The 230,686-nt window shown below is 31.4% G+C and carries 221 protein-coding genes, 18 tRNA genes, 11 rRNA genes, 1 other RNA gene, 1 pseudogene and 1 other annotated feature (1 of these 253 cut by a window edge); of the genes and pseudogenes, 30 read left to right on the top strand and 222 right to left on the bottom strand.

The window, feature by feature from the left end:
- The 43 genes from ispG to ptsP form a co-directional block, all read right to left on the bottom strand.
- A protein-coding gene (gene ispG, locus H5J23_RS03895) for a flavodoxin-dependent (E)-4-hydroxy-3-methylbut-2-enyl-diphosphate synthase (RefSeq protein ID WP_185891027.1) crosses the window boundary here: on the bottom strand, positions 1-452 show its 5' portion. 598 nt of this gene lie to the left of the window's left edge; 452 of the gene's 1,050 nt are visible here — the first part of the coding sequence; it begins with the start codon at positions 450-452; the stop codon falls past the left edge of the window.
- 47 nt (positions 453-499) lie between these two features.
- The gene (locus tag H5J23_RS14290; protein ID WP_023051204.1) at positions 500-1,513 is read right to left on the bottom strand and encodes a peptidoglycan DD-metalloendopeptidase family protein; all 1,014 of its coding nucleotides are present in this window, start codon (positions 1,511-1,513) and stop codon (positions 500-502) included.
- Positions 1,513-2,760 (bottom strand): transcription termination factor Rho, encoded by a 1,248-nt coding sequence (gene rho / locus H5J23_RS03885; RefSeq protein WP_023051205.1) that lies wholly within the window; start codon positions 2,758-2,760, stop codon positions 1,513-1,515. The genes H5J23_RS14290 and rho overlap by 1 nt, the downstream gene beginning before the upstream one ends.
- A gap of 16 nt (positions 2,761-2,776) precedes the next feature.
- Positions 2,777-4,087, bottom strand: coding sequence for a tRNA (N6-isopentenyl adenosine(37)-C2)-methylthiotransferase MiaB (gene miaB / locus H5J23_RS03880; protein ID WP_185891026.1), 1,311 nt, complete (start codon positions 4,085-4,087; stop codon positions 2,777-2,779).
- 96 nt (positions 4,088-4,183) lie between these two features.
- The gene (locus H5J23_RS03875; protein ID WP_023051207.1) at positions 4,184-4,837 is read right to left on the bottom strand and encodes an N-glycosylase/DNA lyase; all 654 of its coding nucleotides are present in this window, start codon (positions 4,835-4,837) and stop codon (positions 4,184-4,186) included.
- 111 nt (positions 4,838-4,948) lie between these two features.
- The gene (locus H5J23_RS03870; protein ID WP_023051208.1) at positions 4,949-6,709 is read right to left on the bottom strand and encodes a hypothetical protein; all 1,761 of its coding nucleotides are present in this window, start codon (positions 6,707-6,709) and stop codon (positions 4,949-4,951) included.
- Positions 6,710-6,717: 8 nt separating this feature from the next.
- Positions 6,718-9,450: a DEAD/DEAH box helicase gene (locus tag H5J23_RS03865; RefSeq protein ID WP_040407578.1), complete on the bottom strand. Its 2,733-nt coding sequence runs from the start codon at positions 9,448-9,450 to the stop codon at positions 6,718-6,720.
- 112 nt (positions 9,451-9,562) lie between these two features.
- A complete protein-coding gene (locus H5J23_RS03860; RefSeq protein WP_023051210.1) occupies positions 9,563-9,769 on the bottom strand; it encodes a DUF1858 domain-containing protein in 207 nt (68 codons plus the stop codon).
- A 66-nt stretch (positions 9,770-9,835) separates the two neighbouring features.
- The gene (locus tag H5J23_RS03855) at positions 9,836-10,792 is read right to left on the bottom strand and encodes an SIS domain-containing protein (protein WP_023051211.1); all 957 of its coding nucleotides are present in this window, start codon (positions 10,790-10,792) and stop codon (positions 9,836-9,838) included.
- 1 nt (position 10,793) lies between these two features.
- Positions 10,794-11,630, bottom strand: coding sequence for a 3-deoxy-8-phosphooctulonate synthase (kdsA, locus tag H5J23_RS03850; RefSeq protein ID WP_051364178.1), 837 nt, complete (start codon positions 11,628-11,630; stop codon positions 10,794-10,796).
- Positions 11,631-11,636: 6 nt separating this feature from the next.
- The gene (locus tag H5J23_RS03845) at positions 11,637-13,037 is read right to left on the bottom strand and encodes a UDP-N-acetylmuramoyl-L-alanyl-D-glutamate--2,6-diaminopimelate ligase (protein WP_040407580.1); all 1,401 of its coding nucleotides are present in this window, start codon (positions 13,035-13,037) and stop codon (positions 11,637-11,639) included.
- A gap of 109 nt (positions 13,038-13,146) precedes the next feature.
- Positions 13,147-13,539 carry a hypothetical protein gene (locus H5J23_RS03840; RefSeq protein WP_185891024.1) on the bottom strand — a complete coding sequence of 131 codons (393 nt, stop codon included), beginning with the start codon at positions 13,537-13,539 and terminating at the stop codon, positions 13,147-13,149.
- 70 nt (positions 13,540-13,609) lie between these two features.
- Complete coding sequence (locus H5J23_RS03835) at positions 13,610-14,278, bottom strand: uracil-DNA glycosylase (protein ID WP_185891022.1); 669 nt, start codon at positions 14,276-14,278, stop codon at positions 13,610-13,612.
- 13 nt (positions 14,279-14,291) lie between these two features.
- Positions 14,292-16,064, bottom strand: coding sequence for a TIGR03960 family B12-binding radical SAM protein (locus H5J23_RS03830; protein WP_185891021.1), 1,773 nt, complete (start codon positions 16,062-16,064; stop codon positions 14,292-14,294).
- Positions 16,065-16,074: 10 nt separating this feature from the next.
- On the bottom strand, positions 16,075-16,494 hold the full coding sequence (locus tag H5J23_RS03825; protein ID WP_023051217.1) for an HD domain-containing protein: 420 nt from the start codon (positions 16,492-16,494) through the stop codon (positions 16,075-16,077).
- Entirely contained in the window at positions 16,495-17,346 is an 852-nt protein-coding gene (locus tag H5J23_RS03820) for a KH domain-containing protein (protein WP_185891019.1), read from the bottom strand. It lies immediately after the preceding gene.
- A complete protein-coding gene (locus H5J23_RS03815) occupies positions 17,346-17,945 on the bottom strand; it encodes a thymidine kinase (RefSeq protein WP_023051219.1) in 600 nt (199 codons plus the stop codon). Before H5J23_RS03815 ends, H5J23_RS03820 begins: the two co-directional genes overlap by 1 nt.
- Positions 17,946-18,072: 127 nt before the next feature.
- Entirely contained in the window at positions 18,073-18,966 is an 894-nt protein-coding gene (gene era / locus H5J23_RS03810; RefSeq protein WP_185891017.1) for a GTPase Era, read from the bottom strand.
- Between the two features lie 2 nt (positions 18,967-18,968).
- Positions 18,969-19,760: a tyrosine-type recombinase/integrase gene (locus H5J23_RS03805; RefSeq protein WP_023051221.1), complete on the bottom strand. Its 792-nt coding sequence runs from the start codon at positions 19,758-19,760 to the stop codon at positions 18,969-18,971.
- The gene (recN, locus tag H5J23_RS03800; RefSeq protein ID WP_185891015.1) at positions 19,760-21,421 is read right to left on the bottom strand and encodes a DNA repair protein RecN; all 1,662 of its coding nucleotides are present in this window, start codon (positions 21,419-21,421) and stop codon (positions 19,760-19,762) included. Before recN ends, H5J23_RS03805 begins: the two co-directional genes overlap by 1 nt.
- Entirely contained in the window at positions 21,415-22,212 is a 798-nt protein-coding gene (locus H5J23_RS03795) for an NAD(+)/NADH kinase (RefSeq protein WP_023051223.1), read from the bottom strand. Before H5J23_RS03795 ends, recN begins: the two co-directional genes overlap by 7 nt.
- Before the next feature lie 10 nt (positions 22,213-22,222).
- Positions 22,223-23,311, bottom strand: coding sequence for a murein hydrolase activator EnvC (locus H5J23_RS03790; RefSeq protein WP_023051224.1), 1,089 nt, complete (start codon positions 23,309-23,311; stop codon positions 22,223-22,225).
- A 2-nt stretch (positions 23,312-23,313) separates the two neighbouring features.
- Positions 23,314-24,111 (bottom strand): ABC transporter permease, encoded by a 798-nt coding sequence (locus H5J23_RS03785; protein ID WP_185891013.1) that lies wholly within the window; start codon positions 24,109-24,111, stop codon positions 23,314-23,316.
- Positions 24,112-24,170: 59 nt separating this feature from the next.
- Complete coding sequence (locus H5J23_RS03780; RefSeq protein ID WP_040407586.1) at positions 24,171-25,097, bottom strand: transketolase family protein; 927 nt, start codon at positions 25,095-25,097, stop codon at positions 24,171-24,173.
- A gap of 17 nt (positions 25,098-25,114) precedes the next feature.
- Positions 25,115-25,942, bottom strand: a complete 828-nt coding sequence (locus H5J23_RS03775) for a transketolase (RefSeq protein ID WP_185891011.1) — start codon at positions 25,940-25,942, stop codon at positions 25,115-25,117.
- 96 nt (positions 25,943-26,038) lie between these two features.
- A complete protein-coding gene (locus H5J23_RS03770) occupies positions 26,039-26,647 on the bottom strand; it encodes a hypothetical protein (protein WP_023051228.1) in 609 nt (202 codons plus the stop codon).
- A gap of 106 nt (positions 26,648-26,753) precedes the next feature.
- A complete protein-coding gene (gene tuf / locus H5J23_RS03765; RefSeq protein ID WP_040406695.1) occupies positions 26,754-27,938 on the bottom strand; it encodes an elongation factor Tu in 1,185 nt (394 codons plus the stop codon).
- A gap of 118 nt (positions 27,939-28,056) precedes the next feature.
- A tRNA-Tyr gene (locus H5J23_RS03760) sits at positions 28,057-28,141 on the bottom strand.
- Positions 28,142-28,160: 19 nt separating this feature from the next.
- Positions 28,161-28,235: transfer RNA gene (locus H5J23_RS03755), tRNA-Glu, on the bottom strand.
- A gap of 5 nt (positions 28,236-28,240) precedes the next feature.
- Positions 28,241-28,316: transfer RNA gene (locus tag H5J23_RS03750), tRNA-Thr, on the bottom strand.
- 105 nt (positions 28,317-28,421) lie between these two features.
- The gene (locus tag H5J23_RS03745) at positions 28,422-28,853 is read right to left on the bottom strand and encodes a hypothetical protein (protein ID WP_040406845.1); all 432 of its coding nucleotides are present in this window, start codon (positions 28,851-28,853) and stop codon (positions 28,422-28,424) included.
- Positions 28,854-28,869: 16 nt separating this feature from the next.
- Positions 28,870-29,505, bottom strand: a complete 636-nt coding sequence (locus tag H5J23_RS03740; protein WP_185891009.1) for an L-threonylcarbamoyladenylate synthase — start codon at positions 29,503-29,505, stop codon at positions 28,870-28,872.
- A gap of 92 nt (positions 29,506-29,597) precedes the next feature.
- A complete protein-coding gene (locus H5J23_RS03735) occupies positions 29,598-30,548 on the bottom strand; it encodes a ribose-phosphate pyrophosphokinase (RefSeq protein ID WP_040406847.1) in 951 nt (316 codons plus the stop codon).
- A 5-nt stretch (positions 30,549-30,553) separates the two neighbouring features.
- Positions 30,554-31,900, bottom strand: a complete 1,347-nt coding sequence (gene glmU, locus H5J23_RS03730; protein ID WP_040406849.1) for a bifunctional UDP-N-acetylglucosamine diphosphorylase/glucosamine-1-phosphate N-acetyltransferase GlmU — start codon at positions 31,898-31,900, stop codon at positions 30,554-30,556.
- Between the two features lie 76 nt (positions 31,901-31,976).
- Complete coding sequence (locus tag H5J23_RS14285) at positions 31,977-32,498, bottom strand: J domain-containing protein (protein WP_023050244.1); 522 nt, start codon at positions 32,496-32,498, stop codon at positions 31,977-31,979.
- A gap of 72 nt (positions 32,499-32,570) precedes the next feature.
- Complete coding sequence (locus tag H5J23_RS03720) at positions 32,571-33,125, bottom strand: tetratricopeptide repeat protein (protein WP_023050245.1); 555 nt, start codon at positions 33,123-33,125, stop codon at positions 32,571-32,573.
- Between the two features lie 116 nt (positions 33,126-33,241).
- The gene (rplT, locus tag H5J23_RS03715) at positions 33,242-33,592 is read right to left on the bottom strand and encodes a 50S ribosomal protein L20 (protein WP_023050246.1); all 351 of its coding nucleotides are present in this window, start codon (positions 33,590-33,592) and stop codon (positions 33,242-33,244) included.
- 51 nt (positions 33,593-33,643) lie between these two features.
- Positions 33,644-33,850 (bottom strand): 50S ribosomal protein L35, encoded by a 207-nt coding sequence (gene rpmI, locus H5J23_RS03710; protein ID WP_023050247.1) that lies wholly within the window; start codon positions 33,848-33,850, stop codon positions 33,644-33,646.
- A 27-nt stretch (positions 33,851-33,877) separates the two neighbouring features.
- Positions 33,878-34,390, bottom strand: a complete 513-nt coding sequence (gene infC, locus H5J23_RS03705) for a translation initiation factor IF-3 (protein ID WP_240218956.1) — start codon at positions 34,388-34,390, stop codon at positions 33,878-33,880.
- A gap of 259 nt (positions 34,391-34,649) precedes the next feature.
- Positions 34,650-36,272, bottom strand: coding sequence for a S1 RNA-binding domain-containing protein (locus H5J23_RS03700; protein ID WP_185891007.1), 1,623 nt, complete (start codon positions 36,270-36,272; stop codon positions 34,650-34,652).
- Positions 36,265-37,131: a 4-hydroxy-3-methylbut-2-enyl diphosphate reductase gene (gene ispH, locus H5J23_RS03695; RefSeq protein WP_023050250.1), complete on the bottom strand. Its 867-nt coding sequence runs from the start codon at positions 37,129-37,131 to the stop codon at positions 36,265-36,267. Before ispH ends, H5J23_RS03700 begins: the two co-directional genes overlap by 8 nt.
- A 9-nt stretch (positions 37,132-37,140) precedes the next feature.
- Positions 37,141-37,410 (bottom strand): HPr family phosphocarrier protein, encoded by a 270-nt coding sequence (locus H5J23_RS03690; protein ID WP_023050251.1) that lies wholly within the window; start codon positions 37,408-37,410, stop codon positions 37,141-37,143.
- A 2-nt stretch (positions 37,411-37,412) separates the two neighbouring features.
- Positions 37,413-39,164, bottom strand: a complete 1,752-nt coding sequence (gene ptsP / locus H5J23_RS03685) for a phosphoenolpyruvate--protein phosphotransferase (protein WP_185891005.1) — start codon at positions 39,162-39,164, stop codon at positions 37,413-37,415.
- 211 nt (positions 39,165-39,375) lie between these two features.
- Here ptsP and hrcA point away from each other — a divergent pair, with 211 nt between their 5' ends.
- From hrcA to H5J23_RS03630, 11 genes are all read left to right on the top strand, one after another.
- Positions 39,376-40,371: a heat-inducible transcriptional repressor HrcA gene (gene hrcA / locus H5J23_RS03680; protein WP_185891003.1), complete on the top strand. Its 996-nt coding sequence runs from the start codon at positions 39,376-39,378 to the stop codon at positions 40,369-40,371.
- Entirely contained in the window at positions 40,361-40,903 is a 543-nt protein-coding gene (gene grpE, locus H5J23_RS03675; RefSeq protein ID WP_023050254.1) for a nucleotide exchange factor GrpE, read from the top strand. Before hrcA ends, grpE begins: the two co-directional genes overlap by 11 nt.
- 36 nt (positions 40,904-40,939) lie before the next feature.
- Entirely contained in the window at positions 40,940-42,751 is a 1,812-nt protein-coding gene (gene dnaK, locus H5J23_RS03670) for a molecular chaperone DnaK (RefSeq protein WP_023050255.1), read from the top strand.
- Between the two features lie 80 nt (positions 42,752-42,831).
- Positions 42,832-44,001, top strand: coding sequence for a molecular chaperone DnaJ (gene dnaJ / locus H5J23_RS03665; RefSeq protein WP_023050256.1), 1,170 nt, complete (start codon positions 42,832-42,834; stop codon positions 43,999-44,001).
- Positions 44,002-44,074: 73 nt separating this feature from the next.
- Positions 44,075-44,347: a preprotein translocase subunit YajC gene (yajC, locus tag H5J23_RS03660; RefSeq protein WP_023050257.1), complete on the top strand. Its 273-nt coding sequence runs from the start codon at positions 44,075-44,077 to the stop codon at positions 44,345-44,347.
- 73 nt (positions 44,348-44,420) lie between these two features.
- On the top strand, positions 44,421-45,452 hold the full coding sequence (locus H5J23_RS03655) for an N-acetylmuramoyl-L-alanine amidase (RefSeq protein ID WP_040406857.1): 1,032 nt from the start codon (positions 44,421-44,423) through the stop codon (positions 45,450-45,452).
- 8 nt (positions 45,453-45,460) lie between these two features.
- Entirely contained in the window at positions 45,461-46,000 is a 540-nt protein-coding gene (locus H5J23_RS03650) for a GerMN domain-containing protein (RefSeq protein ID WP_023050259.1), read from the top strand.
- A 56-nt stretch (positions 46,001-46,056) separates the two neighbouring features.
- Positions 46,057-46,620, top strand: a complete 564-nt coding sequence (yqeK, locus tag H5J23_RS03645) for a bis(5'-nucleosyl)-tetraphosphatase (symmetrical) YqeK (RefSeq protein WP_023050260.1) — start codon at positions 46,057-46,059, stop codon at positions 46,618-46,620.
- Between the two features lie 12 nt (positions 46,621-46,632).
- A complete protein-coding gene (rnr, locus tag H5J23_RS03640; RefSeq protein WP_185891001.1) occupies positions 46,633-48,783 on the top strand; it encodes a ribonuclease R in 2,151 nt (716 codons plus the stop codon).
- On the top strand, positions 48,783-49,226 hold the full coding sequence (gene smpB, locus H5J23_RS03635; RefSeq protein WP_023050262.1) for an SsrA-binding protein SmpB: 444 nt from the start codon (positions 48,783-48,785) through the stop codon (positions 49,224-49,226). Before rnr ends, smpB begins: the two co-directional genes overlap by 1 nt.
- A gap of 101 nt (positions 49,227-49,327) precedes the next feature.
- A complete protein-coding gene (locus H5J23_RS03630) occupies positions 49,328-50,545 on the top strand; it encodes an IS256 family transposase (protein ID WP_221892802.1) in 1,218 nt (405 codons plus the stop codon).
- Positions 50,546-50,754: 209 nt separating this feature from the next.
- Here the strand turns inward: H5J23_RS03630 and H5J23_RS03625 are convergent, their stop codons facing one another.
- The 26 genes from H5J23_RS03625 to H5J23_RS03500 form a co-directional block, all read right to left on the bottom strand.
- Entirely contained in the window at positions 50,755-52,056 is a 1,302-nt protein-coding gene (locus H5J23_RS03625; RefSeq protein ID WP_023050263.1) for an OmpP1/FadL family transporter, read from the bottom strand.
- Entirely contained in the window at positions 52,046-52,639 is a 594-nt protein-coding gene (locus H5J23_RS03620; RefSeq protein WP_023050264.1) for a TetR/AcrR family transcriptional regulator, read from the bottom strand. The genes H5J23_RS03625 and H5J23_RS03620 overlap by 11 nt, the downstream gene beginning before the upstream one ends.
- Before the next feature lie 206 nt (positions 52,640-52,845).
- Complete coding sequence (locus H5J23_RS03615; protein ID WP_185890999.1) at positions 52,846-54,162, bottom strand: amidohydrolase; 1,317 nt, start codon at positions 54,160-54,162, stop codon at positions 52,846-52,848.
- 31 nt (positions 54,163-54,193) lie between these two features.
- Positions 54,194-54,661: a hypothetical protein gene (locus H5J23_RS03610; RefSeq protein ID WP_023050266.1), complete on the bottom strand. Its 468-nt coding sequence runs from the start codon at positions 54,659-54,661 to the stop codon at positions 54,194-54,196.
- Positions 54,654-55,463: a DUF3100 domain-containing protein gene (locus tag H5J23_RS03605; protein ID WP_023050267.1), complete on the bottom strand. Its 810-nt coding sequence runs from the start codon at positions 55,461-55,463 to the stop codon at positions 54,654-54,656. Before H5J23_RS03605 ends, H5J23_RS03610 begins: the two co-directional genes overlap by 8 nt.
- 217 nt (positions 55,464-55,680) lie before the next feature.
- Positions 55,681-56,967, bottom strand: coding sequence for a hypothetical protein (locus H5J23_RS03600; protein WP_185890997.1), 1,287 nt, complete (start codon positions 56,965-56,967; stop codon positions 55,681-55,683).
- A gap of 26 nt (positions 56,968-56,993) precedes the next feature.
- Complete coding sequence (locus H5J23_RS03595; protein WP_023050269.1) at positions 56,994-57,413, bottom strand: YchJ family protein; 420 nt, start codon at positions 57,411-57,413, stop codon at positions 56,994-56,996.
- Complete coding sequence (locus H5J23_RS03590) at positions 57,403-57,795, bottom strand: hypothetical protein (protein WP_040406860.1); 393 nt, start codon at positions 57,793-57,795, stop codon at positions 57,403-57,405. The genes H5J23_RS03595 and H5J23_RS03590 overlap by 11 nt, the downstream gene beginning before the upstream one ends.
- A gap of 17 nt (positions 57,796-57,812) precedes the next feature.
- Complete coding sequence (locus H5J23_RS03585; protein WP_023050271.1) at positions 57,813-58,637, bottom strand: NAD+ synthase; 825 nt, start codon at positions 58,635-58,637, stop codon at positions 57,813-57,815.
- Positions 58,638-58,646: 9 nt separating this feature from the next.
- Positions 58,647-59,543 (bottom strand): ribosome biogenesis GTPase YlqF, encoded by an 897-nt coding sequence (gene ylqF, locus H5J23_RS03580; RefSeq protein WP_023050272.1) that lies wholly within the window; start codon positions 59,541-59,543, stop codon positions 58,647-58,649.
- A gap of 12 nt (positions 59,544-59,555) precedes the next feature.
- Positions 59,556-60,221 carry a 16S rRNA (cytidine(1402)-2'-O)-methyltransferase gene (gene rsmI / locus H5J23_RS03575; RefSeq protein WP_023050273.1) on the bottom strand — a complete coding sequence of 222 codons (666 nt, stop codon included), beginning with the start codon at positions 60,219-60,221 and terminating at the stop codon, positions 59,556-59,558.
- 18 nt (positions 60,222-60,239) lie between these two features.
- Positions 60,240-61,517 carry a S41 family peptidase gene (locus H5J23_RS03570; protein WP_023050274.1) on the bottom strand — a complete coding sequence of 426 codons (1,278 nt, stop codon included), beginning with the start codon at positions 61,515-61,517 and terminating at the stop codon, positions 60,240-60,242.
- Positions 61,514-62,320 carry a TlyA family RNA methyltransferase gene (locus H5J23_RS03565; protein ID WP_023050275.1) on the bottom strand — a complete coding sequence of 269 codons (807 nt, stop codon included), beginning with the start codon at positions 62,318-62,320 and terminating at the stop codon, positions 61,514-61,516. Before H5J23_RS03565 ends, H5J23_RS03570 begins: the two co-directional genes overlap by 4 nt.
- Positions 62,320-63,150: an HD domain-containing protein gene (locus tag H5J23_RS03560; protein WP_023050276.1), complete on the bottom strand. Its 831-nt coding sequence runs from the start codon at positions 63,148-63,150 to the stop codon at positions 62,320-62,322. Before H5J23_RS03560 ends, H5J23_RS03565 begins: the two co-directional genes overlap by 1 nt.
- A complete protein-coding gene (gene dxs / locus H5J23_RS03555; RefSeq protein ID WP_023050277.1) occupies positions 63,137-64,960 on the bottom strand; it encodes a 1-deoxy-D-xylulose-5-phosphate synthase in 1,824 nt (607 codons plus the stop codon). Before dxs ends, H5J23_RS03560 begins: the two co-directional genes overlap by 14 nt.
- A gap of 12 nt (positions 64,961-64,972) precedes the next feature.
- Positions 64,973-65,434 carry a divergent PAP2 family protein gene (locus H5J23_RS03550; RefSeq protein WP_023050278.1) on the bottom strand — a complete coding sequence of 154 codons (462 nt, stop codon included), beginning with the start codon at positions 65,432-65,434 and terminating at the stop codon, positions 64,973-64,975.
- Between the two features lie 25 nt (positions 65,435-65,459).
- Positions 65,460-65,768: a ribosome assembly RNA-binding protein YhbY gene (gene yhbY, locus H5J23_RS03545; RefSeq protein ID WP_023050279.1), complete on the bottom strand. Its 309-nt coding sequence runs from the start codon at positions 65,766-65,768 to the stop codon at positions 65,460-65,462.
- Positions 65,769-65,802: 34 nt separating this feature from the next.
- Positions 65,803-67,734, bottom strand: a complete 1,932-nt coding sequence (locus H5J23_RS03540; protein ID WP_023050280.1) for a ribonuclease J — start codon at positions 67,732-67,734, stop codon at positions 65,803-65,805.
- On the bottom strand, positions 67,731-69,521 hold the full coding sequence (gene mrdA, locus H5J23_RS03535; RefSeq protein WP_023050281.1) for a penicillin-binding protein 2: 1,791 nt from the start codon (positions 69,519-69,521) through the stop codon (positions 67,731-67,733). The genes H5J23_RS03540 and mrdA overlap by 4 nt, the downstream gene beginning before the upstream one ends.
- Positions 69,518-69,913: a hypothetical protein gene (locus H5J23_RS03530; protein ID WP_023050282.1), complete on the bottom strand. Its 396-nt coding sequence runs from the start codon at positions 69,911-69,913 to the stop codon at positions 69,518-69,520. Before H5J23_RS03530 ends, mrdA begins: the two co-directional genes overlap by 4 nt.
- A 17-nt stretch (positions 69,914-69,930) precedes the next feature.
- Positions 69,931-70,935, bottom strand: coding sequence for a hypothetical protein (locus H5J23_RS03525; protein WP_023050283.1), 1,005 nt, complete (start codon positions 70,933-70,935; stop codon positions 69,931-69,933).
- Positions 70,913-72,235 (bottom strand): tRNA (N(6)-L-threonylcarbamoyladenosine(37)-C(2))-methylthiotransferase MtaB, encoded by a 1,323-nt coding sequence (gene mtaB / locus H5J23_RS03520; protein ID WP_185890995.1) that lies wholly within the window; start codon positions 72,233-72,235, stop codon positions 70,913-70,915. The genes H5J23_RS03525 and mtaB overlap by 23 nt, the downstream gene beginning before the upstream one ends.
- Positions 72,225-72,935 carry a 16S rRNA (uracil(1498)-N(3))-methyltransferase gene (locus H5J23_RS03515; protein ID WP_185890994.1) on the bottom strand — a complete coding sequence of 237 codons (711 nt, stop codon included), beginning with the start codon at positions 72,933-72,935 and terminating at the stop codon, positions 72,225-72,227. Before H5J23_RS03515 ends, mtaB begins: the two co-directional genes overlap by 11 nt.
- A 9-nt stretch (positions 72,936-72,944) precedes the next feature.
- Positions 72,945-73,370 carry an Rrf2 family transcriptional regulator gene (locus H5J23_RS03510; RefSeq protein WP_023050286.1) on the bottom strand — a complete coding sequence of 142 codons (426 nt, stop codon included), beginning with the start codon at positions 73,368-73,370 and terminating at the stop codon, positions 72,945-72,947.
- A 4-nt stretch (positions 73,371-73,374) separates the two neighbouring features.
- Positions 73,375-74,364, bottom strand: a complete 990-nt coding sequence (ruvB, locus tag H5J23_RS03505) for a Holliday junction branch migration DNA helicase RuvB (protein WP_023050287.1) — start codon at positions 74,362-74,364, stop codon at positions 73,375-73,377.
- A 9-nt stretch (positions 74,365-74,373) separates the two neighbouring features.
- The gene (locus H5J23_RS03500) at positions 74,374-74,976 is read right to left on the bottom strand and encodes a DUF445 domain-containing protein (protein WP_023050288.1); all 603 of its coding nucleotides are present in this window, start codon (positions 74,974-74,976) and stop codon (positions 74,374-74,376) included.
- A gap of 394 nt (positions 74,977-75,370) precedes the next feature.
- Between H5J23_RS03500 and H5J23_RS03495 the strand changes: the two genes are divergently transcribed.
- Positions 75,371-76,711 carry a sodium:alanine symporter family protein gene (locus H5J23_RS03495; protein WP_185890992.1) on the top strand — a complete coding sequence of 447 codons (1,341 nt, stop codon included), beginning with the start codon at positions 75,371-75,373 and terminating at the stop codon, positions 76,709-76,711.
- Between the two features lie 40 nt (positions 76,712-76,751).
- Here H5J23_RS03495 and rny read toward each other — a convergent pair whose 3' ends face one another.
- From rny to obgE, 6 genes are all read right to left on the bottom strand, one after another.
- Positions 76,752-78,317: a ribonuclease Y gene (gene rny / locus H5J23_RS03490; protein WP_040406862.1), complete on the bottom strand. Its 1,566-nt coding sequence runs from the start codon at positions 78,315-78,317 to the stop codon at positions 76,752-76,754.
- 21 nt (positions 78,318-78,338) lie between these two features.
- Positions 78,339-78,686 carry an STAS domain-containing protein gene (locus H5J23_RS03485; protein WP_023050291.1) on the bottom strand — a complete coding sequence of 116 codons (348 nt, stop codon included), beginning with the start codon at positions 78,684-78,686 and terminating at the stop codon, positions 78,339-78,341.
- A 1-nt stretch (position 78,687) separates the two neighbouring features.
- Positions 78,688-79,080 carry an ATP-binding protein gene (locus H5J23_RS03480; RefSeq protein ID WP_023050292.1) on the bottom strand — a complete coding sequence of 131 codons (393 nt, stop codon included), beginning with the start codon at positions 79,078-79,080 and terminating at the stop codon, positions 78,688-78,690.
- Between the two features lie 4 nt (positions 79,081-79,084).
- A complete protein-coding gene (locus H5J23_RS03475) occupies positions 79,085-79,471 on the bottom strand; it encodes a hypothetical protein (protein ID WP_023050293.1) in 387 nt (128 codons plus the stop codon).
- A gap of 107 nt (positions 79,472-79,578) precedes the next feature.
- Positions 79,579-80,475 (bottom strand): tRNA (adenosine(37)-N6)-dimethylallyltransferase MiaA, encoded by an 897-nt coding sequence (miaA, locus tag H5J23_RS03470; RefSeq protein WP_023050294.1) that lies wholly within the window; start codon positions 80,473-80,475, stop codon positions 79,579-79,581.
- Between the two features lie 73 nt (positions 80,476-80,548).
- Positions 80,549-81,835 (bottom strand): GTPase ObgE, encoded by a 1,287-nt coding sequence (gene obgE / locus H5J23_RS03465; RefSeq protein WP_185890990.1) that lies wholly within the window; start codon positions 81,833-81,835, stop codon positions 80,549-80,551.
- A gap of 185 nt (positions 81,836-82,020) precedes the next feature.
- On the opposite strand from obgE, the gene H5J23_RS03460 reads away from it, so the two are divergent.
- The 5 genes from H5J23_RS03460 to ssrA all read left to right on the top strand — a co-directional run bounded on the left by H5J23_RS03460 (position 82,021) and on the right by ssrA (position 85,919).
- Positions 82,021-83,034 carry a chorismate synthase gene (locus H5J23_RS03460; protein ID WP_185890988.1) on the top strand — a complete coding sequence of 338 codons (1,014 nt, stop codon included), beginning with the start codon at positions 82,021-82,023 and terminating at the stop codon, positions 83,032-83,034.
- 1 nt (position 83,035) lies between these two features.
- Positions 83,036-83,527 (top strand): cytidine/deoxycytidylate deaminase family protein, encoded by a 492-nt coding sequence (locus H5J23_RS03455; RefSeq protein ID WP_023050297.1) that lies wholly within the window; start codon positions 83,036-83,038, stop codon positions 83,525-83,527.
- Positions 83,528-83,538: 11 nt separating this feature from the next.
- Positions 83,539-84,168 carry a hemolysin III family protein gene (locus H5J23_RS03450; protein WP_023050298.1) on the top strand — a complete coding sequence of 210 codons (630 nt, stop codon included), beginning with the start codon at positions 83,539-83,541 and terminating at the stop codon, positions 84,166-84,168.
- Positions 84,169-84,189: 21 nt separating this feature from the next.
- Complete coding sequence (locus H5J23_RS03445) at positions 84,190-85,527, top strand: MATE family efflux transporter (RefSeq protein ID WP_185890986.1); 1,338 nt, start codon at positions 84,190-84,192, stop codon at positions 85,525-85,527.
- A 44-nt stretch (positions 85,528-85,571) separates the two neighbouring features.
- Positions 85,572-85,919: a transfer-messenger RNA gene (ssrA, locus tag H5J23_RS03440) on the top strand.
- 69 nt (positions 85,920-85,988) lie between these two features.
- On the opposite strand, the gene H5J23_RS03435 is transcribed toward ssrA, so the two are convergent.
- The 7 genes from H5J23_RS03435 to H5J23_RS03405 form a co-directional block, all read right to left on the bottom strand.
- A complete protein-coding gene (locus H5J23_RS03435) occupies positions 85,989-86,267 on the bottom strand; it encodes a hypothetical protein (protein ID WP_185890984.1) in 279 nt (92 codons plus the stop codon).
- A gap of 112 nt (positions 86,268-86,379) precedes the next feature.
- Positions 86,380-87,204, bottom strand: a complete 825-nt coding sequence (locus tag H5J23_RS03430) for an aldo/keto reductase (protein WP_185890982.1) — start codon at positions 87,202-87,204, stop codon at positions 86,380-86,382.
- 22 nt (positions 87,205-87,226) lie between these two features.
- Positions 87,227-88,393, bottom strand: coding sequence for a class I SAM-dependent rRNA methyltransferase (locus H5J23_RS03425; protein WP_185890980.1), 1,167 nt, complete (start codon positions 88,391-88,393; stop codon positions 87,227-87,229).
- Between the two features lie 74 nt (positions 88,394-88,467).
- The gene (locus tag H5J23_RS03420) at positions 88,468-89,862 is read right to left on the bottom strand and encodes a potassium/proton antiporter (RefSeq protein WP_185890978.1); all 1,395 of its coding nucleotides are present in this window, start codon (positions 89,860-89,862) and stop codon (positions 88,468-88,470) included.
- An 8-nt stretch (positions 89,863-89,870) separates the two neighbouring features.
- Complete coding sequence (locus H5J23_RS03415) at positions 89,871-90,047, bottom strand: hypothetical protein (RefSeq protein ID WP_023050304.1); 177 nt, start codon at positions 90,045-90,047, stop codon at positions 89,871-89,873.
- A 44-nt stretch (positions 90,048-90,091) separates the two neighbouring features.
- Positions 90,092-90,469 (bottom strand): hypothetical protein, encoded by a 378-nt coding sequence (locus H5J23_RS03410; protein WP_185890977.1) that lies wholly within the window; start codon positions 90,467-90,469, stop codon positions 90,092-90,094.
- Positions 90,470-90,610: 141 nt separating this feature from the next.
- Positions 90,611-90,874, bottom strand: a complete 264-nt coding sequence (locus tag H5J23_RS03405; RefSeq protein ID WP_040406757.1) for a glutaredoxin domain-containing protein — start codon at positions 90,872-90,874, stop codon at positions 90,611-90,613.
- 144 nt (positions 90,875-91,018) lie between these two features.
- Between H5J23_RS03405 and H5J23_RS03400 the strand changes: the two genes are divergently transcribed.
- Entirely contained in the window at positions 91,019-91,468 is a 450-nt protein-coding gene (locus H5J23_RS03400; protein WP_023052368.1) for a hypothetical protein, read from the top strand.
- A gap of 24 nt (positions 91,469-91,492) precedes the next feature.
- Here H5J23_RS03400 and pgl read toward each other — a convergent pair whose 3' ends face one another.
- Genes pgl through H5J23_RS03385 form a run of 4 tightly spaced genes read right to left on the bottom strand, consistent with a single transcriptional unit; the run spans position 91,493 to position 97,243 of the window.
- Positions 91,493-92,137: a 6-phosphogluconolactonase gene (pgl, locus tag H5J23_RS14085; protein WP_023052369.1), complete on the bottom strand. Its 645-nt coding sequence runs from the start codon at positions 92,135-92,137 to the stop codon at positions 91,493-91,495.
- Positions 92,138-92,152: 15 nt separating this feature from the next.
- Positions 92,153-94,192 carry a polyphosphate kinase 1 gene (ppk1, locus tag H5J23_RS03395; protein WP_221892784.1) on the bottom strand — a complete coding sequence of 680 codons (2,040 nt, stop codon included), beginning with the start codon at positions 94,190-94,192 and terminating at the stop codon, positions 92,153-92,155.
- Positions 94,189-95,715, bottom strand: a complete 1,527-nt coding sequence (locus H5J23_RS03390) for an HD domain-containing protein (RefSeq protein WP_023049763.1) — start codon at positions 95,713-95,715, stop codon at positions 94,189-94,191. Before H5J23_RS03390 ends, ppk1 begins: the two co-directional genes overlap by 4 nt.
- Positions 95,716-95,731: 16 nt before the next feature.
- The gene (locus H5J23_RS03385) at positions 95,732-97,243 is read right to left on the bottom strand and encodes a Ppx/GppA family phosphatase (RefSeq protein WP_185890975.1); all 1,512 of its coding nucleotides are present in this window, start codon (positions 97,241-97,243) and stop codon (positions 95,732-95,734) included.
- A gap of 159 nt (positions 97,244-97,402) precedes the next feature.
- On the opposite strand from H5J23_RS03385, the gene lon reads away from it, so the two are divergent.
- Entirely contained in the window at positions 97,403-99,784 is a 2,382-nt protein-coding gene (lon, locus tag H5J23_RS03380; RefSeq protein WP_023049761.1) for an endopeptidase La, read from the top strand.
- A gap of 27 nt (positions 99,785-99,811) precedes the next feature.
- Here lon and yfcE read toward each other — a convergent pair whose 3' ends face one another.
- Positions 99,812-100,357, bottom strand: coding sequence for a phosphodiesterase (yfcE, locus tag H5J23_RS03375; RefSeq protein WP_185890973.1), 546 nt, complete (start codon positions 100,355-100,357; stop codon positions 99,812-99,814).
- A gap of 191 nt (positions 100,358-100,548) precedes the next feature.
- On the opposite strand from yfcE, the gene H5J23_RS03370 reads away from it, so the two are divergent.
- From H5J23_RS03370 to H5J23_RS03355, 4 genes are all read left to right on the top strand, one after another.
- Positions 100,549-100,728, top strand: coding sequence for a 4Fe-4S binding protein (locus tag H5J23_RS03370; protein WP_023049759.1), 180 nt, complete (start codon positions 100,549-100,551; stop codon positions 100,726-100,728).
- A gap of 67 nt (positions 100,729-100,795) precedes the next feature.
- Positions 100,796-101,518, top strand: coding sequence for a DNA/RNA nuclease SfsA (gene sfsA / locus H5J23_RS03365; protein WP_221892783.1), 723 nt, complete (start codon positions 100,796-100,798; stop codon positions 101,516-101,518).
- Positions 101,519-101,592: 74 nt separating this feature from the next.
- On the top strand, positions 101,593-102,672 hold the full coding sequence (locus H5J23_RS03360) for an SEC-C metal-binding domain-containing protein (RefSeq protein ID WP_023049757.1): 1,080 nt from the start codon (positions 101,593-101,595) through the stop codon (positions 102,670-102,672).
- A gap of 167 nt (positions 102,673-102,839) precedes the next feature.
- The gene (locus tag H5J23_RS03355) at positions 102,840-104,132 is read left to right on the top strand and encodes an NCS2 family permease (protein WP_023049756.1); all 1,293 of its coding nucleotides are present in this window, start codon (positions 102,840-102,842) and stop codon (positions 104,130-104,132) included.
- Positions 104,133-104,151: 19 nt separating this feature from the next.
- On the opposite strand, the gene H5J23_RS03350 is transcribed toward H5J23_RS03355, so the two are convergent.
- The 93 genes and pseudogenes from H5J23_RS03350 to H5J23_RS02890 form a co-directional block, all read right to left on the bottom strand.
- The gene (locus H5J23_RS03350; protein ID WP_185890971.1) at positions 104,152-104,856 is read right to left on the bottom strand and encodes an alpha/beta hydrolase; all 705 of its coding nucleotides are present in this window, start codon (positions 104,854-104,856) and stop codon (positions 104,152-104,154) included.
- A 52-nt stretch (positions 104,857-104,908) separates the two neighbouring features.
- Positions 104,909-106,441, bottom strand: coding sequence for an AbgT family transporter (locus tag H5J23_RS03345; RefSeq protein WP_040405921.1), 1,533 nt, complete (start codon positions 106,439-106,441; stop codon positions 104,909-104,911).
- Positions 106,442-106,639: 198 nt separating this feature from the next.
- The gene (locus H5J23_RS03340) at positions 106,640-107,704 is read right to left on the bottom strand and encodes a Xaa-Pro peptidase family protein (RefSeq protein WP_185890969.1); all 1,065 of its coding nucleotides are present in this window, start codon (positions 107,702-107,704) and stop codon (positions 106,640-106,642) included.
- Between the two features lie 12 nt (positions 107,705-107,716).
- On the bottom strand, positions 107,717-108,760 hold the full coding sequence (gene mnmA, locus H5J23_RS03335; protein ID WP_185890967.1) for a tRNA 2-thiouridine(34) synthase MnmA: 1,044 nt from the start codon (positions 108,758-108,760) through the stop codon (positions 107,717-107,719).
- 8 nt (positions 108,761-108,768) lie between these two features.
- Positions 108,769-109,476: a biotin--[acetyl-CoA-carboxylase] ligase gene (locus H5J23_RS03330; RefSeq protein WP_185890965.1), complete on the bottom strand. Its 708-nt coding sequence runs from the start codon at positions 109,474-109,476 to the stop codon at positions 108,769-108,771.
- 47 nt (positions 109,477-109,523) lie between these two features.
- Entirely contained in the window at positions 109,524-110,513 is a 990-nt protein-coding gene (gene galE / locus H5J23_RS03325) for a UDP-glucose 4-epimerase GalE (protein ID WP_185890963.1), read from the bottom strand.
- A 150-nt stretch (positions 110,514-110,663) separates the two neighbouring features.
- Positions 110,664-113,180 (bottom strand): DegV family EDD domain-containing protein, encoded by a 2,517-nt coding sequence (locus H5J23_RS03320; protein WP_185890962.1) that lies wholly within the window; start codon positions 113,178-113,180, stop codon positions 110,664-110,666.
- A gap of 15 nt (positions 113,181-113,195) precedes the next feature.
- Positions 113,196-113,744, bottom strand: a complete 549-nt coding sequence (locus tag H5J23_RS14315) for a helix-turn-helix domain-containing protein (protein ID WP_023050838.1) — start codon at positions 113,742-113,744, stop codon at positions 113,196-113,198.
- Between the two features lie 3 nt (positions 113,745-113,747).
- A complete protein-coding gene (locus H5J23_RS03310; RefSeq protein ID WP_023050837.1) occupies positions 113,748-114,953 on the bottom strand; it encodes a CinA family nicotinamide mononucleotide deamidase-related protein in 1,206 nt (401 codons plus the stop codon).
- A gap of 12 nt (positions 114,954-114,965) precedes the next feature.
- Complete coding sequence (locus H5J23_RS03305; protein ID WP_023050836.1) at positions 114,966-115,463, bottom strand: phosphatidylglycerophosphatase A; 498 nt, start codon at positions 115,461-115,463, stop codon at positions 114,966-114,968.
- Positions 115,463-117,613, bottom strand: a complete 2,151-nt coding sequence (locus H5J23_RS03300) for a U32 family peptidase (protein WP_185890960.1) — start codon at positions 117,611-117,613, stop codon at positions 115,463-115,465. The genes H5J23_RS03305 and H5J23_RS03300 overlap by 1 nt, the downstream gene beginning before the upstream one ends.
- Positions 117,610-118,206: a dephospho-CoA kinase gene (gene coaE, locus H5J23_RS03295; protein ID WP_185890958.1), complete on the bottom strand. Its 597-nt coding sequence runs from the start codon at positions 118,204-118,206 to the stop codon at positions 117,610-117,612. The genes H5J23_RS03300 and coaE overlap by 4 nt, the downstream gene beginning before the upstream one ends.
- Before the next feature lie 105 nt (positions 118,207-118,311).
- On the bottom strand, positions 118,312-118,512 hold the full coding sequence (locus H5J23_RS03290; RefSeq protein ID WP_023050833.1) for a cold-shock protein: 201 nt from the start codon (positions 118,510-118,512) through the stop codon (positions 118,312-118,314).
- A 233-nt stretch (positions 118,513-118,745) separates the two neighbouring features.
- On the bottom strand, positions 118,746-119,096 hold the full coding sequence (gene rplQ / locus H5J23_RS03285; RefSeq protein WP_023050832.1) for a 50S ribosomal protein L17: 351 nt from the start codon (positions 119,094-119,096) through the stop codon (positions 118,746-118,748).
- Positions 119,097-119,120: 24 nt separating this feature from the next.
- Positions 119,121-120,098, bottom strand: coding sequence for a DNA-directed RNA polymerase subunit alpha (locus H5J23_RS03280; protein ID WP_023050831.1), 978 nt, complete (start codon positions 120,096-120,098; stop codon positions 119,121-119,123).
- A gap of 26 nt (positions 120,099-120,124) precedes the next feature.
- On the bottom strand, positions 120,125-120,712 hold the full coding sequence (gene rpsD / locus H5J23_RS03275) for a 30S ribosomal protein S4 (RefSeq protein WP_023050830.1): 588 nt from the start codon (positions 120,710-120,712) through the stop codon (positions 120,125-120,127).
- A 61-nt stretch (positions 120,713-120,773) separates the two neighbouring features.
- Positions 120,774-121,163, bottom strand: a complete 390-nt coding sequence (gene rpsK, locus H5J23_RS03270) for a 30S ribosomal protein S11 (RefSeq protein WP_023050829.1) — start codon at positions 121,161-121,163, stop codon at positions 120,774-120,776.
- Positions 121,164-121,219: 56 nt separating this feature from the next.
- Positions 121,220-121,576 carry a 30S ribosomal protein S13 gene (gene rpsM / locus H5J23_RS03265; protein WP_023050828.1) on the bottom strand — a complete coding sequence of 119 codons (357 nt, stop codon included), beginning with the start codon at positions 121,574-121,576 and terminating at the stop codon, positions 121,220-121,222.
- A 154-nt stretch (positions 121,577-121,730) separates the two neighbouring features.
- Positions 121,731-121,844 carry a 50S ribosomal protein L36 gene (rpmJ, locus tag H5J23_RS03260; RefSeq protein ID WP_040407302.1) on the bottom strand — a complete coding sequence of 38 codons (114 nt, stop codon included), beginning with the start codon at positions 121,842-121,844 and terminating at the stop codon, positions 121,731-121,733.
- A 28-nt stretch (positions 121,845-121,872) separates the two neighbouring features.
- Entirely contained in the window at positions 121,873-122,091 is a 219-nt protein-coding gene (gene infA / locus H5J23_RS03255; protein ID WP_040407300.1) for a translation initiation factor IF-1, read from the bottom strand.
- Between the two features lie 91 nt (positions 122,092-122,182).
- On the bottom strand, positions 122,183-122,950 hold the full coding sequence (map, locus tag H5J23_RS03250) for a type I methionyl aminopeptidase (RefSeq protein ID WP_023050826.1): 768 nt from the start codon (positions 122,948-122,950) through the stop codon (positions 122,183-122,185).
- A 25-nt stretch (positions 122,951-122,975) separates the two neighbouring features.
- Positions 122,976-123,617, bottom strand: a complete 642-nt coding sequence (locus H5J23_RS03245; protein ID WP_040407298.1) for an adenylate kinase — start codon at positions 123,615-123,617, stop codon at positions 122,976-122,978.
- A gap of 57 nt (positions 123,618-123,674) precedes the next feature.
- The gene (gene secY / locus H5J23_RS03240; protein ID WP_023050824.1) at positions 123,675-124,955 is read right to left on the bottom strand and encodes a preprotein translocase subunit SecY; all 1,281 of its coding nucleotides are present in this window, start codon (positions 124,953-124,955) and stop codon (positions 123,675-123,677) included.
- Positions 124,956-124,992: 37 nt separating this feature from the next.
- Complete coding sequence (gene rplO / locus H5J23_RS03235; RefSeq protein WP_023050823.1) at positions 124,993-125,472, bottom strand: 50S ribosomal protein L15; 480 nt, start codon at positions 125,470-125,472, stop codon at positions 124,993-124,995.
- Positions 125,473-125,475: 3 nt separating this feature from the next.
- A complete protein-coding gene (gene rpmD / locus H5J23_RS03230) occupies positions 125,476-125,658 on the bottom strand; it encodes a 50S ribosomal protein L30 (RefSeq protein ID WP_023050822.1) in 183 nt (60 codons plus the stop codon).
- Positions 125,659-125,671: 13 nt separating this feature from the next.
- Positions 125,672-126,172 carry a 30S ribosomal protein S5 gene (gene rpsE / locus H5J23_RS03225; protein ID WP_023050821.1) on the bottom strand — a complete coding sequence of 167 codons (501 nt, stop codon included), beginning with the start codon at positions 126,170-126,172 and terminating at the stop codon, positions 125,672-125,674.
- Positions 126,173-126,196: 24 nt separating this feature from the next.
- Entirely contained in the window at positions 126,197-126,565 is a 369-nt protein-coding gene (gene rplR, locus H5J23_RS03220; protein ID WP_023050820.1) for a 50S ribosomal protein L18, read from the bottom strand.
- A 47-nt stretch (positions 126,566-126,612) separates the two neighbouring features.
- Positions 126,613-127,149, bottom strand: coding sequence for a 50S ribosomal protein L6 (gene rplF, locus H5J23_RS03215; RefSeq protein WP_023050819.1), 537 nt, complete (start codon positions 127,147-127,149; stop codon positions 126,613-126,615).
- Positions 127,150-127,167: 18 nt separating this feature from the next.
- Positions 127,168-127,563: a 30S ribosomal protein S8 gene (rpsH, locus tag H5J23_RS03210; protein WP_023050818.1), complete on the bottom strand. Its 396-nt coding sequence runs from the start codon at positions 127,561-127,563 to the stop codon at positions 127,168-127,170.
- A 23-nt stretch (positions 127,564-127,586) separates the two neighbouring features.
- The gene (gene rpsN, locus H5J23_RS03205; RefSeq protein ID WP_023050817.1) at positions 127,587-127,874 is read right to left on the bottom strand and encodes a 30S ribosomal protein S14; all 288 of its coding nucleotides are present in this window, start codon (positions 127,872-127,874) and stop codon (positions 127,587-127,589) included.
- Between the two features lie 22 nt (positions 127,875-127,896).
- The gene (gene rplE / locus H5J23_RS03200) at positions 127,897-128,448 is read right to left on the bottom strand and encodes a 50S ribosomal protein L5 (RefSeq protein ID WP_023050816.1); all 552 of its coding nucleotides are present in this window, start codon (positions 128,446-128,448) and stop codon (positions 127,897-127,899) included.
- Positions 128,449-128,466: 18 nt separating this feature from the next.
- Positions 128,467-128,808 (bottom strand): 50S ribosomal protein L24, encoded by a 342-nt coding sequence (gene rplX, locus H5J23_RS03195; RefSeq protein ID WP_023050815.1) that lies wholly within the window; start codon positions 128,806-128,808, stop codon positions 128,467-128,469.
- A 22-nt stretch (positions 128,809-128,830) separates the two neighbouring features.
- Positions 128,831-129,199 (bottom strand): 50S ribosomal protein L14, encoded by a 369-nt coding sequence (rplN, locus tag H5J23_RS03190; RefSeq protein WP_023050814.1) that lies wholly within the window; start codon positions 129,197-129,199, stop codon positions 128,831-128,833.
- 34 nt (positions 129,200-129,233) lie between these two features.
- Complete coding sequence (rpsQ, locus tag H5J23_RS03185) at positions 129,234-129,485, bottom strand: 30S ribosomal protein S17 (protein ID WP_023050813.1); 252 nt, start codon at positions 129,483-129,485, stop codon at positions 129,234-129,236.
- Between the two features lie 50 nt (positions 129,486-129,535).
- A complete protein-coding gene (gene rpmC, locus H5J23_RS03180) occupies positions 129,536-129,718 on the bottom strand; it encodes a 50S ribosomal protein L29 (RefSeq protein WP_023050812.1) in 183 nt (60 codons plus the stop codon).
- Positions 129,718-130,140, bottom strand: a complete 423-nt coding sequence (gene rplP / locus H5J23_RS03175) for a 50S ribosomal protein L16 (RefSeq protein ID WP_023050811.1) — start codon at positions 130,138-130,140, stop codon at positions 129,718-129,720. The genes rpmC and rplP overlap by 1 nt, the downstream gene beginning before the upstream one ends.
- Positions 130,141-130,227: 87 nt before the next feature.
- Positions 130,228-130,797, bottom strand: a pseudogene (rpsC, locus tag H5J23_RS03170) (30S ribosomal protein S3); the annotation flags it as partial.
- Positions 130,798-130,812: 15 nt separating this feature from the next.
- The gene (rplV, locus tag H5J23_RS03165; protein ID WP_023050809.1) at positions 130,813-131,145 is read right to left on the bottom strand and encodes a 50S ribosomal protein L22; all 333 of its coding nucleotides are present in this window, start codon (positions 131,143-131,145) and stop codon (positions 130,813-130,815) included.
- A 47-nt stretch (positions 131,146-131,192) separates the two neighbouring features.
- Positions 131,193-131,474 (bottom strand): 30S ribosomal protein S19, encoded by a 282-nt coding sequence (gene rpsS / locus H5J23_RS03160; RefSeq protein ID WP_023050808.1) that lies wholly within the window; start codon positions 131,472-131,474, stop codon positions 131,193-131,195.
- Positions 131,475-131,498: 24 nt separating this feature from the next.
- Positions 131,499-132,329, bottom strand: a complete 831-nt coding sequence (gene rplB, locus H5J23_RS03155; protein ID WP_023050807.1) for a 50S ribosomal protein L2 — start codon at positions 132,327-132,329, stop codon at positions 131,499-131,501.
- An 89-nt stretch (positions 132,330-132,418) separates the two neighbouring features.
- Positions 132,419-132,706, bottom strand: coding sequence for a 50S ribosomal protein L23 (gene rplW, locus H5J23_RS03150; RefSeq protein ID WP_023050806.1), 288 nt, complete (start codon positions 132,704-132,706; stop codon positions 132,419-132,421).
- A complete protein-coding gene (rplD, locus tag H5J23_RS03145) occupies positions 132,706-133,338 on the bottom strand; it encodes a 50S ribosomal protein L4 (RefSeq protein WP_023050805.1) in 633 nt (210 codons plus the stop codon). Before rplD ends, rplW begins: the two co-directional genes overlap by 1 nt.
- Before the next feature lie 30 nt (positions 133,339-133,368).
- The gene (gene rplC / locus H5J23_RS03140; RefSeq protein WP_040407289.1) at positions 133,369-133,995 is read right to left on the bottom strand and encodes a 50S ribosomal protein L3; all 627 of its coding nucleotides are present in this window, start codon (positions 133,993-133,995) and stop codon (positions 133,369-133,371) included.
- Positions 133,996-134,178: 183 nt separating this feature from the next.
- Positions 134,179-134,490: a 30S ribosomal protein S10 gene (rpsJ, locus tag H5J23_RS03135; RefSeq protein ID WP_023050803.1), complete on the bottom strand. Its 312-nt coding sequence runs from the start codon at positions 134,488-134,490 to the stop codon at positions 134,179-134,181.
- Positions 134,491-134,695: 205 nt separating this feature from the next.
- Positions 134,696-135,880 carry an elongation factor Tu gene (gene tuf, locus H5J23_RS03130; protein WP_040406695.1) on the bottom strand — a complete coding sequence of 395 codons (1,185 nt, stop codon included), beginning with the start codon at positions 135,878-135,880 and terminating at the stop codon, positions 134,696-134,698.
- A 112-nt stretch (positions 135,881-135,992) separates the two neighbouring features.
- On the bottom strand, positions 135,993-138,074 hold the full coding sequence (gene fusA / locus H5J23_RS03125) for an elongation factor G (protein WP_023051097.1): 2,082 nt from the start codon (positions 138,072-138,074) through the stop codon (positions 135,993-135,995).
- Positions 138,075-138,110: 36 nt separating this feature from the next.
- Positions 138,111-138,581, bottom strand: a complete 471-nt coding sequence (gene rpsG, locus H5J23_RS03120) for a 30S ribosomal protein S7 (protein ID WP_023051096.1) — start codon at positions 138,579-138,581, stop codon at positions 138,111-138,113.
- A gap of 26 nt (positions 138,582-138,607) precedes the next feature.
- Complete coding sequence (gene rpsL, locus H5J23_RS03115; RefSeq protein ID WP_023051095.1) at positions 138,608-138,976, bottom strand: 30S ribosomal protein S12; 369 nt, start codon at positions 138,974-138,976, stop codon at positions 138,608-138,610.
- A gap of 122 nt (positions 138,977-139,098) precedes the next feature.
- Entirely contained in the window at positions 139,099-141,000 is a 1,902-nt protein-coding gene (locus H5J23_RS03110) for an ABC-F family ATP-binding cassette domain-containing protein (RefSeq protein ID WP_185890956.1), read from the bottom strand.
- 64 nt (positions 141,001-141,064) lie between these two features.
- Positions 141,065-142,402, bottom strand: coding sequence for a hypothetical protein (locus H5J23_RS03105; protein ID WP_023051093.1), 1,338 nt, complete (start codon positions 142,400-142,402; stop codon positions 141,065-141,067).
- The gene (gene moaC, locus H5J23_RS03100) at positions 142,395-142,865 is read right to left on the bottom strand and encodes a cyclic pyranopterin monophosphate synthase MoaC (RefSeq protein WP_023051092.1); all 471 of its coding nucleotides are present in this window, start codon (positions 142,863-142,865) and stop codon (positions 142,395-142,397) included. Before moaC ends, H5J23_RS03105 begins: the two co-directional genes overlap by 8 nt.
- Positions 142,849-143,640, bottom strand: coding sequence for an XdhC family protein (locus tag H5J23_RS03095; protein ID WP_023051091.1), 792 nt, complete (start codon positions 143,638-143,640; stop codon positions 142,849-142,851). The genes moaC and H5J23_RS03095 overlap by 17 nt, the downstream gene beginning before the upstream one ends.
- Entirely contained in the window at positions 143,609-144,445 is an 837-nt protein-coding gene (gene yqeB, locus H5J23_RS03090) for a selenium-dependent molybdenum cofactor biosynthesis protein YqeB (protein WP_023051090.1), read from the bottom strand. The genes H5J23_RS03095 and yqeB overlap by 32 nt, the downstream gene beginning before the upstream one ends.
- A gap of 9 nt (positions 144,446-144,454) precedes the next feature.
- Positions 144,455-145,291: a hypothetical protein gene (locus tag H5J23_RS03085; protein ID WP_023051089.1), complete on the bottom strand. Its 837-nt coding sequence runs from the start codon at positions 145,289-145,291 to the stop codon at positions 144,455-144,457.
- A gap of 16 nt (positions 145,292-145,307) precedes the next feature.
- On the bottom strand, positions 145,308-146,282 hold the full coding sequence (galE, locus tag H5J23_RS03080) for a UDP-glucose 4-epimerase GalE (protein ID WP_185890954.1): 975 nt from the start codon (positions 146,280-146,282) through the stop codon (positions 145,308-145,310).
- Between the two features lie 67 nt (positions 146,283-146,349).
- Positions 146,350-146,466 (bottom strand): 5S ribosomal RNA (rrf, locus tag H5J23_RS03075).
- Positions 146,467-146,552: 86 nt separating this feature from the next.
- A 23S ribosomal RNA gene (locus tag H5J23_RS03070) occupies positions 146,553-149,469 on the bottom strand.
- A 136-nt stretch (positions 149,470-149,605) separates the two neighbouring features.
- A tRNA-Ala gene (locus H5J23_RS03065) sits at positions 149,606-149,681 on the bottom strand.
- A gap of 52 nt (positions 149,682-149,733) precedes the next feature.
- Positions 149,734-151,246 (bottom strand): 16S ribosomal RNA (locus H5J23_RS03060).
- 204 nt (positions 151,247-151,450) lie between these two features.
- Complete coding sequence (locus tag H5J23_RS03055; RefSeq protein ID WP_185890952.1) at positions 151,451-152,584, bottom strand: D-alanyl-D-alanine carboxypeptidase family protein; 1,134 nt, start codon at positions 152,582-152,584, stop codon at positions 151,451-151,453.
- Between the two features lie 64 nt (positions 152,585-152,648).
- A complete protein-coding gene (gene nifU / locus H5J23_RS03050; protein WP_023051506.1) occupies positions 152,649-153,023 on the bottom strand; it encodes a Fe-S cluster assembly scaffold protein NifU in 375 nt (124 codons plus the stop codon).
- 27 nt (positions 153,024-153,050) lie between these two features.
- Complete coding sequence (locus H5J23_RS03045) at positions 153,051-154,217, bottom strand: cysteine desulfurase family protein (RefSeq protein WP_185890950.1); 1,167 nt, start codon at positions 154,215-154,217, stop codon at positions 153,051-153,053.
- Between the two features lie 100 nt (positions 154,218-154,317).
- Complete coding sequence (nth, locus tag H5J23_RS03040; protein WP_040405945.1) at positions 154,318-154,953, bottom strand: endonuclease III; 636 nt, start codon at positions 154,951-154,953, stop codon at positions 154,318-154,320.
- 11 nt (positions 154,954-154,964) lie between these two features.
- On the bottom strand, positions 154,965-155,438 hold the full coding sequence (locus H5J23_RS03035) for a GNAT family N-acetyltransferase (RefSeq protein ID WP_023051509.1): 474 nt from the start codon (positions 155,436-155,438) through the stop codon (positions 154,965-154,967).
- A complete protein-coding gene (gene tyrS, locus H5J23_RS03030) occupies positions 155,438-156,664 on the bottom strand; it encodes a tyrosine--tRNA ligase (protein WP_040405947.1) in 1,227 nt (408 codons plus the stop codon). Before tyrS ends, H5J23_RS03035 begins: the two co-directional genes overlap by 1 nt.
- 114 nt (positions 156,665-156,778) lie before the next feature.
- On the bottom strand, positions 156,779-158,086 hold the full coding sequence (gene eno, locus H5J23_RS03025) for a phosphopyruvate hydratase (RefSeq protein WP_023051511.1): 1,308 nt from the start codon (positions 158,084-158,086) through the stop codon (positions 156,779-156,781).
- 72 nt (positions 158,087-158,158) lie between these two features.
- Positions 158,159-159,568, bottom strand: a complete 1,410-nt coding sequence (gene pykF, locus H5J23_RS03020) for a pyruvate kinase PykF (RefSeq protein ID WP_023051512.1) — start codon at positions 159,566-159,568, stop codon at positions 158,159-158,161.
- A gap of 267 nt (positions 159,569-159,835) precedes the next feature.
- A complete protein-coding gene (locus tag H5J23_RS03015; RefSeq protein ID WP_185892079.1) occupies positions 159,836-161,806 on the bottom strand; it encodes a sodium-translocating pyrophosphatase in 1,971 nt (656 codons plus the stop codon).
- Between the two features lie 106 nt (positions 161,807-161,912).
- Positions 161,913-162,902 carry an FAD:protein FMN transferase gene (locus H5J23_RS03010; protein ID WP_185890948.1) on the bottom strand — a complete coding sequence of 330 codons (990 nt, stop codon included), beginning with the start codon at positions 162,900-162,902 and terminating at the stop codon, positions 161,913-161,915.
- Entirely contained in the window at positions 162,895-163,113 is a 219-nt protein-coding gene (rpoZ, locus tag H5J23_RS03005) for a DNA-directed RNA polymerase subunit omega (protein WP_023051515.1), read from the bottom strand. The genes H5J23_RS03010 and rpoZ overlap by 8 nt, the downstream gene beginning before the upstream one ends.
- Positions 163,114-163,122: 9 nt before the next feature.
- Positions 163,123-163,677 carry a guanylate kinase gene (gmk, locus tag H5J23_RS03000; RefSeq protein WP_023051516.1) on the bottom strand — a complete coding sequence of 185 codons (555 nt, stop codon included), beginning with the start codon at positions 163,675-163,677 and terminating at the stop codon, positions 163,123-163,125.
- A 12-nt stretch (positions 163,678-163,689) separates the two neighbouring features.
- Entirely contained in the window at positions 163,690-164,565 is an 876-nt protein-coding gene (locus H5J23_RS02995; RefSeq protein WP_023051517.1) for a YicC/YloC family endoribonuclease, read from the bottom strand.
- 56 nt (positions 164,566-164,621) lie between these two features.
- Complete coding sequence (rpoC, locus tag H5J23_RS02990) at positions 164,622-168,566, bottom strand: DNA-directed RNA polymerase subunit beta' (RefSeq protein WP_023051518.1); 3,945 nt, start codon at positions 168,564-168,566, stop codon at positions 164,622-164,624.
- Between the two features lie 68 nt (positions 168,567-168,634).
- Positions 168,635-172,132, bottom strand: coding sequence for a DNA-directed RNA polymerase subunit beta (gene rpoB, locus H5J23_RS02985; protein ID WP_185890946.1), 3,498 nt, complete (start codon positions 172,130-172,132; stop codon positions 168,635-168,637).
- Between the two features lie 206 nt (positions 172,133-172,338).
- Positions 172,339-172,701, bottom strand: coding sequence for a 50S ribosomal protein L7/L12 (rplL, locus tag H5J23_RS02980; protein WP_023051520.1), 363 nt, complete (start codon positions 172,699-172,701; stop codon positions 172,339-172,341).
- Between the two features lie 74 nt (positions 172,702-172,775).
- Complete coding sequence (gene rplJ, locus H5J23_RS02975; RefSeq protein WP_023051521.1) at positions 172,776-173,300, bottom strand: 50S ribosomal protein L10; 525 nt, start codon at positions 173,298-173,300, stop codon at positions 172,776-172,778.
- An 18-nt stretch (positions 173,301-173,318) separates the two neighbouring features.
- Positions 173,319-173,462, bottom strand: a sequence feature (ribosomal protein L10 leader region).
- Between the two features lie 77 nt (positions 173,463-173,539).
- Positions 173,540-174,244, bottom strand: coding sequence for a 50S ribosomal protein L1 (gene rplA, locus H5J23_RS02970; RefSeq protein WP_023051522.1), 705 nt, complete (start codon positions 174,242-174,244; stop codon positions 173,540-173,542).
- A gap of 80 nt (positions 174,245-174,324) precedes the next feature.
- Positions 174,325-174,750: a 50S ribosomal protein L11 gene (gene rplK / locus H5J23_RS02965; protein WP_023051523.1), complete on the bottom strand. Its 426-nt coding sequence runs from the start codon at positions 174,748-174,750 to the stop codon at positions 174,325-174,327.
- A gap of 70 nt (positions 174,751-174,820) precedes the next feature.
- Positions 174,821-175,420: a transcription termination/antitermination protein NusG gene (gene nusG, locus H5J23_RS02960; protein ID WP_023051524.1), complete on the bottom strand. Its 600-nt coding sequence runs from the start codon at positions 175,418-175,420 to the stop codon at positions 174,821-174,823.
- A 1-nt stretch (position 175,421) separates the two neighbouring features.
- Positions 175,422-175,604 (bottom strand): preprotein translocase subunit SecE, encoded by a 183-nt coding sequence (gene secE / locus H5J23_RS02955; RefSeq protein WP_023051525.1) that lies wholly within the window; start codon positions 175,602-175,604, stop codon positions 175,422-175,424.
- A gap of 35 nt (positions 175,605-175,639) precedes the next feature.
- A tRNA-Trp gene (locus H5J23_RS02950) sits at positions 175,640-175,715 on the bottom strand.
- Positions 175,716-175,783: 68 nt separating this feature from the next.
- Positions 175,784-175,936, bottom strand: coding sequence for a 50S ribosomal protein L33 (gene rpmG / locus H5J23_RS02945; protein ID WP_023051526.1), 153 nt, complete (start codon positions 175,934-175,936; stop codon positions 175,784-175,786).
- Positions 175,937-176,108: 172 nt separating this feature from the next.
- Positions 176,109-176,225: ribosomal RNA gene (rrf, locus tag H5J23_RS02940) — 5S ribosomal RNA — on the bottom strand.
- A gap of 47 nt (positions 176,226-176,272) precedes the next feature.
- Positions 176,273-179,189: ribosomal RNA gene (locus H5J23_RS02935) — 23S ribosomal RNA — on the bottom strand.
- A 176-nt stretch (positions 179,190-179,365) separates the two neighbouring features.
- Positions 179,366-180,878, bottom strand: a 16S ribosomal RNA gene (locus H5J23_RS02930).
- Between the two features lie 313 nt (positions 180,879-181,191).
- Positions 181,192-181,308, bottom strand: a 5S ribosomal RNA gene (gene rrf, locus H5J23_RS02925).
- 47 nt (positions 181,309-181,355) lie between these two features.
- A 23S ribosomal RNA gene (locus H5J23_RS02920) occupies positions 181,356-184,272 on the bottom strand.
- A gap of 140 nt (positions 184,273-184,412) precedes the next feature.
- Positions 184,413-184,489 (bottom strand) — tRNA-Ile (locus tag H5J23_RS02915).
- A 45-nt stretch (positions 184,490-184,534) separates the two neighbouring features.
- A 16S ribosomal RNA gene (locus tag H5J23_RS02910) occupies positions 184,535-186,047 on the bottom strand.
- A 286-nt stretch (positions 186,048-186,333) separates the two neighbouring features.
- Positions 186,334-187,035, bottom strand: coding sequence for a 2,3,4,5-tetrahydropyridine-2,6-dicarboxylate N-acetyltransferase (gene dapD / locus H5J23_RS02905; RefSeq protein ID WP_185890944.1), 702 nt, complete (start codon positions 187,033-187,035; stop codon positions 186,334-186,336).
- A 14-nt stretch (positions 187,036-187,049) separates the two neighbouring features.
- On the bottom strand, positions 187,050-187,748 hold the full coding sequence (dapB, locus tag H5J23_RS02900; RefSeq protein WP_185890942.1) for a 4-hydroxy-tetrahydrodipicolinate reductase: 699 nt from the start codon (positions 187,746-187,748) through the stop codon (positions 187,050-187,052).
- Entirely contained in the window at positions 187,745-188,620 is an 876-nt protein-coding gene (gene dapA / locus H5J23_RS02895; RefSeq protein ID WP_023052075.1) for a 4-hydroxy-tetrahydrodipicolinate synthase, read from the bottom strand. The genes dapB and dapA overlap by 4 nt, the downstream gene beginning before the upstream one ends.
- A gap of 107 nt (positions 188,621-188,727) precedes the next feature.
- Positions 188,728-189,450: a hypothetical protein gene (locus tag H5J23_RS02890; protein WP_185890940.1), complete on the bottom strand. Its 723-nt coding sequence runs from the start codon at positions 189,448-189,450 to the stop codon at positions 188,728-188,730.
- Between the two features lie 225 nt (positions 189,451-189,675).
- Between H5J23_RS02890 and H5J23_RS02885 the strand changes: the two genes are divergently transcribed.
- From H5J23_RS02885 to H5J23_RS02870, 4 genes are all read left to right on the top strand, one after another.
- On the top strand, positions 189,676-190,809 hold the full coding sequence (locus tag H5J23_RS02885; RefSeq protein WP_185890938.1) for a M20 family metallopeptidase: 1,134 nt from the start codon (positions 189,676-189,678) through the stop codon (positions 190,807-190,809).
- Positions 190,799-191,608, top strand: coding sequence for a Cof-type HAD-IIB family hydrolase (locus tag H5J23_RS02880; protein ID WP_185890936.1), 810 nt, complete (start codon positions 190,799-190,801; stop codon positions 191,606-191,608). Before H5J23_RS02885 ends, H5J23_RS02880 begins: the two co-directional genes overlap by 11 nt.
- Before the next feature lie 108 nt (positions 191,609-191,716).
- Positions 191,717-192,052 carry a DUF2023 family protein gene (locus H5J23_RS02875; protein WP_023050800.1) on the top strand — a complete coding sequence of 112 codons (336 nt, stop codon included), beginning with the start codon at positions 191,717-191,719 and terminating at the stop codon, positions 192,050-192,052.
- A gap of 17 nt (positions 192,053-192,069) precedes the next feature.
- Complete coding sequence (locus H5J23_RS02870; RefSeq protein ID WP_023050799.1) at positions 192,070-192,348, top strand: DUF2325 domain-containing protein; 279 nt, start codon at positions 192,070-192,072, stop codon at positions 192,346-192,348.
- A gap of 11 nt (positions 192,349-192,359) precedes the next feature.
- Here H5J23_RS02870 and H5J23_RS02865 read toward each other — a convergent pair whose 3' ends face one another.
- The 3 genes from H5J23_RS02865 to H5J23_RS02855 form a co-directional block, all read right to left on the bottom strand.
- Positions 192,360-193,802, bottom strand: coding sequence for a flippase (locus H5J23_RS02865; protein WP_185890934.1), 1,443 nt, complete (start codon positions 193,800-193,802; stop codon positions 192,360-192,362).
- Between the two features lie 15 nt (positions 193,803-193,817).
- Positions 193,818-195,122: a Na+/H+ antiporter NhaC family protein gene (locus H5J23_RS02860; RefSeq protein WP_023050797.1), complete on the bottom strand. Its 1,305-nt coding sequence runs from the start codon at positions 195,120-195,122 to the stop codon at positions 193,818-193,820.
- A gap of 116 nt (positions 195,123-195,238) precedes the next feature.
- On the bottom strand, positions 195,239-196,252 hold the full coding sequence (locus H5J23_RS02855) for a PTS sugar transporter subunit IIC (protein WP_040407270.1): 1,014 nt from the start codon (positions 196,250-196,252) through the stop codon (positions 195,239-195,241).
- A gap of 346 nt (positions 196,253-196,598) precedes the next feature.
- Between H5J23_RS02855 and H5J23_RS02850 the strand changes: the two genes are divergently transcribed.
- The gene (locus tag H5J23_RS02850) at positions 196,599-196,976 is read left to right on the top strand and encodes a RidA family protein (protein WP_023050795.1); all 378 of its coding nucleotides are present in this window, start codon (positions 196,599-196,601) and stop codon (positions 196,974-196,976) included.
- 29 nt (positions 196,977-197,005) lie between these two features.
- Here the strand turns inward: H5J23_RS02850 and H5J23_RS02845 are convergent, their stop codons facing one another.
- The 17 genes from H5J23_RS02845 to yaaA form a co-directional block, all read right to left on the bottom strand.
- Complete coding sequence (locus H5J23_RS02845) at positions 197,006-198,001, bottom strand: RnfABCDGE type electron transport complex subunit B (protein WP_023050794.1); 996 nt, start codon at positions 197,999-198,001, stop codon at positions 197,006-197,008.
- A 15-nt stretch (positions 198,002-198,016) separates the two neighbouring features.
- Complete coding sequence (rsxA, locus tag H5J23_RS02840; RefSeq protein WP_023050793.1) at positions 198,017-198,601, bottom strand: electron transport complex subunit RsxA; 585 nt, start codon at positions 198,599-198,601, stop codon at positions 198,017-198,019.
- 3 nt (positions 198,602-198,604) lie between these two features.
- Positions 198,605-199,213 (bottom strand): RnfABCDGE type electron transport complex subunit E, encoded by a 609-nt coding sequence (locus H5J23_RS02835; protein ID WP_023050792.1) that lies wholly within the window; start codon positions 199,211-199,213, stop codon positions 198,605-198,607.
- Positions 199,213-199,752: an RnfABCDGE type electron transport complex subunit G gene (locus H5J23_RS02830; protein ID WP_023050791.1), complete on the bottom strand. Its 540-nt coding sequence runs from the start codon at positions 199,750-199,752 to the stop codon at positions 199,213-199,215. Before H5J23_RS02830 ends, H5J23_RS02835 begins: the two co-directional genes overlap by 1 nt.
- Entirely contained in the window at positions 199,752-200,684 is a 933-nt protein-coding gene (locus H5J23_RS02825) for an RnfABCDGE type electron transport complex subunit D (protein WP_023050790.1), read from the bottom strand. Before H5J23_RS02825 ends, H5J23_RS02830 begins: the two co-directional genes overlap by 1 nt.
- A gap of 10 nt (positions 200,685-200,694) precedes the next feature.
- On the bottom strand, positions 200,695-202,005 hold the full coding sequence (gene rsxC / locus H5J23_RS02820) for an electron transport complex subunit RsxC (protein WP_185890932.1): 1,311 nt from the start codon (positions 202,003-202,005) through the stop codon (positions 200,695-200,697).
- 105 nt (positions 202,006-202,110) lie between these two features.
- Entirely contained in the window at positions 202,111-202,677 is a 567-nt protein-coding gene (pth, locus tag H5J23_RS02815) for an aminoacyl-tRNA hydrolase (RefSeq protein ID WP_023050788.1), read from the bottom strand.
- Between the two features lie 66 nt (positions 202,678-202,743).
- Positions 202,744-203,952, bottom strand: coding sequence for an L-serine ammonia-lyase (locus H5J23_RS02810; RefSeq protein WP_023050787.1), 1,209 nt, complete (start codon positions 203,950-203,952; stop codon positions 202,744-202,746).
- 29 nt (positions 203,953-203,981) lie between these two features.
- Positions 203,982-206,375: a phenylalanine--tRNA ligase subunit beta gene (gene pheT, locus H5J23_RS02805; protein ID WP_185890930.1), complete on the bottom strand. Its 2,394-nt coding sequence runs from the start codon at positions 206,373-206,375 to the stop codon at positions 203,982-203,984.
- Between the two features lie 16 nt (positions 206,376-206,391).
- Positions 206,392-207,408, bottom strand: a complete 1,017-nt coding sequence (pheS, locus tag H5J23_RS02800; RefSeq protein ID WP_023050785.1) for a phenylalanine--tRNA ligase subunit alpha — start codon at positions 207,406-207,408, stop codon at positions 206,392-206,394.
- Between the two features lie 25 nt (positions 207,409-207,433).
- Positions 207,434-207,895, bottom strand: coding sequence for a metallophosphoesterase (locus H5J23_RS02795; protein ID WP_185890928.1), 462 nt, complete (start codon positions 207,893-207,895; stop codon positions 207,434-207,436).
- Between the two features lie 7 nt (positions 207,896-207,902).
- Positions 207,903-208,676: a hypothetical protein gene (locus H5J23_RS02790; protein WP_185890926.1), complete on the bottom strand. Its 774-nt coding sequence runs from the start codon at positions 208,674-208,676 to the stop codon at positions 207,903-207,905.
- A gap of 24 nt (positions 208,677-208,700) precedes the next feature.
- Positions 208,701-211,154 carry a DNA gyrase subunit A gene (gene gyrA / locus H5J23_RS02785; RefSeq protein WP_185890924.1) on the bottom strand — a complete coding sequence of 818 codons (2,454 nt, stop codon included), beginning with the start codon at positions 211,152-211,154 and terminating at the stop codon, positions 208,701-208,703.
- A 46-nt stretch (positions 211,155-211,200) separates the two neighbouring features.
- Complete coding sequence (gene gyrB / locus H5J23_RS02780; RefSeq protein WP_023050781.1) at positions 211,201-213,111, bottom strand: DNA topoisomerase (ATP-hydrolyzing) subunit B; 1,911 nt, start codon at positions 213,109-213,111, stop codon at positions 211,201-211,203.
- Complete coding sequence (locus H5J23_RS02775) at positions 213,098-213,649, bottom strand: DUF721 domain-containing protein (RefSeq protein WP_185890922.1); 552 nt, start codon at positions 213,647-213,649, stop codon at positions 213,098-213,100. The genes gyrB and H5J23_RS02775 overlap by 14 nt, the downstream gene beginning before the upstream one ends.
- Positions 213,627-214,727, bottom strand: coding sequence for a DNA replication/repair protein RecF (locus tag H5J23_RS02770; protein WP_023050779.1), 1,101 nt, complete (start codon positions 214,725-214,727; stop codon positions 213,627-213,629). The genes H5J23_RS02775 and H5J23_RS02770 overlap by 23 nt, the downstream gene beginning before the upstream one ends.
- Positions 214,728-214,757: 30 nt before the next feature.
- Positions 214,758-214,964 carry a S4 domain-containing protein YaaA gene (gene yaaA / locus H5J23_RS02765; protein WP_023050778.1) on the bottom strand — a complete coding sequence of 69 codons (207 nt, stop codon included), beginning with the start codon at positions 214,962-214,964 and terminating at the stop codon, positions 214,758-214,760.
- Positions 214,965-215,457: 493 nt separating this feature from the next.
- Here yaaA and H5J23_RS02760 point away from each other — a divergent pair, with 493 nt between their 5' ends.
- Positions 215,458-216,669: a NupC/NupG family nucleoside CNT transporter gene (locus H5J23_RS02760; RefSeq protein WP_023052493.1), complete on the top strand. Its 1,212-nt coding sequence runs from the start codon at positions 215,458-215,460 to the stop codon at positions 216,667-216,669.
- A gap of 147 nt (positions 216,670-216,816) precedes the next feature.
- Positions 216,817-218,316 carry a putative basic amino acid antiporter YfcC gene (gene yfcC, locus H5J23_RS02755; RefSeq protein ID WP_185890920.1) on the top strand — a complete coding sequence of 500 codons (1,500 nt, stop codon included), beginning with the start codon at positions 216,817-216,819 and terminating at the stop codon, positions 218,314-218,316.
- A gap of 92 nt (positions 218,317-218,408) precedes the next feature.
- On the opposite strand, the gene H5J23_RS02750 is transcribed toward yfcC, so the two are convergent.
- The 22 genes from H5J23_RS02750 to H5J23_RS02645 all read right to left on the bottom strand — a co-directional run.
- A tRNA-Asp gene (locus H5J23_RS02750) sits at positions 218,409-218,485 on the bottom strand.
- A gap of 3 nt (positions 218,486-218,488) precedes the next feature.
- Positions 218,489-218,564, bottom strand: a tRNA-Val gene (locus tag H5J23_RS02745).
- A 15-nt stretch (positions 218,565-218,579) separates the two neighbouring features.
- Positions 218,580-218,655: transfer RNA gene (locus H5J23_RS02740), tRNA-Phe, on the bottom strand.
- Between the two features lie 33 nt (positions 218,656-218,688).
- A tRNA-Ser gene (locus H5J23_RS02735) sits at positions 218,689-218,772 on the bottom strand.
- A gap of 7 nt (positions 218,773-218,779) precedes the next feature.
- Positions 218,780-218,854, bottom strand: a tRNA-Glu gene (locus H5J23_RS02730).
- A 7-nt stretch (positions 218,855-218,861) separates the two neighbouring features.
- Positions 218,862-218,938 (bottom strand) — tRNA-Ile (locus H5J23_RS02725).
- A gap of 5 nt (positions 218,939-218,943) precedes the next feature.
- Positions 218,944-219,020 (bottom strand) — tRNA-Arg (locus H5J23_RS02720).
- Positions 219,021-219,026: 6 nt separating this feature from the next.
- Positions 219,027-219,102: transfer RNA gene (locus H5J23_RS02715), tRNA-Lys, on the bottom strand.
- Between the two features lie 7 nt (positions 219,103-219,109).
- A tRNA-Gly gene (locus tag H5J23_RS02710) sits at positions 219,110-219,185 on the bottom strand.
- 31 nt (positions 219,186-219,216) lie between these two features.
- Positions 219,217-219,292: transfer RNA gene (locus tag H5J23_RS02705), tRNA-Met, on the bottom strand.
- A gap of 9 nt (positions 219,293-219,301) precedes the next feature.
- A tRNA-Leu gene (locus tag H5J23_RS02700) sits at positions 219,302-219,389 on the bottom strand.
- Positions 219,390-219,568: 179 nt separating this feature from the next.
- Entirely contained in the window at positions 219,569-220,333 is a 765-nt protein-coding gene (locus H5J23_RS02695) for a glycosyltransferase (protein ID WP_023052523.1), read from the bottom strand.
- 8 nt (positions 220,334-220,341) lie between these two features.
- Entirely contained in the window at positions 220,342-221,328 is a 987-nt protein-coding gene (locus H5J23_RS02690; RefSeq protein ID WP_185890918.1) for a glycosyltransferase, read from the bottom strand.
- Complete coding sequence (locus H5J23_RS02685) at positions 221,310-222,425, bottom strand: glycosyltransferase family 4 protein (RefSeq protein WP_185890917.1); 1,116 nt, start codon at positions 222,423-222,425, stop codon at positions 221,310-221,312. The genes H5J23_RS02690 and H5J23_RS02685 overlap by 19 nt, the downstream gene beginning before the upstream one ends.
- A gap of 13 nt (positions 222,426-222,438) precedes the next feature.
- Positions 222,439-223,560 carry an EpsG family protein gene (locus tag H5J23_RS02680; protein ID WP_185890915.1) on the bottom strand — a complete coding sequence of 374 codons (1,122 nt, stop codon included), beginning with the start codon at positions 223,558-223,560 and terminating at the stop codon, positions 222,439-222,441.
- Complete coding sequence (locus H5J23_RS02675; protein ID WP_185890913.1) at positions 223,557-224,615, bottom strand: glycosyltransferase; 1,059 nt, start codon at positions 224,613-224,615, stop codon at positions 223,557-223,559. The genes H5J23_RS02680 and H5J23_RS02675 overlap by 4 nt, the downstream gene beginning before the upstream one ends.
- Positions 224,616-225,413, bottom strand: coding sequence for a glycosyltransferase family A protein (locus H5J23_RS02670; protein WP_040406165.1), 798 nt, complete (start codon positions 225,411-225,413; stop codon positions 224,616-224,618). It abuts the gene before it with no gap.
- A 5-nt stretch (positions 225,414-225,418) separates the two neighbouring features.
- The gene (locus tag H5J23_RS02665) at positions 225,419-226,654 is read right to left on the bottom strand and encodes a sugar transferase (RefSeq protein WP_185890912.1); all 1,236 of its coding nucleotides are present in this window, start codon (positions 226,652-226,654) and stop codon (positions 225,419-225,421) included.
- Positions 226,654-228,267, bottom strand: coding sequence for a hypothetical protein (locus H5J23_RS02660; protein WP_023051807.1), 1,614 nt, complete (start codon positions 228,265-228,267; stop codon positions 226,654-226,656). The genes H5J23_RS02665 and H5J23_RS02660 overlap by 1 nt, the downstream gene beginning before the upstream one ends.
- Before the next feature lie 127 nt (positions 228,268-228,394).
- Positions 228,395-228,470: transfer RNA gene (locus H5J23_RS02655), tRNA-Asn, on the bottom strand.
- A gap of 10 nt (positions 228,471-228,480) precedes the next feature.
- A 5S ribosomal RNA gene (rrf, locus tag H5J23_RS02650) occupies positions 228,481-228,597 on the bottom strand.
- A gap of 49 nt (positions 228,598-228,646) precedes the next feature.
- Positions 228,647-230,686 (bottom strand): 23S ribosomal RNA (locus H5J23_RS02645); the annotation flags it as partial.

Genomic DNA, 230,686 nt, shown 5'->3' with positions numbered 1-230,686 from the left:
TCTACCATTGCATCTGATGTTGGTTTTCCATATTTTTCCAATATTGTTTTTTCTAATGATCCTGAATTTACACCTATTCTAATCGGCACACCTTTTTCCATAGCTTTTTTTACTACAATTTCAACCTTTTCATCATTACCTATATTCCCTGGATTAATTCTTAACTTATCAATTCCATTTTCTATAGCTAATAACGCTAACCTATAATCAAAATGTATATCAGCTACTAATGGTATATCTATTTTCTCTTTTATTTCCTTTATTTTTTTCGCGGCTTCTTCTGTATTAACTGTAACTCTGACTAATTGACACCCTTCTTCTTGAAGCTTTTTTATTTGATTAACTGTTTTTTCTACATCTGTTGTCGGAGTATTTGTCATCGATTGAATAATAATATCATTTCCACCACCAATCAATATATTTCCAACTTTTACAACTTTAGAATCTCTCATTTTTCACCTCTCGTAAAATTTAAAAAAGCCCTAGTATAATCCTAGGGCTATCTAACTAAATAATTCATTGGATTATTAGCTTTTCCGTTCTTTCTAATTTCAAAATGTAAATGTGGTCCTGTTACTCTTCCTGACATTCCAGTTTTTCCTATAACTTGACCAGCTTTAACTCTATCACCTGTTTTTACATACATTTTATCTAGATGAGCTGATCTTGTTTCAAAACCATTGCCATGATTTATTTTAATTATTTTTCCATAACCTGTCATATATCCTGCAAAAACAACTGTTCCATCCTTTGAAGCCATTAAAGGAACATACCTTGCTCTCATATCAACTCCTGCGTGCTGAATATATCTTTTTAAAACAGGATGGAATCTTTTACCAAAAGGACTTGTCACTCCTGCCCATTTTACTGGCATTGTAAAATTTTTCTGTACGGTTGTTCTATTTACACTTCCACTACGAGTTAATCTTTTCAAACTCTCTTCACTTGGATTATATATAAATAGCTCTTCTCCAACTCTTATATTATCATTTCTTAAATTATTATATTTTCTTAAATCATCTACATCTATTTTATAAGCTAGTGCTATTTTAAAAAGGGAATCTCCTCTTCTAACTTTATAAAAAACACCATTAGATTTCACGATTTTTATTTTTTGTCCTGCTTTTAAATTATTGGAAATTCCTGGATTATTAGCCTTTAAAACCTCTAAAGATATTCCATTTTTATCTGCTATTCCACCTAAAGTATCTCCACTAGCGACTACATAACTTTCTAGCTTTGGGATTTCGTATGCTTGCTTTAAATCTAAATCTTCAAGAGGAACTCCTTCTATCGATTCATCTTCGCCTATTTTATACTCTTTTTCTATTGTATAAAAATTGCCATCAACAAGTTCAAATCCACCACCATCTTCAACAGTAGTTGTCTCTGAATAATATTCTGTAAACTTTTTTAAATCTACTACTTCTGATTTATAAGGTTTAAAAACTAATATTAACATAGCTATAAATGCTGCTATTATTATAGCAAATATTTTAAATATCTCTTTCACTATTTCCCCCTTGCAAAAGACTTCTCATACATTTCTATAAGTTTATCATTGCTTTCAGTTGATGAAATAGTATCAATTAACTTTTTCGTTGCAGTAGCTTTATCTAAGGATGATAGATATCTTCTTATATTCCAAATAGAATCTAATTTCTTTTTCCCTATTAAAAGCTCCTCTTTTCTAGTTCCAGATTTTTGAATATCTATAGATGGGTATATTCTAAGTTCTGCTAAGTTTCTATCTAAATGTATATCTAAGTTACCTGTTCCTTTAAACTCCTCGTATATAACATCATCCATTTTACTTCCAGTATCGATTAAAGCTGTTGCTAAAATAGTTAAACTTCCACCATTTCTTATATTTCTTGCTGATCCAAAGAACTTCTTCGGATAGTATAAAGCGGTTGGATCAATTCCACCTGAAATTAATTTTCCACTTGATGGTATTACTATATTATATGCTCTAGCTAATCTTGTTAAGGAATCCATCAAGATAACTATATTCTCACCATTTTCAATCTTTCTTTTCGCTCTTTCTAAAAGAGATTCAGTAACTTTTATATGATTTCTTGGATCATCATCAAAAGTAGAAGCATAAACTTGTGCCCCTTTTACAGTTTCTTTTATATCTGTAACTTCCTCTGGTCTTTCATCTATTAAAAGAATCCAAACTTCTATGTCTTTATTATTCTCTATTATAGAGTTTGCGATATTGCTAATCAGTACTGTTTTACCAGCTTTTGGTGGTGCTACTATTAACCCTCTTTGTCCTAATCCTATCGGTGCAATTAAATCTATTATTCTACCAGAGATATTTTTTGCATCTGTTTCTAATTTTAACTGTTCTGTTGGATAAGCAGGTATTAACTCATCAAATGGTATTCTTGACTCAGCCTCTTGAATACTTCCATTATTTATTAAAAGAACTTTTCTAAGTCCATAGTTATTTTCACCTTGAACAGCTTCTCTTACTTCACCTAATACAAAATCTTCAGTCCTTAATTTAAATTTTCTTATTTGTGAAGCTGATACATAGACATCTTTTTCAACATTTGTATTTCTCAAAAAACCATATCCATCAGCCATTACTTCAAGATTTCCCCAAGCTAAATGCATACCTTCTTTAGCATCTATTGCCTCATTTATTAATTCTACAATCTCTGCTTTTTTAGTTCTACTTGAATAATCAATATCCATTTGTCTAGCAATCTCTTGTAACTCTTTTAGCAAAAAATTTTCTAACTTCTCCATTGTACCTCCAAGGTTACTAGTCTACTATCTCTCCGTATAGCGACCATGTTTTACACTCATTTATTTTTACATTAACAAATGTTCCTTCTAACTCTTTATCTCCTGCAAACAAAACAACTTTATTAGTTGATGTTCTTCCTGTTAGAACTTCTTCATTTTTTCTGCTTGGCCCTTCAACTAAAACTCTTTCTACTTTTCCTTTATAGCTATCACTTGCTTCTTTTGATTTTCTATTTTGTAAATCTATTAGTCTTTGAAGTCTTTCTTTCTTCACTTCTTGATCTAATTGACCATCCATTTTTGCTGCAGCTGTACCTTTTCTAGGTGAATACATAAACATAAATGAAGTTTCAAATCCAATTTTATCTACAACATCTAAAGTATCTAAGAAATCTTCCTCTGTTTCATGTGGGAATCCTACTATTATATCCGCTGTTAATGCTACTCCTGGAATTTTTGATTTTATTTTTTCAGCTAACTCTATATACTGCTCTTTAGTATATTTTCTATTCATTAACTTAAGTATTCTTGATGACCCTGACTGTAGTGGTAAATGTAAACATCTTGCAACTTTCTCGTTTCTAGCTATAACATCAATTACATCATCTCCAAAATCTTTTGGATGTGGTGAAACAAATCTAACTAAAAATTCTCCATCTATTTTACAAATTTCCTCTAATAATACTGCAAAATTCTCTCCAGTTTCTAAGTCATTTCCATATGAGTTTACATTTTGACCTAGCAACATAATTTCTTTATATCCTTTTTCCACAAAAACTTTAACTTCATCTAAAATTTGAGGCATTGGAACAGATCTTTCTCTTCCTCTTACGTAAGGAACTATACAATAAGTACAGAAATTATTACATCCATATGTTATTGGAATTGATGCTGTTTTTTTAGAATCAAACTCTGCATCTAATCTTGGTGGTAAGTCATCTTCATCACCTGTATAAATAACATGTTTAAAATCTCCTGATTCTATTTTCTCAATTGCTGTTGGAATTTTTCCAATATTTTGATTTCCCATTACAATATCTATTACTGGGAATTTTTTAGCTAACTCTTCTCCTTGCTCTTGAGCAAAACAACCTGTTATTCCTATGATTGTTCCTCTCTCCTCTTTAACAGCCATTAACTCTCCAAGTTTTCCATAAATTTGAGTAGCTGCTCCCTCTCTTACTGTACAAGTATTTAAAAATACTGCATCTGCTTCTGATACATCTTCAATTACATTATATCCCATATTTTGTAAGATACTCTTTATTTTTGCACTTTCGTTGACATTCATTTGACAACCGTATGTTATTATTACTGCATTTTTCAATTTTTTTCCTCCAAATTTTTAACAAATTACTACCTAAACATGTTAAAAATTATACCATAGTAGTACAACTTTTATCAATAATTCTTTAGCTAAACATTATTTAAATATATCTTTAGCTTCTAAATACCATAATAATAAATCTATATTCTCCATAGGAATATCTATCTCTTTACAATATTCTTTTAATTTCTCCTCTATCTCTTTGTATAACTTAGGAGTCACTGTTTTAGGAACTTCTTTTATCACATCTAAAGCCGCTAGATTTTTTAAAATATGTCTATCTAAAATTGCTAATTCTTGACCAAAACCAACATTTCTTAAAAAATGACTAGCTTCTTTATATGACATTCCTCTTATATTTTTTACAATCCACTCTCTCATTTCAAATGCTGAATTAAATGTTGAAAAAAAATCTTTTGTTATAAATTTCCCATTCTCATCTGTCATTTGCTTTCTAAGTATATAAAGATTTTTAGCTTTAGTCCTATTAAAACGAACAATATTTAAAAATGGAAGCATCTCCTCTTCACTTCCTGTAAATAAAAGCTTATTATCTCTTAACTCACTTATTGCTTTCCATGCATTTCTAGCTTTAGATTGTGGAGTTAAAATACAAAAAGCCAATTCACAAAAGATATCTTTATTGTCTCCATCTCTCCATATTTTTCTATACTCATCTAATCTTTCTTCTATTCTACTTCTTATATTTTCATATATTTTTTGTACTTCATAAAAATAGGCATTCTTCATAAAACATACCTCCTAAAATTATTCGTACTTTAATTTTACCACATTTTTACAACTCTTTACATCTGTTTTTAAAAAAATAGGATAAAGCTATTTTTAGCTTTATCCTATTTTTTATAAGTTCACAAAGTATCCATATTCTTTAAATAAACCTGATACTTCGTCTAAATTTTCCTTTTTTACCATTATGTGAAGATCTTCACCTTTTAAGATTAATGGTTTGAATCTTTTATCCTTTGTTATTGCTGATAATAACTCTTTATCGTTTTTTAGTTTTAAAACTTTATAATCAGGAACATGTGTAATTAACTCTGTTTTTTCAATAACATCTCCAAAAAATCTATTCCAATTCATTGGTAAATCATTAGTTATTTTTTCTTTAAACTCTTGTATCTTACCATGGACCTCATTTAAATTTTCCAAACCTTTTGTCAAAGTCTCTTCAGATATTTTAAATTTATTTGGTGCTATTTTATTACCAAGTTTTTCTAAAGTCATCATTCTAAGAGGACTTTCACCTATAACAGTAACAATTAATCTATCCTCATCTAAAACAATTTTTCCTTCATCCTCTAAAACTTTAAAATCATATGTTAACACTCTATCAAATATATATCTACCTAATTCTGTAAATTTAACATACTTTATTCCATCATATTTACTTAAATATCCATTTTTTAAATATAATGAATTTGCTGATGATGGTTTTTCATAGCAAATCTCTAAAACTCCCAATGATGCTAAAATAAAAAATACTGATTTTACAAATGGTTCAACAACATAGGCTAAATACTTATCATATCCTACTATTTTTGTTCTCTCATAGTTTGCTTCATTAATATATAATGTTGCAAAAGCTGATTCTAAATCGATTATTTCTATAAACTCATCTCTATAAAGTATACTTTTTATTATATTATCTATAGACACAAATCCATCATCTGGAAATTCTGATAAAATTTTACTTATTGTTGCTAATCCTCTTTTTATTTCATCATTCGATTTACCCACATTTTTTATACCCTTTAAATAATTTAAATAAAGGCTTATATATGTATTATCTTCGCTTTTTATGATGCTTCCATCTAAAAATCCTTTTACTATAGCTTTCAAGTTGCTTGATCTTATAAATTCATCATTTAAATATTCATCTTTAAAAAGAAACAAAAATAATCCCATTGTTTCTGTTTTTAAAAACTCTAAATCTTTTATTCCTTCATAATACTCATGAATATTGCAATATTTTTTCATATTATTTTTTGATTCTTTTAATAGCTTTCCACTACTTGAAAGTTGCATTTTTCCATCTTTAAAGAAAGAATAATACTTTCTTAAATTTTCTTGTATTTTTTCTTCGTTATTCTCTCTAAATTCACAATCACAATTTCCAACTTTATAAATATAATACTCTTTTGGCTTATTCATAAATTGTCTCATAACTCTTACTATGTCATTGTTTAACGTTAAGTATTCTCCTCTTTTTGTATCTCCGTTTTTAGTAAAAAATAGGAACTCATCTTTTAACTCTGATTTTATATTGTACCCTTCCTCATCTTTTAAATAAATATCCCTATCTTTTATTTTAAATTTACCTTTCCAAGCTATACATTCAAATATCTCTTGAACTTCTTTTGGTAATGAAGAAAAAATACCTTTAAATACCTCTTCTTTTGAATACATTTGTTCCATCAGTTCTAAAAATGTTTGTTTATTTGTAGATTCTGATATTAAAGAAATTTCAAATAATCCTAAATTACTTCCAATGTACCCTTCAGCTATCCAATCTAAGAAATATCTTTTAAAGATTTTAAAAAGAATCTCTTTTGAATAGCTTTCATTTAAAGCTTTTCTAAATCTATCTCTACTTATTCCCATACCATCTCCTATTCTCCAAGAATAAACTCTATATCTTTCTCAGTTAAAGTTTTTAAAGTCGCTCCCTCATCAGAAATTAAATTATCTAATAGCTGACTTTTACTTTCTTGTAATTTTAATATTTTTTCTTCGATTGTATCTTTTAATATTAGTTTGTAAGAGAATACTGTTCTATCTTGCCCTAGTCTATAAGCTCTATCTACAGCTTGATTCTCTACAGTTTTGTTCCACCAAGGATCATAAATAAATATAGTATCCGCTGCTGTTAAATTAAGTCCTACTCCACCAGTTTTTAATGTCATTACAAAAACTTTATATTTTTTATCTTTTTGGAATAAATTTACTAGACCTTGTCTATCTTTAGTTGCTCCTGTCATCTCTAAATACTTTATTCCTCTTTTTCTTAAATCAGATGTTATGCTTTCAATACTTTTTATATAATTTGTAAATATAAGAACCTTATGTCCATTTTCTACTGCATCTTGAACATTATTTATAAGTACCTCTCTTTTACTAGAAAGTACATTAGGATTTTTCATCTCTGGACAACTAGTTAATTGTCTCAGTTCATTTAAAGCTTGGAGTATATAAAACTGTGTTTTTCCTAATCCTTGAGTTTTTATTTGACTATTTATCATGCCATAATAATATGCTCTTCTTTCTTCATATAATCTTTTTTGTTCTGGATTCATTCCTATAAATAGTGTCTTTTCAATTTTATCAGGAAGGTCTTTTAAAACTTCTTTTTTCACTCTTCTTAATATAAATGGATATATTTTCTTTTTTAGCTCCTCTATTGCTTCTTTATCATTTTCTTTCTGAATTGGGTTAGCATAGTGGTAATTAAATTCATCTAAAGTTCCAAACATCGATGGATTTAAAAATCTAAATAAAGAGTATAACTCTCCTAAATTATTTTCGATAGGAGTACCACTTAAGGCTAATCTGTATTTCGAATCTAATAACATAACTGCTTTTGTTGTTTGAGCATTTACATTTTTTATATTCTGAGACTCATCTAAAACTATTAAATCAAATTTCATCTCTTTTAAATATTCAATATCATTTCTTACAGTACCATAAGTTGTTATAATTACTTCTACATTATTAAAAATTGTTTTATCTCTAAAGTTTCCATAATATATTCCACATTTTAAATCTGGGCTAAATTTTCTTATCTCACTTTCCCAGTTATATATCAAACTTTTAGGCATAATTATCAATGTTTTTCTTTTAGGAGTTAAATGTAAGCTTGTTATTAAAGTTATTGCTTGTAATGTTTTTCCAAGACCCATATCATCTGCTAAACATCCACCTAAACTATTATCCATTAGATATCTTAACCACTTATAACCATACTCTTGATACTCTCTAAGAGTTGCATTTATTGATGGTGTTGGTGCATTGTAATTTTCTATTTGATTGATACCTCTATAAAAACTTTTAGTCTTTTTAATTTCATTTGCCAATACTTTATCTTCAATTAAATCATCTATAATTGGTAAATCAAAGAAAGAAATTTTTACATTTGATTTTCCATTATCTTTAAATACTCTCTCTAATTTTTCCATATATTTTCTATTAATAAGTGCATTTGTTCCATCACTTAAAACAATATACGAGTCTTTTTTAAAGCTATTTAAAACGTCTACTATTGAGAACTTTTCTCCTTCAATCTCTAAATGAACATCACCTTCTAAAAAGTCTATTCCATGTTTAAAGTTTCCTACAACTTTTGGTTTTACAGCTTTTACACTATATTTTTTTAAGTTATCTGTTCCTACAACTTTATACTTACCTGCTAATTGTAGAAGCTCTTGTGTTACAAATTCTCTAGCTAATTTTTCTTGTAAAATAATGAAGTTTCCATCTACATAAAAACTTGATTTTATTTTTAAGTTCTTTTGATGTTTTACAATATTTTTAACAATCTCTTCCACTGTTTCATCTAAATAAGCTGCTTCGACCTTTGTTATTTCAACTCTTTTTAAATCATCTTTTATAACTAAAGCTCTATCTAGATTATGCGCTTTTAAAAATTCATAATCAATTGTTGAAATTGATGCTCCTATTTTTAAATATAAACTGTTATCTTGAGATATTTTTTCTATTATTAATTCTTGAACTGGTTTTAAATTACCATCCTCTACAACTTCATAGTCTAAACATTCAATTTCTATTCCACTACCAAAAGATGATGCTAATGTTAAATATTTTTCTAATTCTGGTTTTGAAAACTTAGACTCCATCTCTTTTAAAATATGTATAGTATCTTTTGGAAGATCTATCCAATAAAGTGTATCCTCACTTAAAACATAGTTATCTGAAACTATTCTAAAATCTTTTTCACCATTTAGAAGAAGTTTTCCTTCACATAAATCAAAATCATCTTCTACAAAATTAATTTTCAATACTATTTTATTTCCACTCAAAACCCATTTAATTGGATTCATATCCCCTGTAACTACTTTTTTACTGCTTTTTAGATAATCTAAAATCTCTATATTTTCATCTATATATAGCTCATTTTTTTCATTATCCCACCCAGAGAAAAAGCTATCTTCTTTTATCTCTTGAATTAAATCAATAATTTTCAAATCATTTTCATCACTAATCTCATATTCTGCTGTATTTTCTACTATATCCCCATTACTGTCTACTAAAGAAACATATGTTCCTACTTCGTCACAAGTTAAAGTAAAAAATAGTGACTCATTTATTTTTTTTAAATTAGATTCCATACCCTTTTCCCTCATATATAAATTTTTTCTGAAATATATTATATCAAATTTTCTAAGGGTTAGCAAGAAATTAAAAAAGGACTCTATTAATTAGAGTCCTTTTACTTAATTATTACTTAGCTTCTGATTCTTTTATTAAGATGTTCATCTCTTCGATTAATGCATCTGCGTCTAATCCGTGAGCAGCAATTCCTTCTCCTAAAGTTTCTCCAGCTGCTACCATACATCCTACACACCCTAATCCATGCTTTTTAAATACCATTGAAATTACTGGATGCTTTTGAACTGCTTCTAAAATATTCATATCTTTAGTTACCATTTTTACTCCTCCTACTTTTTCTTTATATTACTTTTTTATTATATAAAACTTTACTTTTTTTGTCAACTATTTTCCTATTACATTTAATAAGTCATGAATTCTAACAACTCCAACAATCTGTTTATCTGATAAAACAGGTAATACAGATATTTGACTCTCTCTATTCTCCATAAGATCTAAAGCATCTAACGCCATTATATTTTCAGTGGCATAAGTATAATTTCTAGTCATTATATCCTCAGCTTTTAAAGTAAAAAATTTATCCTTCATCTTTAGAGCTCTTCTAATATCCCCTTCTGTTATAATTCCTAAAAGTTCATCATTTTCAACAATACAAACTACTCCTAATCTTTTTTTAGTCATTGTCATTATTACTGTATCCATATCACTTGTTAATTGAGCTATTGGTAAATCCTTATGCATCACATCTCTTACTTTCATAAGTAATCTTCTTCCTAAGCTTCCTCCTGGATGATAAACAGCAAAATTTTCAGGCTTAAAGTTTCTTGCAGTTATTAATACTGTCGCTAATGCATCTCCCATAACTAAAGTACTTGTTGTAGAAGACATCGGAGCTAAATTCAATGGACATCCCTCTTTTTCAACACCTATGTCCAATATAGCATCAGCTTCTTTTCCAAGTCTTGAATTAGAATTACCAGTCATAGCTATTAATGTTGCACCAATTTTTTTTATTGATGGAATAATTGAAATCACTTCATCACTATTTCCACTATTAGATATTGCTATTACTATGTCATTTTTATTTATCATTCCTAAGTCTCCATGAAGACCCTCTGCTGAATTCATAAAAACAGCTAACGTTCCTGTTGATGCTAGCGTTGCTGCTATTTTTTTCCCTATAATCCCTGATTTTCCAATACCTGTTATTACAACTTTCCCTTTAGAGTTTAGTATTAAATTTACAACGATTTCTAACGAGTCTGATATTTTATCTTTTACTTTCTCTAGCTCACAAATCTCTTTATCAAATAAATCTTGTGCTATTTTTTTTATATCCATACTATCTTCCTTTTACTAAATCATCTATTTTTACAGCTACTTTCAATATCTCCTCTAAATCTGATAAGAATAACATATTTGGACCATCTGATTTAGCATTTGTTGGATCTGGATGAACTTCTGCAAATATTGCATCTATACCAATTGCTAATCCTGCTCTCATTAAAGGAAATACAAACTCTCTATCTCCTGATGTTGCAGTTCCTAATCCACCTGGCTTTTGAACTGCATGAGTCACATCAAATACAACTGGATATCCAAACTTTCTCATCTCTCCAAACCCTCTCATGTCTACAACCATATTGTTATATCCAAAAGTTGATCCTCTCTCACAAAGCATTATATTTGGATTATTCATTTCTTCCATTTTTACAACTACATTTTTCATGTCCCAAGGAGCTAAAAATTGTCCTTTTTTAATATTTACTGGTAATCCTGTTTCTGCTGCTGCTATCAGTAAATCTGTTTGTCTACATAAAAATGCTGGAATTTGAATTATATCTACAACTTTAGCAACCTCTTTACATTGCCAAGCTTCGTGGACATCTGTCACTACTGGTATATTAAATCTCTCTTTTACTTTTTTTAGTATCTCTAACCCTTTTTCAATTCCTGGTCCTCTATATGAATGTATAGAAGATCTATTTGCTTTATCAAAAGATGCTTTAAATACATAGTTAATTCCTAATCTATCACAGATATCTTTTACTTTTTCAGCTACTTCCATAACTAACTCTTCTGACTCTATTACACATGGACCAGCTATTAAAGTAAATCTATTGTCTCCACCAATTTCAAATTTATTCGCTATTTTAACTTTTTTTACTTCTTGAACTATTTTCAATTATTTCACCTCTTCTAATTCTTTTATTGCTTCTATGGCAATCTCTCTATCGTCAAAGTGTATCTTTGTCGTTCCTAAAATTTGATAAGTTTCATGCCCTTTACCTGCTATCAGTATTATATCATCTTTTTCAGCTTTTAAAACTGCTTTTTTTATTGCTTCTTTCCTATCAATTTCCACTATATAATTTTTATTTTTAAATCCTTTCACTATATCATCTATTATTTTATTAGGATCTTCTGTTCTTGGATTATCCGAAGTTACAATTACTAAATCACTATATCTCTCACTAACCTCTGCCATTACAGGTCTTTTTATTCTATCTCTATCTCCACCACAGCCAAATACAGTTATTATTTTACCATTAGTTTTTAAATCAGTAACCCCTTGTAAAATATTTTCTAATGCATCTCCTGTATGAGCATAATCTACAACTACTTTAAATTCTTGTCCTGCTAAAACTGGTTCAAATCTACCAGGAGCCCCCTTTATTTCTCTCGCTCTTTCTTTTATTACATCTAGATTTATATTTAATATTTTTCCAACTCCAATTGCTGCTAATAAATTGTACATATTAAACTTTCCTAGCAATGTTGGATTTATCTCTTTTATCAACTCAAGGTCTAAATCAGCTTTTTCTTTTAAAGAGTATGTCATTCCTCCAAACTCCTTATATATTCTTCTACCATATTTGTCATCTATATTGATTACACCATTTTTTGAATCTTTTAACTTTTCAAAAAGTATTTTTTTAGCATTAAAATAGTCTTCCATATCTTTATGATAATCTAAATGCTCTGGTGTTAAATTAGTAAAAACAGCTACATCAAAATCTAGCATATCTACTCTTCCACTTGTTAATCCATGAGAACTAACTTCCATCACCAAATATTCTAATCCTTTATCCACTGATTTTTTACACATTTTTATAATATCTAAAGACTCTGGAGTTGTATTGGGAGCTTCTATTATCTCATCTCCAATTTTATATTCTACAGTCCCTATTCTAGCGACCTTACTTTCTCCTAAAATTTGCTCTATTAAATAGGTTGTTGTTGTTTTTCCATTTGTTCCTGTTACACCAATTATTTTTAACTCTTTTTCTGGATTTTTATAAAAATTAGATGCAATTTTTCCTAATTTCCCTCTTAAATCTTCTACTAAAAAATATCCTATTCCATCTTTTAGTTCTGTTAATTTTTCTGATATAATTATTGCTGATGCTCCATTTTCAATAGCTTTATCGATAAATTTATGTCCATCTACTAAAGCTCCTTTTAACGCAATAAATATATCTCCTTGCTTTATCTTTCTCGAATCATACTCTAAGTTTCCATTATATATATCTTTTTCTGCAAATTTTAATATTTTATAATCTACACCTTTAAATAATCTCTCCATATTCATCCCTCGCTATATATTATTCAACTTATTATAACACTTTTCAAAAAAAAACAATATATACTTAAAGTAAAAAACAGAGGAAAAAAATCCTCTGTTTTCATATCTATTATTTAGCTGGAGTATAAACTCCTGAATTTAAAGCATTTTTTATTGCTGCTCTTACTTTTGTAGCTCTTACTGTAGCTCCTGCACTTTCAATATCTCCTGGAGCGTATAACGTCTCTATTCCTTCATTAATATTTTTTCCTGTTATAGCTTTTAATAAAGCCTCATATTGATCTTTATTTTTTGTTAAATCTTTATTTTTTAAATAATTTTGCTCTTTATAGAATAGTGTTCTAAATTTTGGATTTTCAATCTTATCATCTTTTAAATCAAATTGAATTTCTACTTGAGTTTCTTGTCCTGAAACAAATACTCCTCTATAAGTTCCGTTTCTATATTCCGCTCCATAAGCTACCGCACCAATTATTGTTAATAACATTAAAAATTTTTTCATATTCCCTCCTCAACCCGTTTTTAATCTATTTTAAACTATTAAAGTATATTTTGTCAATTAATTTTGATTATCAAATAATATCCCATGTTATAGTTTTGTGACCTTTTTCTTTTAGTATACTATTTATAGTTTTAAAGTGACCACATCCAAAAAATCCTCTACTTGCTGATAATGGACTTGGATGAACACCTTCAAGAATTATATGATTTGGATTTGTAATATATTTCTTTTTATCTTTAGCATTATTACCCCAAAGAACAAATATTACTTGCTCTTTTTTTTCATTAACTTTTTTTATAACTTCATCTGTAAATGTAGTCCAACCTATTTTGCTATGAGAATTAGCTTCACCTTCTCTTACAGTTAAACTAGCATTTAGAAGGAATATTCCTTGTTTAGCCCAACTTTCTAAACATCCACTATTAAAGGTTTCTCCCTCTCCTTCATTAACTATCTCTTTATATATATTTCTCAAAGATGGAGGTAATGAGACTCCTTTTTTTACTGAAAAGGCTAATCCATGAGCTTGTCCTGCACCATGGTATGGATCTTGTCCTAATATAACTATTTTTACATCTTTATAGGGTGTTAACTGAAAAGCTGTAAAAATCTCTTTATTTGGTGGATATACTGTTTTTTCTGAATATTCATGTTTTAAAAAATCTTTCATTTTTACAAAATATTCTTTTTCAACTTCTTCTTTTAATATTTCATCCCAGTCATTTCCTATTTTTAACATATAAATCTCCCAATTACTTTTTATCTAAAGTTAATGATCCACACTCTTTAATATATTTTTTCATTCCACAAGCTGAGCATTGCTCTCTACAATCAACTGTTAAAGCTTGTTTCTCACTTTTTTCTAGTTCTCTTATGTAAAACTCTTTACTAACTCCTGTGTCTACAAGGTCCCATGGAAGAACGGCATCTAAATCTCTTGCACCTAAATAATCTTTTTCAGATATATTCAACTCTTCCATTGCTTCTTTCCAAATAGAGAAATTATCTTTGTAGTCATCTAGTTTTGCACCAATTTTGAATGCTGTTTCTATTAAATCAGCTGTTCTTTCATTCCCTCTTGAAAGGAAACCTTCTAAATAAGATTTTTTAGGTGGATGCATTCTTAACGTTGCTCCCTTCATCCCTCTAAAAGCATCCCTTAACATCCCTTGCTTTCTTTCTGTCTCCTCAACACTCATCTGCTCATGCCATTGATAAGGAGTATGAGGTTTTGGTACAAAATTTGAGACACTTGCTGTTATGTTAACTCTTCTTCTTATTGTTCTACATCTATATGTAACCCTTTTCACTAGCTCATATATCGCCATAACATCTTCATCTGTTTCAAATGGTAATCCTATCATAAAGTAAAACTTTAAATTATCCCAACCAGCTTTTACTGCTGCTTCTGCTGTTTCTATAATTTGTTCCTCTGTTACTCCTTTATTAATAACATCCCTCATTTTCTGGCTTCCAGCTTCTGGAGCAAATGTAAACCCAGTTCTTTTTCCACCACTAATATTTACAGCTACATCTACAGAATGAGTGTTCATTCTAAGAGATGGTAGTGAAATTGCTAAATTTTTATTCTCATATTTTTTTTGTAAACCATCTATTAAAGAGCTTATTCCTGTATAATCACTACTACTTAAAGATGATAATGATATTTCAGAATAACCTGTATTGAAAAGCATATCCTCTATTAATTCCATATTTTTCTCAAGACTTCTTTCTCTTACAGGTCTATAAACATACCCTGCTTGACAAAATCTACATCCTCTAGTGCATCCTCTTTGAATCTCCACTGAAGCTCTGTCGTGAACTATTTGAATATATGGTACTAATTGCTCAGAATATGATGGTGTATTATCTATATCTTGAACTATTGCTCTTTTTATTCTTTTTACACCTTTATGTAATTTAGGAATATAAACTCCTTCAAAATCTTTTATAGCTTCAAGTTTTTCAGCCTTTGTTTTTCCTGCAAGAGCAACCAATGTTTGAGCTAACTTTGTCATAGTTTCTTCTCCATCACCAATTACAAAGAAATCTAAAAATTTCTCCATAGGAGTTGGATTCATCATACATGTTCCACCTGCCATTATAAGAGGATGCTCTTCTCCTCTTTCATCAGCATGCAATGGGATGTTGGCCAAGTCTAAGGCATTTAAAACATTTGGATAACACATCTCATATGATAATGAAAAACCAACAACATCAAAATCTTTTAACTCTGTTTTTGTCTCTAAAGAAAACATTGGAATATTATTTTGTCTCATTAAAGTTTCCATGTCTTCCATTGGAGCAAATCCTCTTTCTAAGTAAAAATTATCAACTTTATTCATAATTGCATAAAGTAATTTTATTCCTAAATTAGACATTCCCACTTCATAAATATCTGGAAAGAATAAACACATTCTAGCCTTTACTGAATCTAAATCTTTATGAAAACTATTTATTTCATTTCCTAAATATTGAGCTGGTTTTTCTACTGACATTAAATATTTACCTATATCTACTCTCATATCTCTCCTTTTATTCATCATCAATTTTTTGAAAAATTTTCATTTCATTTTCCACATCAACTTTATGATGATCTCTACATAATTTTGCTACATCTATATTGATATCTTTTAATATTTCAAAAGCATTTTCAGAATGTTTTTCTAGCTTTTTATCTCCAATTAAAACTTTTTTTATTCTTTTTAAAAGACCTGTATTACCTTTTCCACAATCATGTAGTAATGCTAATTTTAAATAATTTTTATTATTTTCTAAAATTTTATTTTCACTACATTTTTTATAAACTAAAAATGAATGCACTTTATCGTACTCTCTCATCTTACTAAAAACCTTATATTCTTCTGCTGAAAGCACCTTTTTTATCTCTTCTTCATTTTTTTTATTAAATTTCAAAAATATATATCTATATACTTGCTTTAGTCTAGAAAGCATTTAAATCTCCCTTATTACTATATTTCCAAGTTCTTTTCTTAAGGATTTTATATTTGAAGCATTTTTTCCTATTACTTCTCCTTTTTTTTCCTTTTTTACATATAATATTGTAATTTCATCATCAATTGTTTTCTCTATTTTTTCAACTCCAGATATTTTAAGATTATCACATGATAGTATCATCTTATTCATTAACTCTTCTTTTAGATACACATTTTCTAAAGTTAAAAATTTTCCTGGAAAAGTTTCAACTTCTCCAGTTAAAATATACCCTCCCATATTTCTAACTTGTTTAGGCATAAATGAATTTCCTATAAATTTTAATACTCCTTTTTCATAGGTAACTTTAACTGTTCTCTCATGTTCTTTTAGTTCTAATCCTTTCTTATCTGTAAATTTACTTACATCATAAGTTCCACTTATTTCTAAAAGAGTTTTTTCTATATCTTCTATTGATCTTTTAACTCTTTTTTTAGGATATCTATAAATATACTCTCTCTTTTCCACATATTCTGGAAAAGATAAATTTGGAAAAGTCTTTTGTACTTTTCTTATAAAAATAGACTCCTTCATTTTTTCGTTAAATTTAAATATTATTTCACTTAAATCACCAGTAAAATTACTACTTACATATAAAAGATTTCTTTCAGCAGAAACTTTAGCATCTGTTCTTCCACCCTGTTGAATTCCTTTTGCCCAAGTAAATCCTAGCTCATTCATTACTTTTCTAAATTCACCTTTTACAGTTACTTTTCCTGCCATTTCATCAAAAGAATGAAATTTTTCTCCATTATAAAAAACTGTAAATATATATCCCCACTTATCAGTTTTTTCAATACCTCTAAAATTCATTACTCTCCTCTTTTTCTAACAATATGGCATCTTCTACATCTTGCTTCATAGCTTTCACTAGCTCCAACTAATACAATAGGATCATCCTCATATGCTGGCTCTCCATCAACTAATCTTTGAGTTCTTGACGCTGGATTACCACAACAAGCACAAATAGCATTAAATTTATCTACATATTCAGCTTTTGCCATTAGTCTATCCATTGGTTTGAATGGTTCTCCTCTAAAATCTTGATCTAATCCAGCTACAACAACTCTTTTTCCTTGATCTGCCAGTTCTTCACAAAATTCAGCTACATCCTCACCAAAAAACTGAACCTCATCTATTCCTATAACCTTTACATCTTTATATTCTTTTTCTATTATCTCTCTCATCTCTTCTACTGTTGAAGCTGGTACAGCCTCGATAAAAGCCTGACTATGAGAAGCTACTTTTGTATCATCATATCTATCATCACTTGAATGTTTAAAAACTAAAATTTTCTGATTTGCATATTTTGATCTTCTCATTCTTCTAATTAACTCTTCACTTTTTCCTGAAAACATACTTCCAGTTACAACTTCTATCCAACCCATTCCTTCTGTTAATAATAAATGCATTGTATTTTTTCCTCCATCACCAACTATTTTTTATCTATTTTCTATTATAACATAATTAACACATCAAAACAAATCTATAAATCTCTTCAAAATAAAAAAGTAGCCCTGATAGCTACTTTTAATTTATCTATTTTTCGTCTACATATCCTAATTCTTTTAAGAATGGTTTTTTCTTTCTCCAGTCATCTTTTACTTTTACCCAAAGTTCTAAGTATATTTGAATTCCTAATAGACTTTCTATCTCTTTTCTAGCTTCAATTCCAATCTCTTTTAGCATTTTACCTTGTTTTCCAATTATAATACCCTTTTGAGAGTCTCTTTCTACATAAATATTTATATCAAATTTATCTTTTCCATTATCTCTTCTAGTTACATTTATAATTTCAATAGCTACAGAGTGAGGAATTTCATCTCTTGTTCTTTCTAATATTTTTTCTCTAACAACTTCTGTTATTATTCTATATGTAGGCATATCTGTATACATATCATCTGGATAATATTTTATTCCATCTTCTAAAAATGGATCTAGCGCTTCTAGTAATTTAGGAACACCTATTGCGTATTGTCCTGCAATCTCTACAACAGCGTCAAAATCACCTAATTTTTCTGCTATTTCCTCTCTTTTTTTCACTAACTCTTCATCAGTTATTTTATCTATTTTATTAACTATAAGTATTCTTGGTGTTTTTTTTGCTTCTTTTACTTTTTCCCATACAAATAAATCACCAGTACTAATCTCTTGAGAAGCATCAATAACCATAGCTATAACATCTACATCTCTCAATACTCTTAAAGCACTATTTGTCATATGTTCACCTAACAAATGTTTTGGCTTATGTATTCCTGGAGTATCTACAAATATGTATTGATTCCCATTAAAATTTAAAATACCTTTTATTGTATCTCTTGTTGTTCCTGCCTTATCAGAAACAATAGCAACTTTTTCATTTACAAGTTTATTTATTAATGTAGATTTTCCTACGTTTGGTCTACCTACAACTGCTATAAATCCAGCTTTCACTTTTAATCATCTCCTATTCCTATTTTAAAATACTTCTCTTTTAAATCTAAAAAAAACTGCTCTTCATTAGTTTCATCATTACATTTTACCATAGTTTTCAAAGTATTTCTCAACATATTTGGAGTTATCTCTCTCTTAATACCGCATTTCTTTCCTAATGAGATAAATCTAGCTCTAAATGATTGTCTACTAAATCCATAAAACACAAGATTACTACTACCACCAGCTAAGTATGTTCGAGTTTCTTTTATATAGTTTTCAAGTTCTTTTGAAAGTTCATCAGATATTCCTATCCTCTCTCCTTTTTCATCATTAAATATAATTTTATATGAAACTAACTCTAAATCTGATACCTTTATTTTTAGAATGTCATTAATGGATAAATTAGTTTCTACTAAAAGTTTTATAAGTAATTTATCCCTTGTACCTTTGTAATCTTTTCCACAAACATCTAAAATATTATTAATTTCCCATAACTCTAAAGTTTCTAACTCTTTTTCTGGAGCTTTTTCAATTATTATTCCTTCTGAAGGATTATCATTTATAAATCTTTTTTCTAAAAGATATTTATAAAATGTTTTAATTGTACTTACCTTTCTTATTATAGAATTTGGTTGATAATTATATTTTAAAAACTCCACATACTTTAAAATATCTTCTGTTTTTATATCTAAAAGATCTTTTTCTATAAAATTTTCAAAATCTTTTATATCACCATGATATAAATCAAGAGTTTCTTTTTTTAAACTTTTTGAATCTGCTTTATATTTAATAAAATTTTCTAATAGCTTCATTATGCATCACCTAATAGTTCTTTAGCATGTTCTATTACTGCTTCAGATATATTTTTTCCTGCTAACATTCTAGCAATCTCTTTGACTCTTTCATCCTCGTCCAACTCTTTTACCTGTGTTATAGTTTTATTATCTAAAAGTTTTTTTTCTATATAAAATTGTTGAGTTGCCTTTGCAGCTATAGCAGGTGAGTGAGTTATACTCATAACTTGTGTTGTTTCTCCTATCTCTTGAAGTTTATTCGCTATCTTTCTAACAGTTTCACCACCTACACCCGTATCAATCTCATCAAAAATTAATATTGGAATATTGTCCACTTTAGAAAAAATAACTTTTATGGCTAACATTATTCTACTAACTTCTCCACCTGAAGCTACTTTCCATAGAGGCTTTAGCCCTTGTCCAACATTTGTTGATATCATAAACTCCACTTGGTCTATTCCACTTAAAGTCATTGATGTTGATTCTTCAAATTCAATTTTAAAGTTTGCATCTCCCATATTTAGACCTTTTAATTCATCTTGGAGATTTTCTTCAATGATTTTAGCCTTTAATTTTCTTATATCACTTAACTTTTTAGCTAAAGTATAGTATTTTGTTTTAGCTTCGTCTCTATCTTTTTCTAATTTTTTTACTTGAAAACTATTTTCATCCAATAATTGAAGTTTTTCATCGATTTTTTCTCTGTATTGAAGTATCGTACTAATGTCATCTCCATATTTTGATTTTAAACGATTTATTGCGTCAAGTCTTGAAATAACTTTTTCTAGTCTCATATCATCTGCTTCTATATCATCATTTAAATCTCTAATAGAGTCCACACAATCTTGTAAATCATAATAAACTCTCTCTAACCGTTCTAAATTCTCTTGAAATTCTTTTCCATACTTTGAGATTGTCTCTAAATTTTTTCTGCTATTATAAATTATATTTAAAGCATTTTTTTCTCCATCTTTTAATATATTCTCTGTTAATGATAGCTTTTCCTTTATTTTTCCTGCATGAAAAAGTTTTTTATACTCTTCTTCAAGTTTTTCGTCTTCTCCATCCTTCAAATTCACCTTGTCAATTTCTTGAAGCTGAAACTCATAAAATTCCTTTTTTTCAAGAGTTTCTCTTTTGTTTTTTTCCACATCTTGAATTCTTCTCTCTAAACTTGAATATTCATTATAAATAACTTCTAATTGTTTTTTTATAGCAATTCCATCATCACCTAAAAATCTGTCTAAAAGTCTTAGATGGTTGCTTTTATTTAAAAGCATTTGATGAGAATGTTGTCCTACAATATCAACTAAAGTTCCCATTATCTCTTTCAAACTAGACATTGGTACTCTTATGTTATTTACAAAAGCTTTTCCTTTTCCATTCTTATCTATATGTCTTCTTACAATAACTTCATTATCTTCAGCTTCTATACCTAACTCTTTTAATTCAGCTTCTTGTTCCTCATTAACTGCAAATACACCCTGTGCTAAGAGATATTCCTCTCCATCTCTTACCATATCAGCACTGGCTTTTTCTCCTATTAAAAGATTTATTCCACTTAAAATTATTGATTTCCCTGCTCCAGTTTCTCCAGTTAAAACAATCAATCCATTTTTAAACTCTAAATCTACTTTTTCTATTATAGCTAAATTTTCAATTTTCAACTCTTTTAACATAGATTATCTCCCCACTTTAACTTATCTCTCAAAATCCCATAGTAATCTCTATTTTCTGGTAAAATAAGATTTATTTTTTCTTGAGAATAATATACCAATATATGCTCTTCATCTTCTATCTCTCTCTCAATTTCACCATCTACTATTATACAACCTTTTTGCCCGGGTTTTAAAGTTAATATTAACCTTTCATCGCCACTTATTATTATAGGTCTTGTTGCCAAATTATGAGGAGCTAAAGGAGTTACAACTATTGCCTTTATTTGCGGCATAACTATTGGTCCACCAGCTGAAAGAGAGTACGCCGTAGACCCTGTTGGTGTTGCAACTATTATTCCATCTGCCTTATAATCACATATTTTAGTATTTTCTGTGTTCATAGATATATTTAAAATTTTTGAGCTAGCCATTTTTTTAGAAATAACAATCTCATTTAACACATCTATTTTTTCTCCTTTTATAACTATCTCTAAAAGCTGTCTACTCTCTTTTCTTACTATTCCTTTTAAATAATTAATAAAAGTAGGTTCAAACTCATCTATTTTTATTTCTGTTAAAAAGCCTAAAGAACCTGCATTAATTGCAAAGATATCTATATTTTTATTTTTTATTAGCGTTTTAGAAGCTCTAAGTAGAGTTCCATCTCCTCCTATAACAACAGCAAATTTTGCTTCTAATACATGAGTTTCAGGAACTATCTCTATATCATTTTTCAAAAAAAACTCTGTTAGTTGATGATATAGTTTTACTGCTTCTTTTTTATCTTCATTGTAAATTATAGTTCCTTTCATTATTCCTCCCTTAAAATAGATTTTCTGGATTTATTGGCTTCAAGTTAAATCTTACCTCATAGTAAAGATTTGCTTTACTATCAGTATTTAGACCTAAAACTCCAATATCTTGTCCTCTTTGGACTTGCTGATTTAATTTTACTCCAACAGCAATTAAGTTTCCATATACACCAATTGTATTATATCCATAATCTACCATAACCACATTGTTAAGTCCTTGAAATTTATCAGCATAAATTACTTTTCCACTTGTTGCAGCTTTAACTCTAGTTCCCATTTTTCCTGCTATTTCGATACCATTACTAACAACTTCACCATTCTTCTTTTCCCTAAATTTTACAACTATAGTTCCTGAAATAGGTCTTTGAAATTTTCCAAGTTTAAGCACGGCTGTATCTAATTTTACATTTTTAGTTGTTACACTTCTTGCCTTTATAATTCTTTCAATTTCTTTTTCTATGTTTTTCTTCTGAATCTCTAACTTACTTATTGTTTTTACATGAGTAGTTTTTTCTTGATTCAATCTAGTTATCAATCTATTTTTTTCTTGTTTTTTTACCTCAATCGATCTTCTATTAGAATCTAATTTTCTTTTAAGTATTGTTAACTTTTGTCTATCATTCTCAATATTCTTTTTTACTTGTTCTATTGAAGTTTGAACATTTTTTATATGTTCCATGCTTTCTAAATCTCCATATAAAAGTCTTGAGAAACTTCTTTTTGCTATACTTCTATCCTTTGTATTACTTTCTAAACTAGATTTTCTAGTTACCTCTATCATCTTAGCTTTATACTCTGATTTTTTTCTATCTAATGCTTTACTACTTACATTTAAATTTAATCCACCATATTCAATATTTCTATTAACTATTTTTATCTCTTCTTGAAGTTTTTCTGCTTCTTTTTCTATATCTTTAATTTCTGAGTTTATATTTTCAATCTGTTTTGCAATACTTATTTTTTCAGAGTCTATATGTTCAATCCTACTGTTTTTTTGCTTTATTTCGCTCTCTATTTTTTTCATTTTATTTTTTAAATTATCTACACTATCTCCAAATATAAAAGTTGAACAAATAAAAAAAATCATTATTCCTTTCATAATTAAACCTCATCTTTTTTTAGCTTACCTGTTGATTTCCAAGCTAAAAACAGAAGTATTAATGTTGCTACAATTTCAATTACTATAATTTGTTTAAAACTTTGAAGTATTAATGTTGATAAAATTTGCTGATATTTCTCTCTAAGAATAACGTATATATTAAAAAATATCATACCTCCAACTAAAGCACTTCCAAAAAATGGTATTAAATTTTTATTTCTAGCTACAGAAAAATTTTTCCTATTTTGAGGAGCTTTTATTGCAAAAATCATATAATCTCTAATTATAACGCCTCTTAAAATAGTTGTTATTGGATAATACATTCCTAGTGATAACGCCAAACAAATAAATAATGACATATTTGCAGCACTAATTTTTCTTTGAGTATTTTGCAAAAATTGACTATCTATATATATCTCTCTTACCATCGGATTTACATCTAGCAACTCTTGGATGGCATGAAGTTTTTTTTCATCTTTAAAATATACAATTATTGAATTCGGTAGTGGATTTTCGCTTTTAGGTATAACTATTTCCAATTCTTTTTGTAAATTTCTAAAAGCTTCCTCTTTTGATAAAAATCTTGTTCCCTTAACATTTTCATTTTCTATAAGAAACTTTTCAAACTCTTGTAGTTTCTCTTTTGAGTTATCATTTTGTAACTCAATAGTAAAAAAATAATCACTCTTTAATATTTTCCCAATAAAGTAGCTATTAGAAGATAATGAAATAAATATATTAAATATAATAAAACTTAATGTCAATGCTATAAATGTTCTTGCCCCTTTTCTTCTTTCCATCTCTTCTCCCTAATTAAAATATAGAGGCCAGTTTAACTCGCCTCTATACTATATATTTTCTATAAGTTTTCTTTTATCACTGATATTAATTTCGTTGCCGTTAATTCATACTTTTCTAATAATTCTTCAGCTTTTCCACTTTGACCAAACACATCATAGATTCCAACTTTTTTAACTAATGTTGGATGCGTCTCTGATAAGAACTCTGATACTGCTGATCCAAGTCCACCTATTACAGAATGTTCTTCAGCTGTTACAATAAATTTTGTTTCTTGAGCAGCTTTTAGAACTGTCTCTCCATCTAAAGGTTTTATTGTTCCTACATTTATTACTCTTACTGAAACTCCTTCAGCTTGTAGCTTTTCTGCTGCTTCTAAAGCTCTTGCTGTCATAAGTCCTGTTGCTAATATTGTAACATCAGTTCCTTCTTTTATAGTATTTGCTACCCCTATTTGAAAATCATATGAATCATCAAATAATACTGGCACATCTAATCTTCCCATTCTTATATATACTGGTCCATTATACTCTGCTGCTGCAAATATCATTTTTTTAGTTTCTGTAGCATCTGCTGGTGATAATACTACCATTCCCGGAATGCTTCTCATTAAAGAGATATCTTCAACTGATTGGTGCGATCCTCCATCTTCTCCTACTGAAATTCCTGCATGCGTTGGAGCTATTTTTACATTTAACTTTGGATAAGCTACTGTATTTCTTATTTGCTCAAATGCTCTTCCTGCTGCAAACATCGCAAAAGTAGAAGCGAATGGTATTTTTCCACATGTAGCAAGTCCAGCTGCTGTTCCAATTAAATCTGCTTCAGCTATTCCAACGTTTATATGTCTTTCTGGGAATGCCTCTTGAAATAGATTTGTTTTTGTTGATTTTGTTAAGTCTGCATCTAAAACAACTATATTATTATTTTGTCTTCCAAGCTCTACTAATGCTTCTCCGTAAGCCTGTCTTGTAGATTTTTTCATTATTTCATCCTCCGAATTTATTATATCTCTGATACTTTCTCTAGCTCTGCTATTGCTCTTTCTGTCTCTTCACAAGTTGGAGCAACTCCATGGAATCCACAAACATTTTCCATAAATGATACTCCTTTACCTTTTACAGTTTTAGCAATAATTACTGTCGGTTGCCCTTTTGTTTCTCTCGCTTTATCTAAAGCATCAAATATCTCTTGGAAGTTATGTCCATCAATTATAATTACATTCCATCCAAAAGCTTCCCATTTTTTATCTAGAGGCTCTACACCCATAATTTTATCTACATTTCCATCTATTTGAAGATTGTTTGAGTCAACGAAAGCACATATTGAATCAAGCTTAAAGTGTGCTGCTGACATTGCCGCTTCCCATACTTGTCCCTCTTGTAACTCTCCATCTCCCATTAAAACATAAGTTCTATAGTTTTCTCCTGAGATTCTAGCTGATAATGCCATTCCATTAGCTACAGATAACCCTTGTCCTAAAGAACCTGTTGATATCTCTATACCTGGAAGTTTTTTCATATCTGGATGACCTTGTAAAGGTGATCCGTAAGCTCTTAAAGTTCCTAAAAGTTCTCTATCAAAGTATCCTCTTTCAGCTAAAGCAGAGTAAAGTACTGGAGCCGCATGTCCTTTTGATAAAACAAATCTGTCTCTTCCCTCCATTTTTGGGTTCTTAGGGTCAATATTCATTTCTGAAAAATATAGTGCAGTTACTATATCTGCAGCAGATAGTGATCCTCCTGGATGACCTGATTTTGATTTACAAATCATTTGAACAATGTCTTTTCTAATTTTAGTAGCTTGTTCTACTAAAAAGTTAATGTCTCTCATTTTTTCTCCTCTCAATCCTTTTATTTAGTTAAATTATATTAAAAATTAACTTCTTTTGTCAAGTTAAGGTCCAGGATTTCTATAAATTTTCATGTACTAAAATAGGATTTTAACTTTTTCAAATATTAAGTGTACAATAAAAGTGATAGAATTGCTTATTTCATCATATTTTACTGCACTTAAAAATACACAAACTCCTGCAAAAAAGGTAAATGGTCTAAAAAATTTTTCTTCTTTTTTTATATTTTTTACAATTGTGTACACTCCTAATAAAGTCAAAATCAAAACTTCAATATAAGTTTGGGAATATTTTATTGATAAAAAAATACAATATATTCCTGTTAAAAAAATAAATCCCTTACTTCCTTTTACGCCTAAACATATTCTACAATATGGAAAATATATTAATGCTCCCCTTGACCATCCCTTTGGAAAAAAGTCAAAAATCATATGCAATCCCAATGCTAATGCAAAACCCATTATTGAAAATCTAAAAACTTCAACATCTTTTTGAGTATTGTAAAAATATATCATTATCCAAAGCATTATTGGACTATGAGTTAAAATATTTCTATGCTTTATCTTCAATTTAAAATCCCAATCGGGAAATTTTAATCCTATTAAAAAAGACATCCAAATTAATATCAGTCCTATGAAACTCATAGATTCAAAAACTTCGATAACTTTTGTAAAATCTATTATCATGCAATATCCTTTCTATTTTTTCATATTATATCATATTTTTTTAAATGAAAAAATAAAAAAGAGAGTTAAGTTTTAAACTTAACTCTCAATATTTTAATAAGTAAGATTACTTAGTAATTTCTGCAACAACTCCAGAAGCTACTGTTCTTCCTCCCTCTCTGATCGCGAATCTTAATCCTGGCTCCATTGCGATTGGGTGGATTAACTCTACTGTCATCTCAATGTTATCTCCTGGCATTACCATTTCTACTCCCTCAGGTAAGTTGATTGCTCCAGTTATATCTGTAGTTCTGAAGTAGAACTGTGGTCTGTATCCTGAGAAGAATGGAGTATGTCTTCCTCCCTCTTCCTTAGTTAATACGTATACCTCTGATTTGAATCCTGTATGTGGTAATATTGATCCTGGCTTACATAATACTTGTCCTCTTTCAACATCCTCTTTCTTGATTCCTCTTAATAATGCTCCGATGTTATCTCCTGCTTGACCTTGATCTAACAGCTTTCTGAACATCTCTACTCCTGTACAAGTTGATTTTGTAGTATCTTTGATTCCTACTATTTCAATCTCTTCTCCAACTTTTACAATTCCTCTTTCTACTCTTCCAGTTACAACTGTTCCTCTTCCTGTAATTGTGAATACATCCTCAATTGGCATTAGGAATGGTTGGTCTACTGCTCTTGCAGGTGTTGGAATGTAAGAATCTACAGCGTCCATTAGAGCTTTGATTTGGTTAACCCATTTCTCTTCTCCGTTCATTGCTCCTAAAGATGATCCCATTATTACTGGTAAATCGTCTCCTGGGAATCCGTACTCTGTTAATAACTCTCTTACTTCCATTTCAACTAACTCTAATAACTCTTCGTCGTCTACCATGTCAGCTTTGTTTAAGTATACTACGATGTATGGAACTCCAACCTGTCTTGATAATAGGATGTGCTCTCTTGTTTGTGGCATTGGACCATCTGCTGCTGATACAACTAAGATAGCTCCGTCCATTTGTGCTGCTCCAGTGATCATGTTCTTTACGTAATCCGCGTGACCTGGACAGTCAACGTGTGCGTAGTGTCTCTCTACTGTTTCGTACTCGATGTGAGCTGTATTGATTGTGATTCCTCTTTCTCTCTCTTCTGGTGCAGCGTCGATATTAGCGAAATCTACTTTCTTAGCTAGTCCCATATCTGATAATACTTTTGATATTGCTGCTGTTGTTGTTGTTTTTCCGTGGTCAACGTGTCCGATTGTTCCAATGTTAACGTGCGGTTTGCTTCTTTCAAATTTTTCTTTAGCCATTTGAAATTTCCTCCTGTTTTTCTTTATATTTATTTTTTCTTTTCTTTTACAAAAAAAATCCGCTTAAAAAAAAATCCACACATATCCTTCAAACTGTTTCAGGTTAGTGTAGTATAAGTGGTGGTGAGAGAAGGATTCGAACCTTCGAAGGCAGAGCCGTCAGATTTACAGTCTGATCCCTTTGGCCGCTCGGGAACCTCACCATATCTTATTTAATTTTAATGGTACCCCGTAGGGGAATCGAACCCCTGTTTATAGAGTGAAAATCTATTGTCCTTACCACTGAACGAACGGGGCGTTCATGGTGCCGCTTATCGGAGTCGAACCAATCACCTACTGATTACAAGTCAGTTGCTCTACCAGATGAGCTAAAGCGGCATCCCTTCAGACATTTATAATTATACCCTATCATATAAAAAATGTCAACATTTTTTTTAAAAAAAAGAAGTAGAATAATTCTCTACTTCTAGTCTTATATATTTTTTATTTTTTTAATTGAGCTAGTAATTCTCTATATTGTTTTATCATAACTTTTGTCATTGATTTTTTTATAAGCTGATACCATTTAAATTGTACAGTTTCCATTCCTCTAACTGCGTCTGCTACCATTTTTGTTAAGAACTCTTGCTCTTCATAAGATAATTTTAATTCCATTTTATCTTTTGAATCTGCCACTGATTTCACATAGTCTAAAAACTGACCAACATTTTGCATTCCACTATTTACTGCAAACTGCTTTTTTATCTCTTCTATAAATTTAGATAAAAACTTTTTTGTTCCTTTATCTAAAGATACTGAGTATTTTCTCTTACCTTTACCAATTTTTTGAATTGAATTCATCATACCCATCATCGATGACATAGCATTCATTTGCATAGGATTCATGTTATTTGCGTTTACCTTTTGTGCCTTCATTTTTTCCTCCAAAATTTTATATTTTTCCAATAACTTTCTCTATTGTTTCTTTTTTTATAGCTCCCTCTCTAAGAATTTTTGGAAGCGTTTTTGTTAAATCTAATATCGTTGACTCTATACCTAAAGGAGATTTCCCTCCATCAACTATAACTTCTACTCTTTCTTTAAACTTTTCGCTTAACTCTTCAAAACTTCTAGGCGTCTTTTCTCCTGAAATATTAGCACTTGTTGTCGGTAAAATTCCACCAACACTTTCAATTATATCTTGAGCTAACTTTAAAGCTGGTATTCTTACTCCCACTGTTTCTCCATTAGAAACCATTATACCCGGAACATTTTCTTTCTTATTTAAAATAATTGTCAAAGCGCCAGGCCAAAATTCACTTGCTAACTTTTCTATAATTATTTTTTTTTCCTCATCTATAATTGCAATTTTTTCAATGTATTCTACTTTGCTAAGAAGTGCTATCAATGGAGAGTTAAAGTTTCTCTCTTTTGCCTCATAAATTTTTTGTAGGCCTTTTAGCGAGTCGATACTTGCACCTACTCCATATACTGTATCTGTAGGATAAATTATTATTCCATTATTATTTAATTCATTTTTTATAACTTCTAAATCAATATTGTTTTCTTTAAACACAATTCTTTTCATAATTAATCCTTTTCCTCATCTTTATCTATATAAATAATTCTAACATATTAAAAAAAAAAAAGCTAGTAGAATACTAGCTTTTCTATGTGCTTTTACTTTTCAAATAACTCAGATACTGACTCGTTATTTACAATTCTTCTAACAGCTTCTGCAAGAATTTCATCAACAGAAACTACTTTTATTTTATCAATCTTTTTAGATTCTGGTAATGCTATTGAATCTGTTATTATTACTTCTTTTAAACAAGAAGCTTGTAATCTCTCAATAGCTGGGTCTGAAAATACTCCATGTGTACAACATGCATAAGCTTCAATAGCTCCTCTTGCCATAATAGCTTCTGCTCCATTTGTAATTGTTCCAGCAGTATCAATCATATCATCTATAAATATTGCGATTTTCCCTTCAACTTCTCCAATTAAGTTCATAACTTCTGACATATTTGGTTTTGGTCTTCTTTTATCAATAATTGCTATTTTACAATCTAACCACTCAGCTAATTTTCTAGCTCTTTTTACTCCACCAATATCTGGTGATACAACAACAACTTTGTCTCCTGACATTCCTCTACCTATAAATGACTTTGCTAATAACGGTAAAGCTTGCATGTGATCCACTGGAATATCAAAGAATCCTTGAATCTGATCAGCATGTAAATCCATAGTTACAATTCTTGTAGCTCCTGCTGTTGTTAATAAATTTGCCACTAATTTCGATGTGATTGGCTCTCTTGGTCTTGATTTTCTATCTTGTCTAGCATATCCATAATAAGGAATAATAACGTTTATTGATTTTGCTGAAGCTCTCTTTAATGCATCAATAAATATTAATAACTCCATTATGTTTTCATTTACAGGCTCAGATGTAGATTGAACAATAAATATATCTCTACCTCTTACTGTCTCTCCCACACAAACATAAACCTCTCCATCTTTAAATCTAACAATTTCAACATCTCCTACTGAAGTCCCATATTTCTCAGCTATTTTTTTAGCTAACTCCATATTTGATGTTCCGGCAAAAATTTTTACCCCAGGTCTTTCCATTTTTTCTATTTCCTCCAATCAAATTTTATAACTTGTTTACTTCTTGATACTGCCAACGCATTTTCAGGTACATCCTTAGTTATTACTGACCCCGCTCCTACTAATGCATTTTCTCCTATAGTAATAGGAGCCACCAACATCGTATCACTTCCTATAAAAGCATTTTTTCCAATTGTGGTTTTGAATTTATTTTTACCATCATAATTACAAGTTATTGTTCCTGCACCTATGTTAGTTTTTTCTCCTACTGTAGCATCTCCTAAATATGTTAAATGCCCTGCTTTAACACCTTTTTCTAATACTGATTTTTTCACTTCTACAAAGTTTCCTATGTGAACTTCTTCTTTCAAATGTGATTTAGGTCTTAAATGTGCAAATGGACCTATTGTTACTTTACATTCAACAATACTGTCCTCTAATACAGAGCTTTCTATTCTTACTTCATCACCTATTTGGCAATCAATAACTCTTGTATTTCCTAAAATTTCACAATTTTTTCCAATCTTAGTGCTACCTTGTAGTAGAACACCTGGATATACAACTGTATCTTGTCCAATTTCTACACTTTCTTCTATATAGGTATTATTTTTATCAATGAAAATAACACCATTTTCCATGTGAGCTATATTTATTCTATCTCTCATTATTGAATTAGCTTTTTCCAATTCAATTTTAGAGTTTATTCCTAATATTTCATCATTATCTTCTAATAAAAAAGCTTCAACTTTCTTGTTATCTTTAACATTTATTCCAATAACATCTGTTAAATAGTATTCACCTTTTTCATTTTTATTATCAATTCTTTTTAATGCTGACAATAACTCTTTAGCTTCAAAGCAATAAACACCTGCATTTACCTCTTTTATAGCTTTTATTTCATCTGTTGCTTCTTTTTCTTCAACAATCCCTACAACTCTTCCATCTTCTTTTACAATTCTTCCATATCCAAATGGATTTTCATAAATAGAAGTTAATATTGTTGTTGTAGCTTTAGAGTTTTTATGGTAGTCATATAACTTCTTTAAAGTTTCCTCTCTCAATAAAGGAGTGTCTCCACATAATATCATCACTGTTCCCTCAAAATTTTCAAGCTTATCTTTTGCCTGAATAACAGCGTGTCCAGTCCCTAATTGCTCTTCTTGAACTACATATTCAATATTTGGAAGTACTTTCAATACCTCTTCTTTTTTATGTCCTAATATTAATATATTTTCAGTTGAACCAATTTTACTACATGTATCTACAATTTTTTGTACCATCGGCACTCCACAAACTTTATGTAAAACTTTTGGCAGCTCTGATTTCATTCTTGTTCCTTTTCCAGCTGCTAAAATTAGTGTCTTTAAACTCATCATACCCTCCATTTTATTCAACTTTTACATTGTACCATAAGATTTAACATTTTTGCAAAATAATTTAATTATAATTTTATTGAAGTTTTTCGTAAGCTTCATTTATCTCTTTAAACTTTTTTTCGTGCATCTCTCTTATTTCAGGTTCAGCATTTGCATATCTATCTGGATGATGCTTTTTAGCTAATTCTCTATATGCTTTTTTTAATTCTTCAGGAGTTACACCCTCTTGAACTCCTAAGATTTTATAATATTTACTTTTATCTTCAAAAGTCCCAAATGGATTATTTTGATAACCACCTTGATAGTTTCCTCCATATTGATTACCTTGGTTTCTAAACATATCTTCAAAATCTTTTTGAGTATATGTTTTATAGTAAAAGTTTCCTCTTCTTGGATTTTTTTTATTCATAAAATATCTAATAACTAAAAATATTAGAATAATTGGAAAAAACTGTACTACTATAAATCCAAAAAAAGAAATTAGTAACATTATAAAAAAAAGTGCTGGTAAAGCTGCTATAGCTCTATTCATACCAAATAGTAGCGCTATTATTAAAAAAATAGCTACCGTTAAAACTAATGCTATTGATATCATTATTTTCTCCTTGATTCTTAACTGTATTATAAAATAAGGGAATAGATTTTCTATCCCCTATTTTGAACTAACCTAAATTTTTTCTCTTAAATATTTAATTTTTTCTTTTATATCCTTATCTCTTGGATCGATTTCATAAGCTGCTATATATTCATTTAAAGCTTTTTTATATCTTCCCAAAAATTCATACTCTTTAGCAAAATCTAAATGAGCACTGTATATATCTAAATCCAAAAATATAGCAAAATCATAACTATTTATTGCTTCTACTATTTTCCCTGCTCTCGAGTAGGCATTTCCTAATAAAAAGTAAACAAACGCATCACCAGGTTTGTTATCTAAAAACATATTAAAATATTTTATACTTTTAGTATAGTTACCTAATTCGTAGTTTAAGTATCCCAAAAATCCTATCGTATCACTATCTTTTTTTCCTAAAGCTCTAAGTTTTTCATAAATTTCTAGAGCACCTTCACAGTCTCTTTTATAAAAAAGAATTGTCCCTAATTTTTTTAAATTATCAATATCATTTGCTTTTGTTAAAAGTTCAAATCTTATCTCTTGCTCTTGACTTAATAAATCTTCTTTACTTACGTCTATTCTCTTTAGTATTTTTTTTCTTAGCATTTTAATCCCCCTTAGGTTTTTTAAAACTACTCTCCTAAAAATTATATCATATTTTTTCTTTTTATTTAAGATTTTTTAAAATAAAAAAAAAGAGCCGAAGCTCTTTTAAATTATAATTATAATGCTGCTTTTGCAGTTTCTGCTAATTTAGCGAACTCAGCTGCATTGTTTAAAGCGATATCTGCTAAAACTTTTCTATCTAACTCGATTCCTGCTCTCTTTAATCCGTTCATTAAAGTTGAGTAAGTTAATCCGTTGATTCTTGCAGCAGCGTTGATTCTGATGATCCATAATTGTCTCATCTTTCTCTTTCTAACTTTTCTATCTCTTGTAGAGAAAGCTTCTGCTCTCATTACAGCTTGCTTAGCTTGCTTGAATACGTCACCTGACGCACCTCTAAATCCTTTAGCAGCTTTTAAAACTTTTTTATGTCTTCTTCTTCTAACTATTCCAGTCTTAACTCTCATTTACTTCTCCTCCTATAATTGGTCCTTTAACAATAATATTCCTAAGAATTATTATCTTCCTACTCCGTATGGTAATAATCCTTTTAAGTGCTTCTCTAATGTTGAAGTGATTACTGTATCCTTCTTTAATCTGTTCTTTCTTTTTCTTGTTTTCTTTGTTAAGATATGGCTCTTTCCTGGCTTTTTAACAACAAATTTCCCTGTTCCAGTAACTTTAATTCTCTTTTTAGCACCTCTATGAGTTTTCATCTTTGGCATTGTAATGTTCCTCCTCTCAAATCTTCACTATTTTTTTGGCGATAAGATTAAATACTTTTGCTTATCATTATATTTTTTATCAACATCTGCGATTTCTACAAATCTATCAGATATCTGATCTAGCATTCCTATTCCTTGATCAGCGTACATTCTTTCTCTTCCATACTGAACAAGAGTTATTTTTACTTTGTTATCTTTTTCTAAAAACTTTTTAACTTGAGCTATTTTTGTATCCATATCATGCTGATCTATTCTAGCTCTAAATTTTACCTCTTTAACAATAACTTGCTTTTGGTTCTTTTTAGCATCTTTAGCTTTTCTAGTCTGCTCATATTTGTACTTTCCATAATCCATTATTTTACATACTGGTGGCGTAGCATTTGGTGATATCTCAACTAAATCTAATTCCTTTTGTACAGCAATTTCTAATGCTTCCATTGCTGACATTATTCCTAATTGCTCTCCAGTTTCAGAGATAATTCTTAACTCTCTACCTCTTATCTTCTCATTAATTCTAACTTTGTCCGAAATAATAGACACCTCCTATTAACTATCAAATAAAAAAAACAGGACGTAAAATTCCTGTTTAACTCAAATAATTATTAGGGCTCGCCCTAAACAAAAATTTAATGTAACCTTTATGTAGGCCTTGCCCCATAAGGTGAGAAACAGGAAGTCTCTTCTTAATAAATCTTTTTCATTGTCTTTAATTATTATAACACGATCTTACAAAAAGTCAACTGAATTTTTTATTGATTTTATTGAGGTCCTCTTATAATTAGAGGACCTTTTAATTATATTACTCTTCGCTTGAAGAAACTCCATACTTTTCAATTAACTCTTTATTTTCATTTTTTTCTTTTTCTAATTGAACTTTTTTTATAGAAAGTTTTATTCTTTTCTTTTCAGAATCAATTTCAACAATTTCAGCTAAAACAACTTGTCCTAACTTAAATGTATCTTTTAAATTCTTTATAAAATCTCTAGAAGCTAATTGAGTTGGAATAAATCCATCTACTCCCTCTCCTAATTTCACAAACATTCCAAAATCTTGAATGTTCTTTATCTCTTTCTCTACTCTATCTCCAACTTTATAATTTTCTAAAGCTGTTTCCCAAGGACTTTTTGTTAAGTCTTTGATACTTCCTTTTATCTTTTGATCTTCTAAGTTTAATTCTACTACTTTAAACTCTACCTTATCTCCCTTAGAATATCTTTTGTTTCCTGACCACGCAAAGTCTGAGTTATGGATAAATCCATCTACTCCCTCTTCAACTTGCACAAATATTCCAAATGGTTTAACTTCTACAACTGTACCAGTTAAAATTGTTCCTACTGCAAACTTATTTTCAGCACCTTCCCATGGGTTAGAACTTAATTGTTTTATACCTAATTTTAATTTTCTCTCTTTAGGTGATAATTCTGTAATAACAACCTTAACTTCATCTCCAACTTTAACAAAGTTATTAACATTTACCTTTTTACTTGTCCAAGAGAAATCTGAACTATGAATTAATCCTTCAACTCCTGGTAATAACTCTACAAAAGCTCCATAATTTACTATTCTTGTTACTTTACCAGTTACTTCTTGACCTATGCTATTATTTTCAGCAACTATATCCCAAGGGTTTTTTGTTAAAGATTTTATAGATAATTTTACATTTCTTTTATCTCTTTCAATCTCTATAATTTTTGCTTCAATTACATCTCCTGCTTTGTATAACTTATGTAAATCTGAAGTTTTTTTCCAATCTACTTCTGAAATATGAATAAATCCTCTAGCTTCATCTAACTTTACTGTTAATCCAAAATCTAGTACTTCTAAAACAGTAGCTTTTACAACTTCATTCAATATTAATTTATCAATTGCTTCTAATTCTTTTGCAATAACAAGTTCTTTTCTCGATAAAAGAATTTTCTTTCCTTTTTTATCTTCTTTTATCTCTTTAATAGCAAGTTGTAATTCTTTTCCTATGAATGAATCTCCTTGATCTGCAGGAATTTCTGATAATGAGTTAGGTAAGAATCCTTGTTGATGATATACTTCAACAATATATCCACCTTTTACTCTTTTCATAACTTTTCCAGTTACAATTTCATGGTTTTGAAGTGCTTTTTCTAATTTTTCAGCTCCAATTTCCATATCGATTCTTTTTTTAGAACCAATTAAAACTAAAGAATCCTCCTCTTCAGCTTGAGATACTATTAGAACTTCAACTTCGTCTCCTACAGTATATCCTGTTAACTCTTCTGTTCTTACTCTTACAGCCTTTGGCTCTCCAGGTACTTCTAAATATGTAAAGTTTCTATCCATATTTACAATTGTTCCAGTCACTTTAGTTTTTATTTCTTCATCCTCTTTTACTGGCATGTACTCGTTTAATAATGCTTCAAAATCTTCGTAGTAATCAAAGTTAGACATTAAAGTTCCCCCTTATTTTATTTTCTATTTTTTTTATTATATCTTCTGGTGTTGATGCTCCAGCTGTTATACCTATTTTCATACTTTCAGAAAATATAGACATATCTAATTCTTCATCATTTTGAACTAAATAACTATTGGGATTCTCAGCTTTTGCTACTTCCAGAAGTTTTTTGCTATTTGAGCTTTTTAAATCACCAATCACGATTATTATATCGCAAATATTTGCTAACTTTTTAGTAGCTTCTTGTCTTTCGCTAGTCGCTCCACATATCCTATCAAATATCTGAGCATTTGAATAGTATTTTTCTAAATATTCTTTTATCTCTAAAAATTTACTTTTATTCAAAGTTGTCTGAGTTAGTACCGAATATCTTTTACTCCTATCTAAGGAACTTTCTTTTAATTCTTCTAAATTTTTTAAAACATTAACTTTTTTCCCAAAAGAAATAATCCCTTTTACCTCTGGGTGTTCTTTGTCTCCTATGAAAATTATTTCATCTCCAAGACTTTCTCTTTCAATTAATATCTCTTTTATTTTATCTACAAAAATACATGTTGCATCATGTATTTCCACTTCTTTTTTTTCTAATACATCTATAATTTGAGAAGTTGTCCCATGAGCTCTAATTACTATTGTATCCCCTTTTTTTAAAGGATCCGTTCCTTCTAATATATCTTTTTCATCAACTATTATAAAACCGATATTCTCCATCTCTTTCACAACATCTTTATTGTGAACTACCATTCCAAGAATATATTTTTTAGATATATTTTTTCTAGATATCTCATAACAAGTTTCAACAGCTTTTTTTACACCGAAACAAAATCCCATTTTTTCAGCTCTTATTATCTCCACTTTTTATTTTTACTCCTCATTAAATTTTTTCACTTCAATTAAATCAATTAAATCAGCTATCATCTCTTCTTCGTCTTCTCCGTCACACTCTAAAGTTAGTACTCTTCCTTGTTCTGCTGCAAGAAGCATCAATCCCATAATACTTTTTCCATTTATAACCTCATCATCAAATATTACATTTATATCTGAATCATATTTACTTGCTGTTTGTACAAATAACGATGATGGTCTTGCGTGTAATCCAGCCTTATTTTTAATAGTTACTTCCACTTTTTTCATTTTTAATTTCTCCCTTCAATTATTTCTAAATATTCATTTAGGATATTCTTTACCTCTTGAGAATCTTTAGATTTTAATAGTTTTATTTTAATTTCTTTCAACTCTGACAGCTCAATTTTTCGAATTAAATTTCTTACTTTTGGAATATATGCTGGTGCCATACTTAAATCTCTTATTCCTAAACTTAATAAAGCTATGACAGCTTGGTTTTCTCCAGCCATTTCTCCGCATACTGAAACTTTTTTATTTTTTCTAAGCCCTGCACTAGAAACCATATTTATTGCCCTTATAACTGCAGGATCATAGCAATCATAAAGCTTTTCAGCTATTGGACTATAACGATCTGTTGCAAGTATATATTGTGTTAAATCATTCGTTCCAATAGAAAAAAAGTCTACATAATCAGCAAAAATATCTGCTAACATAACATTTGATGGTACTTCTACCATCATTCCAACCTCTATATTTTCTTTAAATTCTTTTCCTTCAATTAAAAGTTCTTTTTTACACTCTTCTACTAAATCTTTAGCTTCAATTATTTCTTTTAAATTTGTTATCATTGGATACATCATCTTTATATTATGATGAGTTGCGGCTCTTAAAATTCCTTTAATTTGATTTTTAAAAAGATTCTTATCTGCTAAAGTTAGTCTCATCCCTCTACATCCTAACGATGGATTTTCTTCATCAACCATTTTATAATAAGATAGTTTTTTATCTGCTCCTATATCTAAAGTTCTTATAACTATAGGTTTATTTGGTTGACTCTCTTCAAACTCTCTTGCTATATTTTCATATATTTTTTTTTGCTTCTCCTCGTTTGGAAATTCTACTGCATCCATATATATAAGTTCTGTTCTCAACAATCCAATACCATCAGGTCTTTTTCGACTAACTTGAGTTATATCTAACCTACCACCTATATTCAAATGCAAATAAACTCTTTCTCCATCTAAAGTAACTGTTTCTTTATTAATAGATTCCTCTATCTCTTTCATTTTATTTCTATATCTATTTTTTTCTTCATCATATCTATTTAATGTTTTTATATCTGGATTAGTTACAACTTTACCTTCCATAGATGTTGTATCTAAAATTATTTTATCTCCCCAGTCTACAGAAAAAATATCATTTCCACCCATTAGTGTAGGTATCTCTAATGCTTTTGTTAGTATTGCAGTATGAGATGTCTCTCCCATATACTCCATTATTATTCCACTTAAATTTATTCCACTATAATAAATTTTTAAAAGCTCTGATGGTAATAATTCTCTGATTACCAAAATCTTACCATTTAAATTTGAATCTATATCATCTTCATGCGTTAGATTCATTATTATTCTTTCACTTATATCTTTTATATCTAATGCTCTTTGCTTGTAAATTGGATCTGCTATTTTTTCAAACATTTCTATATACTTATTAGAAACTTTCTTTACAACCGCTTCTGCATTATTTTCTTCTTTTTTTATTCCTTTTTTTATATCACTTATAAATTGAGGATCATCTAACATCATTATATGTACTGTTAAAATCTGCAAGTCTTCCTTATTTATTTTACCCTCTAAATTGCCTTTAATTTGTTTTATATCATTTTTAGCTTTTTGTACACTTTCTAAAAATCGTTCTATTTCCTCTTCAACCTTTTCAGAAGAAATTTTATAATTTTCAATATCTATCTTTTTTTTTCTTTCTATATAGGGTTGACCTATAACTATTCCTGGGAAAATACTTTTACCTACAATAACTCCCATTTTACTCACCCCTTGACCATTAATTGATATAAAAATTATACCGTATTTCTATTCATTTTTAAACTATTATTTAATTATAATTACTTTTAAAAAAAAAATTAAATTTTTTCAAAAAAAGTATTGACATTTATTTTTTTTTGTATTATATTAATTGCAAGATTAGCACTCCATCGAGTTGAGTGCTAATAAAAAGTTAAAAAAGGGTGATTTTATGGTTGTCAGCGATAGAGAAAAGCTCGTTCTTAGTGCCATTATTGATTTTTATCTTCTTTCAGGAGAAACAATCGGTTCTAGAACTCTTGTTAAAAAATATAATATAGATCTATCCTCTGCAACAATAAGAAATGTAATGTCTGATTTAGAGGATATGGGATTTATCTCAAAAACTCATACTTCTTCAGGAAGAATACCCACGGATAAAGGCTATAAATTTTACTTAGAAGAACTTCTAAAAATTGAAAAACTTTCAAGAGAAGAACAAGCTCGAATAAATTCTGTTTATGATATTAAAATGAGAGAATTGGATTCTGTTTTGAAAAAAACTTCAATGCTTTTATCTAAATTAACTAACTATGTTGGAATTGTTATTGAACCTACACATAAAAAAGAAAAAATAAAAAAAGTTGAACTAGTTCATATTGATGATTATATGGCTATGGCTGTTATAGTTATGGAAAATAAAAGTGTTCGGACTAAAAAGATTTTCTTTGAAGAGGTGTGTAGTCAAAGTGAGCTCTTAAAGTTATCACAACGAATTAATAATGAAATAAGAAATAGTTCTGTTGAATCTCACGAAATCGAAAAAATTATTGATTTTGTTTATAGCGAAGTGGAGGGAAAACTTTTTTTAGAAAACTCCTCTGAAATATTTAAAGATAAACAAGTTAATGAGATTAGTGATGTTTTAGATATTTTTTCTAAAAGAGAAAAAATAAAAGAACTTTTCGAAGAGGCAATTAAGTCTAGACCTTTTAAAGAGGGTGAAGTTAATGTTATTTTTGGCGAAGAACTCGCTGTAAAAGGATTAGAAGATTATAGCTTTGTATATTCTGTTTATAATATGGATAACTCTCCAGGTATCATTGGTGTTATGGGACCTAAAAGAATGTCTTATTCAAAAACTATGGGCCTTATACAACATGTTACAAAAGAGGTTAACAAAGTTATAAAAGAAATAAGTAATGAAGGAGATAGTGATGGCAGATAAAGAAATAAAAGAAGAAATAGTTGAAGAAATAATTAATGATACAGAAAATAAAAATGAAAATATAGAGACTGTGTCTCAAGAAGATGAAATTAAAAAATTAAAAGGTGAAGTTGAAGATTGGAAAAACTCTTACTTAAGAAAACAAGCTGATTTCCAAAACTTCACTAAAAGAAAAGAGAAAGAATTTGATGATTTAAAAGCTTTTGCTTCTGAAAAAGTAGTAGTAAAAGTTTTAGATATAATCGATAATCTTGAAAGAGCTATCGCTGCTTCTTCTGAAACAAAAGATTTTGATTCCCTTGTAAAAGGTGTTGAATTGACACTTTCTCAAATGAAAAGTACTGTTGCTAGTGAAGGTGTTGAAGCTATAGAAACTGAAAAAGCTACATTTGATCCTCATTTACATATGGCTGTTTCCGTTGAAGACTCAGCAGATTATGCTAATGATGAAATTATAGCAGAGTTTCAAAAAGGTTATAAAATGAAGGGGAAAGTTATTAGACCCTCAATGGTTAAAGTTTGTAAAAAATAAAATTAAAAAATTCAGATATATTAGGAGGTTTTTTAAATGGCAAAAATTATAGGAATTGACTTAGGAACTACTAACTCATGTGTTGCAATAATGGAAGGGGGATCAACTACTGTAATCCCTAACGCTGAAGGAGCAAGAACAACTCCATCTGTTGTAAGTATCAAAGATAATGGTGAAATTATTGTTGGAGAGATTGCTAAAAGACAAGCTATCACAAATCCTACATCAACTATTCTTTCAATCAAAACACATATGGGAAGCGACTACAAAGTTGATATTCACGGAAAACAATATACACCACAAGAGATTTCAGCTATGATATTAAAAAAATTAAAATCTGATGCTGAAGCTTATTTAGGAGAGAAAGTTACTGAAGCGGTTATAACTGTTCCAGCTTACTTTACAGATGCTCAAAGACAAGCTACAAAAGATGCTGGTGTTATAGCTGGATTAGACGTTAAAAGAATTATAAATGAGCCTACTGCTGCTGCACTAGCTTACGGACTTGAAAAAGCTGGAAAAGAAGAGAAAGTTTTAGTATTTGACCTTGGAGGAGGAACATTTGACGTTTCTATCCTTGAGATTGCTGACGGAGTTATTGAAGTTATATCAACTTCAGGAAACAACCATTTAGGTGGAGATAACTTTGACGATGCTGTTATCAAATATTTAGTTGAAGAGTTTAAAAAAGAAAGTGGAATAGATTTAGCTAATGATAAAATGGCATATCAAAGACTTAAAGATGCTGCAGAAAAAGCTAAAAAAGAGTTATCTACATTAATGGAAGCTCATATTTCTCTACCATTCATAACAATGGATGCAACTGGACCAAAGCATTTAGATATTAAATTAACTAGAGCTAAGTTCAATGATTTAACTAGAGATTTAGTTGAGGCTACTCAAGTACCTACAAAAGATGCATTAAAAGCTGCAGGATTAAACCCTTCAGATATCGATGAAATCTTATTAGTTGGAGGTTCTACAAGAATTCCTGCTGTTCAAGAGTGGGTTGAATCTTACTTTGGTAAAAAACCTAACAAAGGTATAAATCCAGACGAGGTTGTTGCTGAAGGAGCTGCTATTCAAGGTGGAGTATTAATGGGAGATGTTAAAGATGTATTACTTCTTGACGTTACTCCATTATCTTTAGGAATTGAAACTTTAGGTGGAGTATTCACAAAAATTATCGAAAGAAACACTACAATTCCTGTTAAAAAATCACAAGTATTCTCAACTGCTGTTGATAACCAACCAGCTGTTACAATAAATGTATTACAAGGTGAAAGAGCAAAAGCTGCTGATAACCATAAATTAGGAGAATTCAACTTAGAAGGAATTCCTGCTGCTCCTAGAGGAGTACCTCAAATCGAAGTTACATTTGATATTGATGCTAACGGAATCGTTCACGTTTCTGCAAAAGATTTAGGAACTGGAAAAGAAAGTACTGTAACTATCTCTGGTTCAACTAACCTTTCTGCTGATGAAATTGAAAGAATGAAAAAAGATGCTGAAGCTAATGAAGCTGAAGATAAAAAATTCAAAGAGTTAGTTGAAACAAGAAATAAAGCTGATATGTTAATTGCTTCTACTGAGAAATCTGTAAAAGATTATGCTGAAAAAGTTACTGAAGATGAGAAAAAAGCTATTGAAGCTGCTATCGAAGAACTTAAATCAGTTAAAGATGGAGAAGATAAAGAGGCTATAGATGCTGCAATTGAAAAATTATCTCAAGCTGCTCACAAATTAGCTGAAGAAATCTACAAAGATGCTCAAGCTAAACAACAAGGTGGAGCTGCTCCAGAAAACAACGGAACTGATGACGTTGCTGACGCTGAGATAGTTGACTAATATTAGTAATTAATATATACTTTACTTAAGGGATAGAGATGACTCTATCCCTTATTTTAAGAAATGGAGGATTTTTGTAAATGGCTAAAAGAGACTTTTATGAAGTTTTAGGGGTTGCTAAGGGGGCATCTGATACTGAAATAAAAAAAGCATATAGAAAAGCTGCTATGAAGTATCACCCAGATAAATTTAGTGGTGCTAGTGATACTGAAAAAAAAGAGGCTGAGGATAAATTTAAAGAGGTTAACGAAGCATACCAAGTTCTTTCAGATGAAAATAAAAGAGCTCAATATGATAGATTTGGTCACGCTGCTTTTGAAAATGGTGGCGGTGCTGGTGCCGGAGGATTCGGTGGTTTCGGCGGTGGATTTGAAGATTTAGGAGATATTTTCGGATCATTTTTTGGTGGAAGTGGTGGTTTCGGTGGCTTTGGTGGTTTCGGTGGCTCTCGTCAAAGAGGTCCAGAACCTGGTGAAGATTTAAGATATAATCTTGAACTAACTTTAGAAGAAGCAGCAAAAGGTGTAGAGAAAACATTAAAATATAAAAGAACTGGAACTTGTGGAACTTGTCATGGTACTGGGGCTCAAGAGGGTTCTAAAATGAGTAAATGTTCTAAATGTAACGGTACTGGAACTATAAATGTTACTCAAAGAACTGTTTTTGGAAATTTCCAAACAACACAAGAATGTGATGCTTGTCACGGTAAAGGTGAAGTTCCTGAAAAAAAATGTAAAAAATGTCATGGTACTGGAATTGATACAGAAACTGTTGAAAAAACAATTAAAATTCCTGCTGGGATTGATGACGGGCAAAAACTTAGACTTTCTGGAATGGGTAATGCTAGTACAGAAGGTGGACCTAATGGTGACTTATATGTTTATATTTCTGTTAAACACCATCCATTCTTCGAAAGAAATGGTGAGGATATAATTTGTAATGTACCAATTACTTTTGCTCAGGCAGCTCTTGGAGGAGATATTGAAATTCCTACACTAAATGGTAAGAAAACAATCAAGATTCCTGCTGGAACTCAAAATGATAAAATGTTCAGATTAAAAGGAGAAGGTATTAAAAATCCTAGAAGTCCTTATACTGGTGATCAAATTGTTAGAATTAAAATTGAAGTTCCTGTTAATTTAAATGCTGATCAACAAGAACTTTTAAAGAAATTTGACGAAAGTCTAAAAGATAAGAACCATAAAGATAATAAAAACTTCTTTGATAAACTAAAAGATTTCTTCGCTTAAAAATTATTGAAAAGTATACCACCTTGTGGTATACTTGTCTTAGAAAAATTATATTATCTAAGGGGGCTATAAGATGAACGAATTATTTGCTAAATATGGTGGAATGATACTTACTTTTGCTATTTGGGCGGCTGTATTCTATTTTCTACTAATTTTACCAAACAAAAAAAAGCAAAAGAAACATCAAGAAATGTTAGACTCGTTAAAAGAGGGAGCTGAAGTTGTTACTAACGGTGGTATCAAAGGTACTATATCTAGTATCGGCCCTGAGTTCTTAACTATTAGAGTTGATAAAGGTGTTAACATCCAAGTGCTTAAGAATTCTATTTCAAGAGTTTTAAAATAAAAATATTTACAAAAGGATGGAATTGGTATACTTTTCCATCCTATTTTATTATTCTAAATCAATGGAGAAATTTATGAAAAAATACCTTATATTTTTTATTTTTTGTTTGTTTTCGTTAACTGTATTTGCTAATAGCACAATAAAAAGAGTTAGGCTTAATAATAATCCTCCACAATTAGTCTTTGATATTTCTAGTACTGTTAAACCTAAATATAATTCTAGTTATGATGAATATAATCGATTAATTTTTCTTGAAATTGAAAAAGTTAAAATGGGAACAAAACTAAATAGTTCAAGTCTTTCTGGTAAAAATATTGAAAAAATAGATATGATTGACTATGGTTCAAATGTTGGATTTTTTATAAAATTAAAAAAAGGATCAGGACATAGAGTTTACTCTTTATCTAATCCACATAGAATTGTTATTGATTTAAAAGCTACTAATTCCTCTAAGAAAGAGTTTACTGTAGCTATTGATGCAGGACATGGTGGAAAAGATCCAGGAGCAATTGGATTTAATAAATATAAAGAGAAAGATATAGCTTTAGCTGTAGCAAAAAAATTACAAACTAAGCTTTCTAAAGATTTTAATGTTATTATGACTAGAAGTAATGACACTTTCATTAGTCTTTCTGAAAGAAGTCGAATTGCTAATCGAGGAAAGGCAGATATTTTTGTAAGTTTACATTTAAATGCATCTAAAAATTCATCAGCTCAAGGAATGGAAATATTTTATTTTTCAAAAAAATCATCTCCTTATGCTGAAAAAATTGCATCTTATGAAAATAGCTTTGGTGAAAAATATGGAGAAAAAACAACTAGTATAGCACAAATTATGGGAGAACTTGCATATAACAAAAATATGGAAAAGTCTATAACTATTGCTAGACCATTGAATTCATCTCTCTCTAAAAGATTAGGCATGAGGGATAGAGGAATTTATGGAGCTAACTTTGCTGTTCTAAGAGGATTTAATGGCCCTGGTATCCTTGTTGAACTTGGATTTATAACAAATAAATCTGACGTAACTAAACTTTCTAGAGATGCAAACCAAAATGTTATGGCAGATGAACTAGCAAATAAAATTAGATCATTTTTCTATTAGGAGGTTTTATGTCACATAAATTAAAAATTTTTTTAGTCATTTTAATAACTCTTACTATTGCCACTGGAGTATATTCAAATAAAGTAAACAAAAAAAGTGAAACAGTAACAAATATATCTACTCCTACTTTAGAGAGTATTCAAAAGACAGAAATTACTACCCCAATTTTTTTTCCTAACTTAAAACAAGGAAAATTATCAAAAGAAGATATTATTTTAAATTCTAATCTATCTAATAAAGAGGATATTTTAAAAGATATTATATCTCAACTTTTAAAAAAATTAGAAGATAAAAATATCTTAAAAAAAGAAAATTTTAAATATGAAGTATACATAAAAAATAGAACTCTTTACTTAGATTTAGATTCTAAAATTTTATCTTCTGCAAAAACTCCACAGGAAGAATTGCTTTTAATTTATTCTTTTGTAAATAGTTTACTAACTCCTGGCGGAGCAGATAATGTAGTTTTACTTATTAATGGTTCGACTGCTGAAAAAGTCAATTTCATTAATATAAGTAAAAGCTATAAACTAAACAGTAATATATAAAATTTTGGGGAGTTTCTATTTTCAGAAACTCCTTTTTAAAAATTTGGAGGAATATTATGAATATAGATTTTTTTAAAAAGGAATTAAGCGATGTTCTTTCTAAAAAAAGATATGAACACTCTATAAGAGTTTTAGAAACATCTCTATCTTTAGGAAAAATTTATAATGCTGATTTAAATAAAATAGCATTAGCTTCTCTTTTACATGATTATGCTAAGGAATTTACAAGAGAAAAACTCCTTAAAATATCTAAAGAACATTTTAAAGATGAAACAAAAGATTACTTAACTAATGTTGAAATCTTGCATAGTTATGTAGCTTCTTATATCGCAAAAGAAAAATTTAAAATTGACGATGATGAAATTTTAAATGCTATAAAATTTCATACAACTGGTCGTAAAAATATGAGTTTAATCGAAAAGATAGTGTATATAGCTGATGCTATTGAACCTAAAAGAGACTATCCTCATGTAGAAAAAATTAGAGATTTAGCTCTAGTAGATTTAAACAAAGCCATTCTACTAGAAGTTAATAAAAAAATAGAGTATCTTATAAAAGGAGATTATATCATTCATGTAAACTCTATAGAGATGCGAAATTGGCTTTTAAAAATAAGCTAATAGGAGGAATTTATGAAAACAAATACAAAATTAGATAAACAACTTGATAAATTAAAAAATATATTAAAAAATAGTAAAGCTTTAACTCTTGATGAAATAACTAAAGCTATGGGATGGTCTCCAAAATTTAAAAAAGAAAATAGAGAAATTCTTGAAATTTGGATTAATTCTGGAGAGATTATGAAAAATAAAAGAAATAAATACAATATCCCTGAAAATTTAGGTTTTATTAAAGGAAAATTTTCAAATATTAAAGGGAAATTTGGTTTTGTCGATACTGATACTGAGGGATACTTTATCCCTAGAAGTAAATTTGGAACAGCTTTAGATGGAGACACTGTTTTAATAAATGTTACAACACCTGAAGGCAAAGGAAAGCAAGAGGGAGAAATTGTTGAAGTTCTTGTAAGAGAAAAAAATACAATTATAGGAATCTTTGAAAAGAAAGAAAACTTTGGTTTTGTAAGACCAACACAATCTTTTGGTAGAGATATATATATTCCTAAAAACTTTTTCAATAAAGCCAAAGATGGTGAGTTAGTTGTTGTTGATGTAACTTTTTGGGGAAGCGATGAAAAAAAGCCTGAAGGGAAAATTCTTGAATCAATTGGTAACCCTTTCGATACAGATAATATGATTAAGGCTTTAATTCTTAGAGAAGGTTTATCAGAAGAATTTCCAGATGATGTCATTGCAGAAGCTCGTCAAATCCCAACTGTAATATCTGAGGATGAAATAAAGAAAAGAAAAGATTTAAGACACCTTCCAATAATAACAATTGATGGTGACGATGCCAAAGACTTAGATGATGCTGTTTATGTGGAAAAATTAGATAACGGATACTATAAACTTATCGTAGCTATTGCCGATGTTTCCCACTATATTCCAACTGGATCTAAATTAGATAAAGAAGCTGAAAAAAGAGGAAACTCTGTTTATCTAGTTGATAGAGTTTTACCTATGTTCCCTAAAGAAATTTCAAATGGAATATGCTCTTTAAATCCACATGAAGACAAACTTACATTCTCTGTTGAACTTCTTATTGATTCTCATGGAAGAGCTATTGATGTTCAAACATATAAATCAGTTATTAAAACTGCTCACAGAATGACTTATGGAAATGTTAATAAAATTATTGCTAAGGATCCTGAAACTACTGAGAAATATAGTGATATCGTAGATATGCTATTTACTATGTTAGAGCTTTCTAAGATTATAAGAGCTATCAAATACAACAGAGGTTCTATTGATTTTGATCTTCCTGAAGTTAAAGTTGTTTTAGACGAAAATAAAAAAGTTAAATACTTAAAAAATATTGAAAGAGGTGAATCAGAAAGAATCATCGAAGATTTTATGATTATGGCTAATGAAGCCGTTGCAGAAAAACTTTTCTGGTTAGAAATACCTTCTGTTTATAGAGTTCATGAAACTCCTGACCCAGAAAGAGTAAAAACTTTAAGCGAAACTCTTTCTAGATTTGGATATAGACTTCACTCTTTTGAAGATATTCATCCAAAAAAATTCCAATCAATTATTGAAGACTCTGAAGCTAGAGGTATTAATATGATTGTACATAAAATGATTTTAATGTCTCTTAAACAAGCTAGATACGGTGTTGAAAACTTAGGACACTTTGGTCTATCATCTAATTATTATACACATTTTACATCTCCTATTAGAAGATATGCTGATTTACTTATACATAGAATTTTAAATATTGCTATACATGGTTATCCAACTAAAAAGCAATTTGGAACTCTTATAAACTACTTACCAGAAGTTACACAACATATTTCTCAAACAGAAAGAAAAGCTATGAAGGTAGAAGATGAAAGTGTTAAAATTAAAATAGTTGAATATATGCTTGATAAAATTGGAGATGAATTTAAAGCTACTATAGTTGGATTTAACAATAAAAAAATATTCTTTGAAACAGAGGAACATGTAGAATGTTTCTGGGATGTAACTACAGCTAAAAACTTCTATGAATTTGATGAAAATAATTATGTTATGAAAGATTTAGATGCAAACAGAGAGTTTCATTTAGGAGATAAAATGGATATCCTAATAGTTAGATCTGATTTACAAATGCTTGAAATAGAAGTTGTTCCAACTGAATTTTGTCACGAATACACAGGGAGAAGAAAAGAGGGGAGATTTTAATGATATTAGCTAATAATAAAAAAGCTTTTTTTGACTACTTTATTGAAGATAGGTTTGAGGCTGGAATTGAACTAGTTGGTAGTGAGGTTAAATCTATAAAAGCTGGTAAAACTAGCATTAAAGAGTCTTTTATTAGAATAATAAACAATGAAATTTTTATCATGGGTATGACTGTTGTTCCATGGTCTTTTGGTAGTGTTTATAATCCTGATGAAAGAAGAGTTAGAAAACTTCTTCTACATAAAGGAGAGATTAAAAAATTACACGAAAAAGTTATGCAAAAAGGTTATACAATTGTACCTTTGAATATTCACTTATCTAAAGGCTTTGTCAAAGTAGAAATTGCTTTAGCTAGAGGTAAGAAAAATTATGATAAACGTGACTCTTTAGCAAAAAAAGATCAACAAAGAAATATTGAGAGAGAAGTAAAAGAAAGATATTAATAAAAAAAGCAGATAATGGGTCTAATTAAATATTTGTGTAAACCTTCAAGTTGGGGTAATATTAAATTATCTAACTTGGAGGTTTTTTTATGAGAAGAAATATGTCTGAAGAAGAAAAGCAAAAAAGAATTAAAGTGAGAGAATTTTTGAAACAAAATCCTATCTCTAGTCCTGATGATCTTAATACTTTTTTTAAAGATATGATGAAGGTTATGATAGAAGAGTTTTATCAAGGAGAGCTAGAAGAGGAGTTAGGATATACTAAGTATGACTATCGAAATAAAGATTCTAACAACTCAAGAAATGGCTATAGCTCTAAGAAACTTAAAAGTAGCGCTGGTGAAATTGAGGTTAATGTTCCCCGTGATAGAAATGGCGAATACGAACCTCAAGTTGTCAAAAAACATCAAAATACAATTGGGCAAGACTTAGAAGCTAAAATAATTTCTATGTATGCTAAAGGAATGACAACTAGTGATATTGAGTCACATATCGAAGAAATCTATGGTTATCAAGTTTCGGATAGTTCTATTACTAGAATTACTGATAAGATCCTTCCTCTTGTTAAAGAATGGCAAACTCGTCCCTTAGAGGCAGTTTATCCAATTGTTTTTATGGATGCTATCCACTATCATGTAAGAAGTGAAGGACAAATTGTAAAAAAAGCTGTATACATAGCTATTGGAATTAGTTCATCTGGAGAGAAAGATGTTATTGGAATGTGGGTTGGAGAAAATGAATCTGCTAAGTTTTGGCTTAGTAAACTGAATGAACTTAAATCAAGAGGAGTTGAAGATATATTAATTGCTTGTGTTGATGGACTTATAGGGTTTGCCAATGCTATAGAAGCTGTCTATCCTCAAACTCAAATTCAGCAATGCATAATTCATCAGATAAGAAGTTCTACACAATTTGTATCATATAAAGATATAAAGGCTTTAATCGCTGATCTAAAGCTAGTGTATAAAGCGACTACAGAAGAGAGCGCGCTATTAAACTTAGAGTTATTCGACGAAAAATGGGGTAAAAAATATCCAAAGATTGCAATATCTTGGAAAAATAACTGGTCTAGATTATCAACATATTTTAAATATCCTCAAGAAATAAGAACCTTAATTTATACTACAAATACAATCGAAGGATACAATAGGCAGCTAAGAAAAGTCACAAAAAACAAGTCAGTTTTCCCAACAGATGATAGTTTACTAAAGATGCTTTACTTAGCAACACAAGACATTACTAAAAAATGGACAAGCCGTCAAAGAGATTGGGGGCAAATGATTTCACAATTTCAAATATATTTTGAAGGAAGAATTTAAAATTAAGCGTATGAATTTATAAAATTAATAAAGTGGAAAATTCGTCCACTTTGTTAAAGTTACACTAAAATATGTAAAAATGGATATTTAAAAAGGGATGACTTTAAAAAAAATCATCCCTAAAAAATATAAAATATTACTCTAATTTTTTAGAATTTACACAAAATTTGAAGAAGACTCCAGATAATTTATCTGCTTTTTTTGTTTTATTAAAATTTATAAATCAATCCTAATCCAAAGGCATCTACATGCTTACTATATCTAATATTTTTAATATTTTTATCATTTATATAATCTACATATGAGTATGTTGCCATTAATTCAAGTTGTGAGCTATATTTGTATTTAACTCCTGCTGAATACATATTTGCATCTAAAACATAATCAGTATCTGTATATGTTTTTTCATTAGCTCCTGTATCTGTATACTGGTAACCTGTCATTAAAGTCCACTTTTCATTTAATTGATAATCTAAACCAACTGCTACCTCATATCCATTATCATAATGATCAAAGTTTCCTAAGTCATCGCTTGCTTCTTTTATGAAATAATAGTTTCCAGAAGCTAAAAGTGTCAATTTATCTGTTGCTCTATAAGATGCTCCAATCGCTGCCATTGCAGGTAAGTTTCTTTTTCCACTTCCCTCTGACATCCATTGCTTAATTGAAGGATCTTTTATAATAGTATTATAAAATGCATTTCCTATAAGATTACTTCCTGTTGAATTTACAAATCCTTTTTTTAAATTATGTTCTTTATTATCAAAATCAAGAACCGTTTCAGTTTCGTATCTCATTCCTAAATTAAATCTATCATTTGGATGATAGTTTAATCCAAATATTCCAGCCACTCCAAAAGCTGTTCTTTCTGAATCTATATCAAATTTGGCTTTTCCAGATCCTAATTTTCCTCCCAAATTATTATATTCAAAATTTCCTTCACCTTTAAATTTTCTTTCAGCATCAATTAATCTAATCCCAACTGCTCCACTCCAAGTTTCACTAAATTTTCTAGCTATTCCACCTTGAAAAGCTACATAATATGATTTTCCATGGATTGTAGATCCGCCTACATATTTTGCTCCAATCACTTCAAACATTGGATTGCTAGTTATTATTTGTGGAAAAGTTGCTATTCCTCCACTATATGCTACACTTCCTCCACCTGCTATCGCTCCAGCGTGAAAGAAAAATGCTGTATCTCCTTTTTTCTTTACAATTTGTAAGCTTGGAACTACTGGTGATGGTTTATCACTTTTAAATTTATAATCTCCATGTTCCATACTATATTCTTTCAAATGTGTTTGATTATTTACTTGTATATAAGTTCCATCTTCTAGCCATACCGTTCCAGCTGGATTATAATATGCTCCAGACACTCCAATTTTTCCAACCATAGCTGGATGTGCTAAATACTCTGCATCCTGTTGTGAAAGATAGTCTATGCTTCCCCCCATAGCATTAGCTGATAAAACTATCCCTAATAACATTAATTGTTGCTTAAACTTCATTATCCCTCTCCTTTGTCATTTCTAAAGCTTTTTCTATCAATACATTTCCCATTTCAATAACTTCTTTTTTAAAAGTTTCAAACTCTATATCAATATAGAACCCTGTACATATTAAAGTTGCGTATCCATGAGAAAAATACCATCCTTTTTTTATAACCCATTCTATTATATCTTCTGGAAATTGATTATACTCTCTATTATTATTAAATCCACTATATATTAAATTTCTAAAATCATCCATAATCTGATCCATAAATTCTCTAGGTAAGCCTTCTCTTAAAAAAATTGTTCTAAATAATGCTTTTTCTTCTTTTGCAAAAAGACATATTCCTATCCCTATATTTAAAATTGATAAATCAGTATAGTCACGTTTTGTATATTCAAAAAGTTTTGTTTTAGCTTTTTTAGCTAATTCATTTTTTAGTTCATCCATTGATTTAAAAGCTGAATATATAGCTATTGTAGATACGCCCAGCTTTTTTGCTATATTTCTCGCTGTTACATCTTTTAAGCTCTCATTGTTTAAAATTTCAAATGCACTATTCAAAATTTCCTCTCTAGTAAAATTAGGTTTTCTTCCCATTTTTTCTCCTATATGTTATGTTATTTTTTAAACATGTTTTATATTATATCTCACTATACATATAAATTCAAGATTTTTATTATATATCACTGTTATGAAATCACCATTTTTTTACACAACAGTGTTATGAAATTTGTTGTGTAAATAGAAAAAGAGGCTATTAAATAGCCTCTTTCTATGAGAAAATTATTAAAAATAAGTTATTATTAAGCTTTTATAACTTTATCATTTGACTCCATAAAAGTTAAATACTCTTCCTTAGTCATAACTGGTTTAAAGTTATCTAAAATTTCTTTTGCTTTTTTTCCTTGAGCAAATAATAAGTCAACAACTGTTAATGCTAAAGCTTTTGCTGGCATTAATATTGCAATTTCATCATCTACAGTTTTGAAATCTCTTGTATGAAGAGCTCCATTTATTCCACCAAACATTGGATGAAGAGTAGGCATTATATGAGATACATCTCCAAAATCAAAAGATCCTGTAAAATCTCCACCTTTAATCATATCATCTTTTAACCCTAAATACTCTAAGTTTCCTTCTAAAACATCTTCCATAGAATCATGTTTTAAAATTGGTAAATATCCTGGAATCTCAGTTATTTCTATTTCAGCACCAACTGCATAAGCACCTGCTGTTAAACCTCTATTTACTTTTTTATTAGCATCAATCATACCTTCAATTGTTCTAGCTCTTACATAAGCTTCCATTCTTACATCAGCTGGAACTGAATTTACAATATCTCCACCTTTTGTTATAATCGGATGGAACCTTACTCTATCACTATCTTTAAATGTCTCTCTTTGAGCATGTACGTTATTTATTCCTAACATTGCTGCATTTAAAGCATTTATCCCTTCGTGTGGTGCTGAACCAGCATGAGCTTCTTTTCCTATAAATTTAACAGTTTTTCCTATAAATCCATTACTTACAGGTCCCGTTAAAACTTTTTTATCACCTAAATCTAAAGCATGGAACATAACTGCCATATCAACATCATCAAATGTTCCGTTGTATATCATCTCTTGTTTTCCACCAAAATACTTTATTTTTCCATCAGCTCTTAACTGAGTTCTATATCCTAATTCAACAAACTCTTCTGCTGGAGTAGCCATAAAATCTACTTTTCCTCCAAGCTCACTTAATATTCCTGATTTTACTAATCCTGTAGCTGCTCCTAACATACCTGCAATTTGTATATGATGTCCACAAGCATGAACTGCTCCTAATTCATTTGAATCTAAATGGTCACTACATGATATTGCATCTAATTCACCTAATATTGCAACTTTAGGTCCTTCTGCATTTTCATTTGCTCTTGCTCTACAACCTGTGTATGCAATTCCCTCTTCTACATCTAGTCCTAATTCATTTTTAAAGTAGTTTGAAACAATTTCAGTTCCTTTAAACTCTTTATACCCAAATTCAGGATTATCATACATAGCTTGTCCTGCTTTTAATATTAACTCTCTATTTTCATCAATAGTTTTTATTACTCTCTCTTTAATTTCATTTATATTCATAGTTCTCTCCTTGAATCTATTTAAGTATTAATTAAATTGCTCCTTGTAATCTCAATACCCCTTGAGCTATTAAAGCACATGCAAAGAAAATTGTTGTAAATACAACTAATGCTATTATTACTATTTTCCAAGACATTGCCTTTAGTTGTTCAATTTTATCTCCTACAGAAATTCCTGCAAAAGCAAGTAACGGTGTACACAATGGCATAAATTCAACTGTTCCTATCTCTGGTGCAAAGAATTTAGATATTGATAATGCTGGTATGCTTACTATCATTCCAACTATAGTTGACAATGCATATGCAGGTAATGGAAATTTTGGAAAAGCATCCTTAACAGCAAAGCATCCCAATGCTAAAACAATTATTAAAAACATTCCTGGAATAGCTCCTATAAATTGTTTTTGTAATCCAATAGCTTGTCCTGCTAAAACCATAACTCCTGTCATTGACATTAATATAAAATATAATACATATTTTTTCATATCTAAACTACGCATTTTGCTTCACTTCCTTTTTTGAAAACTTTGGAGATAATTTCTTATAATACCACTCTGTAAATGGTAGTGATATAAATACAAGAATATTTACTCCTGTCAATCCTGATAACATATTACTTGTTGATGCATAAGCAAAAACTTGATCTGCATATTGAGGTCCTACAACTTCTGCTAAAGATGAAGCCGCTGCTGTCATCATACTTCCACTTCCAACTCCACATGCCATTCCTAATGCTAACGGGTGAATCCCTGTGTATATAGCTAATGATCCTAATACTCCAAAATAGATTGTTCCTACAATTGTTCCAGCTAAATAAACTCCAAGTACTCCACTTCCTTCTAAAGATGAAATACCATATTTTTCTCCAATTACTCCTAGAGAAGCTTCTCTACTTATACTTGATCCAGCTCCTATAGCCTCTCTTGTTAATCCTAACTTAAGCGCTAAAGGAACAGCCACTACTGGTGCTAGCACGTGCCCAAATTCCTGTGCTAAAAATGCTGGACCAGCTTGAATAATTTTATCTAGATTAGGTCCTACAAATGTTCCTAATTTTATTCCAAGCATTAAAAGAATTAACATAACCATGTCACTGGCTATTTTCATCTCTTTTTCTCCAATAATCTCTCTTAATTTCTGAATTTTTTTTCCTAATAAATCTGGTGTTAATATCATTCCAATAACTACAGCAAATAACATCGGGAATAATGCTACTTTTCCCAATTGAATTTTTCCAACTTTTTCACAAGCTAGCGAAATAATTGTTACAACTAAAAATACATTAATTGTGTTTTTGTTCATAGTGCTCACTCTTCCTTAATATAATTTTTTACATACGCCCACTTGTCTCAAATAGGACTTTAATTTACATTAAAAATAATACTATTTTTTTACTATTATGTCAAGGTTTTTTTCGAATTTTTTATTTCTTTTCAAATTGTATTGTTCTATTTAAGAACTGTTAAGTAAGATTATACAAAAAATATAAAAAGAGATGAAATTTATTCATCTCTTTTTATTAAAAATTAAATCTTACAACTCTTCTTGGTCGACCTGCACTTGTACAAACTTCATACTCTATTATCTCTGCATAGCCACTTGTTATAATTGGTTTAATTATTCTATTTACACTTCTTTCAGTTATTTCTAAAATTTCTGAAAGTTCCTTACTCGTAAATTCTTTTTTACCAAAAGTTTCATGTAATGCTCTTATTTTAGATAGATACTTTGGTGTTATTCCAATTTTTTTTGCTTCTTTTTCAAAATTTTCACTTATTTTAGTTGAATAATCAAACCTAGTTTTTTTATACAGAGGACCTCTTATTTTATTATCTGAAAAAAGAAAAATCTCTCCTTTGTCATTTACTAAACTTATATTCAATGCTTTTCTTGCATTTATTGTAGCACCTTGAATATTTTCTGCATATCCAATTCCCACTGCTACTTTAGCACCTAACATATATATTTCATTTACTAATTTTAAAAAATTAACTTCATTTTCTTTAGTTTCTAGAATTTTTTGAGTTGTGAAAAATATATATTCATCTTCTGAAAGCTCTTGATAATTACCATGTATATTTTTAGAATACTTTAAAAATATATCATTTAAATTTGCTTTAAACGCAGCTCTATCATTTTCAAGTTCATCTTTCTTATGTTTTTTAATAATCTTTACAATTTTTATTCCAATTCTATTTTTAAAATTTTCATTAATTTTTATATCTTTCAAAAGTGCTTTCATTTGATTACTAATCTCATTTTTTGTTGACTGTAATCTATATACAGGCTTTTTCTTACTTTTAAAATAATCATAAACATATCCAAAAGCTGTCAATATACAGTGAACTTCACCTTTAGATAGATTTTTAATATGTTCATCTAAGAAATCCAATTCAGTTTTATCCTCTTCATATTCTTGAACATCAACTCTATCTAATGTTATTCCAAATTCATCAAGAGTATCTAATAAAACGTCTTTTTCAACTATATCAAAACCTACTTTTAAGTTATTTATGTTTGGATAATTTTCTCTTACTTCCCATAGAGCTTTTAAGATACTTCCTGCTTCTCTATTTGAATAAACCATTGGTACATTTAACCCCAATTTGCTCACTATTTCTGAATGAACACCTATTCCTGTAGAAAATACTCCATCTACTCTCCCCTTTAAATCTTTTAAATTTTCTACAGAATCCCTCAATTGTTTTATTTCATAAGGTAAAAATCTTATGTGAGAATATTGTGGTTCTAGAGTTTTTAAAATTTTTTTTACTGAGTCTGGATAACCAATAATAGCAATTTTCATTCTCTACTCTCCCTAAATAAATTTTTTTATTTTCCACAACATTTTTTATATTTTTTTCCAGACCCACAAGTACATGGATCATTTCTTCCAATCTTTTCATCTTTTACGATAGTTCCTTGAAGTGGTAGCCATCCATAATATAGCCATTCATTATTAAGCTTTACAAACTTACTTTTTTCATGGTGAACTACCTCTTGTCCATTCTCTTTATAAAAAGCCTTAAATTCAACGATTCCTTCTAAATCATCTTCAGTTCCAGCTTCAGTTGATACTATCTCCAACCCTAACCATTCCGAATTTAATGCCCACTTTCTTGTTTCTTCAATGTCCATATCCCCTTTTGTTTCTGGGTGATGAGTTTCTACTATAAACTCTATATTTCCATTTTCAAAGGCACTATATCTTGCTTTCATTAATTCTTCAGCAGTTTTAAAATTATTTATCATCTTCTTTAAACTCCTCTAGTTTTTTTAAATTCTCTAACTCTTTTTCCATCTTTTTAACTTTTTTATAAATCTCATTTATCCTGAACTCTAAAGAGTTTAAAATCCAAAATTGAAAATGACTAGCCCTTTGTGATTCATAAAACATCCATATCAATTTTATTACACCAAATAAAATAGCAACTTGAACTGCTAATGTTGGAGTTATTCTATTAAAAACACCACCTAAGATTAATAGTGCAGCTATTATTATTATTAAAAGTGTATTTATAATTTTGTTTTGTTTGCTGTTTGATCCACCTATTTGACCTACAATATTTCTAATTCTTTCTTTTTCTTTCTGAAATTCCTGTAACTCTTCTCTTAATTGCTCTTCCCCTCTCAAATCTAGCCCTCCTTTATTTATACTCCCCAATCTCTAGGATATCTAAACTCTCTTCCTATAGTTCTTGTAGATATCTTTGCTATTAAAGGAAGTTTTCTTTTATATTGAGACATCTTAATTTTCCAAATAACTTTATTTACAATATCTTCTGGATAACCTTTTTTTATAATCTCATCTTTTTTTTCTCTTTCATCTATTAAAGAAAATAAAATCTCATCTGCTAGCTTGTAAGAAAACCCTAATTCACTCTCGTCAGTTTGACCTTCCCATAAGTCAGCACTGGGTTTTTTATCTATTAATGGTTGTGGTACTCCCATATGTTTTGATAATTCCCACACTTGAGTTTTATACAAGTCTCCTATAGCATTAATAGCCGATGCAGCATCTCCAAATTGTGTACTGTATCCTAATAACATCTCTGTTTTATTAGATGTTCCTAAAACCAATGCTTTCTCTTTGGCAGAATAATCAAATAAAATACACATTCTTTCTCTTGCCATTCTATTCCCTTTTCTTAATCCATCCATATCTGGATTCATTTGAAAATATGGTTCTACCATTGGAGTTATCTCTATTAATTTTGATCTTATCCCTAAATCCTCTACAACTAGCTTAGCATGATCAACACTTTCTTTACTTGAAGTTTTATAAGGCATAAGTATACCTAAAACATTTTCTGGTCCAAAAGCTTTTGCAGCTAAATATGCTACTAATGCTGAATCTATTCCTCCTGAAAGTCCTAAAACAACTTTAGAAAATCCAACTTTATTAGCTTCTTCTTTTAAGAAATTAACTAATATATCTTCAACCAAATTCAAATCTAAATCTAATCTGCAACTCATCTTTTTCTCCTACTTATATAAGTTTTTAATCTCTTCAGCGATATCCATATCCAAGCCAAACTTACCTAATTTACAAGCTCTATAATCTCTTAAAAGTGTATACGTTGCTTGCTGAACATTTAAATGTCCACCCTTTTGTAACATATTCATTCTAAGAGCTATCGATTCTATTATTGCACCACTAACTTGATCAAAATCTTCATCTAAAAGTTTATATTTTTCCTTTAAAACATCTTTTTTTCCCATTTTTAACATTTTTTCTATTAATACACAAGCAACTTCATCTATTGGAAGTATTTCATCTCTAATTGCACCTGTTATTGCTAAATTATAACCTACTTCTTGATTTTCAAATTTTGGCCATAAAATTCCAGGAGTATCTAACAATTCTAATCCCTCTTTAATTCTGATCCATTGCTTTCCTCTTGTAAATCCAGGCTTATTTCCTACTCCAGCACTATTTTTCCCTACTATTCTATTGATTAATCTCGACTTTCCAACGTTTGGTATTCCAGCTACCATTAATCTCGTATTAACTTTTCTTAATCCTTTTTTTAATAATCTTTCTTTTTTTTCTTTAGAAACTTTTTCTATAATTGTGTAAAGAGTTTTCATATTAAAACCAGTTTCTGCTGATAGCTCTAATACCTCATCTGCAAAATTATTTTCCTTAAAAAACTTTTTCCAGAAATTAATCTCTTCTTTTGTAACTAAATCTGATTTATTTATTACAATTACTCTTTTTTTATTTTTTGCAAAACCAGCTATATCAGGATTTTTACTTGATAAAGGAATTCTTGCATCTACAACTTCAAGAACAATATCTATCAAAGGCATATTTTCCTTAATTAAATCTTTCGTTTTTTTCATATGCCCTGGATACCAGTTAATTTTTGTCATTGACATTATCTCTCACCTCTATTTTTCATTACCCTTTATTAAAAGAACTATCTCTCCTTTTACAGGATTTTTTGAAAGTTTCTCTATTAATTCAGTGGTTGTTCCTCTTAATATTTCTTCATAAATTTTTGTTATTTCTCTTACTATTACTACTTCTCTTATTCCAATAAAAGTTTCTATATCTCTTAATGTCTTTTCAATTCTATGAGGCGATTCAAATATAACAATTGTTCTTTCCTCGTTTGCTAAAGATTTTAAAAGAGTTTGTCTTCCCTTTTTTTTAGGTAAAAATCCCTCAAAACAAAATCTTCTAGTTGATATTCCTGCAACTGAAGCTGCTGCCGTCATTGCACTCGGTCCAGGAATTGGTATAACCTTTATCCCTCTTTTTAAAGCTTCATCAACCACTTCAAATCCAGGATCTGATATACAAGGAGTTCCAGCATCTGTTACTAGTGCAATTTTATTTCCATTTTCTAGCATATTTGCTATATTGGAAACCTGATGCATTTTTGTGTGTTCATCATATCTATAAACTATTTTTTCTATTCCTAAATGATTTAATAACTTTTTTGTTACTCTTGTATCTTCTGCAAAAACAAAATCTACCTCTTCAAAAGTTTTTATAGCTCTTAAAGTTATATCATCTAAATTTCCTATAGGTGTTGCTACTATATAAAGCATTTTCTACCTCATTTCTTCCTATTTTTTCTCCAAAAGTTTATTCATCTCTTCAACTGCTTTATCTAGTTGAATATCTCCTTTTGAAATTATTTTTTTAGCTTCCTCTTCTCCCTTAACCTCTTTTATAATCTCGTTTCTATTCTCTTTTGTTTCATCTTCATTTATATTTGTAACGAAACCATTAAAGAATAGGAAATCATCTTTTTCTTCTACTAAGATATCAGGCTCTATTCCTTTTCCGTGAATAGATACTCCACTAGGAGTATAGTATTTAGCTATTGTTAATTTTATTCCATCTCCATCTGGTAAAGGTAATAATGTTTGAACACTTCCCTTTCCAAATGATTTTTCTCCTATTAAAATACCTCTTTTATAATCTTTTATTGCTCCTGAAACAATTTCAGAAGCTGAGGCACTTCCTTCATTTATTAAAACTATTAAAGGAAAATCACCAAAATATTTCCCTTCTCTATATGCAATCTCTTCATCTCCTGTTTTTCCCTTTGTACTAACTATTTTTCCCTCTGGAATAAACATAGAAGATATTTTTACTGCTTGTCCTAAAGATCCTCCTGGATTACTTCTTAAATCAAGAATAATACCTTTAGCACCTTTTTTGATTAATCCTTCTAAATCTTTACGTACATCTTTATATACGTCTTCACCAAATTGTGTTAATCTTAAATAACCAATATCTTTTCCAATCATTTTACTTTTTACATACTTCAATTGAATAATTGATCTTTTTAATTCAACATCTTTAGTTTCTTTTGCCTCTTCTCTATAAACTGTAAGTTTTACTGAAGTTCCTGGTTCTCCTTTTAACTTTTTAACACTTTGTTCACTTGTTAATTTATAAGTACTTTCACCATCTATTGCTATAATTTTATCTTTAGCTCTTATTCCAGCTAAATATGCTGGTGTATCTTCTATTGGTGAAACTACAATTAAAGGTTCATCTGCTTTTTTCTGAATAACCATTCCTACACCTGCATATTTTCCTTCAATATCCTCTTTAAAACTTTCTAATTCCTCTTTTGTAAAATAATTTGAATGAGGATCATCTAAAGACTCCATCATTCCCTTTAATGCTCCTTGCATAAGAGTTGTATTAGTTGGATCTTTTTCAGTTCCTACATGATTTTCTTTTATGATATTCATAATATCAGAAAGCTCTTTTAATTCCTTTATATTTGCAATAAATCCATTATCTACAGAATATGATGGAACTGTATTCACAATCATAATTCCAGATAAAAGTAGTGCTACTCCAGTATTTCTTAACAGTTTTATCATATGGCTCCTCCCAAGTTCTTTCCTAGCTTTACAACTGATTCTATGTTGATATGCGACTCTTCATCTCCTATTTCAAATATAGAAATATATTCAACATTTCCTTTTGTACCTGTTATTGGTGAAAAATCTAGTGCCTTTAATCTAAGACCAGATTTTTTAGCTTCTTCTATAACCATTTCTATTGCCATTATGTGCTTCTTACTATCTTTTACTATTCCACCTTTTTCAATATTTTCTTTTCCTACTTCAAATTGTGGTTTTATTAATGCCATAAGTTTTGTATCATCTTTAAAAAATTTAACTAAATGCTCTATTACTTTTGTAATAGATATAAATGATACATCCATAACAATATAATCTACTTTTTCATTACCTAAATCAGCCAATGTTAAATCTTTAATATGAGTATTTTCTAATGATTTTACTTTATCATTAGTTCTTAATTTCCAATCTAATTGATTTGTTCCTACGTCAACTGCATATACAAAAGACGCTCCATTTTGTAATGAACAATCTGTAAATCCACCTGTTGAAGATCCTACATCAAGTACTCTTTTTCCTTGTAAATCTAAGTTAAAAACATTTATAGCTTTTTCAAGTTTTAAGCCACCACGACTTACATACTTACAAGCATCACCCTTAACTCTTATTATAGGTTCCTCATCTATTTTTATAGATGTTCCAGGTTTATCTATTTTTTTTTCATTTATTATAACTAACCCAGCCATAATTGCTCTTTTTGCTTTTTCTCTAGTTTCATAAAATCCTTTTTCAACTAGTAGAACATCTACTCTTTCTTTCATTAATTTCCTTCCTTTTCAAAAATCTTATCATCCTCTAAATAATTTAGTAGTGGATTTTCTAAAATAAGATTTTCAAATCCTAATCTATCAACAGCTTTTATTAACTTCTCAGTTTCTCTAACTCTTTTTGTAAAAAAGTCATCTCCTATAGGGATTTTCTTTTTACTTTTGTAGTAACCTAATAGCTGTTTTGTATTTTTAAGTCTAAGTTCATGTTTTGCTCTTTTTAAACGATCCTTTATAACTCCAGTAGTACAATTAAATTTTTTAGCTACCTCATCTAAGTTAACACCTTCACTCATAAGTTTTAAAATTTTATCAGCACCAATTGGATTTATTCTATGATACTTTGCTGAATACATATCAGCTCTGTGAACTATGTGAGCTTCTTTTGTATTAGGTTGAATTTTTCCCCATTTACCATGATGTGATATTACAATATGAGTTATATTTTTCTTTATTTTATCTACAATTTTTAAATTTAAAACCTCTTCTATTTCTGATAAAACTCTTTCAGCTTCTTTGATAATATATTCAGGTTTCTTTATCATCATTTGAGAATGAGAAAGTTTTTCGTCAGCTTTTCTTATACTACCCTTACTTAAATCATGAATTATTACTCCAACTACTATTGAGAAAAAATCTACTTTCTCTCTTGCTTCTTTTAAATCTCTATAATCTCTTCTGATTTCTTCAAAAGATATTTTTAGTACATCATACGTATGAGTTGTTACTTTAACACCTTGATCATCATGATGATCTAAATCTAAAACCATTTCATGGTTTAATAGAAGTTTTATAAACTTCAGTGCATTACTATTTTTCGCCATTAATGCTACCCTCAATTCTCTCTATTAGTTTTTTACCTCTTAGACCATAATCCTCTAACAGTACATTTCTTGACCCATGAGGTATTGCCACGCTATCTAAAGCTATTATATTTATATTAATTTTCATTTTTTTCTCATTTAAAAATCTCACTACTTCATTACCGAATCCACCTCTTTCATAACCATCTTCAAATGTGAATATATTTTCATATTTTGAAAATTCATTAAGAATGAAGTTTTCATCTAAAGGTCTTATAGATGAACAATTTACTATCGTTCCATCTAATCCTTTTCTTAAAAGTTCTGCTTCTATATCAACTATCTCTTTTAACATTGCACCGGTTACTAAATAAAGATTTTTCTTTCCTTTTCTAACTTCTTTCCATATACCCAATTCAAATTTATTTTTTAAAGTACCTTCTAATTCAAATGCCTTTCCTCTTGGAAACCTAATAGCTAGAGGCCCATCTTTAAAATCCTTTGAAAATTCAAGCATCTCTTCTAATTCTGTTCCTGTTGTTGGAGCAAGTACTCTATAGTTAGGCATACTTAAAAACATATTTATGTCGTGTATACCTTGATGTGTTTTCCCATCTTCTCCAACTATTCCAGCTCTATCTACTATAAACCTAACTGGTAAATTTTGTAATCCTACATCGTGTATTAATTGATCTAAAGCTCTTTGGAAAAATGTTGAGTATATTGCTACATAAGGTTTTTTATTTGATATTGCTAGTCCTGCTGAAAATGTTACTCCATGTCCTTCAGCTATACCTACATCTATGCATCTATCTTCAAATCTATTTTGAAAATCACCTAATCCTGTTCCTTTTACCATTGCTGCTGAAATAGCATATATACTTTTATCACTCTCTGCTAATTCAACTAATTTTGATCCAAAAATATTAGAATATGTTCGTCCTCCTGATTCAACCTCACCAGTTTCTGGATTAAATGGAGATATCCCATGAAATTTCTCTTTATTTTCCTCTGCCAATTGATAGCCCTTTCCTTTTTCTGTTTTTACATGTATAAAAACAGGTCCTTCCATCTCTTTAGCTACAGTTAAAGTTTTTATTAATTCCTCTAAATTATGGCCATCTATTACGCCTAAAAATTGATATCCTAAAACTTCTGATATGCTTGAAGGTAAAAAAAACTGTTTTACAGAGTGCTCTATTCTTTCTAATACACTTTTGACTTGATTTCCAACTTTTCCTTTACTTATGACACTTCTTACATCTTTTCTTATGTTCATGTATGCATTACTAATCATTAGTTTTCCAAAAAATTTAGATAATGAACCTACATTTTTTCCTATAGACATTTCATTATCATTCAATATAACTATTAAATTTTTAAGATTTTCTCCAATATTATTTAACGCTTCTAAAGAATGACCATTCGCTATTGATGCATCACCTATAACTACAATAACTTTATCTTCGGGATTTGCTTTAGCTATTCCTGCTCCTGCAGAAAGAGCACTCCCAGCATGTCCTGCTATGAAAAAATCAAAATTACTTTCTTTTGGATCTGAAAAAGGTCCTATTCCACCTTTTGTTCGTAATGTTTTAAATTTATCTTTTCTTCCTGTTAATAATTTATAAACATATGATTGATGTCCAACATCAAATAATAGTTTATCTTTTGGTAAGTCAAAAACTTCAACTATTGACTGAGTTAATTCAACTACCCCTAAATTTGGTGCTAAATGCCCACCGTTTTTACTTGTAATCTCTACAAGAGTATCTCTAATTTCCTGGCTTTCCTTTTGTAACTTATTAATATATTCCTTATCTACCCTCATCTTTTTCCATCCTTAAGCTTGAATATAACCTTTAAACACAAAAGCTACAACCACTCCTAATATAGCCCCTACTAATACTTCTAATGGACTGTGTCCTAAAAGCTCTTTTAATTTTTCATCATGCAGTTTCTCTCCAACTTTTGCTGCAAATCTATCCAGTAAAGTATTTAAAAGCCCTGCATGTTTTCCTGCTGCTCTTCTAATTCCAGCAGCATCATACATCACTACTCCAGCTAAAACAAATGAAATAGCAAATATTGTACTTTGGGTTCCATGAGCTAATCCTATAGCTGTACTTAATGATGCCATAGTTGAAGAGTGGGAACTTGGCATTCCTCCAGTTTCAAAAATTCTTTTCATATTTAGTTTTCTATCAATAAATATTGTAGTTATAACTTTATAAAACTGGGCTATAAACCAAGCTATAAATACTACATCTAGAATTCTATTTCCTAAAATTATTCCTTTTTCCATAGTTTCCCCACTCTCTTTTAATTTTTTATTTAACTGCTTTTAATTCTAGTGATATTGTTGGTTTATCTTGATTTTCTTTGTAGAATATTATAGTTCTTCCAATTATTCCTACAACTTCTGCCTCTATCATTTCAGCTATTTGGTAAGCTACTTCATTTTTATCCGCTTCTGAATTTTGAAGTATTTTTACTTTAATAAGTTCTCTTGGAATTAATGCCTCTAAAACTCCTTGTGCTAATGTTTCAGAGAATCCCTCTTTTCCTATTCTAAATATTGGCTCTAAATTGTGAGCTCTCTTTCTTAAAAACGCTCTTTTTTTGCTTGTTAAACTCATTTTATCTCCTCTTTATCTTTAATTATATTTTTTATTATACATCCATAATTATTGGTAGAATAACTGGTGTTCTTTTAATTCTATTGTAGAAGAACTTTCCTGCTACATCTCTAACGCTATTCTTTATTACTGTCCAATCTTTTATTGCACTATTTTCAAACTCTTTTAATTTTACTTTTATCTGTTCATTAGCTTCATTTAATATTTCATCAGAATCTCTTGAGTATACAAATCCTCTAGTAACAATATCAGGACCACTTAATACTTTTCCTGTTTCCTTATCTAAAGCAAATACTACAATTACTACTCCATCTTGTGATAACTGTTGTCTATCTTTTAGAACTATATGTCCAATATCTCCAACACCAAGACCATCAACCAATGTAGCTCCTGCATTAACTTTTCCTTTTATCTTCGCACTAGTTTTTGTTACTTCTACTTTGCTTCCGTTAGTAGCTATTACTATATTACTTTTAGGAATTCCAGTCTCTATTGCTGTTTCTTTATGAGCTTTTAACATTTTAAACTCTCCATGAACAGGCATAAAATGTTTAGGTTTTATTAAATTTAACATTAGCTTTTGCTCTTCTTTACTTGCATGCCCTGAAACATGTATTCCAGCTATTTTTTTAAATACAACTTCTGCTTCATATTTTAAAAGACTATTTATGTTATTTGAAACAGCTCTCTCATTTCCTGGAATTGGAGTTGCTGAAATTATAACAGTATCTCCTTCTTTTACTTTTGTATGTTTATGCATATTTTTGGCTATTCTTGATAGCGCTGCCATTGGCTCACCTTGAGTTCCTGTACACAGAATAACAACTTTATTATCTCTCATTTTATCAACATCTGATAAGTTTATCATAATATTTTCAGGAAGCTTTAAATATCCTAAAGTTGCCGCTATATCAAAAACTTTAATTAAGCTTCTTCCATCTATTGCAATTTTTCTTCCATGTTCATGAGCTATATTTACAATCTGTTGAAGTCTATGAACGTGAGATGCAAATGCTGCTATTATAATTCTTCCTTTTGCTTTTGCAAATTCAACTTTAAAAGCTTCTCCAACACTTCTTTCAGATGGAGTAAATCCATCTATTTCTGAGTTTGTTGAATCTGAAAGTAATAAGTCTACTCCCTCTTCACCAATTTGCGCAAGTCTTAAAAAATCCACTCCGTCTCCGTCAACTGGTGTTAAATCAATTTTAAAATCTCCTGTATACATTACTCTTCCTGCTGGAGTTGTAACAACAACTGCATAAGCATCTGCTATTGAGTGTGTAACGCCTACAAATTCAACCTCAAAATATTTTCCAACTCTTATCTTATCTCTTCCCTTTACCTCTCTCATTTTAGGAAGTACTTTTGAAACTTCTCCACTTTCAAACTTAGCTTTTATTAATGCTAATGTTAACTTTCCTCCATGAAGAGGTACATTTTTATCTATTTTTTGATATAAATAAGGTACAGATCCAATATGGTCCTCATGACCATGAGTTATAAATAGCCCTTTTATTTTATCTTTGTTACTTTCGATATAGCTGAAATCTGGAATAACTAAATCTATTCCTAATAATCCATCATCTGGGAAAGTAACTCCAGAATCAATAATAATAATTTCATCTCTATATTGAACTAAAGTCATATTTTTTCCAATTTCATCTAATCCACCTAAAGGAATAACATACATTTTTTCCTCTTTTTCAGTTTTTAAAATTGGTTTTTTAACCTCTTCTTCAGCTTCAACTTTTTTTGCTGGAACTCTTTTTTTAGGTGCTTGAGGTCTTTGTTGTTGAGTTGTTTTAACTTCAACTGTCTTTACATCATTATTTTTTTTAGTTTCATTTAAAACCTCAGTGTTTGGAGCTTTTTCTCCTTGCTTTGGTTTATTATAATATTTTCTTCGTCTTGTTTTTTTCTTTGTTGCGTCTTTCTCCTTTTCAACAATATTTTCTAAATTCATTTCATCTCCTCATTGTAATATTCCAAATATTTGTCCACAAATTTTTTAGCAACTCCTCCAGCAACACGGCCTCCTCCTCCAGCTCCTTCTAATAGAACTGTAAATACAATCTTAGGCTGCTTGTCTGCTGGAAAATATCCTGCAACAAGAGCATGAGTTTCATCAAATCTTGAATTCTGAGATGATCCACTTTTTGCTCCTATAACCAGTCCAGGGGTTCTTAATGCTTTTGTTGTTCCGTTATCCTTTTCAACAGTATTTATTAATGCTTTATTTAAAACATCATAATACCAACTTGGATAATTTGTTTCATACAAAACCTCTGGCTTTATCTCTACTTTTTCACTACCGTTTTCCATATAGTCTACAACATGGGGTACATAAGCTTTTCCTCTATTTGCAAGTCCCATATAGGATACTGCAACTTGCATAGGTGTAGCTAAAAGATACCCTTGTCCTATTGACAAGATTATTGTATCTCCTTTAAACCAACCTTGTTTAAATCTTTTCTTTTTCCATTTTTCACTTGGTAATATTCCTGCTCTCTCTCCAAAAACATCTATTTTAGATAATTTACCATAACCGAAATTTCCAGCTACATCTATAATTGGTTCATGCCCAAATTGGTCAGCATATTTGTAATAATATGGATTTACAGATTCTACTATAGATTTTTCAAAATCAACCGTTCCATGTCCACCCTTTTTCCAAGCTCTCCAACTCCATTTTCCAATGCTATAAACACCATTGTCAAATATTTTTGTTTTAGGATCTAAACCATTATTAAAAAATGCAAATGCTGAAAATGGCTTAAATACTGAACCTGGTGGATATTCTCCTGATATACTTTTATTTGTTAATGGCTTTCTTGGGTCATTTGTTATTTGATCCCAATCCTCTTGAGAAATTTTAGAACTAAACGTAGTCAGTGAATATGTTGGATAACTTACTAATGTTAATACTTTTCCTGTTTGAGCCTCTATTGCTACTAAAGCTCCTGATAGATTCTCCTCTTGGAAAACTTCTTCCATATACTTTTGTAATCTCATATCTAAAGATAAATGTAGGTTATATCCTGGAGTTGGATCTTTACTTTTTTCAATTTTTTGAGCTTTATTCAAAGCATTAACCTCAATATAATCATATCCAGGTTTCCCTTTCATTTGAGAATCATAAATTTTTTCAATTCCAGTTTTTCCAACAATATCTCTTGGAGAGTATCCATCCTCTTTCAAATTTTCATACTCTTTTTCTGTTATCTTTTTTACATACCCAATTGTATGTGCTGCTAATGAATCATGTATATATTTTCTTTTAGAATAGCTTTGAACTTCCAAATATGAATAATCTCCAATTTTTTCCATTAATTTATGAGCTAAATCCAAATCTAAATCTTCTACCAGAATATTTTCTTTAGTATAAGGTACAATTTCTCCGTACTTTATCCTTTTTTGTAAATAATCTTCACTATATCCAGTTGCTTCACTCATCTCTTTTAATTGTTCATTAGTTACAACTCTTTGGTTCAAATATACCAATCTATACCCCAGTGTATTAGTAACAACTAATTCACCATTAGAATCATATATATTTCCTCTTTCTGCATCAATTTTTCTTAATTTAACTCTATTTTTTTGAGCTAAATAATTATACTTATCTTTTTGTAAAATTTGTAAATATGCCATTCTACTTCCTAGTAATACAAATACTAGAAAAATAAATACTTTATATATTTCCCCTCTAAATTCGAAACTTTTTCCTAACTTTATTCCAAGATCTTTTTTCACTTAGTTGCTCTCCTCATATATAATAAATTAATTATAAAATAAAATACTGAAAGAAATAACACATTTACTATTACAAATGGACTTTTCACGAAAATTTTCCATGCCACTATTTGCAAAAGTGAAAGTATATAAAGATTTCCAATATTATAATCAAAGTTTATAAAATATAGGTGATAAAAAATAATATTTATCCCAACGAACAAAAAAGCAAACGCAGGTTCTCTCGAATGAAGAGCTAATATAACTGCTAATAACGGAAATAAAAATGCTATTTTTTTATCTTTTCTATAAGATAAATAAGCCAAGTACGGCATTATTAAAAATCCTTTTGATGTTGTTTGAGGAATGTTATCCAATATAAAAATAAATAAAATTGAGATAAAATCTAGCATTTCCACTCCTTTTAATTCTAATCTATTAAAATATTTATCTTGTTACTTAAACTATTGTTTTCTAACATATTACTTATATTTAATTTTTTTGCAATTTTTAATGCTGTATAGTAATCTTCACTATTATACTCTATCACAGATTTATCTAATTTTTTAGAATCCTCTTTTAAAGTGACATTTTTATATCCAGAACTTTCTAACTCTTTTAAAGCTGATTTAGCTTCTGCCGTTGTTCCTTTAATTTCAATTTTAAAGTCAATGTCTTTTTCTTTTCCAAGTATTAATACAACACTCGCTAATGTCGGAATATCACTATCTTCTTTTATCTTAAAATATTTTTCATTTACATTAGCTAATATATTTTCAATATTCTCTTTACTAATTTCATTGATTTTAATCAAACTATAGTTTGTATTTTTTTCGTAGTTAGCTGCTGTATAAGTTAAAGCTAATTTATTTTTTAAATTTTCTCCAGTCTTTCTAGCATAACCACCTACTCCATTTGCGTTTAATATATCTACAACTAAATTTGTTGAACCTTTTAATTCTCCACCATATAAATCAGCAAATAAAGATTGTGTTCCTGATGTTAAAATATATTTTTTATCATCTATTACCATTTCAGGGATATTTCTTGCATTTTTTACATTTAAAGCTATCTCACTATATTTTATAACTTTATAGTTTTGAACTTTTTCAGGTAAAAAATTATTTATTGAGTCTATCACCATTTTATAGTTTTTAGAATCCACTAATTTTTTTATTGTTGTTTCCTTATCTACTTGAACATCAAAGGGTATTTTCACTGCTAGTTTATCTTCGTATACTACAATAATGTTATTTTTACCTATTATTGCATATCTTTCCCAATTCTCTAAATTTTTATTAGTTTTATTTAAATTATATGTTAAAAATACACCTAATATACCTATCACTATTATCGCTAATAGTAAGCCTCCTAGAGCTTTTCCTGCTTTTCTTGTTGTTTTCTTTTGTCTACTAAACCCTTTTTCCTTTCTCATTTCCAATTAGTAACTCCTTTTCTAAATTTGAAATTTCTACTTTTACTAATTCATTAACACCATCTGTTGCTTCTAAAGTTTTTACTCTTAAATAGTTTTGACTATATCCATATGAGCATCCGTCTTCTTTTATCTCTTCAACTAAAACCTCTAGTTCTTTTCCTATATATTTTTCTCTTCTTTCTTTTCCCATCTCTTTTCTTAGAGTTTCTAAAACTTCAGCTCTTTTCTTTTTTACATTTCCATCAATTTTATCTGTAAATGTATTTGCTAAAGTTTTCTCTCTTTCTGAATATTGGAAAACATGTAAATCTGAGAATCCTATACTTTTTATTACTTCATATGTATTATTAAACATCTCATCTGTTTCTCCTGGGAATCCCACAATAACATCTGCTGTATATTCCATATTTTCAACATTTTCTCTAAGCTTCAATAATCTTTCTTGGATAAGTTCTGCACCATAATTTCTTCTCATTCTTTCTAAAACTGTATTATCACAAGATTGTAATGATATATGTAAATGTGGCATTAACTTATTACTGTTCTCTCTCATAATCTCTATAAATCTATCTGATATCTTATCTGGATACATAGAACCTATTCTAACTCTTTCAACTCCTTCTAGCTTAACTACTGTTTCTAAAAGTGTTTCTAAATTAATATCAGAGTCTAAATCTTCACCATAAGCACCTAAATTTATTCCAATGATAATAAACTCTTTAAATCCTTCTTTTGTTAATACTTCTATCTCTTTACAGATACTTTCTAAAGAACGAGATCTACTTTTTCCTCTACCAAATGGTATCTTACAATATGAACAGAAATTATTACATCCATCTTGTATTTTTATATACGCTCTTGACATCTCTCTTAAAGTAGCAAACTCATACTCTTCGTACGTTCTCTCTTCAAAAATATTCTCTGTTAATACTTTTGATTTTTTATTTTCAATATCTTGAATAAAATCTACTAGACCACTTTTATTACTATTTCCAACAACAAAATCAATCTCTTCAATCTCTAGTAATTCTTTTGAATTTGTCTGAGCATAACAACCTGTAACAATAACAATTGATTCAGGATTCATTTTTTTAGCTCTTCTTAACACATTTCTTGTTTTTTTATCAGCTATACTTGTTACTGTACATGAGTTAACAATATAAATATCTGATTTATTTTCAAAATTTTCCTCTTCGTATCCTATTTTTATTAATTGATTCTTTATACTTTCACTTTCATATTGATTAACTTTACACCCTAATGTATAGAAAGCTACTTTTTTATTATTAAAATTCATTTACTAATATTCCTCCTACTATAATTGAGGCAGTTTCAGCTCTTAATATTCTCTTCCCCAAAGATACAGGCATAACACCTTTCTCTGTTAAGAACTCAATCTCCTCTTTATCAAATCCCCCCTCTGGACCAATTATATATAAAACTTTCTTAGGTTTATTTTCAACTTTATTTAAAATATTTCTTAGTGAGTTTTTATCTTCACATTCATATGGAACAAACATTAAATCATACTCTTTATAATTTAGTTCTGATAATTTTTTCGGTTCTCCAATTTCTACTAATTTAACAGCTTGGCACTGCTTTGTTGCTTCTTTTACTATTAGATCCCATTTATCTTTTTTCTCAGTAATTTTAGCCACACCTCTTTTTGTTAATAGTGGTGTTATTTTACTTACCCCAATCTCTGTCAATTTTTGAATTGTTAAATCCATTTTATCATTTTTTAAAATTCCTATAGCAGCTTCTATATAAACTTCAGAAGAAAATCTATCTTCATTTCTTTCTAAAATTTTAGCTTCTATTATCTTTTTCTCTATATTTAAAACTTCACAAATATACTCATATTCTCCATCTACAGCTCTTATTATCTCTCCTGGCTTTATTCTAAAAGCATTTTTCAAATGGTTTATGTCATTTTTGTCCACTATTTCTATTATTTCATTTGCTATATTGTCTTTAGATATTATAACACTTATCATTATAAACTCCTATATCATATCCTTATTTTTTATTAGCTCTGCTAAAGTTGTTCCTTCTAAAATTTTAGTCATAGCTATATCTAATTTACTCCATATACAAGTCGTTGAGCACTCGTCATCAACACAAGAACAATTTTTGCTTTTATTATTCTCATTACAATCAATAACTTTAACTTCATCATCTAATATTTTATACAATTCATGTAATGTTATATCTTCAGGTTCCATTGAAAGTTTATAACCTCCATTCGGTCCTCTTTTTCCTTGAATTATATTTTCATTTTTTAATTTAAATAAAATTTGCTCTAAATACTGAACTGAAATATCCTCTGATTCTGATATCTCTTTTATTCGAGCTAAGTTTCCCTTCTGAGAAGCTTCAGCTATATATACTAATGCTTTTACACCATATCTAACTTTTGTACTTATTTTCATCCTCTTACTCCTTTATCTCAAAATGATTATAAGCCTTTTCTGTAACCATTCTACCACGACTAGTTCTTTTAATATAACCAATTTTAACTAAATAGGGTTCATATACCTCTTCTATTGTTCTTCTATCTTCTCCCAACATCAAGGCTAAAGTTTCAACACCTACTGGACCACCACCATAATTTTCTATTATAGCTTTTATAATATCTCTATCTAATTCATCTAAACCTTGTTTATCTACGCCTAAAATATTTAGTGCTTTTATAGCGCTATTTAAATCAACTACTCCATTTCCTTTTATTTCACAATAATCTCTAACTCTTTTTAATAATCTATTTGCAATTCTCGGAGTTCCTCTACTTCTCAAAGCAATCTCTTTTGCTCCCTCTTCTTCAACTTTGACACCTAAAATAGCGCCACCTCTTTTTACTATTCCTTCAAGTTCATTTTCTTTATAATAGTCCATTCTATGAACTACTCCAAATCTATCTCTTAAAGGAGAACTCAAAAGACCCGCTCTAGTTGTAGCTCCAATTAAAGTAAATGGTGGTAATTCTATTCTTATTGATCTCGCTGAAGGTCCTTTTCCAATAATAATATCTAACTCTCCATCTTCCATAGCTGGATATAAAATCTCCTCTACCGACGTATTCAATCTATGAATTTCATCAATAAATAATATATCATTCTCTTCTAATGATGTTAAAATAGCTGCTAAATCTCCAGCTTTATCTAATATTGGTCCTGAAGTTATTTTTAAGTTAACTCCCATCTCTGTAGCTATTACTCCTGCTAAAGTTGTTTTTCCTAACCCAGGTGGTCCATATAAAAGAATATGATCTATGCACCCACCTCTTTTTTTTGCAGCTTCTATAAAAATACTCATTTTTTCTTTTAATGATTCTTGACCGATATATTCAGCTAATCTTTTTGGTCTAAGATTTTTTTGAACTTCTCCTTCAAATTCCAACTCTTCATTAGAAACTATCCTATCCATTTTTTCTCCTTAAATAAAAACTGTTATTACAAATTGTACAACTCCAATAAGTCCACCTAAAATAGCTCCAATTATTTCTATATGTTTCAACTCTTTCTTTGCTAAAGAAAAAGTTATTCTCTCTAGCTCTTCCAAAGAAAATCCATCTACTTTTTCAACTATAATCTCTTTAAAATCAACATTTTTTTCTAAAGTTTCAAATAACATTCCAATTATTTGATCTTTATTTTCCATTATCGACCCTTTTATAGCATCTTTTATTTTATTTAAAGCTGATTCATTTAAAAACATAGCTATCATTGGAAATCTCGTTGTTATCTCTGATGCTAACTTTTTTTCTAATATACTGTCAATTACTCTTTCCATTTCAACATCTAAATTTGCATTTTCTAATTTTTTTGTTATATCATCTAATGATATTAGTTCATTTTGAATTGTATCTGCTAAAGTTATTCCTATTTCATGTCTTCTTTTAGGAATTAAACCTTGGATTTTAAAAAACCCTAAGTTTATCTCTTTATATGGTCTAAATAACATCTTTATTGCAATATAGTTTGTAACCCATCCAATCATTGATCCAATAACAATTAAAAGTAACGCTTTTACTAACATCTTCTCACCTTTTCAATTCCTTATCAGTTTTATAAATTATTATTTATTATACCATTTTATACCTATATATCCAATACATTTTTTGGGCTTTTACTTCTAAAAAAATCACTAACCTTGATTTTTTTCTTGTATTATTTTTTATTTGTGTTATAATACTTCAAATAATTATGAGGAGGAAAGTAATGAAACAAAAAATAGTTTTTAATACAAATGCATATTACTACTATTATTTAACCTAGGATTGGTATTTTTGTTTCATGAAAAAATACGAATCCATTTTGCGTTACTTTAATAGTAGTGAGTGGATTTGTTACATAGAACTGGTAAATTACAGCCTGTGGATAAAATCCACAGGCTTTTTTGTTTTTTAAAAAATTTTTAGGAGGAGTTTATTATGTTTATTTTAGAAAGTATCGTTAATTTTTTAAATTCAATTCTTTGGGGGAAAAATATATTAGTTGTTTTACTTATTTTTTCAGGTGTTTTCTTTACAGTAAAAACCAATTTTGTTCAACTTCGTTTTTTAAAGCATATGGTTAAGCTTTTAACGGATAAATCAAATAGTGATTCTGAAAATCTTTCACCTTTTCAAGCCTTTTGTATAAGTACTGCAACTAGAGTTGGAGCTGGTAATTTAGCTGGTGTTGTTAGTGCAATTTCTATTGGTGGTGCAGGTTCAATTTTCTGGATGTGGGTTGTTGCGTTTTTAGGTTCTGCTACAGCATTTGTAGAAACTACTTTAGCTATGATATTTAGAGAAAAAGATAAAACTGGTCATTTTTATGGCGGTCCTTGCTTTTTTTTAAAAAATGGTCTTGGTAAAAAAAGTTGGGGTGTTGCTTTTGTGATAACTGGTATTATTTGTTGGGCAGGAGTTTTACAAGTTGTTTCAAACTCTGTTACCGAATCATTTAATGTAGCTTTTAATATTAGCCCAATGGTTATTTCTGCTCTTTTAACACTATTAGCAGCTATTGTAATCTTTGGAAAAACAGATAAAACAGCTAAAGTTTTAGATAAAGTAGTTCCTATTATGGCTGTAATGTACCTTGTTATTGTCTTTTTTATAATCATTAAAAACTTCGCTCTTTTACCTCAAGTTTTTTCTCAAATATTCTCAGAAGCTTTTGGAATTAGACAAGGAGTTGGAGGAACTATTGGAGCTATTATTATGCAGGGAGTTAAAAGAGGACTATTTTCTAATGAAGCTGGAACAGGTAGTGCTCCTTGTGCAGCGGCTAGTGCTACAGTTTCTCATCCAGTTCAGCAAGGACTAATTCAAAGCTTAGGGGTTTTTGTAGATACTTTTATAATCTGTACAGCTACAGCTTTAGTTATGCTACTTACTAAAGCCTCTGTTATAGATGGATTAAACGGTATGGAGTTATTACAAAAATCATTCAATTACCATCTGGGTTCAACTTTCGGTGAAATATTTGTAGCTATAATACTTTTTCTTTTCTGTTTCTCTACTCTTTTAGGAATCTGCTTCTATGGAAAAGTTAATGTTAAGTTCTTAACTGATAAAGAGTTTGGACAAATACTTTTTAAAATCTTTGCTCTTTCAATGATCTTTATAGGAGGAATACAACAAAATTTCTTTATGTGGAATCTTGCTGATCTTGGTTTAGCTCTTATGACTATTATTAATTTATCTGGTGTATTCCCTCTATCAAAATTTGCATTTGATTCATTAAAGGATTACCAGTCTAGGTTTAATCCTATAAAGGCATAATAAAAAAGGAGAAAAACAATGTTTTTCTCCTTTTTTTATTTTACTTAGCGTACTCTACAGCTCTAGTTTCTCTTAATATTGTTACTTTTATTTGTCCTGGATACTGCATAGTTTCCTCTATTCTTTTAGCTATGTCTCTAGCCATTTTTGTAGCTGCATCGTCTGATACAATTTCTGGATTTATTATAATTCTTATCTCTCTACCAGCTTGAATTGCATAAGAAGATTCTACTCCATCAAATGAAGTTGCTATCTCTTCTAATCCTTCTAATCTTTTTAGATATGTTGATAACGTTTCTCTTCTTGCTCCTGGTCTTGAAGCTGATATTGCATCTGATGCTTGAACTAAAATAGCCTCTACACTTTCAAATTCAACTTCGTTATGATGAGCCATAACAGCGTTTATAACTGCTGGTTTTTCACCAAACTTTTTCAAGAACTCTCCTCCAATTATTGCATGAGATGCTTCTATATCGTGATCTAAAACTTTTCCTACATCATGTAAAAGTCCAGCTCTTTTCGCTAACTTAGTATCTGCACCTAACTCAGCTGCTAGATTTGCAGCTAATTTAGCTACCTCTATCGAGTGAGTTAAAACATTTTGACCATAGCTTGTTCTATATTTTAACTTACCTAATGTTTTAATTATTTCCATATGCATTCCTGGAATTCCTAACTCTAAAAGAGCCTGTTCTCCAGCTTCTATAATATCTTTATCAATTTCTTTTCTAGATTTATTAACAACTTCTTCTATCTTACCTGGATGAATTCTTCCATCATTTATAAGTTTTTCAATTGCTCTTCTAGCAACTTCTCTTTTTACACCATCAAAACTTGATAAAACAACAGCTTCTGGAGTATCATCTATTATTATATCCACACCTGTTAAAGCTTCTATTGTTCTTATGTTTCTTCCTTCTCTACCTATAATTCTACCTTTCATTTCATCATTCGGTAGATTTACAACTGATACAGTAGCATCTGCAACAAATTCTGAAGAAGCCTTTCCTATTGCTGTTGATAGAATTCTTTTTGATAATCTATCTTTCTCATCTTCTAGTTTATTCTCATATTCTCTTATTGCTAAAGCAGTTTCATGAACTAAATCATCTTTTAATTTAGAAATTAACATCTCTTTAGCTTCGTTTCTTGTCATTTCTGAAATTCTTTCTAAAGTTTCTTCTTGAACCTTTTTTAAGTCTTCTATTTCAGTTTTCTTATTTTCTAAGTTTTGATTAATCTCTTCTAACTCTACAGCTCTACTTTCAACTTTTTCAATTTTAGACTCTAAAGTTTCCTCTTTTTTAGCTAATCTTCCCTCTTTTTGTAACAACTCATTTTTTGCTATTTTTATCTCTTTTTCAGCTTCCTCTTTCATTTGGTAAACTGTTTCTTTCGCCTTTATCTCTATCTCTTTACTCTTTGCTAAAGATTCTTTTTCTGCTCTTTCTAATATCTCTTTAGCTTTTATTTTAGCTTTTAACTTTTCATCTTCTAAGTTATTAAGCTCCTCTATCTTCTTATCTATAGTAGATTTTTTATACATAATACTAAATATTATCGCAAACCCAACTATAGCTAATCCAACTCCTAACATTAAGTTCATAGTCTCTCCTTTTTGTAAATATTATCTAAAACTAGCTATTGCTTCCTCTTCTGTTGCATAAATATCAAATAATTCATCTAATCCAATCATTTCAAATATAGTTCTTATATGATCGTTTAATCCAACTAACTTTATATCTCCACCTAAATCTCTTACAACTCTTAACTTTCCTCTTAATATACCCATAGCTAAACTATTTATGTGAACTAAATCTCCAAAATCTATCACAAATTTATTTATATCAAGCTCTATTTGTTTCGCTATTCTTTCTTTTAATTTTGGCGCTACTAATGCGTCTAATTCTCCACATACCTTGATTATTCTTATGTCATCCACTGTTTTTTCAATTATTTCAAAATTTGTAGTCATGTTAAATTTCCTCCTTAACTCTCTTTTCAACTTTTATTTTTGTTCCATTAATCTTCTTTTCAACTTTAAAATTATCTGCCATAGCTTTTGCTAAAAAAAGTCCCATTCCGCCTTCATCTTTACTAATCTTAGATTCATCAAATCCAACACCATTATCTTCAACTACTAAATGAATAATGTCATTGTTTTTTTGAAGCTCTATAATTATATCACCAGATTTATATTCATAACCATGCTCTATAACATTTGTTGCTAGTTCATCAACAATCGATAAAATCTTCATAATATCTTTTTGTTCAACTTTTTGATGTTCTAAATATGTTTTAGTCATTGCCCTAATGATAGAAAGATTTTTTAAAGAGGATGGAACATACAGCTTTATTTCATTCTGCATTTTTTCACCTTCTCTCTGTAAATTTGGTTATTTTCCAATCACCATTTAAATATTTATACTCTACATTAAAATAAAGAACTTCTTCACCAAATCTAATTCCTATAGTATTTTCTCCTAAATTTCTAGAAATTTGCGGTTTTGTAAAGTAGAACTTTACTTTAGACAAGTCATATTCTGAAAGTTTATTTATAGCATATCTCTCACTAAATGAGACATCTAAGCTTTCTTTTAATCTTGTCACACTGTTCACCTGTAAATCTTTTTGAATAAGCTCTAATTTAGATACCAACTTTTCGTCAATATTTGATAAATTTTCATTATATCCTTTATCTAAATTTGAACAAGAAGCAGTCAAAATCATTAAAAATATAACATAAATCTTCTTTATCATCCAACACTTCCTTTTAAAGCTTTTCTGTACAATAATACCATACGAATACTTTTTTATCAAGACTATTATTTTCGGTAATTTTATGAAATAGTAGAGTAATTAAACCTTTATAAGGCATTAAACCTTTGTAAAATATCTGAAAAAATTTCATCTTGGGTCATTTTATCTAAATCGTACCAAATATACTCATGATCATTTTTAAACCATGTAAATTGTCTTTTAGCATAATTTCTTGAATTTTTCTTTATTAACTCTTTAGCATCTTCTAAAGTTAACTCTTGATTTATATATGAAATTAACTCTGAATAACCTATTATATTTATTTTTTTTAATACATCTCCATATTTTTCATAAAGATATCTTACTTCTTCTAAAAGTCCATTTTGCATCATTATCTCTACTCTTAAATTTATTCTATCATATAGATGCTCTCTATCTCTTTCTAAAGCAACTTTTAAAAATTTAAAATTGTTTCCTTTTATATTCTTTTTAGATAAAATCGAAAACTTCTCTCCAGTTTGATAGAAAACTTCTACTGCTCTTTCAACTCTTCTTTTGTTATTAGGATGAATACTCTCAGCACTTTCTGGATCAATTTCTTTTAAAATTTCAAAAAGTTTATCTCCATCTTCGCTCATCAATTTCTCTCTTATAGCTAAATCACTTTCTGGTAAAGCAGATAATCCTCTTACTACTGAGTCTATATAAAGTCCAGTTCCTCCTACTAATAGAACATTTTTTTCTTCATTAGAATTTAATATATCATCAACTTTTCTCTGATAATCACCAACACTATATTTTTTTATAGGTTCAACGACATCAATCATATGATGTACAATCCCTTGCATCTCATCCTCTTCTATTTTAGCTGTTCCTATGTTCATCTCTTCATACACTTGTGCAGAATCTGCCGAGATAATTTCAGCATTTAAAGCTTTTGCTAATTTTATTGATAATTCTGTTTTTCCTACTCCTGTAGGTCCGGCTATAACTATCCCTTTCAATTTTTCACCTCTAAAATTTTTAAATAGATAAAAAAGCTGAACCTAATGGCTCAGCTTAATAAATAATTCTTCATTACTCAACGAAATCAAATTCTGTATCAGCAATTCTTACTGTATCTCCATCTTCAACACCAGCATCTTTTAAAGCGTCTTCTAGTCCTAAGTTTCTAAGCATATGTAAGAATGTAACAACTGATTCATCATCATGAGTTATGATATATTTAGCTAGTACACCATCAACAATTGATCCGTCAACAACAAATACTCCATCTTCATCTTGTGTTACAACAAATGGTTCTTTTCTAGTTTTATTAGCTTTCAATACATCAATAATGTCAGCTTCTTCCTCTAGTTCTTCTCTCTCTGTCTCTTGTAAAACATGCCAAGTTCTATTTAAAACCTCTTTTAATCCATCACCTAAAATAACAGATACTGGGAACACTTCATTTCCTTGTGCTTCCACATGAGATTTAAACTCTTCATATTTATCCATATCCCAAATTAAATCCATTTTATTTGCCAAAATAATTTGTTTCTTATTTGCTAATTTTTCACTAAACTTTACTAACTCATTATTTATTCTCTCATAATCTTCAATTGGATCTCTTCCTTCAATTCCAGCCACATCTACTATATGATATATCATTTTACATCTTTCTATATGCTTTAAGAATTTATCTCCTAATCCTACTCCTTCATGAGCTCCTTCAATCAACCCTGGTATATCTGCTACAACGAATGATCTCCCTTCACCAAGTCTAACAACTCCTAATTTAGGCTCTAAAGTAGTAAAATGATAGTTTCCAACTTTAGATTTAGCTGCTGATATTTTATTTATTAAACTTGATTTTCCAACAGAAGGATATCCAACTAACGCAACATCTGCTAAAAGTTTCAATTCTAATTTAACTCTTAACTCTACACCCTCTTTTCCTTTTCCAGCCATTGTTGGTGTTCTTCTAATTGAGTTTTTGAAGTTTGTATTTCCTAAACCTCCTCTACCTCCTCTTAAAAGAACTCTTTCTTCACCAGGTATACTCATATCTAAAAGTAATTTTCCTGTTTCCATATCTCTTACTTGAGTTCCAATTGGAACTTTTATTACTAAATTTTCTCCAAATTTTCCAAACATGTTTTTCTTTGCTCCATTTTCACCATTTTCTGCTTGGAACAATTTTTTGTATTTGAAGTCTATTAGTGTATTTATATTAGAGTCAGCTACGAAAATTACGTCTCCTCCTCTACCTCCATCTCCACCATCTGGACCTCCAAATTGTATGCATTTTTCTCTTCTAAAAGTAGCGGCTCCATCTCCACCATTACCTGCTTTTACCGTTATAATTACCTCATCTATAAACACAGTTATCTCCTCCAAATATATTCAATCTATAATATTAAATTCTAATTCATTTCAATGCGTTAATTGTTATATTCTACACCTTTTTCTAATATTTTGCAATTAATTTTACTATGTTTTTATTTAATATTTCTCATGTTTTGTGCTAAAATTAAAATATACACATTATTTTAATTTAGGAGGATTTTATGAATAGTTTTGGTTCTCTTTTTAGAGTACATATTTATGGAGAATCTCACGGTTCTGGTATCGGAGTTTTAATTGATGGTGTTCCATCTGGAATAAAGCTTACTCTTGAAGATTTTACTAAAGATCTTTCTAAAAGAAAATCTGGAAAAATAGGTACTACTCCTAGGAAAGAGGATGATATTCCAAATATTATTTCAGGAGTTTTTAATGATTTTACAACTGGAGCTCCTATAAATATTTTTTTTGAGAACAAAAATACTGATTCTAAAGTTTATACTGACTTTAAATCGCACCCTAGACCTGGTCATGCTGACTTTTCTGCTACTAAAAAATATTCAGGTTTTAATGATATTCGTGGTGGTGGTCATTTTTCAGGTAGATTAACGCTTGCTCTTGTTGCCGCTGGTGTCATTGCAAAAAAAATATTAAATGATTTTATTTTTTCTAGTGAAATTGAATCAATCGGTATTTTAAATAAGTTAGAGTTTGATAAAAAATTAGAAAATTACTTGCTTGAAACTGCACATTCCGGTGATTCTTTAGGAGGAACAATCTCTTTAACTATTAAAAATGTTCCTATCGGTTTAGGAGAACCTTTTTTTGATTCTGTAGAATCTGTTCTTTCATCTATAATTTTTTCAATTCCAGGAATTAAAGGAATTGAATTTGGTGCTGGATTTAAAGGAACAGAATTTTTAGGCAGTAAATTTAATGACTGTTTTATTGATAAAAGTGGAAAAACTTCGTCTAATAATAACGGAGGTATTAATGGTGGAATTACAAATGGAAACGACATCTTTTTAAAAGTTGCTGTTAAACCAACTTCTAGTATTTTCAAACCCCAAGAAACCTTTAATTTCAAAGATAAAAATATTCAATCTTTAAAAATTAATGGAAGACATGATGTCGCATTTCTTCTTAGAGTTCCTATTGTTTTAGAAAATGCTGTGGCTATTGCCCTTGCAGATTTATATTTACAAAATAAAAAAATTTTTTTTAATTTAGGAGGATAAAATGTCAAAAAGAGCTAATTATATTGATTGGGATGAGTACTTCATGGGAGTTGCAATTCTCTCTGCTAAACGTAGTAAAGATCCTGGAACACAAGTTGGAGCATGTATCGTAACTCCTGATAAAAGAATTGTAGGTGTAGGATACAATGGCCTTCCCGCAGGATGTTCTGATGATGAATTTCCTTGGGATAGAGAAGGGGATTTTTTAAATAGTAAATACGCATATGTTTGTCATGCTGAATTAAATGCTATTTTAAACAGTACTAAAAATTTAAAAGGATGTACTATTTATGTTGATCTTTTCCCATGTAACGAATGTGCTAAAAGTATTATTCAAAGTGGAATAAGTGAAATAGTTTATCTTTCAGATAAGTATAACAATACTGACTCTAATACAGCATCTAAAAAACTTTTAAATGCTGCTAATGTAAAGTTAAGACAATTAGATCCTAAATTTGATGAACTTGTTCTAAATTTTAGAAAGAATGGATAGGAGGTATCTCTATGAATAATACACTGACTAGATTAGAAGAATGGATTAACTCTATGACTCACTACTTTGGTGCTGTTCTAGCACTTATTGGAACTGGAGCTCTTTTAGTCCACTCTTTAAAAACAAATAATATTGGTTATGTTGTTGGTTCCATGGTATTTTGTTTTTCACTTGTTTTACTATATACAATGTCTGGAACTTACCACATACTTTATGTTGGAAAAATTAAAAAACTTTTTAAAATACTCGATCATTCTGCTATTTATATTTTAATATCTGGATCATACACTCCATATCTTCTTGGAGTTTTTGATGGAACAACAAAATGGGTTCTTTTCTTTGTTCAATGGGGAATGACACTTTTAGGAATACTTTTTAAAGTATTCTTTGTTGGAAGATTTAATTTTGTTTCTACCCTAATCTATCTTTTTATGGGATGGATGGTTATGTTTGTATTTAAAGATTTACAAATGCTTGCTTCACCGCTATCTTTAAAATTACTAATTTGGGGTGGTGTTAGCTATTCTGTTGGAACTATTTTCTATCTAATGAAAAATAAAAAATTTGCTCACGGTATTTGGCACCTTTTTGTTTTAGCAGGTAGTGTTTTTAATTATTTTTCAGTGTATTTTTTAATATAATATTTTTACAGGGGGAGTATTTTGCAAGATTTGAGTTTAAAGTTTGAAAAACAAAGTACCTTAACAACTATTTTAAAATTCAGCATTCCATCTTCACTTGGTGCTATTATAGGTATGCTTTGTGTTTTAACTGATAGGTATTTCATCGGTCAAGTAGCAGGAAGAGAGGGCATGGCAGCTATTGCCCTCGTTTTCCCCTATGCTATGATTATAAATAGTTTCAATTTTGCATTTTCAGGAATAGCTATTATAATTGGAGTTAAACTGGGATCAAAAGATAGAGAAGGTGCTGAAAAAGTTTTATGTACTGGATTTTTATGGATTCTTATTGTAGGTGTTCTTTTAACTATTTTTCTTTTTCTTTTTAACATTCCAATTTTAAAAATTTTAGGAGCTAGTTCTTCTAATATTGCATCAGCCATAGAGTATACAAATTTTCTAATTCCAATTGCAACTTTTCAAATTATTTTAGGACAAAGCACTCTTGTTAGAGGAATTGGAGACTCTGTTACAGCAATGGGCGTAAATATTTTTACAGGGGTTTTCAATGTTATTTTGGATTATCTTTTTATTATTAAATTCGATATGGGAATTGGTGGAGCTGCATTGGCTACTTTAATTGCTACTGCTTTAAGTGCTTTTTATATTCTTTTTTATTTTTTTAAATCAGATGTTATTACATTTTCTAAAAAGTATTTTTCTCTTGATTTAAAAATTTTAAAGGAAATCTTTAAAATAGGGAGTCCTCGTTTTTATAATCAACTTTTACAATCTTCAGTTATTACGGTTACAAATAGACAAGCTGGAGTTTACGGAGGAGATATTGCTACTGCTGCAATTGGAATTATCTCAATTTGCAGAAGCGTTATGAACACAAGTTTACAAGGCTTTAATCAAGGAACGGCAGCTATAATCTCATATACATTCGGATCTAAAAACTACGAACGTGTAAAAGAAGTTCTAAAAATACAACTTTGTACAGTTATTAGTGTTTCAACTATTTTAGTTCTTCTTATGCTTTTTAACACTGAAAAGATAGTCTCGTTTTTTATAAAAAATGATCCTCCTCTAGTCGAATTTACAGTTTCAGCTATGAGATTAAATCTTTTTTTAATGCCGTTTACTGCAATGTTCTTAGCGTGCAACAACTTTTTTCAATCTATTAAAGATAGTGTTATTGCCACACGATTTTTTATGTTAAGAATTGTTATTTTAAACATTCCTCTTGTTTATATTTTAGGATATTTTTTCAAAGAGATTGGTGTTTGGCTAGCATTTCCTATATCTGATACACTAGTAGCTATAGTTATGTTTTTCTTAACAATAAAAAAAATAAGAAAGATATCACCAGACAATTGAGTTTAAGAAAAATTTGTGTTATAATAATCTATAATTTAATAATTGGGGATGCAAAGGTTTCGACAGGGTTGTGAGGTTATAGGTAGCAGGCCAGGTTGATCGCTGTGAGAGATCAACTCATCGTTTAGATGGAAACAGAAATTACGCTTTAGCTGCATAATGTCAGCTCACCTCTGAACATTCTCTTCTGTAGGAGCGTTCAATCAAGGTGTCACTTAAATACAGATTACCCTAAACAATTTCTCTAAGTTATAGGGGACATTTTAGAGGATAGCTTTAGTTAGCCCTGTTTGCGGGAGTAACTATTGCGAATTCAAATAGCAAACTAAGCTTGTAGAAGCTTATGGCGCTTGCAATTTTGGACACGGGTTCGATTCCCGTCATCTCCACCAATGAATCCACCAACTAAATTTTAGTTGTTGAAATAGTAAGACCGTATTGAAAAATTCAATACGGTCTTTTTATTTTCTGTTTATATGTAACATGTTACTTCTTGGAAATTCAATATCTCTAAGCTTGTCCATTAATTTAACAACCTGATGTCTATTTAAATCATCAAACTTTTTTTGTTTAAAACCATCTTCTTCTACTGCAAATTTTTCATTTGAAATTTTTATAATACTCACTTTTCTATCTCTTTTAAAAGTTAATAAATTTACTCTTTTTCCAATTTCTAACTCATTTAATATGTTCTCTATAAAACGATTATAATCTTTCATGCTTATTTTATTTATTGCCATTTTTTTCTCCTCATAATTATAAGATATCCTATACTTAAAAATTTTAATAGCTTTTCCTTCTTCTGTTTTCAAATAATAAAAAAAAGTCATATAAAAATATGACTTTTAATATTTAAAACGTTATTTCATCGGGATCAGGACCTATTCTCTCCTCTTTATTTAATGAATCAATATATTTCATATCATCTTCATCTAAAATAAAATCCAATTGAAAATTCTCCATAATTCTAGATGGTGTAACTGATTTAGGTAATGGTAATAACCCCTTTTGTAAATGCCATTTTAAAACTATTTGAGCTACAGTTTTTTTATTCTTTTCAGCTATCTTCTTTAAACCTTCATGATCTAAAGCTCCTTGCATTAATGGACTCCAAGCTTCTACTACAATACCATTTTCATCACAGAATTTTTTTAATTCTCTTTGTTGTAAATATGGATGTAACTCAATTTGATTTACTGCAGGTACTATTTCAAAATTATTCATTATATGTTTCAAATGGTGTTCTTTCATATTACATACACCAATAGCTTTAACCTTACCACTTTTATAAAGTGTTTCTAAAGCTCTCCACGTTTTCCAAGTTTTATTTAAATCTTTAGGTTGTGGCCAATGAATTAAATACATATCTATATAATCTAATCCTAACTTTTTTAAAGATTCTTCATAAGCTTTTAAAGTTGTCTCATAACCTTGTTCAGTATTCCAAACTTTAGTTACAATAAAAAGTTCTTCTCTTGAAACATTATTATTTTTTAAAAATTCAGCAATTCCCTCTCCTACAGCATCTTCATTTCCATAAATAGCAGCTGTATCAATATGTCTGTATCCTATTTCTAAAGCTGTTCTCACTGCGTTTTTACACTGCTCTTTATCAGTTGCTTTCCATGTTCCAAATCCTACTTTCGGAATTTTCAAACCATTATTTAATAGATACATATTTCCCCACTCCCCTTTTATTTTAAATTATTCTTATTAAAAAACCTTTTAAATACTCAGTTTCAGAAACTGCTACTGATATTGGATGACATGGACTTTGGTGTAGTTGATTTACTATTACAGCTTTTACTCCTGCGTCTTTAACGGCATAAGCCAAAGCCATTCTTAAATCTGCACTTGTAACTGCTCCACTACAACTATAAATTGAAAGTAATCCACCTTTTTTTGTAAGTTTTATTCCATTTAAAATTATATCCTTATATGCTTTTAAAGCTTTATCTAAATCTCTTCTATTTGGTGCCAATTTTGGTGGATCTAGATTTACTACATCCCATTGACATCCTTCTTTTACTAAATCTCTTAAAACATTAAATATATTCCCCTTTATAAACTCAACATTTTCATATTTTATTAAATTTTTTCTAGCAACATTCAAAACATCTTCACTAACATCTATTAAAGTTGATGAATTTGCTCCATTTACCATAGCATGAAGTGAAAAACCTCCAGTATAACTACATACATCTAAAAAATCTTTATCTTTCGATAGAGAACCCATCAAAATTCTATTATCTCTTTGATCTGAGTAAAATCCTGTTTTTTGTCCTTTTAAGTCTATTGTGAACTTAGCCTCTCCCTCAAAAATTTCAATCTCATCTGGAACTTCACCAAAAAGAACTCCTGAAACTTCAGGAAGTCCTTCTAACTTTCTTCCATCACCTTCACTCTTTTCATATATTCCCTTTAAATTTGGAATCTCTTTTTTTAAAGCTTCTATTAAAAATTCTTTATCTTTTTCCATCCCTAAAGTCGAAGCTTGAACTACTAAGTAATCTCCAAAACGATCTACTATAACTCCTGGTAGAGAATCTGATTCACTATGAATTAACCTATATCCATTACTGTTAATTTTTATCATTTCTCTTAAAGCATATGCTTCCTTTACTTTTTCAGAATACCAATTTAAATCTATTTTTTTATTGATATCTTTTTCCAGCATACGTACCATAATTTTCGAATTTTTATTATAATGACCATATCCAATAAACTCTTTTTTCCAATTATATACTTCTATAACTGATCCTGCTTCTGGGTTTCCTTCTATCTTTTCCACAGCTCCAGAATACATCCAAGGATGTCCACTCTGCCACATTCTTTCTCTATCTTTTTTTATAAAAATTTTACTCAACTTTTCACGTCCTTTTAGTTTTTAAAAACTAATATATTATATTACATTCTATAACTATATCTAAAAAAATACAATTAGTTTTGTGAAAATAGAAGAGTATCTCCCATTAAAAGGATCACATCTCCTTTTGGAGTTATATAATTTTCATCTCTTTTTATAGATACAATTAGCATTCCTTGAGGTAATTCAAGTTCTCTAATCTTTTTATTAACATATTCTGATTGCTCGTCTAATATCATCTTCTTCAAAGCAAGTTCTTCTAATTCCTCTATTTCTATAAATTTATCTTCCTCTTGATCCTCTTCGAATAAATTTAATTTTTTCCCTACATATTTTAAAGTCATTCCTTGAAGAAGAACTGAAAATACAACAATATAAAAAGTTAGATTAAACATTCCTTGGGCGTTAGGTAATCCCTCTGTTATAGCCATTGTAGCAAAAATTATAGGAACCGCTCCCTTTAATCCTGCCCATGATATAAAAAATTTCTCTTTATAATTAAACTTAAATGGCCATAATAAACTATAAACAACAAGCATTCTTATAACTATTATCATAATTACAGACAATAAACTTCCTATAAATATATATCCTAATAATTGACTAGGAAAAACTAATAATCCTAACATTACAAACATTCCTATTTGCATAAACCATGTTATCAATCTCATATTTCTAATTGAGTTTAACTTATAGTTAAACTTCTTATTTCCAATCATTATTCCAGCAATATATATTGCCAAAAATCCATTTCCATCTAAAACTGTTGCCAATCCAAAACAGATAAACAATATCGCAATCAAATGTATAGTTAGAAACTCTTCTCTCACTATTTTTATATAATTAGCTAGCGGTAAAGTTACCACTCCAAATATATACCCTATAATTGCTCCTAAGGTTATTTGTTTTAAAAGAAAAATTATTCCTGTTGCAATTGATGTACTTTCTCCTTCTTTAAAAAATGATAATAAAAAAAGAATTAAAGCATAGGCCATTGGATCATTACTTCCTGATTCTATTTCAACAACTGATTTTATATCTTTCTTTAGCTTTGAATCTCCTAAAATAGACATAACTGCCGCTGCATCTGTTGATGATACCATAGCACTAAATAGTAAAGACTCTTTTAAGGTAAAATCTGTTAAATAATATACGGCTACTCCAGATAAACCTGCAGTTAGTAAAACACCTAAAGTTGCTAATGTTCCACTAGGATAAAGAGACTTTTTTACATCCTCTTTTTTAGTTTCTAATCCTCCTGAAAAAATTATAAACATTAAAGCTATTGTTCCTAAGTTTTGAGCGACTAAAGCATTATCAAAATAAATTCTACCTATTCCTTCTGATCCTGCTAACATTCCAACTAATAAAAACATTATCAATAAAGGTATCTCCAATTTCTTAGATATCCTTATTGAAAATAAACTTAATAGTATAATTATTCCAGCAATTAATATCTCTACTCCCATATATTCACCTACCCTGAAATACCATATTTTATTATATGTTCCAATAGTTTAAAAGTAGTCACTCCTACTAGCATTAAATATGACCCTACAAACATCATTAAAAATAACACTTTAAAAACTTTATCAAAAAAGCTTTCTTTTTCTCTTAAAATCTCATTCTCTTCAGTTAATAATAGTTTTTTCATTTTTTCCTCCAATTTTATTTTAATATCATTGAAAAAACTATTTTTTAAATTCTTAATACTCTATTTTCATATCTATTTAAAATTGTATATATTAAATTATTATTTAAATAAAAATTAAAATATGGAACTTCTTTTAAATTAATTCTAAAAATTGGAGAAAAACTAGAATTAATAAGATAAGTTACACTATCATCATTTCCTAAATCATCATCTTTTTTATCTCTGCTAGATGTTGTTATTATTTTAATATCTTTATTCGATACATTTAAAAGTATATGTTTATCATTTTTGTTATTTTTCGACTCTTTTATTTCTGAGTTAACAAAAGTATATAGGTGGGATCTATCTTTAATCTCCTCCCTAATACTTCCAAAAATTGAAATAATAGAAAGAAGTAAAAATAGAGATAATTTTTTTCTCATTTTTTTCACCTCTTAAGCTTATTCTACAAGTTTAAATTTATTCTTTTTTTATCTATAAATTTAATTAGATATTATACATGTTTTTTAACTACTTTCCAATAAAAAATAAAAACCATGCAAACTATTTGCATGGTTTTTTAATTAATGACCGCAGCTACATCCACATCCACCTGATGAATGTCCATTTTCATCAACGAATTGAGCGATTTGATCTAATCCTATAAATGTTTTTGTTCCGCTACACTTTTCCACAATTAAGCATGGTACAGATCTGATTCCATACATTCCTGCTAACTCTTGATTTTCCATAGCATTTATAATCTCTACACCTTCAGTATCTGCTAAAAGCTCCTTTGCTGGACCACAATATTGACAAGTTGGTGTTGTAAATAACATAATTCTCATTTTCATACCTCCATTTATACTTTTTCTGTATATATTAATATCATATAAAACTTTAGTATAAAAGTCAAGAATTTTTATATCTTTAATTTTTTTTGCATTTAATATATAATAGACAGATATTATTTTATTTGAGGAGAATATATTATGAAAAATTTTATAGCTTTTATTTTTATATCTTTAACACTTTGCTCTACTCAAATTTTAGCTAATCCAGGTAAAGGAAAAGCAAAAGGTCATACACAAAAAAATATTAATACCGATACTAACTGGGGACATAACAAAGAATTTATTGAATGGCTAAATATGAATCCATCTTTCAAAAATAAAAATCAAAAAAATGTAGAAAAATTCTATAAAGAACAATTAAAAGAAGAAAAAAGATTACGTAAAGCTTTTGCTAAATATAATAGAGAAATTTCATTATTACCTGCATACAAAAATTATAACGACCCTTTAAAATATTTTATCAATGATTTGCTGTATCATCCAAATAGATTAAATAATTATAATTTCTCTCCAAGCTTTAGACAAACATTAACAAAAGAAGAAAAAATTGCAATGGATTTTCTTAGATTACTTGATAATTTCAAATAAAAAAGTGGATTTAATCCACTTTTTTTACTTTTCATATTCCATTAAAACTATTGGATTATCTATAAAAAATGCTGGACATTTAAATTTAGGTAAATTTTCTAGCACCTCCGCTTTTTCCTTTGTCGCTATAACTATTTTTTTTTCAGCTTTATTTATTGTTTCCATACTTAAAGTTATTCTTTTGTGCGGATGGTTTGAACTTTCCGTTATAAGAGTTGGCTCTAATACTTCTATATCATCCATTGTAAATATTGATCCTGTATGTCCATCCTCTCCTATTCCTAAATAAACTGCATCAAATTTTATATCACCTTTAAAATACTTTAATAATCTTTTCTCATAATCAATCTTTGAATCCAAAGGAGTTTTTAATATCTCTATTTTATGTATATTTTTTTCAGGAATATCAATTTTATCTAAAAGATTCTTTTTTAAAAGGTTATAATTACTGTTATTACTATCTAATGGTACAAACCTTTCATCTACTAAAAATATATTTATCTTTTCCCAATCTATATCCTCTTTTGATAGTTTAGTGAAAAATTCTTTTGGAGTTCTTCCACCTGAAAATGCTATATTAACAACATCTTTCCCATAAGTTGTCTCTTTAAATATATCTATTGCTTTTTTATAAAGATCGCTCTTTTTAGAAACTTTAATTAATCTCATATTACTCCCTCCTTTTTATTCACTAGATTTTTCTCTATAGTATTCTTGATAATTAAATTTTGATATTGCTTTTTTTGATTTTTGATTTACTAAAGAATAACTTCCATCTTTATTTTGAACTCTTAATTTAACATTATCCTTCAAAATATCTTTTATAAGTTGAGTAACTTTTTTTCGATCCTCTTTATTTTCTAATGGAAACATTGTTTCTACCCTTCCATCTAAATTCCTTCTCATACAATCTGCACTTCCTAAATATAACTCTTCTTCTCCATTGTTTTCAAAATAATATATTCTATCATGTTCTAAAAATCTTCCAACTAAACTATAAACCTTTATATTTTCGCTTAATCCAGCTATTCCGGTCTTTAAACAACAAGCTCCTCTAACAATTAAAGTAACCTCAACTCCAGCTTTAGAAGCATCATAAAGCTTTTCTATTATTCCTTGATCTGTTAAACCATTCACTTTAATAACTACTTTTCCTAATCCACCTTTTGAAATATTTTCAATCTCTCTATCAATAAATCTGTATAATGTATCTCTTAAATGAGTTGGTGCAACTATTAGTTTTTTCCAATCATCTATCTTTGAAAATCCAGTTAATTTATTAAAAAGATAACTTGCATCTATTCCCATCTCTTCATCCATAGTAAAGAATGAGTAATCTACATATAGTTTTGCTGTTGAATCATTATAATTTCCTGTTCCTAAATGTACATATCTTTTTATCCCATCCTCTTCTTTTCTAATTATCAATAAACATTTGGCATGAGTTTTTAACCCACTTAATCCATAAATTACATGACACCCTGCTTCTTCTAGCTCTCTTGCCCATTTAACATTTCTTTCTTCATCAAATCGAGCTTTTAATTCTACTAATACTGTCACTTGTTTTCCATTTTCAGCAGCTTTTTTTAAATATTTTATTATTGGTGAATCACCACTTACTCTATATAAAGTTTGTTTTATAGCTAAAACTTTAGGATCTTGAGCTGATATTTTTACCAAGTCAACCACATGATCAAAGCTTTCAAAAGGATGTCTAAGTAAAATATTTCTTTTTGATAAAACTTTAAATATATTTTCACCAGCCAACTCTTTGTAATACCTTGGAATATTTTTTTCAAATTTTAACTCTTCAACTCCATCAACATCTACCATTCCCCATAAAAATGTCAAATCTAAAGGACCTAAAACAGGATAAAAATTCTCCTCTTCAAGTTCTATTTGCTCTTTTAAAAATTCTAAACTTTTATTAGAAACCCCACGAATATATTCAACTCTAACTGGATTACCCCATTTTCTATTTTTGACCTCTTTTTCTATTTCAACTAATAAATCCTCTGCACCACTGTTTTCATCTATACCTAAATCTTCATCCCTTGTAATTCTAAAATACCCTATATCTATTATTTCATAACCATTAAATAATCTATGAAGATTATTTTTTATTACCTCTTCTAATAAAATAAAATTATTACCACCAGGTAGCTTAATTAATCTATTTACAACTCTTGGAATTTCAACTATAGCAAAAGATATTCCATCCTTCTCTTTTACATTTAAAATTAGATTTATAGCTCCACTATTTAAATGTGGAAATGGTCTAAAAGTATCTATTGCCATTGGTGTCAATATTGGAAATAAAGTTTCATTATAGTAGTTTTCTATAAATCGTAACTCTTTTCCTTGTAACTCTTCATACGTCTTTATTGAAATTTTACCTTCTACTTTTATTTTATCCATAATTGTAGTATAAAGTTTATATTGCTTCTCAATAACTTTTGTGACCTCTTTTTTTATTATTGTTAACTGCTCTTTTGGAAGTAAACCTGCTATATCTCTCAACTCTAAATTTGATTCATCTTGGGCTTTTAGTCCAGCAACCCTTACTTTAAAAAATTCATCAAAATTCGAACTTACAATTGCTAAAAACTTTATTTTTTCTAAAAGTGGATTATCATTTGCCTCTGCTTCAGAGAGTACTCTTTTATTAAACTCTATCCAACTTATCTCTCTGTTGTAAAAGTCCTTTCCAGTATAGGTACTCATTCTCCAAACCTCCTATTTATTTTAAGCTCTATATCTAAGTCAAAAAGATATTTAAAAAGTTTTGACTGTTTCTCAAAACTACTTTTCTCCATATAAAAATCTTCTTTTGTATCCATCTCTATTATTAAATTAGTTTTAGTTAAATTTATTTTTTCATTATATAATCTTCTTTTTTTCCCTCTATCTAAAGATGTTGCTATTTTAATAATTGCTATAATTTTTAATAGTTTTATTAACTCTTCACCTTTAAATCCATAGTTATAAAGTGATTCTAACTTTGTATTTGACGTATGAGCTCTAACTATAAAGGCTATTTTTTCAATCATCTCTCTATTCAAACCAAATATTGTTGTATTTTCAAGTATATACGCTGAATGCTTACTATGATTTTCAAAATCTATTGCTTTTCCTATATCATGTAAATAGGCTGCTATTATAAAATATTTATAATCTTTTAATCCTAAAGAATGATACCCTTTCAATTTATCTAATAATTTTATACCTATATTTTTTACAAACTCTGAATGTTCTCTATCAAAATCAAATTTTTCACCTAAATCTATAACTGAATCTAATGTTATTTTCCATAATGTTTCTTCAAAAGAGTATCTAATTTCAGGATAAAATTTCTCTAATGCACATAAATCTTTTATATTAAAATCTAAAAATTTAATCTCTTTTACTTCAAAATAATCAGCAAAACTTATAATTAAGCAGATTGATATAACCATTAATTTTGCAGTAGGCACACTACACTTATATTTTGTAGAAATTTCATTGTATGAATGCTCTTGTAAAAACTTTATTTTTTCTTTTAATTCACTTAATGTTAAATTTTTTAAATCCTTTTTTCCAAAAATTAATTTTAAAAGTTTTTCTTCTAATTCTCCTTCTAAAATAAGTTTTTTTATAATCTTTCTTCCTACATCTCTTCTTATGAACTCAACATAACTTTCCATATAATCACAAATAAAATCAAAAGCCTTCTTTGAATTTATATTATTTTCTTCAAGTATTAAATATAACTTTTCTGTCCCTAAATTTATATGCTCATTTATAGATAACTCTCCTTTATAAAATAGATATACCCCTGAACTAAAAGATTTTAAATTAAAAAATAATCTGCTCTCTTTTTTTGAAAAAACCTCTTTTTCCAAATGAATTAATTTTTTTATAGAGTAATATGTTTTTTCACTTAAATCTATACTTTCTACAGGTAAATTTACTTTTAGCTTTATTTGATCTAGAACCATTGGAAAGTTAGTTATTGTTTTAAAAAACTCACTAAATATAATTTTCTTTTCTGTAGTTCCATAATCTCTAGATAAGTTATCCATTTTTTTTAATATCTCACATAATTTCCTCATTTTTTCCAGAGAAATTTCATCCTTGTCTTTAATCTCTTTGAAAAGATTAATATCTTCTGTAACTTTTTCTAAAACTTTATATCCATTTTCTTTTTTTTCATATATTTTCATCTCTATAAAAGTTGAATTAATCTCTATTACTGTATAAGTCCCCATATCCTCTCCATTCTATTTATTTCATTTTAAACTTCAATTTTTTATCAAAAGTATTTATAAATTTTTTCTGAGATATAAATAAATCAATAATTTTTAAGTCCTCTTCATCTTTATCTTTAATAAAAAATATAATCTCATCTTTTGTAATTTCTATTTCAAAATTTTCATCTTCCAATAATAAATCATCATAAAATATATTTGTCATATTCAATATTTTAGAAAGCATCATTAATTCATCTATTTCACTATCTTTAAACATCTCCTTATATTTTTCTAACCCTTTATATTTTTTATTTCCTCTAGCTACAATTAATGCTGAGGCTACAAGTTCTTTTTGCTCAATACCTTTTACTCCCAAATTTAATATCATATAAGCTGAGTGCAATGGATAATTTACAAAATTAATACTCTTTCCTATATCATATAAATACGTCACTATCTTTATTATTTTTTCATTTATTCCTTTAAGCTTATATTCTCCATCCAATGATAAGCATATTTTTTTAAAAATTTTATATTGTTTTTCTTTTATTATTGTATTAATATCCAAAATTTCCAATATCTCTCTAAAACCATCTTCAAAAGGATCTTGAATAACTTTCCCACATTCGCTGAGCCTTTCATACAAAACTCCCTCTCTTATTCCATAGCCACTAATTATTAACTCTTTTAAAGAGAAATATGTTAATACCTCTTCTACTGCTATCGCTGCTCCTATAAAAACATCAGCTCTCGCTTTTGATAATCCTTGTACATCTTGTTTCTCTTTATAGTCTTTATCTTTTAAAAAGTTTACCACTTCTTTTACACCATCAACACTTACCTTATAATTATGTAATAACTCCAAAGGATAGTTATTCATATATAGATTTACTCCTCCAATATTTCTAACGGTTCCTCCTACCCCTATTAAAGGTAAATCTTTTATTTTATCTTTCCACTGAACTATTTTAAGTTGGTTTTGTATAAACTCTCTTAATGTCTCTTCATCTTTTTTACTTAATTTATCTTTTAAATCTGCAATTTCTGATAAAGTTACTGCTCCAAAATTTAAACTTACTCTCTCTAAAGCTTCTCTATTTTCAAAGTGAACTATTTCTAAACTTGATCCACCCAAGTCAATTACAACTCCATCTTTTATATCTAATGTGTTTATTGCTCCTTCAAAAGAAAAATATGCTTCATCCTCACCTTTAAAAACAATTACATCTATTCCTGTTGTTTTTAATATTTCTTTTAATAGATATTCTCCATTTGTAGCAATTCTTAAAGCTGCTGTTCCAAAAGCTACAATTTCATCTACGTTATTTTTTAAACATACTTTTTTAAATAATTGTATTGTTTTTAATGCTAATTTTATTTTTTCATCCTTTAACTCTTTTTTATCGTTTATCCCCTCTCCTAATCTAACGGTTTCCTTTATATCCTCTATTGGAATAAAAGATTTATTCGGAGTAATTTCATATATAACCATTCTAATAGAGTTAGAACCAATATCCATAACGCAAATTCTTTTTCTTAAAGTCATTTTAACTCCTCCAAAACTTTTGTATTTTTAAGGATTTACTGCTTTTTTATCTCTCTTCCTTTTCAAAATAAATTTCAACTTTTATTTTTAATTTATAAAAGGAAATATAGGCATTTATATGTACTCTAATTATAATAACGGAAACAAAAGGAGGAGGCTATGACTAGTACAAATAATAATTCTACTGATCTTGTTAATATAAGGGATTTGTTACCAGAAGATATTCCAATTTTACCTCTTGTAATAAGACCTATTTTCCCAAATATTCTAACTCCAATCGCTTTCACAGGAGAGGATTTTTTACAAGCAATAAAAGATGCAGAGGAACACTATAACGGTTTCATCGGTTTAGTTTTTGTGAAAGATATTGATGATAATGATTACTTCAACTCAACTTTATATGATGTTGGAACTGTTGTTAAAATTAATAAAGTTACATCTATCTCCCAAGATTCTGTTCAAGCTATTGTTTTTGGTGTAGAAAGATTTAAAAAGAAAAAAGTTGTCCCTGGAAATTCTAGATTGTGTTGGAAAGTAAAATATAATAGAGAAACAACTGATTCATCCGTTGAACTTAAAGCTTATATGCTTGCCATTATGACATCTTTAAAGGAAATTTTTGAAGTTAATCCTATACTAAAAGAGGAGTTAAAACTCTTAGTTTCCCAAGCATCATATGACCATCCTAGTATTTTTATAGATTTTGTTTCTTCAATGCTAAAAGCTGAAGCAAAGGATCTCCAAGAACTTTTAGAAGAGTTTAGTATAGTTAATCGTTCACAAAGACTTTTAACGATGCTGAAAAAAGAATTAGAAATCTCCCAACTTCAAGCTAAAATTTCTAAACAAATCGAAGATAAAGTTAGTAAGCAACAAAAAGAATATTTTTTAAGAGAACAGCTAAAATTAATAAAACAGGAACTTGGATTAGAAAAAGATGAAAAATCAGCAGTTATTGATAAAATTGTAGATAAAATAAATCATATTCATCTATCTCCAGAAGCTGAAAAGATAGTTGATGAACAACTTGAAAAACTTTCTCTACTTGATCAAGGTTCTCCTGAATATCATGTAGCTCGAACATATATTGAGTCTATTGTTGAACTTCCATGGGGCGTTTTTTCAAAAGATAGATTGGATATAAAGAAGGCTAAAACAATTTTAGATCGGGATCACTATGGTCTTGAAGATATAAAAAATAGTATTTTAGAATTTGTAAGTACAGTTATAAAAACTGGAAATGTTAATGGATCCATTCTTTGTTTAGTCGGACCTCCAGGAGTTGGAAAAACATCAATTGGTAAATCAATAGCAGAATCATTAAATAGAAAATTTTATCGTTTCTCTGTTGGTGGTATGGTTGATGAAGCTGAAATCAAAGGGCATAGAAGAACATACATTGGAGCTATGCCTGGAAAAATTATTCAAGCTTTAAAGCTTGTACAAACATCAAATCCTGTTATTATGATTGATGAAATAGATAAAATTGGAAATAGTTTTAGAGGAGATCCCGCTTCTGCTTTATTAGAAGTTTTAGATCCAGAACAAAATAAGGATTTTTTAGATCACTACTTAGATATAAGATATGATTTATCAAAAATTCTTTTTGTTACAACTGCAAATCAACTAGATACAATTCCAAGACCATTACTTGATAGAATGGAAATCATTCATTTATCAGGCTATATACTTGAAGAAAAATTACAAATAGCTCAAAAATACTTAATTCCTCAACAACTTAAAGCTCACGCTTTGGATAATAAAGAGATTACGATAAGTAAAAATGCTCTAAAATTTATAATAGATAAATATGCTAGAGAAGCTGGAGTTAGAACTTTGGATAAATGTATTCGAAAAATTATGAGAAAAGTAAATCTGAAAATTGCTGAAGGTAATAAGGAAAAAGTTAGAATAAACGAAAATAATGTCGAATCTTATTTAGGAGTTCCAATTTTTACTACAGAAGAACTTTACCAAAATGAAATTCCAGGAGTTACTCTTGGATTGGCATGGACTTCTATGGGTGGTGCAACACTATATATTGAAGCAGCTAGTATCAGTAATAAAGAGAGTGGATTAAAGCTAACAGGGCAATTGGGAGATGTTATGAAAGAATCAGCAGAGATTGCATATTCATATATTAGATCATTACTCGCTAAGGATAACACTCTTCCTGCTGAAGCAAAAGAATTTTTTGATAAAAATAGAGTTCATCTACATGTACCTGAAGGTGCTACTCCTAAAGATGGCCCATCTGCTGGTATCACAATGGCTTTAGCTCTTTACTCTTTAGCTACTAATACTCCTATTAGAAAAGGTATTGCCATGACTGGAGAATTAACTTTAACTGGTAAAGTTTTACCTATTGGAGGAGTTCGAGAAAAAACTATCGCTGCTAGAAGAGTTGGTATCTTTGAACTACTTCTTCCTAAAGATAATAAAAAAGATTTTGATAGACTTCCAGATTTTTTAAAAACTGGTATTACAGTTAATTATGTTGATTATTTCACTGATGTTATTAATTACACTATAAAAAAATAGAAAAGGAATGCTTCAATGCATTCCTTTTTACTTTATTTCAATCTCTTTTATAATATCACCATCTAAACTTTTTATACAAAAGTAGTTATCCTCTAAAATTCCATAACTATTTACATTTCCACCTTTTGGTAAAGATATAGAACCTGGATTTAATCTATATATACCATCTTTTTCATATGCTACTGGTAGATGAGTATGCCCATACATAAATATATCTCCTTCACAAATATTAGGCAAATTTTCTTCACTATATACATGACCATGTGTTACAAAAATTCTCTTCTCTTTTAAAAAAATCGTAGAATAATCTCCTAAAATTGGATATTGTAACATCATTTGATCTACTTCGCTATCACAATTTCCTCTAACTGCAATTATTTTATCCTTATAATTATTTAGTATATCTGCAACTTCTTTTGGATTATATTCCAATGGCAATGGATTTCTTGGTCCGTGATATAATTCATCACCTAATATTAATATATATTTAGCTTCTTCTTTTTTATAAGCTTCTAACGCTTTTTTTAAGAAATAACTTGATCCATGAATATCTGACATTACAAAAATTTTCATAGCTAATCTCCTTAAAATATTTTTTTTCATTATATATCAATTTTCTAGAAAAAAAAAGGAATTTATTATTTTCTTTTTAATAATACTTTTAGAAAAGAGTTGCCTTTTTAATATTAAAATGGTATACTTCTGTCGAGTATACATTAAAGTTGTATATTTATACTTAATTAAAATTATTTTAGGAGGTTATCATGGCTCATAGAATTAACGAAGATATCTGTATCGGATGCGGAACTTGCGAGGCAATCTGTCCTGTTAGCTGCATTTCAGAGGTTGATGGAGGAAAAAGAAGAATCGACGAGGATCAATGTATTGATTGTGGTGCTTGTGCAGGTGCTTGTCCTGTTGAGTGTATCGCTCCAGCTGAGTAATAACTTACAATAAGAGATCAAGAAATTGATCTCTTTTTTATTATATATTTATATTAAAGGGGGCTTAATGAAACTTATTTACAAAGTTAATATTGATGAAATTGGAAAATTTATAGATAGACCTAATCGATTTACAGCATCACTAGAGCTTAATAATAATGAGATAATTACTGCTCATGTTCATGATTCAGGAAGAATTAAAGAACTTTTTTTTCCTGGAAATCAAGTTTTTTTAAGAAAAGCAAAAAATATCGAGAATCGAAAAACTTTATGGGACGTTATTGCCGCTTGTGCAGATGATAATGAAGAAATTTTAATTAATTCATCTATTCATAGATATATCACCGACAATTATTTTAAAAATGAGGATATTTCTATCTTTGGAAAAATAGATTTTATAAAACCTGAAGTTAAATTTGGTAATAGCAGATTAGACTATTTAATTGAAAAAAATGGAGAAAAGATATATATCGAAACTAAAGGAGTATCTCTTTCTAAAAATAAAATCGCTACTTTCCCAGATGCTCCAAGTGTAAGAGCAACTAAACACTTAAATGAGCTAATTGAAATTAAAAAATCTGGCCATCGTGCTGCTGTTATACTTATTATTTTGAGAGATTCTGATTTTTTTGTTCCTAATTATGAAACTGATCCAATTTTTTACAAAACATTTTATAAAGCAATTGAAGAAGGGGTTGAAGTCTATCCTCTACAATTTTCTTTTATCAATGGCGAAATTTTCTTTAAACATAAAAAAATTAAAATCATTCCTTATAAAAATAACTTCTAAATATAGATTTCTATACATTTTTGTATTTTCATATTTTTATGATATAATAGTAATAAAAATGTTTGGAGGTCACTGTGGAAGACAAATTTTTAATTGAATCTTTAAATAGTTTACTTAAAGATGATCTTTTTAAAATCTTAGCTAAATTTAATATAAAAATTGCTAAAAGTACTGTTAAAGGAAAAATTATAGAAAAGGTTACAGAAGCTTATGAAAATAATACTTCAGCTTTTTTAGAAATTTTTTCTAAGGATACTATATCTTTACTTTCTCAATTTAATGTTGAGAAAAACCAAGTTAGCGAACAAGATTTCTTTGAATATGAGGAATTTTTATTACCGTTACAAAGTTTTGGATTTATATCTAAAAATGTTATAAAAGAAAAAGACAATAACCACTACCTTATCTCAACATGGTTTATTGAAACTATAAATTCTATTTCTCAAAAAGAAGAGAATAAAGTTTTAATTGACTCTTATCAGGAACTTGAGATGCTAATTTTAGGAATGATTAGATTCTATGGTGTTATTGATGAGCATAAATTATTAGAACTTTTACTTCCTACATTTAAAGATATTACTTTAGAGAAAATTCATGCTTTTATTGATTGTAGATGGATTTTAAATGTATTTATATCAAAATTAGAAGATTCTGGAAGCAAAACTATCTATTTAGTAGCTGATTCTGTTTCTGAACCTGTTGATATTTTACATGAAACAATTAAATATGATGGTTTAGAGTACAAAATATTAACAAATGATGAGTACAAAAACTATTGGAATTACTTCTTCATTGAAAAAACTCAAGAAGTTGCTGATTTAATTGCCCTTCTAATGTCTCACAAAATGCAAGGAGCTCAAATTGGATTTGAAATTACAACAATAATTGATAGATTAAAAAATAATCTACCTATAGAAGAGATTGTTTCTGATAGTAAAACTAGAATTAAATTTGATAATTCTAATTCTGAATCTATATTTACAGCTCTTGTAACTAAAATTTCTAAGTCTTTACCTCTTTGGACTCTAAAAGGACATTCATATGTTGAAGTTTTTGGTGAAAATCAACCACCAAGAGTAGTTAATAAAGTTGGTAGAAATGAAAACTGTCCATGTGGATCAGGAAAAAAATATAAAAAATGTTGTGGAAAATAAAAAAAATAGGAGCTTAGCTCCTATTTTTTTATTCAATTATATTTGGTTTTAGTTAATTTCTATACTTTAATAGTATAGTATTTGCAAGATTTTGTCAAGAATTTATTTTTTTCTTCATTTTAATGTATTTTTTATGTATAATATACAGAAAAATAAAGGAGTTTTGTATGAATTTTTTAAACAATTTTTTTAAAATCCAAGAAAGGCATAGTAGCATCAAACATGAGATTATTGGAGGAACTACTACTTTTCTAACTATGGCTTATATTATTTTTATCAATCCTGCTATTCTTAGTGAATCTGGAATGGATAAAGGAGCCCTTATTACTGTTACCATTATTTCAGCAGCAATTGGAACTCTTATATCTGCCCTTTTAGCTAATGCACCTTTTGCTTTAGCACCAGGTATGGGTTTAAATGCATTTTTTACTTATTCTCTTGTTATTGGAAGAGGTATTCCTTGGGAAACAGCTTTAGGTATTGTTTTTCTTTCTGGTGTATTTTTCTTCTTTTTATCAATTGGAGGAATTAGAGAAAAAATTGCAAATGCTATTCCACTTTGCTTAAAAATATCTGTGACTGGAGGAATTGGTCTTTTTATCGCTTTTATTGGTCTAAAAACTTTAGGAATTGTTTCTTCTAATCCAGCAACAATTATTGGTTTAGCAAGATTTAACTCACAAATTTTAATTGGAGTTATTGGTCTTTTTATTGCAATTATATTAGAAATAAAAAAAGTTAAAGGTGGAATATTAATAGGTATAATTTCATCTACTGTTATAGGTCTATTCACTGGTGATACTATAATGCCTAACTCTATTGTATCTATGCCACCTAGTATTGCACCAATAGCTTTTAAATTAGATATTATGGGTGCTCTTAAATTATCTTTATTAGGCCCAGCTTTTTCTTTTATGTTTGTTGATCTTTTTGATTCACTTGGAACTTTAATTGCATGCTCTAAGGAGATTGGACTAGCAGATAAAAATGGAAAAGTTAAAGATCTTGGAAAAATGCTATACGCAGATGTTACTTCTACTATAATAGGTGCAGTTCTAGGAACAAGTACTGTTACTACTCTTTCAGAAACAGCTGCTGGAATTGCTGCTGGTGCTAGAACTGGATTAGCTTCAGTTGTAACTTCTCTTTTCTTTATAGTTGCATTATTCTTTACCCCTTTAGTTTCTATTGTTCCATCATTTGCAACATCACCAGCTCTTATTATCGTTGGAGTTTATATGTTTAAAAATATTTATGAACTAGATTGGAAAGATTATAAAACTCTTTTTCCATCTTTTGTTACAATATTAATGATGCCATTAACTTATAGTATCAGCACTGGACTAGCATTTGGTTTCATATCTTATATAATTATCCATGCTGGAACTGGAGATTTTAAAAAATTAAATCCTACTCTTATCTTTATAGGAGCTTTATCAGTTCTAAGTCTAATTGTATAAAAGTAAAAGACAGCTATTTTTAGCTGTCTTTTATTAATTCAAGTAATATTTCAATTAATTTTTCCCTAGCTGGTGATTTTGTCATTGGAACATGATCAGAGTCTAACGTTATATACTTCCACTTTCTTTTTTCTACTCTTTTCTTCATAATTTTTTTAGGTTTTTCTAAATGCTCAAATCCAGTACTATCTAAACAATCTATATAAGCTCCTGGAATTTTTTTTCCATTTCCTTTAAATTTAACTTTTTCCTTATATGGATTAAAAGGCATATCTTTTATTAGCGGATGCTCCTTTCCAAATAATCTTTTAGGCAAGTATTTATCCTCTCCTTCATTTTTACATATTTCATATAACTCACCTTCTCTTTTTTCTCCAAATAAAGTTAAAATACTTTCGTTATCCTCTAGAAAAAAACTATCAATATATATTTGATATTTTATTCTTTCAGGAACTAATTCTACTACAGCTGATACTACTGCGCCTCCAAAAGAGTGTCCAATTAAGTATATATTATCTAAATTATTTTCTACTATTAGATGTTCTACCTCTTTTGCATAAGTAGTCAAATTAATTTTATTTTCTAGAATTTTTTTTCTATCTCCTATTCCTGATAGACTTGGACAATATACATTATTACCATAAAGTTTTAATATCTTTTCTATATCTCTAAAAACCCATCCCCCAACACCCGCTCCATGTATTAAAATTATATTTTTTTTCATTTTTCACCTCTATAAATAATAAAAGGCTTGAAATTAATCAAGCCTTAAGATATTACATTCCTTTTAGTAGTATTTGTACCTCTGGTCCAATTGGGAATCCACTTAACATCCAAGCTGCTAAGAAAATTGACCATCCAATTAAGAATGTTATTGAGTAAGGAAGCATTACTGATATCAATGTTCCTAAAGAAGCTTTCTTATCATATTTTTGCATAAATACAATTATCATTGCAAAATATGACATTAAAGGAGAAATTATATTTGTACTTGAATCTCCTATTCTATAAGCTAACTGAGTAAACTCTGGTGAGTATCCTATTCTCATTAACATCGGAATAAATACTGGTGCTAATATAGCCCACTTAGCTGAAGCTGATCCCATAAATAGATTTAAGAATCCTACGATTAATATAAATCCTATTACTAATGGAATCCCACCAATTCCAGCTGTTTCTAAGAAGTCTGCTCCTTTTACAGCTAAAATTGTCCCTAAGTTTGTATATCCAAAATATGCTATAAATTGCGCTGCGAAGAATACTAAAACTATATATCCAGCCATTCCTTGCATTGATTTAGTAAGCATACCCATTACATCTGAATCATTTTTTATTGTTCCAATAGATTTACCATAAGCTAATCCTGGAAGTGCGAAGAAAATTACGATTATTGGTACCAATCCACTTCCTAAGAAGTTTTTACCTAATGCAAAATAAATTGGTACTAATAAAACTAACATAACTACTGTAGCCATTCCAGCTGATCTTAAAGCTTTTTTCTCTTCCACAGTAACTTCTTGGAAATCAATAGCTTCATCTCCTGTATATTTCCCTAATCTTGGTTCTACTATTTTATCATTAATTAAAGTTCCTAAGAAAGCAATTACAAATGTTGATGCCATCATAAAGTACCAGTTTGCTGTTGGTAAAACCTCATAAGTTGGATCAAGTATTTTTGCAGCTTCCGTTGATATACCTCCTAAAAGTGGATCAATTGTTCCAATTAACAAGTTAGCTGAGAATCCTCCAGAAACTCCAGCAAATGCTGCCGCTAATCCAGCAATTGGATGTCTTCCAAATGACAAGAAGATTAATGCTGCCAATGGTGGTAATACAACGTATCCTGCATCTGATGCTACGTTTGACATAATTCCTAAGAAAATAACCATAACAGTTACTAATTTTTTAGGTGTAGATAATGCAACTTTTTTTAATATTGCTGCCATTAATCCAGATCTTTCAGCAATACCTATTCCAATTATTGCTACAAGTACTGTCCCTAAAGGTGCAAATCCAGTAAAGTTTTTAACCATAGATGTAAATATATAATTTACTCCCTCTTTAGTCATTAGAGATTTTGTTGATATAACCATCTCCTCTGTCTTCATTGTTTTACTATTGATTCCAACAAAATCAACAGACCAACCTAAAGCTCCACCTATTCCAGATATAATAATAACTACTACAGCTAATATTGCAAAAAGTGTAGCTGGATGTGGTAGGGCATTTCCTCCCTTTTCAATTATGTTCAAGAATTTGTCAATAAAACTCTTGTTATTAAGTTCGTTCTTTTTTAATTCAGCTTCCATTTTCCCCTCCATATTGATAATTTATTTTCATTTTATTATAAAATGATTAATAAACTTTCTACTATAGATAAAGGATACCATATTTTATATAAAATTAACAAGATTAATTTTATATATTTTTTATAAAAAAAATATATATTGTTCTGCAATTAGTACTTTTTACGAACATTTTTTGTATTTTTTACATTGTTTTATACATTATTTAATTTTTTTAAATGATTTATCCAATGACGTTAAAATTTCATAAGAATCTTTTTTTACTAAAATATCATCTTCGATTCTTACTCCTCCAAAATTTGGAAGATAAATTCCAGGCTCAATTGTTATTACCATTCCCTCTTTTAATATTTTATTCTCTGCCTTAAAAGAAACTCCTGGATATTCATGAATTTGAAGTCCAATACCATGTCCTAATCCATGACCAAAGTATTCACCATACCCTTTTTCTTTAATAAAATCTCTAGCTACTGCATCTAATTCATGAACTGAAATTCCTGCTCTAACCTCTTTTATTGCTTTTTCATTTGCTTGTTTTACAATTTCATATATCTCTAAATGTTTTTCTGAGGGATTATCTCCTACATAAAATGTTCTTGTTATATCTGAAGCATATCCTTTGTAAAAACATCCATAATCTATTGTCAAAAAACCTTCCTCTATTTTTTTATCACTAGCTACTCCATGAGGTAAAGCTGATCTTTCATTAGATGCTACAATAAGATCAAAAGATGGCTTTGAAGCTCCTAATTTTCTCATTTGATATTCTAGTTCTGCTGCAATCTCACTCTCTTTTACTCCAATTTTGATTTTAGGAATTGTTAATTCTAAAGCTTTTTCTGCAATTTCCACAGATTTTTTTATTATTTCTATCTCTTTTTCTGACTTGATTTCTCTTATCTTTGTAAAATTATCATCTAAATATACATATTCTAAACTTGGAAAATTGCTTTCAAAAAGTTTAAATTGATCTAGTGTTACATTTTGATTTTCAATCCCTAATTTTTCAACTTTAAATTCTTTTAATATCTCTCCAACTTTTTTTAATGTAGATATATTTTCACAAATTAATTCATAACCATTTTTTTCTACTTGTTCCTTCCCCTGAGCTACATACCTAAAATCAGTTATAAAAAACTTCTTATCTCCTGCTACTAATGCTACTCCTGTTGTTCCTGTAAAACCTGTAAAATATCTCACATTAAGCATATTAGTAATTAAAACCGCATCAACATTTTTTTCTTTCATTAACTTTTCTAAATTCATTAAATTACCCCCTTAAAATATTATTTTTCCTCCACCCACTACTAAGTCATCACTATATATTACTAAATGCTGTCCTTTTGCATTTTGTGGATTTTTATTTTCATATTCAAAATATATTTTTTCGTTTTCTTTAATTACTTTACCATAAAAACCTTGGCTTGAAAACCTTGGCTTTGCTAAAACCCTCATTGATTTTAATTCATCAAAAGAAATATGGGTTTTAAAGTTTTCTAATTCTACTCTTTTTTTATATAACTCTGAATAATCACCTAAAATTATTTCATTTGTTTCTGGTAAAATATCAACAATAAAATATATTTTAGAAAATAAGACTCCTAGTCCTCTTCTTTGGCCGATTGTATATAATTGATATCCTTGGTGTTGACCTAAAATCTTTCCAGTTTTATCTAAATAGTTTCCAGGTTTAATCTTGTCACCTAACATTTTTTTTAAAAATTCTAGATATCCCTCTTTTGCAAAACATATACCTTGACTATCTTTCTTATCAAAAACTTTTACTCCATATTTTTTAGCTTTTTCTCTGACAATAGTTTTTTCATATTTAGCTAAAGGAAATATCATTCTTTCTATTATTTCAGGCTCTATTCTATACAACATATAACCTTGATCTTTTCTTACATCCTTTGGTTTTTTAAACAGATTTCTTTTAAATCTATTTTCTTTACTTATCTCACAATAATGACCAGTTGCTATATAATAGGCCTCTTTTAAATTAGCAATCTCTATTAATTTTTTTATTTTTATTATCTCATCACAAACTACACAAGGTGATGGTGTCATCCCTTTTGAATATTCATCTATAAAATACTTTACAATTTTTTCATTAAACTCATCTACAATATCCAAAACTATATGCTCTATATTTAATTCTTTTCCAAGAGATATTGCATCTTTCAGATCTTGTGATTCTCTCTGCTCTTTACTAACTACTAAAGTAACTCCAATTACTTCAAATCCATCTTCTTTTAACATATATGCTGAAGTTGATGAATCTACTCCACCACTCAGTCCTAAAACTATTCTTTTCTTATTCATATTTTCCTCTATTTTTTTGATATGTGAATTGATCCAATATTATATTTTTTTATTTCATCTCCTATAAATACTTCTAACATTCCATCTTCTAAAATATCTCCTGCTATTCCACTTTCTTCTTTATCAAATGTAACAATATTTATTCTCTTACCATATAGATAGTTAACTTTATTAATTTTTTCTAATATCTCTTTCCATTTTCCTTTTTTAAACTCTTGAAAATTATTATAAAAATCTTCAACAACAGTAGCTATAACTTTCTCTAAATCATATGTTTTACCTGTTTTTTCTCTCAATGATATTGCAATACTTTTAGCTTCTTCTAAATTTAAATTATTTATATTTAAACCTATTCCAATAATATAGTTATCTCTTATTTTCTCTACTAAAATTCCACTTATTTTTTTTTCATCTAAATATAAATCATTCGTCCATTTAAACTTATAATCTAAATTTTCTATTTTTTTTAATGAATATAAAAGAGAGTATCCTATTAAAAGAGATAATTTCATATACTCCTCTTCCGGTATTTCTATATCATGTTTTAACACAAATGAAAACAATGCGGCTCCTTCTGTAGAAACCCACTTATTTCCTCTTCTTCCTCTTCCCAATGTTTGAACTTTTGCTATTGCTAAATCTCCTTCTATTACATCTTCCTTTTCTCTTAAAAACTTATTTGTAGAATCTATCTCATCAAATTTATATATTCTCATACTTTCTCCTTATAAAGAAAAAATTAGGCAGAATTCTGCCTAATTTTTTAGTCGTTATATCCCTCAGGATTTTCTTTATGCCACTTCCAAGCTGTTTCTATTATTGAATCTAACGATGCATACTTAGGTTTCCATTTTAACTCTTTCATTGCTTTCTCTGAGCTAGCAACTAACTTTGCTGGATCGCCTGCTCTTCTTGGAGATACCTCTGCTGGTATTGGATGCTTTGTTACTTTTCTTGCTACATCTATAACTTGCTTAACTGAGAATCCCTCTCCATTACCTAAATTATAAACTGTACTTTCTCCACCATTTTTTAATCTATCTAAAGCTAGTATATGTGCATCTACTAAATCCATTACATGAACGTAATCTCTTATACATGTTCCATCTTCCGTTGGATAATCATCTCCATATATACCTATTTTCTCTCTCTTTCCTAATGCTACTTGTAATATTATTGGAATAAGATGAGTTTCTGAACTATGATCTTCTCCAATTTCTCCTGTTGGATAAGCTCCAGCTACATTAAAATATCTAAGAGCTGTGTATTTTATTCCATATGCGTAGTCATACCATTTTAATAATTTTTCAACCATTAATTTACTCTCACCATAAGGGTTTGTTGGCAAAGTTTCATCTGTTTCTAAAATTGGTATATTTTTAGGTTCACCATATGTTGCTGCTGTCGATGAAAATACAATGTTCTTCACATTATGTTCTTTCATTGTATTTAATAAGTTCATTGATCCAACTACATTATTTTCAAAATATTTAGCTGGATTTGTCATACTTTCTCCTACTAAAGAATCGGCTGCAAAGTGTATAACTCCCTCTATTTTATTCTCTTTAAAAACTTTTTTTAAAAACTCTACATCTCTTAAGTCTCCTAAAGCTAATTTTATATTCTCTGGAATAGCTTCCACATGCCCTGTTTGCATATTATCTAAAACAATTACCTCTCTTTTTGCTTCTAATAAAGCCTTTACTGCATGACTTCCAATGTATCCAGCTCCACCACAAACTAATATTGCCATCTTTATCCTCCTATGGTTTTTTCTTTATTATATTTGCTTTTTAATGTCCAGTCAATCCTTTTAAAACTCTTTATGCTGTATCTTATTTAATTTATTTAAAAAAGATTACATTTGTAAAAATAGCTAGATTATAAATCTAGCTATTTTTTACTATCTTATTTTATTTAAAATTCCCATTCCATATACAGGTCCTGTATGCGAAGCTATAGTTGCTCCTATCTCCATTCTACCTCTATAATCCAATTTTTTTGTTTTTTCTGCAATACTTCTCAATTGGTCTGCAGCCTCTAATTCACTACGAGTTCCACCCCAACCAGTATACATTATTATTGAATTTTTTTCATTTTTAATTAGTTTTTCCATATATGATAAAGCTCCTCTTTCTCCAAGAGCCTTCGCTTCAATACATACTTCTCCATTTTCTAATTTTAAAACTGGTTTAATTTTTAAGAATCCACCAATTACTGACGATGCTCTTCCTATTCTTCCACCTTTTTCTAAATATGAAAGTTCTTTTACAACAAAATAAACTTTCATTTTACTTTTTGTTTCGTCAATCCATTCTATTATCTCATCGAATGACTTTCCTTCTTTTACCATTTTTGCTGCTTCTAAAACTATATGTGCTAAAGCAAATGTTACTACTTTAGAATCTACTATAGCAATATCATCCTCTTTATTTAGCATTCCTCTTGCTACTCTAGCAGCTTGCTGAGTTCCGCTTAATTTACTTGAAATATGAATTGAAATTATTTTTTTATAACCTTTTTCAAGTAACTTTTCATAAAGTTCTTTAAATTCAGCTGGTGATGGTTGAGATGTTTTTGGAACTATATTTTCTTTTAATAATTGTTTCCAAAACTCTCCTTTAGAAATATCTACACCATCTCTATAATATGTATCTCCTGCTAACTTTATTTTTAACGGGATTATGTCCACATCTAAGCCTTTTATCATATCTGGTGTTAAATCTGACGTAGAATCTGTTACAATGGCAATTTCAGGCAATTCAGGGTTTCTATTTGTTATATATATATAGTATGGATAATTTTCCTGTCCTATTACTAAATCTGAATACTTAACTGTAGATTTTATTCCTTTAAGAATTTTATTTGCTTCCTCAGTAGAACCTTTTCCAATACATGCAAATATATTTAATGTTTCACTATTTACACATTCTTTATATGTATTTTCTATAATTTCTTCTAATGTAGCTGCTCTTAATTTTATTTTTCCATTAATTAATGCTATATAATCTCCTTGAGATATCAATAACTCATCAACTTTTGTGTCTCTAACTGCTTGTGTTATCTCAATAGAAGTATTAAATGGAAGTTGCTTTAAGATTTCGTCCATTCCAAAATCTTTATTTTTTACAACGTACTCTCCTTCTAACATTGTTTTAGTTTCTAAAACAGTAACCTCTTTAGAAGATCTTTCTGCTGCCATTTTAGCAGATGATATGATATTTTTATTATTTGGTAAAATAACTATCTTATCAGCTTTTATTTTATTAATTCCTTCTTCTATATCAGCAACACTAGGATTTTGTGTTTGCCCTCCTATTAATACAGCTGTAGCTCCATTATCTAAGAATAAATTACCTAATTCCATATTATCAACAATAGCAAAATATGCTATAGGTTTACTATTTTCATTTTGAACTAGAACTTTACCTTTTTTATCAAGTTTATACTGTTCAGCATCTGCTAAAAGCATATTTTTATGCTGAATCTCCATATTGTCGATTTTTATATTTGATAAATTACCTAATTTACCAGCTATCTCTAAAACTGCTCCTGGATTATTTGTATGTATATGAGTCTTTGTTTTCTTTGACGTTTGAGCACATACCATAGAATCTCCAAAATTTACTATTTTAGATTTATAGTCATCTAAATCAAAATCTCCAGACTCAATTACAAATTCTGTACAATATTTGAATTTTATATCTTCAAATACATGATTTCCAGAGTGTTCCATTATATCTTTTCTCTTAGCTTGAGATTGAACTATTCTCTCTAAGTCATGAAGCATTTCTGGATCTGTAATTGACTTTTCAAAACCTTCTAAAATATAGAATATTCCCTGTCCTCCAGCATCTACTACACCAGCCTCTTTTAATTTTGGTAGTTGATTTGGTGTCTCTTCTACAGCTTCTTTTGCTGCCTCTTTTAAGTAAACTAAAAATGGAATAAAGTCATCTGATGGACCATTATAGATCTCAGCTTCTTCAGCTACTCTTCTTATAACAGTTAGCATTGTTCCTTCTACAGGTTCACTTACAGCTTTATATGCCTTCTCTTTAGCTAATCTAAAAGCTATCTTTACATCATCTACTGTAACTTCCTCTTTAGTTCTAACTCCTTCTAAAAATCCTTGAATAATTTGAGATAAAATTGTTCCAGAATTTCCTCTTGCTCCTAAAAGAATTGCTTCTGAAACTATATCAGCTAATTCTTCCATATCTGGCTCATGATTTAACTTTATTAATTCATTTTCAACTGCTTGTAATGTCATAGACATGTTTGTTCCTGTATCTCCATCTGGTACTGGATATACATTTAAATCGTTTAAAACATCTGAATATTTTGATAACCATCTACTTGCAGCTATTAATAACTTTGTTAGCCTAGTAGAGTTTAATACCTTTACTTCTATATTCATTATTTTCCTCCATTTTTAGAATGTTGGTGGATTTACCACCCAAAGAGCTCTAGCTCTTTTATCTGAATTATTTTTAAATCTATGTTTTTGACTAGATTTAAAATAGAAACTATCTCCTTCATGTAAACTATGAACTGTTTCTTCTATATATATATCTAAACTTCCTTCAAGAATAAATATAAACTCTTCTCCATGGTGAGTATAGTAACTTCTTCCACTTTCACCACCAGGACCAATCTCATATAAAATTGGCTCCATACTTTTCTCTATATTTGATGATGTTAATAAAGAAATTGTTGTATTTGAATCAACACTTTCTACATATTTTCTTTCTTTTGCTCTAATTAAATCTGAATTTTTCTTTACTTCTTCATCCTCAATCAGATAACTAACTCTTACATCTAATGAATTTGCTATTTTTTTTAAGTTCTCAATTGAAGGAGATGCTTTTCCTTGCTCTATTTGTGATAAAAAACTAGCTGATAAATCAACCATTGTTGCTAACTCTCTTAATGATAATGATTTTTCATTTCTACTTTTTTTTATTCTCTCTCCTATACTCACTTTTTATTCATCCTCCTCTAAGATTTTATATAGTTCAAATAGACTATGGAGAACTGCTTTTTTTCTTATCTTTTCCCTATCCCCTGTGAAATTGAATTTAAAGCTTACTATCTTTTCTTTAACTTTAACTCCAATATAAACTAATCCTACAGGTTTTTCCTGAGTTCCACCACCAGGACCTGCAACTCCTGTTGTAGAAATTCCTACATCGGTTGTTAATCCATTCACCATTTTTTCTGCTACTTCTTTACTAACAGCTCCATATTTTTCTATTAAATTTTTGTCTACTTTTAATCGACTTACCTTTGATTCGTTACTATATGTTATTATTCCCTCTTGAAAATATTCTGATATTCCTGGTATTGTAACAAACGTTGAAGATAACATTCCTCCTGTACAAGATTCTGCTACAGAAAGTGAATAATTTTTCTTTTTTAAAATATTAAAAATTTTATCTTCAATTTTTTCTTTATCTTCGCCTAATATATATTTTCCTATACTATTATATATCTTTTCCTTGATTTTTTCCACTGTGATTTTATGTCTATTTGATGTTTGCATCCTAACTATTATACCATAATCCTTAACTAAAAACTCATACTCTATATTAGGATCTATGAAATACTCTTTAATCTTCTCTTCCAGTATTGATTCTGGAATTCCAGAAACTATTATATCTTTAATATAAATTGGATCTAAATCAACACAAAATTTTTCTGTATAAAATTTTAAAAATTTTGGAAACATATTATATAATTCTCTAGGTACTCCTGGGAATGCTGCAATTCCATCAATGTAAAATGCTGGTGCCATCCCTACATCATTTTTTATTGAAATTGCTCCTTCTGGCTTTTCAACCTCTTTATGATTTTTATCTAAAAACTGGATATTTAATTTTTTAAATTTTTCTTTTAACTCTTCCAATTCTCCATCATCTATTATAAATTTTTTATTTAAAAATTTTCTTATTGCCTCTTTAGTTAAATCATCATCTGTTGCACCTAATCCTCCAGATAATATCACTAAATCACTTGTTTGTTTAGCAAATACTAAAGCCTTTTCTATTTTTTCTAATGAATCTCCTACCGTTAATTTAAAATCAATTTTTATTCCAACTTTATTTAATTCTTCAGCCATAAATACACTATTTGTATCTAAAGTTGCTCCATTTAAAAGTTCTGTTCCAACTAATATTAAAGTACATCTCATTTTATCTACCTCTTAGAAAAATATTGTCCATATACAAACCATTAAAAAATTCCCAATAACTCCAGCTAAAAAGTCATCTAAAACAACTCCAACTCCATTTCCAAAAAATTGCGATTTATAAATAGGACCTATTTTAGTTATATCAAAAAATCTAAAGATTACAAATCCTATTATTATAGCCATAATAGTTTGAAATATACCAACTGGATTTATTAAAAAAAGTGTCGTCAAAAATCCTAATACCTCATCTATTACAACTTTTTGAGGATCTTTCTCTTTAAAAATTTCTCTTTCTGCTATATCGCAAATATAAACAGAAATTGCAAAGAATGTCATTAAAAACATAAAGTAAAACGAGTTATAAATCATATTATTTGGAAATATTTTTTTTAAAAGTACCAATCCTACATATATTGGAATTCCTCCTAGAGTTCCAAAAGTTCCTGGAGCTACTGGCATCTCTCCTAAACCAAATACTGTTGCTAAATTTTTAACTACTTTTCTATTCATTAAAACACTCCTTTTTCATAGTTATAAGGTTTATACATTCCCTTTCCATCTAGAATATCTTTTATCTCCTCAGGTGTTTCAGTTGTAAACTCTAAAACTAGTTCAGAGATTCCAATTTTTTCTAAATATTTTCTATCTTTAAGTATATTTAATGGCTTTTCTAAATAAATCTCACTATTTCCTATACTATTTTTTATTATTGTAAACTTATCTCCTTGCTCATTTTCTATAACCTTTACTTCTTCATCTCCTAAAGATAACTCTGTATACATAGCTCTTGGTCTTCCATATGCTAATATAGCTTTTTTTATTTTTGTTTCTCCCATCTCTTCTAATCTTCTATAACTAATTTCAGGAGAAACTATAATTGTGTCTATTTTCTCTATATTAGAGAAGTGGTCAAAGGCATAACGATTTGATATATTTAAATTCCATCCCAGTGTTATTTGTGTATTTTTATTTTCTAAAGCTTGGTATAAATTACTTGCCATTTTATTTGATAAATCTATTTTTTCTAAATTTTCTTCTCTTGCTACATCATACCCTTTAAAATATATCTTATCTATTCCGTAAGAAATTAAAATATTTTTTTGTTCATCTGTTGAAACTATTGCTGATAATATACTACTTTTTTCACTAACCTCTTTTTTAGATAATTTTACTAACTCATTACAGCTTTCTTTCCTATAACTTAATATTAACTTTTCTAGAAGAAGTTTTACCGCATCTCTTTTTAATTGTTTTAACGTAGAAATTGGTAAAAATATATTCTCATCTATTTCAATATTTTTTATAAATCCAACAAATGTTGTATCACCTATCTCTAATAACTTCTCACTTATAACATCCTGTGATGTACCTTTATTTTTAGCTTTTTCTATTGTCCCTTCGCTTTCTAATGATACTTTTATTAGTTCAAATCTATTATTTAATGTCGAAACTATTACTTTAGCTCTCTCTCCAATTTTACCTTTGAATTCTATATCTATAACATGTTTTTTATCTGTTGTTTTCATTTTTGATTCAATTAAATCACTAATTTCTTTAGAGTAATTTCTATATATATACTTTGTTTCTTTTGGAATATCTCTTAATATTAAAGTTTCTCCAATGTTAGCTTCTCTTTTACTTCTCTCAAATCTAGTATCTATTTTATTTATATAAGTTCCACCAATTTTTTCATAATCTTTGGATAAAAAAGTTATTCCATCTCCTAAGATTATTTTTTCTTTCAATTTTAATTCTTTTCCATTAAATTCTCCTAGATTTTTTCCTAAATGGCTGGCAAAACTTTTATTCATTATATCTTTTCTATCTTTATAAAAATACCCAGTACTATAACCTCTATTAAATATTTGTGAACTTTTTTCTTCAATGTTATTTCCATCAATTAACTCTTTATAATAATTAACTGTTTGAAATACATAATTAGGTTCTTTCATTCTTCCTTCTAACTTAATACTATCTATCCCAATCTCTTTTAATTTTTGAATTTCATCGTATCCATATAACTGATCTTTTGGGCTTAAAGTATACCCTTCATCATTTCCATCAGAAGTATATTTTTTTCTACAAGGTTGTGCACACATTCCTCTATTTCCACTACGTCCACCTATAAAACTGCTCATATAGCAATTCCCTGAATAAGATATACATAATGCTCCTGAAACAAATATCTCTAACTCAATATCACTTTTTTCTCTTATTTCTTTTATCTCTTCAAAAGTTAACTCTCTAGGTAAAACAACTCTTTCAAAACCAATAGATTTTAAATAATTTGCCTCTATATGATTTGCTACAGTCATTTGTGTACTTCCATGTAGCTCTAACCCAGGAAAATTAATTTTTATAAACTCTGCTAATCCAAAATCTTGAACAATAACTGCATCTAATCCATGTTTATATAGTTCTCTTAAATTTATAGCTATTGCTTCTATCTCAACATCCATCATTATAGTATTCAATGTTAAGAATACTTTTACTCCTCTTGCATGTGCATAATCTAATGCTTCTTTATACTCTTCTAAAGTCAAATTTACAGCGTTCCTTCTTGCACCAAAACCTTTTAATCCCATGTATATCTCATCTGCACCTGCTTTTATAGCGGCGTGAAATCTTTCAATGCTTCCTGCTGGAGCAACTATTTTCATATTTTTCCTCTTTCTATATCTTTGATTATTTTTTCTATTTTTTGTTTTAACTCCTCTAAACTTCCATTATTTTCAATTAAAATATCTGCTTTCATATTTCTTTCTTCTCTAGACATTTGAGCAGCTATTATTTTATTTATTAGAGCAACGTCAATATTATCCCTATTTTTAATTCTTTCTATTTGGACCTTTAAATCTATATCTACAACTATTACCTTATCACAATATCTCTCTAAATTAACTTCAAACAATAATGGAACATCAAAAATTACAATCTCTTTTTTATCTTTAAATTCTAAATATTTTTTTATATATATATCTACAACTCTAGGATGAACTATTCCATTTAATATATTTAATTTTTTTGAGTTATTAAAAACCTCTTTTTTTAATAATTCTTTATCTACAGAATTACTTTTTAAATTTATAAACTCTTTTCCGAGTTTTTCTTTTATTTCCTCTTTTACTTGTTCAGTTTCTAAAATGTCTTTAGCTATTAAATCAGCATCAAAAACTTTAATTCCCATAGATAAAAAGATTTTACTAACTGTAGATTTTCCACTTCCTATGCCACCAGTTAATCCTAATATCATTGCCATCTCCTTAAAATAGAATATACTATATTCTAACATATTTTCTGATTTTTTTTATAAAAAAAAGAGTGAAATGTTAATTTCACTCTTGGTTTCATATCTATATTAAGCTGCAGTTACTTCTTTAGCTATTGGTCCCTTGTTTCCTTCTTCTACGATAAATGAAACATTTTGACCCTCTTCTAAAGTTCTAAATCCATCCCCGATAATTCCAGTAAAGTGTACGAAATAATCTTTCCCCTCTTCACATGTTACAAAACCAAATCCTTTTTCTTTGTTAAACCATTTAACAGTTCCCTTTAACATCTTAACCTCCAAATAATATAAAAATATATATAAGTCCCCCTAGGCACTTTATGGATATATTATACATTAAACAATTCTAATTTGCAATACATTTTGTTTGTTTTTTGAAGAAAAAAAAGTTTTTGTATACAATAATTAAAATTTAGGACATTTTTTTTATTTTGTTTATTATTGTAGTATTCAAATAAAAAAAGGAGAACTACAATGTAGTTCTCCTTTTAAACGAATTAGAATTAAACTAATTCGATTATAGCCATCTCAGCAGAATCTCCCTTTCTTACAGAAGTTCTGATGATTCTTGTGTATCCACCGTTTCTCTCAGCGTACTTTGGTGCTAAATCATTAAATAACTTAGCTACAGCCTCTTCGCTTCTTAAGAAAGCGAAAGCTTGTCTTCTGTGCGCAAGAGTTCCTTTTTTACCAAGAGTAACCATTCTCTCAGCAAACTTTCTAAGCTCTTTTGCTCTAGTAACAGTAGTTTCTATTCTATCTGATAAAATTAGAGATATTGTTAAGTTCATTAACATAGCTTTTCTATGGTCAGCTCTTCTCCCTAACTTTCTATATGATTTATTGTGGTTCATTAGTCAGTTAGCCTCCTTATCTAATTATTCTACAGATCCATTTCCATTTAGATCGAACCCAAGTTCTTTCATCTTTTCAAGGATCTCATCTAGTGATTTTCTTCCTAGATTCTTTATTTTTAGAAGTTCGTTCATTGACATTCTTGCCAACTGTCCAACTTCCTCTATTCCAGCTTTCTTTAAACAGTTAAATGATCTAACTGTTAAATCTAGCTCTTCTATTCTTGTATTTAATACATCATCAGCCTTAGCAGTTGATGTAGGAGTTTCCTCCTCTTCCTCAAGATCTACTCTTAAGTGATCCATTCTATTCCCTAAGTCAAGGAACGGATCTAAATGATACTTTAGAAGCTCTATTGCATAAGAAATAGCATCTCTTATCTCAACACTTCCGTCTGTTTCTATGTTTAAAGTTAACTTATCGAAATCAGTCATTCTTCCAACCATTGTATCCTGAACTGAGTAAGATACTTTTCTGATTGGTGTATATATAGCATCAACTGCTATAAAATCTACAGCCCAATCTTTTTTCTCTATCTCTTCAGCAACAACAAATCCTTCACCAGTATCAACTATGAATTCCATATCGATCTCTCTATCTGTAGTTAATGTACAAATAATTTGATCTGGATTTACAATCTCTAATCCGATATCTGGTATTATATCAGCAGCTGTAACAGTCTTAGGTCCCTTTGCAGAAAGAGTCATTTTTCTTTCTCCAGCAGTTTCTGCCTTTATTACTACCTCTTTTACATTTAGCATTATTTCAGTTACAGCCTCTTTAACACCTTCCATAACTGAAAATTCGCTTAGTACTCCGTCGATTCTAACACCTTTAACGGCAGCACCAGGTATAGATGATAGTAAAACTCTTCTCAAAGCATTACCAATTGTATGTCCATATCCTCTATATAAAGGTTCTATAACATATTGACCAGAAAAGTCACTTGTTTTTAATTCGGTAATGTTAATACCCTTAGCATGTTTTTCTATTTTTAACATTTAATCAACTCCTGTCAAAGGATTTATTATCTTGAATAGAACTCAACTATTAAAGCTTCGTTTAGATCGAAATCTAAATCGTCTTTAGTTGGGTTCTGAAGAACTTTTCCTGCGAAGTTAGCTTTATCTAACTCTAACCATGCTGGAACTGTTTTCTCTTCTACTGCAGATTTGATTAACTCGATATTTTTTGAGTTCTCAATTACAGATACTACATCCCCTGCTTTTACTCTATAAGATGCGATGTTAACTCTTCTTCCGTTAACAGCAACGTGTCCGTGAGACACTATTTGTCTAGCTTGTCTTCTAGTTTTAGCGAATCCTAGTCTGTAAACTACGTTCTCTAATCTTCTCTCTAAATATTGGATTAAAGTTAAACCAGTAACTCCATCCTTTCTTGAAGCCTCATCATATAATTTTCTGAATTGCTTCTCCATTACATTGTATATAAATTTAGCTTTTTGCTTTTCGTTTAACTGAATTGCATACTCTGTAGGCTTTCTATTTGCATTTGGTCTTGGCCCTCTATTAGAAGATTTGTTAACTCCTAAAACAACTGGGTCGATTCCAAGAGCTCTACATTTCTTTAAAACAGGTTGTCTATTTCTTGCCATCTCTTTATTGTTCCTCCTTACACTTAATAAATTTCTACGATAATGAGCTTAGAAAAGTGTATTACACTCTTCTTCTTTTTGGTGGTCTACATCCGTTGTGTGGAACTGGAGTTACGTCAGTTATCTTTGTAACCTCTAATCCTGCTGCCTGTAGAGATCTTATACATGCTTCTCTACCTGATCCAGGTCCTTTCACTTTTACTTCAACCTTCTTCATTCCGTTTTCCATTGCAATATGAGCTGCTTGCTCTGCTGCGATTTGAGCTGCGAATGGAGTTCCTTTTTTAGTTCCCTTAAAACCAGAAGTTCCTCCTGATTTCCAGCTTACTACTTTACCTTCCACATCAGTAATTGCTACTATTGTGTTGTTGAAAGTTGAGTGTATATGAGCTACTCCGTTAGGAATATTTTTCAATTTCTTCTTGATTTTAGCTACTTTCTTCTTAGCCAATTTAGCTACCTCCTTACGATAAAATTCCGTTCTTATATACTACAATTAGCTTTAAACTATCTCTTTATAGGCTTTTTAGGTCCTTTTCTAGTTCTTGCATTTGTTTTTGACTTTTGTCCTCTTACTGGTAAGTTCATCTTGTGTCTTGAACCTCTGTAACATCTAATGTCCATAAGTCTCTTTATTGCAAGTCTGATCTCTTTTCTAAGATCTCCCTCTACCTTGATAGTTTCAACAATGGCTCTGATTTTGTTTAACTCTTCTTCAGTTAAATCCTTTACTCTAGTGTCAAAGTTTACTCCTGCTTCTGTTAATACTTTTTGTGAAGTTGGTTTTCCAATTCCGTAAACGTAAGTTAGAGCAATCTCTATTCTTTTGTTTCTAGGAATATCTACTCCTGCGATTCTAGCCAAAATTTTTCCTCCTCTTCCGAAAATTTTATATATCCGTCAGTATATTAACTGACTAAGACTTTCTTCGGTATGCCTCTTTCGAGTACTAGCTCTACAGCCTAACATACCTTTACAGTACTTCCCATGTCAGTACTAGTTTGCAAAACTTTTCAAGTTATCCTTGTACTTGTTTGTGCTTAGGGTTTTCACAGATTACTCTGATTTTCCCGTGTCTCTTGATAACTTTACATTTGTCACAAATAGGCTTAATTGATACTCTTACTTTCACTTAATTACCTCCTCTCGTGATCATAACTTTACTTTTTTCTGTATACTATTCTTCCCCTAGATAAATCATATGGAGAAATTTGTACCGTTACTTTGTCTCCAGGTAAAATTTTAATGTAATTCATTCTCATTTTACCAGAGATGTGCCCTAAAATTGTGTGTCCATTTTCTAATTCAACCTTAAACATCGCATTTGGAAGGGCCTCTAATATAGTTCCTTCTAATTCGATAACATCCTTTTTCGACATACTACCTCCTATCGAACAGAAATTCATATTATTTTAACATTTATTTTACAAAAAGTCTAGCTAATTTTTAACATTTTTATTGTTATTTTTATTAGTCTAACTCAGTTAAAACAACAGGTTTTCCATCTATTATGGCAACAGTGTGCTCGAAATGTGCTGAACGCTTCCCATCTCTTGTTACTACTGTCCATCCATCATTAGTTATATTCACTTTGTAAGTTCCAATGTTAACCATTGGTTCTATAGCTAAAACCATACCTTCCTCGATTTTTAACCCTCTACCTTTTCTACCAAAGTTTGGGATACAAGGATCTTCATGCATAGCTTTTCCTACTCCGTGCCCAGCAAAATCTTTAACTACAGTAAATCCATTTGATTCTACATATTTTTGGATTGCATTTCCTATATCACCAAGTCTATTTCCTGCAACTGCTTCTTCAATTCCAATTCTTCTCGCTTCTCTAGTAACATCAATTAATTTTTGTGATTCTTCATCAATTTCACCTACTGCATATGTTATTGCTGAATCTCCATAAAATCCATCTATTCTTGCTACTACATCAACACTTACAATATCTCCATTTTGAAGAATTTTGTCATTTTTTGGAACCCCATGAACTACCTCTTCATTTACAGAGATACAAGAACCTGCTGGATAAGGATTTATTGGTCCTCCAACACCTATTGTAGCTGGTTCTGCACCATTATCAATTAAATAATCTTCAATAATTTTATTTAATTCATATGTAGAAATTCCAGGTTTTATATATTTTGGTAGATATTCTGTATATAATCTTGCAATTAATTGACATGGTTTTTTTATTTTTTCTATTTCTTCTCTAGTTTTTATTATAACCATAATTTTCCTTTCTGGGTTTCTAAAGTTATCCTAAAATATTAAAGATTTCCTTTGCAATTTCATTTATCTCTTTAGTTCCGTCTAACTCTACCATTACTCCTCTTTCAGAGTAAAAATTAAATAGAGGTGCTGTTTGCTCATGATATGCAGATAATCTTTTTTCAACAGTGTCCTTATTATCATCTTTTCTTATAATTAAGTCTGATCCACAGTAGTCACATTTCCCCTCTACTTTTGGTGGATTATTTTCAATATGGAAAGATGCTCCACAGTTTGGACAAACTCTTCTTCCAACTACTCTTCCAACTATTAATGAATCAGGAACATTTAAAGAGATAACTTTATCTAAATTCATATTTAATTCTTTTAATAGTACCTCTAATGCTTCTGCTTGCGCTAATGTTCTTGGAAATCCATCTAAAATAAATCCTTTTTTACAGTCTTCCTGTGATAATCTATCTTTTATTATTCCTATTATAGTTGAATCTGGAACTAATTTTCCTTCATCCATAAATTTCTTAGCTTCCATTCCCATTTCAGTTCCTTCTGATATAGCAGCTCTTAGCATATCACCAGTTGAAATTTGTGGAATTCCATACTTATCAATTATGAATTTTGCTTGTGTTCCTTTTCCAGCACCAGGTGCTCCGAATAACATTATATTCATTACATTCATCTCCTTTGTTAAAAATAAAAAGGGCACGACATATGCCGTGCCAAGATTTTATAAAAATCCCTTATACTCTTTCATGATAAGGTGAGCATCTATCTGTTGTACAGTATCTAGTGCTACCCCTACTACTATTATTATTCCTGTTCCACCAAAGAATATTGGTAGTCCAAAAGCTTTAAATAGTACCATAGGTGCAATTGCGATTAAAGCTAAAAATATAGCTCCACCCCAAGTTATTCTAGTTACAACTCCTTCAAGATAATCAGCCGTATCTGCTCCAGGTCTAATACTTGGAATCGTACCTCCACCTTGTTTTAAGTTTTCTGCAACCTTTTCAGGATCGAAAACTATTGAAGTGTAGAAGAACGAGAAGAATATAATTACAGCAGCATATAGTATTAAATATACAGGATGCTGGTCACCAAATATTCTAGCAAGTATTACCTTTCCAGAAAACTCTCCGGGAAGCATGTTTACTACTAAAGAAGGTATCATCATCACCACTGAAGCGAAAATTACAGGCATTACTCCTGAACTATTTAACTTCAATGGAATATATGAATTCTGACCCATTCCATTATTTCCAGCAAATCCTCTTCCTACATAGTGAACTGGTATTTTTCTTTGCCCTAATTGGAATACAACAATTCCCGCAATTGTTATAATTGCAGCAATCCCCACTAATAACAAAACAGGAATAAGAAACTTACTCCCTCTCATATCTTGTATAGTTTGAATAACAGCTCCTGGAGCTCCTGAAATAACATTTAAAAAGATTAGTAGCGAAACTCCATTACCTATACCTTTGATAGATATTTGTTCCCCTACCCACATTAAAAATATTGTTCCTGCCGTTAAAGTTGTTATTGTTGTTAAGAAAAATGTAAACCCTGGTGTTGTTACTAATCCTACCGATTGTAACCAAGTGCATACCCCAATTCCTTGGACTATAGCTATTACAATTGTTAGGTATCTAGTCCATTGAGTAATCTTATTTCTTCCTGATTCTCCCTCTTTTTGAATTTCTTCGATTTTAGGGATAATTACAGCAAGTAAACTAAATACGATTGATGAATTGATATATGGTACAATTCCCAATGCAAATATAGATACTCTTTGGAAAGCCCCACCTGAGAACATATTAATATATCCTAGTAAATCACTTTGCGCAGTCATTTGAGCCAAACGATCAATGTCCACACCAGGAGCAGGGATATATGTCCCTACCCTAGCTACTAGGAACATTAATAAGGTGAAGATGATTCTCTCTCTCAGTTCCGGAATTTTAAATATACCTCTAAGCTTCGTTTCAAACTTTTCAATTAAACCCAAAATTCTTCACCTCACATTGAAATAACTAGTCTTTTAATTACTTGTTATTTTTTGCTACATCAGCAAAAGTTTTAACTTCAAGAATCTCTACAGATCCACCTTTTGCTTCGATAGCTGCTTTCGCAGAAGCAGAAACTTTGTGAGCTTTTACAGATACTTTCTTCTCTAGCTCTCCGTTTCCTAAAACTTTGATTCCAGCAAGAGTTTTCTTGATAACACCAGCAGCTACTAATAACTCTGGAGTTACTTCTGTTCCCTCTTCGAATCTATTTAAATCACATAAGTTTATTATTGCATAATCTTTTCTGAATATTGCGTTAGAGAATCCTCTCTTTGGAGTTCTTCTGTATAAAGGCATTTGTCCACCCTCGAAGTAAGGTTTTACCCCTCCTCCAGCTCTAGAGTTTTGTCCATTGCTTCCTTTTCCAGCAGTCTTTCCTAATCCAGAAGACTCTCCTCTTCCGATTCTTTTTCTAGCTTTTCTTGGTACAGAAGGCTTTAATTCATTTAATTTCATTGATTATTGCACCTCCTCTACTTTTATTAGGTAAGATATTTGAGCAATTTTTCCCATTAATTCTGGAGTTACATTGTGCTCTCTAACATCATTCATCTTCTTAAGCCCTAGCGACTTTGCAGTTGCTATATGGTTAGGCTTTCTTCCGATTATGCTTTTTACAAGCTCTATTCTAAGCTTTGCCATCTTTTTTTACCTCCTAGCTTAAGATTTCCTTTACTTCTTTTCCTCTTAAAGCTGCAACTTCTTCAGCAGTTCTTAATGCTGCTAATCCTTCAATTGTAGCTCTTGCAACGTTGAACTTATTTCTTGATCCTTTAATTTTTGTAAGGATATTATGTACTCCTGCTAACTCAAGAATCTCTCTACAAGATGATCCTGCGATAACTCCAGTACCTTCATAAGCTGGTGCCATCCATATAGATGTTGCTCCCCATTTACCAACGATTTCGTGAGGAATAGTAGTTCCTTTTAATGAAACCTTTACCATGTTTTTCTTAGCAGAAGCGATTGCTTTTCTGATTGCATCAGGTACACCATTCGCTTTTCCTAGTCCTATTCCTACGTTTCCTTCAGCGTCTCCTACAGCAGCTAAAACAGAGAAAGATATAGTTCTTCCTCCTTTAGTTGTCTTAGAAACTCTAGAAATCTTCAATAATTTCTCTTGAAATTGTTTTTCTTCTTTAACTAACTTAGACAAGTGAAGTCCTCCTCTCTACAAGAATTAGAATTTAAGTCCTGCTTCTCTTGCAGCCTCTGCAAGGGCAGCTACTCTTCCTGTGTATTTATATCCAGATCTGTCAAATACTATAACAGATATTTCTTTTGCTACAGCTCTTTCAGCGATTGCTTTTCCAACAAGCTTAGCAGACTCGATGTTTCCACCGTGCTTTACATTTCCTTTGATCTCTTTATCGATAGTAGATGCAGAAACTAAAGTTACTCCATTTACGTCATCAACTAATTGAGCAAAAATGTTGTTGTTTGATCTATATATAGAAAGTCTTGGTCTCTCAGCTGTACCAGAAATCTTGCTTCTGATAGATAAGTGCTTTCTTCTTCTAATAGCGTCTCTATTAACTCTCTTAAACAACTTTTTAACCTCCTTATTCTCAGCACACTAACATTTTTTAGTTAGTATTATGATTTCTTACCTTCTTTTCTTCTGATTACTTCGTCAGAATACTTAACTCCTTTTCCTTTGTAAGGCTCTGGAGCTCTCTTAGATCTGATGTCAGCAGCAACTTGTCCTACTACATCTTTCTCTATTCCTTCAATGTGGATAGTTGTATTTTTCTCAACTGTCATTTTGATTCCTTCAACAGCATTGATTACAACTGGGTGAGAATAACCTAAAGCCATCTCTAATCCAGCATTTTTCTCAGTAGCTCTGTATCCAACTCCAACAAGTGTAAGAGTTTTCTTGAAACCTTCAGATACTCCAACAACCATGTTGTTTAAAAGTGCTCTTGTAGTTCCGTGTATAGCTCTTACAGCTGGTAGATCGTTTGGTCTTGCAACTGTGATCTCATTGTTTTCTACATTTATTGTTAACTCTTCGTTAAATTTTTTAGTTAAAGTACCTTTAGGTCCTTTTACAGTAACTACGTTTCCTGCAGCTAATGTAACTTCTACCCCAGCAGGTACCACTATGATCTTTTTACCTACTCTTGACATATGGCTACCTCCTAGTTATTACCAAACGAATGCAAGAATTTCTCCACCCATGTTCTCTCTTCTAGCAGTTCTATCTGTTACGATTCCTTTAGAAGTTGAAACAATAGCGATTCCTAAACCTGATAATACTCTTGGCATATCCTCTACAGAAGAATAAACTCTTCTTCCTGGCTTAGATATTCTCTTGATTCCTTTGATTACTCTTTCTTTTCCGTCATACTTTAAGTATACTCTTATATTCTTTTTATTTCCATCTGTTACAATTTTGTAGTTAGAAATATATCCCTCTTCTTTTAAAATCTCAGCGATTCTCTCTTTTACGTTAGAGTGAGGAACATCTGTTTTCTCATGCATTACAGCATTTGCATTTCTAACTCTTGTTAACATATCTGCAATTGGATCTGTTAAAAACATCTATTAAATCCTCCTTTCATCAATTACCAAGATGACTTCTTCACACCTGGAATAAGTCCAGCACCTGCTAATTGTCTGAACTTAACTCTCGAAATTCCGAATTCTCTCATGAATCCTCTTGGTCTTCCATCTAATTGACATCTATTTTTCTTTCTAACTTCTGAAGAGTTCTTAGGTAATTTGTTTAGCTCAAACATAGCTTCCATATCTCCCTCGTTGATTCTCTTCTTCAGCTCAGCTCTTTTTTCAGCATATTTGTCGCATAAAGTTGTTCTTTTAACTTCTCTAGCGATCATTGACTTTTTAGCCATTTATTATTAACCTCCTCACTATTTACTTTTTAAAAGGCATTCCGAATGCCTTAAGTAAAGCTCTTCCTTCTTCATCTGTTTTAGCTGAAGATACTATAGTGATAGACATTCCTAAAAGCTTGTCAACTTTATCAAATTCGATCTCAGGGAAAACTAATTGATCTCTTAATCCTAAAGAGTAGTTTCCTCTTCCGTCGAATGAATCCGCTGGAACTCCTTCGAAGTCTCTTACTCTTGGAAGAACTACATTTACTAATCTATCTAGAAAATCGTACATTCTCTCTTTTCTTAAAGTAACTTTTGCACCGATTGGCATTCCTTCTCTTAACTTAAATCCAGCTTCTGATTTTTTTGCTTTTCTTACAACTGGCTTTTGTCCTGTGATTATTGCTAAATCAGCCATTGCAGCATCGATTAACTTAGAGTTTTGAGTTGCCTCTCCTACTCCCATGTTAACAACGATTCTGTCTAATTTTGGACATTCCATAACGTTAGATAATCCTAACTCTTTTATTAAGTTAGCAACTATTGTTTCGTTATATAACTTATGATATCTAGAAACGTATTTAGACACTTACGTTCTCCTCCTCTCTTATAAAGTTTCTCCAGATACTTTAGAGTATCTTACTTTTTTACCGTCCACAAACTTGTATCCAACTCTAGTTGGTTTACCAGCTTTCTCATCAAATAACATTACTTTTGAAGAGAACATTGGAGCTGGTTTAGTTACAACTCCACCTTGTGGGTTTATTTGTGAAGGTTTCATATGTTTTGTGATCATATTGATGTTCTCAACAACGATCTTTCCTTTTTTAGGGAATACTTTTAAAACCTTACCTGTTTTTCCTTTATCTTTTCCAGATATTACGTAAACTGTATCTCCAGTTTTTACATGTAATGACTCTGGTACAAATTTAATCTTAGGTTTAGCCACGACAATTAGCCTCCTCTCTCAATTATATTACTTCTGGAGCTAGTGAAACTATCTTCATGAAGTCTTTAGCTCTTAATTCTCTTGCAACTGGTCCGAATATTCTTGTTGCTTTTGGTTCATTATTGTTATTTAAGATAACAGCTGCGTTATCATCAAATTTAATATATGATCCATCTTCTCTTCTTAATTCTTTTCTTGTTCTAACAATAACTGCTTTTACTACGTCTCCTTTTTTAACGTTTCCACCAGGTATTGCTTCCTTAACTGATGCCACAACAATGTCACCGATTCTTCCGAATCTTCTTCTAGATCCTCCAAGAACTCTTATAACCATAAGTTTTTTAGCTCCCGAGTTATCAGCAACATTAAGGATAGTTTGTTGTTGTACCATTAAATTATCCTCCTCTCAACAATAATTTGGATTATTATCTAGCTTTCTCTATAATATCAACTAGTCTCCATCTCTTATCTCTAGATAATGGTCTAGTTTCCATGATTCTTACTTTATCTCCAGTTTGAGCTACGTTGTTCTCGTCATGTGCTTTGAACTTCATAGTCTTCTTAACTCTCTTTTTGTAGATTGGGTGTAATGTCATTGTTTCGATAGCAACAACTATCGTCTTGTCCATCTTATCAGAAACAACGATTCCTTCTCTTACTTTTCTCTCGTTTCTCAAGATTTTGACCTCCTCTTCTTAAGAATCTATATCCTAACTTTAAGATTTAATTATCTTTCGTTTAATATAGTGTTTATTCTTGCGATCTCTCTTCTTACTTCTCTAATCTTAGCAGTGTTAGTTACTTGTCCTAATGAAAGTTGAAACTTTAGGTTGAAAAGTTCTTCCTTAAGCTCTTTACACTTTACTACTAAGTCTTCAGTAGATATTTCTCTTATTTCCTTAGCTCTCATTAGTTCTCACCACCATTCTCTCTTTTTACAATCTTACATCTGATAGGAAGTTTCATAGAAGCTTTTCTTAAAGCTGCTATTGCTTTCTCTTCAGTAACACCAGATACCTCGAACATTATTCTTCCAGGTTTAACTACTGCTACCCAACCTTCTACGTTTCCTTTACCTTTACCCATTCTTACTCCAGCTGGTCTAGCAGTAATTGGCTTATCAGGGAATATTCTAATAAAAGTCTTACCTTCTCTTTTGAATGTTCTGTTGATTCCAACTCTACAAGATTCAATCTGTCTGTTTGTTATCCATGCTGGCTCAAGGGCTTGTAATCCGTAATCTCCGAAAGCAACAGTGTTACCTCTTTGAGCTGTACCCTTCATTCTTCCTCTAAACATTTTTCTATGTTTCGTTCTTTTAGGCATTAACATGATTACGCTTCCCCTCCTTCCTTCAGTTGGAAGTACTTCACCGTGGAAGATCCAAACCTTGATTCCAAGAGCTCCATATGTTGTATGAGATGTAGCTGTTGCATAGTCGATATCTGCTCTTAATGTATGTAGAGGTACTTTTCCTTCTACTACCCACTCAGATCTTGCGATCTCAGCACCATTTAATCTTCCAGAAACCATAACTTTAATTCCTTTTGCTCCTGCTTTCATTGCTCTCATAACAGCTTGACTTACTGCTCTTTTGTAAGCTACTCTTTTCTCGATAGATGTAGCTATATTTTCTGCAACTAAAGTTGCATCTTTATTAAATTCTTTAACCTCTTGAACTTTAACTGTAACTTTTCTTCCAGTCATTGCTTCAAGTTTAGCTCTTAATGATTCTATTTCAGAACCTTTTCTTCCGATGATTATTCCAGCTTTAGCTGTGTGTATTAAAACTACAACGTGTGACGGAGAAGTTCTCTCGATTTTTACCTTCGAAATTCCCGCGTGGAAGTAGTTCTTTTTGATCATTTCTCTGATCTTTGTATCTTCATGGAAGAACTTTGCGTATTCTTTTTTATCTGCATACCAGATAGAATCCCAAGTTCTTGTTATTCCAAGTCTCAGTCCTCTAGGGTCTACTTTTTGTCCCACAGTCTTACCTCCTTACTACTTTTCAGACACTGCCACAACAATGTGTGCTGTTGGTTTTCTTATTATATCTGCTCTTCCCATCGCTCTTGGCATTATTCTCTTAAGCGCTGGTCCGTCGTTTATCATTATAGTTGATACTACTAACTTCTCCTCATCCATGTTGAAGTTGTTAGTTGCATTAGCAATTGCTGATGCTAGTGTTTTCTTTATAAATCTAGCTGCTTTTTTGTTAGTAAATTCTAACGTATCTAAAGCTTCTAATGCTGATTTTCCTCTCACTAAGTCTGCTACAAGTCTAGCTTTTCTTGGAGATAATCTTACGAATCTAGTTATTGCTCTAGCTTCCACTAGTCCAACCTCCTTTTCCTACTATCAATTTATTAATTTAAAATCGATTATTTTTTCTTTTTCTTTTTGTCTACACCGTGACCATAGTATGTTCTAGTTGGTGCGAACTCACCTAGTTTATGTCCAACCATTTGCTCAGTTACATGAACTGGTATGTGCTTTTTACCATTGTAAACACCAAATGTTAATCCTATAAAGTTAGGGAATATTGTTGATCTTCTAGACCAAGTCTTTATTACCGCTTTTATATTCTCAGTAGCTACTGCTTCCTCAACTTTTTTCATTAAGTGGTGGTCACAAAAAGGTCCTTTTTTTAATGATCTAGCCATTACCTATTAGCCTCCTCTCGAAAATTACTTTTCGTTTCTTCTTCTTACGATAAACTTGTCTGAAGTTTTTCTTCCTCTTGTCTTAACACCATGAGCTGGTTTACCCCAAGGAGTCATAGGAGATTTTCTTCCAACAGGAGCTTTACCTTCTCCTCCACCGTGTGGGTGATCACAAGGGTTCATTACAGATCCTCTTACGTGAGGTCTTCTTCCTTTGTGTCTGTTTCTTCCAGCTTTACCTAGTGATACTAGGCTGTGCTCAGAGTTTCCTACTTCACCGATAGTTGCCATACATTCTCCGTGAATTAATCTTAATTCACCTGATGGTAACTGAACGTGACAGTAAGTTCCTTCTTTTGCAACTAGTCTTGCTGCAGTTCCTGCAGATCTAACTAATTGTCCACCCTTTCCTCTTTGTAACTCAACGTTGTGTATCTGTGATCCAACAGGCATCTCTTTTAATTTAAGAGCATTTCCTGGCTTTATTTCAGCATTTGAACCAGCCATTACGATATCACCTTTCTTAAGTCCCTTTGGAGCAAGAATATATCTCTTCTCTCCGTCTGCGTACGATAGTAATGCAATGTTTGCAGTTCTATTTGGATCGTACTCTAGTGATACTACCTTTGCAGGTACATCTAATTTATTTCTTTTAAAGTCGATGATTCTGTAAAGTCTTTTGTGTCCCTTGTCTCTATTTCTACAAGTTCTGTGTCCATAGTTATCTCTACCATAAGCAGATTTTAATGGAGTAGTTAAAGACTTTTCAGGTCTAACTTTATCTAAATCTTCGTTAACTAATCTAGACATATGTCTAGTACCATTAGTTATAGCATTTAACTTTCTAATTGCCATTTTGTTAACCTCCAAAATTTCCTGACCTATAATTATCTTTAGCTTTATCCTTTTATATATAAAGAACTAAACCTCTAATTATCTTTCAATTATACTTCTGCGAAGTAAGTTATTGTGTTTCCAGCAGCTAATTTAACAATAGCTTTTTTCTTAGCTTGAGTCTTGTAAAGTTTCATTCCATGTCTCTTAGTAACTGGCTTTACGTTGATTGTAGCTACAGATTCAACTTTTACGTTAAATATAGTTTCGATAGCTTTTCTAATCTCAACTTTATTTGCTTTAGGACTTACCTCAAATGTGTACTTGTTGTAATCTCTTCTTAAAATTTCAGTTTTTTCAGTGATTACAGGCTTCTTTACGATATCGTAAGCAGTCATTATGCAAGCACCTCCTCGATTGTCGTTAACGCTTCCTTAGTTACGATAACTTTCTCTTGCTTTAATAACCAGTAAACTCCAATCTCATTTGGTTGAAGAACTACTGCGTTCTCTAAGTTTCTAGCTGATAAGTATAAGTTGTAATCAGCTTCTGTAGCAAGGTCATTTACAACAAATAATTGCTTTGTGTTTGCTGTTAAAGCATTTGTTAAAGCGATTATTGTTTTTGTTTTTGGAGCTTCGATAGTTCCATCAAGAACTAAGATTTCTCCAGCAGCAACTTTCGCAGAAAGTGCTGATCTTAAAGCAAGATTTCTTACTTTTTTGTTTACTTTTTTCTCATATGATCTTGGTTGTGGTCCGAATGTTACTCCTCCACCTACCATGTGTGGAGCTCTTATAGAACCTTGTCTAGCTCTACCAGTTCCTTTTTGTTTAAAAGGCTTTCTTCCTCCACCTTTAACCATAGCTCTAGTTTTAGTAGCTGCAGTTCCTTGTCTAGCAGCTGCTAACTCTGCAGTTAATACTTCATGTAATACTGCTTGATTAGGCTCGATTCCAAATACAGAATCTTTAACTTCTACAGTACCAGTTTGGTTTCCTGCTAAGTCATATATGTTTAAAACTGCCATTATTTTCCTCCTTCCTCATCTACTAACTAATTATTTCTTTACAGCTGGCTTTACAACGATATATCCGTTCTTTGGACCAGGTACTGCACCTTTAATTAGTAGTAAGTTGTTTTCTGCGTCAACTTTAACAATTTTTAAGTTTTGAACTGTTACAGTTGCATTTCCGTATTGTCCAGCCATTTTCTTGTTCTTAAGAACTTTTCCAGGCCAAGACGACATTCCTATAGATCCTCCAAGTCTGTGGTTTCTAGAAACACCGTGTGAAGCTCTGTTTCCACTGAAGTTATGTCTCTTCATAACTCCTGATGTTCCTTTACCTTTTGAAGTTCCTGTAATGTCTACGAAAGCAACCTCTGCTAAAGCATCTACTTTAATCTCTTGTCCAAGTTCGATTCCTTCTACTGAATCAACTTTTAACTCTTTAACAAATCTTAATGGCTTTACACCAGCTTTGTTAAAAATTCCCATTAATGGCTTTGTAGTATTTTTTTCTTTTTTCTCGTCAAATCCTAATTGTAAAGCTGAGTAACCATCATTCTCTACAGTCTTCTTTTGAAGAACATAGTTAGGTCCAGCTTCAACAACTGTAACTGGAATAAATTTTCCATCTTCGAAAATTTGAGTCATTCCAATTTTTTTTGCTAAAATTCCTGACATGTGTTTTACCTCCATCAAATAATATATTGGTTGACAACTTGCCCTCGTGGTTCCACCACTTTTTCTTTAAAAAAAAACGCCAACTTGTATTATTCTGTAAGGATAATTTAATTCTTCAATTAGCATCAAATTACCCGAAAATCAGCCGTCTGCTTTTTTCTCAGAATCTTTTCTTTCAAACAATTATGCTTGCTTTATTTCGATTCCAACACCAGCTGGTAAGTTAACTGCTGTTAAAGAAGCAATTGTCTTAGGGTTAGAGTTTTTAATCTCTACCATTCTTCTGTGCACTCTCATCTCGAATTGCTCTCTCGAGTCTTTGTTTACGTGTACTGATCTTAGTACAGTATATTTTTTAATCTTTGTAGGTAGTGGCATAGGTCCTGCAATTTCTGCTCCAGATTTCTTTGCTACTTCTACTATTTTTTTAGCTGATTGATCTAATAAAGTGTGATCATAAGCTTTTAAGTAAATTCTTAACTTGTTAGAAGCCATTTTACTTTTCGCACCTCCTTAAAAGTTTCGATTAAAAGAATTAAATAATTCTTTTGTACACTCTGGTAATTATATCACATTTTTTACAAAAAGCAAATGTTTTTTGTTTTTATTTAAAAGTTTTTTTACCTAGCTTTTTTAAGAATATAAAAGGGGACGAAGTCCCCTCCTATATGAACTAAATTTCACTATATATTAAGTAAGATTACTTAGTAATTTCTGCAACAACTCCAGAAGCTACTGTTCTTCCTCCCTCTCTGATCGCGAATCTTAATCCTGGCTCCATTGCGATTGGGTGGATTAACTCTACTGTCATCTCAATGTTATCTCCTGGCATTACCATTTCTACTCCCTCAGGTAAGTTGATTGCTCCAGTTATATCTGTAGTTCTGAAGTAGAACTGTGGTCTGTATCCTGAGAAGAATGGAGTATGTCTTCCTCCCTCTTCCTTAGTTAATACGTATACCTCTGATTTGAATCCTGTATGTGGTAATATTGATCCTGGCTTACATAATACTTGTCCTCTTTCAACATCCTCTTTCTTGATTCCTCTTAATAATGCTCCGATGTTATCTCCTGCTTGACCTTGATCTAACAGCTTTCTGAACATCTCTACTCCTGTACAAGTTGATTTTGTAGTATCTTTGATTCCTACTATTTCAATCTCTTCTCCAACTTTTACAATTCCTCTTTCTACTCTTCCAGTTACAACTGTTCCTCTTCCTGTAATTGTGAATACATCCTCAATTGGCATTAGGAATGGTTGGTCTACTGCTCTTGCAGGTGTTGGAATGTAAGAATCTACAGCGTCCATTAGAGCTTTGATTTGGTTAACCCATTTCTCTTCTCCGTTCATTGCTCCTAAAGATGATCCCATTATTACTGGTAAATCGTCTCCTGGGAATCCGTACTCTGTTAATAACTCTCTTACTTCCATTTCAACTAACTCTAATAACTCTTCGTCGTCTACCATGTCAGCTTTGTTTAAGTATACTACGATGTATGGAACTCCAACCTGTCTTGATAATAGGATGTGCTCTCTTGTTTGTGGCATTGGACCATCTGCTGCTGATACAACTAAGATAGCTCCGTCCATTTGTGCTGCTCCAGTGATCATGTTCTTTACGTAATCCGCGTGACCTGGACAGTCAACGTGCGCGTAGTGTCTCTCTACTGTTTCGTACTCGATGTGAGCTGTATTGATTGTGATTCCTCTTTCTCTCTCTTCTGGTGCAGCGTCGATGTTAGCGAAATCTACTTTCTTAGCTAGTCCCATATCTGATAATACTTTTGATATTGCTGCTGTTGTTGTTGTTTTTCCGTGGTCAACGTGTCCGATTGTTCCAATGTTAACGTGCGGTTTGCTTCTTTCAAATTTTTCTTTAGCCATTTGAAATTTCCTCCTATTTTTCTTTGTATTTTATAATTTTTGTTGTGACTCAACTAAGAGTCACAACATTATTAAACTTTTTTCAAGTTGAAGTTTTAAAAAAGATAAATTATTATCTTCCTCTCTCTTCTTGGATAGCTTTTTGAACTGACGCAGGAACTTGTGCATACTCTTCAAATTCCATAGAGTAAGTTGCTCTTCCTTGAGATTTAGATCTTAAGTCAGTTGCATATCCGAACATTTCTGATAAAGGTACTTTAGCGTTGATTATCTTCGCTCCGTTTCTATCAGTCATTCCTCCGATCATTCCTCTTCTTGAGTTGATATCTCCTATGATATCTCCCATGTACTCTTCTGGAGTAGTTACTTCTACTTTGAAGATTGGCTCAAGGATGATTGGTTTTGCTTTTTGAGCAGCTTGCTTAAGTGCCATAGATCCAGCAATTTTGAACGCCATCTCTGACGAGTCAACCTCATGGTATGATCCATCATAAAGTGTAACTTTTAAGTCAACCATAGGGTATCCAGCTACAACTCCACCTTCAAGAGCTTCTCTACATCCTTTTTCAACAGCAGGAATATATTCTCTAGGAATTGCTCCTCCTGTTATTTTGTTAACAAATTCGAACTCTTTACCAGGGTTTGGCTCAAGAGTAATCTTAACGTGTCCGAATTGTCCTTTTCCTCCAGATTGCTTAGCATACTTAACTTCTTGATCTTGTTTAAGAGTTATAGTTTCTCTGTAAGCAACTTGTGGTTTACCAACTGTTGACTCAACTTTGAATTCTCTTTTCATTCTATCAACGATGATCTCTAAGTGTAATTCTCCCATTCCTGAGATGATTACTTGTCCAGTTTCCTCATCAGTTTTAACTCTGAATGTAGGATCCTCTTCAGCAAGCTTTGATAAAGCTAGACCCATTTTCTCTTGGTCAACTTTTGTCTTAGGCTCAACTGCAACTGAGATTACTGGCTCAGGGAACTCCATTTTCTCTAGAACGATTGGAGCATCTTCAGCACATAGAGTATCTCCAGTAGTTGTATCTTTTAATCCAACTGCTGCTGCGATATCTCCACAGTAAACAACTTCGATTTCCTCTCTTTTGTTTGCGTGCATTTGAAGAATTCTTCCCATTCTCTCTTTTTTACCTTTTGTTGAGTTTAAAACGTAAGATCCTTTTGTTAGAACTCCTGAGTAAACTCTGAAGAATGTTAATCTTCCAACAAATGGGTCAGTCATAACTTTAAATGCTAAAGCAGCAAATGGAGAGTTATCTGAAATCTCTCTAGTTATTTCTAACTCTTCGTTCTTAACGTCTGTTCCTTTGATTATTCCTTTATCTGTTGGAGCTGGCATGTACGCGATGATAGCATCTAGTAAAGCTTGAACTCCTTTGTTTTTGAATGCAGTTCCACAAGTAACTGGTACTATTGTGTTTGCTAATGTTGCAGCTCTTAAAGCAACGTTGATTTCAGCTTCAGAGATTTCTTCTCCTCCGAAGAATTTCTCCATTAACTCATCAGAAGTTTCTACTACTGATTCGATCATGAAGTTTCTAGCTTCTTCAGCAGCATCTGCTAATTCAGCTCTGATATCTTTAACTTCAAAATTCTGTCCATTGTCAGAATCTTTTGGCCATACAATCTCTTTCATTGCTAATAAGTCGATAACTCCTTCGAAGTCATCCTCAGCACCGATTGGTAATTGAATAGGTACTGGATTAGATCCTAATTTTTCTCTAATATCGTTAACACACATTTCGAAGTTAGCTCCGATTCTGTCCATTTTATTAAAGAAAGCTATTCTAGGTACACCATATTTGTCAGCTTGTCTCCAAACTGTTTCAGACTGTGGTTGTACTCCGTCAACTGCTGAGAATACAGCAACTGCACCGTCAAGTACTCTTAGAGATCTTTCAACCTCAACTGTAAAGTCCACGTGTCCTGGTGTGTCTATTATATTTACTCTGTGATTTTTCCAGAAACATGTTGTAGCAGCAGAAGTAATTGTGATACCTCTCTCTTGCTCTTGCTCCATCCAGTCCATTGTAGCGGCACCTTCGTGAACCTCTCCAATTTTATGAGCTACTCCAGTATAGAATAAGATTCTCTCTGTTGTAGTAGTCTTTCCTGCGTCGATGTGAGCCATGATACCAATGTTTCTAGTCATTTCTAAAGAAACGCTTCTAGCCATTTTGTTATCCTCCTAAATTTTAAATTACGACTGAAATTAGAACTTGTAGTGTGCGAAAGCTCTGTTAGCTTCTGCCATTTTGTAAGTATCTTCTTTCTTCTTAATAGTAGCTCCCTCATTGTTTGCTGCTGCTATTAATTCTGCTGCTAACTTTTCGATCATTCCATACTCTTTTCTTTGTCTTGTATAAGTAGTTAACCATCTGATAGCAAGAGTTTGTTGTCTCTCAGGTCTTACTTCTACTGGAACTTGATAAGTAGCTCCTCCGATTCTTCTTGATCTTACTTCGATCTGTGGCTTAATGTTGTCTAATGCTTGCTTAAATACATCGTACCCCTCTTGACCAGTTTTTTCTTTTATTAAATCCATTGCAGAATAGAATATTCCTTCAATGATTGACTTTTTTCCATCTAACATGAAAGAGTTGATAACTTTAGTTACAACTTTATCAGAATATCTTGAATCAGGTAATACATCTCTTTTTACTGCTGCTCTTCTTCTTGACATTTACTGTCCACCTCCTTAATAAATTATTACGCTTTCTTAGCTCCGTATTTAGATCTTGATTGTTTTCTCTTAGCAACTCCAGCTGTATCTAAAGCTCCTCTGATAACTTTATATCTAACTCCTGGTAAATCTTTTGTTCTTCCTCCTCTTACTAGAACGATTGAGTGCTCCTGTAAGTTGTGTCCCTCTCCTGGGATGTATGAAGTTACTTCGATTCCGTTAGTTAATTTTACTCTGGCAACCTTTCTTAAAGCTGAGTTTGGTTTCTTAGGTGTAGTAGTATAAACTCTTACACACACTCCTCTTCTTTGTGGGTTTCCTTGTAATGCTGGTGATTTTTTACTCTCTTCTAGAGTTTGTCTTCCTTTTTTTACTAATTGACTTAAAGTAGGCATTTTACCCTCCTTCCTCTGAATTTTTTTATTTATTATTTTTAAATAATATTTAACTTTAGTATTATAATCGCTTTATTGCAAAAAGTCAAAGATAATTTTACCACAATTTTATTTTTTTACAACTATTTTTTTAATTCTTCTAGCTCTAGAGCTGTTTCATCCCAGCTTTCCATAGCATCTAGAATTCTTTCATCTCTTAAATCTATCTCTTTTTGAATGTCCATTAATTCATCCAAATTGTTACTTTTTCCAGCAATTTCATATTTCTTTTCTAAATCACTTTTTTCACTTTCTAATCTTTCTATTTCTTCTTCTAGTTTTTTATATTTTTTTTCTAAGGTTGTTATTCTATTTCTATTTCTTTTTTGTTCCTCATAATTTAAGCCTGCTGTCTCATCTTTTGGTTTCACATTATCCTTTTGCGAAATATACATTTCATAATCCCCTTTGAATAAAGTTGCTCCATCTTTAGTAACCTCATATATATTATTAACAACACTTTCTAAAAAATATCTATCGTGAGATACAACAATAATTGTCCCGTCATAATCTTCCAAAGCTTCTTCTAATATTTCTCTAGAATAAATATCTAAGTGATTCGTTGGTTCATCTAATATTAAAAAATTAGGTTTCGATAAAATTAGTTTCATAAAAGCTACTCTAGCTTTTTCTCCTCCAGATAAAGATTTTATTTTTTTATCTACATCGTCTGCTGAAAAAAGAAATCCACCAGCTATAGTTCTTGCCTCTTCATCACTCATTGGAAAAGTATATAATAACTCTTCTAGTATCGTATTCTCCATTTTTAATCCTTGATGATTTTGATCATAATAACCTATTTTTACTCTTTCTCCTAATTCCACATCTCCACTTTTAGCTTTTTCTAGCCCATTAACTATTCTTAAAATAGTTGATTTTCCAACTCCATTTTTTCCAATTATTCCAATTCTATTTCCTCTAAAAACTGTTAAATTCAAGTTATTAAAAAGTTTTTTTTCTCCATAACTCATACTTAAATTTTTTAATTCTAAAACTTTATCCACACTTGGAGTTTCAACTTCAAATTTAAGTTTAATTTTTCTTACTCCTATAATTGGATTATCGCTTTTTTCCATTCTATCTAAAAGTTTTTGTCTTCCTCTAGCTTGTTTTGATTTCTGTCCAGCTTTATAACGTCTTACAAACTCCTCCATTTTTCTAATTTTATCCTGCTCTTTTTCAAAAGATTTTACTGCTCCTGATAAATAAGCCTCTTTTTGAATAACATATTCAGAAAAATTACCTTTATAAGCTTTTAATGTTTTTCCTTCTATTTCAAAAACTCTATTAACAATATTATCTAAAAAGTATCTATCATGTGATATAACTACAAAAGCTTTTGGATAATCTTTTAAAAATTTCTCTAGCCACTCAATTGCCACTAAATCTAAATGGTTAGTTGGTTCATCTAATATTAATAACTCTGGTTCTTCTAATAAGATTTTTCCTAAAGCTACTCTCGATTGTTGCCCTCCTGAAAGATCTTTTATTTGTACTTTCCACATCTCTTCTGGAATACTTAAACCTATTAATATTTGTTTTACTTTATATTCAATTGCATATCCTTCTTCTTGCTCATATCTACTACTTAAAACAGCTAACTCTTCCATATGTTTATCAAAATTTTCTAAATCATTTGCAACCAAATTATTTAACTCTTTTATTCTTTCATAGTCCGATTTTAAATTAGAAAACACACCTATTAGCTCATCAAAAATTGTATTTTCTTTGTTTAGATTTATACTTTGAGAAAGATATCCTATTTTTAATCCACCTTTTTTAGAAATTGTTCCTCTTTCATTTGTTTCTGGATTAGGATCTCCCTCTTCTAATTCCATCATCATTTTTATTAACGTTGATTTTCCTGCTCCATTAACACCTATTATTCCAATTCTATCCTTTTCATCTATTGAAAATGTAATATCTTTTAGTAAAGACTCTCCTGAAAAGCCTTTATATAAACTATTTACACTTAGTAAAGCCATCATCATTCTCCTTTTTATGTATTTATCCCTTTAATTATACCATAACTTTAAAAAAAGAGTGGATTTATCTTTCCACTCCTTTATTATAATATTCTAGACTCAAAATTGTTAAACTAATTAAAACTATTAAAAGCCCCATTGGATAAAAATAGTTATATGTAAAGCTTAACTGAATGCATACAGCTATTAAAATTGGTCCTAATAATGCTGTTATTGAAAATCCTAATGAATAATCCTGTAAAACTGGTGTTTCTAATTTAGGATCACATATTCTTAATAATAGTAAACCTGTTATAAATACTCCTGTTGATGTTCCAAACATTGCTAAAGTTCTTTCTAAATGATAATCTTTAAAATATTTTTTAGAAAGTTGATCTATCACTATCCAAGTAATTGTAAATCCAACTAAACTAGTAACTACAATTGGAAATATATAACTTATAACTCCTCTTAAAGGAATTGTTGCTACTGCTGCAACTATTGCAAATTCTGTTAGTGTTCCTGTTATTTTCCCCTTTACTTTAGAGTCTACACTCCACTCTAACTTTAGTTTAATCATTGTTTTCCATACAAAAAACATAACTATCATACCAAATGACCAAATCGTTAATTTTGATAATAATGGAATTTGAAATTTTTTAAATATATTTAATGTTATTATAGCTAAACCAGAAACAGAAAAAATAATAGCCAAGTGATAAGCTAAGGTATCAACCGTTGTTGTTAACATAGTTTCTTTTCCTAAGATTGCTTGTTTCTCTCTATTTTTTATATATCCATTTTTATACTCTGATAACACTTCATTTTTTAAAGTATTCCCAAATTTTCTTCTTATTTGAAATATACCAAAAATAATTCCTGTAACTAATCCAATTGTTGCTAGTGTTACCGTTACCCCTTGAGCTAATTCCCAATAGTTACTTTCTAGTTCCTTTAAAGTCCTAGCAACTACTCCAGCGGTTCCATGCCCACCCGCAAATGCAGAGTTTAACTCAGCTCCAAAACTTTTGTATAATTTAATGTTAAATACTTTATCAAAAATAAAGTTAATGAAATATCCTATAAATAGTTGTATAAATGTTACTAAAAATAATATTCCACCTGTATTTATCGTGTTTTGAAAGACTTTATTTTTTCTTCCTAACTCCATTCCTAAAGGAATCGATACTAAAATAGGTATAATCAAAACTCCTGGTATAGCTCTCATATCATTAATCCAGTTTTTAGGTATTACCTCATAATACTTTCCAAAAAAATCTGGCCCTATAATTAATCCAATTATTCCACCTATTACAGAAGCTGGTATAAATAGTTCCTGAAATATCCTTACCTTACTTTTTATAATTATTCCTAATATTAATAAGATACTTAGATATGCAGTTATATTTAAGAAATCATTCATTTATAAATTCTCCTGATTTTCCTCCAGTTTTTTTACATAACTTTATATCGCTAATTAACATTGTTTTGTCCATAGCTTTACACATATCATAAATTGTTAAAAGTGCTGTAGATACACCTGTTAAGGCTTCCATCTCTACTCCTGTTTTTCCAAAAGTTTTAACAATCACTCTAGCTTGGATAGTTAAATCCTCATCTAAAAAATCAAATTCAACTTCTACACCTGTTAAGAATAATGGATGACACATAGGAATTAAATCACTAGTTTTTTTGGCTGCCATAATACCCGCAACTCTAGCCACTCCCAGAACATCTCCTTTTTCAATAGTACCTTCTTTTACTTTATTGTAAGTTTCCAAATTCATAGTAATTTTTCCACTTGTTATAGCAACTCTTTTAGTTTCTTTTTTTTCTGTTACATCTACCATTACTGCTTTTCCATCTTCATTAAAATGTGTTAACATCTTTTGTAAGCCTCCTATGAATCAACTCTCCATTATTTTTAACTTTTAATATCTCTGCCATAATCTCTATAGCAATTTCATATGGACTTCCATCAGATATTTTTAATCCTATTGGAGAGTATAGTTTTTCTTCAGGTATAACTATTTCACTTTCTAATATCTCTTTTTTTATCTCTATAACTTTTTTTCTACTTCCAATCATTCCAATATATCTACTTTGTTTCTTCAAAACACTTCTTAATGCCTTCTCGTCTGTTGCATGTCCTTTAGTAACAATTACATAATAAGAATTTTCATTCTCAGCTAGTTCTTCTATAAGTTGATTATAATCTCCTATTTTTATATCTGTCGTATAACTTTTATACTCTTCTCTGTCATCAAAAATAACTCTCTCAAAGTCAGAACCATCTAATATTTCATATAACTTCTGCCCTATGTGTCCTGCTCCTATAATAACAATACGATTTTTAGGATTTATAACTTTTATGTATCCTTCAACACTACCACCGCAACTCATACCTAACTCAGCCTCTTTTGTTAAATCATAGTTGAAATTTTGATTTTCATTTTCTTCTAAACATTTTCTAGCTTGATTAATAACTCTATGCTCTACCAATCCACCACCAATAGTTCCTATAAAATTTTCTTCCCATACACCCATTAAAGTTCCTTCTTTTCTAGGTGTTGACCCACTAGATTTAGTTAATGTAACTAGAGCTACTTTTTTTCCTGATTTAACAATTTCAAAAATTTTCTCCAAAATATTTAAATCCATCCTTCTCCCCTTTCTCTACAATTTCACTAAAAATAGCTTCAACAACAGAACCACCTAAAGCTCTAGCTTTATCAGATATTGTAAAGCAATTATTATATTGGTTTAATCTTGGATCTATATCAGCAATCTTTAAACCTTTTTTTACCTCATAATCATCTCTAATTATTCCTCTTAATAAGCCATCTATGCTAGCACTAACCACTTCATTATTAATAGTTCCTATTGTTTCATCTTTTTTTACAATATCACCAATTTTTTTTAAAGATTTAAACTTTCCAGACACTTTAGCATAAATAACCCTCTCAGTTGTAAATCCACCTATATCTCCTGGATTTCCTGTATTTTTTTCAGCTTCACCAACTTTTATAATTCTTCCTAAATTATGACCTCTCATTGTTTCTATAACAATTCCTACATCTTTTCCTGCTATAAATCCAGGTCCTAATCCTATTGTTATTGGTGCCATCATTATTGTTGTTCCTAAATTTTTTTTCGCTATAATCGCATCTACTACAATATTAGGTTTTAATTTTTCTATCCATTTCCCATATGAATCTATTGCTATAGGTATCTCTTTATTTAACCAACACTTTTTAATTTCTTCAAGTGTTTCGATTTTTCTAGCTTTTACACCTTCAACAACCTGTTCTCCATTTAAATTATATATACATTCTGAAAAAGATACTGTTCGGCGAATAGAACTAGGCTTATCTATTTCTAAAACCAGTATTTTAAAGCCACACTTATACAAACGATGAATAACTCCTGTTGCTAAATCTCCTGCACCCCTAATTATAGCTAACATAATCACTCCTTATTTTTCAAGAAATTTATTTTTATACTCCCAATATGAACTTTCCAATCTTTTTGCTATTTCACCAAAAATTTTACAAGTATTTTCAATAAAATATTCATCTACTGTAATTCTTTTTCCTGTTCTTAAATTAAATATTTTAACTATCTCTTTTTCTATTGATTCAGGTATCTCTGTCATATAATCATGTAGATAATCGTTTCTAATTTTTCTAACAATTCCAATAAAATTTCTCTCATTTTCATCTAAAGAAAATTTACTTTTCATTGCTTCTTCTAAAAATAAAATATAACTATTTAAATAAGACATATTTTTATTTTGAATCTCCTCTAAATCTAAGTGCTTATCATATGCAATATCTTTAGTTATATTTTTCAATAAAACTTCAAATATCATAAAAATATTTAACAGATTACTCATATGATGTATCTCTTTAAAAGCATTATTATTTATAAAATAACACTTACTATATTTAGAAAATTCTTTTTCATTATCTCTTGTAGAGGTTAAAGATTCTCTAGAAACTTTCTGATACTCTTTTAAAAAAATACTATTTATACTATACATTCTATATATTGTAGTCATTCTTATTTCAAACTCTTCAAAAAACTTTGCACTTTCATCATTTACTACAAAATAGGGATTAGGCTCACATGGAATTGTCTCTATTTGTATGCAAATATTCTTTAAATAATCTCCACTTTTCTCTTCTTTATGCTCACAGCTTTTACATCCACAATTTTCGCTATTACACTGTATTTTTTTTTCATTATTTTCTTCTATTTTTACAACTTCTTGATCCTTTTTTTTTGCAAAAATTCTTTTAAAAAATTCCATGATTCACCTCTGTTTTCTAAAGACTTCTATACCAATTCCAAGCTGTTTCAATTATCTTTTCAACATCTGTATATTCAGGTTTCCATCCTAATATATCTCTTGCTTTTTCACTAGCTGCTACTACTGATGCTGGATCCCCTTCTCTTTTTTCAACTACCTCTGATTTTATATCAACATTTGTAACCTTTTTAGCTGCATTTAGCATTTCTAAAACTGAAAATCCATTCCCATTTCCTAAGTTATAAATTCCACTGATATTTTTATCTAATGCTGGTAAAGCAGCAATATGTGCTCTCACTAAGTCAACTACATGAATATAATCTCTTATACCAGTTCCATCTTTTGTTGGATAATCATCACCATAAATACTTAGTTTTTCTCTTTCCCCTTTTGCTGCTTGTAAAATTATTGGAATTAAAGCTGTTACACCATCACCTTTTTGTCCTATATGATATTTTTCATGAGCTCCTCCAACGTTAAAATATCTAAATATAGAATAATTTATCCCGTAAGCTTTTGCTGCATCTATTATAACTCTTTCAGCCATTAATTTACTAGCTCCATATGGATTTATTGGAGCAGTTGGATAATCTTCATACACTAAACCATCACATTTAACTTCGCCATAAACTGCAGCAGTTGATGAAAAAATTATATTTTTTACATTATATTTTTTCATAACTTCAACTACATTCATAACTCCATAGGTATTATTGAGATAATATTTATTTGGTTCAAAAACACTTTCACCAACTTTTATATAACCTGCAAAATTCATTACAGCATCTATTTCATTTTCTTTAAAAATATTTTCAAAAGAATTTATATCTCTTATATCTCCTTGATAAAATTTTGCTCTCTTATCAACTAATTCTATATATCCGTTCTCTAAATTGTCTAAAACAATAACATTATACCCTGAATCTAATAATTCTACCACTGCATGACTTCCTATATAACCCGCGCCACCAGTAACTAATATATTTTTCATATAACACCTCTCTACAATTTAATTTTATCTATTAAATTATAGCACAATTTTACAAAAAATAAAAAAAGATTGGCAACTTCCTATCCTCCCAGGGGGCTGCCCCCCAAGTACTTTCAGCGTTTATGGGCTTAACTTCCAGGTTCGAAATGTTACTGGGTGTACCTCCATAGCTATCGTTGCCAATCAATATTTATTTGTGTGAACTATGAATTTTCCATAGTCGTGACTTTGTCACTTCTTGGATCATTCAAAACTATATAGTAGTATATTAAGGTTAAAACTTCGATATATTAGTATTGGTCAGCTAAAAGTCTCACAACTCTTACACCCCCAACCTATCAACCTCCTAGTCTCGAAGGTATCTTAAAGAGTACTTATCTTGAAGTCAGTTTCCCGCTTAGATGCTTTCAGCGGTTATCTGTTCCAAACGTGACTACCCAGCTGTGCCACTGGCGTGACAACTGGTACATCAGAGGTTTGTCCATCCCGGTCCTCTCGTACTAAGGACAGATCTTCTCAATACTCTAACGCCTACAGTGGATAGGGACCGAACTGTCTCACGACGTTCTGAACCCAGCTCACGTACCGCTTTAATGGGCGAACAGCCCAACCCTTGGGACCTTCTCCAGCCCCAGGATGCGATGAGCCGACATCGAGGTGCCAAACTCTACCGTCGATATGGACTCTCGGGTAGAATCAGCCTGTTATCCCCAGGGTAGCTTTTATCCGTTGAGCGACGACCCTTCCATTCGGAATCGCCGGATCACTATGTCCTGCTTTCGCACCTGCTCGACCCGTCAGTCTCGCAGTTAAGCTCTCTTATGCCATTGCACTCTGCGGTTGATTTCCATCCAACCTGAGAGAACCTTTGAACGCCTCCGTTACTCTTTCGGAGGCGACCGCCCCAGTCAAACTGCCCACCTAGCACTGTCTTCGAGGGTACAAACCTCAAATTAGAATTCCGACATAGTATGGTTGGTATTCCACCAGTGACTCCGCGTAATCTAGCGACCACGCATCATAGTCTCCCAACTATCCTATACATACGATGCCAAAACCCAATACCAAGCTACAGTAAAGCTCCATGGGGTCTTTCCGTCCTACTGCAGGTAACCGGTATCTTCACCGGTAATACAATTTCACCAGGCCTCCCGTCAAGACAGCTCTCAGATCGTTACACCATTCGTGCAGGTCGGAACTTACCCGACAAGGAATTTCGCTACCTTAGGACCGTTATAGTTACGGCCGCCGTTCACCGGGGCTTCAATTCGGAGCTCTCACTCCTCCTCTTAACCTTCCGGCACTGGGCAGGTGTCAGCCCATATACGTCGCCTTACAGCTTAGCATAGACCTGTGTTTTTGTTAAACAGTCGCCTGAGACTCTTCACTGCGGCCTCTCATAGCTTTGCGTCGCGTGTACGCTCACCATAAAAGGCACCCCTTCTCCCGAAGTTACGGGGCTATTTTGCAGAGTTCCTTAACGAGAGTTAGCCTGTCCGCCTTAGATTTCTCATCCTGACCACCTGTGTCGGTTTGGGGTACGGGCACTAATATCTTTATAACGCTTAGAAGCTTTTCTCGGCAGTGTGGTATTTGCACCTTCCATCTTACGACTCCTCATCACACCTCACGTTTAGTCTAGCGGATTTTCCTACTAGACCACGCTACATGCTTGAACTGGCACTTCCGTTCGCCAGCGTGCATAACCTCCTGCGTCCCTCCATCACTTGATATCAGTGGCACAGAAATATTAATCTGTTTTCCATTCGCCTACGCAATCTAGCCTCGGCTTAGGACCCGGCTTACCCAGGGGAGACAAACTTTACCCTGGAACCCTTGGTCTTCCGGCGTGGGGGATTCTCGCCCCCATTCTCGCTACTTATTCCTGCATTCTCACTTCTGATACCTCCAGAGTCTCTTGTCGATTCTCCTTCAACGGCCTACAGAACGCTCTCCTACCAGTCGCTTACGCAACTCCACAGCTTCGGTTTATAACTTAGCCCCGTTACATTGTCGGCGCAGAGACTCTCGACCAGTGAGCTATTACGCACTCTTTAAAGGTATGGCTGCTTCTAAGCCAACCTCCTGGTTGTTTGTGAATCTCCACCTCCTTTCCCACTTAGTTATAATTAGGGACCTTAGCTGGTGGTCTGGGTTGTTTCCCTTTTGACCATGGAAGTTAATTCCCATAGTCTCACTCCTGAGCTCTAGAATTATGGTATTCGGAGTTTGATTGACTTCGGTAAGCAGTATGCCCCCTAGGTCATTCAGTGCTCTACCCCCATAATTGAACACTCAAGGCTGCACCTAAATGCATTTCGGAGAGAACGAGCTATCTCCTGGTTCGATTGGCTTTTCACCCCTAAACCTACCTCATCTCCCAACTTTTCAACGGCGGTGAGTTCGGGCCTCCACTGTGTCTTACCACAGCTTCACCCTGGACAGGCTTAGATCACCAGGTTTCGCGTCTACGCCCAGCGACTATGTCGCCCTATTCAGACTCGGTTTCCCTTCGGCTCCGTTAAACTTAACCTTGCCACTGAACGTAACTCGCAGGATCATTCTCCAAAAGGCACGCCATCACCCCAAAGGGCTCTGACCGCTTGTAAGCACACGATTTCAGGTTCTATTTCACTCCCCTCCCGGGGTTCTTTTCACCTTTCCCTCACGGTACTATGCGCTATCGGTAAGTAAGAGTATTTAGCCTTACGAGATATGGTCCTCGCAGATTCACACAGAATTCCTCGTGTTCCGTGCTACTTGGGAGAGATCATACATTTGATACGGTTTACCTGTACGAGGCTTTCACTCTCTACGGCAGGCCTTTCCAGACCTTTCCAGTTCGGCGTATCATAATGTCGAATACCTTGCAGTTCTTCAGACGATCTTCCCGCTACCCCGTAGATGCAACGGCTGCATCCTTGGCACATCTACGGTTTGGGCTCACCCCCGTTCGCTCGCCGCTACTTAGGGGATCGTTTTTACTTTCTTTTCCTCGGGTTACTTAGATGTTTCAGTTCACCCGGTTCCCTCTTTCGTGCTAAGACTCCATCTTAGCAGATTTCTCCATTCGGAAATCTTGGCATCACAGTTCGATTGCAACTCCACCAAGCTTATCGCAGCTTACCACGTCCTTCATCGGCTCTTACTTCCTAGGCATCCTTCGTGTGCCCTTAATATTTTAACCTTGTAATATAATTCATATTATTTAGACAGACTAACTACTCAATTTAAGATTGACTTAAAAATGAATTGTTAGTTAATTTAGAATATTTTCTCAATATCTACTATATAGTTTCCAATGTCCAAGTTTGATAATGTTTTGGTGGAGATAAGCGGAGTCGAACCGCTGACCTACGCAGTGCAAGTGCGTCGCTCTCCCAACTGAGCTATATCCCCATACTTACAAAGAACAGTATCAATCGAATAGAGAAAAAGTTAGTCTCCTTAGAAAGGAGGTGATCCATCCGCACGTTCCCGTACGGATACCTTGTTACGACTTCACCCCAATCGCTAATCACACCTTAGGAACATCCCTCCTTACGGTTAGGCCTGCTACTTCAGGTGCAACCAACTCTCGTGGTGTGACGGGCGGTGTGTACAAGACCCGAGAACGTATTCACCGCAACATGCTGATTTGCGATTACTAGCGATTCCAACTTCATGTACTCGAGTTGCAGAGTACAATCCGAACTAAGAACAGCTTTAAGAGATTAGCTCACCCTCGCGGGTTGGCAACTCTCTGTACTGCCCATTGTAGCACGTGTGTAGCCCAGCGTATAAGGGGCATGATGACTTGACGTCATCCCCACCTTCCTCCTGCTCATCGCAGGCAGTATCGCATGAGTGCTCAACTTAATGGTAGCAACATACAATAGGGGTTGCGCTCGTTGCGGGACTTAACCCAACATCTCACGACACGAGCTGACGACAGCCATGCACCACCTGTCACCAAGTTCCGGCAAGCCGGCACGAATCCATCTCTGGAAACTTCTTGGGATGTCAAACGCTGGTAAGGTTTCTCGCGTTGCGTCGAATTAAACCACATGCTCCACCGCTTGTGCGGGTCCCCGTCAATTCCTTTGAGTTTCACACTTGCGTGCGTACTCCCCAGGCGGATCACTTATCGCGTTAGCTTGGGCGCTGAGGTTCGACCCCCAACACCTAGTGATCATCGTTTACGGCGTGGACTACCAGGGTATCTAATCCTGTTTGCTCCCCACGCTTTCGCGCTTTAGCGTCAGTATCTGTCCAGTGAGCTGACTTCTCCATCGGCATTCCTACAAATATCTACGAATTTCACCTCTACACTTGTAGTTCCGCCCACCTCTCCAGTACTCTAGAAAAACAGTTTCCAACGCAATACGGAGTTGAGCCCCGCATTTTAACATCAGACTTATTTTTCCGCCTAGACGCGCTTTACGCCCAATAAATCCGGATAACGCTTGCGACATACGTATTACCGCGGCTGCTGGCACGTATTTAGCCGTCGCTTCTTCTGTTGGTACTGTCACTTTCTTCTTCCCAACTGAAAGCACTTTACAATCCGAAGACCTTCATCGTGCACACAGAATTGCTGGATCAGGCTTGTGGCCCATTGTCCAATATTCCCCACTGCTGCCTCCCGTAGGAGTAAGGGCCGTGTCTCAGTCCCCTTGTGGCCGTTCACCCTCTCAGGCCGGCTATCCATCGTCGCCTTGGTGGGCCGTTACCCCACCAACTAGCTAATGGAACGCAAGGCTCTCTCTTGGCGCATATAGCTTTCATAAGTTTCCCATGCGAGAATCTCATAATATCCGGTATTAGCTGTCGTTTCCAACAGTTGTCCCAGACCAAGAGGCAAGTTCCTTACGCGTTACTCACCCGTCCGCCATCCTCGTTACCCGAAGGTAACTTGAATCGACTTGCATGTGTTAAGCATTCTGTCAGCGTTCATCCTGAGCCAGGATCAAACTCTTCATTCAAATATATTTAAAGTCCTAAGACTTACGTTTACACCATTTATTGGTTTGCCATTTCTGGCATTTTGTTATTTTCATAACTTCTGACTATTTTCTCTATTCGGTTGTTAATGTCCTTTTTCTACAATTCTTGTCGGCGGTGTTTCCCGCTGACAAAAATTATAGTATCATAAATTTTAAACTTCGTCAATAACTTTTTTTATTTTTTTAAAAAATTTCCATTATCTTATCCATAAGTTTCTTTTTTTCTACGTCTTTTTTTACAATTAATTTATCTTTAAATACTACTTCACCATTCACTAATACTTTATAACTTCCAACAACTGTCCCAGCCTTTATAGGGGCTATTAATTTTTTTTCTCTTTCCGTAACTATCGAAACGTCAGCATCTTTTTTTACAATTTTGGAAAAAGATTTAGTTCCATATGTTTTTACATCTGCAACATATCCACCTGAAATTGGTATTGATACAACTGGTATATCTTTTTTTATAATATCTTTATTTTTATAATTTTCATGAAATTTTTCATTTAACTCAAGTATTTTTCCATCTCTTATTTTAGGAGATTTTCCTCCCATCACAACAGTTACTATATTAGCATTATCTTTATCACTTAAAACCGTTATATTAAACCTTGATTTCGTATGATATCCTGTTTTTAAACCATAGATACCTTCTTTTCCTAAAAGATGAATTGTACTTTTTAACTTGTAACTTCCATTTTTTATTTCAGCAGTTTTTTGTCTTGCAATTGCTATATATTCAGGATACTTTAAAGCTTCTATAGATAACCTATATATTCCGTTAGCTGTTCCCATATCCAATTTTTTTCTAGTCATATGATCTGGTAATCCTGCAGGGGTATGAAACTCTAATTCATTTTCTAATCCCAAACTTTTAGCCTTTGCATTCATCATATCTATAAATCTTGGAATACTACCTTTTCCAGAGTGCTTAGCCAATGCATAAGCAGCATTATTAGCAGATTTTATAGCTGCTGATTTAAGTAAATCTAGTACTATTATTTTTTCTCCACTCTCCATAGGAATAGAGCTTCCTCCGGCACTTAAAATCTCCCAATCAACTGTTACTTCATCATATAAACCTATGTTTCCTTTTCTTATTTCATCTAAAGTTACTAATATAGTCATAACTTTAGTTACAGAAGCTAATGGATATTTATGAGTTGAATTCTCTTGGTAAAATACATTACCTTCATCATCTCCCAATACATAAGCTCTATAATCTGGAATATTATCTTTTACTACTTTACTTTGAGTACTTTTTGAAAAAGATAAAGTTGATGCAATTAATACGAAAACCACAACTAATTTCTTCATAGCTTCTTCCTCCAAATAAAAAAAATTTAGGAACTATATTTTTATAGTTCCTAAATATTATACATTATTTTTGTTTTTTAGCCAAGTAGTCTTCTATAGCTTCTTTTAGAGCCTCTTCTGCTAGAACAGAACAGTGCATTTTCGTAGCTGGTAATCCACCTAAAGCTTCTGCAACTACTTTATTTGTTATTGCTAACGCTTCATGAATATCCTTACCTAGAACCATTTCAGTTGAAACTGATGATGTTGCTATTGCTGACGCACATCCAAAAGTTCTAAATTTAACATCTGTTATTATATCATTTTCTATTTTTAAAAATATTTCCATAATATCTCCGCAAGATGGATTTCCAACTTTACCATATCCATCAGGATTTTCCATAGTTCCTACATTTCTAGGATTCATAAAATGATCCATTACTTTTTCTGTATATTGCATAATTTTCTCCTTAGTTTTTAATTGTTTTTATTTTCTATATTCATTCCACAAAGGTGATAACATTCTTAATTTTTCAACAACTTTTACAACTTGCTCTATTGTATAATCTATTTCCTCTTTTGTATTATACTTACCTAAACTAAATCTTATAGTTCCATGAGCAAATTCTGGTTCAATACCCATTCCTAATAAAACATGTGATGCTTGTAGCTCATCTGATGAGCACGCTGATCCAGAGCTTACAGCTACACCTAAATAGCTTAAAGATAAGAGAATTGACTCTCCTTCTAAATATTTAAAAGTTATACTTGAAGTTCCAGGTAATCTCTCTACCGATTTTCCATTTACTACAACTTCTGGAACTCTTTTAACTATTTCATCTTCAAAATAATCTCTCAATTCTTGCTCTCTTTTTATTTCAATATCCATATCTTGGCAAGCTATTTCTAAAGCCTTAGCCATTCCTACTACTGCAGGGGTATTTGTTGTTCCAGGTCTTAACTTCTTCTCTTGTCCTCCACCTGTTATCGTTCTAGCTACCCTTACACCTTGTCTTATATAAAGAGCAGCAATCCCTTTAGGACCATGAAATTTATGTCCTGAGAAAGTTAATAAATCTGCTCCTAATTCTTTTGGATATACAGGAATTTTTCCAACACTCTGAACTGCATCTACGTGTAGTAAAATTCTATTTTTTTTAGCTATTTCACCAATTATTTTTATTGGTTCTATAGTTCCAACTTCATTATTTGCATGCATCATTGATATTAAAATTGTCTCAGGTGTTATCGCTTCCTCTAAAGCTTTAACATCTATTACTCCATTACTATCAACTGGTATAAATGTTACTTTATACCCATCTTGCTCTAAATCTTTAAAGGTATTTTTTATAGCTGGGTGCTCTATTGAGCTTGTTATTATATGATTTCCTCTATTTTTATATGCTTTAGCTACGCCTCTAACTGCAATGTTATCTGATTCAGTTCCAGAAGCAGTAAATATAATTTCTTCTGGCTTAACTTTTAATAAAGTCGCAATCTTTTCTCTTGCTTCTGAAACAGCTATTCCCGTTTCCTTTCCAAAAAGGTGCATACTAAAAGCATTTCCATATTCCTCAGTTAAAAAAGGCATCATTGCTTCTAATACTTTAGGGTCCATTTTTGTAGTTGCATTATTATCCAGATAAACTCTCATAGTTATCGTCTCCTTAAGTTATCATTTATATTCTTACACCAAGATAATAACATTCTTTACCATATATGTCAACAATTAAAAACTTTTTTTGTATACTTTTTTATACTTTTTCACCATGCTTACAATACATTTTTATTTCGCATTCCAAACATTTTGGTCTTCTAGCAATACACTTATCTCTTCCTTGAAGAATTATATAATGAGAAAAGTCTATCCAATACTCTTTTGGTATTATTTTCATTAATTCTTTTTCTATTTTTATCACATCTTGCTCATTAACTAATCCTATTAAATTAGTTAATCTTTTTACATGGGTATCAACTGTTATTCCATCAGCTAACCTCCATATTTCACCTCGAACTACATTAGCAGTTTTACGCCCTACTCCAGCTAATCCAACTAACTCATCCATTTCTTGCGGTACTTTTCCATCATATTTTTCAATAAGTTGCTGGCTACATAATTTTATATTTTTAGCTTTATTTCTATAAAAACCAGTACTTTTTATTAATGTTTCAATATCTTCTAATGGCATTGCTGCAAATTGTTCTGGAGTATTCACTATTTTATACATATTCTCTGTAACAATATTTACTCTCACATCTGTACATTGAGCTGACAATATAACCGCTACTAAAAGTTCAAAGGGTGTTGTATAATTTAAAGCACACTTTGGATGCCCAAATTTATTTTGTAAAACCTCTATTACTTTTAAAGCTCTTTCTTTTTTTCTCAAAATGCCCTCCACTATTCAAAAACTTTCATATATAAAAAATAATCGATACCTCCATGTTCTATTTGCCCTTTAAACTTAAACTGAGCCTTTTCAAAACATAAAATTGACCTATCATTTTCTTCTAAAATATACGCTACAACATATTTTAAATTTTGATATTTAAATCTTAATTCGTCTATACTTGCATTTACTATTGTTGTGGAATAACCTCTCCCTCTTATACATTCAGCTAAATATAGGGAAATTTCTGCACCTTCAAAATCTTCGTCTAGTTGAAATTTTACATTTCCTAAGAAAGTTCCTTTTAAGTCTTCGACAGTAAACATTGCATAATTAGGAGAACTTATTAAGAATTTATACCATCTTTCATGATTCTTTTTTTGTTCTTCCTCATCATTTTTACAATATTTTTTTACATAGTTCAAATTTAAATGATTATATATATTTTCTATGTCATCCGTCGTGGTTTCCCTTACTACTATCACTACTTTATAACAATCCTATTATATTTTTTCTTTCCTTGTTTTATCATCATAGCTCCATCTATAAACAAGTCATTTGTTATCTCCATAGCAAAATCCGTTACTTTTTCATCATTTATAGTTAAACCATTTTGCTGAACTAATCTTCTTCCTTCACTCTTTGTTTTTAATAATCCTAATTCAACCATTAAATCTACTACACCTTTTCCTAAAACTTCCTCTGTTACTTCTGATGTTGGTACATTTGTTAAATCAAGTCCACCTTGACCAAATAATGCTTCTGATGCTTGTTTTGCCTTTTCAGCTTCTTCTTTTCCATGAACAATTTTTGTCACTTCATAAGCTAATACTTTCTTAGCTTCGTTTATTTCTGCTCCCTCTAATGATGAAAGTCTTCTAACTTCATCCATAGGTAAGAATGTTAACAATGCTAATGGTTGAGCTACGTCTGCATCTGGAAGATTTCTCCAATATTGATAAAACTCATATGGAGATGTTTTTTCTGGATCTAACCATAAAGCTCCTTTTGCTGTTTTTCCCATTTTATTACCTTCACTATTAGTTAGTAAAGTACATGTCATTGCATAGCCTTGTTTTCTGTCTTTTTTTCTAATTAAATCTACTCCTGCAATCATATTAGACCATTGGTCATCTCCACCTAGCTGCATAGTACATCCAAACTTTCTATTTAAAACTAAGAAGTCATATCCTTGCATTAACATATAGTTAAACTCTAAAAACGATAGTCCTCCATTTTCCATTCTAGACTTAAAGCACTCTGCAGATAGCATTCTATTTACAGAAAATTGAGATCCTATATCTCTTATGAAATCAATGTAATTTAATCCTCTTAACCAATCAGCATTATTTACTAATAAAGCTTTATCGTCAGAAAAATCAATAAACTTTTCCATTTGTTTTTTTATAGATGCTACATTGTGAGCTATGATTTCATCTGTCATCATTTGTCTCATATCTGTTCTTCCACTAGGATCTCCTATTTGTGCAGTTCCTCCACCTATTAAAGCTATTGGTCTATGTCCATGTTGCTGCATATGTGACATAAACATCATAGCTATAAAATGTCCCACATGTAAGCTATCTGCTGTTGGGTCAAACCCTATATAAAAAGTTACTTTTTCCTTTGCAAGCAACTCTTTTATCTCCTCTTCGTGAGTCATTTGTTTTATGTATCCACGATCCTTTAAAACTTCAAAAACATTTGACATTTTTATTTCCTCCATATTTTAATTTTATTTCTATTGTAACATAAAGGGTCCTATTTTTAAAGGGTTAATAAAAAAGAGAGACCCTCAAGTCTCTCTTTTTATAAAATCAATTAATTACTTTGTTGTATTATAGAATACTTCGATTCCGTTATATTGAGCAACTGATCCTAATTCCTCTTCAATTCTTAATAATTGGTTGTATTTAGCCATTCTATCAGTTCTTGAAGTTGATCCAGTTTTAATTTGTCCTGCATTTGTTGCAACAGCGATATCAGCTATTGTAGCATCCTCAGTTTCTCCAGATCTATGAGAAATTACAGCAGTCATGTTAGCTCTCTTAGCCATTTCAATTGCATCTAAAGTCTCAGTTAAAGTTCCGATTTGGTTTAATTTAATTAAGATTGAGTTAGCAGCTTTCATTTCAATTCCTCTTGCTAATCTCTCAGTGTTAGTTACGAATAAATCGTCTCCAACGATTTGAACTTTCTTTCCAACTTTTGCAGTTAACATTTGGAATCCAGCCCAGTCATTTTCTCCTAATCCATCTTCGATAGATTTAATTGGATACTTCTCACATAATCCAGCATACCACTCGATCATTTCTTCAGTAGTTCTTACTACTCCACCTTCTCTTTTGAAGTGGTACTCAAATGATCCATCTTCTTTTTCAACACAGAACTCAGTTGCTGCCGCATCTAAAGCAAATGTAATATCAGTTCCTAACTCATATCCTGCTGCTTTAACTGCTTGACATATAATATCTAAAGCTCCCTCTGTTCCGTTGATTTTAGCTGGTGCATATCCACCTTCGTTTCCAACGTTTGTTGAATCTCCATTAGCTTTTAAAATTTTTCCTAAGTGGTGGAATATTTCACATCCCATTCTCATAGCTTCAGCAAATGTTTTAGCTCCAACTGGTTGAACCATAAACTCTTGAACGTCTACTGCAGAATCAGCATGACTTCCTCCGTTTAATATGTTCATCATAGGTAAAGGTAACTCTTTAGCGTTAACTCCTCCTAAGTATTTGTATAAAGGTTGTCCTAAAGCCTCTGCTGCTGCTTTAGCTACCGCTAGAGAAACACCTAATATAGCGTTTGCTCCTAATCTATCTTTGTTTGGAGTTCCATCTAACTCGATCATAGCTTTATCGATAGCTACTTGGTTAGTTGCATCCATTCCGATTACTAACTCTTTAATTTCAGTGTTTACATAGTTTACTGCCTTTAAAACACCTTTTCCTAAGTATCTAGATTTATCTTCATCTCTTAATTCTACTGCTTCGTAAGCTCCTGTAGATGCTCCAGATGGAACTGCAGCTCTTCCCATAGCTCCACATTCTAATATTACGTCAACCTCAACTGTTGGGTTTCCTCTTGAATCAAGAATTTCTCTTCCTTTAACTTCAACTATTCTAGTCATTTTCTTTAAATCCTCCTTAGAATTTTATAAAAGTTTATACTTTAAAATTAAGTCTCAAAATTTATGTAATGTTTATTTTACTTTAATAACTTTCATTGAGTTACTTGTTCCTGCTTTGAATACTTCTTCTCCACATGACGCAACTATTATATCTCCTGATTTAACAAGTCCTAATGCTAAAGCTTTTGCTTCTGCTAAAACATAGAACTCCTCTAAATTTTTAGCTGTTGTATCTAAACATGGGATTACTCCTCTTGTTAAAATCATTTGATTATATGTTTTTTCGTTATTTGTTATTGCTAATATAAAAGCATCTGGGAAATATCTTCTTAATGCAGTTGCTGATCTTCCTGATGCAGTTCCTGATACGATTAATTTAGCTCCTAATGCTTCTGCTACATCTACTGTTCCTCTAGCCATAGCTTCAGTTATAGTTACTCCATCTTCATTTTCTATTTCAAAAGCTACTAATGGATCTGTTTTTTCAGCTATCTTTCTCATTACTGTTACAGCCTCAACTGGATATTTTCCTTTTGCTGTTTCTCCAGATAACATTATTGCATCTGTACCATCTAATATTGCATTAGTTACGTCTGTAGCTTCTGCTCTAGTTGGTCTTGGGTTTTTTATCATTGAATCTAGCATTTGTGTAGCTGTTATTACAACTTTTCCTGCTAAGTTACATTTTTCTATCATCATTTTTTGTGCAAATGGAACTTCTTCTACAGGAATTTCTACTCCTAAGTCTCCTCTAGCTACCATTATACCATCAGATAATTCTAAAATCTCATCAAAGTTGTCTAATCCCTCTTGATTTTCTATTTTAGAAATTATTTTTATTTTCTCTCCACCGTTAGCATCTAATACTTCTCTAACAGCTCTTACATCATCAGCTTTTCTAATAAATGATGCAGCTACGAAATCTACGTTTTGCTCACATCCAAATTTTAAATCTCCAATATCTTTTGGTGATAAAGCTGGTAATTGAACTGAAACATTTGGTAAGTTTACACCTTTGTTTTCTCCTAAGTCTCCGTTATTTTTTACAATACATCTTACTTCGTTTCCAACAACTTCTTCAACTTCCATTTCAATTAATCCATCATCAATTAAAACTATGTTTCCTGCTTTTAAATCATCTGTTAACCCTTTATATGTTACAGCAACTTTTGTAGAATCTCCAATTACTGTCTCATCAGTAGTTATAGTGAACTTTTGTCCAGCTACTAAAGAAACATCGTTTCCTCCTACTAATTTGATTGTTCTTATTTCTGGACCTTTAGTATCTAATAAAACAGCTCCATTAATTCCTGTATTTGCAATTGCTTGTTTTAAATTAACTATTCTTTGTCCGTGCTCTTCGTGACTTCCATGAGAGAAGTTCATTCTCATAACATTCATTCCAGCTTCTAATAACTGTGATAATACCTCAACCGATTCTGTTTTTGGCCCTATTGTACATACTATTTTTGTTTTTTTCATAGTTCCCTCCTATAATGAGTTTTTAATCTATATTTTAATCTTTTACATCCCTACATTTTGTATTCAAATTCTATCTAATATACTAGTTAAAGTCAAGAAAGTTAAATATCTATTTTTTACCTTTTTTTGACTCTATTATTCCCACTTTTTTATAAGCTCTTTATTTTTAATTAGTTTTATAAAATATTTCTTATAGTTCTTCTTATTTTTTCAGACTTTTCCTTTTTATTTTCAATAAAAAAGTCCTAGTTAAACTAGGACTTTTTTTTAAACAAATAGTGGTACTAAAACTAAAGAAACTATACTCATTAATTTTATTAATATATTTAAAGATGGCCCTGATGTATCTTTAAATGGATCTCCTACAGTATCACCAACTACTGCAGCTTTATGTCTTTCAGAACCTTTTCCATCTCCTTTATATCCTGCTTCAATCTGCTTTTTAGCATTATCCCATGCTCCACCAGCATTAGCCATCATAATAGCCATTAAGATTCCTGTTACTAAAGCTCCTGCTAATAGTCCACCTAATGCTTCAGGTGACCATAATCCTATTACTACAGGTGCTAAAACTGCTAATATACCTGGTAATAACATCTCTTTTAATGAAGAGTGTGTCGAAATTTCAACACATCTTTTATAATCTGGTTTTGTCTTTTTTTCCATAATTCCTGGAATCTCTCTAAATTGTCTTCTCACTTCCTCAACCATTTCCATAGCTGCTTTTCCTACTGCAGTCATTGTTAGAGCAGAGAATAGGAACGTTAACATTCCACCAATAAATATTCCAACTATTACATCTGGATTTATTATATCAAGAACAAAATCTTTTCCTGATAATTTTTGAATAGATTCTTTATAAGCAGCAAATAATGATAAAGCTGTTAAAGCTGCTGATCCAATAGCAAACCCTTTCCCTACTGCTGCTGTTGAGTTTCCTACTGCATCTAGTTTATCTGTACACTCTCTAACTTCATGAGGTAATTCAGCCATCTCCGCTATACCACCTGCATTATCTGCAACCGGTCCATAAGCATCAACTGCAACTACCATTCCAGTTGTTGAAAGCATTCCTACTGCTGCTATTGATATTCCATATAGTCCTGCAAATTTATATGCTACAATGATTGCTATTGATATTATTATCATTGGTGCAACTGTTGATTCCATTCCTACCGCTAATCCCTCAATTATTGTTGTTGCTGGCCCTGTTTTTGCCGCATCTGAAATTCTATTTACTGCTTTTTTTCCAGTATCTGTATAAAGTCCTGTAAAATAAGCTATTACTAATCCTGCTACCAGTCCTGCTACTATTGCCCAAAATATCCCCATTGGTAGATTTAAATATTTAATAACTCCAAAAGAAGCAATTATTGATAAAACTCCTGCTATTCTAGTTCCATTTTCTAGTTTATGATAAACTTCATCTGGATTTTCAGTTTTAACTGTTAATGTTGCTAATATTGATGCTATAATCCCAAATGCAGATATCATAACTGGAGCTAATAAATACTCTTTTGTTTCCATTGCTGCACCAATAGCTAATGTTGCTATTATTGATCCAACATATGATTCAAATAAATCCGCTCCCATTCCTGCTACATCTCCTACGTTATCTCCTACGTTATCAGCTATCGTTGCTGGGTTTCTTGGATCGTCCTCTGGTATTCCTGCCTCTACCTTTCCTACTAAATCTGCTCCAACGTCAGCAGCTTTAGTATAGATACCTCCTCCTACTCTTGCAAATAAAGCTATAGAAGAAGCTCCCATTCCAAATCCTGTTATTATACTTACATCCCAATTAAATACTAAAATTAATATTGTAAGACCTAACATTCCTAATCCTACAACTGAAAGCCCCATAACTGCTCCACCAGCAAAAGCTACATCTAAAGCTTTAGATAAGCCCCCTTCTTTCGCTGCAATTGATGTTCTTCCATTAGCTTTTGTTGCTATTCTCATACCGATGTTCCCTGCTAAAGCCGATGTTAATGCTCCTATCACAAAAGTTACTGCTACCATTGGAGATAAAAATACCCCTAGTAAGATTGCTACTGCTGCAACAAACCAAATTAAAATTTTATATTCCGCCGAAAGAAAAGCCATTGCACCTTCTCTAATTGCTTCTGTTATTTCAGCTACTCTCGGAATATTAATCTCATAACTTTGAACTTTCTTGGAGTAGAAAGATGCTGCGAATAGTGCTATAATACCACCGAAAATTCCCAAATAGATCATTTGTTCCACTTTTAAAACCTCCCAGTATGTTTAGTATGATTAAAGTATACGAGAAAGTTCAAGATATTTCAAGAAAAAACAAAGTTCTTTTTTTCTTTATTTTAATCTACTTTTTATTGAATTTTAAGTTTTCCGAAAGATAAATTTTGTCATTTTTGTCAACTATTAAAACATCTAAATCAGGCGTACTATTAGCTTTTTCTAAAACTTTTTCAATAGGCATTAAAAAAAATGTTGTTGAATATAAATCAGCTTCTAAAGAATTTTTATTCACAACTACCACCATTTTCTTGTCTTCTACTGGATATTTTGTTTCTTTATCTAAAATATGATGATATCTTTTTCCATTTATTTCTACGTAAGTTTGATAATCTCCTGAAACTCCCATACTTTGATTATTTAACTCAATAATTCCAAGAATCTCTGAAGGATTATTAGGGTTTTGAATTCCTATTTTCCAAGGAGTTCCATCTCCTTTAACACCGATAGCTTCTATACTTGATATCGCCGAAATAAATCCACTAGTTACTCCTGCTTCTTTTAATTTTTCACCAGCTTTTTTTACTGCATATCCTTTTAAAAAAGATCCTGTATCTATTTTTACTCCATCTCTATTTATAACTATATTATTTCCAATTATTTCAATTTGAGAGAAATCAACATTAGATGCGGCTTCTTCAAGTTCTATTTTTGTAGGAAGAGTATCTCTCGGAGGTACTTCTTCTGAAAATCCCCAAACTGTCATTAATGGTTCCATTGTTATATCATATTTACCATCTGATAACTTATAAGCCTTCTTAACTTCGTTTAATAAAAATACTCCTTCAGCATCAAAAGTTTCTTTTTTTAACGTATTTAAATTATCTGTTAAACTCCCTTTTACTTTACTATTGTACTTCGAATCAATTCTTTCTATTTCAGTAAAGGCATCTTCTATAGATTGTTTTGCTACTTTTTCGCTATTTGAAAAAATAGAGATTTTAAAGAAAGTTCCAAATGCAAATCTTTCATCATCTACTCTTTTTACTTTTTTTTCACAACCTAAAAGTAACAAAAAAAGCAAAAAGAGTAGAAAAATATTTCTACTCTTACTCATTTATCAAATCCTCCGCTTGTTCACCGAAAGTTATTTTTCCATCGATAATCTCTCTAAAAGTCTTCTTTACAACAGTATCTTTCTTAGAAACTTTTGTAAGTACAGGTGCTCCTTTACCAATATCTCTTGCTCTTTTTCCAGCAGTTATTGTTAATGTATATTTATTAGGTATCTTCTCTAATAATTCATCATAAGTAATTACTTTTTTCATAAAATCCTCCTAGTTTTTAGAATTTATAATTTTTACTAACTCATCACATGATTTTTCAACAGTATAGTTAATAATTGTTATATCATAATCCTTTTCATATTCTAATTCTTTTATTGAATTTTTTAATCTAAGTTGTATAGTTTCTTCACTATCTGTTTTTCTTCCTCTTAGTCTTCTCTCTAAATCTTCCATTGTTGGTGTTTTGAAGAATATTAAGTGTGCATTTGGATAAGCCGCTTTTACTTGAAGCCCTCCTTGAACATCTATCTCAAGAATTACATTTTCACCTGATGCTAATCTTGATTCTACTTCAGATTTCAAAGTTCCATAGTAGTTAGTATGAACAGTTGCGTATTCTAAAAATTCATTATTTTCTATTTTGTTTTTAAACTCTTCCACTGATAGGAAATAATAATCTCTCCCGTGTAACTCTCCCTCTCTTGGAGCACGAGTTGTAGCTGAAGTTGCTAAATTAATACCCAGCTGTTTTCTAACTATTCTACATATTGTTGATTTTCCAGCACCACTTGGTCCTGATACAATAAATAGTTCACCCTTTTTCATTTTTATTCTCCTTTATTCTATATTTAGAGCTTGTTCTCTAATTTTTTCTATTTCATTTTTACATTCTACAATTAATTTTGAAATATCATATAAGTTACATTTCACACCTGAAGTATTTAACTCCCTAAAAATCTCTTGAAGAATAAAATCAATTTTTTTCCCTACACCTGCATTTGGAGAATCTAATTCTATTTTTAATTGAATAAGGTGACTCTCTAATCTAGAAACTTCTTCTGAAATATCAGATTTATCTGTAAATAAAAGAACTTCTCTCAAAAGAGTTTCATCGTTAAACTCTATATTACTTATTTTAGATAATCTTTCTAAAAGTTTTTCCTTATAGTTTATAACAATATTCTCTTTTAATTTTTTTATTTCATTTACATTATTTTCTATAATAGCAATACATTGTAGAAAATAATCTTTCATTCTAGCTCCTTCGGCCTCTTTCATCTCAACAAAAGAATCTAATAGCAAGTGAAGATTTTTCACTATAAAATTTTCATATTCTTTTTCATCTATCTCTAAATCATTTCTTCTAATGACATTTAAATTCTTAACTAATAAATCAAGTTTATTACTAAACTTTTCTTCATACTCATGTTCTATAGCATTTAAAACTTTCAAATAAGATGCTGTCATATTTTTATCGTATTCAAATAAATTATCAACTTCTCTTTTATCTTGAAATTCAATTTTTAAATCTATACTTCCTCTTGTAACTCTAGAAGCAACCTCTGTTCTGATTTTATTTTCCAAAAAATTTAGCATATGAGGTGATTTTATTTTTAAATTTAAGTTTTTATTATTAACACTTTTTATCTCTAAGGATATAGCATACTTCTCATTTTCAAAATATTCTTTAGAATATCCTGTCATACTTCTCATAACATCAACCCCTCATAAATAAAATGCTAAAATAGGCGACAAAGTCGCCTATTTTATTAGTCCTCTATCTCAACTGGAACTATGTTTTTATAAGCTTTATATCCAGTTCCTGCTGGAATTTTCTTACCTATAATTACATTCTCTTTAAGTCCCTCTAAGTAGTCCTCTTTACCTTCTATTGCTGCATTTGAAAGTACTTTTGTAGTTTCTTGGAATGATGCTGCTGATATGAAACTTCCTGTATTAACAGCTGCTTTTGTAATACCTTGGATAACAGGCTCATATTTGATCTCTGCTTTTCCTTCAGCTCTTAATTTGTTGTTTTCTAATTCAACAACTCTCTTCTCTACAACTTCATCTTCTAAGAATAATGAAGCTCCAGATTCTACAATTCTTACTTTCTTAAACATCTGCTTAACGATAATCTCTATATGTTTATCATTTACAGTAACTCCTTGGTCTCTATATACTTGTTGTACAGATTCTAGTATAAACTGCTCTGCTGCAACTAATCCTTTGATGTTTAGAACGTCAAATGGTGATATAGCTCCATCTGTTATTTTATCTCCAGCTTTAATTAACATTCCATCTGTTACAACTAAATGTTCTCCAACTGGTGCTAAGTATTCTTTAAAGTTTTCAGAATCAGAAGTAGATCTTATGATTATTACTCTCATACCTTTCTTCTTTCTTCCTGTTACTTCAACTTTTCCATCTATTTCTGATAGAATAGCTTTTCCTTTAGGGTTTCTAGCTTCAAATAGCTCTTGAATTCTTGGAAGACCTCCAGTGATGTCTTTCGTTCCTTCTCCCTCTTTTATAATTTTTGCTATGATTTGTCCTGTTCTTACTGACTCACCCTCTCTAACCATTAAGTATGCTCCAAATGGTATTGAGTAACTTTCTTTTGCAGTTCCATCCTCATCGAATATAACTACTCTTGGGTTTGAATCTCCAGATTCTACAGTCTTTATAGCCATATATTCTGTAACGTTATACTTTTCATCAAAGTTTTCTTTTACATATAACTCTCTATATTCGATTCTTCCATCTTGGTTTGCAATAATAGGGATATGGTATGGATCAAATGTTACTAAAACATCTCCTGGTTTTACTTCTTGACCTTCTTCAACTATTAAGATAGATCCTGAAGCAATCTCATAATCATAGTTTCCTATTAAAATTTTAGCTGATTGAGAAACTACAATTTTCTCTTGAGTCTCTTGATTTTCTAGAAGTTTTATATCTTTGAATACAACCTTTCCAGTATTTTCAGCTTTAATACTTGTTGCAGCAGCAGTCGCTGTGGCAACTCCTCCAGTATGGAATGTTCTCATTGTAAGCTGTGTACCAGGTTCTCCGATTGATTGAGCTGCTATAACTCCAACCGCTTCTCCTAGTAATATCTCTTTATGGTTAGCTAAATCCATTCCATAACATTTTTGACAAACTCCTTTTTCAAGGTCACATGTTAATGGAGATCTTATTTTTATTTTCTTGATTTCAAGTTCTGTAATTCTAGCGATTTGCTCTTTTGTAAACATCTCGTTTCTTCTAGCAATTACTTCTCCTTCATATACTACATCTTCAGCAGGTACTCTACCTATTAATCTTTCAGATAATTTTTCAATTACTTGTCCATCTGAAACTAGTTCTGCTACTTCAATTCCTTCGTGAGTTCCACAATCAATTGAATTTACAATAACTTCGTGTGATATATCAACTAGTCTTCTTGTTAAATATCCTGAATCGGCAGTTCTTAACGCCGTATCAGCTAGACCTTTTCTAGCTCCGTGTGATGACATGAAGAACTCTAATACTGTTAGTCCTTCTCTAAAGTTCGCTTTAATTGGAACCTCGATGATTCTACCTTGTGTATCGGCCATGTTTCCTCTCATTGCCGCAAGCTGTCTCATCTGTGCAATCGATCCTCTGGCTCCAGAGTTCGCCATCATATAAACCGGGTTAAACTGATCTAGTCCACTCATCATTGCATCAGTTACTTTAGCTGTTGTTTCTGACCAAAGAGCTACAGTTTTTCTATATCTCTCTTCGTTTATGATTTTTCCAGCTTTATAATCTGCTTCAATTTCTGCAACTTTTTGATCCGCTTCTTCTAAGATTGATTTTTTAGTTTCTGGAATCTCTAAGTCTTCAATACCTACTGAAACTCCTGCAAATGTTGCATAATGATATCCAAAGTTTTTAATATCATTTATTAACTCTGCAGTTTTTGTAAATCCGTGCATCTCATATAATTTACCAATAAGTTTTTTTAATTGAGATTTTCCGAATGTTACATCATATTGCTTATTTACTTCTGGTAACATCTCATTAAACATGATTCTACCAGCTGTAGTTTTAACCATTTCACCATTTATTCTAACATTTACGATAGCATGAGTATCTAGGATATCTCTATCATAAGCTGTTAAAACTTGCTCTTTATTAGAGAAAGATTTTCCTTCTCCTTTTGCTCCAGGTCTATCTTTTGTCATATAGAAACATCCCATAACCATATCCTGAGATGGTACAGCTATTGGTTCTCCATTTGATGGAGATATTATGTTATTTGGAGCTAACATAAGAAGTTTTGCTTCCATTATAGCTTCTGGTGATAGCATTAAGTGAACAGCCATTTGGTCTCCATCAAAGTCCGCATTAAATGCTGAACATACTAATGGATGTAATCTTATTGCTTTTCCTTCTATTAATACAGGTTCAAAAGCTTGTATTGATAGTCTATGTAATGTTGGAGCTCTATTTAATAAAACAGGGTGATCTTGGATAACATCCTCAATTACATCCCAAACTTTATCGTCTGCATCTTCAACTAATTTTTTTGCTGTTTTTATATTAGAAGCTAACTCTCTTTTTACTAACTCTCTCATTATGAAAGGTTTGTATAACTCAAGAGCCATCTTTTTAGGAATTCCACACTGGTGCATTTTTAAAGAAGGTCCTACAACAATAACCGATCTTGCAGAATAATCTACTCTTTTTCCAAGTAGGTTTTGTCTAAATCTACCTTGCTTTCCTTTTAACATATCAGAAAGTGATTTTAACTCTCTGTTATTTTGAGCAACAACTGGCTTTCCTCTTCTTCCGTTATCAATTAGAGCGTCAACTGCTTCTTGAAGCATTCTTTTCTCATTTTTTACAACAATTTCTGGAGCTTTTATTTCTAAAAGTCTTTTTAATCTATTGTTTCTATTGATAACTCTTCTATATAAATCATTTAAGTCAGAAGTAGCAAATCTTCCACCATCTAATTGAACCATTGGTCTTAAATCAGCTGGAATAACTGGAACATTCTTTAAAATCATCCATTGTGGTAAGTTACCAGATGCTATAAAGTCTCTAGTTATCTTTAATCTTTTAACTAACTTCTTTCTCTTTTGTGCAGAATTTACATCTTCAAGCTCTTTTTCTAGCTCTACTCTTAACTCTTCTAAATCTATCATTTCTAACAGTTTTAAAATAGCTTCTGCTCCCATTTTTGCTTCAAATTGTTTTCCGTACATTTGCTTATATAGCTTGTACTCTTTTTCAGTTATGATTTTACCAATTTTTAAAGTTGGCTCTTCACTAGCTGTTACTATATATCTAGCAAAATATAAAACTGACTCTAACTCTTTTGGAGAAATTCCTAAAATAAGAGACATCTTATTTGGTGTTCCTTTAGAGTACCAAATATGAGCTACTGGGGCAGCTAATGCTATATGCCCCATTCTCTCTCTTCTTACTTTAGACTTAGTTACTTCAACTCCACATTTCTCACAAACTAGTCCTTTGTATCTCATTCTTTTATATTTTCCACAAGAACATTCCCAATCTTTCGATGGTCCAAATATTCTTTCACAGAACAATCCATCCATCTCTGGATTTAATGTTCTATAGTTTATTGTTTCTGGTTTCGTAACTTCTCCGTACGACCACTCTTCTATCTTCTCTGGAGAAGCTAGTTTAATTCTAATCTTCTCAAAACTTTTAATTCCCATATTAAATACAAAGCCTCCTTAAATGAGATAAAGCTTTCATCTATCATCATATTCAATTTTACTTAAATTTAGTTTATTTGGTCAGATAAAGAAAACTCAACGATTGTTTCGTCTTTTCCTAACTCTTCATTAACGTTAATTAACTCATTGTCAGAATCAAAAAGTTCTACATCTAATGCTAGTGCTTGGAACTCTTTTAATAAAACCTTAAATGACTCTGGTAAATCTGCCTCTGGCATCTCTTCACCTTTTACAATTGCTTCATAAGTTTTTGTTCTACCTGTTACATCGTCAGACTTAACTGTTAACATTTCTTGAAGGATATTTGAAGCTCCGTAAGCCTCTAAAGCCCAAACCTCCATCTCTCCAAGTCTTTGTCCTCCGAACTGTGCTTTTCCTCCAAGAGGTTGCTGAGTTACTAGTGAATAAGGACCAATTGCTCTTGCGTGCATCTTATCTTCAACAAGGTGATGAAGCTTTAACATATACATTCTTCCAACTGTTACTGGATTATCAAATTTATCTCCAGTTCTTCCATCAAATAAAGTAACTTTACCTTTTCTTGGATATCCAGCTTTTTCTAAATAATCTTTTACTTGTTCTTCTGTTGCACCATCAAATACTGGAGTTGATAAATAAGTTCCACCATTTAATTTACCCATTGCCATTCCTAAGTGAACCTCTAGAACCTGTCCGATGTTCATACGTGAAGGAACTCCAAGTGGATTGATTACAACGTCTAAGTGTGTACCATCTGCTAAGAATGGCATATCTTCTGCTGGTAATACTCTAGAAACAACACCTTTATTTCCGTGTCTTCCTGACATTTTATCTCCAACAGTTATTTTTCTTTTTTCAGCAATAAATACTCTTATCGATCTATTTACTCCAGCTTTTAACTCGTCTCCGTTTTCTCTTGATAATTCAAGAACTTCAACAACTGTTCCTTTTGATCCATGAGGCATTTTTAATGATGTATCTCTTACATCTCTTGCTTTTTCTCCGAAGATAGCTCTTAATAACTTCTCTTCTGCTGGTGGCTCTGATTCACCTTTAGGTGCTGTTTTTCCTACTAGGATATCTCCTGGTCCAACTTCTGATCCTACTACAATTATACCTCTTGAATCTAAGTTCTTTAATGCTTCTTCAGAAACATTTGGTATTTCTCTTGTAATCTCTTCGTCACCTAATTTAGTATTTCTAGCTTCTATTTCATATTCTTCTATATGGATAGATGTAAATACGTCATCTTTTCTTAATCTATCAGATATAAGAATAGCATCCTCATAGTTATATCCTTCCCAAGGCATAAATGCCATTAGAATATTTCTTCCTAGAGCTAAGTCTCCACCTTTTGTTGCAGGTCCATCAGCAATTACTTGTCCTAATTCTACTTCTTGTCCTAGGTCAACTAGTGGTGTTTGGTGTAAACACATTGCTTGGTTTGATCTTTCAAAATTCAATAATCTATGTCTGTAAGATTTTCCTTCTGCATCTTCTATGATAATCTCTTTTGCATCCACGTAAATAACTTTACCTTTTGCTTTAGCTGAGATTACTGCTCCTGAATCAACTGCAACTTTTCTTTCAAGTCCTGTTCCAATGAACGGAGCTTCTGTTCTTAATAATGGTACCGCTTGTCTTTGCATGTTCGATCCCATAAGTGCTCTGTTGGCGTCATCATGCTCAAGGAATGGTATTAATCCTGCTGAAACTGATACAACCTGTTTAGGTGATACATCTAAATAATGAACTTTTTCTCCTGAAATATTTACTATTTCATGTCCATATCTACATACAACATCTCCTAAAAGCTCTCCATTTTCACTAAGTTTAGTATCCGCTTGGGCTATGAATAATCCTTCTTCTTCATCTGCTGCTAAATAATGAATATCATCAAAGTTAGCAATTCCATTTTCTACCTTAACATATGGAGTTTCTATAAATCCATATGAATTTACTTTAGCGTATATAGCTAAAGATCCGATAAGTCCGATGTTTGGTCCCTCTGGAGTTTCTATAGGACAAATTCTTCCGTAGTGAGAGTCATGAACGTCTCTAACTTCGAATCCAGCTCTTTCTCTTGAAAGTCCTCCAGGTCCTAATGCTGATATTCTTCTTTTGTGAGTTAATTCAGCAAGTGGATTTGATTGGTCCATGAATTGTGATAATTGTCCTGATCCAAAGAAATCTAGTACTAAAGCATTTAACGGTCTAGTGTTTAATAATGATTGTGGAGTTAATGTTTCAACATCTTGAATTGTCATCTTCTCTTTTACCATTTTACCCATCTTAGAAAGTCCTGCTTTAATTTGCATTAATAATAACTCTCCAACACCTCTAACTCTTCTGTTAGATAGGTTATCAATATCATCTGTATGTCCTTTTCCGTTGTTTAAACTAATTACATACTTTATTGTTGCAATTACATCCTCTTTAGTTAATAAAATTTCATCTTCTGGAAGATTTAATTTTAATCTTTTGTTCATTTTATATCTTCCAACAGGCTCTAAATCATATCTTTGAGGATTAAAGAACATCTGCTTTATTAAAGATCTAGCTGAATCAATAGTTACTAAATCTCCTGGTCTTAATTTCTTAAATACCTCTGTTACAGCTTCTTCTTTTGTATCTCCAGTATCATTTACTATTGTATTTGCAAATACTTTATCTTCTGGTTTTACTTCCCAAACTAAAATATTTTCTATTTTTAGGTCTACTAAATCAAATATTACAGCTTCTGTAATTAGTTGTTTAGTTTCAAATAAAATCTCTCCAGTTTCTTCATTAAAAATATCCTCTTTAACAAAGCTTCCTTCAATTTTTGTTTTAAGAACACTAATTAGTTCTTCTTTATTTGAATATCTTGAATAGTATTCAGATAAATTAATTTCTTTTTCATCTAAAAACTCATCCATTATTTCTTCATTTGTATCGAAGAAATCAACTGCTTTTAAAAATACAGTTGCTAAAACTTTTTTCTTTCTATCAATTTTTACACTTAAGAAGTCATTTTTATCAGTTTCAAACTCTAACCATGTTCCTTTATATGGAATAATTTTTCCAGAGAACAGGTCTTTACCTGTTTGGATATTAACTTCTTTATTAAATGATACTCCAGGAGATCTGTGTAACTGCGATACTACAACTCTCTCAGCACCATTTATTATAAATGTTCCTCTTTCAGTCATTAAAGGAACTTCTCCAAAATAAACAAGTGTTTCTTGGATTTCGTTTCCACTTTTCTTATTAGTAAGTCTTAATCTTACTTTTAAAGATGCAGAATAAGTCTTCCCTCTTTTCTTACACTCAAGCTCGTCATTCAATGGAGCTTCCGCTTCATGTAACTCATAAGAAACATACTCTAATTTTATATCTCCATTTGAAGATTCAACAGGGAATATTTCTCTAAAAGCAGATTCAAGCCCCTTATCTTTTCTGTTAAGTGGAGCCTCCTTAGCTTGTAGAAAATCTTCATAGGAATCCAGTTGGAATTCTAAAAAATGAGGCATTGTACCTCTTTCTTCGATTCTTCCAAAATTCAATCTTTCAACGAGTTTCCCCATCAATTCACACTCCTTACTATTTCATATAGTGATCAATACCTAATCTTTGGAAAATAAAAGCCTTTTATTTTCAAAAGATTAAGTATTAACTTACTTTTAATAGATTATTTAATAATTTTCATTATAATGAGTAAAAAGGCACCCATTAGAGTGCCTATTTTTTTTATTTAAGTATAACTAGTTGCTTCGCAACTTTGTAAGGGTTATTACTTAACCTCTACTGTAGCTCCAGCTTCAGTTAATTTAGCTTTTATAGCTTCAGCCTCTTCTTTAGAAGCTCCCTCTTTTAATGTTCCACCGTTATCTACTAACTCTTTAGCTTCTTTTAATCCTAATCCAGTAATTGCTCTTACCTCTTTGATTACAGCTATTTTGTTAGCTCCTGCAGCAGTTAAAACTACGTCAAACTCAGTTTTCTCCTCTACAGCTGGTCCCTCAGCAGCAGCTACAGCTACTGGTGCAGCAGCAGTAACACCGAAGTGCTCCTCTAAAGCTGTTACTAATTCTCTTAACTCTAATACTGACATAGCTTCTAAATCAGCTATGAATTGCTCTTTATTGAATGCCATTATAAATCCTCCTTAAATTTTCCTAATTTTTCTTCTTTTTATTAAATCAATAATACTCTAAAATCAACAAGTGATTACTCAGCAGCTGCTTCTTTCTTCTCAGCGATTGCCACAGTTGCGTAAGCAAGTTTTCTAACTGGTCCAAGCATTCCGTTAAGAACCATAGAAAGAAGTTGCTCTCTAGATGGTAATTTAGCTAATGCTACTACCTCTGAAGCTTCAACCCTCTTACCAGTTAATACTCCACCTTTTATAGTGAATATAGTCTTCTTAGCTTTTGCGTTTGCTTTTGCTTGAGCCGCTTCTACATCGTAAACTACCTTTGCTGGAGTTACTGGATCAGCATATCCGAATGCAAATGCAGTAGTCCCCTCTAGTAAATCATCGAATTTATCAGCGATACCAGCCTCAGCTAGTGCTATCTTGAACAGTCTGTTCTTAGCAACTAAGTACTCAGCTCCGTTTTCTCTCATTTGTTTTCTTAACTCAGTCTCTTGGTTTACTTTAAGACCTTGATAGTCAACTAAAACGATTGATTGAGCTTTAGAAATTTTTTCAACTAATTCAGCTACAAGTTCCTTTTTTAATTGAGTTGCCATTATTGATTCACCTCCTCTTTTACTCTAAAATTACCTCCGCTCCAAGGTAGGAACGGAGGTTCAAAATCTAACTATTGAGGTTAGTGAATACCTTCTTCCAACCTCGGTAGGATATTTAAGACTTGCGTCACCTACGGTCTTTGGTTTGGATCTATATTTAATTATTTATCCAACTTTTTAAGTTATAATTTTACAACTTTATAATTATAACACATAATTTAAATTTTTGCAAATTTTAATTAAGCATTTTTTGCAACTAAAACTGGATCCATTTTAACTCCTGGTCCCATTGTTAAAGAAACTGCAACAGTTCTTAAGTATTGACCTTTAGATGCAGATGGCTTTAATCTTACAATCTCATTGATGAACGCTGTGAAGTTCTCTAATAAAGCTTCTTCAGAGAAATCTGCTTTACCGATTGGCGCATGGATTGATCCTAACTTGTCTACTCTAAATGCAAGTTTTCCTTTCTTGAACTCAGATACTGCCGTTGCGATATCTGGTGTAACTGTTCCTGACTTAGGGTTAGGCATTAAACCTTTAGTTCCTAAGATTCTTCCTAATCTTCCTAATTTAGGCATCATGTCTGGAGTTGCAATTACGATATCAAAGTCAAACCAACCTTGTTGGATTTTCTCGATATACTCTTCTGCTCCAGCATAATCTGCTCCAGCCTCTAAAGCTTTCTCTATGTTAGCTCCTGAAGTGATTGCTAATATTTTAACTGTTTTTCCTGTTCCGTTTGGAAGTACAACTGTACCTCTAACTTGTTGATCTGCATGTCTAGGATCTACTCCTAATCTTAATGCTATTTCAACTGTTTCTACGAAGTTAGCAGTTCTTGTCTTTCTTACAAGTTCTATAGCTTCTTTAACCTCGTATAGTCTTCCTTGCTCAACTAATTTAGCTATTTCTAGGTATTTTTTACCTCTTTTATTTGCCATTGAAAATTTCCTCCTCCTGTGGTTAAACGGATGTTTACATCCTACCACTTAATATCACATAAATAAGAATTGACTTCTAATTAGTCCTCTATTTTGATTCCCATTGATCTTGCTGATCCAGCTATGATGTTCATAGCAGCTTCTACTGATCCAGCATTTAAATCTGGCATCTTAGTTTCAGCGATTTCTCTTAATTTAGCTGTATTTATAGTTCCAGCTACTTCTTTTTTAGAGTTTTGAGCTCCTGATTTAACTCCTGCAGCTTTCTTTAATAAGTCAGATGCTGGTGGAGTTTTTAAGATAAATGTGAAAGATCTGTCGTTATAAACAGAGATTTCAACTGGGATAATCCATCCTGCTTTATCTTGAGTTTTTGCATTGAACGCCTTACAGAATTCCATAATGTTAACTCCGTGTTGTCCTAATGCTGGTCCTACTGGTGGAGCAGGGTTAGCTTTTCCAGCAGGTAATTGTAGTTTTATTAATCCGATTACTTCTTTTGCCATTGTTTAAATTACACCTCCATAAAATTGTGGTATTGATCTTGCGATCTCCCACTGGCTTAAATCTATTTAATTAAGCCTTCTCTACACTGTTAAGATCAACTTCAATAGGAGTCATTCTTCCAAACATCTCCATCATTACCTTAACTTTTCTATGTTCCATATCGATTTCTGCAACTTTTCCTTCTTGGTTTTCAAAACCTTCAGATAGAAGTTTTACATAGTCTCCTACTTCATAGTCAACTTTTATAACTTCTTTTATTGCTTTCTCATCCTCATCATTTTTGTATCCTATAACAGAGAAGATATTTTCTACTTCATCATCTTCCATTGGAATTGGATCAGATCCTACACCAACGAATCCTGTTACACCATTAGTATTTCTAACAACATACCAAGCATCTGAGTCTACTCTAAAGTTAATTCCATCTCCACTTTCCTCTCTAGTAGCTTCCATTTCTAGCATAACATACCCAGGAAATAGTTTTCTTGAAATAACTTTTTTCTTTCCTCTTCTCTCTTCGATAGTTTCCTCTTCAGGAACTAAAACTTTAGTTACTATATTAGATAATCCTAAAGTTTCTATCTTCTGTTCTAAGTCTGTTTTAACTTTTTTCTCATACCCCGAATAAGTATGAATCATAAACCATTTTTTCACTAAGCTTTTTTCCATTTTATCCTCCAAAGAGAGATACAAGCATCTTTAAAAGTCTTGAAGCAATTATATCGAAAACTCCTAAGTATATTCCTAAAAATATACTCATAGCAACAACCCAACTAGTTGCTGCAACAATCTCTTTTCTTCTAGGCCATTGAACCTTAGAATACTCTCTTCTTACATCATTAATTAGTCCCATTTTGCACCACCAGTAATTTTAATTTATAAAAAAAATGGCAGGTCAAGAGGGAATCGAACCCCCAACCCTCGGTTTTGGAGACCGATGCTCTGCCAATTGAGCCATTGACCTGCATGTTGTTGCAAATGTTTTACTTTAAATAATTAATCAAGAAGCGCATAGGCTTCTTAGACTAAGAATTATTTTTTAGTTTCTTTATGTAATGTTACTTTTTTGTCCCATTTACAGTATTTATTTAATTCTAATCTTTCAGTAGTGTTCTTCTTATTCTTTGAAGTACTGTAGTTTCTTCTTTTACACTCTGTACACTCTAATTGAATATTTACTCTCACTCTTTACACCTCCACTCATCTAACGGATATCACAAATCCTCCCATACCTCATAGCTTATTGTATGGTAAACAAGAGTTTCCTTATTTATTGCTTTCTTTTTAAGACATAGATGATAATACCACTTTTTTCCGTTTTTGTCAACAGTTTTTTCTTTACTCCAAAATAAAAAAAGATTGGCAACTTCCTATCCTCCCAGGGGGCTGCCCCCCAAGTACTTTCAGCGTTTATGGGCTTAACTTCCAGGTTCGAAATGTTACTGGGTGTACCTCCATAGCTATCGTTGCCAATCAATATTTAATTTACTTGGATCATTTGAAACTATATAGTAGTATATTAAGGTTAAAACTTCGATATATTAGTATTGGTCAGCTAAAAGTCTCACAACTCTTACACCCCCAACCTATCAACCTCCTAGTCTCGAAGGTATCTTAAAGAGTACTTATCTTGAAGTCAGTTTCCCGCTTAGATGCTTTCAGCGGTTATCTGTTCCAAACGTGACTACCCAGCTGTGCCACTGGCGTGACAACTGGTACATCAGAGGTTTGTCCATCCCGGTCCTCTCGTACTAAGGACAGATCTTCTCAATACTCTAACGCCTACAGTGGATAGGGACCGAACTGTCTCACGACGTTCTGAACCCAGCTCACGTACCGCTTTAATGGGCGAACAGCCCAACCCTTGGGACCTTCTCCAGCCCCAGGATGCGATGAGCCGACATCGAGGTGCCAAACTCTACCGTCGATATGGACTCTCGGGTAGAATCAGCCTGTTATCCCCAGGGTAGCTTTTATCCGTTGAGCGACGACCCTTCCATTCGGAATCGCCGGATCACTATGTCCTGCTTTCGCACCTGCTCGACCCGTCAGTCTCGCAGTTAAGCTCTCTTATGCCATTGCACTCTGCGGTTGATTTCCATCCAACCTGAGAGAACCTTTGAACGCCTCCGTTACTCTTTCGGAGGCGACCGCCCCAGTCAAACTGCCCACCTAGCACTGTCTTCGAGGGTACAAACCTCAAATTAGAATTCCGACATAGTATGGTTGGTATTCCACCAGTGACTCCGCGTAATCTAGCGACCACGCATCATAGTCTCCCAACTATCCTATACATACGATGCCAAAACCCAATACCAAGCTACAGTAAAGCTCCATGGGGTCTTTCCGTCCTACTGCAGGTAACCGGTATCTTCACCGGTAATACAATTTCACCAGGCCTCCCGTCAAGACAGCTCTCAGATCGTTACACCATTCGTGCAGGTCGGAACTTACCCGACAAGGAATTTCGCTACCTTAGGACCGTTATAGTTACGGCCGCCGTTCACCGGGGCTTCAATTCGGAGCTCTCACTCCTCCTCTTAACCTTCCGGCACTGGGCAGGTGTCAGCCCATATACGTCGCCTTACAGCTTAGCATAGACCTGTGTTTTTGTTAAACAGTCGCCTGAGACTCTTCACTGCGGCCTCTCATAGCTTTGCGTCGCGTGTACGCTCACCATAAAAGGCACCCCTTCTCCCGAAGTTACGGGGCTATTTTGCAGAGTTCCTTAACGAGAGTTAGCCTGTCCGCCTTAGATTTCTCATCCTGACCACCTGTGTCGGTTTGGGGTACGGGCACTAATATCTTTATAACGCTTAGAAGCTTTTCTCGGCAGTGTGGTATTTGCACCTTCCATCTTACGACTCCTCATCACACCTCACGTTTAGTCTAGCGGATTTTCCTACTAGACCACGCTACATGCTTGAACTGGCACTTCCGTTCGCCAGCGTGCATAACCTCCTGCGTCCCTCCATCACTTGATATCAGTGGCACAGAAATATTAATCTGTTTTCCATTCGCCTACGCAATCTAGCCTCGGCTTAGGACCCGGCTTACCCAGGGGAGACAAACTTTACCCTGGAACCCTTGGTCTTCCGGCGTGGGGGATTCTCGCCCCCATTCTCGCTACTTATTCCTGCATTCTCACTTCTGATACCTCCAGAGTCTCTTGTCGATTCTCCTTCAACGGCCTACAGAACGCTCTCCTACCAGTCGCTTACGCAACTCCACAGCTTCGGTTTATAACTTAGCCCCGTTACATTGTCGGCGCAGAGACTCTCGACCAGTGAGCTATTACGCACTCTTTAAAGGTATGGCTGCTTCTAAGCCAACCTCCTGGTTGTTTGTGAATCTCCACCTCCTTTCCCACTTAGTTATAATTAGGGACCTTAGCTGGTGGTCTGGGTTGTTTCCCTTTTGACCATGGAAGTTAATTCCCATAGTCTCACTCCTGAGCTCTAGAATTATGGTATTCGGAGTTTGATTGACTTCGGTAAGCAGTATGCCCCCTAGGTCATTCAGTGCTCTACCCCCATAATTGAACACTCAAGGCTGCACCTAAATGCATTTCGGAGAGAACGAGCTATCTCCTGGTTCGATTGGCTTTTCACCCCTAAACCTACCTCATCTCCCAACTTTTCAACGGCGGTGAGTTCGGGCCTCCACTGTGTCTTACCACAGCTTCACCCTGGACAGGCTTAGATCACCAGGTTTCGCGTCTACGCCCAGCGACTATGTCGCCCTATTCAGACTCGGTTTCCCTTCGGCTCCGTTAAACTTAACCTTGCCACTGAACGTAACTCGCAGGATCATTCTCCAAAAGGCACGCCATCACCCCAAAGGGCTCTGACCGCTTGTAAGCACACGATTTCAGGTTCTATTTCACTCCCCTCCCGGGGTTCTTTTCACCTTTCCCTCACGGTACTATGCGCTATCGGTAAGTAAGAGTATTTAGCCTTACGAGATATGGTCCTCGCAGATTCACACAGAATTCCTCGTGTTCCGTGCTACTTGGGAGAGATCATACATTTGATACGGTTTACCTGTACGAGGCTTTCACTCTCTACGGCAGGCCTTTCCAGACCTTTCCAGTTCGGCGTATCATAATGTCGAATACCTTGCAGTTCTTCAGACGATCTTCCCGCTACCCCGTAGATGCAACGGCTGCATCCTTGGCACATCTACGGTTTGGGCTCACCCCCGTTCGCTCGCCGCTACTTAGGGGATCGTTTTTACTTTCTTTTCCTCGGGTTACTTAGATGTTTCAGTTCACCCGGTTCCCTCTTTCGTGCTAAGACTCCATCTTAGCAGATTTCTCCATTCGGAAATCTTGGCATCACAGTTCGATTGCAACTCCACCAAGCTTATCGCAGCTTACCACGTCCTTCATCGGCTCTTACTTCCTAGGCATCCTTCGTGTGCCCTTAATATTTTAACCTTGTAATATAATTCATATTATTTAGACAGACTAACTACTCAATTTAAGATTGACTTAAAAATGAATTGTTAGTTAATTTAGAATATTTTCTCAATATCTACTATATAGTTTCCAATGTCCAAGTTTGATAGTAAAGAACACTATCAATCGAATAGAGAAAAAGTTAGTCTCCTTAGAAAGGAGGTGATCCATCCGCACGTTCCCGTACGGATACCTTGTTACGACTTCACCCCAATCGCTAATCACACCTTAGGAACATCCCTCCTTACGGTTAGGCCTGCTACTTCAGGTGCAACCAACTCTCGTGGTGTGACGGGCGGTGTGTACAAGACCCGAGAACGTATTCACCGCAACATGCTGATTTGCGATTACTAGCGATTCCAACTTCATGTACTCGAGTTGCAGAGTACAATCCGAACTAAGAACAGCTTTAAGAGATTAGCTCACCCTCGCGGGTTGGCAACTCTCTGTACTGCCCATTGTAGCACGTGTGTAGCCCAGCGTATAAGGGGCATGATGACTTGACGTCATCCCCACCTTCCTCCTGCTCATCGCAGGCAGTATCGCATGAGTGCTCAACTTAATGGTAGCAACATACAATAGGGGTTGCGCTCGTTGCGGGACTTAACCCAACATCTCACGACACGAGCTGACGACAGCCATGCACCACCTGTCACTAAGTTCCGGCAAGCCGGCACGAATCCATCTCTGGAAACTTCTTAGGATGTCAAACGCTGGTAAGGTTTCTCGCGTTGCGTCGAATTAAACCACATGCTCCACCGCTTGTGCGGGTCCCCGTCAATTCCTTTGAGTTTCACACTTGCGTGCGTACTCCCCAGGCGGATCACTTATCGCGTTAGCTTGGGCGCTGAGGTTCGACCCCCAACACCTAGTGATCATCGTTTACGGCGTGGACTACCAGGGTATCTAATCCTGTTTGCTCCCCACGCTTTCGCGCTTTAGCGTCAGTATCTGTCCAGTGAGCTGACTTCTCCATCGGCATTCCTACAAATATCTACGAATTTCACCTCTACACTTGTAGTTCCGCCCACCTCTCCAGTACTCTAGAAAAACAGTTTCCAACGCAATACGGAGTTGAGCCCCGCATTTTAACATCAGACTTATTTTTCCGCCTAGACGCGCTTTACGCCCAATAAATCCGGATAACGCTTGCGACATACGTATTACCGCGGCTGCTGGCACGTATTTAGCCGTCGCTTCTTCTGTTGGTACCGTCACTTTCTTCTTCCCAACTGAAAGCACTTTACAATCCGAAGACCTTCATCGTGCACACAGAATTGCTGGATCAGGCTTGTGGCCCATTGTCCAATATTCCCCACTGCTGCCTCCCGTAGGAGTAAGGGCCGTGTCTCAGTCCCCTTGTGGCCGTTCACCCTCTCAGGCCGGCTATCCATCGTCGCCTTGGTGGGCCGTTACCCCACCAACTAGCTAATGGAACGCAAGGCTCTCTCTTGGCGCATATAGCTTTCATAAGTTTCCCATGCGAGAATCTCATAATATCCGGTATTAGCTGTCGTTTCCAACAGTTGTCCCAGACCAAGAGGCAAGTTCCTTACGCGTTACTCACCCGTCCGCCATCCTCAATACCCGAAGGTAAATCGAATCGACTTGCATGTGTTAAGCATTCTGTCAGCGTTCATCCTGAGCCAGGATCAAACTCTTCATTCAAATATATTTAAAGTCCTAAGACTTACGTTTACACCATTTATTGGTTTGCCATTTCTGGCATTTTGTTATTTTCATAACTTCTGACTATTTTCTCTATTCGGTTGTTAATGTCCTTTAGTTTTTCTTCGTCTGTGGTGTTTCCCACTGACATATATAATCATACCACAACGATTAAAGTTTGTCAACAAAGTTTTTCTATTTATTTTAAAGTATTATATTGTTTTTTATCATTAACCATTGTTTTCATTGGGTTTGTTTGTTAAAAAAATATTTTTTTATATGAAAAAATTTGAATTTTACAAAAAATAAAAAAGATTGGCAACTTCCTATCCTCCCAGGGGGCTGCCCCCCAAGTACTTTCAGCGTTTATGGGCTTAACTTCCAGGTTCGAAATGTTACTGGGTGTACCTCCATAGCTATCGTTGCCAATCAATATTTAATTTACTTGGATCATTTGAAACTATATAGTAGTATATTAAGGTTAAAACTTCGATATATTAGTATTGGTCAGCTAAAAGTCTCACAACTCTTACACCCCCAACCTATCAACCTCCTAGTCTCGAAGGTATCTTAAAGAGTACTTATCTTGAAGTCAGTTTCCCGCTTAGATGCTTTCAGCGGTTATCTGTTCCAAACGTGACTACCCAGCTGTGCCACTGGCGTGACAACTGGTACATCAGAGGTTTGTCCATCCCGGTCCTCTCGTACTAAGGACAGATCTTCTCAATACTCTAACGCCTACAGTGGATAGGGACCGAACTGTCTCACGACGTTCTGAACCCAGCTCACGTACCGCTTTAATGGGCGAACAGCCCAACCCTTGGGACCTTCTCCAGCCCCAGGATGCGATGAGCCGACATCGAGGTGCCAAACTCTACCGTCGATATGGACTCTCGGGTAGAATCAGCCTGTTATCCCCAGGGTAGCTTTTATCCGTTGAGCGACGACCCTTCCATTCGGAATCGCCGGATCACTATGTCCTGCTTTCGCACCTGCTCGACCCGTCAGTCTCGCAGTTAAGCTCTCTTATGCCATTGCACTCTGCGGTTGATTTCCATCCAACCTGAGAGAACCTTTGAACGCCTCCGTTACTCTTTCGGAGGCGACCGCCCCAGTCAAACTGCCCACCTAGCACTGTCTTCGAGGGTACAAACCTCAAATTAGAATTCCGACATAGTATGGTTGGTATTCCACCAGTGACTCCGCGTAATCTAGCGACCACGCATCATAGTCTCCCAACTATCCTATACATACGATGCCAAAACCCAATACCAAGCTACAGTAAAGCTCCATGGGGTCTTTCCGTCCTACTGCAGGTAACCGGTATCTTCACCGGTAATACAATTTCACCAGGCCTCCCGTCAAGACAGCTCTCAGATCGTTACACCATTCGTGCAGGTCGGAACTTACCCGACAAGGAATTTCGCTACCTTAGGACCGTTATAGTTACGGCCGCCGTTCACCGGGGCTTCAATTCGGAGCTCTCACTCCTCCTCTTAACCTTCCGGCACTGGGCAGGTGTCAGCCCATATACGTCGCCTTACAGCTTAGCATAGACCTGTGTTTTTGTTAAACAGTCGCCTGAGACTCTTCACTGCGGCCTCTCATAGCTTTGCGTCGCGTGTACGCTCACCATAAAAGGCACCCCTTCTCCCGAAGTTACGGGGCTATTTTGCAGAGTTCCTTAACGAGAGTTAGCCTGTCCGCCTTAGATTTCTCATCCTGACCACCTGTGTCGGTTTGGGGTACGGGCACTAATATCTTTATAACGCTTAGAAGCTTTTCTCGGCAGTGTGGTATTTGCACCTTCCATCTTACGACTCCTCATCACACCTCACGTTTAGTCTAGCGGATTTTCCTACTAGACCACGCTACATGCTTGAACTGGCACTTCCGTTCGCCAGCGTGCATAACCTCCTGCGTCCCTCCATCACTTGATATCAGTGGCACAGAAATATTAATCTGTTTTCCATTCGCCTACGCAATCTAGCCTCGGCTTAGGACCCGGCTTACCCAGGGGAGACAAACTTTACCCTGGAACCCTTGGTCTTCCGGCGTGGGGGATTCTCGCCCCCATTCTCGCTACTTATTCCTGCATTCTCACTTCTGATACCTCCAGAGTCTCTTGTCGATTCTCCTTCAACGGCCTACAGAACGCTCTCCTACCAGTCGCTTACGCAACTCCACAGCTTCGGTTTATAACTTAGCCCCGTTACATTGTCGGCGCAGAGACTCTCGACCAGTGAGCTATTACGCACTCTTTAAAGGTATGGCTGCTTCTAAGCCAACCTCCTGGTTGTTTGTGAATCTCCACCTCCTTTCCCACTTAGTTATAATTAGGGACCTTAGCTGGTGGTCTGGGTTGTTTCCCTTTTGACCATGGAAGTTAATTCCCATAGTCTCACTCCTGAGCTCTAGAATTATGGTATTCGGAGTTTGATTGACTTCGGTAAGCAGTATGCCCCCTAGGTCATTCAGTGCTCTACCCCCATAATTGAACACTCAAGGCTGCACCTAAATGCATTTCGGAGAGAACGAGCTATCTCCTGGTTCGATTGGCTTTTCACCCCTAAACCTACCTCATCTCCCAACTTTTCAACGGCGGTGAGTTCGGGCCTCCACTGTGTCTTACCACAGCTTCACCCTGGACAGGCTTAGATCACCAGGTTTCGCGTCTACGCCCAGCGACTATGTCGCCCTATTCAGACTCGGTTTCCCTTCGGCTCCGTTAAACTTAACCTTGCCACTGAACGTAACTCGCAGGATCATTCTCCAAAAGGCACGCCATCACCCCAAAGGGCTCTGACCGCTTGTAAGCACACGATTTCAGGTTCTATTTCACTCCCCTCCCGGGGTTCTTTTCACCTTTCCCTCACGGTACTATGCGCTATCGGTAAGTAAGAGTATTTAGCCTTACGAGATATGGTCCTCGCAGATTCACACAGAATTCCTCGTGTTCCGTGCTACTTGGGAGAGATCATACATTTGATACGGTTTACCTGTACGAGGCTTTCACTCTCTACGGCAGGCCTTTCCAGACCTTTCCAGTTCGGCGTATCATAATGTCGAATACCTTGCAGTTCTTCAGACGATCTTCCCGCTACCCCGTAGATGCAACGGCTGCATCCTTGGCACATCTACGGTTTGGGCTCACCCCCGTTCGCTCGCCGCTACTTAGGGGATCGTTTTTACTTTCTTTTCCTCGGGTTACTTAGATGTTTCAGTTCACCCGGTTCCCTCTTTCGTGCTAAGACTCCATCTTAGCAGATTTCTCCATTCGGAAATCTTGGCATCACAGTTCGATTGCAACTCCACCAAGCTTATCGCAGCTTACCACGTCCTTCATCGGCTCTTACTTCCTAGGCATCCTTCGTGTGCCCTTAATATTTTAACCTTGTAATATAATTCATATTATTTAGACAGACTAACTACTCAATTTAAGATTGACTTAAAAATGAATTGTTAGTTAATTTAGAATATTTTCTCAATATCTACTATATAGTTTCCAATGTCCAAGTTTGATAATGTATTTAATGGTGCGTTTGAGTGGACTCGAACCACCGACCTCACGCTTATCAGGCGTGTGCTCTAACCACCTGAGCTACAAACGCATAAGAACACTATCAATCGAATAGAGAAAAAGTTAGTCTCCTTAGAAAGGAGGTGATCCATCCGCACGTTCCCGTACGGATACCTTGTTACGACTTCACCCCAATCGCTAATCACACCTTAGGAACATCCCTCCTTACGGTTAGGCCTGCTACTTCAGGTGCAACCAACTCTCGTGGTGTGACGGGCGGTGTGTACAAGACCCGAGAACGTATTCACCGCAACATGCTGATTTGCGATTACTAGCGATTCCAACTTCATGTACTCGAGTTGCAGAGTACAATCCGAACTAAGAACAGCTTTAAGAGATTAGCTCACCCTCGCGGGTTGGCAACTCTCTGTACTGCCCATTGTAGCACGTGTGTAGCCCAGCGTATAAGGGGCATGATGACTTGACGTCATCCCCACCTTCCTCCTGCTCATCGCAGGCAGTATCGCATGAGTGCTCAACTTAATGGTAGCAACATACAATAGGGGTTGCGCTCGTTGCGGGACTTAACCCAACATCTCACGACACGAGCTGACGACAGCCATGCACCACCTGTCACTAAGTTCCGGCAAGCCGGCACGAATCCATCTCTGGAAACTTCTTAGGATGTCAAACGCTGGTAAGGTTTCTCGCGTTGCGTCGAATTAAACCACATGCTCCACCGCTTGTGCGGGTCCCCGTCAATTCCTTTGAGTTTCACACTTGCGTGCGTACTCCCCAGGCGGATCACTTATCGCGTTAGCTTGGGCGCTGAGGTTCGACCCCCAACACCTAGTGATCATCGTTTACGGCGTGGACTACCAGGGTATCTAATCCTGTTTGCTCCCCACGCTTTCGCGCTTTAGCGTCAGTATCTGTCCAGTGAGCTGACTTCTCCATCGGCATTCCTACAAATATCTACGAATTTCACCTCTACACTTGTAGTTCCGCCCACCTCTCCAGTACTCTAGAAAAACAGTTTCCAACGCAATACGGAGTTGAGCCCCGCATTTTAACATCAGACTTATTTTTCCGCCTAGACGCGCTTTACGCCCAATAAATCCGGATAACGCTTGCGACATACGTATTACCGCGGCTGCTGGCACGTATTTAGCCGTCGCTTCTTCTGTTGGTACCGTCACTTTCTTCTTCCCAACTGAAAGCACTTTACAATCCGAAGACCTTCATCGTGCACACAGAATTGCTGGATCAGGCTTGTGGCCCATTGTCCAATATTCCCCACTGCTGCCTCCCGTAGGAGTAAGGGCCGTGTCTCAGTCCCCTTGTGGCCGTTCACCCTCTCAGGCCGGCTATCCATCGTCGCCTTGGTGGGCCGTTACCCCACCAACTAGCTAATGGAACGCAAGGCTCTCTCTTGGCGCATATAGCTTTCATAAGTTTCCCATGCGAGAATCTCATAATATCCGGTATTAGCTGTCGTTTCCAACAGTTGTCCCAGACCAAGAGGCAAGTTCCTTACGCGTTACTCACCCGTCCGCCATCCTCAATACCCGAAGGTAAATCGAATCGACTTGCATGTGTTAAGCATTCTGTCAGCGTTCATCCTGAGCCAGGATCAAACTCTTCATTCAAATATATTTAAAGTCCTAAGACTTACGTTTACACCATTTATTGGTTTGCCATTTCTGGCATTTTGTTATTTTCATAACTTCTGACTATTTTCTCTATTCGGTTGTTAATGTCCTTATCTTTTAACTTTCGTCTGCGGTGTTTCCCGCTGACAAAAATAATAGTACCATAATTTTTAAACTTCGTCAACTACTTTTTTTATTTTTTTAAATTTTTTTTCATTTTTTTTATTAGACATAAAAAAAAGATAGAAAGTTTTAGATTTTCTATCTTTAAATTTTTTTCATTTTATTTTCTTAAATCATCAACAAGTTTTGTTTTTTCACTTGTCTTCTCATCTTTTAATTTTATAATTTTAGCAGGATTTCCTGCTACTACTGCACCTTCAGGAACGTCTTGTAATACAATAGCTCCTGCCGCTACCACTGCACCTTTTCCAACTCTTACACCCTCTATAACAACTGCATTAGCACCTATCATAACATCATCTTCTATCACAACTGGTTGAGCTGATGGCGGTTCTATTACTCCAGCTAAAACTGTTCCAGCACCTATATGACATCTTTTTCCTACAATAGCTCTTCCACCTAACACCACGTTCATGTCTATCATAGTTCCTTCTCCAATTTCTGCTCCTATATTTATTACAGCACCCATCATTATAACAGCATTGTCACCTATTTTTACTTTATCTCTTATTATAGCACCTGGTTCAATTCTTGCATTTATATTTTTAGTATCAAGAAGTGGAACACCAGAATTTCTAGCAATATTTTCTACAAAATAGTTTATTATACTTTTTTTATTTTTTTCTATTACTTCTTCAATATCTTTCCAATCTCCGATTAAAATACTTCCCTCTTCACCTTTAAAAACAAAAATATTTTCATTTTTAAAATCTACAATTCCATTTATATAAGCTTTAGTTAAAGTTTTCTTTTGTGAATTTTTTATAAAATTTATTAACTCTTCAGCTGTTTCTAGTCTCACTTTATACCACTCTCCTAATTAAAGATATCTTTCATTGTATACAATCTAGGTTGCTTACCTATAATAAAATCAGCACATTTCAACGCACCAACTGCAAATATTTTTTTCGATAAAGCCTTGTGAGATATCTCTATAATCTCATCTTCTCCTGCAAAAATGACTGTATGTTCTCCTACAATCGTTCCACCTCTTATTGCATGAATTCCAATCTCTTTCTTTTCTCTTTTAGCCATCCCTTCTCTTCCATAAACAACATTGTATTTCTCGTGCAAAGATTTTTGGATTGTTTCTAAAAGAGTAATCGCAGTTCCACTAGGTGAATCTATTTTCTTATTATGATGTTTTTCAATTATTTCTATATCAAAATTTTCTTCTAACTTTGGAACTAATTTTTCCAATACACTATTTATAGCATTTATACCTAAAGAAGTATTCGAGGATAATAATATCGGTATTTTCTTCGAAGCTTCTACAATTTTTTCTAAAGTTTCACCACTATAACCTGTTGTTGCTATTACTAAAGGATAATTTCTCTCTACACATCTATCTAATAAATCATTTAATTTACTAAAATGTGAAAAATCTACAACAACATCTATTTTTTCATTTATATTTATTTCTTCAATCCTATCTACAAAAGCGACTATTTTATCATCACCAATATCTCGAATAGTTTTTCCCATTGTTCCCGTTCCATGCATAGCTATTCTCAAACTACTTCACCTACTTCTTCTAATTCTTTTTTTAATATAGCTATATTTTTCTCTTCCATATCACCTAAAGGTAAACGACATTTTCCAACACCTTTTCCTAAAATATTCATTGCTTCTTTTACTGGAATAGGATTAACTTCTAAAAATAGAGATTTAACCAATCCATTATATTTTAATTGTAGTCTTTGAGCTTCTTTTACATCACCATTAAAAAAATTTTCAACCATATTATGAACTACCTTAGGCTCTATATTAGCTAAAACCGAGACTGTTCCAACAGCACCTATTGACATCAAAGGAATAGTTATATCATCATTTCCTGAATATAACGCTAACTCTGGAACTAATCTTGCAACTTCACACGCATAAGATATATCTCCACTAGCTTCTTTTAAAGCTACTATATTTTTATGTTTAGCTAATTTTTTCAACAAATTAATCGATAAATTAACTCCTGTTCTTCCAGGAACGTTATATAACATTATAGGAAGATTCACAAACTCAGCTATAGAAACAAAATGTTTATATATTCCATCTTCATTTCCTTTATTATAATAAGGAGTTACTAACAATAATCCATCAACACCTAACTTTTCATACTTTTTAGACATTTCAATTGCTTGGATTGTATTGTTACTACCTGCTCCAACTATTATAGGTAGTCTCTTTTTATTTACTTCTAGTACAGTTTCTACAATTTTAACTTTTTCATCATCCGTAAGTGTACTTGCTTCCCCTGTTGTTCCTAAAATTATAAGAGCATCTGTATTATTTTCACAATGATATTCTACTAATTCTGATACTTTTAAATAATTCACACTCATATCTTCGTTAAATGGTGTAATTAGTGCTACTCCTGATCCTTTAAACATTGGCTACCCTCCATTACTAAGTTGTGATTAAATAGCTTTATCCACTATCTTCCTTTTATCTTATCTTCTATAGATAAAAATTTCAATTCATTTTTTATTTTTTCTATTTATTCGACTATATAAGTTCCTTTTTCACTTCCTAAACTTTCACCTACAAAAATTGGTACTTTATATTTTTTCCCTATTACTACTGCCTTTGTTTCCATTACTTTAGCTCCATTTTTTGACATTTTTTCCATATCATCGTAAGATATTTTTTCAATTTTAGTAGCTAAATTATTTTTTCTTGGATCATCTGTATAAACTCCATCTACATCTGTATAAATTCTACATTCACAACCTAAAACTCCAGCTAAAGCTACCGCTGTTGTATCTGAACCACCTCTTCCTAAAGTTGTTATATCTCCACTGTCATTAATTCCTTGAAATCCAGCTACTATAACTACTTTCTGTTCTTTCAATTGTTTTTCTAAAAAATTTTTATCTATACTTATAATCTCACTATTTCCATATTCTCCAACTGTTCTTAGTCCTATTTGATATCCTGTATAAGATGTAGCATCACACCCTATAGAGTTTAAAGCTATTGATAATAATGCTGCACTTTGTTGTTCACCTGTACTTATTAGCATATCTATCTCTCTTTTATTAGGAGTTCTAGCTAAAGAATAAGCTTTTTTTAATAATTCGTCTGTTGTTTTTCCCATTGCTGAAACTACTATAATTATTTCATCAATTTTTTCTTTTAATTCTTTTATATAATCAGCTATTTTAGATATTTTTTCTAAAGTCGCTACTGAACTTCCACCATACTTCAATACTACTCTCATATAAATTCACCTCTTACTTTATTTTCTATATTTTACTTCTTTTAAATATGATTTTTAATTTATCAATTTTTTATTTTTTTTGTTCATTATTTTTATAAATATATTATATTTTTTAATAATCTATATTTTAATAAAAGTTCATATATTATGAATTTTTATTTTTTATATTTGTTTTTATAAAAAAATAATACTATCATTAATTAATTATTTATACAGGAGGTAACTATGAATTTCTTATTAAACGAAGTTATAAAATATAGAAGAGACCTACATCAAATACCCGAAGTAGGCTTCAAAGAGTTTAAAACTCAAAAGTATATAATAAATACACTAAAAAGTATGGGATATTCTCCAAATACAATTTGTGAAACTGGTGTTTATATCTATATTCCAGGGATAAAAAAAGAGTGCATTGCCTTTAGAGCTGATATAGATGCACTTGCAATTCAAGAGGAAAATAATTGTACATTTTCTTCAAAACACTCTGGTTTTATGCACGCTTGTGGACATGATGGTCATACAGCTGCTCTTTTAGCCTTTGCTAAATATCTAACAACAACAGCAGAGCAAAATTATAGTATTTTATTAATATTTCAACCTGCCGAAGAAGGTCCAGGTGGAGCTAAATTTATATGCGAGACTGGAATTTTAGAAAAATTCCATGTTAAAGAGATATACTCTTTTCACTTATTTCCAGATTTAGAAGAAGGAACTATTTCAACTAAAGCTGGACCTTTCTTTGCACAAGCTACGGAATTTGATTGTAAGGTTGTTGGTAAGGGAGGTCATGGAGGAATGCCTCAAAAAACAAATGATCCCCTTATACCTTTTACTAAAATTATAGATTCTTATCAGAGTATAATTTCTAGAAATCTTTCTCCCTTTAATGCAGGCGTTATAACAGTTGGTAAAATAAGTGGTGGAACAGCTCGAAATATAATATCTAACTCTATAGATTTTTATGGTACAATTAGAGCATATTCTCAAGAGGATACTGAACTAATAATAAAAAGAATGAAAGAAATACATAACGGAATAGAAATAGCTTTTGACATTAAAGTGATAGATGAATTTAGAGTTCTTTATCCACCAGTTATAAATGATAATATTCTTTATAATAATTTTTTAAAAATTTCTCAAGACTTTAATTTTATTCAGGGCGAAACCTTAGCTTTAGCTGAAGATTTTGCTTTTTATCAAGAAAAAGTTCCTGGGATATTTTTTCTATTAGGTACTAGAAATAAAGAACAAAATTTTATTTCACCGTTACATAGTTCTTCTTTTAATTTTGATGAAAAAGTTCTTCTTGAAGGAGTTAAACTTTTCGCAAAACTTTTGGAGGATAGAAATGAAATATAAAATGATTGTTACTGATCTTGATGATACACTTTTAAATTCACAAGGAAAAGTCTCTGATAAAGATAAAGAATCTATAATGAAAGCACAAGAAAATGGAGTTATATTTGTTCTTGCTTCTGGAAGACCAACGTATGCAATGAGAGACTTAGCACAAGAATTAAAATTAGATAAATTCGGCAGCTTTATTCTTTCTTATAATGGCTCTATTATAACTAATTGTAAAACTGGCAAGAATATTTTAGAAGAAACTCTCACTAAAGATGAAATTCATCTTCTCTATGATTTTAGTAAAAAGAATAATGTGGAAATAATAACTTATTTAGATGACTCAATTATTTCTGAAGATTATAGCTCATATATTGAAGTTGAGGTTGAATTAACTAAAATGCCTTTTGAAAAAGTTAAAAATTTTAAAGCTGTCGTTGATAAAGATTGTGTTAAATGTATTATGTTAGAAGAGCCAGAATATTTAAAACAAGTAGAAAAAAAATTAAATAGTGAACTTGGAAATCAATTTTCTATTGCTATATCAAAACCTTTTTTCTTAGAAGTTACTAAATTAGGTGTTGATAAAGGTAGTTCACTTCTAAAATTAGCTAATAAATTAGGAATACAACAAGATGAAATAATTGTTGTTGGGGATTCTTATAATGATATTCCAATGCTTAAAGTAGCTGGTATGCCTACTTGTGTTGAAAATGCAAAGCCAGAAATAAAAAACATCTGTAAATTTATTTCAACTTCTAATAATAATAACGGAATGACAAAAATTATAGAAAATTTAATATTCAAAAAGTAAAGTGGTTAGCCACTTTATTTTTTTATAAAAATATTTTGATTATAAAAATAATTGACATATAAAGTTTATTGTGTTAATATTTTTATATCAAATTTTTGGAGGTAGTTTATGCAAGTTTTTATTCATCATATATATGAATTTGAAAAAGGAATAAGAAATCTTATTTTACATACTATTTCTGAAGACTTATTAAGTTTTGTAGAAAATAGATTAAATTCAAAAAATATATCTTATAAAATATATAAAATAAAAAATGGAAGATACAATGTCTTTTTTGGAGATGCTTCTTGTATTAACGTTATAAAAAAAATTAACAAATCTAACTTATCTGAATATTCACCTGAAGAAGATTTTATTCTCGGTATTATGTTAGGATATGATCGAAAAAAACAATGTGATAGATATATACAATTTAAAAATAAAGAAAATATCAAGGTTTCATAAAAAGGGGAGGTAAAGAAATGATTGCTATTGTTGGTGGCCTAAAAAGAGGAGAACGAGAATATTTAGAATTATTAAAATCTTATAATTTAAAAGGAAAAGTTTATAATACTCAATGTCCAAATTTTTGTAAAAAAATTAAAAATTGTGAAATGTGCATAATTTTTACTAACTTAGTTAGTCATAATCTTTTGAATAATTGTAATAAAGTTTGTAAAACTCAAAATATACCAATTGTTCACTTAAATAATAACAGTATCTCAAAACTTAAAGAAAACTTAGATAAAATGTATAAATAAAAAAGATTGCATTAAATATGCAATCTTTTTTTTATAAATACAAGCCAACTTAAAATTCTTTTATTTTTTAAAAGAATCAATATTAAAAAATATGTAATCCCATATAATACAGGAATTATTAATAAAGTTATTAAATTTCCAAACTCTCTGATATATCCAATCTTTAAATAAATACCATAAGATATTATAACTCCTACAAAAACTGTTAAAACCCTGTCTTTTGTTAAAATTTTATAATCAACATATAATTTTTTCATTTTACCAATTTTAATTAATGCAACTATTACTTCAGTAATTAATGTTGCTAATGCTGCTCCATTTCTTAAATAAGCTGGAATTAAAAAATAGTTTAACCCTATATTTAAAAATACTCCAAATATAGAAATTATCAATATATCTTTTTCCAAATCATTTGGTAACATAACCTGTCCACCAATAAAAGTACCCAAAGCTAAAAAACCCAAACAAGGTGACATTATTATCATTGTTTCTATAGCTCCTTTAAAATCTGGTCCAGAAAATAAAAGTGTAAACTCTCTAGCTAAAAGCATCATAAGTAAGGTAGCCGGAACTCCAACTATAAAACAATAATCTATAAAAATATCCATATTTTTATAGATATTTTCTTTCTCTTTTCTTTTTATAGCTCCAATTATTCTTGGAGATAATACTGTTCCTAAAGTCAAAATTACTGGTAAAACCATTTTATACATCTTAACAGCTGCTGTATACAATCCAACTTCAATATCATTTATCATAATTCCTAGCATTGTTGTATCAATACTTCCATATATACCAATTGTAAAAATATATAGAAAAATTATAAACATGCTATTCGTATGCCTTTTAAAATTTAAATCTTTAAAGTAAAAATATTTCCTTACACTAATAACATCTATAACTCTTGCTAGTACTTCTGGAACAACTAATAGCAAAGCATATAAATAATAATCATTCGGTGTTTTTATAAAATAAAATAAAAATCCTAATGATAAAATTCTAATTGTAAATGATCTTATTAATCTTCTTTTATGATTTTCCATAACAATGAAAAAATGATTTATATGAAAACACTCAAACAAAACTTGAATTGCAAAAATATAAAATATTAATTTTTCTTGATAAAATTTTCCATATAATTGAACTGTAACCAATAAAAGAATTAAAGATCCTATACTGCTTAAAATTGTCATTATAAATAACTCTGTGAATATTTTTTTAAATTCAAGCCAATCGCCTATTCCTTTAGCTTTAGATAACTCTTTTATTCCATAATTTGGAGCACCTAATACTGAAAGTATTAAAAAATAAGCTACAACGCCTTGCACAAAATACACTTTTCCTAAATATTCTGGCATTAACACCCTAGAAATATAAGGAAATGTTATTATTGGAAATATAGTATTACTTATTATTAGTAAAACATTGTAAAGATAATTTTTAGAAACTGACATTTGACATCTTCCTTTTTATGATTCTTTTGGATTATAAAAAATATATCCTATTGTAAATACGGCTAATATCATTTGATACCACAATAATGGTATTATATCAAATGGAGAAACTTTTCCTCCAGCAAAGCTTAACATTATAAGCATTTGAGCTCCATAAGGGATTGCTCCTTGGGCAATACATGAAAATATATCTAAAACAGAGGCACTCTTTTTAGGATCTACTCCATATCTATCAGATATTTTCTTAGCTATTGGTCCATTTATAATAATAGCCACAGTATTGTTAGCTACAGCCATATCTGTTAATGTTACTAATAAAGCCATTCCCATTTGGGCACTTTTAACCCCTTTTATTCTTTTTTCAATTGTACTCATTATCCAATCTACACCACCAGCCTTAGTTACTAATGATGCTAATCCACCTGTTAAAAGAGATAATAAAAATATCTCTGTCATTCCAGTAAATCCATTATAAATCTCTTTTGCATATCCTAACCAAGTAAAATCACCATAGAATAATCCTATAGCTCCTGATAGTACTATTCCAGCCGTTAAAACAACAAAAACATTTATCCCAATTAAAGAAAGTGTTAAAACAAATATGTATGGTAAAACTTTTACTATATTAAAAGCATATACTCCAGTTTCAGGAGCTATTTCAGGCTTTCCAAAAACTATTAATAGTAATAGTGTTAAAATTGCTGCTGGTGCTGCTATTTTGATATTTACTCTAAACTTATCTTTCATTTCAACACCTTGAGTTCTTGTTGCAGCAATTGTCGTATCAGAAATTATCGAAAGATTATCTCCAAACATTGCTCCACCCATTAAAGCAGCCAAAACTAATGGCATTGAAACTCCACTTTTTTCTGCTAATCCTACTGCTATTGGAGCTAAAGATACAATTGAACCTACTGATGTTCCTGTAGCCGTTGAAATAAACCCTGCAATTACAAATAATCCTGGAGCTATATAATGTGATGGAACATAAGTTAATCCTAAATTTACTGTCGAATCAACTCCACCCATAGATTTTGAAACAATTGCAAACCCACCAGCTAAAAGATATATTATGCACATTGTTATAATATCTTGGTGTCCACATCCCTCTAAAAAAGTTTCAAATTTCTCTTTTATACTACCTTTAAACAGTAAAAATGCTACAATTATTCCAGGAAAAATAGCAACTGGAGCTGGTAATTGATAAAAAGCTAACTCTACGCCCATAGAATCTAAAATAATTCCACTTCCTAAATAAAATCCAATGAAAACTAAAAAAGGAATTAATCCCTTAAAGCTTCCTTTTGTTTTTGTATTCATTTTTTACCCCCTTTTATTTTTTTATACATTTTTATGAGTATACATTATTTTTTATATTTTATCAAATTTTTAGTAAAAAAAAGTTCCAGTATAACTGGAACTTTTTTATATAACTATTACCCTCTTATTTCAGCAACAGTTTTAATTTTATAATTTTTAAATATGATTGACCCTACATATCCTGTTGCGATACCAGCTACAGCACATAATCCAGCTGTAATTAATACCTCTTTAGCAGGATTGAATCCAAACATTACTGCGAAACCAGCGATTGGTGTTGCTGTTCCAGTAGCATTATTAATTAATCCGAAGTAGTTAACGATCATACCAGCTATTCCTCCACCAATAAAGTTAGTAGTAAATACTGGAATTGGGTTTGCAGAAATTATATCTGCTTGAGTTAATGGCTCGATAGCAACTGCTATTGTTGTTGATCTATCTCCAAACTTCATTCTATCAAAGAATACAAAGTTCATGAATGATGAAGCCATTACTGCTAATGCTCCTATTGCCATTGGTAAACCAGTTAATCCTAACATTGCTGTTAAAGCCATTGAACTTATTGGAGCTGTAGCAACTACTGTTATAACTCCTCCTAAGATAAATGCCATTACATACGGACTAGCTGATTGTGCCGCAATAATTATATCTCCAATTGTTTGTAAAGCAAATGTAACTCCAGGAGAAACAAACTGAGCTATTCCTCTTCCTAAAGGTGCTGCTAAACAAATAATTACAATTAAATCTAAACCATCAGGTATTTTTTCCTCTAACTTAGGAATGATAAATGACATTACATATCCGGCGATAAATCCAGGGATGATTCCCATTCCTCCACAAACTACACCTAATAAAACTGCATAAACAGGGCTTACTCCTAAAGCTAATGGTACTAAAATTGCTGCTGCAACTCCTCCCATTGATCCTGCTGAGGCTCCAACCTCTCCTAAAAACTTAATTCCTAAAAGATCTCCACCAACATATAATTGGAAAGCTTCTACTAGGAAACTTGCTGTTGCTGCTCCTGCTAGAGCACCCATAGCTTTCATTCCTCTTGGTGCTTTTAAGCTAAATCCAGTAAAGAATGCTAAAACCAATAATAATAACACTGTACCTTTTAATAATTCCATTTTCCCTCTTTCCTTCGACATGCTTGTTAAAAAAATAACAATACGTCAATTTTAACTTTTTTTCTCACAGAATTAATTATACTCTACACTTTACAAAAAGTAAAGTATTTTTTTAAATTTTATGTTTATTTTTAAGACATTTCAACACACGTTTAACACATTTAATGTATACTTTACATTATTTTACTTTTTAACTTTGTTAACTCTACATTTTTTTATGAAAAAATGTGATTTTATTCACAAAACTATTTTTTACAACTCCCACAAATTAGTATTTTCTAGGTTGTTTATATAATAATTTTATGTTAAAATTTAACTATCTAAATTTAATTGGGAGGTATTTATAATGAAGAAAGTTATCAACACTAGTAAAGCTCCTGCAGCTATTGGTCCTTACTCACAAGCAATTGAAGTAAATGGAACTTTATATGTTTCTGGACAAATTCCATTTGTTCCTGAGACTATGACTGTTATATCAGATGATGTTAAAGAGCAAACTAGACAATCATTAGAAAATGTTAAAGCTATTTTAGAAGAAGCTGGATATTCATTAAAAGATGTTGTTAAAGCTGGAGTTTTCATTAAAGATATGAACGATTTTGCTTCTATTAATGAAGTTTATGCTGAGTATTTAGGAGAGGTTAAACCTGCTAGAGCATGTGTTGAGGTTGCTAGATTACCTAGAGATGTTAAGGTTGAAATCGAAGTTATCGCTGTAAAATAATAAAAGATGAGGATATCCTCATCTTTTTTTTACAAATTCTGAATATTGATTTTTATAGCTGAGAATTTACATTTATCATAGCACAATTGACACCCTATACACTTAGACTGATCAATTTTATGTTTTTGCTTAACTTCTCCCTCTATACATTTAACTGGACAAACTCTAGCACATGCTGTACATCCAATACATTTTTCTTCAATTATTTCTGCTTTTTTTATCTCTTTAACTTCACTATTTATAGCTTTAGTTGGACACTTTACAGCACACAATCCACACTCTACACATTTTTCCGGATCTATTCTTGCAACATTATTTTTTATTTCAATTGCATCTACTGGACAAGCTTTCTGGCAAAGTCCACAAGCTATACATGCTACTGTACAAGCTTTTCTAGCAACTACACCTTTATCTCTTGACATACAATTAACTGTTACTCTTTTATTCATTGGTAACATCTCTATTAATCTTTTTGGGCATGTTGAAACACACTTTTTGCATGATACACATTTCTCTTCATCTATATTCACAATTCCTTTTTCAGTAACTGTTATTGCATTTACTGGACAAACCTTAACACAATCTCCATATCCTAAGCAACCGTATTTACAAGATTTATCTCCACCTGCATATAGATTTATTGCAGAACAAGTTGTTAATTCACCTTCAAACTCATATGTCTTTGTTGTTTTAGTACAATCTCCTTGACATAGTAGCTTTGCTACCATTTTAGGTCCTGATAAGTCAACAGTCGCTCCCATAACTTTTGCTATTTCTGCTGCAACTGCTGGTCCTCCTGGTGAACATGCTGTCATTTCTGCTCCATTTAGAGCAATTGCTTCTGCGTAACCAGAACATCCTGGGTATCCACATGCTCCACAGTTTATTCCAGGAAGTATTCCTTGAATAGCTTCTACTTTTTCATCAACCTTCACTTCAAACTTCTTAGAAGCATAGGCTAAAAATAGTCCCATTGCTAACCCTGTTCCTCCTAACGATAAAACAGGAAATAATATTGATTCCATTAACCTACCTCCAATCTATATTTGCATTCCGCTGAATCCCATAAAAGCCATTGCTAAAAGTCCTGCTGAAATAAATGCTATAGGAACTCCTTTAAATGGTCCTGGAATAGCTGCATATTCTATTCTTTCTCTTATTCCTGCTAATAAAACTAGAGCTAATGTAAATCCAATTGCTACTGCTGCTCCATTTATAACAGACTCAATAAAGTTATACTCTTGTTGAATATTTAAAATAGCAATACCTAACACAGCACAGTTTGTTGTTATTAGTGGTAGAAAAACTCCCAAAGCTTTATATAAATTCGGTGAAGTCTTTTGAATTGCCATCTCTACAAATTGTACTAACGAAGCTATTATTAATATAAAAGCTATTGTTTGTAAATACTCTAATTGTAACGGTACTAATAAATAGTTATAAATTGTCCATGTTACTCCTGAAGCTAGTGACATAACAAATGTTACTGCCATACCCATTCCAATTGATGATTCAACTTTTTTAGAAACTCCCATAAATGGACAAATTCCTAAAAATTTAGCAAATATTATATTTTGAATAAAAATTGCTGTTATTATTAAACTAAATATTTTTGCAAAATCCATTTTTTATTTCACCCCACTCTTTCTAGCTTTAATATAGTTCTGAGTAGCGATTATAAATCCTATTGTTATAAACGCACCAGGTGCTAATATAAATATTAAAGCTGGTGTAAATGAAGCTGGTGTTACAGATATTCCAAAAGCTGTTCCATTTCCTAATATCTCTCTAATTGTTCCTAAAAGAGTTAGAGCTAATGTAAATCCTAATCCCGCTCCAATTCCATCTAATATTGATTTAAATACAGTATTCTTTGAAGCAAAACTTTCAGCTCTACCAAGTACAATACAGTTAACAACAATCAGAGGAATAAATAATCCTAAAACTTTATATAAATCTGGTAAATATGCTTTCATAACCATCTCAACTATAGTAACTAATGATGCTATTACCATTATGAATGCTGGAATTCTAACTTTATCAGGAATAAAGCTTTTTATCATTGATATTAACATATTTGAAAAAACAATTACTGACATTGTTGCAAGTCCCATTGCCATACCATTTATTGATGATGATGTAACTCCTAGTGTTGGACATAATCCAAGTAAAAGTACAAATACTGGATTTTCTTTTATTATTCCATTTAATAATATCTCTTTATTTGATTTTGCCATTATTTTTTATTCACCCCACTATTAAAACTATTTAGAGCTCTTTTAATTCCTGTATAAACAGCATTTGGTGATATTGTAGCTCCTGCAAAGCCATCTGCTGATTTATTAAATTCATAAGAAGCATCTTTTCCAATAGCTTTCTTTTGCCACTCTGGATCTAATATTTTTGATCCTAGCCCAGGTGTTTCCTGACTTCCTATTATGTTTAATCCAGTTACTCTTCCTCTTCTATCAATTCCTAATACAAAATCTATATTAGCAGCATAACCTGGCTGAGAAATTGTTACTACATATCCAACAGGCTTTCCATTTGATCCATTTCCAGGGATAAATTCTAGTTCATCTACTTTTACTATTGCATTCTCATCAAATGATTCAGCTTTTGGCAAAACCATTATTCTTGCTGCATTTACTGCTGCTTTTTCGTTTTCTTTTATAACTTTTTGTGTTGCACCGTTAACTACAGATAAAATTCCAGCAGAGATTGACGCTATTAGTGTTAAAACAATACCATAATGTACAAATCTATTTCTTTCCATTATTTTACCTCCCCAAATTTTTTAGGGCTTGTATATCTATTAATTAAAGGTACAAATCCATTCATTATAAGAATTGAATAAGCAACTCCCTCTGGATAACCACCTTTAAATCTAATTAATGATACTAAAACTCCTATACCAAAAGCAAAAATAGCTCTTCCTTTTGGTGTATGAGGTGATGTTACCATATCTGTTGCCATAAAGAATGCTCCTAAAAATAATCCTCCTGAGAAGATATGTAAAAATGGATCTGCTCCAGCTATAAGAGAAGCTGCAAATACTGTTCCAATCATTATTGCTGGTACTTTCCAATCTATTTGCTTTTTATAGATTAAATATGCCCCACCTAGAAGAAGAGCTAAAACAGATGTTTCTCCTAAACATCCACCCATTCTACCTATAAATGTATTTAAATAAAGATTTCCACTTTCTATTAAGGCATTATCTGTTGGTAACCCTCTTTTCATTGCATCTAAAAGAGTAGCTCCTCCAACATCATCATACATAAATGTTGTTATTGCAACTGGCCAAGATGCTTGAACAAATGCTCTTCCAACTAAAGCCGGATTGAATATGTTATGCCCTAATCCACCAAATACCATTTTTCCAAGAGCTATTGATACTACAGCTCCAACTATAACATATACTAAAGACATATATGGTGGTATTACAAAAGCATATAAAATTCCTGTTATAATAGCACTTCCATCAAAAATTTGTACATCTTGTTTCATTAATTTTTGACATACAAACTCAGTTACCATACAAGATAAAATAGATACCGCTGTTACTACTATTGCTCTAATTCCAAAAAAATAGCACGCTGCTAAAAGTGCTGGAAGTAATGCTATAATTACATCATACATTACATCATCAACAGTTTCCTTAGTTCTGATATGAGGCGATGGCCCCATTTTTAAAATTTTTGCCACTTTTTTCCTCCTACTTTTTCATTGTTCTAAGTTTAGCTTTTCCAATTTTTATTGCTTCTGTTAGTGGTCTATTAGCTGGACATATATAAGCACAAGAACCACACTCAATACAATCCATCAAATGGTATTTTGCCATCTCTTCCCATTGCGAAAACTCTGCTAATCTAGCATACATTATTGGTTCTAATGACATTGGACATGCATCAACACATTTTCCACAACCTATACAAGCTTTCGGCTTACAATAGTTTGTTTCTTGTTTCGTTAAAGCTAGCAATCCTGAAGTTCCTTTTATAACAGGCACCTCTAAAGTTAATTGAGCCATACCCATCATAGGTCCACCCATAACTATTTTTTCTACTATTTCTTCTTTATATCCACAATTTTCTAAAAGCATTGATATAGGTGTTCCTATAACAGCTTTTAAATTTTTAGGTTGCTCTATCCCTTTTCCAGTAACAGTTACAACTTTATCTATTAAAGGTAATCCATTTACAATAGCATCATATATCGCTGCTGCTGTCGTTGTATTGTTAACAACTACACCAACTGCTGAAGGTAGCTTTCCTGATGGTACCTCTTTGTTCAATATAGCTTTTATTAATGATTTTTCTCCACCTTGTGGATACATTGTCTTCAGTGGCATAACTTCTATATTTGTTCCTTGGCAAGCTTTTCTCATAGCTTCTATTGCTTCTGGCTTATTATCTTCAATTCCAATAACAGCACTATCTACATTTAATATATGTTTCATTATTTTTATACCTTCTATAACTTTTGAAGGCTCTTCAATCATAACTCTATTGTCAGAGTTTAAATATGGCTCACACTCAGCTCCATTTAGTAATAATACCTCTATTTTTACATCTGCTGGTGGATTTAATTTTACGTGTGTTGGGAAAGCTGCTCCTCCAAGACCTACAATTCCTTTAGATCTTATTACTTTTAACAACTCTTCTTTAGTTGAATTTTTCCACTCAGGCAGTTTTTCAAGAGTTGTCCACTCTTCTTGCTCATCATTTTCAATTACAATTGTTTGTACATTCCCCATTAATGGAAATGGTAAATTTTCAATTTTTTTTACCGTACCACTTACTGATGCATGTACAGGAACTGATAAAAAAGCTTCTGAGTCAGCTATTATTTGTCCCTTTAAAACTCTTTCTCCAATCTCTACGCAAGGCGTTAAAGGAACCCCTATGTGCTGAAGAAGTGGGATGAAAACCATTTTTGGTGCTGCTAAAATCTCTACAGCTTGATTTTCTGTTTGGATCTTATTTTCAGGTGGATGTACTCCCCCTTTGAATCCGAAGAATTTCATAAAAATATTCCCTCCTTTGTAGTTAACAAACTATATTCCATTGTTAGAATAACATATTTATTTATATTTAACAACTTTTTTGAGCTATTTTTTTGCTTTTTTGTGTTACTTTTTGTTATATTTCTGCATGATTTTGTCTATTTGAGTGTTTTTCAATACATCATCTAATAAAGAAATCACACTTAAAAACATAGGATTTACAACCTCTGACTCCTCTTTTGTAAACCTACCTAAAACAAAATTAATATTTTCATCTTTATTTTTTGCTTTTCCTATTCCACATTTTACTCTCATAAAGTCCTGTCCTAAGTGTGATATTATAGATTTTATTCCATTGTGACCACCAGCACTTCCGTTCATTTTTACTCTTAATTTTCCTAAAGGTAAATCCATATCATCATAAACAACAACTAAATCTTCCACTGGATCTATTTTATAAAATTTAACAACCTGAACTATTGAGTTACCACTTAAATTCATATATGTTTGAGGTTTTAATAAAATTACTTTTTCTCCATTCACTGTTTTTTCTGTTAATAATCCTTGAAATTTTTCTTTAAATGGATTGAATCCATTTTTTTCTGCAAACTCATCAATTATATCAAATCCAACATTATGTCTTGTTCTTTCATACTCTTTTCCAGGATTTCCTAATCCAACTATTAACTTCATCTTTCCTCCTAAATTATAACTATAAAGAAAGAGAGAATCTAAGATTCTCTCTTTCAAAAGGTTTTATTAGCAATTCCCATCAAATTGGTATTTTGCAAGTCCTCCTAGAGAAGTTTCTTTGTACTCCTCTTTTAAGTCTCTTCCTGTTTCTCCCATAGTTTTTACAACTTGGTCAAAAGAAATGCTGTGCTTTCCATCTGTATATAAAGCATACTGTGCTGCATCTAAAGCTCTTACTGCTGCTGCTGCGTTTCTTTCTATACAAGGTATTTGAACATATCCTCCAACTGGGTCACAAGTTAATCCTAAGTGGTGCTCTAGTGCCATTTCTGCTGCATATTCGATTTGCTCTAATGATCCACCTAATATGAAACATGCCATTGCTGCTGCCATCGCACAAGCTGATCCAACTTCTGCTTGACATCCACCCTCTGCTCCTGATATTGTAGCATTTTCTTTTATAATGTTACCTATTAGTCCAGCTATAGCAAGACCTTTTAATACTTCTTCATTTGTTAAGTTGTACTCCTCTTTTAAGGCGTACATTAACCCAGGAATTACTCCTGCAGCTCCACAAGTAGGGGCAGTAACAACTCTACCTCCTCCTCCATTCTCTTCAGATACAGCTAGTGTGTAAGCAAATATTCTTCCAACAAATCCACCTCTAGATTTATCGTTTCTTGCTTTTCTATAGAACGATTGAGCTCTTCTTTGTAATCTTATTGTTCCTGGTAAAATTCCATTTTTAGAAAGTCCTGATTGAACTGAAGCTTCTAAAGCTGTTCTTATTTGATCTAAGAAATACCAAATTGATTCCCCTTCATTTTCAGTAACAAATTCCCATAATTCTTTTTTATTTTTTTCACACCATGACATAATTTCAGCCATTGTTCCAAAAGAATAAACTCTTGATCCACCCTGTCTTTGTTGTCCTTCTTCCATTATAGTTCCTCCACCAACAGAGAATACTAACCAAGAATTTAACTCGTTTCCTTCATTATCTAAAGCGATAAACTTCATACCGTTAGTGTGATACGGATGAACATACTCTGGCATCCATACTATTTCTGTAGATTTAGGCTTTAACGTTTCTATTATTATATAGTCTGTTAAGTGCCCTTTTCCTGTTAATGCAAGTGATCCGTATAACTCTACTTTATAACTTGCTGCATTTGGGTTTTCTGCCTTAAATCTTTTTGCCGCTCTCTCTGGCCCCATTGTATGAGAGCTTGATGGTCCATTTCCAACCTTAAATAATTCTCTTAGTGAATCCATTTTTCCTCCTGAACTTTTAATTAAAAATTTTACTGTCTAATCTCTCCATTATAATTTTTAGCTATTAATTTTAAGATTTTATCAACAGTTATATTGATATCGCTTTCCTCAAGAGTTCCATCCTTCTTTCTTAAAACGATGCTTATAGCAACTGATTTTTTGTCAGCTTCTATTTTCTCTCCTTGGTAAACGTCAAATATAGCAACACTCTCAATTAGATTTGATGACTTTTTGATGTCTTCTAACATCTTTCCAACTAGTACATCTCTGTCTAAAACAACTGCTAAGTCTCTAGTAACTTCAGGATATTTTACAATTCTCTCATATTTAACTTTTTTGGCTCTATAATTTAATAGAGTTGTTAAATCAAGTTCAGCTACGTATGCTCTCTCTCTTTTAATGTCCATATTTTCCGCTAACTCTGGGTGAATTTCTCCAAAAGTTCCTATTTTAACTTTTCCTATTCTTATATCAGCACTTCTTCCTGGATGGAAGTTGTTATCCTCTGATCTATCTAATTGGTATCTAGTTACTCCCATGTACTCTAAGAATTTTTCAACAAATCCTTTTAAAGTATAGAAGTCCATTGCTTCTGGCTTTGGATCCCATAATGTTTTAAAAGTTTTTCCTGCAAGAGCTATTGAAGCTCTTAATGTTTCATTTGCTAATCCATCCTCTTTTGGAGTAAATACTCTTGATACCTCGAAGAATCTTAAACCATTTTGATTTCTATTTAAGTTATCTCTTACATTTGATAATAAACTATAAATTAATGTTGGTCTCATAACTGCCATATCATCACTAATCGGATTTGTTATTTCCAATGTAGGTTCTGTTATTCCTAACATTTTTATAGCATCTTTTGAAATGAAACTATAGTTTATTACTTCTTGTAATCCTAATTTTGCTAATATTTCTTTAGCTTCGTCAACAACAACTGTCATTGAATCTTTAACTCCAGGTCTTATGTTTTCTTCTGGCATCTTATTTTCTATATTATCAAAACCATACATTCTTATTATTTCTTCATAAAGATCTGCTGTTCTAGTCAAATCTCCTCTATAAGATGGTGGTGTTGCTATTATTGTTGTAGAGTTTAATGTTTTTATATTTATACCTAAATTAGTAAGTATCTTTCCTACTACATCAATCTCTATATTTTTTCCCATGAATTTTCTTAATTTTTCAATATTTAAAGGAATTTCTATTTTTTCATATTTTTCAATATATTTATCGATACATCCCTCTAAAACTTCTCCACCTGTTAGTTGAGAAATTAAATCTGCTGCTCTTTCTAAAACTTCAGCAGTATTTTCTATATCTAATCCTCTTTCAAATCTATAAGAAGAATCACTTGATAAGCCTAATTCTTTAGATGTTTTTCTTATGTTTTCTGGAGTAAAGTATGCACACTCTAAGAAAATTTCAGTAGTTTCTTCTGTTACTTTACTTGATTCTCCACCCATTATTCCAGCTATTCCTAAAGGTTTTTCAGCATCTGCAATAATAAGTTCGCCTTTATTTAGCTCTCTTTCAACACCATCTAGTGTAACTATTTTTTCACCATTTAGCGATTTTCTAACAATTATTTTTCTATCGTTGATTTTTGTTAAATCATAAGCATGTAAAGGTTGATTACATTCAAATAAAATATAATTTGTTGCATCTACTACATTATTTATTGGCTTTAATCCCATTGAGATTAATCTATTTTTTAACCACTCTGGAGACTCTTGCACCTTTATATTTTTTATAACTTTTCCTGAGAATCTTTTACATCTCTCTTTATCTTCAATTCTTACATCTATATGTCCAGTATTTATACTCTCTATTATCTTTTTAGATTCAAACTCAGGACATTTTATTTTTCTTCCATAATAAGCAGCTATTTCTCTAGCTATTCCTATATAAGATAAACAATCTGGTCTATTTGGTGTTATTTCTAGTTCAAAAATTACATCATTTAATTTTTTATAAACTCTGTACTCTACACCTAATGGAGCATCTTCTGGAAGTATTATAATTCCATCTCCATCATTTCCAAGTCCAAGCTCTACCTCAGAACAAAGCATCCCTTGAGACTCTACACCTCTTATTTTACTTTTCTTTATTTTAAAGTCTCCTGGTAAAACTGCTCCAATAGTTGCTACAACAACTTTATCTCCTAGTTTATGATTTGGAGCACCACATACTATTTGTAGCTCCTCCTCTTCACCTATATTAACTTTTAAAAGTGTTAATTTTTCAGCTTCAGGATGTTTCCCATACTCTGTTATCTGTCCAATAACTACTTTTGCTAATTCTTTTCCTTGCTCCTCTATAGCTTCAACCTCTTGACCAATCATAGTCAACGTGTTTTCTAGCTCTTTTATGTCCTCTTTTATATCGACATATTGCTTCAACCAATCCAACGAAATTAACATTATATGCCTCCACCTTTTATTTAAATTGCTTTAAGAATCTTACATCATTTTCAAAGAATGCTCTTAAATCATCAATACCATATCTTAGCATTGTAATTCTTTCTATTCCCATTCCAAATGCAAATCCTGATACTTCTTCTGGGTCATATCCTACAGCTTCTAAAACAGCTGGATCAACCATTCCACATCCCATTATTTCTAGCCATCCACTATGTTTACAAAGTCTGCATCCTTCACCTTTACAGATTACACATTGCACATCCATTTCAGCACTTGGCTCTGTGAATGGGAAGAAATGTGGTCTAAATCTAACTTTAGTTTCCCCAAATACTCTTGTTACAAATTGCTCTAACATAGCTTTTAAATTAGCAAAAGATACTTCTGGCCCTACCATTAATCCTTCCATTTGATGGAACATCGGTGTATGAGATATATCATAGTCATTTCTATATACTTTTCCTGGACAAACCATTCTAAACGGTGGCTGATGTTTCTCCATATATCTAGCTTGTACTGGTGATGTATGTGTTCTTAAAACTACATTTTCACTCATATAAAATGTATCTTGTAAATCTCTTGATGGATGTGTTTCTGGAATATTTAACGCATCAAAGTTATAAGAAGTAAATTCTACTTCTGGTCCCTCTGCAACATCAAATCCCATCTCCACAAATATATTTTTTAAGAAGTTCATAGTTTCTGTTATTGGATGTAATCCTCCTGTAGAAACTTCTCTCCCTGGAAGAGAAATATCTAGAGTTTCAGATTCTAGCTGCTCTTTTTTTACCTTATTTTTAATCTCTGTTGTTTTTTCTTCGATTAAAGTTGTTATAACTGTTTTTACATCATTTACCATTTGTCCAAAAGCAGGTCTTTCCTCTGGCGATAAATCTCTCATAGATTTAGAAATTTCAGTAAACTCACCTTTTTTTCCTAAATACTTAACTCTAATTTCATCCATTTCTTGTAGTGTTGCTGCTTTTTGGATAATTAAACTAGCTTCATCCTTTAAAGCATTCAGCTTATTTTTCATTTGTTTCCTCCTAAAACAAGGCTTTTTATTTTATCTCTTTATAACTAAAAATTAGCTCTTTATTTTCAATTAGCAATATCCCATACCTATTATCCTTTAAAGCCCCTGGATTAAAATATTTTATTCCATTTTTTTCTTCATAATAAGGAATATGAGTATGCCCAAAACAAACAGCATCTACATCATATTTTTCAGCTATTGCTTCCAAAGTATACATCTCTTTTTTTACGTTATAAAGGTGTCCATGCGTTATAAATATTTTTATTCCATCTATATCAAATATTTCATTATCATTAAATTTTCTATCAAAAATATCACAGTTTCCTCTAACAATATAAAACTTTATATCTGGAAAAGCAAAAGAACACTCTTCACCATCCCAGCTATGATCACCTGTCCATATTATTATATTAGGACTTTCTTGTGATATTATATCATAAATTTTATTTGTGTTTCCATGAGAATCTGTAATTATTAATATTTTCATATTCACTCTATCCTATAAATATTGATGTTTGAGACTTTTCCATAATATTCAATCCTTTTTTTCCTGTAATTTTTTCAAAGAAATAACCTCTACTCAAATTCCCCATAATTAAAAGATCTAAATTATTAACTTCATTTAAGTACTCTTCTTTAGCTGTTTCTCCATCAAAATTCTTCCATTCTACAACTTTTTCTTTTTCTTTTAAATATTTTAATAATGTATTGTCCTCTATCTTATAAAGTAAAGTTAACATTATAAAGTCTTTTATATCTGGAAAAATATTTATAAAAGAAAATACACTCTTATTTATTTTTACACCATCATCACTTGAAATTCCAACTTTTTCTAAAGATGTTATAGCTTTTTCTCCCACCATTACAATAGGTTTAAAGTGATTTTTCAGTACTGTTACAGCTGATTCTGATAAAGCTTCACCCTTTTCAAAAATCAATAAATCTGCAAGTTTCATATATTCTTTAATTATATCCCAAGGAAAACCAAATTCAACATTTAAAACTGAATTTATCCCTCTTAATTTCAATTTTTCTTGTAGATGTTTTACTTCCTCTTCTTCAAAAGCATCTCTTTCTTGTGAAAAGGAGTTATTACTTAAGTTTACTATCATTCCATCCATTGTTGCTGGTATAATCTCATCCCTTCTAACATCTTTTACATATAGTGGGACTATTTCGTATCCAAATTTCTCTTTAAAAAATATTGCACTATCTATTAGTACATTTTTTTTTGATCCTTCTCCAAATACAACTAAAACTTTTTTCATAATAACTCCTCCTATAGACTTAAATTATTCTTGAGTTGCTTCTTCTGCATCTTCCTCTTTAAAACTTGCTATTGATACAACTTTTTCAGATTCTGATTCATTTACTCTCATAATTTTTACACCTTGAGTTGCTCTTCCAATTATTGAGATTTGATTTACTGAAGTTCTTATAACAATTCCTGACGATGTTATTACCATTAATTCCTCTTCATCTTTAACAGGTTTAACTGCTACAACTTCTCCATTTTTATCACTACATCTTATATTTATAACACCTTTACCACTTCTAGACTGTAATGGATATTCATCTACTCTTGTTCTTTTTCCATATCCATTCTCTGTAATAGTTAAAATAGTCTCATTTGCTGCATCATCTATTAATAGCGCTGATATTACTTTATCTTTAGCTCTAAGAGATATTCCTTTCACTCCACTTGTATCTCTTCCAGTTGGTCTAACATCATCTTTAGCAAATCTAATTGAGTGTCCTAATTTTGTCGCTAAGAAAATCTGTTCTTTTGAATCAACTGGTAAGATTCCAACAAATATTATGTCATCTCCATCTCTTAATTTAATTGCTTTTAATCCAGCAGTATTTATATTTTTATATTCACTTAAATTTGTCTTTTTAACCATTCCATCTCTAGTTACAAATACAAGCTCTTTATCTTGGCTAAACTCTCTTATTTTTATTATTTCTCTAACTTTCTCATCTTCCTTTAATTTGATTAAGTTTCCTATAAGTCTTCCTCTAGCCTGTTTTGAAGATTCTGGAATTTGATAAACTTTTAAGTGGAAAACTCTACCTTTATCTGTGAAAATCATCATTGTATCTAAGTTTGACATAACTTCCATTCTCTCAACAAAGTCATCTTCTATAGTATTTTGAGTTGAAACTCCTTTTCCGCCTCTTTTTTGAGCCTTATATTTATCTAGCTCCATTCTTTTTACATACCCTCTATTTGTTATAGTAACAAGAACACTATCATCTTTTATTAAATCTTCTGGTCTTATCTCTAGTCTCTCTTTTTCAATAGTTGTTCTTCTTGGGTCGTTATATTTATTTTTTATATCATTTAATTCATCTTTTATAATTTCATAAACTCTATCATCATCTGCTAAAATTTTATTTAATTCAATTATTAAAGCTTTTAACTCTTCATGCTCTCTATCAATTTTATCTCTTTCAAGACCAGTCAATCTTTGTAGTCTCATATCTAAGATTGCTTTTGCTTGCTCTTCACTAAATCCATACTTATCAATTAAGGCAATTCTAGCTTCATTACCATCTGCTGATCCTCTAACAATTTCAATAACTCTATCAATATTTTCAAGTGCTATTATAAATCCTTTTAATATATGAGCTCTTCTCTCAGCTTTATTTAAATTAAATTTTGTTCTTCTAGTTATAACTTCAAATCTATGTTTTAAATATTCATCTAAAATTTCTTTTAAGTTTAATACTCTTGGAACATTATTAACTAATGCTAACATAATTATTCCAAATGTTGTTTGAAGCTCTGTATATTTGTATAGTGAATTTAAAACTAATTCTGATTCTTCACCTTTTTTTAACTCTATAACTACTCTAATACCATCTCTATCTGACTCATCTCTTAAATCAGATATTCCAACTATTTTTTTCTCTTTTACTAAGTTAGCTATTTTTTCAATTAAAGATGCTTTATTTAATTGGTATGGAATCTCTTTTATTATTAAACTTTCTCTACCATTTTTTCCTTCTTCTACTTCAATTTTTCCTCTAACTCTAACTCTTCCTCTTCCAGTTGTATAAGCATCATAAATCCCAGCTTCTCCATCAATTATCGCTCCCGTTGGAAAATCTGGACCCTTTATGTATTCCATCAATTGAACTGGTGTTATCTCTTTATTATCTATTAAAGCTAGTATTCCGTCTACAACTTCACCTAAGTTATGTGGTGGAATATTTGTTGCCATTCCTACAGCAATTCCTGTAGCTCCATTTAATAAAAGGTTAGGAAGCTTTGCTGGTAATACAATCGGCTCATCTAATGAATCATCAAAGTTTTTTCTAAAATCTATTGTATCTTTATCAATATCTTCTAATAACTCATTACTTATTTTAGACATTCTAGCTTCCGTATATCTCATTGCTGCTGCTGAATCTCCATCGATAGATCCAAAGTTTCCGTGTCCATCAACAAGTTCATATCTATACGCAAAGTTTTGAGCCATTCTTACCATTGTATTGTATACTGCCGAATCTCCATGTGGATGGTACTTTCCTAAAACTTCTCCAACGATTCTTGCTGACTTTTTATATGGCTTATCACTTGTCATTCCCATTTCATTCATAGCAAATAAAATTCTTCTATGTACTGGTTTCAATCCATCTCTTACATCAGGTAATGCTCTACTAACTATTACACTCATAGAGTAATCTAGATAGGATTGCTTTAACTCTTCCTCTATATATCTATTATTCACATTAGACATTATTTATTCCTCCTAGAACATTATTTTTATTATTGTACCCATACATTTATATATCCAGATTTTTTACAAATTCTGCATGTTCTTCGATAAACTCTCTTCTTGGCTCTACTTTATCTCCCATTAGTTTATCAAATAATATATCGGCTTCTCTTGCATCATCAATTGTAACTTTTAATAAAGTTCTTGTATCTGGATCCATAGTTGTTTCCCAAAGTTGTCCAGGATTCATCTCTCCTAATCCTTTATATCTTTGAAGAGTATATCTTTTATCTTCACCCTCTAGTCCAGCTATGATTTCTTTTAATTGTCTATCAGTATAAGCATAAGATACTGTTCTACCTTGAGTTATCTTAAATAGTGGCGGTTGAGCTATAAATACATTTCCATTATGAATTAAATCTACCATATATCTATAAAGGAATGTTAATATCAGCGTTCTTATATGAGCTCCATCTACATCCGCGTCTGTCATTATTATTATTTTTCCATATCTTCTTTTTTCTATATTAAAGTTATCTCCAATACTAGTTCCAAAAGCTGTTACCATTGCTCTAATCTCTGCATTTTCTAACGCTTTATGTAATCCAGCTTTTTCTACGTTTAATATCTTACCTCTTAATGGTAAAATAGCTTGGAAAGATCTATCTCTACCTTGCTTAGCTGATCCTCCTGCTGAATCTCCCTCAACTATATAAACTTCACAATCATCAGGATTTTTTGAAGAACAATCTGCTAATTTTCCAGGTAATGATCCTATATCTAAAGCTGATTTTCTAAGTACTAACTCTCTTGCTCTTTGAGCTGCTTCTCTTGCTCTTTTTGAATTTAATATCTTTTCAACTATAACCTTTAAATCATTAGGTGCATCTTCTAAATACATCTTTATCTGAGCTCCTGCTACAGTAGAAACTATACCAGTTACCTCACTATTTCCTAACTTTGTTTTAGTTTGACCTTCAAATTGTGGTTGAGGAACCTTAACTGAAACTATTGCTGTTAATCCCTCTCTTATATCAGATCCTTGAAGTTTTCCATCTTTATCTTTTAAAAGTCCTGTAGTTTTCCCTAAATCATTTATTACTCTTGTTAATGCTGTTCTAAATCCACTTACGTGAGTTCCACCTTCATGTGTATTTATATTATTAACAAAAGAGTATATTGTTTCTCTTTGGTTTGTATTATACGTCATTGCTATTTCTACAGAAACATTATCAACTTCTCCACTCATATAAAAAGGAGCTTTCATTATTGGTGTGCTATCCTTTTCAATCTCTTTTATGTAATCTAAAATTCCACCTTCAAATTCTAAATTTACAACTTTTGCAGGCTCTTTTCTTAAATCAGATAAAACTATAGTAAGTCCTTTATTTAAGTATGCTAGTTCTCTTAATCTTGTTTCTAATGTAGAAAAACTATATACTAACGTTTCAAAAATTTCATAGTCAGCTTTAAATCTAACTGTAGTTCCACTATCCTCTGCAACACCAATTTCTGTTACATCCTTTTCTGGTACTCCTCTGTTATATTTTTGGTAATAAACTTTACCTGCTTTTCTTACTGTAACTTCTGTCCACTCAGAAAGAGCATTCACTACAGAAACTCCTACTCCGTGTAATCCTCCAGAAACTTTATAGTTATTATTCTCAAATTTTCCTCCTGCATGAAGAACTGTTAACACTATCTCTAATGCCGATTTTCCATACTTAGGGTGTATATCAACTGGAATTCCTCTTCCGTTATCTACAACTTCTATTATATTATCTGGTAATATCGATACTTCTATTTTTGTTGCATATCCTGCTAATGCCTCATCCACTGAGTTATCTACAATTTCCCATACTAGATGGTGTAGTCCTCTTTCTGAAGTTGTTCCTATATACATTCCAGGTCTTTTTCTTACAGCTTCTAATCCTTCTAAAACTGTAATATTTTCTGCTTGATAATTATTTGTTGTCATCTTTATCCTCCAATATCTTATCTGCAATATTTTTTAAAGAGCAGGGTTTACAAACAAAACCTTCTCCAAAAAACATCATTCCACAAATATCACATTTTTTATAGCCCTTTAATTTTAAGGCATCTTCTCGCTCTTTTGCTCTCTTTTTCAAAACCTCTATTTTCTCTTCTAAAGTTAAATCCTTAAGTTCTGAAATAAAATGCTCTTTTTTTTCTTCGCTAATTTTTTCATCCATAAATTCCACATAGTTACAACTTTGAACCTTTGAAACTTTAAATCTTATATCTTTTACATACTCTTTTTTTAAAATTTCTTGAACTTTTTTTAAATATTTATTTTTGTTCATAGACATATGATGAAGGTAGATACTATCCTCAACCAATACGTATAGAATCCCCTCTTTTATCCAAAGAGGTTCACTTTTTTTAGAAAGTTTCCCAACAATATCTCTCCAATGTCCTCTTATTATACCTTCTTTTAACTTCCTACTTTTTACAATAGCTTCTTCCACTGCTTCACTTACATTCATAATGTCCATCTTGAATCTCTCCTTTATCAATTCTAAAGTTTTTAGATTCTATATTTAAATCAGTTGTTGAACTAATGAAAACTTGTAATTCTCTTTTTTTTAAATAATTTATAATACTCTCTTTTCTTATGGAATCAAAATAAGATGATATGTCATCTATTAAAAAAACTGGTGTTTCTCTTTTTTCTTTTATTACCATATCTATTTCAGATAATTTTAAAGAAAAAATTATCGATTTTTTTTCACCTTGAGATGAATAAGATTTAGCTTCTTTTCCATTTAAAAGAAATTTAAAATCATCTCTTTGTGGTCCTACTAAAGAGTATCCATAGCGTAGTTCTTGATACTTCAACTCCTGTATTTTAAGTTTTATTCTCTCTTCTAAATTCAATAATGTTGAACCTTTTATTTCTCCAAGAAAGCTCTCATATTTTAAATTTAACTCTTTCTTATTATCAAAAAGTTTTCTATAATTTAGATTTAATATTATAGAGATATTCTTTACATATTCTATTCTTTTCAAAATCACTTTAGCTGCTAATTTTATAAATTCTTCTTCATAAATTAGAAACATTTCATCTTTTATATTTTTTTCTTTTAAATACTTATTTCTTATTTTTAAAAGTTTATTATAATCTTTCAAACTCTTAAAATATTCAAAATTACTTTGAGCAATCTCTCCATCAAAAAATCCTCTTCTAAAACTAGGACTCCCAACTATTAACTCTATATCTTCTGGAATAAAAGTTACAATATTTACCTTTCCGTAAAATTCATCAAATGGAGTTTTTTTCCCATTATACTTATACTCTTTATGTTTTTTATCAATCTTAACACTCAAAGTTTTTTCAGAAACTAAATCTCTATAAGATATGTAGCTTCCCATTTTTTCTTTATTGTATTTTATCAATTCTATATTTTTTGAGGTTCTAAAACTTTTCCCAGTAGCACTAAAATAAATAGCTTCTAATATACTTGTTTTTCCTTGACCATTTTTTCCAAAAAATAGATTAAATCTTGAAGAAAATTGTATATTTCTATCCTCTAAATTTCTAAAGTTTATGTAATTCATTTCAAGAATTTCCAATGTTTATTTCACCCCAAAACTATAATAGATTTAAGCTACTACAAATACTAATCCTAAAAATTCAACCTTATCACCTGGATAAAGTTTTTTCCCACGTCTCTCTTCTACTTCTCCATTAACTTTTACTTGCCCATCTAAAATAAGCTCCTTAGCTTGGCCACCAGTACCAATTTCACCAGTAAATTTAAGAAATTGATCTAACTTAATAAATTCTGTAGAAATTTTTATCTCCTGCATCTTTACCTCCTAAAATATTTTTAGTCTATTATACATTTTACCATAAAACTAACTTTATTTCTATAAGATTTATCATGGTTTCATGAGGGTTTCTCCCTTTAAAATAATATTTTTATTAAATTTTATTATTTTTTTATTATTTTTCAATATAAATACAAATAGTATAATTTCAATTCTTTTTATTGTTTTTTTCTGTTATTTTTTTATTATTTTTTATTAAAAAATTCTTTAATTTTATTACAATAAAAAAGTGTACATTTAATTTTTTTATGTTATTTTTTAAACTTTTAGTTTTAATTATGTTTTTTTTGTTATATTTACAAAATAAAAAGTGTACATAATTTTTCTTATTATTTTTATCTATATACATATATTTTTTTTACTAGGCAACTTGTCCTATGTATATTATATATTTTAGAATATAATTAAAAGGATAAAGTAATTTTTGATAGTAATATCAAAATAATATTATAGTTATAGAGGAGCTGGTAATGTGTCTATACTGAGAAGTATATTCGGGATTTTTGTAATTTTATTTTTAGGTTATCTTCTATCTTACGATAGAAAAAACATCAAATGGAGAACAATTATAGCTGGTTTTGCACTACAATTTTGTTTCGCCTTTATAGTAATGAAAACGTCTGGTGGAGCTTATATCCTTGAGTCTGTTTCTAATGGTTTTAACAAAATAATTGCTCAAGCTAATGAGGGAATACAATTTGTTTTTGGAGGATTATACACGCCGGGAACTAACATCGCATTTGTTTTCGCTTTTAATGTTCTACCTCTTATTATTTTCTTTGGTGCTTTAATCTCTGTATTATACCATTTAGGAATTATGCAATTAGTTATCAAATATATCGGTGGTGGAATATCAAAACTTTTAGGAACTAAAGAAGCTGAATCTGTATCTGCTGCTGCAAATATTTTTCTTGGTCAAACTGAAGCACCACTAGTTATAAAACCTTATATAGCAAATTTAAGTAGATCGCAACTTTTTGCTGTTTTAACTTGTGGAGTTGCCTCTGTTTCTGGTTCTACTCTTGCTGCATATGCTGCTTTAGGTGTTCCTATGAAATATTTAATTGCTGGTTCTTTCATGGCCGCTCCAAGTGGATTAGTTTTCGCTAAACTAATCATGCCTGAAACTCAAGCTGAATCAGAAGATGAAAAAATTGAGTTTACAAAAAGTGATTCTGTTAATGTTATCGAAGCTGCTGCAAAGGGAACTATTGATGGTATGAACATCGCTCTTATAATCGGAGCTATTTTAATATCATTCATCGCTCTAGTTTCTCTAGTAAACATGATTTTAGGTGGAATTGGAGATCTATTTGGAATCCAACTTACTCTTCAAACAATTTTAGGTTATATTTTTGCTCCTATAACTTATGCTATGGGTATTCCATGGCACGAAGCTGTTTATACAGGAAGTTTATTAGGACAAAAAATGGTACTTAATGAGTTTGTTGCTTATGTAGATTTCACAAAAAACATAGCTGGACTTTCTGAAAAAACAATAGCTATTATGAGTTTCGCTTTACTTGGATTCGCTAACGTAGCCTCTTTAGGACTTCAAATTGGAGCTTTAGGAGCTATCGCCCCTAATAGAAGAAGTGAAATTGCTCAAGTAGGTATGAGAGCCGTTTTAGCAGGTTTCTTAGCTTCTCTTTTAAATGGAGTTATAGCAGGAGTATTTTTCTAAAACTATATATTTACTCATAAAAAGACAAGAAAATTTTCTTGTCTTTTTTTTATTATATATTTTTTATATTTTTTTTATTAACTATTGTTTTTTAGAATTTTATATTATATACTCGTACAAACAAAAATAATTAACTAGGAGGAAACAATGAAGAAAAAAATCAGAATACCTGATACGTATGTCATTATCTTTTTTGTAGTTGTCTTTGCTGCAATTCTTACTTACCTTATTCCAGTTGGTAGCTTTACCATGGAAAAAATTCAATACGCTACTGAAGCTGGTATGAAAACTAGAACAGTTCCTGTTCCAGGAAGTTTTAAATATGCATTAAATGATTTAGGACAGCCACTTACTAAAGGTATTCCTATATTTGCTGCTGGCGGAGATATGAGTGTTACTAACTATATCTTTGAAGGTCTTGTTAGTGGAGATAAATGGGGAACTGCTGTTGGTATTATCGCATTTATCCTTATCACTGGTGGAGCTTTTGGTATTATTTTAAAAACTAAAGCTGTTGAAGCTGGAATACTTAATATGATTAAAAAAACTAAAGGATCTGAGGCACTGCTTATACCTCTTGTTTTCCTTCTATTCTCTTTAGGTGGAGCTGTATTTGGTATGGGAGAGGAAGCTATTCCTTTTGCTATGATTCTTATACCTATAGTTGTTGGTATGGGATATGACTCTATCACCGGTATTTTTATGTGCTATATATCAACTCAAATTGGATTTGCTACATCTTGGATGAACCCTTTTAGTGTGGCTATCGCTCAAGGAGTTGCTGGAGTTCCTGTACTTTCTGGAGCTATGTTTAGAATAGTTATGTGGATATTCTTTACAGCTTTTGGAATTATCTATACTATGAGATATGCTAAAAAAGTTAAAGCTAATCCTGAATTATCAATATCCTATGAAACTGATAAATTCTTTAGAGATGACTTTAAAGCCGATGAAGCAGAGGACTTAGAGTTTAAATTTGGACATAAACTTGTATTTTTAACAATATTCTTAGGAATGTCTTGGATTGTTTGGGGAGTTGTTTTCCATGGATACTACTTACCTGAAATAGCTGCACAGTTCACTATTATGGGTATTGTTTCTGGAATTATTGGAGTTATCTTTAAATTAAATGATATGACAGTTAATGATATTGCTATCTCTTTTAGAAAAGGTGCAGAGGACCTTATTGGAGCAGCTCTAGTAGTTGGAATGGCCAAAGGTATTGTATTAGTTTTAGGTGGAGTAGACGCTGGAACTCCTACCGTTTTAAATACTATCTTAAATGCTGTTGCTGGGATTCTAGGTGGATTACACGCTTCTATATCTGCAGTTGCTATGTACTTCTTCCAATCTGTATTCAACTTCTTCGTTGTATCAGGTTCTGGACAAGCAGCTTTAACAATGCCAATTATGGCACCACTTTCAGATTTAGTTAGTGTTCCTAGACAAGTTGCAGTATTAGCTTTCCAGCTTGGAGATGGATTTACAAATATGATTGTTCCTACATCTGGTATCTTAATGGCCATTTTAGGTATTTCAAAAGTCGAGTGGGGAGTTTGGGCAAAACAACAAATTAAATTCCAAGGTATTTTATTTGTATTAGGTTGCGTATTTATTGTTGTAGGTGTTTTAATTAATTTCCAATAATAATAATAGGATGAAATAAATTTATTTCATCCTATCTTTTTATTTTTTCATAAAAAAAAAGATGTATTTCTACATCTTTAAAAATCTTTTAATGGCGGGAGTGACGAGGGTCGAACTCGCGACCTCATGCGTGACAGGCATGCGCTCTAACCAACTGAGCTACACCCCCATATGGTGGAAACAACTGGACTTGAACCAGTGACCCCCTGCTTGTAAGGCAGGTGCTCTCCCAACTGAGCTATGCTTCCTTATAGATTTTTTAGTGGTGCCCAGAGGCGGAATCGAACCACCGACACGGGGATTTTCAGTCCCCTGCTCTACCGACTGAGCTATCTGGGCATCTTTTGTTACCTGCTATAGGTACCTTTAAAATGGCGGAAGGTCAGAGACTCGAACTCTGAAGTCTTGCGACGCCGGTTTTCAAGACCGGTTCCTTACCAGTTAGGATAACCTTCCATATTAATGGTACCCCGTAGGGGAATCGAACCCCTGTTTATAGAGTGAAAATCTATTGTCCTTACCACTGAACGAACGGGGCAGGTGAGTGGTGGATCCAGCTGGAGTCGAACCAGCGACCACTCGGTTATGAGCCGAGTGCTCTAACCAACTGAGCTATGGATCCGTTTATGGCGTGTCTGAAGAGATTCGAACTCCTGACCCACGCCTTAGAAGGGCGTTGCTCTATCCAGCTGAGCTACAGACACATTAGATGGTGCGTCATACTGGGCTCGAACCAGTGACAACACGATTAAAAGTCGTGTGCTCTACCATCTGAGCTAATGACGCATTTTTATGGAGCGGGAGACGAGGGTCGAACTCGCGACATTCAGCTTGGAAGGCTGACGCTCTACCAACTGAGCTACTCCCGCATATTATTCCATCTTTATTATTTAGTTGTTTTGGTGGCGGGGGCTGGATTCGAACCAACGACCTTCGGGTTATGAGCCCGACGAGCTGCCAACTGCTCTACCCCGCGATATATAAGTGGTGCCTGGGGCCGGAATCGAACCGGCACGCTATCAGATAGCTCAGGATTTTAAGTCCTGTGCGTCTACCTATTCCGCCACCCAGGCTTCCTAGTTGAAGGAGCTTGTCGCTTTCGCGCTTCGCTGTCCCTCACGGACATTAATAATAATATCATAAATTATAAACAAAGTCAACAAGTTTTTTTATTTTTTTTAAAGTTTTTTTTTGTTTTCTTGGACACCCTTTAAAAACCTTTATTTTTCAATGGTTTTCAAAAGGCATCTTATTATATTTTTTTTATAAATTTTTCATAAATTTTTCTAATTGGTTCTAAAATATTTAAAAAAATAAGTAAATTTATTAACTTTTTTTTATAACCTTTTAAAGTTTTAAACTCTAAAAAATAAAGTTTTTTATTATTTCCATGCCAACTTTTTCCCCACCAGTGTATTCCATATGTATTTTCAGTTATTTTTTCATAAGAAAATTCTTCTGTAAAATGATATGGATAGAAATATTCATATGGATATATTTTTATTCCATCTTTTAACTCTATAATTTTATTTTCTCCTATAAAGCTATAATCTTTTTTTAATAAATACTGAATTATAGCTGGAATTGTATATACATTTATATTCCAAATATCATTTTCATAAAACTCTAACATTTTTTTAAAAAATATATGACCTTTTTCTGCTCCTATTATTCCTGCACTTGGTTGATTTTCATCTTCCATTCCTAAAAATAGTTTATCCTCTAAAAATCTATCCAAGGATTTTAAAATTTGCATATCTGAATCTAAATAAATTCCACCATTTTCATATAAAACTTTAACACGAAAATAGTCTGATAAAAATGCCCACAATTTTCTTTTATAACACTCTTCTAAAAACCTATTTTTTTTTATTTCATTATAAAAATCTAAATTATCTTCGTTCCACTCTATTATTTCATAATTTGGAAGTTTTTCTCTCCATGAGTTTATACATATATCCATTATATTTGGTTTAGGTCCTTTTCCTAACCAGATGTAATGTATCTTTTTTTCCATAACCCCTCCTAGAAATTAGGTATTTTTTGAGTATTTCCTATATCTTTTCTCATTAACTTTCTTAATAAATTAGAAAGTTTAGGAGCGATATAAACCAATATCTCTTCAAAATTTCTATTTTTTATACCTTTTACATCCTTAAAAATTGTTCTATAATTTTTTAATTTTTCTTTATAATTTTTATTAGAATTTATATATCTATAAACAACAACTTTATAGAAACTTGGTAAAAGTTTTGATAATGCCTCTCTTCCATAATCATCCGTTTTACTATATTCATTTAAGAGCATATAACAAATTTTTTCAAGAGAGTTTATACTTTTATCTGTTATAACACTCATTATACTACCACTTCTCTGTCTATAATAATAAAATGCTATATCTATATATTTAACTCTTTTAGCTTTTAAATAAACCATTGGAGTAAAATAGCTATCTTCATGTATCAAATTGTCATGAAAATATAACTTATTTTCACATATAAAATCTCTTCTATAAACGTCATCTACAACCTCTTCTCTAAAACATTTTGTTCCTTGAAAAAGAGTTAGAAAAAATTTAGTTCCTTTCCCAACTGTAAAATCTTTAATTTCTTGAGATCTAAAAAGAGGTTCTCCAATTTTTTCAGTAGAAAAATATCTCATATTTCCAACCATTATATCTAAATCTAATTTTTGTCCCTCTTTAAAAAATTCTTCAAATCCTTTAGAGTCAATTATATCATCACTATCTATAAATGATAGATATTCACCTTTTGCATCTCTTATCCCAGCATTTCTTGCTGATGATAATCCACCATTTTTTTTATCTATAATTTTTGTTATCTCTGAATACTTCTCTTTATATTTTTTTAAAATATCTAAACTTCTATCTGTTGAACCATCATTTACTAAAATAACCTCGTACTCTATATTCTCCACCTTATATATACTATCTAAACATTCTTCTAAAAAAGTTTCAACATTGTAAACTGGTACTATAAATGTAAGTTCCATAACTTTCTCCTATATATCTCTATTATTATTTTTTCATCAAATTCATTTAATATCTTTTTACGTCCATTTTTTCCCATTTCATCTCTTTCTTCATTTGACAAATTAATAAATCTCTCAATTTTTTCTGATAAATCTATCGAATCTTTTACATTAACTAAATAACCATTTTTTTTATCCTCAATAATCTCTTTGCATCCAGTTACATTTGTTGCAATTATTGGTTTTTCCATACTTGCAGCTTCCATTAAAACTTTAGAGATCCCCTCTCTATAAGATGGTAAAACTACACAATCAGATGCATTTATAACGTTTTCTACATCCTTACGATGTCCTAAGTACTCTAATATCCCTGCTTTTTCATACTCATTCATTTTAACCTCGTTTACACCGTTTGCTGCATCTCCACCTAAAGCTCCTAAAAATAAAAATTTAACTTCATATTTCTTTTCTTTAATTATTCTAGCAGCTTCAACGTATTCTCTAACACCTTTATCGTAAAAAGCTCTGGCTACCATTAAAAAAATCAACTCTTTATTCGACTTTCTTGAAATTGGTTTAAATTTCTCTGTATTAACTCCTTCTCCGGGAAGAATGAATATTTTTTTCTCATTCACAATATTTTCATCTATTAAACGTTTTCTATCATCTTGATTTAAAACCCAAACCTCTTTGGAGTAATTTAAAGAAATCTTATATAAAGTTTTAGCTATTTTAGACACAATTCCTCCTTCAACAAAGGAGTAACCCAATCCTGTTAAAACTGCTATACTTGGAATTTTTGCACATTTAGCTGCTAAAGTTCCATAAATATTTGGTTTAATTGTGTAGTGAAAAATAATATCAGGCTTCTCTTCAATATAAATATTTTTTAATTGAAGAAACAATTGAAAATCCTTTACAGGATTTACTCCTCTTAAACTTAACTCTATAGGAATGTGTCTAATTCCAAGGTCTTTTGGAAAATCTATTCTAGAGTCTTTTGGAGCTACAGCTACTACCTCGTGCCCATCATCTATCAATGCTTTTATAACTCCATATCTGAATATATATATATCCCAAAGTACATTTGCAGTAAAAAATATTTTTAACTTTTTCATAAATACCTCTCAATTAATATTGTATTAATAGTTCTTTTCCATGACTTTCTTTCAAGTATTTTTTACTTTCAATCAGTTCCTTCTCTCTTTTCTCATAATTTAATTTATTAAAAATAGCATTTTCATATTTATAATTTATTTTGTTTCCTGGAAACATCATACTTTTATAGATTCTTACAAAACATAGTAAACATATAATTATTACTAAAATTTTCTTATTTTTTACATTTTCTATCGCTCTTGTTAAAACTAGCCAAGCTCCATAAATAAATAATATTCCTATTCTTAATGAAACTATAGAAAGCTCTGAAGTAAAAAGAAATATAGATATCCAAATATAAGCGCTATTTTTTATAATTACATCTTTTTCATACTTATATGCTAAGAAAAATATTAAAGTTCTTTCTAAATAAAATAAATTTAATCCTCTTATTAAATCTTTAGGAACTACATCTCTATAGTTAATTAATTTATTTTCAAGAATTTTGGGTAAGTATTCGAAATTTAATTTAAAAATTAAGTGAAAAATTTTTAAGTCTAGTAAATAATATATACTTCCTAATATAAAAATACCCATTATAATTTTATTTTTATAATTATAATTTAAAATAAAATACATTGGTAAATAAAATACTGCACTTGTATGAAATAGTATTCCCAATATATTTAAAATTAAAAAAGGAGCTATTTTCCTTTCTTTTATATATTGAATAGAGAATAAAAATAAAATCATTGCTTTTATATTTCTTAATAGTTCTACTTCAATATGTAATCCTTGAATACTAAAAAATATTGCAAATGCCATTATTGGATATTTACAATATTTTTTAAATATAAAATATAAAGCTATAAAATCAATAGTTGTAGTTATCAATTGATAAAAAATATAGTTTCTAAAAAAACCTCTAATTAAAGAGGTATATAACATATATCCTTTTTCATAAATGTAAGTTGAGTTCATAAAGGAAGGATAGTAAAAATACCAATCCCATCCTAAAAATCCTCTTGTTCCTAAAAATATAATTAAAATAATAATTATACCTTTTAAGATTTTTTCCTTTTGAGCTTTATTTTCTGAAAAAACATCATAAACTCCTAACACTAATAATATCAAAGCTATTGATATAAAAATCATTTTAGTTCCTCTTTATAAATGTTTATATATTTTTTTGCAGTTCCTTCAATTGAATATATTAAGCTATTTTTTATCCCTGCTTTGCTTTTTTCAAAATAATATTTTTGATCTTCCAAACTCATAATTTTTTTTACTAAATCATTTACATCTCCCAGTTTAAAAAGAAGTCCACTATCCCCAACAACATTAGCCAATCCCTCTACATCACTTGCTACAATAGGAGTTCCTGCTGCCATAGCCTCTAATGCACTTAATCCAAATCCTTCAAAATTAGATGATTGTATCGCTATATCACTTCTTTTTAAAAGTGCTGGAATAGAATTTGAATACCCTAAAAATTGAACTCTATCATTTAAATTTAACATTAAAACTTCACGCTTTACAGCTTCTTGAGTTTCTCCTTCTCCAACAAAAGTCAACGTATAATTTTTGGGTAATTTCTCCATTGCTCGTACTACGGTTAAGTGATCTTTAGATGAATGAAACCTTGAAACCATTATTAAATTATTTCCTTTTCTCTCTTTAGGCTTTCCCATAAATGCCCTTAATGAAACTCCATTAGGTATAATCTCTATTTTTTTTATATTTAATCCTACCCATTTCATAAGTTCTCTAGCAGTAGCTTCTGATATTGCTATTACTTTATCGTAAGAACTATATATAAATTTATCTAAAATTTTATATACCCACTTCTCTCTTCTTCTATTGTGAGTACTATGTTCTGTTGTTATATACACTACTTTTTTATTTAAATATTTTGCAATACTTGTCCAAATTTGAGCATGAACAAGATGAGCATGTACTATATCTATTTTATTTTCTTTTACTATTTTAGATATTTCAAATGGATTTCTTAAACTAAATTTATCATTTGCTTTAAGAGTGTAAATTTTTACACCTCTTTTTTTATATTCTTCTAAAAATTTTTCATTTTTAGTATCTAAAACTAATAACTCCACTTCCATTCCCTGTTTTTTTTGAGCTGGAATTAAATCTAATAGTAGCTTTTCTGCTCCACCTAATTCTAAAGATGTTATTATGTGAAGTATTTTCATTTAATTCTCCTTTTCTTTTTTCCAATCATAATACATCGATTGGAAAAATCTAATTAAAAACTTAACTTTATTTTTAATTGGGATTTTTTTTCTCAACATATATTGGTAATATAATTTTAATCCTTTAGGATTATTTTTTATTATCTCATTAAATTTTCTTGTATAACCATCATCCAAATATTGATAGTAATATATACCCTTATCTATGTATCTAAAAATATAGTTTTCACCTATCTGATTCCAAATATATCCTTCGGGAATAAATTTTTCATTCTCTATTTCTGGAAAAGGATACTCTCTCATTATAGAAGTTTTAACTATTTCAGCCTTATCTCCTAATATTTTTTTATTGTAAAATATATCTAAAGGATTACTATCTATTTGAGCTCCCCCAAAAGTTTCATTTTTTCTAACACTTTCTCCATTATCAAAAACTTCAACCTTTCTGAATACAATTCCAGCATAATCATCTGGTAAGGTTACAATTTCTTCCTCTATTGTTTCCATTGCTTTTTCGCTTAAATAATCATCACTATCAACAATAAAGAAAAACTCTTTTTCAGCTAAAGAAACACCTATATTTATTGCTCTCATCTTCCCACCATTTTTTACTCTTTTATATAATATGGGAATCTCATCTTCATCTATAAATTCTTTTATCAATTTTTCAGTTCCATCACTCGAACCATCATCAACAACTATCCATTCAAAGTTTTTCACTGTTTGATTTTTTAAACTTTTATATAATCTCCTCAATGTTTGTTCTCTATTATAGGTTGGTGTAAATACAGTTATCATCACTCTTACCTTCCTTTTCCAAAAACAACTGTTTTTAAAGTTTTAAATAAAATTACTATATCTAAATATAAGCTATAACACTTTATATAATATAAATCATATTCTAATTTATTTTTAGCATCTTCTACTGTTGCCCCATATGGATACATTACTTGTGCCCATCCAGTAAGTCCTGGTTTTACCATGTGTCTTAAACCATAATAAGGAATTTGTTTTTCTAACTCCTTTATAAAAACCATTCTTTCAGGTCTTGGTCCAATAAAACTCATATCTCCTCTAATAACATTTAAAAGTTGAGGTAATTCATCTACTCTTGTTTTTCGCATAAAATTTCCAAATTTTGTAACTCTTGGATCATTTTTTTGAGCCCATTTTGCACCATCTTTCTCTGCATCCTGTCTCATACTTCTAAATTTATATACAGGAAATTCTTTTTCATTTTCTCCAACTCTATCTTGAGAATATATAATTGGACCCGGACTTTCTATTTTAACAATTATGGCAGCAATTATCATGATTGGAAAAGTTAAAGCACCTATTATAATAGACATTCCAATATCAAAAACTCTTTTTACCTTATTTTGAAACTTACTTCTTAAAATCTCGAATCCATAGGCATTTAATAACCACTCTTCATTTATATATGAAACTTCAACTTTTTTTTCGATTTCTAACATATAATCTAAATATCCCATTACATGAGTATTTCTTAATTTTATTTTTAGTATTTTTTCAATTTCTTTTTCCTCTAATTTAATCTTTCCTAATAATAATAATCTTATATTATTAGTTTTTACAAAGCTTTCTAATTGGTCAATATTATCATTAAAATCAATATAACTATATCCCTCTAATTTCTCTAAACTCTTTTCTAAGTTAAATTTTAACTCCCCAGATCCATAAATAGTAACTGGTTTAATTCTATAAACACTCATATTTATAAGTGTTCTTAAAAAAATAGTAATCGTAGCAAACAAAACAAAGAATATAATCAACCAAAAATCCCAACTTATAAAAAACCAAATAAAAAAGAATATAAAGTTTAATCCAATTACAGTTAGATAATTTCTTATTGAATACTTAGGCACATCAAAATTCATTAAATCAAATAAATATAGCCCTAATATTATAAAAGAAAATACTCCAATACCTATGATGCTCGTTTCTAATGTTAACCCTAAGAAATTTGTTAATATTAAAAATAGAATACCTAAAATACCTATATAAAACGCTCTTAACATTAATTCTCACTATCTCCTTCATAAAGAACGACTCTTTCTCCATCCTCTATTATATTTTCATCAGCTCCATTTTTATCATAAAATATAATTGCCTTAAATATTTCATCTTTAGAATCTAAACCATACTCTGAAAATAAGGCTGTTGGATAAGCCTCATCTCTATAAGATACAACTGTTAATATATTATTATTTCTAATTAAGTACTTTGTTTTTTTATTTTTACTAGCTGCATCTTCATCATCTCTACCAATTCTTCCAAGTATCTTCCCTAAAATATCTAATTGAAATTTATCCTCATCATTTTTTACTTCCCAAACACCTGAATCCTCTTTTTCAATTTTAACTTTTCTCATCTCTTTCCCAGTTTTTAAAATATATCTTATATTTCCCATACTATCAAAAGCAAATGGTAACCCCTCATCCTTTAAATTATAAGAAGCTAAGTTAAATCCTGGTTGAATACTTCCTGGAACTCTTTTTTCAATATAAATAGCTGGCAATTTATCATCTATTGGTATCGTCTTTAATTTTAGCTTTTTACTTTTTATAACTTTTTTATCATTCGGATTTAACTGTTCAATTAAAACTATATTTTCCACTTTTGGATATAATCCTACTATTGGTAAAATATCTCCTGATACATATTTTTTTTCATAACTAAAATTAGGCATTCCACCTATACCCATTATTGTTACTTTTAATAATTCTGTATCACTACTTGGTTCATATTTCATACCATAAGCCAATGGTGTTCTTCCATATGGATTATATCTTATAAATGGATCTTCAAAGGTATAGTTTTTCTCTTCGTATTCTTTCTTTAATTCTTTTTCATATTTTTCATCTTGAACATATAAATCACCGTATAAAGCAGCTTTTCTAATATCAAATCCTTTTAACATCTCTTCTATCTCTATTGCTAAACTTGGATTTACATTTCCAATTTTATAAAGAGTTTTACTTATTTCAACAATTTCCTCTAAATCATATTTTTTCATATCTTTTTTTTCAACAAACTCAACAGTTATAGGAGATTTAGATAAAATTTCACTTATTTCTATTAAGTTTTCTTCTGAAAGTTGATCAAAAGTATCTTTACTATTTTTTATTGGTAATAGTTTAGTTATTCTATCTTTAATTTTTATAACTTCAGGTCTATTTTCAATAGTTTTAATATTGTTATCAAAATTACTTTTTATTAAATCTTCTTTAAAATACTTACCTAATTCTGGAGATAACAATGCTAATTCTTTTAAACCTTTTATAACTTTAGCATTTTCTACTGCTTTATTGTAATCTGTATTTTCTGAATAAGAAGCTATATCTGGATTATTTATAAAATCAACTAATTTTCCATCTTTTAAAATAGAAACTGCCATTTCCATTTTATCTGGAGATAAACTTTCTAGAATTCTTTTTAATTTTCCATCTTTTAATTTTATATCAAAAATTTTTTCATTTTTTTTCTTCTCACTATTTTCATATATTTTAGAAATGCTTTTATTATTTTTTAATATATTTTCTATTTTTTTTCTATTAAATAATAACATAAAACCGATTATTATTATTAACACAGAAACTATCGATACTATTACTTTTTCTTTTTTTATCATATTTTACATTCACCCCGTTTTTAAATTTTTAAATTCCCTACTATTATACACTATATTGAATTAATTGTATAAAAAAAAGAGCTAAAAAGCTCTTTAAAGTTAAATATTTTTCCAAAAAATAAAAAAATGGCGCTTCTTGCTGGGCTCGAACCAGCGACAACACGATTAACAGTCGTGCGCTCTACCAACTGAGCTAAAGAAGCACTTTTTTAAGATTGGCAACTTCCTATCCTCCCAGGGGGCTGCCCCCCAAGTACTTTCAGCGTTTATGGGCTTAACTTCCAGGTTCGAAATGTTACTGGGTGTACCTCCATAGCTATCGTTGCCAATCAATATTTATTTGTGTTCTTGAACACTTGAAACTATATAGTAGTATATTAAGGTTAAAACTTCGATATATTAGTATTGGTCAGCTAAAAGTCTCACAACTCTTACACCCCCAACCTATCAACCTCCTAGTCTCGAAGGTATCTTAAAGAGTACTTATCTTGAAGTCAGTTTCCCGCTTAGATGCTTTCAGCGGTTATCTGTTCCAAACGTGACTACCCAGCTGTGCCACTGGCGTGACAACTGGTACATCAGAGGTTTGTCCATCCCGGTCCTCTCGTACTAAGGACAGATCTTCTCAATACTCTAACGCCTACAGTGGATAGGGACCGAACTGTCTCACGACGTTCTGAACCCAGCTCACGTACCGCTTTAATGGGCGAACAGCCCAACCCTTGGGACCTTCTCCAGCCCCAGGATGCGATGAGCCGACATCGAGGTGCCAAACTCTACCGTCGATATGGACTCTCGGGTAGAATCAGCCTGTTATCCCCAGGGTAGCTTTTATCCGTTGAGCGACGACCCTTCCATTCGGAATCGCCGGATCACTATGTCCTGCTTTCGCACCTGCTCGACCCGTCAGTCTCGCAGTTAAGCTCTCTTATGCCATTGCACTCTGCGGTTGATTTCCATCCAACCTGAGAGAACCTTTGAACGCCTCCGTTACTCTTTCGGAGGCGACCGCCCCAGTCAAACTGCCCACCTAGCACTGTCTTCGAGGGTACAAACCTCAAATTAGAATTCCGACATAGTATGGTTGGTATTCCACCAGTGACTCCGCGTAATCTAGCGACCACGCATCATAGTCTCCCAACTATCCTATACATACGATGCCAAAACCCAATACCAAGCTACAGTAAAGCTCCATGGGGTCTTTCCGTCCTACTGCAGGTAACCGGTATCTTCACCGGTAATACAATTTCACCAGGCCTCCCGTCAAGACAGCTCTCAGATCGTTACACCATTCGTGCAGGTCGGAACTTACCCGACAAGGAATTTCGCTACCTTAGGACCGTTATAGTTACGGCCGCCGTTCACCGGGGCTTCAATTCGGAGCTCTCACTCCTCCTCTTAACCTTCCGGCACTGGGCAGGTGTCAGCCCATATACGTCGCCTTACAGCTTAGCATAGACCTGTGTTTTTGTTAAACAGTCGCCTGAGACTCTTCACTGCGGCCTCTCATAGCTTTGCGTCGCGTGTACGCTCACCATAAAAGGCACCCCTTCTCCCGAAGTTACGGGGCTATTTTGCAGAGTTCCTTAACGAGAGTTAGCCTGTCCGCCTTAGATTTCTCATCCTGACCACCTGTGTCGGTTTGGGGTACGGGCACTAATATCTTTATAACGCTTAGAAGCTTTTCTCGGCAGTGTGGTATTTGCACCTTCCATCTTACGACTCCTCATCACACCTCACGTTTAGTCTAGCGGATTTTCCTACTAGACCACGCTACATGCTTGAACTGGCACTTCCGTTCGCCAGCGTGCATAACCTCCTGCGTCCCTCCATCACTTGATATCAGTGGCACAGAAATATTAATCTGTTTTCCATTCGCCTACGCAATCTAGCCTCGGCTTAGGACCCGGCTTACCCAGGGGAGACAAACTTTACCCTGGAACCCTTGGTCTTCCGGCGTGGGGGATTCTCGCCCCCATTCTCGCTACTTATTCCTGCATTCTCACTTCTGATACCTCCAGAGTCTCTTGTCGATTCTCCTTCAACGGCCTACAGAACGCTCTCCTACCAGTCGCTTACGCAACTCCACAGCTTCGGTTTATAACTTAGCCCCGTTACATTGTCGGCGCAGAGACTCTCGACCAGTGAGCTATTACGCACTCTTTAAAGGTATGGCTGCTTCTAAGCCAACCTCCTGGTTGTTTGTGAATCTCCACCTCCTTTCCCACTTAGTTATAATTAGGGACCTTAGCTGGTGGTCTGGGTTGTTTCCCTTTTGACCATGGAAGTTAATTCCCATAGTCTCACTCCTGAGCTCTAGAATTATGGTATTCGGAGTTTGATTGACTTCGGTAAGCAGTATGCCCCCTAGGTCATTCAGTGCTCTACCCCCATAATTGAACACTCAAGGCTGCACCTA

Source organism: Cetobacterium sp. 2G large (assembly GCF_014250655.1).
In the GTDB taxonomy this organism is placed as follows: Bacteria; Fusobacteriota; Fusobacteriia; order Fusobacteriales; family Fusobacteriaceae; genus Cetobacterium_A; species Cetobacterium_A somerae.
This window is presented reverse-complemented; position numbering and strand designations above follow the sequence as displayed.

What these genes read in the sequence shown, in the direction of transcription:
- H5J23_RS03775 (WP_185891011.1), bottom strand. Translation starts at nt 25,942, where the DNA reads ATGAGAGACATTAACTTTTTAGTAGAACAAGCTACTAAAATTAGAAAA.
- H5J23_RS02850 (WP_023050795.1), top strand. Translation starts at nt 196,599, where the DNA reads ATGAAGAAAGTTATCAACACTAGTAAAGCTCCTGCAGCTATTGGTCCT.
- rplC (WP_040407289.1), bottom strand. Translation starts at nt 133,995, where the DNA reads ATGTCAGGAATTTTAGCAAAAAAAATTGGAATGACTCAAATTTTCGAA.
- H5J23_RS02865 (WP_185890934.1), bottom strand. Translation starts at nt 193,802, where the DNA reads ATGTCAGTTTCTAAAAATTATCTTTACAATGTTTTACTAATAATAAGT.
- H5J23_RS02670 (WP_040406165.1), bottom strand. Translation starts at nt 225,413, where the DNA reads ATGATAACTGTATTTACACCAACCTATAATAGAGAACAAACATTGAGG.
- dapA (WP_023052075.1), bottom strand. Translation starts at nt 188,620, where the DNA reads ATGTTTAAAGGATCAGGAGTAGCACTAATTACACCATTTAACGAAGAT.
- H5J23_RS03320 (WP_185890962.1), bottom strand. Translation starts at nt 113,180, where the DNA reads ATGAATATAGAAGTAAAGGTATTAAACTCTACTAGGCTAACAAAGTTA.
- tyrS (WP_040405947.1), bottom strand. Translation starts at nt 156,664, where the DNA reads ATGTCAAATGTTTTTGAAGTTTTAAAGGATCGTGGATACATAAAACAA.
- hrcA (WP_185891003.1), top strand. Translation starts at nt 39,376, where the DNA reads ATGGTTGTCAGCGATAGAGAAAAGCTCGTTCTTAGTGCCATTATTGAT.
- yqeK (WP_023050260.1), top strand. Translation starts at nt 46,057, where the DNA reads ATGAATATAGATTTTTTTAAAAAGGAATTAAGCGATGTTCTTTCTAAA.
- H5J23_RS03455 (WP_023050297.1), top strand. Translation starts at nt 83,036, where the DNA reads ATGTCAAAAAGAGCTAATTATATTGATTGGGATGAGTACTTCATGGGA.
- H5J23_RS03515 (WP_185890994.1), bottom strand. Translation starts at nt 72,935, where the DNA reads ATGATAAGTGTTATAATATCTAAAGACAATATAGCAAATGAAATAATA.
- H5J23_RS03595 (WP_023050269.1), bottom strand. Translation starts at nt 57,413, where the DNA reads ATGATAAATAATTTTAAAACTGCTGAAGAATTAATGAAAGCAAGATAT.
- H5J23_RS02875 (WP_023050800.1), top strand. Translation starts at nt 191,717, where the DNA reads ATGCAAGTTTTTATTCATCATATATATGAATTTGAAAAAGGAATAAGA.
- tuf (WP_040406695.1), bottom strand. Translation starts at nt 27,938, where the DNA reads ATGGCTAAAGAAAAATTTGAAAGAAGCAAACCGCACGTTAACATTGGA.
- H5J23_RS03430 (WP_185890982.1), bottom strand. Translation starts at nt 87,204, where the DNA reads ATGTATCTATTAAATAATGGTTTGAAAATTCCGAAAGTAGGATTTGGA.
- H5J23_RS03785 (WP_185891013.1), bottom strand. Translation starts at nt 24,111, where the DNA reads ATGGAAAGAAGAAAAGGGGCAAGAACATTTATAGCATTGACATTAAGT.
- galE (WP_185890963.1), bottom strand. Translation starts at nt 110,513, where the DNA reads ATGGCAATATTAGTTTGTGGTGGAGCTGGATACATTGGAAGTCATGCA.
- H5J23_RS02830 (WP_023050791.1), bottom strand. Translation starts at nt 199,752, where the DNA reads ATGGAAAGAAATAGATTTGTACATTATGGTATTGTTTTAACACTAATA.
- H5J23_RS03805 (WP_023051221.1), bottom strand. Translation starts at nt 19,760, where the DNA reads ATGAAGCTATTAGAAAATTTTATTAAATATAAAGCAGATTCAAAAAGT.
- rpsD (WP_023050830.1), bottom strand. Translation starts at nt 120,712, where the DNA reads ATGGCAAGAAATAGACAACCTGTTTTAAAGAAATGTAGAGCTCTTGGA.
- rpmD (WP_023050822.1), bottom strand. Translation starts at nt 125,658, where the DNA reads ATGGCAAAGCTTAGAATAGAGCTTGTAAAAAGCATAATCGGAAGAAAG.
- pth (WP_023050788.1), bottom strand. Translation starts at nt 202,677, where the DNA reads ATGAAGTTAATAGTTGGATTAGGAAATCCTGGAAAAGAGTATGAAAGA.
- H5J23_RS03385 (WP_185890975.1), bottom strand. Translation starts at nt 97,243, where the DNA reads ATGACTTTAAGAAAAAGAATTTGCGTTATGGATATTGGTTCTAACTCT.
- H5J23_RS03865 (WP_040407578.1), bottom strand. Translation starts at nt 9,450, where the DNA reads ATGGAATCTAATTTAAAAAAAATAAATGAGTCACTATTTTTTACTTTA.
- rplK (WP_023051523.1), bottom strand. Translation starts at nt 174,750, where the DNA reads ATGGCAAAAGAAGTAATCGGATTAATAAAACTACAATTACCTGCTGGA.
- rpmI (WP_023050247.1), bottom strand. Translation starts at nt 33,850, where the DNA reads ATGCCAAAGATGAAAACTCATAGAGGTGCTAAAAAGAGAATTAAAGTT.
- moaC (WP_023051092.1), bottom strand. Translation starts at nt 142,865, where the DNA reads ATGTTAACACATTTTAATGAAGATGGAAAAGCAGTAATGGTAGATGTA.
- H5J23_RS03095 (WP_023051091.1), bottom strand. Translation starts at nt 143,640, where the DNA reads ATGGATTTAAATATTTTGGAGAAAATTTTTGAAATTGTTAAATCAGGA.
- H5J23_RS03495 (WP_185890992.1), top strand. Translation starts at nt 75,371, where the DNA reads ATGTTTATTTTAGAAAGTATCGTTAATTTTTTAAATTCAATTCTTTGG.
- H5J23_RS03245 (WP_040407298.1), bottom strand. Translation starts at nt 123,617, where the DNA reads ATGAATATAATGTTATTCGGAGCACCTGGTGCTGGAAAAGGAACACAA.
- rpoB (WP_185890946.1), bottom strand. Translation starts at nt 172,132, where the DNA reads ATGGGGAAACTCGTTGAAAGATTGAATTTTGGAAGAATCGAAGAAAGA.
- H5J23_RS03010 (WP_185890948.1), bottom strand. Translation starts at nt 162,902, where the DNA reads ATGAGTAAGAGTAGAAATATTTTTCTACTCTTTTTGCTTTTTTTGTTA.
- H5J23_RS03825 (WP_023051217.1), bottom strand. Translation starts at nt 16,494, where the DNA reads ATGCTTTCTAGACTAAAGCAAGTATATAGATATATATTTTTGAAATTT.
- H5J23_RS03625 (WP_023050263.1), bottom strand. Translation starts at nt 52,056, where the DNA reads ATGAAGTTTAAGCAACAATTAATGTTATTAGGGATAGTTTTATCAGCT.
- secE (WP_023051525.1), bottom strand. Translation starts at nt 175,604, where the DNA reads ATGGGACTAATTAATGATGTAAGAAGAGAGTATTCTAAGGTTCAATGG.
- smpB (WP_023050262.1), top strand. Translation starts at nt 48,783, where the DNA reads ATGATATTAGCTAATAATAAAAAAGCTTTTTTTGACTACTTTATTGAA.
- H5J23_RS03740 (WP_185891009.1), bottom strand. Translation starts at nt 29,505, where the DNA reads ATGAAAAGAATTGTGTTTAAAGAAAACAATATTGATTTAGAAGTTATA.
- rsxA (WP_023050793.1), bottom strand. Translation starts at nt 198,601, where the DNA reads ATGGATTTTGCAAAAATATTTAGTTTAATAATAACAGCAATTTTTATT.
- nifU (WP_023051506.1), bottom strand. Translation starts at nt 153,023, where the DNA reads ATGCAATATACAGAAAAAGTAATGGATCATTTTATGAATCCTAGAAAT.
- H5J23_RS02690 (WP_185890918.1), bottom strand. Translation starts at nt 221,328, where the DNA reads ATGGAACTTACATTTATAGTACCAGTTTACAATGTTGAAACTTTTTTA.
- map (WP_023050826.1), bottom strand. Translation starts at nt 122,950, where the DNA reads ATGGTTATAATAAAAACTAGAGAAGAAATAGAAAAAATAAAAAAACCA.
- H5J23_RS03390 (WP_023049763.1), bottom strand. Translation starts at nt 95,715, where the DNA reads ATGGGGACTTATACAGTAATAGAGATTAATTCAACTTTTATAGAGATG.
- H5J23_RS03620 (WP_023050264.1), bottom strand. Translation starts at nt 52,639, where the DNA reads ATGGGAAGAAAACCTAATTTTACTAGAGAGGAAATTTTGAATAGTGCA.
- H5J23_RS03565 (WP_023050275.1), bottom strand. Translation starts at nt 62,320, where the DNA reads ATGAAAGAAAGAGTAGATGTTCTACTAGTTGAAAAAGGATTTTATGAA.
- rpsN (WP_023050817.1), bottom strand. Translation starts at nt 127,874, where the DNA reads ATGGCTAAAAAGTCAATGATCGCTAGAGAAGTTAAAAGAACAACTTTA.
- H5J23_RS02660 (WP_023051807.1), bottom strand. Translation starts at nt 228,267, where the DNA reads ATGATAAAAAAAGAAAAAGTAATAGTATCGATAGTTTCTGTGTTAATA.
- H5J23_RS03415 (WP_023050304.1), bottom strand. Translation starts at nt 90,047, where the DNA reads ATGAAAAAACTATTATTAACTGAAGAGAATGAGATTTTAAGAGAAAAA.
- dnaJ (WP_023050256.1), top strand. Translation starts at nt 42,832, where the DNA reads ATGGCTAAAAGAGACTTTTATGAAGTTTTAGGGGTTGCTAAGGGGGCA.
- H5J23_RS03345 (WP_040405921.1), bottom strand. Translation starts at nt 106,441, where the DNA reads ATGGAAGCTGAATTAAAAAAGAACGAACTTAATAACAAGAGTTTTATT.
- H5J23_RS03690 (WP_023050251.1), bottom strand. Translation starts at nt 37,410, where the DNA reads ATGAAAAAAGTGGAAGTAACTATTAAAAATAAGGCTGGATTACACGCA.
- H5J23_RS03875 (WP_023051207.1), bottom strand. Translation starts at nt 4,837, where the DNA reads ATGAAGAATGCCTATTTTTATGAAGTACAAAAAATATATGAAAATATA.
- H5J23_RS03830 (WP_185891021.1), bottom strand. Translation starts at nt 16,064, where the DNA reads ATGAGAGTAGATATAGGTAAATATTTAATGTCAGTAGAAAAACCAGCT.
- H5J23_RS03460 (WP_185890988.1), top strand. Translation starts at nt 82,021, where the DNA reads ATGAATAGTTTTGGTTCTCTTTTTAGAGTACATATTTATGGAGAATCT.
- H5J23_RS02880 (WP_185890936.1), top strand. Translation starts at nt 190,799, where the DNA reads ATGAAATATAAAATGATTGTTACTGATCTTGATGATACACTTTTAAAT.
- H5J23_RS02835 (WP_023050792.1), bottom strand. Translation starts at nt 199,213, where the DNA reads ATGGCAAAATCAAATAAAGAGATATTATTAAATGGAATAATAAAAGAA.
- H5J23_RS03720 (WP_023050245.1), bottom strand. Translation starts at nt 33,125, where the DNA reads ATGCTAAGAAAAAAAATACTAAAGAGAATAGACGTAAGTAAAGAAGAT.
- H5J23_RS02775 (WP_185890922.1), bottom strand. Translation starts at nt 213,649, where the DNA reads ATGGACATTATGAATGTAAGTGAAGCAGTGGAAGAAGCTATTGTAAAA.
- H5J23_RS03510 (WP_023050286.1), bottom strand. Translation starts at nt 73,370, where the DNA reads ATGAAAATAAGTACAAAAGTTAGATATGGTGTAAAAGCATTAGTATAT.
- H5J23_RS03045 (WP_185890950.1), bottom strand. Translation starts at nt 154,217, where the DNA reads ATGAGAGTTTATCTGGATAATAATGCAACTACAAAAATGGACCCTAAA.
- gyrB (WP_023050781.1), bottom strand. Translation starts at nt 213,111, where the DNA reads ATGACAACAAATAATTATCAAGCAGAAAATATTACAGTTTTAGAAGGA.
- rny (WP_040406862.1), bottom strand. Translation starts at nt 78,317, where the DNA reads ATGAACTTAATGTTAGGAGTTGGATTAGCTATAGTTGGGTTTGCGATA.
- rpsS (WP_023050808.1), bottom strand. Translation starts at nt 131,474, where the DNA reads ATGGCTAGATCATTAAAAAAAGGACCTTTTTGTGACCACCACTTAATG.
- infA (WP_040407300.1), bottom strand. Translation starts at nt 122,091, where the DNA reads ATGTCGAAAAAGGATGTTATCGAATTAGAAGGAACTATATTAGAGGCC.
- H5J23_RS03015 (WP_185892079.1), bottom strand. Translation starts at nt 161,806, where the DNA reads ATGATCTATTTGGGAATTTTCGGTGGTATTATAGCACTATTCGCAGCA.
- pheT (WP_185890930.1), bottom strand. Translation starts at nt 206,375, where the DNA reads ATGTTAATTTCGTTGGATTGGTTGAAGCAATATGTCGATATAAAAGAG.
- dxs (WP_023050277.1), bottom strand. Translation starts at nt 64,960, where the DNA reads ATGAGGGTAGATAAGGAATATATTAATAAGTTACAAAAGGAAAGCCAG.
- H5J23_RS03500 (WP_023050288.1), bottom strand. Translation starts at nt 74,976, where the DNA reads ATGTTAGTAAAAGCGTTACTTTTAATTGTTATTGGATCAATGATTGGA.
- ruvB (WP_023050287.1), bottom strand. Translation starts at nt 74,364, where the DNA reads ATGGATAGGATAGTTTCTAATGAAGAGTTGGAATTTGAAGGAGAAGTT.
- mnmA (WP_185890967.1), bottom strand. Translation starts at nt 108,760, where the DNA reads ATGAATAAGAAAAGAATAGTTTTAGGACTGAGTGGTGGAGTAGATTCA.
- rsxC (WP_185890932.1), bottom strand. Translation starts at nt 202,005, where the DNA reads ATGAAATTCTTCGGATTCAAAGGGGGAGTACATCCACCTGAAAATAAG.
- H5J23_RS03310 (WP_023050837.1), bottom strand. Translation starts at nt 114,953, where the DNA reads ATGAGATGTACTTTAATATTAGTTGGAACAGAACTTTTAAATGGAGCA.
- H5J23_RS03655 (WP_040406857.1), top strand. Translation starts at nt 44,421, where the DNA reads ATGAAAAAATACCTTATATTTTTTATTTTTTGTTTGTTTTCGTTAACT.
- H5J23_RS03525 (WP_023050283.1), bottom strand. Translation starts at nt 70,935, where the DNA reads ATGAGAAAGGAAAAAGGGTTTAGTAGACAAAAGAAAACAACAAGAAAA.
- H5J23_RS03845 (WP_040407580.1), bottom strand. Translation starts at nt 13,037, where the DNA reads ATGGAGAGATTATTTAAAGGTGTAGATTATAAAATATTAAAATTTGCA.
- H5J23_RS02795 (WP_185890928.1), bottom strand. Translation starts at nt 207,895, where the DNA reads ATGAAAATATTAATAATTACAGATTCTCATGGAAACACAAATAAAATT.
- H5J23_RS02885 (WP_185890938.1), top strand. Translation starts at nt 189,676, where the DNA reads ATGAATTTCTTATTAAACGAAGTTATAAAATATAGAAGAGACCTACAT.
- H5J23_RS03790 (WP_023051224.1), bottom strand. Translation starts at nt 23,311, where the DNA reads ATGAAAGGAATAATGATTTTTTTTATTTGTTCAACTTTTATATTTGGA.
- H5J23_RS03770 (WP_023051228.1), bottom strand. Translation starts at nt 26,647, where the DNA reads ATGATAATAGATTTTACAAAAGTTATCGAAGTTTTTGAATCTATGAGT.
- H5J23_RS03475 (WP_023050293.1), bottom strand. Translation starts at nt 79,471, where the DNA reads ATGATAAAGAAGATTTATGTTATATTTTTAATGATTTTGACTGCTTCT.
- H5J23_RS03540 (WP_023050280.1), bottom strand. Translation starts at nt 67,734, where the DNA reads ATGAATTTAGAAAATATTGTTGAAAAGGAGAAAGACGCAACAAAGAAA.
- H5J23_RS03795 (WP_023051223.1), bottom strand. Translation starts at nt 22,212, where the DNA reads ATGAAAGGAACTATAATTTACAATGAAGATAAAAAAGAAGCAGTAAAA.
- H5J23_RS03370 (WP_023049759.1), top strand. Translation starts at nt 100,549, where the DNA reads ATGGCTCATAGAATTAACGAAGATATCTGTATCGGATGCGGAACTTGC.
- H5J23_RS03610 (WP_023050266.1), bottom strand. Translation starts at nt 54,661, where the DNA reads ATGCGTAGTTTAGATATGAAAAAATATGTATTATATTTTATATTAATG.
- rpoZ (WP_023051515.1), bottom strand. Translation starts at nt 163,113, where the DNA reads ATGAAAAAAGTAATTACTTATGATGAATTATTAGAGAAGATACCTAAT.
- H5J23_RS02685 (WP_185890917.1), bottom strand. Translation starts at nt 222,425, where the DNA reads ATGAAAAAGTTAAAAATATTTTTTACTGCAAATGTACTTTGGGATATA.
- sfsA (WP_221892783.1), top strand. Translation starts at nt 100,796, where the DNA reads ATGAAACTTATTTACAAAGTTAATATTGATGAAATTGGAAAATTTATA.
- H5J23_RS03290 (WP_023050833.1), bottom strand. Translation starts at nt 118,512, where the DNA reads ATGTTAAAGGGAACTGTTAAATGGTTTAACAAAGAAAAAGGATTTGGT.
- glmU (WP_040406849.1), bottom strand. Translation starts at nt 31,900, where the DNA reads ATGAGTTTAAAGACACTAATTTTAGCAGCTGGAAAAGGAACAAGAATG.
- H5J23_RS02845 (WP_023050794.1), bottom strand. Translation starts at nt 198,001, where the DNA reads ATGGAATCAATATTATTTCCTGTTTTATCGTTAGGAGGAACAGGGTTA.
- rplD (WP_023050805.1), bottom strand. Translation starts at nt 133,338, where the DNA reads ATGGCAGTTTTAAACATATATGACTTAGCAGGAAACCAAACTGGTACT.
- H5J23_RS03280 (WP_023050831.1), bottom strand. Translation starts at nt 120,098, where the DNA reads ATGTTAAAAATAGAAAAACATGCTAAGGGTATTAACATTACCGAATTA.
- H5J23_RS02870 (WP_023050799.1), top strand. Translation starts at nt 192,070, where the DNA reads ATGATTGCTATTGTTGGTGGCCTAAAAAGAGGAGAACGAGAATATTTA.
- H5J23_RS03570 (WP_023050274.1), bottom strand. Translation starts at nt 61,517, where the DNA reads ATGATAAAACTGTTAAGAAATACTGGAGTAGCACTACTTTTATCTGGA.
- rplT (WP_023050246.1), bottom strand. Translation starts at nt 33,592, where the DNA reads ATGAGAGTTAAGACTGGAATAGTTAGAAGAAGAAGACATAAAAAAGTT.
- H5J23_RS03350 (WP_185890971.1), bottom strand. Translation starts at nt 104,856, where the DNA reads ATGAAAAAAAATATAATTTTAATACATGGAGCGGGTGTTGGGGGATGG.
- H5J23_RS02680 (WP_185890915.1), bottom strand. Translation starts at nt 223,560, where the DNA reads ATGATTTTTATATCAATAGCTTTGATATTATTAGTGTTAGGAGTTTAT.
- rnr (WP_185891001.1), top strand. Translation starts at nt 46,633, where the DNA reads ATGAAAACAAATACAAAATTAGATAAACAACTTGATAAATTAAAAAAT.
- rpsL (WP_023051095.1), bottom strand. Translation starts at nt 138,976, where the DNA reads ATGCCTACTTTAAGTCAATTAGTAAAAAAAGGAAGACAAACTCTAGAA.
- H5J23_RS03820 (WP_185891019.1), bottom strand. Translation starts at nt 17,346, where the DNA reads ATGAATTTTAGAGGTATTGAAAAAACTGATAAGTGGGGATATATATTT.
- H5J23_RS03110 (WP_185890956.1), bottom strand. Translation starts at nt 141,000, where the DNA reads ATGGCTTTACTAAGTGTAAATAGTTTATATAAAGGCTTTTCAGGAGAG.
- rplF (WP_023050819.1), bottom strand. Translation starts at nt 127,149, where the DNA reads ATGTCAAGAGTAGGTAAAAAGATCATAGTGGTACCTGCTGGGGTAGAA.
- rpmC (WP_023050812.1), bottom strand. Translation starts at nt 129,718, where the DNA reads ATGAGAGCTAAGGAAATAAGAGAAATATCTACTGAAGACTTAGTAGTA.
- rplA (WP_023051522.1), bottom strand. Translation starts at nt 174,244, where the DNA reads ATGGCAAATAAAAGAGGTAAAAAATACCTAGAAATAGCTAAATTAGTT.
- yajC (WP_023050257.1), top strand. Translation starts at nt 44,075, where the DNA reads ATGAACGAATTATTTGCTAAATATGGTGGAATGATACTTACTTTTGCT.
- yfcE (WP_185890973.1), bottom strand. Translation starts at nt 100,357, where the DNA reads ATGAAAATTTTTGTAATGTCAGATATTCATGGATCAAGTTATTTCTTA.
- H5J23_RS14285 (WP_023050244.1), bottom strand. Translation starts at nt 32,498, where the DNA reads ATGATATCAATAGCATTAGTTTTAACGGTAGCTATTTTTTTAATAATA.
- H5J23_RS03340 (WP_185890969.1), bottom strand. Translation starts at nt 107,704, where the DNA reads ATGAATTTAGAAAAGTTAATGAAAGAAAAAAATGTTGATGCGGTTTTA.
- H5J23_RS03530 (WP_023050282.1), bottom strand. Translation starts at nt 69,913, where the DNA reads ATGCTAGATTTTATCTCAATTTTATTTATTTTTATATTGGATAACATT.
- ppk1 (WP_221892784.1), bottom strand. Translation starts at nt 94,192, where the DNA reads ATGAGTACCTATACTGGAAAGGACTTTTACAACAGAGAGATAAGTTGG.
- H5J23_RS02665 (WP_185890912.1), bottom strand. Translation starts at nt 226,654, where the DNA reads ATGTTAAGAGCGTTTTATATAGGTATTTTAGGTATTCTATTTTTAATA.
- H5J23_RS03405 (WP_040406757.1), bottom strand. Translation starts at nt 90,874, where the DNA reads ATGAGAATTATGTTATTTACAACACCAACTTGTCAATATTGTGGTCCA.
- rplL (WP_023051520.1), bottom strand. Translation starts at nt 172,701, where the DNA reads ATGGCATTCAATAAAGAGCAATTCATAGCTGATTTAGAAGCTATGTCA.
- gyrA (WP_185890924.1), bottom strand. Translation starts at nt 211,154, where the DNA reads ATGTCTAATGTGAATAATAGATATATAGAGGAAGAGTTAAAGCAATCC.
- H5J23_RS03560 (WP_023050276.1), bottom strand. Translation starts at nt 63,150, where the DNA reads ATGGCGAAAAATAGTAATGCACTGAAGTTTATAAAACTTCTATTAAAC.
- rsmI (WP_023050273.1), bottom strand. Translation starts at nt 60,221, where the DNA reads ATGCTTTATATAGTAGCAACACCTATAGGAAATTTAGATGATATAACT.
- mtaB (WP_185890995.1), bottom strand. Translation starts at nt 72,235, where the DNA reads ATGAATTTTAATAATAAAAAAGTAGCTTTCTATACATTAGGGTGTAAA.
- rplJ (WP_023051521.1), bottom strand. Translation starts at nt 173,300, where the DNA reads ATGGCAACTCAATTAAAAAAGGAACTTGTAGCTGAATTAGTTGAAAAA.
- yqeB (WP_023051090.1), bottom strand. Translation starts at nt 144,445, where the DNA reads ATGTTAGCTATAATTAGGGGTGCAGGAGATTTAGCAACAGGAGTTATT.
- rplP (WP_023050811.1), bottom strand. Translation starts at nt 130,140, where the DNA reads ATGTTAATGCCTAAAAGAACGAAACATAGAAAAATGTTTAGAGGAAGA.
- fusA (WP_023051097.1), bottom strand. Translation starts at nt 138,074, where the DNA reads ATGGCTAGAAGCGTTTCTTTAGAAATGACTAGAAACATTGGTATCATG.
- ylqF (WP_023050272.1), bottom strand. Translation starts at nt 59,543, where the DNA reads ATGTCAATGACAAAAATTAACTGGTATCCAGGGCATATGAAAAAAACG.
- H5J23_RS03860 (WP_023051210.1), bottom strand. Translation starts at nt 9,769, where the DNA reads ATGGTAACTAAAGATATGAATATTTTAGAAGCAGTTCAAAAGCATCCA.
- H5J23_RS03605 (WP_023050267.1), bottom strand. Translation starts at nt 55,463, where the DNA reads ATGAACAAAAACACAATTAATGTATTTTTAGTTGTAACAATTATTTCG.
- pykF (WP_023051512.1), bottom strand. Translation starts at nt 159,568, where the DNA reads ATGAAAAAAACAAAAATAGTATGTACAATAGGGCCAAAAACAGAATCG.
- H5J23_RS03055 (WP_185890952.1), bottom strand. Translation starts at nt 152,584, where the DNA reads ATGAAGAAATTAGTTGTGGTTTTCGTATTAATTGCATCAACTTTATCT.
- H5J23_RS02675 (WP_185890913.1), bottom strand. Translation starts at nt 224,615, where the DNA reads ATGAAAATACTTCACATAATAACATCTTTAGAATTAGGTGGAGCAGAA.
- lon (WP_023049761.1), top strand. Translation starts at nt 97,403, where the DNA reads ATGACTAGTACAAATAATAATTCTACTGATCTTGTTAATATAAGGGAT.
- rplW (WP_023050806.1), bottom strand. Translation starts at nt 132,706, where the DNA reads ATGACTGCTTACGATATCGTAAAGAAGCCTGTAATCACTGAAAAAACT.
- recN (WP_185891015.1), bottom strand. Translation starts at nt 21,421, where the DNA reads ATGTTAAAAGAGTTGAAAATTGAAAATTTAGCTATAATAGAAAAAGTA.
- H5J23_RS03630 (WP_221892802.1), top strand. Translation starts at nt 49,328, where the DNA reads ATGTCTGAAGAAGAAAAGCAAAAAAGAATTAAAGTGAGAGAATTTTTG.
- H5J23_RS03450 (WP_023050298.1), top strand. Translation starts at nt 83,539, where the DNA reads ATGAATAATACACTGACTAGATTAGAAGAATGGATTAACTCTATGACT.
- rho (WP_023051205.1), bottom strand. Translation starts at nt 2,760, where the DNA reads ATGGAGAAGTTAGAAAATTTTTTGCTAAAAGAGTTACAAGAGATTGCT.
- H5J23_RS03700 (WP_185891007.1), bottom strand. Translation starts at nt 36,272, where the DNA reads ATGTCTAACTTTGATTACTACGAAGATTTTGAAGCATTATTAAACGAG.
- H5J23_RS02790 (WP_185890926.1), bottom strand. Translation starts at nt 208,676, where the DNA reads ATGAAAAAAGTTTTAGTTGTATTTGGAGAAGGATCAAAAAAAAATGTA.
- H5J23_RS02995 (WP_023051517.1), bottom strand. Translation starts at nt 164,565, where the DNA reads ATGAGAAGTATGACAGGATATTCTAAAGAATATTTTGAAAATGAGAAG.
- rplB (WP_023050807.1), bottom strand. Translation starts at nt 132,329, where the DNA reads ATGGCAATTAGAAAGTTAAATGCTATAACTAATGGTACTAGACATATG.
- rpsH (WP_023050818.1), bottom strand. Translation starts at nt 127,563, where the DNA reads ATGTTTTTAACAGATCCAATTGCAGATATGTTAACAAGAGTTAGAAAT.
- H5J23_RS02695 (WP_023052523.1), bottom strand. Translation starts at nt 220,333, where the DNA reads ATGGAAAAAAAGATACATTACATCTGGTTAGGAAAAGGACCTAAACCA.
- eno (WP_023051511.1), bottom strand. Translation starts at nt 158,086, where the DNA reads ATGACTAGAATAGTTGAAGTTAAAGGAAGAGAAATTCTTGATTCAAGA.
- H5J23_RS03585 (WP_023050271.1), bottom strand. Translation starts at nt 58,637, where the DNA reads ATGAGTTGCAGATTAGATTTAGATTTGAATTTGGTTGAAGATATATTA.
- H5J23_RS03480 (WP_023050292.1), bottom strand. Translation starts at nt 79,080, where the DNA reads ATGCAGAATGAAATAAAGCTGTATGTTCCATCCTCTTTAAAAAATCTT.
- yaaA (WP_023050778.1), bottom strand. Translation starts at nt 214,964, where the DNA reads ATGCAGGAGATAAAAATTTCTACAGAATTTATTAAGTTAGATCAATTT.
- rplO (WP_023050823.1), bottom strand. Translation starts at nt 125,472, where the DNA reads ATGAAATTAAATGAATTAAAGCCTTCTGTACCAAGAAAAGCTAGAAAA.
- H5J23_RS03330 (WP_185890965.1), bottom strand. Translation starts at nt 109,476, where the DNA reads ATGAGAATATATAAATTTGATGAGATAGATTCTACAAATAAGTTTTTA.
- H5J23_RS03735 (WP_040406847.1), bottom strand. Translation starts at nt 30,548, where the DNA reads ATGGAAAGACCTGGGGTAAAAATTTTTGCCGGAACATCAAATATGGAG.
- H5J23_RS03870 (WP_023051208.1), bottom strand. Translation starts at nt 6,709, where the DNA reads ATGGGAATAAGTAGAGATAGATTTAGAAAAGCTTTAAATGAAAGCTAT.
- yhbY (WP_023050279.1), bottom strand. Translation starts at nt 65,768, where the DNA reads ATGAGTTTAACAAGCAAAAAAAGAGCGTTTTTAAGAAAGAGAGCTCAC.
- H5J23_RS03835 (WP_185891022.1), bottom strand. Translation starts at nt 14,278, where the DNA reads ATGTTAAAAATAGGAAATGACTGGGATGAAATATTAAAAGAAGAAGTT.
- yfcC (WP_185890920.1), top strand. Translation starts at nt 216,817, where the DNA reads ATGAAGAAAAAAATCAGAATACCTGATACGTATGTCATTATCTTTTTT.
- H5J23_RS02855 (WP_040407270.1), bottom strand. Translation starts at nt 196,252, where the DNA reads ATGGAATTATTAAAAGGTACAGTGTTATTATTATTGGTTTTAGCATTC.
- rpsJ (WP_023050803.1), bottom strand. Translation starts at nt 134,490, where the DNA reads ATGGCTTCTAACAAGTTAAGAATTTACTTAAAAGCTTATGATCACACT.
- H5J23_RS02890 (WP_185890940.1), bottom strand. Translation starts at nt 189,450, where the DNA reads ATGAGAGTAGTATTGAAGTATGGTGGAAGTTCAGTAGCGACTTTAGAA.
- rpoC (WP_023051518.1), bottom strand. Translation starts at nt 168,566, where the DNA reads ATGGGAATTAAAAGTTTTGAGAAGATTAGAATTAAACTAGCTTCTCCA.
- H5J23_RS03855 (WP_023051211.1), bottom strand. Translation starts at nt 10,792, where the DNA reads ATGGATATAAAAAAAATAGCACAAGATTTATTTGATAAAGAGATTTGT.
- gmk (WP_023051516.1), bottom strand. Translation starts at nt 163,677, where the DNA reads ATGAAAAAGGGTGAACTATTTATTGTATCAGGACCAAGTGGTGCTGGA.
- nusG (WP_023051524.1), bottom strand. Translation starts at nt 175,420, where the DNA reads ATGGAAAAAAGCTTAGTGAAAAAATGGTTTATGATTCATACTTATTCG.
- pheS (WP_023050785.1), bottom strand. Translation starts at nt 207,408, where the DNA reads ATGAAAAATAAGCTGAATGCTTTAAAGGATGAAGCTAGTTTAATTATC.
- tuf (WP_040406695.1), bottom strand. Translation starts at nt 135,880, where the DNA reads ATGGCTAAAGAAAAATTTGAAAGAAGCAAACCGCACGTTAACATTGGA.
- H5J23_RS03650 (WP_023050259.1), top strand. Translation starts at nt 45,461, where the DNA reads ATGTCACATAAATTAAAAATTTTTTTAGTCATTTTAATAACTCTTACT.
- grpE (WP_023050254.1), top strand. Translation starts at nt 40,361, where the DNA reads ATGGCAGATAAAGAAATAAAAGAAGAAATAGTTGAAGAAATAATTAAT.
- H5J23_RS03420 (WP_185890978.1), bottom strand. Translation starts at nt 89,862, where the DNA reads ATGGGAGTAGAGATATTAATTGCTGGAATAATTATACTATTAAGTTTA.
- H5J23_RS03815 (WP_023051219.1), bottom strand. Translation starts at nt 17,945, where the DNA reads ATGCATTTATTATTAACAGAAGGAATGGGTTGGATAGAAGTTGTAACT.
- rpsG (WP_023051096.1), bottom strand. Translation starts at nt 138,581, where the DNA reads ATGTCAAGAAGAAGAGCAGCAGTAAAAAGAGATGTATTACCTGATTCA.
- H5J23_RS02810 (WP_023050787.1), bottom strand. Translation starts at nt 203,952, where the DNA reads ATGGATTCACTAAGAGAATTATTTAAGGTTGGAAATGGACCATCAAGC.
- H5J23_RS03615 (WP_185890999.1), bottom strand. Translation starts at nt 54,162, where the DNA reads ATGAATATAAATGAAATTAAAGAGAGAGTAATAAAAACTATTGATGAA.
- pgl (WP_023052369.1), bottom strand. Translation starts at nt 92,137, where the DNA reads ATGAGATTAATTAAAGTTTCTAAAAAGAGCGATCTTTATAAAAAAGCA.
- H5J23_RS03105 (WP_023051093.1), bottom strand. Translation starts at nt 142,402, where the DNA reads ATGAATGATTTCTTAAATATAACTGCATATCTAAGTATCTTATTAATA.
- H5J23_RS03400 (WP_023052368.1), top strand. Translation starts at nt 91,019, where the DNA reads ATGAAAAATTTTATAGCTTTTATTTTTATATCTTTAACACTTTGCTCT.
- coaE (WP_185890958.1), bottom strand. Translation starts at nt 118,206, where the DNA reads ATGATATTAGGATTAACTGGTGGCATAGGAAGTGGAAAATCTACAGTT.
- galE (WP_185890954.1), bottom strand. Translation starts at nt 146,282, where the DNA reads ATGAAAAATATATTAGTTACTGGTGGCGCGGGTTATATAGGAAGTCAT.
- H5J23_RS03485 (WP_023050291.1), bottom strand. Translation starts at nt 78,686, where the DNA reads ATGACTACAAATTTTGAAATAATTGAAAAAACAGTGGATGACATAAGA.
- H5J23_RS03355 (WP_023049756.1), top strand. Translation starts at nt 102,840, where the DNA reads ATGAATTTTTTAAACAATTTTTTTAAAATCCAAGAAAGGCATAGTAGC.
- rplQ (WP_023050832.1), bottom strand. Translation starts at nt 119,096, where the DNA reads ATGAACCACAATAAATCATATAGAAAGTTAGGGAGAAGAGCTGACCAT.
- H5J23_RS03550 (WP_023050278.1), bottom strand. Translation starts at nt 65,434, where the DNA reads ATGGAAAAAGGAATAATTTTAGGAAATAGAATTCTAGATGTAGTATTT.
- H5J23_RS03435 (WP_185890984.1), bottom strand. Translation starts at nt 86,267, where the DNA reads ATGGCAATAAATAAAATAAGCATGAAAGATTATAATCGTTTTATAGAG.
- H5J23_RS03300 (WP_185890960.1), bottom strand. Translation starts at nt 117,613, where the DNA reads ATGAAAATAGTTGCTCCAGCAGGAAGCATTGAAAGATTTCACGCCGCT.
- H5J23_RS03600 (WP_185890997.1), bottom strand. Translation starts at nt 56,967, where the DNA reads ATGAAAATTGCTATTATTGGTTATCCAGACTCAGTAAAAAAAATTTTA.
- ptsP (WP_185891005.1), bottom strand. Translation starts at nt 39,164, where the DNA reads ATGGGAGTTATTGTAGGTAAAAGTATTTTCCCAGGAATAGTTATAGGT.
- H5J23_RS03085 (WP_023051089.1), bottom strand. Translation starts at nt 145,291, where the DNA reads ATGGAATTTTTTAAAAGAATTTTTGCAAAAAAAAAGGATCAAGAAGTT.
- H5J23_RS03840 (WP_185891024.1), bottom strand. Translation starts at nt 13,539, where the DNA reads ATGAAAAAATTTTTAATGTTATTAACAATAATTGGTGCGGTAGCTTAT.
- H5J23_RS03410 (WP_185890977.1), bottom strand. Translation starts at nt 90,469, where the DNA reads ATGAGAAAAAAATTATCTCTATTTTTACTTCTTTCTATTATTTCAATT.
- H5J23_RS03305 (WP_023050836.1), bottom strand. Translation starts at nt 115,463, where the DNA reads ATGAATAGAAAAGTAGTTAAAAATTTAGCAACAGTATTTGGTTTAGGA.
- H5J23_RS02860 (WP_023050797.1), bottom strand. Translation starts at nt 195,122, where the DNA reads ATGAATACAAAAACAAAAGGAAGCTTTAAGGGATTAATTCCTTTTTTA.
- H5J23_RS03745 (WP_040406845.1), bottom strand. Translation starts at nt 28,853, where the DNA reads ATGAAGGCACAAAAGGTAAACGCAAATAACATGAATCCTATGCAAATG.
- rplN (WP_023050814.1), bottom strand. Translation starts at nt 129,199, where the DNA reads ATGGTACAACAACAAACTATCCTTAATGTTGCTGATAACTCGGGAGCT.
- dnaK (WP_023050255.1), top strand. Translation starts at nt 40,940, where the DNA reads ATGGCAAAAATTATAGGAATTGACTTAGGAACTACTAACTCATGTGTT.